Genomic DNA, 230,686 nt, shown 5'->3' on the forward strand with positions numbered 1-230,686 from the left:
TCTGACTCCACAAGCACCCACACGAATTGCTTGATTCAGTTGTTAAAGAGCGGTTGGTTAAGATCTTTCGCCTCAACCGAGGCGCGCATTCTACAGCAGCCTCATTTGCTGTCAAGTGATTATTTTCAGAAGCTTTCGAAGAATTCTTCAACAACTTCAACCACTTGCGCCTTCGATCTCTCGTTAGCGGGAGGCGAATTCTACAGCGTTACACGCTGCTGTCAACACCTCTTTTTCAACTCCCTTTTGGCTTCGATGAACTGAAGCAACCTGCTGCCGAAACCTACATAACTCATTGTTTACCAAGGAGTTTTCCGTTTCGACTGCGCCGGAAGTGGGGCGAATTATAGACGTCTGGAATCCGTCGTCAACCCTTAATTACGCTTTTGTTGCAGAAACTGGTTTTTTCGCAATAAGACGAGGGATTCGCCGCATGACCGGCGGTATCCGCAGCACCAAGAGAAGCGCACCTATAAAAGCATAGATAGCCCACTCCTTCAGATCCGCCCGCACGATCCACAGCATATGCAGCAACCCAAGCCCCAGAACCCCATACACCAGCCGGTGCAGTTTCTTCCAACGGCTGCCCAACCGGCGCTGACTGTAACGATTCGACGTCACCGCCAGCACCAACAGCGACAGGAAACCCAACGCCCCGACAATAATGTAAGGCCGCTTGCGCAACTCAACACCCAACTGCGACCAATCCAGCCCCAGCACAAACACACAATAAGCAGCCAGATGCAGCACAACATAAGCAAAGCACCACAACCCGAGTTGACGGCGTACCGCTATCCACCCCGCCCAGCCACTGAGCTTCTGCAACGGCGTCATTGTCAGGGTGATCAACAATAGAATCAGCGTGCCAAGACCCAGTCGATCAACCAACACCTTGCCCGGATCCGGCCCCAGGACAGAACTCCAAGCTTCATATAGCCAGAACAACGGCCATACCGCCGCCGCTATAAAGACGCCAATGCGCCAGATCGGGAAGCGCATCAGTAGTTCTTCCGCAGATCGAGATCGGTATAAAGAGACGCCACCTCATCCGAATAGCCATTGAACATCTGCGTCTCACGCACATTGGGACTGAACAGCCCACTCGGTAGACGACGCTCCCGCGCCTGAGTCCAACGCGGGTGGTCGACCGTAGGGTTCACATTCGCGTAAAAACCATACTCGTCCGCTGCAATGCTCTGCCAGGTGGTTTTCGGCTGCTCGCTTACAAGGCTGATACGGACAATGGACTTCACACTCTTGAAGCCATACTTCCACGGCACGACCAACCGCAGCGGCGCACCATTCTGGTTAGGCAATTCGCGCCCGTACATCCCCACCGCCAGGATCGCCAAAGGGTTCATCGCTTCATCCAGACGCAGCCCCTCTACATAAGGCCAATCGATCAAGCCAAAACTTGAACGCTGCCCCGGCATGCTCTTTGGATCCTGAAGCGTTTCAAAACGGATGTATTTGGCCTTGGAAGTCGGCTCAACCTGTTTGAGCAACGCCGAGATCGGAAAACCGATCCACGGAATAACCATCGACCACGCCTCGACACAGCGCAGACGGTAGATCCGCTCTTCCAATTGATAAGGCTTCATGAAGTCTTCCAGGGCATAACGGCCTGGCTTGGCGACCTCGCCATCAATCACAACGCTCCAAGGCTCGGTTTTGAGGGAGCCCGCATTCGTCGCCGGGTCGCCCTTGCCTGTACCGAACTCATAGAAGTTGTTGTAGTGGGTCGCATCCTTGAACGGCGTGATCGCTTCGTCCTTCACCGTGACCGCCTGCCATTTGGTGCCTGACAGCTTCTCGGTAAACCAGCCCGGCGCCCTGCCCGCTTCGACATCGGCATAACGCGAGGCTTCGTCAGCACTCGCCCAACGCGGCAAGCTGCTGGCTGCAATACCGGCAAGCGCACCACCGAGCAAGCTACGGCGAGAGAGATAGAAGGATTCAGGGGTGACATCCGATTCGTGGCAATCGGACGCTTTAGGCAATTTGATTAACATGGCAACTCCGCAGCATTGGAGAACTGATGCACCAATAGACTGCGGAGTATGGGGGAAATTACATTAAGGCAATGTTTTGTCGCGGCGCAGATGCAACAAGTATTGAACCGGCCCCGAAGCAGCGTAAACCAAGAACGCCAGCAACAGAATGCGAGGCGGATCGCTGAACACTACGGCGAACACCAGAACCACTGCCAGGATAGCCACAAAAGGTACACGCCCCTTCAGGTCCAGCTCCTTGAAGCTGTTGTACTTGATGTTGCTGACCATAAGCATGCCGGCCGCTGCCACCATCAAGGCCACCAGGAACGACATCTTCGACCCCTGAATGCCGTAATCGCTGAATGCCCAGACAATACCTGCCACCACACCTGCCGCCGCAGGGCTGGCCAGACCGATGAAGTAGCGCTTGTCGGCGGTCCCCACCTGGGTATTGAAGCGCGCCAGACGCAAAGCTGCACCTGCGACATAGATGAAGGCAACCATCCAACCGACCTTGCCCATGTCACCCAACGCCCAGGCGAAGGCCAGTAATGCAGGCGCCACACCGAACGCAACCATGTCCGACAATGAGTCGTACTCGGCACCAAAGGCACTTTGCGTATTGGTCATGCGCGCGACGCGACCATCCAGGCCATCGAGCACCATGGCGACAAAGATGGCGATAGCAGCAAAACCGAAATACTTGCTGGCATTCGCCGCATCACCTGCTGCCAACGCGCTTTGGGCGCTCATGGAGTTGATGATGGAGTAGAACCCGGCAAACAGGTTCGCCGTGGTGAAAAGGTTGGGCAAAAGATAGATGCCACGATGCCGGACCTTGCGGCCTTCCGCGTCATGCCCTTCTTCGACATGTTCATCGATCGGCAGCAGGCTTTCGGCGTCAGGAGCCGGGCTTGGCTCTTCGGGACGTTCGCTCATGGACTTTACCTTGCAACTGTGTGAAAAAATTCGACAGATACTTGCGGCGAGTGTTCGCCAGCAAACGATGCAGCTTTATACCAGAACACGCCCCCCAAACGAAAAAACGCGGCCTAAGCCGCGTTTTCCCTTGATGCGTACGACTTAGTTCTTGGCTTTGTCGACGATCTTGTTGGCACCGATCCACGGCATCATGGAGCGCAGTTGCTCGCCGATGACTTCGATACCGTGAGCGGCGTTGTTACGACGCTTGGCGGTCATCGAAGGGTAGCCGGTAGCGCCTTCGCTGATGAACATTTTGGCGTATTCGCCGTCCTGAATACGTTTCAGGGCGTTGCGCATGGCCTGACGGGACTCGGCGTTGATGACTTCCGGGCCAGTCACGTACTCGCCGTACTCGGCGTTGTTGGAGATCGAGTAGTTCATGTTGGCGATACCGCCTTCGTACATGAGGTCAACGATCAGCTTCAGTTCGTGCAGGCATTCGAAGTAGGCCATTTCCGGCGCGTAGCCAGCTTCAACCAGGGTTTCGAAACCGGCTTTTACCAACTCAACGGTACCGCCGCACAGAACGGCTTGTTCGCCGAACAGGTCGGTTTCAGTCTCGTCCTTGAAGGTGGTTTCGATGATGCCGGTACGACCGCCACCAACGCCTGCGGCGTAGGACAATGCTACGTTCTTGGCGTTGCCCGATGCGTCCTGGTAGATCGCGATCAGGTCAGGGATACCGCCACCTTTGACGAACTCGGAACGCACGGTGTGGCCCGGTGCTTTCGGCGCGATCATGATCACGTCGAGGTCGGCGCGCGGCACAACCTGATTGTAGTGAATCGCGAAGCCGTGGGAGAAGGCCAGGGTGGCGCCTTTTTTGATGTTCGGCTCGATTTCATTCTTGTACAGCGAAGACTGGAACTCGTCCGGGGTCAGGATCATGACCAGGTCGGCAGCAGCAACGGCGGAAGCGACGTCAGTCACTTTCAGGCCGTGGGCTTCAGCCTTGGCAACAGTGGCCGAACCTTTACGCAGGCCAACAGTTACGTCAACGCCGGAATCTTTCAGGTTGCACGCTTGGGCGTGCCCCTGGGAGCCGTAGCCGATGATGGCGACTTTCTTGCCCTGGATGATCGACAGGTCACAATCTTTATCGTAATAAACTTTCATGAGGTTCCTCTATATATCCAGGCCGTGAGGCCATTCGCTAATTTGGGTTAGATGCTGAGTACTTTGTCGCCACGGGCAATCCCGGTGACACCACTGCGTACCGTTTCCAGAATCGAGGCCGTCCCGATCGACTGGATGAAGCTGTCCAGCTTGTCGCTCGTACCGGTCAGTTGAACGGTATAAACGCTGGCGCTCACATCGACGATCTGCCCGCGATAGATGTCGGTCGTGCGCTTGATCTCGGCACGTTGGGCACCCGTAGCCTTGACTTTAACCAGCATCAGCTCGCGCTCAATGTGGGCACTTTCCGACAGGTCGACCAGCTTGACCACTTCGATCAGCTTGTTGAGGTTCTTGGTGATCTGTTCGATCACCTCATCGTGGCCAACCGTAGTCAACGTCAGGCGCGACAGGGTCGGGTCTTCGGTCGGGGCCACCGTCAGGCTTTCGATGTTGTAGTTGCGTTGCGAAAACAGGCCGACAACACGAGACAGAGCGCCGGGCTCGTTCTCCAGAAGCAGGGAGATAATGTGCCGCATGATTAGGTACGCTCCGTCTTGTTCAGCCACATGTCGCGCATAGAGCCGTCTTTGATCTGCATCGGGTAGACGTGCTCGCTGGTATCCACCTGAATATCGATGAACACCAGGCGATCCTTCATGGCGAACGCCTCTTCCATCTTCGGCTTCAGATCTTTCAAATCAGTGATGCGAATGCCGACATGGCCATAGGCTTCAACCAATTTCACGAAATCCGGCAGCGATTCCATATAGGAATGGGAGTGACGGCTGTTGTAGCTCATGTCCTGCCATTGACGAACCATGCCCAGCACGCCGTTGTTCAAGCAGACGATCTTCACCGGAAGACCGTACTGCAGGCACGTCGACAGTTCCTGGATGTTCATCTGGATGCTGCCCTCACCGGTGACGCACGCGACGTCGGTGTCCGGGAAGCTCAGTTTCACACCCATGGCTGCAGGGAAACCAAAGCCCATCGTGCCCAGGCCACCGGAGTTGATCCAGCGGTTAGGCTTATCAAACTTGTAGTACTGCGCAGCGAACATCTGGTGCTGGCCCACGTCTGAGGTCACAAAGGCGTCGCCCTTGGTCACTTCGCACAGGGTCTCGATCACGGTTTGTGGCTTGATGATGCTGCCGTCGCCCTTGTCATAAGGGAACAGGCCGCGGTCACCGCGCCATTCGTCGATCTGCTTCCACCAACTGGCAACGGATTCCTTGTTTGGGGTCTCGCCAATGTCCTTGAGCGCAGCAACCATTTCGGTCAACACGCTTTCCACAGGACCTACGATCGGCACATCGGCCTTGATGGTCTTGGAGATGGACGCCGGGTCGATGTCGATGTGAATGATCTTGGCATTCGGGCAGAACTTGCTCGCGCCGTTGATTACCCGGTCGTCGAAACGCGCGCCCACTGCCAGGATCACGTCGGCGTGGTGCATCGCCAGGTTGGCGGTGTAGCTGCCGTGCATGCCGAGCATGCCCACGAACTGACGGTCTGTACCCGGGAAGGCACCGAGGCCCATCAAGGTGTTGGTCACCGGCAGATTGAGCAGCTTGGCCAGTTCGGTCAAAGGCGCAGAACCGCCGCCCAGAATGACGCCACCGCCCGAGTACAGCACAGGACGCTTGGCCGCCAGGAGCATTTCTGCCGCCTTGCGGATTTGCCCCGAGTGCCCACGAACGGCCGGGCTGTAGGAACGCAGCTTGGCCTTCTTCGGGAAGATGTATTCAAATTTTTCCGCCGGGTTGGTCATGTCTTTCGGCACGTCGACCACGACAGGACCCGGGCGACCGGACTGTGCGAGGTAGAACGCCTTTTTCATGACTTCCGGGATTTCCGACGGATGCTTGATCATGAAGCTGTGTTTCACGATCGGCCGGGAAATACCGATCATGTCGGTTTCCTGGAATGCATCGGTACCCACCATGGTGCTGGGCACCTGGCCGGAAATGATCACCATCGGGATGGAGTCCATATACGCAGTCGCGATGCCGGTAATGGCATTCGTTGCGCCTGGGCCGGACGTCACCAGTACCACGCCGGCTTTACCGGTGGCACGGGCATAACCGTCAGCCATATGGGTCGCAGCCTGTTCGTGGCGAACCAGGATGTGGGTAACAGCCGGTTCCTTGAACAGTGCGTCGTAGACATGCAGCAGAGCACCACCTGGGTACCCGTAGATATAGTCGACGCCTTCGTCACGCAAAAAGCGGACGAGCATCTCACCACCAGATAAAAGCTCCACGTTGTTCACCTCTAAAACGCCAGAATACCGTCCGTTGAAAACCGACGGGTCTTAATAGGTTTACTTCTCAACAGAGCATGAGCGACGGTGGTCGCCGACTACGTCAGCACTGACTGAGCAAGTATTGGGATCGTCCCAAGTGTTGCGGGCTTTTCCCACCCAGCGCGAGGTAACGCGTTGCGGGTGTAACAGGTCGGCGCGGATGTGCGCCTCATGATCTGCTGAGCGGGCCTGCTTCTGGCAGTCCCGATACAGCGGACTTTGGATTCTTCTGTTTCAGGCCCTTCAAGTCAAGCAATAATTGCGCTTTTTTCCAACTAAGCGCATGAGAACGTAGGAGAAAGGGCTTTGAGGAGGGATAAAACTCGCCTGAATGTCGTCAAGCGGTAGAAATATGCGCAAGACTGCCGGAAAAACCGGCAGTCAGGCAATTAACGAGCGTCGACGATCAATTGGTCGAACTTTTTCAGCGCGTTACGCAAGCCAAGGCTCTCTTGCGGGCGGTCGGCATAGACCATCTCGGCCATCTCCAGGATGCCTGACGCATTGGGCAACGGCAGGTCCTGTTCGAGGATCTGCTTCATGCGGACCAGGAATATCCATTGCAGCCACTGGTGAAAATCCAGGGTATCCACCGAAAACGGCTCGACACTGCTGAGCGCCTCGACGCTGGGGGACACGTCGTCCCACCAGCCCTGCACGCGCAATTCGCGCTCAATCAGCAATAATTGTTCAGCAATCGCAGGAAACCGTGCATCCATCAGAGGCTGACCTTGGCTTTTTGACGCGCCTGGGCGGCGCCGGCGGCATCACCTTGTGCGGCACGAGCGTCACCAATCAACGCCCACAAGCTGGCTTGCAGGTCGGGACGGCCGTTGGCGAGAGACAAGCCGCGACGGGCGAATTGTTCGGCCTGGGGAGCGTCACCTTGAGCCATGCGTACTTGAGCCAGGCGATACAGCACTTGCGGCTCACGCGGCGCAACGCGCTGGGCACGTTCGAGACTCGACGAGGCGCCGTTCAAATCACCGCCCGCCTGCTGTTGCTGGGCAGTGGTCAACAAAGCCAGCACCGGGCCATCCAGTTGCTCGTCAGCCGAAAGGCCACCGCTGCTGGACGACGATGGAATGCCACTCGGCGTCGATGGCATGTTGTAGGTGCCCTGGTTGCTTGGAGCGGTCTGTATCGGCGCGGTATCGATCGGGCCGGAGTTGCTTGGCCCAGGAGTCCACGGCTCGGCGCTGATCGGAGCTGATGTCGCAGCCCCACTGCCTGGCACCATTACCACCACGCCCGAATCCTGCGGCATGGCTTGTGGCTTGGCCTGGGCAGGACGATTGGTTACGGTCTGGCGGAAACCGCCATTGGCCGAGATCCGGTCGTTATTGGAGACGGCTGTACTCGAGTCCACCACGGGAATGGAACCGCGCTGCACGCTGGAGCAACCGCTGAGCAAAGCCAGAGCTGTAATAGCTGGAAACAACCACTTGTTCACTTGAAACCCTCTTTGCTTAATTCATCCAGCCCTTGACCCAATCCATCACCGATTCCGCGTCAGCGGGGGCACTGCCACCGCATGCGGCGCCGGGTGGCGGTTCGCTGCCGCGAATATACGGCATCTGCACCGCGCCCGGACAGTTGGCATCGGAGCCCTGGCCCGTGTGCGGATCAATCCAGGCCTGCACGATGTTGTCCGGCTGCGGCATGTTTAACGGCAGCGGGTCGGCTTTGCGCATGAAGCTGGTCCAGACCTGCAGCGCACCGGTAGCACCGGTGAATGGCGTCTTGCCGTTATCGTCGCGCCCCAGCCACACCACTGCCAGCACATCCTGACCGAAACCAGCGAACCAGCTGTCACGCGAATCGTTACTGGTACCGGTCTTGCCTGCCAATGTCAGGTTCGCCGGCAGCACGCTGTAGACCGAGCGCCCGGTACCTTCACGCATAACGCGCTGCATGGCGTTCTGGATCAGGTAGATGGAGCCTGCGTCGAAACGCTGCTGAATCTGGAACGGGTAGCGCTTGAGCGGCTCGCCCTCGGCGGTCAACACGCTGCGAATCCCGCGCATCGGCGTATTGAAGCCACCGTTGGCGAGAGTCTGGTACATGGTCGCGACTTCCATGGGGGTCATCGCGCCAGCGCCCAGCAGAATCGATGGGAACGCCGGGAACTCACGAGTGACGCCCAGCCGCGCAATGGTCTTGAGGACATTCGGTACACCGACTTCAAGGCCGAGTCGCGACGTGGAAATGTTGTAGGAGTGGGCAATACCCTGATACAGGAACACTGTGCCGTGAGAACGCCGATCGAAGTTCTGCGGCGTCCACACCTGCCCATCGCCACCTTTGACCGACAGCGGGTCATCCGACAACCAACTGGTCAGCGTGTACTTGCTCGGTTTTTCCAGGGCGGTCAGGTAAACCGCTGGCTTGACCAGTGAACCGATCGGCCGCACCGCATCCAGCGCGCGGTTGAAGCCGGCAAAGCTGGCTTGGCGACTGCCGATCATCGCCTGCACTTCACCGGTTTCCGGGTTGGTCACCACCATGGCCGCTTCGACTTCGTCCGAGCCTTTACGGCCTGTCAGACGTTTAAAGGTGTCGTTGACCGACGCTTCGGCCTTCATCTGCAGGATCGGGTCAAAACTGGTAAAAATCCGCAGGCCTTCTTCAGTCAAGTCTTCGTCGCGGTAGTCTTCACGCAACTGGCGTTTGACCAGGTCGATAAAGCCCGGGAAGGAGCTGTCTGCCAGCTTGCCGCGGGTTGTTACACCAAGTGGCATTTTCTTGGCTGCAGCGACTTGTTCAGCCGTGGCGACGCCTTGCTGCTCAAGCACATCGAGCACCAGGTTACGGCGCTCCAGCGCACGCTCAGGATTGCGGCGCGGATTGTAGTAGGAGGGTCCCTTGACCATGCCCACCAACAGTGCGACCTGGTGCAGCTTCAGTTCGGACAGCGGCTGACCAAAGAAGAACTGGCTGGCCAAGCCGAAACCATGTACCGCTCGCTGGCCATCCTGACCGACAAATACCTCGTTGAGGTACGCCTCAAGGATTTCCTGCTTGCTGTAGTGCAGCTCCAGCAGCATCGCCATCATTGCTTCGGTGAGCTTGCGGGTCAGGCTGCGCTCGTTGGTCAGGTAGAAGTTCTTGACCAATTGTTGCGTCAGCGTACTGCCCCCCTGGGTCATCTTGCCGCCGGAGGTATTCACCCAGACCGCGCGGGCAATCGACTTCGGCGAAACACCCCAGTGATGGTAGAAATCGCGGTCTTCAACGGCGACCAGCGTTTCCAGCAGATACGGTGGCACCTGATCAAGTTTGATCAGGATGCGATCTTCCAGGTTTTTTGGGTAAATGCCGCCAATCATCAGCGGTTCCAGGCGAACCACAGGCAACTTGGAGCCGTTGAGCGACGACAGTTCGGCGACGTAATCGCCGGAGAAACGCACGCGCACAGGCTGTGCTTTTTCCAGGCCTTCGTAGAACTGGAAGCCACGGGTGTTCAGGTCGACGGTATTACCACTGACGGCAGCGCTACCGGGACCGTTACTCACGGGTTCGCGGCGGTAGCCCAAGGCGTCGAGTTCAGTGAGAAAATCATCCTTGCTCAGCTTCTGGCCGGTGAACAACTCCAGCGGGCGAGCGTACACCTTGGCCGGGATGGTCCAGCGCTTGCCGGAGAATTTCTCCTGCACCACAGCGTCGAGGTACACCGCAAAGCCAGCGAGTACCACCAGGCCTACCAGGCCGAGCTTGAGCGCCCAGCCCAGCCAAGGACGCAGGCCGCGGGAAGGAGGTTTTTTACGGGAACGGGGGGATCGAGTTCGAGTCATGGCGGCGGATTATACGCACTTTATCGATGATCAACATGAGCCGGACAGCGGTTTGCACGACCGCTCGTAGCGGCCATAATGCCCGCCATGTTTTTCCCCAGACTCTGAAGGATCGCCCGTGAGCCAGTCCCTGATCGCTGCCCTGCAAAACCCGGCTTTATACCCTCACCCGGTTGAAGCGTTTCAAGTCATCGAAACCCATATTTCCTGGGTCGTCCTGACCGGCCCGTATGCCTATAAGCTGAAGAAGCCGATGAACTTCGGGTTTCTGGATTTCACCGATCTGGAAAAGCGCGGGCACTTCTGCAACGAAGAACTGCGCCTCAACCAGCGCCTGACCGAAGATTTGTATCTTGAAGTGTTGCCGATTACCGGCAGTGCCGAAGCCCCGCAATTGGGCGGTGACGGCCCGGTCATCGAATACGCGCTGAAAATGCGCCAGTTCCCGCAGAGCCAGTTGCTCAGCACCTTGCAAGCCAACGGCGAACTGACCAGTGCGCACATCGATGAGATGGCCAAGCAAATCGCGCACTTCCATCTCACGGCGCCAAAAGTCCCGCAAGAACACCCGGCAGGTACCCCGGATGAAGTGATGGCGCCGGTTCGCCAGAATTTCGACCAGATCCGTCCGTTCCTGAGCGACAAGTCTGACCTGGCTCAGTTGGACGCTCTACAAGCCTGGGCCGAGAGCAGCTTCGAGCGCCTCAAGCCGCTGTTCTCCCAGCGCAAAAAGGACGGTTTCACTCGCGAATGCCATGGCGATATTCACTTGGGCAACGCCACGTTGATCAATGGCCATGTGGTGATCTTCGACTGCATCGAGTTCAACGAGCCATTCCGTTTCACCGACGTGTATGCCGATACCGGCTTCCTGGCCATGGACCTTGAAGACCGGGGCCTCAAGTCCCTGGCGCGCCGCTTTATCAGCCAGTACCTGGAACTGACTGGCGACTATCAGGGGTTGGAGGTGCTGAACTTCTATAAAGCCTATCGCGCCTTGGTCCGCGCCAAAATCGCGCTGTTCAGCATGCCAAGCGAAGCCAGCCCGGTGCAACGCGCCACGACCCTGCGTCAATACCGCAACTACGCCAACCTGGCGGAAAGCTATAGCACCATTCCTTCGCGTTTCCTGGCCATTACCCACGGTGTGTCGGCCGTCGGTAAAAGCCACGTGTCCATGCGTTTGGTTGAAGCCCTTGGCGCTGTACGCCTGCGCTCGGACGTGGAGCGCAAGCGCCTGTTCGGCGAGCAACACGTGGAGAACACGCCACAAGCCGGCATCTATGCCGCCGACGCCAGCGCAGCGACCTACGCACGGTTGAATGAAATTGCCGACACCGTGCTGCGCGCCGGTTACCCAGTGGTGCTGGACGCTACTTTCCTGAAACGCGAGCAACGCGATGCTGCTGCTAAAGTAGCTGAGGCCACAGGCGCGCCCTTCCTGATCCTGGATTGCAATGCGCCGCAAGCCGTTATCGCCAGCTGGTTGGCGCAACGTCAGGCGGACAAAAACGATCCTTCCGACGCGACACTGACGATTATCGAAGAACAGCAAGCCAATCGCGACCCGCTGACTGCCGAGGAATTGCGCCTCAGCAAACGCGTCGAAACGAACGAAAGTGGCACCCTCGACGCGTTGGTGGCGCATATTCGTCAGCGCCTGCCCGGCCTGTAAGAAAAATTTCTTGGTCGTGTCGCCTGCTTAGGGGGCACGGTCAAGCAATAGTGGCACTATAATGGCGTCATAAATCCAACAGGAGTCGCCTTCATGAGTCAGCCCAAGCTTCTTGATACTCCGCTTTACTCGCTCCTGCACAAAGACGATATCCGAGGCTTCAACCAGGAGCGCCCAAAAGACGGCGTCATCGACATGCGCGGTGGCGACTTCCGTGGATTGGACTTGCGTGAGCTGAATACCACCGGCGTGGATTTTACCGACGCCTATTTCCGCTCCGCCGACCTGCGCGGCCTGGACCTGCGCGACTGCCCAATGGAAGGCGCCAGCCTGGCCCACGCACAAATTTCCGGTACCTACTTCCCACCCGAACTGACCGCCGATGAGATCCTCATGTCGGTTAATTTCGGTACTCGCCTGCGCTACCGCACCCGCTGAAACCCTCTGCTCCACCCCCGGTTTCGCGCAGGCGTACCGGGGACTTCCCACCTGACTGGTCTCGCCACGCCAATAAGCTTTAGGCCGTTTCCGACTAAAGAACTACGCTTTTCCTACTGAGCGCTACACTCCTGTTCAGGCTTGCCTGGTTTCGATACCCACCGCACCATTCGGCCGTCGCAAGGAGGCTTGATGAACGATGAGCTGCAACACCTGAAAAACCTCGGCAAGACGTCAGCGCAGTGGCTGCATGCGGTGGGCATCCACAGTGCGTCGGACTTGCGCCGCCTGGGTGCGGTCGATGCGTACCGGGCCGTCCGGACGCGGGGGTTTCGCGCCTCGAAAGTCCTGTTGTATGCCATCGAAGGGGCATTGATGGATGTGCACTGGAATGACATTCCTGCCGAGCGCAAGGAAGCCTTGAACCGTCAATTGGACGCGCTATCGGCACGCCAGAAGAATTAGCGCGCCGACAATCCCCAACATTTACAGGCATTGCAAACAGGCGTTTGAGAAAACGCAGCGCACATGCAAAAACAAATGTTGACTCTCAAATGAGAATCGTTATGATTATCACAACTGGTCGCGAGATCAGCCGATAACTGAAAGGCCCTTGGTTCGGACTCTCAGATTATCTCCTCATCAGGCTAATCACGGTTATTTGACCCGGCTCTTGCCGGGTCTTTTTTTATCTATAAAAAGCGGCCTACGGACAATCAACGCGCAATGATCAGTGGATGCCCACGCTCCGGATGGGGCTGCACGAGCACATCCAGACCAAATACAGCCTTTAACGGTTCAGGTTGCATCACTTGCGCCGGCGTATCCAACGCGTGTGGCCGCCCCGCCTCCAGCAGCAGAATCCGATCGCAGTAACGCGCCGCCAGGTTCAGGTCATGAAGGATCACCAGCACCGCCGCCCCACGGTCGGCAAAGGTGCGAATGGCCTGCAAGGTGGTGTGTTGATGCAAAGGGTCCAGCATCGACGTCGGCTCATCCAACAGCAACGTCTGCCCTGCCTCGCCCGGCCATAACTGCGCCAGCACCCGCGCCAGATGCACCCGCTGACGCTCGCCACCGGACAGTGCCAGGTAGCTGCGGCCGCTCAAGTGGCCGACATCTGCCGCCTGCAAGGCGGCCTCGATGATCTCGTCATCGCGCACTCGCCCTGTCTGGTGCGGCAAGCGGCCCATGCCGACAACCTCTTCGACACGGAAAGCAAAGTCCAGCGTCGAGCTTTGCGGCAATACCGCCAGGCGTTGTGCCCGCTGCGCACCACTCCACTCGTTCAACGGGCGTTGATCCAACCACACCTTGCCTTGGTCGGGGTGCAGCTCACCGCACAATCCACCGAGCAACGTACTCTTGCCCGCACCGTTGGGGCCCAGCACCCCGAGCACTTCACCCGGCAACAGGTCGAGGGTGACATCTGCCAATACAGTTTTGTGACCGCGACGGATCTGCAGGTCTTCAACACGCAGCATCAGGCACGCCCCCGCAATAACAGGTAAAGAAAAAACGGCGCACCGATGAACGCAGTGACGATTCCGATCGGCAGCTCAGCCGGCGCCAAGGCAAGCCGCGCGACCAGATCGGCAAACAACAACAGGCTCGCACCCGCGAGGACCGACGCTGGTAACAGCACACGATGGTCCGGCCCCGCCAGCAAACGCACCAGATGCGGCACCACCAGCCCCACAAAACCGATCATGCCCGCGGCAGCCACCGCAGCCCCTACACCCAGCGCCGTGCAGAAAACCAACTCGCGCTTAAGCCCTTCCACATCGATGCCGAGATGATTGGCCTCCGACTCACCCAGCAGCAAGGCATTCAACGCCTTGGCTCGGCGCGGCAACCACATTGCCACCCCCGCGCTCACCAGTAACAACGGCCATAACCGCGAATAGCTGGCGCCATTGAGGCTGCCCAGGTTCCAAAATGTCAGGGTGCGTAGGGTGGCGTCGTCGGCCAGGTAGGTAAACAGACCCACCGCCGAACTGGCGAGGGCTGTGAGGGCAATGCCGGCGAGCAGCATGGTCGCGACGTTGGTCTGGCCGTTACGCCGCCCCAGTCGATAGACCAGTGCAGTTACACCCAGCCCACCCAGGAATGCACAGAACGACAGCAGATAGGGCCCGAACGCATCCGGCAAACCGCCGAAAAACGAACCACCGACAATCGCCACCGCCGCCCCCAGCGCAGCGCCGCTGGAGACCCCGACCAAACCTGGATCAGCCAGCGGATTGCGGAACAACCCCTGCATTGCCACACCCGACAAGGCGAGTACACCGCCGACGGCTAAGCCCAGCAACGTGCGCGGCAAACGGATCTGCCCCAGGATCAGCTCAGCCTGCTCCAACCCCTGGGCCTCGATCGGCAGCCCCATCAAACGCAACGCGGCCTTAAGTGTGTCCAGCAGTGGCAAGCTGACGGGGCCCAGCGCCAGCGACAGCCAGATCGCCAAGACACACAACAGCGCCAGCCCAACAAACAGCGTCTTCGGCTTGACCAGCGTGGTCATGGGGCAGGCTTAGTCTGGGACGGATAGAACCCGGCAGACAGATCCGCCAGGCTTTGTGGCATACGCGGCCCAAGCCCGCCAACCAGCAGCGTGGGATCGACCTCAAACACTCGCCCGTTCTTGGCCGCCGGCGTGGAAGCCAGGATCGGATTCTCTTTGAACAGCGCAGCACGCGCCGCATCCCCGTTCAAAGCACGATCAGCAAACACCAACACATCCGGGCTCAACCCCGCCAACGACTCCACCGAAAACGGCTTGTAGCCAGTATGCGTCGCCAAATTGCGCCCGCCCGCCTGCTGCAACATCCAGTCAGCCGCCGTGTCTTTGCCCGCAATCAGTGGTTTACCGCCCGCATGCCCCAGCAACAGCAATACGCCGGGGGCCTTTTGGGTGGACTGAGCGTTGGCAACCCAGCGTTTCTGCTGATCCAGTGCCTGCTCATATCCGGTAAACAATTCGTTGGCCTTGGCATCAGTGCCCAGCAACTTGCCCAAGTGCTGAAGGTTGCCCTTCAACGTCGGCAAGTCAGGCTGCGCCGAGAACATCTCCACCTGCACACCCGCACTGCGAATCTGCGCCAGCACCGGCGGCGGGCCCATTTCTTCGGTGCCTACCAGCACTTGTGGGCGCAAGCTCAAGATGCCTTCAGCCGACAGCTGCCGCTGGTAGCCAATACTCGGTAACGCCTTGAGGGCGTCTGGATGCTGGCTGGTGGTATCCACCCCCACCAACTTCGACTCGCCGCCCAAGGCCATCACCCACTCCGACAGCGCGCCGCCGGCACTTACCCAGCGTTGTGGCAGTTCAGAGGCTTGAGCCCCAGGGTTGACCAGCAGTCCGACAACAAGCGCAATAGCGCTGGCACTCAGGCGCATAACAGGGTTTCCTTCCTAGGGCGGGGCCGCTCAAACGCTCATCAATGTGACAGATATGCCCTGCCCCGCATCGTATTGAGCGCCCGGTCAGCTAACGGGCGAAGCCGGCATTTGATAATTGTTTGCATTTGAACGTCAAGGCACTTAAGGATTGAAATGAAGTTTCTCTGCTCCTCCGATACCCTCGCGCCAGACAGCAGCCTGGGCTTTGAAATCGATGGTTGCAAATTGTTGGCCGTGCGCCGGGACGGTGTTGCCTACTTCTATATCAACCGTTGCCCCCATCGCGGCGTCCCACTGGAATGGCAGCCCAACCGGTTTCTCGACGACAGCGCCAGCCTGATCCAGTGTGCCACCCACGGCGCACTGTTCCTGATCGAGAGCGGCGAGTGCATCGCCGGCCCGTGTGCCGGGCAAAGCCTTACTGCCCTGCCCGGCCGCGAAGACGCCCAGGGGTTGTGGGTGGAACTCTAGTCGAGCAGTACGTCCAGTCGCCGGTCCACGTAGATCTCTTCGCAGGTCACCCGCACACCATAGGCCAGCACTTCCACGCCTGCCGCTTTGGCTTCGCGCAGCGCCGCAGCATAGGCCGCATCAATCTCCACCGCCGGGCGCACGGCATCAATCCCCGAGAGATTGACGCAATACAACTGCACCGCACGCACACCGTCACGCGCCAGGTGGGCCAGCTCGCGTAAATGCTTGGCGCCTCGCTGAGTCACTGCATCGGGGAAGGCGGCGATCGAAGTACCGTCAAAACCCAGGGTTACACTTTTGACTTCGACGTAGGCTGCACCGTCGGGATAGTCCAGGCGAAAGTCGATGCGGCTTTTCTCCTGACCGTAAGGCACTTCGCGCTTCAAAGCGGTAAAGCCATTGAGCTCGGTGATTACACCCGCACGCAACGCCTCCTCGACCAACTGATTCGCGCGTGCCGTATTGACGCACGCAAGTCGGCCCTGGGGCGTTTCGGCAATTTCCCACGTGCCGGGGAGCTTGCGCTTGGGGTCATTGGAGCGACTGAACCAGACCTGCCCACCTTCGACCATGCAATTAAGCATCGAGCCGGTGTTGGGGCAATGAATGGTCAGCAACTCGCCGGTGACGGTTTCGATATCGGTGAGAAAGCGCTTGTAGCGACGAATCAGCCGGGCTTCTTCAAGAGGAGGATGAAAGCGCATCAGCCTTGCCAGCTCCGTAAGCCACGGGCGATTCGCTCCACCGCCTCCTGCAGGCGGTCGAGGTTTTGCGTGTAGGCAAAGCGCACATGATGACCGGCTTTAAAGCGGCCAAAATCCAGGCCAGGGGTAAAGGCCACATGCTCGGTTTCGAGGAAGTGACGACAGAATGCGAAGGCATCACCGCCAAACGCGCTGATATCGGCATACAAATAGAACGCCCCTTCCGGCTCGACGGCGATGCCAAACCCCAACTCGCGCAAGGCAGGCAGCAGGAAGTCACGACGACGGCCGAATTCAGCGCGACGTTCTTCAAGAATGCTCAGGGTTTGCGGGGTGAAACACGCTAACGCCGCGTGCTGGGCCATGCTTGGCGCACTGATGTAAAGGTTTTGCGCCAGTTTCTCCAATTCCCCCACTGCGGCCGGGGGCGCCACCAGCCAACCCAGGCGCCAGCCGGTCATGCCGAAATACTTGGAAAAACTATTCAGGACAAATGCTTCGTCGTCGACTTCCAGCACGCTGGCCGCGTCCGTGCCGTAGGTGAGGCCATGGTAAATCTCGTCCACGACCAAGTGGCCGTTGCGCGCCTTGATGGCGGCGGAAAGCCCGGCCAATTCGTCACGTGTGAGGATCGTCCCGGTCGGGTTGGCCGGGGACGCCACGAGCGCGCCGACACTGTCTTGATTCCAGTGCTTGGCCACCAGGTCGGCGGTCAACTGGTAGCGCACTTCGGGGCCGACTGGCACCAGTTGGGCCGCGCCCTCCACCAACCGCAGGAAATGACGATTGCACGGGTAACCGGGGTCTGCGAGCAACCAGTGCTTGCCCGGATCCACCAGCAGGCTGCTGGCCAGCAGCAAAGCGCCGGAACCGCCGGGGGTGATCAGGATACGCGCGGGGTCCACGTTCAGCCCGTAGCGCTGCTGGTAGAAACCGCTGATGGCCTCGCGCAGTTCCGGCAAGCCGCGGGCGGCGGTATAACGCGTCTTGCCGTTGGCCAAAGCCGCCTGGCCGGCCTTGATGATCGGCTCGGCGGTGGTGAAATCCGGCTCGCCGATTTCCAGGTGGATCACGTCATGACCAGCGGCTTGCAGCTCATTGGCCCGCGCCAGCAATGCCATGACATGAAAAGGTTCGATGGCGCGACTGCGCGCACTGTAGGGCTGAGCCATTAGCCTTCCTTAACGGTGAGGACAAAATCTGGATTCTACCGAACCCGCGCCGTAAAACATGTTCTATTGCCTGCCCGGCGGCATGTGGCGTTCGGGCAAGTGCCTGCAAAACGACTAAAATCTAAAGCTGAGGCAATACATACCCAGCAACGGCGGGCTGTCGTAGTTTGCAACCCCATTGCCGTGGGCCTCGACAACCGGGAGTGGCGCACCCCGAATCTATCTGGTAAGTTCGCCCGCTTGCAGCCGCAGGGCCGGCAGGTGTCGGTGACGTTGCAATCCTGCGCAATGGATTAGAAGAGTGAGAGGCGGTCTATTCATGTCCACCCAAGCAAAGCAACAGCAGACTCAAGGCCTCAACGGCTTCGAACCTTACGTAGAAAAGAAAGGTGAGGAGTACATGGGCGAGCCCATGCGCGACCACTTCACCAAAATCCTGAACAAGTGGAAACAGGACTTGATGCAGGAGGTCGACCGCACGGTTGACCATATGAAGGACGAAGCAGCCAACTTCCCTGATCCGGCCGATCGTGCCAGCCAGGAAGAAGAGTTCGCCCTTGAACTACGCGCCCGTGATCGCGAGCGCAAGTTGATCAAGAAGATCGACAAGACCCTGCAGCTGATCAAGGACGAAGAATACGGCTGGTGCGAATCCTGCGGTGTCGAGATCGGTATTCGTCGCCTGGAAGCCCGCCCAACCGCGGACCTCTGTGTAGACTGCAAGACCTTGGCCGAAATCAAGGAAAAACAGGTCGGCAAGTAACCCAGCCGAACTGAACGAATGGGGCGTGCGAACGCCCCATTTTTGTTGCTGGCGTTTACCGAATTTCCAGTAGTATCCGGCCCATGACAGCCTCTACCTATATCGGGCGCTTCGCCCCCACGCCCAGCGGCCATTTGCATTTCGGTTCTCTGGTCGCCGCCCTCGCCTCCTACCTCGACGCCCGCGCCAACCAAGGCCGCTGGCTGATGCGCATGGAAGACCTTGACCCGCCCCGCGAAGAGCCCGGTGCCCAGGCGGCAATCCTGCACGCACTGGAAAGCTATGGCTTTGAATGGGACGGCGAACTGGTCCGACAAAGCGAGCGGCACGATGCCTACGCCAACGTGCTGAACGGCCTGTTCAACCACGGCCTGGCCTACGCCTGCACCTGCTCACGCAAACAACTGGAGCCTTACAACGGCATCTACCCCGGCCTGTGCCGTAATGTTGGTCACGCCCAGCAAGACGCCGCCATCCGTCTGCGCGTTCCCGAACTTGAGTACCACTTTACCGACCGCGTCCAAGGCGAATTCCGACAGCACCTGGGCCGCGATGTAGGCGACTTCGTCATCCGTCGCCGCGACGGCCTTTATGCCTATCAATTGGCTGTGGTGCTCGACGATGCCTGGCAAGGTGTGACCGACATCGTGCGCGGTGCCGACCTGCTCGACTCCACGCCACGCCAGCTTTACCTGCAAGAACTACTGGGCCTGCGCCAACCACGCTACCTGCATGTGCCGCTGATTATTCAGCCGGACGGCAACAAGTTGGGCAAATCCTACCGCTCCCCGCCACTGACACCCGACCAGGCGACGCCTTTGCTATTGAGAGCACTGCGCGCCCTCGGCCAGCAACCCGGCGCTGAGCTGTTGCACGCCAGCCCACGGGAGCTGCTGGATTGGGGCATTGCGCACTGGGATGCCAGCCGGATCCCGCGCACACTCACGCTGGCCGAAGCGCAATTGAGCTGAAGGCGCTTGCAGCTTGCCCGGCATCCGTTACCATCGCCGCACGTTTTTACACAGAGGCCAACATGTACATCTATCGATTGGTCCTGCTGCTGGTCGTCGGGATCTACCTGTTCTCCCCCGCCATCATGGATTGGTGGATCGACGCCACGGGCGCCTGGTACCGCCCTTATCTGCTGTGGCTGATCCTGATCGTCGTGACTTTCATCCTGCAGAGCCAAAAAGATGCCGATGAGCTTTAGCCTCACCCAGATGCTGCTGATCAGCGCCGCCTACCTGGCCGCGCTGTTCGGGGTGGCCTGGATCAGTGAGCGCGGAATGATTCCGCGGGCGATCATTCGCCATCCGTTGACCTACACCCTGTCCCTCGGCGTATACGCCAGTGCCTGGGCGTTCTATGGCACTGTGGGCCTGGCCTATCAGTACGGCTATGGCTTTTTGTCCAGTTACCTAGGCGTGTCCGGCGCCTTTTTGCTGGCACCGGTGCTGCTGTACCCGATCCTGAAGATCACCCGTACTTACCAGCTGTCATCCCTCGCCGACCTGTTTGCCTTCCGCTTTCGCAGTACCTGGGCCGGCGCGCTGACCACCATTTTCATGCTGATCGGCGTATTGCCATTGCTGGCCCTGCAAATCCAGGCGGTGGCCGACTCCATCAGCATCCTGACCCGTGAGCCGGTGCAACACCGCGTCGCCCTGGCCTTCTGTGCGCTGATCACGCTGTTCACGATTTTCTTCGGCTCGCGCCATATCGCCACCCGTGAAAAACATGAAGGCCTGGTGTTTGCGATTGCCTTTGAGTCAGTGATCAAGCTGATCGCCATTGGCGGCGTCGGCCTGTATGCGCTTTACGGCGTATTCGATGGCCCGCAGCAGTTGGAACTGTGGCTGCTGCAAAACCAGACCGCCCTCGCCGCCCTGCACACCCCATTGCAGGAAGGCCCATGGCGCACGCTGCTGCTGGTGTTCTTCGCCTCGGCCATCGTGATGCCGCACATGTACCACATGACCTTCACCGAAAACCTCAACCCGCGCTCGCTGGTCAGTGCCAGTTGGGGCTTGCCGTTATTCCTGCTGTTGATGAGCCTGGCGGTGCCGCTGATCCTGTGGGCAGGCTTGAAGCTGGGCGCCACCACCAACCCTGAATACTTCACCCTCGGCATCGGCATCGCCGCCAACAGCCCGGCCTTGGCGCTGCTGGCTTATGTCGGTGGCTTGTCAGCGGCCAGCGGACTGATCATCGTCACAACCCTGGCACTTTCCGGCATGGCGCTCAATCATCTGGTGCTGCCGCTGTATCAGCCGCCGGCCGAAGGCAATATCTACCGCTGGCTGAAATGGACACGCCGCGCGCTGATCGTCGCAATCATCATGGCCGGCTACGGGTTCTACCTGTTGCTGGGCGCAGGCCAAGACCTGGCCAACCTCGGCATCGTCGCGTTTGTCGCGACCTTGCAGTTCCTGCCGGGCGTGCTGTCGGTGCTGTATTGGCCGACCGCCAATCGCCGCGGTTTCATCGCCGGGTTGCTGGCGGGGATCCTGGTGTGGGTCGTGACCATGCTGTTACCGCTGGTCGGCAACCTGCAAGGCTTCTACATCCCATTGCTGAACATGATCTACGTGCTGGATGACACCAGTTGGCACATGGCCGCGATTGCTTCCCTGGCCGCCAACGTCTTGATGTTCACCCTGATCTCGCTGTTCACCAACGCCAGTCCGGAAGAAACCAGCGCCGCCGAGGCCTGCGCGGTGGATAACGTACGCCGCCCACAGCGACGCGAATTGCATGCGGCTTCCCCCCAGGAATTCGCCACGCAACTGGCCAAGCCACTGGGCGCAAAAGCGGCGCAGAAGGAAGTCGAGCAGGCGCTGCGCGATCTCTATCTGCCGTTCGATGAACGGCGCCCGTACGCGCTGCGCCGTCTGCGTGACCGCATTGAAGCCAACCTGTCCGGGCTGATGGGACCGAGCGTGTCCCAGGACATGGTGGAAACCTTCCTGCCTTACAAGGCCGGCGGCGAAAACTACGTGACCGAAGACATCCATTTCATCGAAAGCCGGCTGGAGGATTACCACTCACGCCTTACCGGTCTCGCCGCCGAACTCGATGCCTTGCGCCGCTACCACCGCCAGACCCTGCAGGAATTGCCGATGGGCGTGTGCTCCCTGGCCAAGGACCAAGAGATCCTGATGTGGAACAAGGCCATGGAAGAGCTCACCGGCATTGCCGCGCAGCGCGTGGTCGGTTCGCGCCTCAATACCTTGGGCGATCCCTGGAAAGAGTTGCTGCAAGGCTTCATCAACCTGCCCGACGAACACTTGCACAAACAGCACCTGGCGCTCGACGGCCAGACCCGTTGGCTCAACCTGCACAAAGCCGCTATCGACGAGCCTTTGGCGCCCGGTAACAGCGGCTTGGTGTTGCTGGTGGAAGACCTGACCGACACCCAGATGCTCGAAGACAAGCTGGTGCACTCCGAGCGCCTGGCGAGCATCGGCCGACTGGCGGCGGGTGTGGCCCATGAAATCGGCAATCCGATCACCGGTATCGCTTGCCTGGCGCAGAACCTGCGGGAAGAGCGCGAAGAAGATGGCGAAATCACCGAGATCAGCGGGCAGATCCTCGAACAGACCAAGCGTGTTTCACGCATCGTGCAGTCGTTGATGAGCTTCGCCCACGCCGGCGCGCACCAGAACCAGGACGAAGCCGTCTGCCTGGCCGAAGTGGCGCAGGATGCCATTGGGCTGCTGGCCTTGAACCGGCGCAATTTCGAAGTACAGTTTTTCAACTTGTGCGACCCCGACCATTGGGTCGATGGCGACTCACAGCGCCTGGCACAAGTGCTGATCAACCTGTTGTCCAACGCCCGTGACGCCACCCCGGCCGGCGGCGCGGTACGCGTCAAGACCGAGGCTTTCGAACATACGGTCGATCTGATCGTCGAAGATGAAGGTAGCGGTATTCCACAGAACATCATGGACCGATTGTTCGAACCCTTCTTCACCACCAAGGACCCAGGTGAAGGTACCGGTCTGGGCCTTGCACTGGTCTATTCCATCGTTGAAGAGCATTATGGACAAATCACCATCGACAGCCCGGCTGACACCGAAAGCCAACGCGGCACCCGTATTCGGGTGACCTTGCCGCGTCATGTCGAAGCGACGTCCGCTGTGAACTGAGACCGTCGAGAGAATTGAATCAATGCCGCACATTTTGATCGTCGAAGACGAAACCATTATCCGCTCTGCCTTGCGTCGCCTGCTTGAACGTAATCAGTACCAAGTCAGCGAAGCCGGCTCGGTGCAGGAAGCCCAGGAGCGTTTCAGCATTCCCACGTTCGACCTGATTGTCAGTGACCTGCGTCTGCCTGGCGCGCCTGGCACCGAGTTGATCAAGCTTGGCCAGGGCACCCCGGTGCTGATCATGACCAGCTACGCCAGCCTGCGCTCGGCAGTGGACTCCATGAAGATGGGCGCGGTGGACTACATCGCCAAGCCTTTCGACCATGACGAGATGCTTCAGGCCGTGGCCCGCATCCTGCGGGACCGCCAGTCGGCCAGCAGTGCGCCCGCCGAGCAACGTCCGGCGGGAAAAGCCGCCGACAAACCAGGCGTCGACAACAGCAACGGCGAGATCGGCATCATCGGCTCCTGCCCACCGATGCAGGACCTGTACGGCAAGATCCGCAAAGTCGCGCCGACTGACTCAAATGTCTTGATCCAGGGCGAGTCGGGCACCGGTAAAGAGCTGGTGGCCCGCGCGCTGCACAATCTGTCCAAGCGTGCCAAGGCGCCGATGATCTCGGTGAACTGTGCGGCGATCCCCGAATCCCTGATCGAGTCCGAACTGTTCGGCCACGAGAAAGGCGCGTTTACCGGTGCAAGCGCCGGGCGTGCGGGCCTGGTGGAAGCGGCGGACGGCGGCACGCTGTTCCTCGATGAGATCGGCGAACTGCCGCTGGAAGCACAAGCGCGGTTGCTGCGCGTGCTTCAGGAAGGTGAAATCCGCCGGGTAGGCTCGGTGCAATCGCAAAAGGTCGATGTGCGCCTGATCGCGGCGACCCACCGCGACCTCAAGAGCCTGGCCAAGATCGGCCAGTTCCGTGAAGACCTGTATTACCGCCTGCACGTGATCGCCCTCAAGCTGCCGGCCCTGCGTGAACGTGGCGCCGACGTCAACGAGATCGCCCACGCCTTCCTGCTGCGCCAGAGCGCACGCATCAACCGTACCGACCTGAAGTTTGCGCCGGACGCTGAGCAGGCGATTCGGCATTATTCGTGGCCTGGTAATGTGCGCGAGCTGGAAAACGCGGTTGAACGTGCGGTGATCCTGTCCGAAAGCCCGGAAATTTCCGCCGAGCTGCTGGGCATCGATATCGAGCTGAGTGACCTGGAGGACGATGATTTCATCGGCCTGGCGCCCTCACAGGGCGGTAGCAATACCAGCCATGAGCCGACTGAGGATCTGTCACTGGAGGATTACTTCCAGCATTTTGTCCTTGAGCATCAGGACCATATGACCGAGACCGAGCTGGCGCGCAAACTGGGCGTGAGCCGTAAATGCCTGTGGGAACGCCGCCAGCGCCTGGGCATTCCTCGACGCAAGACCGGAGTCGCCAGCGAGAGTTGAGGGGGCGCCCCCACAGGTAACACCCACAGAGGTGAAAAAACTGTTACCGCGGATATTTCGCGTAACAAAAGCCGGGGCTTACGGTAACGAAGCCCCGGCTTTTTTTGGTCCGTCAAAAACCCGAAACCACCTCAACCCCCTGTTTTTACTGGGCGGCGCAAAAGTTGGCACGCACCCTGCTATATGCTTAGTACAAAAACAATAACAAGCTTTGTACAAGACAATAAAAATAAGACGAATCGACTCACGCATAACAAAAACAACACGGCGGAGGCGCAGCTAACTGATTCTTTTGGAGAGGCGTTGCATTTGGGGCTTGCCCCGCAACCAGGCCGAGAACAACAAAAACTGCCCTAAGGCAGAGCCTGAACTGGTTGGATCGTAGATCAGCAACACAGCGACCAAAGCAATCCGTTTGCTCTTGACTCCCGATTGGGAGTGTCATGAAGGTGAAACTTCATGGCGAGGGCGATCAACAAAAACAAGAAGCCCGAAACCAATAATAAAAATAGAGCACGCAACTACTTCTGGGGGAGCTTCGGCTCCCCTTGTAGTTTCTGCGATTTGACCTTTCAACGCTTACGGCGCAATGCCTGCAGCTTGTTCCTACACCATCCCCTGACTAAATGCTAGAATCCCCGCCCATCATGCGGTCATTCTTCGTTATGGCCGAACATTCCTTCAAACAGTGCATCCCATGCTGAAGAAGTTGTTCCAGTCATTCCGTTCTCCCTTGCGTCGTACGCAACACAAACGCAGCACGCCTGAAGTGCTCAACAGCAGCCAACATTCGCTGCAACGCGCTCAATTCAGCCGTTACGCCGTGAACATCGTCGAACGTTTGCAGAACGCCGGCTACCAGGCTTATCTGGTGGGCGGGTGCGTTCGCGACATGCTGCTCAATATCACACCCAAGGACTTCGACGTCGCCACCAGCGCCACGCCTGAGCAAGTGCGTGCCGAATTCCGCAATGCGCGGATCATCGGCCGACGCTTCAAGCTGGTGCATATTCACTTCGGTCGCGAAATCATCGAAGTCGCGACGTTCCGTGCCGGCCATCCGCAAAACGATGAAGAGGAAGACACCAATCAGTCCTCCCGCAACGAAAGCGGGCGCATCCTGCGCGACAACGTTTACGGCACCCTGGAAGAAGACGCGCAACGCCGCGACTTCACCATCAACGCCCTGTATTACGACCCGGTCAGCGAGCGCATCCTCGATTACGCCAATGGCGTACACGACATTCGCAACAACCTGATCCGCCTGATCGGTGACCCCGTCCAGCGCTACCAGGAAGACCCGGTACGCATGCTGCGGGCCGTGCGTTTTGCTGCCAAGCTGAACTTCGGCATCGAGCGCCATACCGCCGCGCCGATTCGCGAACTGGCCCCGATGCTGCGAGAGATCCCCTCGGCGCGCCTGTTCGAAGAAGTGCTCAAACTATTCCTCTCGGGTTATGCCGCCGACACCTTTGAAATGCTGGTGGATCTGCAGTTGTTCGACCCGCTGTTCCCGGCCAGCGCCGAGGCTTTGGAATACAACCCGACGTACACCCACACCCTGATCAGCGAAGCGCTGATCAACACCGACCTGCGCATCAAGCAGAACAAGCCGGTCACCCCGGCGTTCCTGTTTGCAGCGCTGTTGTGGCCAGCCTTGCCCAAACGCGTACTGCGCTTGCAGGAACGTGGCATGCCGCCGATCCCGGCCATGCAGGAAGCCGCCCATGAGTTGATCGCCGAGCAGTGCCAGCGCATCGCCATCCCGAAACGCTTCACCATGCCGATCCGCGAGATCTGGGACATGCAGGAGCGTCTGCCTCGCCGCAGCGGCAAGCGCGCTGACCTGTTGCTGGACAACCCACGCTTCCGCGCCGGCTACGACTTCCTGCTGCTGCGCGAAAGTGCCGGCGAGCAGACCGACGGCCTGGGCGAATGGTGGACCGATTACCAGGACGCCAATGACAGCGGGCGCCGCGACATGATTCGTGAGCTCGGCAGCAAAGGCGATGGCGAAGGCGCTGGCCCTAAGAAGCGTCGTCGCAGCGGCACCAAACGCAAGCGCAGTTCGGCTGACGCCTCGGGCGCTGCGGGCGAATAAACGTGGAACGCATCTACATCGGCATGGGCAGCAACCTGGCTGCCCCGGCTCAGCAATTGCGCAGCGCTGTCGAAGCACTGGCCCGATTGCCAGGCACCACCGTCGCCGGCGTCTCCGCCTTTTATCAAAGTGACTCCCTGCTCCCAGGCCAACCGCGCTATACCAATGCGGTTGCTGCCTTGGACAGCAACCTTGCGCCCCTGGCGCTGCTGGATGCGTTGCAAGCCATCGAGAACGACCAAGGCCGCGAACGCCTTGAGCGCTGGGGCCCACGCACGCTCGACCTGGACATCCTGTTGTTTGGCGATCGCCTGATCGACGAGCCGCGCCTCAAGGTGCCGCACTATCAAATGCACCTGCGGGCGTTTGTGCTGTATCCGCTGGCTGAACTGGCGCCCGTCGCGCTGCAACTGCCCAACGGTCAGACGCTCAGCGAACTGCTGGCCGCCTGCCCGTTTGTCGGCCTGGAACGCCTGCCCCAAGACTGACTCGCTCAATGTGGGAGCTGGCTTGCCTGCTCCCACATTTCGATCACCTGCGCACTCAAAATCGCTTTCCCACTTGCTGAATCGCGTCAGTAACAGCGGTAACACCGCCATCGTAACAATGCGGTAACACATCCAATTGACTTCCCGTGCCCTCCTCACGACTATAGGCGTCCCGCTGCCGCCAACCCGGCGCTAAAGGGCGCAATCCAGGCCTTATAAGCACTGCTCTCAAGACGGTGCGCCTGTATAAACGAAGACTCACGCGCGTTACTCGCTGTTTCCAAGCGCCTGAACGAGGACCCTTTTCATGCCAGACATTACCCTGACCACCTTGCAGAGCCTCAAGCTCAAAGGTGAAAAAATCACCATGCTGACCTGCTATGACGCCACCTTCGCCCACGCCAGTTGCCAGGCGGGTGTTGAAGTGCTGCTGGTGGGCGACTCCCTGGGCATGGTTCTTCAAGGGAATGACAGCACCCTGCCCGTCACCACCGATGAACTTGCGTACCACACCGCCAGCGTCAAGCGCGGCAACGATGGTGCCTTCATCATCGCCGACCTGCCGTTCATGGGTTACGCGACGCTCGAACAGACGTTCCAGAATGCCGGCAAGCTGATGCAAGCCGGTGCGCACATGATCAAAGTTGAAGGCGCAGTGTGGCTGGCCGAGTCGATCCGCCTGCTGGCGGAACGCGGCGTGCCGGTGTGCGCGCACATGGGCCTGACGCCACAGTCGGTGAACATCCTCGGCGGCTACAAGGTACAAGGCCGCAATGAGGCCCAGGCGCGGCAGATGCGCGCGGATGCCATCGCCCTGGAACAGGCGGGCGCGGCAATGATCCTGCTCGAATGCGTGCCGAGCGAGCTGGCGGCAGAAATTACTCAGGCGGTGAAGGTACCGGTGATCGGCATTGGCGCAGGCTCGGCCACCGATGGCCAGGTGCTGGTATTGCACGACATGCTCGGCCTGTCGATCAGCGGCCGTGTGCCGAAGTTCGTGAAGAACTTCATGGCCGGCCAGGACAGCATTCACGCCGCACTGAGTGCCTACGTCGCCGAAGTCAAAGCGGTGACCTTCCCTGGCGCCGAACACGGATTTTCTGCATGAACACCGTAAAAACCGTACGTGAACTGCGGGCCGCTGTGACCCACGCCCGCAATGCCGGCAAGCGCATTGGCTTTGTGCCGACCATGGGCAACCTGCACAGCGGCCATGCCACTTTGGTGACCAAGGCCGCCCAGCAGGCGGATTTCGTAGTCGCCAGCATCTTCGTCAACCCGTTGCAGTTTGGCGCCGGCGAAGACCTGGACAAGTATCCGCGCACGCTGGCAGCCGACCAGGAAAAGCTGCTGCAAGCCGGCTGCAACCTGTTGTTCGCGCCCACCGTCGAGGAAATGTACCCCGGCGGCATGACCGGCCAGACCCGTGTCAGCGTGCCGCAACTGTCTGAAGGCCTGTGCGGCGCCAGCCGTCCGGGGCACTTCGAAGGCGTGGCGACGGTGGTCAGCAAGCTGTTCAATATGGTCCAGCCGGACATGGCGGTATTTGGCCAGAAGGATTACCAGCAACTGGCGGTGATCCGCGCCATGGTCCATGACCTGAACATGCCGATCCAAATCATTGGCGAGCCCACCGTACGCGCCGACGACGGTCTCGCGCTATCATCGCGCAACGGCTACCTCTCCGACGAACAACGGGCCATTGCGCCGGTGCTGTACCGCTGCCTCAGCCAGATCGGTGCAGCGATCAAAGCCGGTGACCACGACTTTGCCAAGCTGCGTGCCGAACAGGTCCGGCAGATCGAAGCCGCCGGGCTGCGCCTGGACTACCTCGAAGTGCGCCAGGGCGTGCATTTGCGCCCGGCCACGGCCGAGGACCGGGATATCGTGATACTGGTAGCCGCCTATCTGGGCGCCACCCGACTCATCGACAACCTGCACCTGACCCTCGACTGACCCGTTCCCATTGCCCTCCTCGCTGCGTAAATAAAAAGTGCCGGTATAAAAAAGTACCGGCCTGAGCGCAGACAAAGCCAAGACATATCGACACGCTAGGTTTAATGTAATCGCCCTGCGCTATGGTTAGCGCTGTCCGGAACCCATTGCTTGATGAAAGACTGGACGTTCCGGGCTTAGAAGTGTCCTAAAGGCAGTCCCCGTAATAAAAGGAAACCCGCAGCGATGGCGTACTACCGCACCCCTCATGACGTTACCGCTCTGCCCGCCTGGCAAGCGCTCAATCAACATCGCCAAGCCATGCAGGATTTCAGCATGCGCGAAGCGTTCAATGCCGATCCACAGCGTTTTTCCCAGTTCACCCTGAGCAGCTGCGGACTTTTCCTCGATTACTCGAAAAACCTGATCACCAGCGAAACCCGCGACCTGCTCGTGGGCCTCGCCGAAGAAGTCGGCCTCAAAGACGCGATCAACTCGCTGTATGCCGGTGAGCCGGTCAACTCCTCCGAAGGCCGCCCGGCCCTGCACACCGCCCTGCGCCGCCCGGTGGGCGACAAGCTGTCGGTGAACGGCGTGAACATCATGCCGGACGTGCACAAGGTGCTGAACCAGATCACTGACCTGGTCGGCCGCATCCACGACGGCCTGTGGCGTGGCTACACCGAGAAGCCGATCACCGACGTGGTGAACATCGGTATCGGTGGCTCGTTCCTCGGTCCGGAGCTGGTCTCCGAAGCGCTGTTGTCCTACGCCCACAAAGGCGTGCGCTGCCATTACCTGGCGAACATTGACGGCAGCGAGTTCCATGAGCTGACCATGAAGCTGCGCGCCGAGACCACGCTGTTCATCGTTTCGTCGAAATCCTTCAACACCCTGGAAACCCTGAAAAACGCCCAGGCCGCTCGCGCCTGGTACCTGGCCCAGGGTGGCTCGGAAGCCGAGCTGTACCGCCACTTCATCGCCGTATCGAGCAATAACGCGGCGGCGGTGGCCTTTGGTATCCGTGAAGAAAACATCTTCCCGATGTGGGACTGGGTTGGCGGACGGTACTCGCTGTGGTCGGCCATCGGCTTGCCAATCGCCCTGGCGATCGGCATGTCCAACTTCAAGGAACTGCTGTCCGGTGCCTACACCATGGACCAGCATTTCCAGAACGCCCCCTTCGAAGCCAACATGCCGGTGCTGCTGGGCCTGCTGGGTGTGTGGTACGGCAACTTCTGGGGCGCGCAGAGCCATGCGATCCTGCCGTACGACCACTACCTGCGTAACATTACCAAACACTTGCAACAGCTGGACATGGAATCCAACGGTAAGAGCGTGCGCCAGGATGGCACCCCAGTGGGGACCGATACCGGTCCAGTGATCTGGGGTGGCGTGGGTTGCAACGGTCAGCACGCCTATCACCAGTTGCTGCACCAGGGGACCCAACTGATCCCGGCCGACTTCATCGTGCCGATCGTCAGCTTCAACCCGGTGTCCGACCACCATCAGTGGCTCTACGCCAACTGCCTGTCCCAGAGCCAGGCATTGATGCTCGGCAAGACCCGCGCCGAAGCCGAAGCCGAGCTGCGTGACAAGGGCATCCCGGAAGAAGACGTGCAGAAGCTGGCACCGCACAAGGTGATTCCGGGCAACCGCCCGAGCAACACCATTGTGGTTGAGCGCATCAGCCCGCGTCGCTTGGGTGCGCTGGTCGCGATGTATGAGCACAAAGTGTTCGTGCAGAGCGTGATCTGGGGTATCAACGCGTTCGACCAATGGGGTGTGGAACTGGGTAAAGAGCTGGGCAAGGGCGTCTACAACCGCCTGACCGGCGCCGAAGAAACCTCGGCCGAGGATGCTTCGACCCAGGGCCTGATCAACTACTTCCGCGGTCGTCACCGCGGCTGATCCAGGTATCGCAAGGCCAACATCCGTTTGGACGTTGGCCTTGAACCCTCACCGTGCAGGGTGCATCTTTATGACTTGTCGCGAAAACAAGAATAAGGATTGCTCATGTTCGATATCAGCACGTTCCCCACCGCCGATGCCGTCCGTCGGGCTGCGCAACTCAGTCAAGAGGACTATAAGCGCCTCTATCGCCAATCCATCGAACAGCCGGATACCTTCTGGGCCGAACAGGCCAAAGGCTTTCTCGACTGGATAACCCCGTGGCACACCGTTCAACGCTCAGACATCAACACCGGCGCCGCCCATTGGTTTGCCGGCGGCCAACTGAACGTCAGTTACAACTGCATCGACCGCCACCTGGCGCAACGCGCCGAGCAGCCCGCCTTCATCTGGGAGGGCGATGATCCTGCAAAGTCTTGCAAAATCACCTACCGCCAACTGCACCAGAACGTCAGCCGCCTGGCCAATGTGCTGAAAAGCCGTGGCGTAAAGAAAGGCGACCGGGTGTGCATCTACATGCCGATGATCCCCGAAGCCGCCTACGCCATGCTCGCCTGTACGCGGATTGGCGCGGTGCATTCCGTGGTATTTGGTGGCTTCTCGCCGGACGCCCTGCGCGACCGTATTCAAGACGCCGACTGCCGCACCGTGATCACCGCTGATGAAGGCGTGCGCGGCGGCAAGCCGGTGGCACTTAAGCAGAACGTCGACAAAGCCCTGGCCAGTTGCCCGAACGTGAGCACGGTGCTGGTGGTGGAGCGTACCGGAGCGACCGTCAACTGGAGCGAAGGCCGCGACCTCAAGTATCAACAGGCCCTGGATGCGGCAAGCGACAACTGCCCGCCCGAGCCCATGGATGCCGAAGACCCGTTGTTCATCCTCTACACCTCCGGCAGCACCGGCAAACCCAAAGGCGTGCTGCACACCACCGGCGGCTACCTGCTGCAAGCCGCGATGACCTTCAAATACGTGCTCGACTACCGCGATGGCGAAGTGTTCTGGTGCACTGCCGACGTGGGCTGGGTCACCGGCCACAGTTACATCGTGTACGGCCCGCTGGCCAATGGCGCAACCTCACTGATGTTCGAAGGCGTACCGAGCTACCCGGACAGCTCACGCTTCTGGCAGGTGATCGACAAGCACAAGGTCAATATTTTCTACACCGCGCCCACCGCCTTGCGGGCGTTGATGCGTGAAGGCCACGCGCCGTTGGAAAGCACGTCCCGCGCCAGCCTGCGCCTATTGGGCAGCGTCGGCGAACCGATCAACCCGGAAGCCTGGGACTGGTACTTCAACGCCGTCGGCGAACAGCGCTGCCCGATTGTGGATACCTGGTGGCAGACCGAGACCGGCGGCATCATGCTCAGCCCCTTGGTCAGCGCGCAGCGTATCAAGCCCGGCTGCGCGACTCAGCCAATGTTTGGCGTACAGCCCGTATTGCTGGACGAACAGGGTAAAGAATTCAGCGGCGCCGGCAGTGGCGTGCTGGCGATCAAAGCGAGCTGGCCAGGGCAGATCCGCAGTGTGTATGGTGACCCTCAGCGCATGATCGACACCTATTTCAAGCCCTACCCCGGCTACTACTTCACCGGTGACGGCGCACGGCGTGATGAAGACGGCGACTACTGGATCACCGGGCGCATCGACGATGTGATCAACGTGTCCGGCCACCGTATCGGCACCGCCGAAGTGGAAAGCGCCCTGGTGCTGCATGACCTGGTGGCAGAGGCCGCTGTGGTGGGCTACCCCCATGACGTCAAAGGCCAGGGCATCTATGCCTTTGTCACCCCCATGAATGGGGTGGAACCCGACGATGCGTTGAAAAGGCACCTGCTGGAGTTGGTCAGTAAGGAAATCGGCAGCTTTGCCAAGCCGGAACTGATCCAATGGGCCCCGGCCTTGCCGAAAACCCGCTCCGGCAAGATCATGCGCAGGATTTTGCGCAAGATCGCCTGCAACGAACTCGACAGCCTGGGTGATACCTCGACCCTCGCCGATCCTAGTGTCGTAGAGGGCTTGATCGACAAACGCTTGAACCGATAGGAAAACCTGAGTCGCCATGGAATTTATCCGCAGCCGCATCGAAACCCAGTTGATGAGCCTGACCGGCCTGTCGCTGGGCCAACTGGACCTGGAAAACCCCAAGGGCGACCCCGGCCTGTTCGGGCCCGATTCGGTGAGTTGGCAGGTCCATGGCGACTTCAGCAGCATGCTCATCGGCGGCATCAGCGCCTTGATGCTGCAAGCCTTGCATCCATTGGCCCTGGCGGGCGTGTGGGACCACTCGAACTTTCGTCAGGACATGCTCGGGCGCTTGCGGCGTACCTCGCAATTCATCTCGGGTACGACTTTTGGTTCGCGCAAAGACGCTGAATGGCTGATCGAAAAAGTCCGCACCATTCACCTGCAGGTCGTCGGCCATGCTCCGGATGGTCGGCCTTATGCGGCCAGCGACCCGGAATTGTTAACCTGGGTGCATGTGGCGGAGGTCAGTAATTTTCTCGCTGCTCACCTGCGCTATCGCAACCCGCGTCTTTCAGGTCGGGACCAGGACCGTTACTACAGTGAAATTGCCCTGGTTGCCGAACAGTTGGGCGCGCGGCATGTTCCGCGCTCTCGGCAGGAAGTTTCGGATTATCTGGCACGTATCCGCCCGCAATTACTGTGCGACGAGCGCAGCCGAGAAGTGCTGCGGTTGCTTTTGAATGCACCCTCCCCCAGCCTGCTGGCCAAACCCTTTGGCAGCCTGATGATGCAGGCCGGGATCGATCTGCTGCCGGATTGGGCCAGCACCATGCTCGACCAGCACCAGCACCCACTGCAACGCCAGATGATCCGTGCCGGGGTCAGGCGCAGTGCCCCGATGCTGCGCTGGGCGATGCGCAACGGTTCAGTGCAACGGGCCCATCGGCGGATGGGGTTGATGTAGGCGACGGCGCATAGCTGTTAAACTTCGCGCCCTCATTTCCCCAGCAAGGCGCGCTCCATGTCTCCTCTGCATCAGGCGCTGCGCGCCGCCCTCGATCATCGCCAAGACCTGATCAATGAGCTGCACGCCCAAGGCAGCGACTGCTACCGCCTGTTCCATGGCAGCCAGGAAGGCGCCGGCGGCCTGACCGTCGACCGCTACGGCCCGCAATTACTGGTCCAGAGCTTCCACCACCCCCTGGAAACCGCAGAACTGCTGGACCTGCATCAACAGGTCAACCAGTGCTTGGGCCTGGAGTTGTTGCTGGTCTACAACGACCGTTCCCGTGGCAACTCGCGCATTGACCGCGACGACACGGTTTATCGTGCCGAGCCCGCTGCACTGGAAGACCTGGTAGGCCACGAGTGGGGCCTCAATTACCGCGTGCGCGGGCGCCATGCCGGGCAAGACCCACTGCTGTTCCTTGATTTGCGTAACACCCGTGGCTGGGTCAAGGCCCACAGTGCCGGCAAAAGTGTGCTGAACCTGTTCGCCTATACCTGCGGCGTAGGCCTGAGCGCGGCCGCCGGGGGTGCGCGTGAGGTGTGCAACCTGGACTTTGCCGAGGGCAACCTGGCGGTCGGTCGTGAAAACGGCTTGCTGAACCCGCAGTTGCCGACCATGGAATTCGTACAGTCCGACTACTTCCCGGCAATTCGCCAACTGGCCGGCCTGCCGATCACCCAGCGCCGCGGGCAAAAGCTGCCCAGTTATCCGCGCCTGGAGCAACGTCAATACGATCTGGTGCTGCTCGATCCGCCAGCCTGGGCCAAGAGCGCGTTCGGCACCGTCGACCTGCTGCGCGACTACCAGAGCCTGCTCAAGCCCGCGCTGCTGGCAACAGCTGATAACGGTGTGCTGATCTGCTGCAACAACCTGGCAAAAGTCAGCATGGAAGACTGGCGTGAACACGTGTTGCGTTGCGCAGAAAAGGCCGGACGTCCCGTGCGTGACTGGAAAGTCATGACGCCAGGTGCGGACTTTCCCTCGCAGGATCAACAACCACCGCTGAAAACCTTGATACTGCAGCTGTAAGACGTTTCCCAAAGGACCCGTTCTTCGGAACCGAAAACCCGTGCCATACTCCAAGGCACTCCTGATTGACATAGATGGCGCCGCCCCATGCCCAAAGGATTGATTCGCGCCGCTGGCGCCTTGTTGACCGCACTCGCCCTGTACAGCTTGCTGGGCTTCCTGATTCTCCCTGGTGTCGCGCTGCGCATTGCCAACCAGCAACTGGCCAATTACGCCACAGTGCCGGCGCGGATCGAGCGGATCGAGCTCAATCCGTTCAGCCTGGAAGTGACAGCATGGGGGTTGAAAATCGGTGACCCAGGCAAGGAACAGCTGGGATTCGAACGCCTCTACGCCAACCTGCAGATCGACAGCCTCTGGACCCGCGCCCTGCACCTGGCAGATATACAACTGGACAAACCCAAGACCGAGCTGCTCTTCGACAAGTCCGGCCAATTAAACCTCGCGCAGTTGTTCAAATTGCCGCCCAGCGAGCCGACCCCGACCGATCCGAATGCCAAGCCGTTTCCGCTGCGCATAGACAGCATCAAGCTGGCCGGCGGCTATGTGCATTTTGAAGACTTGCGCCCCAGCGAGCCCATCGAATTCCTCTACGACAAGCTCGACTTCGAGCTGAAGAACCTCAGTACCCTGCCTGAAGACAACGCCGATATGACGTTGGTGGCAGCCGGGCCTGAAGGCGGGCAGATCGACTGGAAAGGTAATTTCAGCCTGGTGCCGATGACTTCCGAGGGCACATTGAAAGTCACCGATGGCAAGATGAAAGCCTGGTGGCCCTACGTACGCGACGCACTGCCCTTGGTACTGGAAGACGGCGTGCTCAACTTCAGCACCGCGTACAAGTTCAGCCTGGCCAAAGAGACCGAACTGAACCTCACCAACACCGCCGCCAGCATCGCGCCGTTTGCCATCAAGGCGCCTGACGGCCGCCCCTTGGTGCGCCTGGAGCGCCTGGACATCAGCGAAACGACGGTAGACCTCGCCAAACAGCAGGTTATCGTTGGCAAGATCCGCAGCAACAAACTGGAAACCTGGGCCGCGCTCGAAGCGGATGGGCAATTGGACTGGCAGAAACTGTTCGCCAGCCAACCCAGCAAACCGGACTCGGCGTCCGAGCCCAAAAATGCACCCGCCACCGCCGGCTCGCCAAAAGCTGAACCCGTCGCGCCAGGCAAGCCTTGGCAAGTGCTGCTCAAGGACGTGCAACTGCGCAACTATCAGGTGCACCTGGCTGACCGTCAGGCCAAGCCGGCGGTCGCGTTGGAAGTCGGCCCGCTGAACGTCGATGTGCAGAACTTCGATAGCCTCAACCAGAGCCCATTCACGTTGAAAGTCGACACGGGCCTGGGCAAGCAGGGCAAGGTTCAGGCGACCGGCGAGGTCAACCTCAACCCGGTCAGCGCCAAGTTGAAAGTGAATACCCAGGACATCGACCTGCGGGTCGCCCAGTCCTATATCAGCCCGTTCATCCGCCTGGAACTGCGTAGCGGCATGCTCGGCAGCAATCTCGATGTGAACCTGAAAAGCACTGATCCCTTGAAGCTACAGGTTACGGGCCGGGCACAGGTTGACCAGTTGCACACCCTGGATACCCTCAAGACCCGCGACTTCCTCAAATGGCAACGCCTGGTGCTCGAGGGCGTGAACTATCAGCACGGCGACAGCCTGTCGATCGACAAGGTCAACCTGCTGCAGCCCTATGCACGTTTCATGATCAACGATGACCGCACCACCAACGTTGATGACCTGTTGATTCCACAACCCGCCGACAAAACGCCCAAGGCCGCCAGCAAGGAAAAGCCGTTGGGCATTCGTATCGGTCAGATTGCGATCAACGACGGTTCGGCCAACTTTGCCGACTTCAGCCTTACGCCTAACTTCGCGACGGCGATTCAACAGCTCAACGGGCAGATCGGCACCATCGACAGTCGCCAGGCCAAACCGGCCAGCGTCGATATCAAAGGCAAGGTTGACCGTTATGCGCCGGTGACCATCAAGGGCAGTGTGAACCCATTCGACCCGATGGCGTCGCTGGATATCGCAACAAGCTTTAAACGCGTAGAGCTGACCACCTTGACGCCCTACTCCGGCAAGTTCGCCGGTTTCCGTATCCGCAAGGGTCGACTGAACCTCGACCTGCACTACGTGATCACCAAAGGCCAACTGAAGGCCGAGAACAAAGTGGTGGTCGAACAATTGCAACTGGGTGAAAAAGTCGACAGCGCCGATGCCGTGGACTTGCCGATTCGCCTGGCAATCGCGTTGCTCAAGGACACTGACGGCAAAATCTCGATCGAACTGCCGGTGACGGGTGACCTGAATAACCCGCAGTTCAGCGTGATGCCAATTGTCTGGCAGACCCTGCGCAACCTGGTGGTGCGTGCAGCGACGGCGCCGTTCAAGTTTATTGGTGGCCTGGTGACGGGCGGCGGCTCGGAAGACCTTGGCAACGTATCGTTCGCCGCTGGCTCCAGCGAACTGAACAAGGATGCTGAAGGCGCCCTGAACACGTTGGCCAAAGCACTGAAAGAACGCCCTACCCTGCGCCTGGAGATCGAAGGCACAGCGGCGGCCAGCAGCGATGGACCAATCCTGGCGGCCCAACGACTGGAGCGTGAATACCAGTACAACTACTACAAGATTCTTCAGCGGCGTGGAGACAAGGTGCCGGCCCAGGCATCGTTGCTTGTCGTCCCCGAGAAGGAAAAAGCGCCATTGCTGGAAGGCATCTACCGCACTCGCCTGAAACAACAACCACCGGCCGAATGGAAAGACCTGAGCAGCGATGACCGTAGCACGAAGCTTCGTGACGGCGTGATCAAGTTCTGGAGTAGCAGTGACGTGCTGCTGCGCCAACTCGGCCAGGACCGTGCCAGCACCATCAAGGACTACCTGGTGGATAAAGGACAGTTGGAGGATGACCGGGTGTACTTCATCGATGCCAACCTGGGGCAGGCAGAGAAGGATGGGCGGGTGGTGACACCGATGCATCTGGATGCCGAGTAAACCGGCCCCCATACACATCTGAAAGTGAGAGCGGGCTTGCTCGCGAATACGGAGTGTCAGTCACAATATTGTCGACTGAAACGCTGTATTCGCGAGCAAGCCCGCTCCCACATTTGATCTTCATAAACCTACAAAATGTATCCGACCCACAATAGAACAGGCCCCAACACAAGTGCCGGGGCCTGTAATGACCACATCCGTGTGGTCGGTCGCATGAACTCCAGAGGTGCATCAGGTGGATATCTAACTCACCCTAAGCCGCCGCCGTCCAGTCCAGACGAAACGGGTGCGTTACTCTGCTTTCAGGCCATCGGCCGATACAGCTTTAACGCCTTTGATTTTCTTGGTGATGTTCACCGCGGTAGTTTTCTGAGCTTCAGTGACCGGTGCGGTCGAAGACAGGGACACTACGCCTTTGTTGGTTTCGACTTTGATGTCGGTACCAGGAATGCCTTTCTCAGTAACCAGGTCAGCTTTTACTTTGGTGGTGATCCAAGTGTCCGAAGTGGACTCTTTGGCACCTGCAGCTGCGCTTTTGGTTTTGTCGACGTTGTCAGCCTTGGTCGCGCCGCCAGCCAGCAGGCCATCAGCCGATACGGCAGTTACACCTTTGATTTTCTTGGTGATAGCTACGGCAGTCTCTTTTTGCGCGTCCGAGATAGCTACATCCGAAGAGAGGGAAACCACGCCTTTGTTGGTTTCAACCTTAATGTCAGAACCTGGAATGCCTTTTTCGGTCAACAGGTCGGCTTTAACTTTGGTGGTGATCCAAGTGTCAGAAGTAGCTTCCTTGGCCTTGGTAGCTTCACCAGCTGCAAGGGTCATTGGCGCTTGGGAAGTCTGAGCAAAGGCAACGTTAGCACCCATGGCCAGGGTCAGAGCGGTAGCAGTAGCGAGAGCGAACTTCTTCATACGAGTAACTCCTGTTTTATTAAAAATCTGCAGTGCGTAAACCTTGATGCTGCAGCGTTAACAGGGATATTGCAGGCAGTGTGCCAAGTCGCGAACGGCGATTAAATCCTTATAAAACAATGAGTTAAGAAAACAGCTAATTTTCGGAATCGTGCATCTTGCATGAAAGCCCCCGCCTCTGCATGCAAGTTGCGGCTTTTGGATTTTGCTAAGCGGCTGATTTCCCGACATTTTCCCCCAGGCATAAAAAAAGGACTCCGAAGAGTCCTCTTTTTCAGCTGAACGCTTGGGGCGATTAAACGCCCGAAGCCTTGGCTGCTGCTACGTCCTTGATGGACAGCTTGATACGGCCGCGGTTATCCACGTCCAGCACCAGCACTTCCACTTCCTGGCCTTCTTTCAGGATGTCGGTCACTTTCTCAACGCGAGCGTCGCTCAGCATGGAGATGTGAACCAGACCGTCCTTGCCCGGCAGGATGTTGACGAATGCACCGAAGTCGACGATGCGTTCAACCTTACCCACGTAGATCTTGCCGATCTCGGCTTCTGCGGTGATGCCCAGTACGCGCTGACGTGCTGCTTCAGCCGCTTCCTTGGTTTCGCCGAAGATCTTGATCGAGCCATCGTCTTCGATGTCGATCGAAGCCTTGGTCTCTTCGCAGATCGCACGGATAGTCGCGCCGCCTTTACCGATGACATCACGGATTTTGTCGGTGTCGATTTTCATCGCGATCATGGTCGGAGCATTTTCCGACAGCTCGGTACGCGACTGACCAATGATCTGGTTCATCTGGCCGAGGATGTTCAGGCGCGCTTCCAGGGCTTGGCCCAGGGCGATTTCCATGATCTCTTCGGTGATGCCCTTGATCTTGATGTCCATCTGCAGCGCGGTCACACCTTTGGCGGTACCGGCTACTTTGAAGTCCATGTCGCCCAGGTGGTCTTCGTCACCCAGGATGTCGGTCAGGATGGCGAACTTCTCGCCTTCTTTAACCAGACCCATGGCGATACCGGCAACCGGTGCCTTCATCGGCACACCAGCATCCATCAGCGCCAGGGAAGCACCGCAAACGGACGCCATGGAGCTGGAACCGTTGGACTCGGTGATTTCCGAGACCACACGGATGGTGTACGGGAACACGTCAGCGGCAGGCAGCATGGCTGCGATCGAACGACGGGCCAGACGGCCGTGACCGATTTCGCGACGACCAGCGCCACCCATGCGACCACACTCACCTACCGAGAACGGTGGGAAGTTGTAGTGCAGCATGAACGGGTCTTTTTTCTCGCCTTCCAGGGTGTCCAGCAATTGTGCGTCACGGGCGGTGCCCAGGGTCGCGACGACCAGAGCCTGAGTCTCACCACGGGTGAACAGCGCCGAACCGTGAGTCTTTGGCAGAACGCCAACTTCGATGTTCAGCGGACGTACGGTGCGGGTGTCACGACCGTCGATACGTGGCTTGCCGTTAACGATGTTTTCGCGAACGGTACGGTATTCGATTTCACCGAAAGCCGCTTTAACGTCGCTGGCGGAAGGCTGGCCTTCTTCACCGGACAGCTTGGCAACAACCTGATCCTTCAGCTCGCCCAGACGAGCGTAACGGTCGGCCTTGACGGTGATGGTGTAGGCGTCGGAGATGGCAGCGCCGAACTCGGAGCGGATGGCGCCCAGCAGCTCGGTGGCTTCGGCTTGTGGAGCCCAGGTCCAGGTTGGCTTGGCAGCTTCTGCGGCCAGCTCGGTGACGGCCTTGATAACGGCCTGGAACTCGTCGTGCGCGAACAGTACGGCACCCAGCATCTGGTCTTCGGTCAGCTCTTTGGCTTCCGATTCAACCATCAACACGGCTTCCGAGGTACCGGCGACGACCATGTCCAGGCTCGAAGCTTTCTGTTGCTCGTAAGTCGGGTTCAGCAGGTAGCCGGTGCTTTCGTGGAAAGCAACGCGGGCTGCGCCGATCGGACCATCGAAAGGAATGCCGGAGATCGCTAGGGCAGCCGAAGTACCGATCATCGCAGCGATGTCCGGATCGGTCTTTTTGCTGGTGGAAACGACGGTGCAGACAACCTGCACTTCGTTCATGAAGCCTTCTGGGAACAGCGGACGGATCGGACGGTCGATCAGTCGGGAAGTCAGGGTTTCTTTCTCGGAAGGACGGCCTTCGCGCTTGAAGAAACCGCCAGGGATCTTACCGGCAGCGTAAGTCTTTTCCTGGTAGTGAACGGAAAGAGGGAAGAAGCCTTTGCTCGGGTCAGCGGTCTTGGCGCCAACAACGGTCACCAGAACGGTAACGTCGTCGTCAACGGTAACCAGCACTGCGCCGGAGGCTTGACGGGCGATACGGCCTGTCTCGAGGGTAACGGTCGACTGACCGAACTGGAATTTTTTGATAACCGGGTTCACGGTGTCCTACCTTCTTTGTGGCTCTTGGGGGAACTTGTCTTCTTGCGAAATTCTTGGGCAATGTCGGGGATCGGCCCGAACCTGGTCCAGGGTAAAACGTGTATCCAGATAAAACTTGAGGCTGGGAGCCTACCATGGGCCAGCGGGAATCCCACTGACACACGGCAGACAACCAACCTCTAGCGCAATCGCTTATTAGCGACGCAGACCCAGGCGACCGATCAGAGTCTGATAACGACCCAGATCCTTGCCTTTCAGGTAGTCCAGCAGCTTACGGCGCTGGTTTACCATGCGGATCAGACCACGACGGGAGTGGTGATCTTTACCGTTGGCCTTGAAGTGACCTTGCAGCTTGTTGATGTTGTGGGTCAGCAGTGCAACTTGCACTTCTGGCGAACCAGTGTCACCAACAGCTTGCTGATAGTCAGCAACGATTTGTGCTTTTTCTTGAACGTCGAGAGCCATGAGGCAATCCTTTTTTCAGGAAACCACCCAAAGGGCAGTTTCAACAGGCCAGGGACAAATCCCTGTATCTAAAAATGAGTGTTGACCGTGCCTGTTAACAGCCACACTCGTTCGGTCATTCTGACCGAATCAGTCGACGTGGCGCTATACGCCCGTCTTCGCTCACTTCACCGATACCGATAAAGCGACCGTTATGATCCTGTACACGCACCATGCCGAACTTCGGGGCATCCGGGGCACGTACCGGCTGGCCGTTGAGCCAGTAGAACGCGCTATGCTCCGAGAAGTGCAGCAACGGCCAATCGAGCAAACCGCTGTCCGATGGCATCAGGAAGCGATCAACCGCTTCGTTGCCGCCTTCGGCATGTACCGCTTCCAACTCTTCCAGCGTGACCGTCTGGGCCAGGCTGAAAGGACCGGCCTGGGTGCGTCGCAGTTCTGCAACGTACGCGCCGCAACCGAGCTTTTCACCGATATCTTCCACCAGGGTACGAATATAGGTGCCTTTGCTGCAGTCCACGGCCAACCGGGCGGTGTCGCCTTCACAGGCGAGTAATTCCAAGCGCGCAATAGTAACAGAACGCGGTTCGCGCTCCACTACTTCGCCCGCACGTGCCAGCTTGTAGAGAGGCTGGCCATCACGCTTGAGAGCCGAGTACATCGGCGGTATCTGACTGATTTCCCCACGAAAACCGGGTAAAACAGCTTCAATATCAGCACGACCAACGGTCACGTCGCGAACCTGCAGAACATCACCTTCGGCGTCGGCCGTGGTGGTGGTCTTGCCCAGTTGCATCAGGGTTTCGTAACCCTTGTCGGAATCGAGCAGGTACTGCGAAAACTTGGTGGCTTCGCCAAAGCACAACGGCAGTACGCCGGTGGCCAGGGGATCGAGGCTGCCGGTGTGCCCGGCCTTTTCGGCGTTGAGCAACCAGCGGACCTTCTGCAACGCGGCATTGGAGGTAAAGCCAATAGGCTTGTCGAGCAGAATGATGCCGCTGACGTTGCGACGGATACGTTTGACCTGAGCCACCGCTTACTCCTTGGCGTCTTCAGGTGTGGACGGGTGCTGGCTGTCTTCGGCCACGGCGCGCTCGATCAATGCCGACAGGTGCGCACCCCGCACGACGCTTTCGTCGTAGTGGAAGTGCAACTGCGGAACACTGCGCAGCTTCATTTCACGGGCCAACTGCATGCGCAAGAAACCTGCAGCGGAGTTGAGCACCTTGATGCTTTGTGCGATTTCTTCGCTGCTGTCCTGCCCCATCACGGTGATGAAGATCTTGGCGTGACCCACGTCACGGCTCACTTCTACGGCGGTGATGGTGACCAGGCCAACGCGCGGGTCTTTGACTTCGCGACGGATCAGTTGGGCCAGCTCGCGCTGCATCTGATCGCCGATTCGCTGGGTACGGCTGTATTCTTTTGCCATGTCTTGTTACCTGTTACTGCCACACGGTGAAACCCGTGGGGTCTGAAAGCGGCAAACGCCCGGCCTGACAAAAGCCAGACCGGGCGTTGCGTTTAGAGTCCGTACGCTGCGCGAGGCATTTGCATGCCCACACGCGGCGTGGCTCCGGAAGTGCGCGAGTTAGAGGCTGCGAGCAACCTGAACCTTCTCGAAGACTTCGATCTTGTCGCCAACCTTGACGTCGTTGTAGCTCTTGACGCCGATACCGCATTCCATGCCGGCACGTACTTCGGAAGCGTCATCCTTGAAGCGGCGCAGGGATTCCAGCTCGCCTTCGAAAATAACGATGTCTTCACGCAGTACACGGATTGGACGGTTACGGTGCACAACACCTTCAACCACCATGCAACCGGCGATCGCGCCGAACTTCGGCGAGCGGAACACGTCACGGACTTCGGCAATACCCAGGATGTTCTCCCGGACGTCGCTGCCAAGCATGCCGGTGAGGGCTTTCTTGACGTCTTCGATGATGTCGTAGATGACGTTGTAGTAACGCATGTCCAGGCCTTCCTGCTCGACGATCTTGCGAGCGCCAGCATCGGCACGCACATTGAAGCCGAACAGTACAGCGTTGGAAGCCAGTGCCAGGTTGGCGTCGGATTCGGTGATACCACCCACACCGCCACCGACAACGCGCACTTGCACTTCGTCGTTACCCAGGCCGTTCAAGGCGCCGTTCAACGCTTCGAGGGAACCACGTACGTCAGATTTGAGGACGATGTTAAGCGTCTTCTTCTCTTCCTGGCCCATGTTCTCGAAGATGTTTTCCAGCTTGCCGGCGTGAGCACGGGCCAGTTTGACTTCGCGGAACTTGCCTTGACGGAACAGAGCCACTTCACGGGCTTTCTTCTCGTCGGCCACTACGCTCATCTCGTCGCCAGCGTCCGGGGTACCGTCCAGGCCGAGGATCTCGACCGGAATAGCTGGACCTGCTTCCTTGATTGGCTTGCCGTTCTCGTCGAGCATGGCACGTACACGGCCGTAGTTCGAACCGACCAGCACCATGTCGCCTTGGCGCAGGGTACCGTCTTGAACCAGCACGGTCGCAACCGGGCCACGGCCCTTATCGAGACGGGACTCAACCACAACGCCACGGCCAGGAGCCGATGGAGTAGCAGTCAGTTCCAGAACCTCGGCTTGCAACAGAACGGCTTCGAGCAGTTCGTCAACGCCGGTACCCATCTTCGCGGAGACCGGTACGAATGGAGTGTCACCACCCCACTCTTCGGAAGTCACGCCGTGAACCGACAGTTCGCTACGGATGCGATCAAGATCGGCGCCCGGCTTGTCGATTTTGTTCACCGCAACAACCAGCGGAACGCCAGCTGCCTTGGCATGCTGAACGGCTTCGATGGTTTGTGGCATCACGCCGTCATCGGCTGCAACCACCAGGATCACGATATCGGTTGCCTTGGCACCACGGGCACGCATCGCGGTAAACGCGGCGTGACCAGGGGTGTCGAGGAACGTCACCATGCCACGGTCAGTTTCAACGTGGTACGCACCGATGTGCTGGGTGATACCGCCGGCTTCGCCCGCAGCTACCTTGGCACGACGGATGTAGTCGAGCAGGGAAGTCTTACCGTGGTCAACGTGGCCCATTACGGTCACAACCGGTGCACGGGAAACGGCTTCACCTTCAAACTTCAGGGACTCGGCCAGGGAATCTTCCAGGGCGGTGTCGCTGACCAGGGTCACTTTGTGGCCCAGCTCTTCAGCAACCAACTGGGCAGTTTCCTGATCCAGTACCTGGTTGATGGTGGCTGGCGTACCCAGCTTGAACATGAACTTGATGATTTCAGCTGCCTTGACCGACATCTGTTGGGCGAGATCGCCAACAGTGATGGTCTCGCCGATCTTCACTTCACGCACGACAGGGCCGGTTGGGCTCTGGAAACCGTGGGCGTTGCGTTTTTTCAGCTTGGCCTTGCCGCGACCACCACGACGGAAGCCATCGCTTTCTTCGTCGGTAGTACGTGGAGCAACGCGTGGAGCAGGCGCTTTCTCTTTGACCGAGGCACGATGTGGAGCGTTTTTACGCTCGCCATCGCCGCCACCACCACGACGATTGTTATCGTCGGCACGTGGTTTGTCCGGACGACGAGGTTCGTCGCGCTTGCGAGCGTCTGCTGCAGGAGCAGGTGCGGCGGCAACCGGAGCGGCCTCACGCACAGCTTCAACAGGCGCAGCAGGTGCGGCGACCGCTTCAGTACCAGCAGGTTGCGCAGCAGCAGGCTGGCGACGCGCTTCTTCTTCGGCGCGACGCTTGGCTTCTTCTTCAGCCTTCTGACGAGCAGCATTTTCTACTGCGCGACGTTCTTCCAGTTCGCGTTTGCGCTCGGCTTCGATTTCTTCCGGGCTGCGCTGTACGAAGACTTTCTTCTTGCGTACTTCAACGCTGATGCTCTTGCTACCAGCAACACGCAGGGTGCTGGTGGTTTTGCGCTGCAATGTAATCTTGCGCGGTTCTTCCACTTTCGCCTTGTGGCTGCTCTTCAAGTGAGTCAGCAAAGACTGCTTCTCACTGTCGCTCACACCTTCGTCGGCGGCGGTGTGCGGCAGACCTGCCTCACGCATCTGCTGCAACAGGCGCTCTACCGGTGTTTTGACCTCATCGGCCAGTTGTTTCACCGTGACTTGCGTCATGCACTTCTCTCCTCAGGCCGCGCCTAGTTACTCGAACCAATGGGCTCGGGCGGCCATGATCAACTTGCCGGCACGATCATCGTCAATGCCGTCGATGTCGAGCAGATCGTCAATAGACTGCTCGGCCAGGTCTTCGCGGGTAATTACGCCGCGCACCGCCAGTTCCATCGCCAAATCCTTGTCCATACCCTCAAGCGAGAGCAGGTCTTCGGCCGGATGGGCGTCTGCCAGCTTTTCCTCAGTAGCGATGGCTTTAGTCAACAAACGATCCTTGGCCCGAGCGCGAAGCTCGTTGACGGTGTCTTCGTCAAAGCCGTCGATGTTGAGCATTTCTTCCAACGGTACGTAGGCAATCTCTTCCAGGCTGGTGAAGCCTTCATCTACCAGCACCTGCGCCAGGTCTTCATCGACTTCCAGCTCTTCGATAAAGTTGCGCAGGATGTCACCGGTTTCAGCTTGCTGCTTAGCCTGGATGTCCGATTCGGTCATCACGTTCAGGGTCCAACCGGTCAGTTGGCTGGCCAGACGCACGTTCTGACCACCACGACCAATGGCCTGAGCCAGATTGTCTGCGCCAACGGCGATGTCCATTGCATGGGCATCCTCGTCAACGATAATTGCCGCCACTTCAGCCGGCGACATGGCGTTGATCACGAACTGCGCCGGGTTATCGTCCCACAGGACGATGTCCACACGCTCACCGCCCAACTCGCCCGACACTGCCTGGACGCGCGAACCGCGCATACCAATGCAAGCACCTTGCGGGTCGATGCGTTTGTCCTTGGAACGGACCGCGATCTTGGCGCGCGAACCCGGGTCGCGGGACGCAGCCATGACTTCGATCAGGCCTTCGGCGATTTCCGGCACTTCGATACGGAACAGCTCGATCAGCATTTCCGGCGCGGTACGCGACAGGATCAACTGAGGGCCGCGGTTCTCGGTGCGGATTTCCTTGAGCAGCGCACGCAGGCGCACGCCGACACGGAAGGTTTCGCGAGAAATGATGTCTTCGCGGGCCAGCAACGCTTCGGCGTTGTTGCCCAGGTCGACGATCACGTTGTCGCGGGTGACTTTTTTCACGGTGCCGGAGATGATTTCACCCAGGCGCTCGCGATAAGCGTCAACGACTTGAGCGCGCTCGGCTTCGCGAACCTTCTGCACAATGACCTGCTTGGCGGTCTGTGCAGCAATACGGCCGAATTCGATCGATTCGATCTTTTCTTCGACGACATCACCGACCTTGGCGCCAGGATGCGTTTGCGCAACCTTGCTTGGCCAGGTTTCGATCGCCGGATCATCAAGATCGGCTTCTTCGACGACCGTCCAGCGACGGAAAGTCTCATAGGCACCGGTGTGGCGGTTGATTTCCACACGCAGATCAACTTCGTCTTCAAAACGCTTTTTGGTAGCAGTGGCCAGGGCCAGCTCCAACGCTTCAAAAATCACGTTTGCCGGTACGCCCTTTTCATTGGATACCGACTCAACAACCAGCAGTACTTCTTTGCTCATCGTACGCCTCGCCTTTCGCAAGCCATTGGATCCGCGGGATCCGCGTCTCAGTCAAAACTGGGAATAATGTTGGCCTTGTCGATCATATCGATCGGCAACAGGAATTCATGGTCTTCTACCTGCACCACGACATCCTGTTCTTCTACACCGCGCAGAAGGCCCTGAAAGTTGCGTCGCCCTTCAAAGGGAGACCGCAGCTTGATCTTCACTTGTTCACCGGCAAATTTTGCAAACTGATCAATAGTGAACAGTGGGCGCTCCATGCCTGGCGAGGAAACTTCGAGGGTGTATTCAACGGAGATTGGATCTTCAACATCCAGGACACCGCTGATCTGACGGCTGACAATGGCACAATCGTCCACCAGCACGCCGCCCTCTTTATCGATATAAACGCGCAACATTGAGTGGCGACCTTGAGCCGAAAACTCAATACCCCAGCATTCATAGCCTAGGGCCACGACCACCGGGGCCAACAAGGCCTGCAACTCTTCTAGCTTGCTCGACACCTGAACCCCCTCGTGCATGTATGTGCATGCTGTGCAAAATAAAAAAATGGGCGAAACGCCCATCCTTGAAACGCCGTCGAACAGCGGCGTTGAAAGTGTCCAGCTAACAAAAAGCCCCTTAAAAGGGGCTCCGCTAAAACTGGTTGCGGGGGCCGGATTTGAACCGACGACCTTCGGGTTATGAGCCCGACGAGCTACCAGACTGCTCCACCCCGCGACAAAGCTGGGGCGGAAGTATACGACCGATCCCTTACAGGGTCAATGTAACCTTCCACCTACAAGAAAGCCCGCAACAGCGGGCTCTCCTGATAATTGGTACCGAGAAGGGGACTCGAACCCCTACACCCTATGGGCACAACCACCTCAAGGTTGCGTGTCTACCAATTCCACCACCTCGGCAATACAGCGTTTACAACCCTTCTTACTTCTGCTCTTGAGCTGGAGGTACGTCAGTCGCTGGAGTAGCCGACTTTTGCTCTTGAAGCACCGGGACATCATCAGAAGCCGGTTTTGCTTTTGGTACTTCCAACACTGCTGGGTTTGGGAGACCTACTTGAGTCAGCACATGAGCTTTCTCTTTAGCAAAGTAACCTAACCCCAAGCTGGTTATGAAGAAACCGGCGGCAAGTATAGCAGTAAACTTACTAAGAAAGGTAGAGGAACCTTGGCTTCCGAACACAGTATTTGAAGCACCTGCACCGAAAGACGCACCAGCATCCGCACCTTTACCCTGTTGCAACAAAACCAGGGCAACTACGCCCAGGGCAGCCAACAGATGAAAAACGACTACGACTGTTTCCAGCATTTTCTCAGTTTCCCGCGGCGCGACAGATCGCACCGAACTCATCTGCATTCAGGGAAGCTCCACCAATGAGCCCCCCATCGATATCCGGCATGCCGAACAGTTCGACCGCATTGGCCGCCTTCACGCTGCCGCCGTATAGAAGACGCACACCTTGTGCGACTTCAGAATTCTCTGCCGCCAACTGCGCGCGGATGGCTGCGTGCACATCCTGCGCCTGTTGCGGTGTAGCAGTCAGCCCGGTGCCAATGGCCCAGACCGGCTCGTAAGCAATCACTGCCTTTGCAAACGCACCAACACCCAGCTCCTCGATGATGCTGCCCAGCTGACGCGAGACAACTTCAAGAGTCTTGCCCGATTCGCGCTGCTCCAGGGTCTCCCCTATGCACAACACCGGAATCAAGCCACAAGCCTGTGCCGCTGCGAACTTGCGATTGAGTGTCCCATCACGCTCGCCCATCATCTGACGGCGCTCGGAGTGCCCGACAAGCACATAGGAACAACCCGCATCGACCAACTGACTCGGTGAAATCTCACCCGTCAACGCACCTTGCATCGGCTCCACCGCAGAGTTCTGCGCGCCGACCTGGATCGACTTGCCTTTCAAGCCATCAACCACTTGGTTGATATGCAAGCAAGGTGGGAACACCGCGACATCAACCCCGCTCGGCAAGGCCAAGTGACGAAGGCCATTGATCAGCTCAGCGACACTGGCGCGGGTACCGTGCATCTTCCAGTTACCAGCTACCATAGTGCGACGCATGCTGTACCTCGTCGGTCAAAGTGGGCGCAGATGTTACCCAACCACATCACCACTGGCAAGCCGAATTCAGGCGCAAACTTCAGTTACCAGTTTTGCCAGGTCTTCAGCGTGTGCGCGAACCTGTGTTTCATCGTCACCTTCGACCATGACACGCACCAGAGGCTCTGTGCCGGACTTGCGCAACAACACGCGGCCACGCCCAGCCATAGCAAGGGTCACGCGCTCGCACGCCTCTTTGACAGCAGGGTGCTCAATCGGGTTTTCGCCGCCGGAGAAGCGCACGTTGAGCAGAACTTGAGGACACTTACGCAACGCCTGACGCGATTGGGCCAAGCTTTCCCCGCGAGCCCGCAGAGCCATCAATACCTGCAGCGCTGCAATGATCGCATCGCCGGTAGTCGTGTGCTGGAAGCAAACCACATGCCCGGAGTTCTCACCACCGATCAGCCAGTTGCGCTCCAGCAGCTCAGCGATGACGTAACGGTCACCTACATTTGCGCGAACAAAAGGAATGCCCAGATCCGAAAGGGCCAGCTCCAACCCTAGGTTGCTCATCAAAGTCCCGACAACACCACCTTGCAGCCTGTCACGCTCATGCAAGTCACGAGCGATGATGAACAGCAGCTCATCACCATCAACGATTGCGCCGGTATGATCGACCATAAGCACCCGATCGCCATCGCCATCGAAAGCAATACCCAGATCAGCATGCTCAGCCAAGACAGCGGCCTGCAATTGCCCCATATGGGTTGAGCCGCAGTTTTCGTTGATGTTCAAGCCATCAGGTTGACCCGACAAAACAGTTACCTGCGCACCCAGCTCCTTGAACACGCTTGGCGCCACCTTATAGGTCGCCCCATGAGCGCAGTCGACAACAAGCTTCAGGCCGGCAAAACTGGTGCTGCTCGGCACACTGCTTTTGCAGAACTCGATATATCGGCCTGAGGCGTCATTGATACGCGACACCTTGCCCAGCTTGCTGGACTCAACCACCGTCATCGGTGCATCCAGCAACTCTTCGATCATCAACTCGATCTCGTCCGGCAGCTTGGTGCCCTGGCCCGAGAAAAATTTGATGCCATTGTCATCATGCGGGTTGTGCGAGGCACTGATCACAATACCGGCCTCAGCGTGGAAGGTACGCGTCAGGTAAGCGATCGCCGGCGTCGGCATTGGGCCCAGCAACAGGACATCAGCACCTGCAGCGGATAGACCCGCCTCGAGCGCAGACTCAAACATGTAGCCCGAGATGCGAGTGTCCTTACCCACCAGGATGCGGCACGCGCCCATGCTGCGGAACGCCATACCAGCTGCCCAACCCAGCTTAAGCATGAAATCAGGAGTGATCGGAAATTCGCCGACCCGACCACGGATGCCGTCGGTACCAAAGTATTTTTTAGTCATAAGTGCTCCATCATTCTTATTCGGCTGATTCTACCGCGGCAATCATACGCACTACATCCACCGTCTCGGCAACATCATGCACACGTAATATTCGCGCGCCCTTGGTCACTGCAAGCGCCGCCAGCGCAAGACCACCGTACAAGCGCTCCCCCACCGGTCGATTCAGAGCCAGGCCAATCATGCTCTTGCGTGAAACGCCGACCAACAGAGGGCGACCCAACGCATGCAGGGATTCCATATGCTTGAACAGGCTTAGATTATGCTGCAGGGTCTTGGCGAAGCCGAAACCGGGATCAAGGATGATCTTTTCTGCGGCAATTCCCGCGACAGCGCATTGAGCGACTCGCTCAGCAAGAAAACCACTCACTTCACCAACAAGATCGTCGTAGTGAGGGCAGTCCTGCATATTGCCGGGCTCTCCCAGCATATGCATCAAGCACACCGGCAACCCGGTTGCCGCAGCAGCATCAAGGGCCCCGTCACGCTGAAGGGAGCGCACATCGTTGATCAACCCCGCCCCAAGGCGCACAGTTTCGCGCATCACGGCCGGCGTCGACGTATCAACCGAGATGATCACATCCAGTTCACGCGCAATACGCTCGACAATCGGCGCGACCCTCTCCAGCTCTTCCAAGGGAGATACCACGCGAGCGCCAGGACGGGTCGATTCGCCCCCGACATCAATCAGGGTCGCCCCTGCCGCAACCATTGCTTCAGCATGACGCAATGCAGCATCGAGCTGGCTGAATCGGCCGCCATCGGAAAAGGAGTCGGGAGTTACATTAAGAATGCCCATGACATGCGTATGGGCCAAATCAAGAACCCGGTTGCCGCAAGGCAACCGGGTGGAGGACAACACAGAAGTCATTTCAAACCTTAGACGTCAGCTGCGGGGCCGCCGATCGGAGTTTCAGGGCGTTCATTCTGAACCACTGGCGGCGTGCCAGAGGTGCCTGAACCGCCTTCCCAATCGCGAGGCTCACGAGGTACGCGACCGGCCATGATGTCGTCAATCTGGTCGGCATCAATGGTCTCGTACTTCATCAGCGCATCCGCCATGGCATCCAGCTTGTCGCGGTTATCCGTGAGGATCTGCTTGGCCGTGCCGTAGCACTGGTCAATGATGCTGCGCACTTCGGAGTCGATCAGCTTGGCCGTCTCACCGGAGAAGCTAGCGTTTTGACCACCACCGCCGCGCCCCAGGAATACCTCACCTTCTTCTTCGGCATACATCAACGGGCCGAGTTTCTCCGACAAGCCCCACTTGGTCACCATGTTCCGTGCAATCTGGCTGGCACGCATGATGTCGTTGGAAGCACCGGTAGTGACACCGTCGAAGCCCAAGGTCATTTCTTCAGCAATCCGACCGCCGTACAACGAGCAGATCTGACTGATCAGGGCACGCTTGGAGAGGCTGTAACGATCCTCTTCCGGTAGGAACATCGTGACGCCCAGCGCCCGACCACGAGGAATGATCGACACCTTGTAGACCGGGTCGTGCTCGGGCACAACGCGACCGACAATGGCGTGACCGGCTTCGTGATAAGCGGTGTTCTGCTTCTCTTTCTCGGACATGACCATGGATTTGCGCTCGGCGCCCATCATGATCTTGTCTTTCGCCAATTCGAACTCTTTCATTTCAACGATGCGCTTGCCGGTACGGGCCGCAAACAGCGAAGCCTCGTTGACCAGGTTGGCCAGGTCGGCACCGGAGAACCCAGGCGTACCACGCGCAATCACGGCCGGAGCCACATCGTCGCCCATTGGTACTTTGCGCATATGTACTTTCAGGATCTGTTCGCGGCCACGGATATCCGGCAAGCCAACTACAACCTGACGGTCGAAACGGCCCGGACGCAGCAACGCAGGGTCCAGTACATCCGGACGGTTGGTTGCAGCGATAACGATGATGCCATCGTTCATTTCAAAGCCGTCCATCTCAACCAGCAACTGGTTAAGGGTCTGCTCACGCTCGTCATGACCGCCGCCCATGCCGGCACCACGATGGCGACCAACGGCGTCGATTTCATCGATAAAGATGATGCAGGGCGCGTGTTTCTTGGCCTGTTCGAACATGTCGCGAACACGGCTGGCACCGACACCGACGAACATCTCAACGAAGTCAGAACCGGAAATGGTGAAGAAAGGCACCTTGGCTTCACCGGCAATCGCCTTGGCCAGCAAGGTTTTACCAGTACCCGGAGGACCGACCATCAGTACGCCGCGAGGAATGCGACCGCCCAGGCGCTGGAACTTGCCCGGATCACGCAGGAACTCGACCAGCTCGCCCACTTCTTCCTTCGCTTCGTCGCAACCGGCAACGTCAGCCAGGGTCGTTTTCACCTGATCTTCGGAAAGCAGGCGCGCCTTGCTCTTGCCGAAGCTCATCGGCCCACCCTTGCCTCCCGCACCGCCTTGCATCTGGCGCATGAAGAACATGAACACGGCGATGATCACCAGGATCGGGAAGCTGGCTACCAGCAACTGGGTCCAGATGCTCTGCTGCTCAGGCTGCTTGCCTTCGACAACCACGTGGTTATCGACCAGGTCGCCGATAAGACCGTTGTCCTGGATGGCCGGACGAATGGTCTTGAAGCTATCGCCATCATTGCGTTTGCCGGTGATCACATAGCCATCAACCGCTACGCGCTCGACCTTGCCATCCTTAACTTGCTGGATGAAGTCGGAATAGTTGAGGGTCTGCGGCTCGTTAGGGCTGGAGAAGTTGTTCATCACCGTCACCAGGACAGCCGCGATGATCAACCACAGGATCAGATTCTTTGCCATATCGTTCAATTAACTACCCTCTGAAGCAAGCTCCGCTACTGGCGCGCGCTTCGCATGATATTCACCGGCCTAACTTACTACATTACCTACAACTCTGGCAGGCGCCGTCTGTAACCCTTTGTGAAACTTTGACTACACAATATTCGTAAAGCTTCGTGACGAAAGCGACATAAAAAAACCTATCGACTCCCTTCAAACCTTCAAAGACGCTCATCACTGGCGGCGCCTTCAATGCCGCGGAACCCCCGCGCCAACAAATACTGCTCGCGAGACCGGTCCCGAGAAGAGTCCGGTTTGCGCATCTGCACCTTGTCGAACAGCTTGCGAATGTTCTTGTGGTACTCGTCGAAGCCTTCACCCTGGAAGACCTTGACCAGGAAATCACCCCCCGGACGCAATACCCGACCCGCCAGATCCAGTGCCAACTCGCACAGGAACATGGCTCGCGGCATATCAACAGCCGGTAATCCACTCATATTGGGGGCCATGTCAGAAATCACAAGGTCCACTTGCGAATTTCCTACAGCTTCCAGGATCTCGGCCAGGACAGCGTCCTGGGTAAAGTCGCCGTGCACGAAGGTCACGTCCGGGATGCTGTCCATCTCCAGGATATCGGAAGCAATCAAGCGGCCTTGCCCACCAATCAGACGACTGGCCACTTGGGACCAGCCACCCGGGGCGGCGCCCAGGTCGATAACGCTCATGCCGGGGCGGAACAATTTGTCCTTGTCCTGGAGCTCCAGCAGCTTATAGCTGGCCCGGGAACGGTAGCCGTCCTTTTGCGCCTTTTTGACGTAAGGATCGTTGAAATGTTCTTGTAGCCACTTAAGGCTGGTTTTGGAACGGGCCACGGGCCACCTCGAAAAATAAAACGGGTCGTGATTAACTGGGCGGTCCCGGACTCGCTCGGGTAAACTGGCCGCCGCTTTTTACAAGATCAGACGCAGGGGTCAGATTATGCCGCTCACTCAAGAGCAGAAGAAACAGTACAAATCCATTGGCCACCATCTGAAACCAGTTCTGATTGTGGCAGATAACGGTTTGACTGAAGGTGTGTTAGCCGAATTCGAACGTGCGCTGAACGATCATGAACTGATCAAGATCAAGGTCAACATCCTTGACCGCGAAGCGCGCCTGGCTGCCATTGCGGAACTGTGCAAGGTAGGCAAAGCTGACCTGGTCCAGGTCATCGGCAAGATGGCGCTGCTGTATCGCAAGAACTTCAGCGTCAACAAGCAACTGTCGAACGTACACCGCTTCAAGTAATAAAAAGGGTCACGGGCGTGCTTCGCGCGCCCCGCCACTCCATCCGGGTGCAGGCTGTAAAACCAGGACCAGGCCGGAAAACCCTAGCACAAGATAGCTGAATAGCTGCCAGCGCAACGCTTCCGGCAGCCAGACATGCACAATGCAATACATTGCACACGCATACAGCGCCATCAACAGCAGTTGCCCGCGAATATCCCGCCACAAACTCCCCAAGCCCTCGGTCTTGACCAGCACCAATACCTGGAGCGTCACGCACGCCGCCGCAAAACCCACCAGCAACGCACTGAGCAATCCATCGATCTCATCGATCAGCAACGGCGCCAGGCCAATCAAGCCCAGCGCAGGCAATACGCCGATGTGCAACAACCACAGGCCACCCACCCAAAGCATCTGAGAGAGCTGCCAAAGCATGGCGCCCGCACGAAGCGGGCGCCGCCTTTCAGACGTGACGAACTTCAACAATCTCGTACTCGGTCACGCCGCCAGGCGTTTTAACAGACACCACATCGCCCTCTTCCTTGGCAATCAAGGCGCGGGCGAGCGGAGAACCGACAGAGATTTTGCCGAGTTTGAAGTCAGCTTCATCTTCGCCAACGATGTGGTAGACCACGCTTTCGTCAGTCTCAACATTAGCGATTTCCACGGTAGTGCCGAAAATCACCTTGCCGGTCTTTGGAATGGTCGTCACGTCGATGACCACCGAGTTCTGCAGGCGGCCTTCGATATCACGGATCCGCGCCTCGACCATACCTTGCTGCTCACGAGCAGCGTGGTATTCAGCGTTTTCCTTCAAGTCACCCAGCTCACGGGCCGTACCGATGTCCTGGCTCAGCTTTGGACGTACGACCTTGGTCAGATGGGCGTGCTCCTCTTCCAGGGCCTTGAAGCCCTGGACAGTCATTGGGTATTTGGTCATGCCTTCAATCCTGCGTGTAGATCCTGCAAGCGACGCACGGTCTTTTCCGGACCGAATTTGAGCGCTTCGCAGATGGCTTCGCCAGCAGCAATGGTAGTGGTGCAGTAAATCTTGTGCTGCAAGGCGTTACGACGAATGGAGTAGGAATCCGCGATCGACTGGCGACCTTCGGTGGTGTTGATGATCAGGGTGACTTCGTCATTCTTGATCATGTCGACCACGTGTGGACGGCCTTCCGTCACCTTGTTCACGCGACGCACTTTCAGGCCGGCAGCTTCGATCAGCTTGGCGGTCCCGGCAGTGGCCACGACTTCGAAGCCCAAGTTGATCAGATCACGGGCCACGCCTGCAACCAGCGGTTTGTCATCATCACGCACGCTGATGAACGCAGTACCGCCGGTCGGCAACACTTCGCTGGCGCCCATCTGGGCCTTGGCGAAGGCTTCACCGAAGGTATCGCCAACGCCCATCACTTCACCGGTGGACTTCATCTCTGGGCCCAGGATCGGGTCCACGCCAGGGAATTTGGCGAATGGGAACACCGCCTCTTTCACGCTGTAGAAGTTAGGAATGATTTCCTTGGTGAAGCCGATTTCCTTCAGGGTCTTACCGGCCATCACGCGAGCAGCGATCATGGCCAGGGACACACCGATGCACTTGGAAACAAATGGCACGGTGCGCGAAGCGCGCGGGTTGACTTCAATGACGTAGATGTCTTCGCCTTGCAGCGCCAACTGTACGTTCATCAGGCCGACCACGCCCAGCTCCAGGGCCATTTTCTTGACCTGTTCGCGCATCTCGTCCTGGATGTGCGCCGGCAGCGAGTACGGCGGCAGGGAGCATGCGGAGTCACCCGAGTGAACACCCGCCTGCTCGATGTGCTGCATGATCGCGCCGATCACCACGTCGGTGCCGTCGCAAACAGCGTCCACGTCCATCTCGATTGCGCAGTTGAGGAAGTGGTCAAGCAGCACCGGGCTGTCATTGGACACTTTCACCGCATCGCGCAGGTAACGCTTGAGTTCTTCTTCTTCGTAGACGATTTCCATCGCACGGCCGCCCAGTACGTAGGACGGACGCACCACCAGTGGATAGCCAATCTTGCTGGCGGCACGGATGGCCTCGTCTTCGCTGCGCACGGTGGCGTTTGGCGGCTGACGCAGGTTCAGGCGCTCTACCATTTGCTGGAAACGCTCGCGGTCTTCGGCACGGTCGATGGCGTCAGGGCTGGTACCGATGATCGGCACGCCAGCGGCTTCCAGGGCGCGCGCCAGTTTCAGCGGAGTTTGACCGCCGTACTGCACGATCACGCCTTTGGGCTTCTCGACGCGCACGATTTCCAGCACGTCTTCCAGGGTCACTGGTTCGAAGTACAGGCGATCGGAGGTGTCGTAGTCGGTGGAAACGGTTTCCGGGTTGCAGTTGACCATGATGGTCTCATAGCCATCTTCGCGCAGAGCGAGGGCGGCGTGGACGCAGCAGTAGTCGAACTCGATACCCTGGCCGATACGGTTTGGACCGCCACCCAGGATCATGATCTTGTCGCGACCCGACGGCGCGGCTTCGCACTCTTCCTCATAGGTGGAGTACAGGTAGGCGGTGTCGGTGGAGAACTCGGCCGCGCAGGTGTCAACGCGCTTGTAGACCGGGAAGATTTCCAGCTTGTGGCGATGCGTACGCAGGTTCTTCTCGGTCACACCCAGCAGCTTGGCCAGACGCTGATCGGAGAAGCCCTTGCGCTTGAGGCGGAACATCATGTCGCGGTCGATGCTGGCCAGACCCAGGGTCTTGACCTTCTCTTCTTCCTTGATCAGGTCTTCGATCTGTACCAGGAACCACGGGTCGATCATGTTCATGCCGAAGATGTCTTCGACGGTCATGCCGGCGCGGAAGGCGTCAGCCACGTACCAGATACGCTCGGCGCCCGGCACGGTCAGCTCGCGCTTGAGCACGCTCATGCTTTCCGGGTTGCTCAGGTCGAGCTTCTCGTCCAGACCGCAAACGCCCACTTCCAGGCCGCGCAGGGCTTTCTGCAGAGACTCTTGGAAGGTACGGCCGATGGCCATCACTTCACCCACCGACTTCATCTGGGTGGTCAGGCGTGCGTCAGCCTTGGCGAATTTCTCGAAGGCAAAACGTGGCAGCTTGGTCACGACGTAGTCGATGGACGGCTCGAAGGACGCCGGGGTCTTGCCGCCGGTGATGTCGTTCGACAATTCGTCCAGGGTGTAACCCACTGCCAGCTTGGCCGCGACCTTGGCGATCGGGAAGCCGGTGGCTTTCGAAGCCAGGGCCGACGAACGGGAAACGCGTGGGTTCATTTCGATCACGACCATGCGGCCGGTGTTCGGGCAGATGCCGAACTGAACGTTGGAACCGCCGGTTTCCACGCCAATCTCGCGCAGTACCGCCAGGGAGGCGTTACGCAGGATCTGGTATTCCTTGTCGGTCAGGGTCTGTGCAGGAGCAACAGTGATCGAGTCACCGGTGTGCACACCCATCGGGTCAAAGTTTTCGATGGAGCAGACGATGATGCAGTTGTCCTTCTTATCGCGGACAACCTCCATCTCATATTCTTTCCAGCCGATCAGGGATTCGTCGATCAGCAGCTCTTTGGTCGGCGACAGGTCCAGGCCACGGGCGCAGATTTCTTCGAACTCTTCACGGTTGTAAGCGATACCGCCACCGGTGCCGCCCATGGTGAAGGACGGACGGATGATGCACGGGAAGCCCAGGGTCTCAAGGACCGCGTTGGCTTCTTCCATGCTGTGGGCGATACCGGAACGCGGGCAGGCCAGGCCGATGGACTTCATGGCCTTGTCGAAACGCGAACGGTCTTCAGCCTTGTCGATGGTGTCGGCATTGGCGCCGATCATTTCTACGCCGAATTTTTCCAGGACGCCTTCGCGCTCCAGGTCCAGGGCGCAGTTCAGTGCAGTCTGGCCGCCCATGGTTGGCAGCAGCGCATCTGGACGCTCTTTCTCGATGATCTTGGCAACGGTCTGCCACTTGATCGGTTCGATGTAGGTGGCGTCGGCCATGGCCGGGTCGGTCATGATGGTGGCCGGGTTGGAGTTCACCAGAATGACGCGGTAGCCCTCTTCGCGCAGGGCTTTACAAGCCTGGGCGCCGGAGTAGTCGAATTCGCAGGCCTGGCCGATCACGATCGGGCCAGCGCCGAGAATCAGGATGCTTTTTATGTCTGTACGTTTTGGCATGGGTTTGTCACTCAAATCCGCAGGTCAGTCGGCAAGCCGTCTTGAACAATCTTTGATGAGCCTGCGGGGGCCACCGGTCTCCGGGGCCGCCCGCAGGCCGCTCAGTCAGCGTCGCTTGGCCATCTCATTGATGAAACGGTCGAACAGCGGCGCTACGTCGTTCGGGCCCGGGCTCGCTTCAGGGTGGCCCTGGAAGCTGAACGCGCTCTTGTCGGTGCGCTCGATGCCCTGCAGGGAACCGTCGAACAGCGACTTGTGAATGGCGCGCACGTTGCTCGGCAGGGTTGCTTCATCTACCGCAAAACCGTGGTTCTGGCTGGTGATCATCACAACGCCAGTGTCCAGGTCTTGAACCGGGTGGTTGGCACCGTGGTGGCCGTGACCCATTTTCAGGGTCTTGGCGCCGGAGGCCAGGGCCAGCAGCTGGTGACCAAGGCAGATACCGAAGACCGGAATCTCGGTTTCCAGTACGTCCTTGATCGCCTGGATGGCGTAGTCGCATGGCTCAGGGTCACCTGGGCCGTTGGACAGGAATACACCGTCCGGTTGCAGGGCGAGCACGTCGCTGGCCGGGGTTTGCGCCGGCACCACGGTCACGCGGCAGCCTCGCTCGACCAGCATGCGCAGGATGTTGTATTTAACGCCGTAGTCGTAGGCGACTACGTGGTAGGGCAGGTCAGCGGCGTCGATGGTTGCATGGCTGTCGGTCTTCAAGTCCCAGACAGTGGAGCGCCACTCGTACTTCTCTTTAACGCTGACGACTTTCGCCAGGTCCATGCCTTTCAGGCCTGGGAAACCTTGCGCCGCGGCAATCGCCGCCTCTTCGGAGATATTGTCACCGACCATGATGCAGCCATTCTGCGAGCCTTTTTCACGCAGGATGCGCGTGAGGCGGCGCGTATCGATACCGGCGATCGCCACAACGTTGTTGGCTTTCAGGTAATCGGACAGCGACATCGTGTTACGCCAGTTGCTCGCAACGAGTGGCAGGTCACGAATCACCAGACCGGCCGACCAGACACGATCAGACTCGACATCTTCCGGTGTAGTACCGGTGTTGCCGATGTGCGGATAGGTCAGGGTAACGATCTGTTGGGCGTAGGAAGGATCGGTAAGGATTTCCTGATAGCCGGTCATGGCAGTGTTAAACACTACCTCTCCAACGGTCTGACCGTCGGCTCCAATGGCTTCGCCGCGAAAAATGCTGCCATCAGCAAGGGCGAGTATGGCTGGCTTAGTCAAGAAGACCTCCCGTAAATAAAGCCTGAAAGGGCGATCGCAGGTTGTAAAAAAGCGGAGTGACGTATGGACACGTCACCCCGCTTCTTCACTGAATTATTCTGCGCGCTTTTAGTGGACACACTAAAGCTGTAGCTTACAGAAAAAGGCTTTTTTGGTCCACCGCTAATGAGCCTTAAAGGCAGGGGAATGCGACAGGACGTCGCTTAGCGGGTAAAAACGGGGCCTAAGCATAAGCTTGAGGCCCTGTTTTAGCTACTGATTAGTGCAGATCCAGCACATCGCGCATGTCGTACAGACCCGGCTCGCGCCCCTCCAACCAGAGCGCAGCACGTACCGCTCCCTTGGCAAAGGTCATGCGGCTGGAGGCCTTATGCGTGATTTCCAGACGCTCACCTTCAGTGGCGAACAATACGGTGTGATCACCCACCACGTCACCGCCGCGCACGGTCGCAAAACCAATGGTGTCGCGTGCACGCGCGCCGGTGTGGCCTTCGCGACCGTACACCGCGACTTTCGACAGGTCGCGACCCAGTGCATCGGCAATCGCTTCACCCATGCGCAGCGCGGTGCCCGAAGGCGCGTCGATCTTGTGGCGATGGTGAGTCTCGATGATTTCGATATCCGCTTCATCACCCAGCACGCGCGCCGCCAGATCCAGCAACTTGAGCGACAGATTCACACCGACACTAAAGTTGGCGGCGAAGACGATAGGAATATCCTTGCCCGCCTCCTCCAACAATTGCTTCTGCTGAGCAGTCAAACCCGTGGTACCGATCACCATTGCCTTGCCCGCCTTACGGCAGAACGCCAGGTTTTTCAGCATCACGTCCGGCAGGGTGAAATCGATCAACACATCGAACTCATCCGCTACCTGCTCCAGGCTGCCGGACAACGACACACCGATGCGCCCCAACGAGGCCAACTCGCCCGCGTCCGCACCAATCAACGTGCTGCCCGGACGAACGATCGCCGCAGTCAGGCCGGAAGCCGGCGAGCGCTGCTGCACCGCTTCGACCAGCGTCTTGCCCATGCGCCCGGCAGCGCCCATTACGGCTATACGTCGCATACTCAATTCCTTACAGGTCGCCGAAGAAGCGCTTCACACCATCGAAAAAGCCTGCAGTTTTTGGCGAGTGAGAGTCATCACCCTCCATCGAGCTGCGGAATTCTTCAAGCAGTTCGCGCTGACGGCGATTCAGGTTGACCGGCGTCTCTACCGCCACACGACACATCAAGTCCCCAGCACCGCCACCGCGCACCGGCGCAACGCCTTTGCCACGGATACGGAACTGCTTGCCGGTCTGAGTGCCTTCAGGAATCTTGAGCTTGACCCGACCATCAAGGGTAGGAATTTCGAGCTCGCCGCCCAAGGCTGCATCGACAAAGCTGATCGGCACTTCACAGAACAGGTGCTTGCCGTCGCGCTGGAAGATCGAGTGCTCGCGCACGTTGATCACTACATACAGGTCGCCCGTCGGACCACCCTGAGTACCAGCCTCGCCCTCACCCGACAGGCGAATACGGTCTCCGGTGTCCACGCCCGCCGGCACTTTCACCGCCAGGGTTTTGTACTCTTCGACACGACCTTCGCCGTGGCAGGAATCGCACGGATCGGAAATGATCTTGCCCTGGCCATGGCAGCGCGGGCAGGTCTGCTGCACAGAGAAGAAGCCCTGCTGCATGCGAACTTGACCAATACCGCCACACGTTGGGCAGGTGATCGGCGAAGAGCCTTTCTTGGCACCCGAACCATCGCACGGCTTGCAGTTGACCAGCGTCGGCACACGGATGTTGACGCTGGTGCCGCGCACGGCTTCTTCCAGGTTCAATTCCAGGGTGTAGCGCAAATCACTACCACGCTGGGCGCCACCACGCTGACCACCTCGACCACCGCCGAAGAAGTCGCTGAATACGTCGCCGAAAATATCGGAGAAGTTCTGACCGCCAAACCCGGCACCGCCGCCACCCATGCTTGGGTCGACACCGGCATGACCATACTGGTCGTAGGCCGCACGCTTGTTGGGATCAGACAGACATTCGTAGGCCTCATTGGCCTCTTTGAACATTTCTTCGGATTCTTTGCTATCCGGATTACGGTCCGGGTGGTGCTTCATCGCCAGACGACGGTAGGCCTTCTTCAGGTCCGTCTCGCTGGAGCCGCGCTCCACACCCAATACTTCGTAATAGTCACGCTTTGCCATAAGTCTTTGCACTCTTAAGGACGTTCAGCCAGACCCTCCTGAGCCCGACTAAACTCGTTGAGCCCCAATACAGGCCCGGACCCAACTCACGTCAATTCAACGATCCTGGTCATAACTACTTTTTTAGCCAGGTATCCGGCCAAAAATGCGGTATTTACTGCTCGGAAAGCAGGAGCATTCCCGATCACACCGCCAGCATCCGAACGCTGTCGCATACTGTAAAAATTCGCATACCCCAGACACGCCAACGCGGGAGCAAGCTCCCGCGCGGCGACATCCTACCAGTCACCGCTTGATAGCGGTCAACCGGGCGACCAAGTTACTTCTTCTGGTCTTCTTTGACTTCTTCGAACTCGGCATCGACAACGTCGTCGTGCTTGGCTTCAGGCTCTGCCTGTTGCGCAGCACCGTCAGCTGGCTGACCTTGTTCGGCGTACATTTTCTGAGCAACCGGCGCAGAGACTTTCGACAGCTCTTCGATCTTGGCTTCGATAGCAGCCTTGTCGTCGCCTTTGACGGCGGCTTCCAGGGCAACCACAGCAGCTTCGATTGCAGTCTTCTCTTCAGCAGTCACTTTATCGCCAGCATCAGCGACCATTTTGCGCGTCGAGTGAACCAGTGCATCACCCTGGTTACGGGCGCCGGCCAGTTCAGCAAACTTGGCATCCGCATCAGCGTTGGCTTCAGCATCACGAATCATCTGTTGAATTTCTTCATCAGACAGACCGGAGTTGGCCTTGATCGTGATCTTCTGCTCTTTGCCGGTAGCCTTGTCTTTCGCGCCGACGTGCAGGATGCCGTTGGCGTCGATGTCGAAGGTCACTTCGATTTGTGGCACGCCACGTGGTGCTGGTGGAATCTCGGACAGGTCGAACTTGCCCAGGGACTTGTTCTGAGCAGCCTGCTTACGCTCACCTTGCAGCACGTGAATGGTCACAGCGCCCTGGTTGTCATCGGCAGTCGAGAACACTTGGGATTTCTTGGTAGGAATCGTGGTGTTTTTCTCGATCAGCGCAGTCATCACGCCGCCCATGGTTTCGATACCCAGGGTCAGCGGGCTGACGTCCAGCAGCAGCACGTCTTTCACGTCGCCGGCCAATACCGCGCCCTGGATGGCAGCACCCATGGCAACCGCTTCGTCCGGGTTCACGTCTTTACGGGCTTCTTTACCGAAGAACTCGGTGACCTTCTGCTGAACCAGTGGCATACGGGTCTGACCGCCCACCAGGATCACGTCGTTGATCGAACCAACGTCGATACCGGCGTCTTTCAGCGCGATGCGGCAAGGTTCGATGGTGCGCTGAACCAGGTCTTCAACCAGCGCTTCCAACTTGGCGCGAGAGATCTTCACGTTCAAGTGCTTAGGACCGGTGGCGTCTGCAGTGATGTACGGCAGGTTCACGTCGGTCGACATGCTCGAGGACAGCTCGATCTTGGCTTTTTCGGCAGCTTCTTTCAGGCGCTGCATGGCCAGCGGGTCGCCCTTAAGGTTCATGCCGCTTTCTTTCTTGAATTCGTCAACGAGGTAGTCGATCAGACGAATATCAAAGTCTTCACCGCCGAGGAAGGTGTCACCGTTGGTGGCCAACACTTCGAACTGGTGCTCGCCGTCAACTTCAGCGATCTCGATGACGGAGACGTCGAAAGTACCACCGCCCAAGTCATAAACGATCACGGTGTGGTCGCCTTTGGCCTTGTCCATACCGTAAGCCAGAGCGGCTGCGGTTGGTTCGTTGATGATACGCTTTACGTCCAGACCCGCGATGCGGCCGGCGTCTTTGGTCGCCTGACGCTGACTGTCGTTGAAGTAGGCCGGAACAGTGATCACCGCTTCGGTCACGGTTTCACCCAGGTAATCTTCGGCAGTCTTCTTCATCTTTTTCAAGACTTCAGCCGAGATCTGCGGGGCAGACATCTTGTTGCCATTTACTTCAACCCAGGCGTCACCGTTGTCAGCCTTGGCGATTTTGTAAGGCACCATCTTGATGTCTTTCTGTACGACTTCTTCGTCGAACTTACGACCGATCAGACGCTTTACCGCGTACAGGGTGTTGTGCGGGTTGGTGACAGCCTGGCGCTTGGCCGACTGACCCACCAGGATCTCGCCATCATTTGCGTATGCAATGATCGACGGCGTGGTACGCGCGCCTTCGGCGTTTTCGATGACTTTGGCTTTGCCGTTTTCCATGACGGAGACACAGGAGTTGGTGGTCCCCAGGTCGATACCGATAATTTTGCCCATTATTTACTCTCCCGAAACTTGAATTTGGTTGCCGCAGCAGTGGTGGCTAACTGCGGTAGCACTTAAACGCTTGACTTATAGATGAGGGCTTTTCAGCGTATTTCAAGCCTGCTCATCAATAGAAGGTGAAACCGGTGCAGGGGCCTTGCTCACCACAACCATCGCCGGGCGCAGCAGGCGACCATTGAGCTGGTAACCTTTCTGGAACACTTTCAACACGCTGTTAGGCTCCAGGTCATGGCTTTCCTGCATGGCCATGGCTTGGTGGTGCTCAGCGTTGAACGGCTCACCGCCTGCTGGATCGATGGCTTCCAACTGATAACGCTTCAGGGTGTCCTGAAACATTTTCAGGGTCAGCTCGATCCCTTCGCGCATTGGGCGGATGTTTTCGTCGTCCGGGTTGGACAACTCAAGACCACGCTCCAGGCTGTCGATGATCGGCAGCAAGTCACCGGCAAATTTTTCCAGTGCGAACTTGTGAGCCTTTTCTACATCCTGCTCGGCACGGCGGCGGACGTTCTGCAGATCAGCGGCAACACGCAAAGACTGGTCCTGCGCAGCGGCCAGTTGCTCTTCGAGCACTTGCACACGAGTCGCCAGCTCATCGCCGACAGCCGAATTGGCGTCTGGAGTTTGCGTATCCTGCGTCTGTTCGTCAGCCATAGTTTTCTCCTTTCAAAATCATGCGCGAACTCAACTCGCGCTTCTGTTCCGGTATATGGGGCCACAATTTCCAGGTTCAAGGGTGCAGGCGTTACCAAAAGTCTTTCCAGTGATGTGGATCAATTCCTGCGCTTCAATTCCTCGTTGCGCTAAAAAATTCGCTCATTCAAGCAAATCGAGCTAAGCGCCAGGATTGTCAGCCCCGAACAAAACACTGTATAAATAACCAGACCTAAAGCCTGGGAGCGGCCGTCATGCTCGTGCACTTGTCCGTACATAACTACGCCATCGTTGAACACCTGGATCTCGAACTGGATCGCGGGATGAGCGTAATCACAGGCGAAACCGGCGCCGGCAAGTCGATCATGCTCGACGCCCTGGGCCTGACCCTGGGTGATCGCGCCGACAGCGGCGTGGTGCGACCTGGGGCAGACAAGGCCGACATCCTGGCCACCTTCGACCTGGCGGACATTCCCGAGGCAGAAGCCTGGCTGTCCGAGCGCGACCTTAATAATGAAGGTCCGTGCATCCTGCGACGGGTCATCACGGCGGAAGGTCGCTCCCGTGGCTACATCAACGGCACACCCTGCCCGCTTGGCGACCTTAAAGCCTTGGGCGAGTTGCTGATCGACATCCACAGCCAGCATGAACACCAGTCCCTGCTGAAAACCGACACCCATCGTCGCCTGCTCGATGAGTACGCTGGTGCCACAGACCTTGCCCGCCAGGTGCAGCTTGCCGCCCAGCGCTGGCGCCAGACTCGCCAGGAACTGGAGCGACTCTCCAACTCCGGCGATGAGCAACGTGCTCGCCATCAATTGCTCAGCTATCAACTCGAAGAACTGGAAAGCCTGGGCCTGGGCGAGACCGAACTGGAGCAGCTTGAGCAGGAACACAAGAACCTCACCAACGCGGAAACCCTGCTGGGCATTTGCCGCCAGGTGGTGGAGCAGTGCAGTGAGAGCGACTCCGGGAACGTGCTCAATGCACTGACTGCCAGCCTCAATCGCCTATCGAGCGTGAACAGCGGCTCCGGCTCGTTGAGCGAGGCGACGACCCTGCTTACCAGCGCACAGATCCAGGTAGAGGAAGCCGTCGGCGAACTGAATCGGTTCCTGGATCACTTCGATGCCGACCCAGCACGCCTGCAGGAAATAGAAGAACGCCTGGACACCATCTACACGCTGGCACGCAAACATCGCATCCAGCCCACTGAAGTGGCGACGATGCAGCAAAAGCTGCTGGATGAAATCGAGACCCTGAACGCCAACGATGAATCTATCGAGCGCCTGAGCGGTGAGCTCGCCTCCTTCGCTCGCCATTACCAAGAGAAGGCGCGCGAGCTCAGCGACCTGCGCCAGCAAGCAGCGACGGGCCTGGCCAGCGCAGTGGAGCTGGAGATCCAGCGTCTGGGCATGCCTGGCGGTCGTTTCACCATCGAATTGCGCACCAGCGCCAGCAACGAACTACAACCCCACGGGCTGGAGCAGGTCGAGCTACTGGTCAGCGCCAACCCCGGACAACCGCTCAAAGCGCTGGCGAAAGTAGCCTCCGGCGGCGAGCTGTCGCGGATCAGCCTGGCAATCCAGGTGATTACTGCGCAAACCTCTCGGGTGCCGACACTGGTGTTCGATGAAGTCGATGTGGGAATTGGCGGGCCGACAGCAGAAATTGTTGGCCAGCTGTTGCGACGCCTTGGAGATAGAGGCCAGGTACTGACGGTAACTCACTTGCCACAAGTCGCGGCCCAGGGACATCAACACCTCTTTGTGCACAAGGTACGCGGCAGCGATGCAACACACACAGCCGTGTCCAAGCTGAACAAGTCGGAACGTGTGGAAGAAGTCGCACGCATGCTTGGCGGCATCGATTTAACCAAGGAGTCTTTGGCGCACGCGAAGAAAATGGTCGTAGCGGCAAAGGCCTAACCGAACTATTTTCTCTCTTATAGAAAGCACGAAGGCGACCCTAAGGTCGCCTTCGATCGTTTTGCAGAGAGAATCTGCAACGCTTGTTACTTTTTCTTACGGATGTACAGGACCAGATTGTGGTCAACCAGATCGAAGCCATGCTCCTCAGCAATCTTGTGCTGCAGCGCTTCGATTTCCGGACTGGTGAACTCGATAACCTCATTGGTATCCAGGTCAACCATGTGATCGTGATGACCACCGTCAGCCAGTTCGAACACCGCATGACCGCCGTCGAAATTATGACGAACCACCAGCCCTGCGGCTTCAAACTGGGTCAGCACACGGTAAACCGTGGCCAGGCCGACGTCCTCGTTAGACTCCATCAGTGCCTTGTAAACATCCTCGGCACTCATGTGGCGCTGCTCAGCAGAATCGAGCATTTGTAGAATCTTGACTCGTGGCAGAGTCACTTTGAGACCGGCTTTGCGTAGTTCGCTATTTTCAACCATGGTTAGCTTTCTCGCGGATGCTGCTTCGCAGCTTCTCTTAATACGGGTATGATCGGCGTTTACGTTGTCCCAGCCAAGATAGTGGAAGTCGCCCACCGATGCAAAACACCAAGCTCTTGCTAACCAGTTTCACCTTTGTGGGACTGCTCGCACTCGCCGGTTGTTCATTCCCCGGGGTTTACAAAATCGACATCCAGCAGGGCAATGTCGTCACGCAGGACATGATAGACCAGTTACGCCCCGGAATGACCCGACGGCAAGTACGGTTTATCATGGGTAACCCCCTGCTGACCGACACTTTCCATGCCGATCGCTGGGATTATCTCTACAGCCTTCAGCCAGGCGGCGGTGAACGCCAGCAGGAGCGCGTCAGCGTCATCTTCAATGGCAATGACCAGCTTGTCAGCCTGTCCGGCGACTTCATGCCCGGCGTGAGTCGTGATGAAGCCTTGCTCGGCAAGGACAACGGCACCAATGTCACTGCGCCTGCGCAGGAAGGCGAGAAGCCGAAGTCCGAAGTACCGGCCAAGCCAGGCTCGCTGCTCGACAAGATCCAGAAAGACGTCGACGGCGTGGAAACGGTGCCTGTGCCGACGCCACAACCTCTGGATACCAGTCCGCAGTAAATGTGCGTCGCTCAACAAAAAGCCCGGCATGCCGGGCTTTTTGCTGCTCGCCATTTGGCTGACCTATGAGTTCTGTTGCTTGGCCAGCGCCGCTTTGGCTGCGCGCAACCTGCGCACTTCTTTAGGGTCTGCCAGCAGTGGACGGTAAATCTCGATACGATCACCCGCCTGCACACTGCGCACCTCAGCGTCCGCGACTACCTTGCCGAAAATACCCAAAGGGCAATCAGCCAGATCCAGCCCGGGGAATTGCGCTGCAATGCCTGACGCCTGCACCGCCGCGCGCAGGCTGGTGCCGGCCGGCACCGTCACCGCCAGCAGCACCTGGTGATCCACTGCGGCATACACCACTTCAATCTCAACCATGCAGTTGCTTGGCCCGCTGGCAAAATGCGTCCACCAGGGTATTTGCCGCCTGATTGAACAAAGGACCCAAGGTCGCACGCACGATAGGCCCAGCGTAATCAAAGGAAAGATCCAGACTGATTTTGCAGGCCTTGTCCGTCAGCGCCTTGAATACCCACACCCCATGCAACTGAGTAAACGGCCCTTCCTGCAAATTCATTTCGATGGATTTCCCAGGCACCAGCACATTACGCGTCACAAAGTGCTGGCTAAGACCGCCCTTCGCGACCCCGACACTGGCGACCATGTGCTCATCACTGTTTTCCAGCACCTCGGCGGTTGAGCACCACGGCAGGAATTCCGGGTAACGCGCCACGTCGTTGACCAGGTCATAGAGCGCCTGTGCCGGATAGGGCAGCAGCGCTGAACGTTGAATATGCGTCGTCATGTGTGCGTTATTTCCACAGCTGAGCGGCAAACATCGCGGAAGAACAGCCCGATCCGCGAAAGAAAAAAACCAGAGAACTGCCTGCATTGTCCGGGATTCGTCCAACACGCTCAAGCACGCAGGTTGACCGTAGCCGACAGGCTCGCAACTCCCTATAATGCCGCCCCTATGGCTAAACAAAAGAAACACCCCACAGGGACCATCGCGCAAAATAAAAAGGCGCGACACGATTACTTCATCGAACATCGGTTCGAGGCTGGTCTGGTCCTGGCCGGCTGGGAAGTAAAGAGTCTGCGTGCCAGCAAGCTGCAGCTGGTCGACAGTTATGTGCTGCTCAAGGATGGCGAGGCATGGCTGCTCGGCAGTCATATCACCCCGCTGACCACTGCGAGCACCCACGTGATTGCCGATCCGGTACGCACGCGCAAGCTGCTGCTCAATGCCCGCGAACTGGAAAAGCTCGCTGCTGCCGTACAGCAGAAGGGCTATGCCTGCGTCTGCCTGTCCTGGTACTGGAGCAAGCACCTGGTCAAGTGCGAGATCGCCTTGGGCAAGGGCAAGAAGGAATACGACAAGCGCGATACCGAGCGCGAACGCGATTCCAATCGCGAGCTTCATCGTGCCGTACGCAACAAGGGCAAGGAAGACTGATCCTTGCAGTGATGCAGCCGCGGGAGCTTCCCTCGGCTACGTCCCCTTGCGCCGCTCCGCACGCGCCACACGCTGAACTTCCTGACGCACTTCTTCCAACACTTCCTGCACATACAGCAGGTGACGTGTTGAAACTTCCCGCGCCTGCTCGGCACGCCCCTCGATAATCGCCAGGTACAGATCCCGGTGCTGACTGATCAGCATGTCGCGGGTTTCCGTACGCTGTTGATACATGCCGCCAATGTTGGTCACCACGTTACGCTTGAGCAGGTCGAACAGGCCGCGAATCGTGTGCAGCAACACAGCGTTGTGGCTCGCCTCGGCGATAGCCAAGTGAAACCGCGCATCCGCCGCCCCCTCTTCGACCCGGCTCACCTCATCGGAACGGGTGTAGCAATCCTGAAGCGCTTCGAACGCAGCCGTGAGACGCTCGCGATCCACCTCTGTCGCGCGCAACGCGGCGTAATAAGCACACGAGGCCTCAAGGGTCTGACGAAACTCCAGCAGATCCCGCTGAGCCTCGGGGTTGTTCTCCAACAGGAGCAACAGCGGGTCACTGAACGTGGAACCCAAAGATTCAGCCACGTAGTTGCCACCACCCTGGCGGCTGACGAGCAAACCTTTGGCTGCCAGCTTCTGGATCGCCTCTCGCAAAGAAGGTCGCGACACCCCGAATTGTTCAGCCAACGCGCGTTCGGCCGGCAAGCGCTCGCCCGACTTCAGCGTGCCCTCAAGGATCATGCCCTCAAGCTGCTCGACGATGTCATCAGACAAACGGCGCTGACGCACCTGATCAAACCCCATCACTCACTCTCCACCATCCCGACCACTCGCCGGGCCCTCTATTCTCGCCGATCACAACGAATGCAGCACCTATCAGAGCGCCCTCATTTCCACTGATCAGCGCACCCTTGCCACCCACCTACGACCAAAGTTTCGTAAGCGGCAAATTGACACGCCCCAACCAAGGCTTTTACTCTAGCCAACAGCGACTGTAAATTGGTATTACCAATTACCCAAGCTGACCAAACAACAACAATCAGGGGCCACCCCATCATGCAAACCTGGCAACAGCTCTACAGCCCGCTCGGCAGCCTCGGCCTGTCCGCAATGGCGGCCGTTATTCCGATCGTATTCTTCTTCCTGGCCCTGGCCGTGTTTCGCCTCAAAGGCCACGTGGCGGGCAGCATTACCTTGGCGCTGTCGATCCTGGTCGCGATCTTCGCCTTCCAGATGCCGGTAGACATGGCATTGGCCGCCGCCGGTTATGGCTTTGCCTACGGTCTGTGGCCCATCGCGTGGATCATCGTCGCGGCGGTGTTCCTCTACAAACTCACGGTCAAAAGCGGCCAGTTCGAAATCATCCGCAGCTCGGTCCTGTCGATCACTGACGACCAGCGCCTGCAAGTGCTATTGATCGGCTTCTGCTTCGGCGCCTTCCTGGAAGGTGCGGCCGGTTTCGGCGCCCCCGTGGCAATTACCGCTGCACTGCTGGTCGGCCTGGGCTTCAACCCGCTGTACGCCGCCGGCCTGTGCCTGATTGCAAACACCGCCCCCGTGGCCTTTGGGGCGCTGGGCATCCCGATCATCGTTGCAGGTCAGGTGACCGGCATTGACGCATTCAAGATCGGCGCCATGACTGGTCGCCAACTGCCGCTGCTGTCGTTGTTCGTACCGTTCTGGTTGGTGTTCATGATGGACGGCGTGCGCGGCGTGCGTGAAACCTGGCCAGCGGCACTGGTCGCCGGCTTGAGCTTTGCCATCACCCAGTACTTCACCTCCAACTTCATCGGCCCGGAACTGCCGGACATCACCTCGGCCCTGGCCAGCCTGATTTCCCTGACGCTGTTCCTGAAAGTCTGGCAACCCAAACGCACCGCAGGTGCCCAGATTGCCGGCGCCACCTCCAGCGCCGCAGTCACCGCCAGCGCAGGCGGTTTCGGTCTGCCGCGCAACACAATCGTTTCGCCCTACAGCCTCGGCCAGATTTTCAAGGCCTGGTCGCCGTTCCTGATTCTTACCGTACTGGTCACTATCTGGACCCTCAAGCCGTTCAAGGCGATGTTTGCTGCCGGGGGCTCGATGTACAGCTGGGTGTTCAACTTCGCTATCCCGCACTTGGACCAACTGGTGATCAAAGTCGCGCCGATCGTAACCAACCCCACTGCGATCCCCGCCGTGTTCAAACTGGACCCGATTTCAGCGACCGGCACTGCGATTTTCTTCTCGGCGTTGATCTCGATGCTGGTACTGAAAATTGACATCAAGACTGGTCTTACCACTTTAAAAGAGACCTTCTACGAACTGCGCTGGCCGATCCTGTCGATTGGGATGGTGTTGGCATTCGCATTCGTTACCAACTACTCCGGCATGTCTTCGACCATGGCGCTGGTACTGGCCGGCACGGGCGCAGCCTTCCCATTCTTCTCGCCTTTCCTTGGCTGGCTGGGTGTTTTCCTGACAGGCTCCGACACCTCGTCCAATGCCTTGTTCAGCTCCCTGCAAGCCACCACCGCGCATCAGATCGGCGTCAACGACACCTTGTTGGTCGCTGCCAACACCAGCGGCGGCGTTACCGGCAAGATGATCTCGCCGCAGTCCATCGCGGTGGCGTGCGCCGCTACCGGCCTGGTGGGCAAAGAATCCGACCTGTTCCGCTTTACTCTCAAGCACAGCCTGTTCTTTGCCACCATCGTCGGGCTGATCACCCTGGCCCAGGCTTACTGGTTCACCGGTATGCTGGTGCACTAAAACCTGCACGTAATAGGGTAAGAATCGACGCCGGACACGATTCCGGCGTCAGCTATTTCTGGAGGACCGATGAGCCTGCCTGCTGCTTTCCTGAGCGACGTCGCACAACTGATCCCTAAAGATCGACGTTTCGACGACCCACTTTCCACCCTCGCTTTCGGCACTGACGCCAGCTTTTACCGATTGATCCCACAGCTGGTGATCCGCGTGGAGTCAGAAGACGAAGTCGTTGCCTTGTTGCAATGGGCTCAGCGCGACCACGTAGCCGTGACCTTCCGCGCCGCCGGCACCAGCCTGTCCGGGCAGGCCATCAGCGACTCGGTGCTGATCGTGCTGGGGGACAACTGGAATGGCCGCGAGATTCGCGGGCAAGGCACGCAAATCCGTCTGCAGCCCGGCGTGATCGGCGCCCAGGCCAATGCGTGGCTGGCGCCGTTCGGGCGCAAGATCGGGCCGGACCCAGCGTCGATAAACGCCTGCAAGATCGGCGGCATCGTCGCCAACAATGCCAGCGGCATGTGCTGCGGCACGGCGCAGAACACTTACCACACCCTGGCCGGCATACGCTTGGTATTGGCTGACGGCAGCCGCCTGGATACCGAAGACGCCACCAGCGTTAAGGCGTTCCGTGAACAACACGGTGCGCTGCTTGAGCGGCTGGCAACATTGGGTCGCGAGACACGGGCAAATGCCGAATTAGCCGCGAAAATTCGTCACAAATACCGTCTGAAAAACACCACCGGACTGTCGCTGAATGCCCTGGTGGACTTCGATGAGCCGCTGGATATCCTTAGCCATCTGCTGGTGGGTTCCGAGGGCACCCTGGGCTTTATCAGCGCGGTCACCTACGACACGGTGGTAGATCACCCGAATAAAGCGTCGGCGTTGATTGTGTTTCCAGATGTCGAAACCTGCTGCAACGCAGTCACCATCCTCAAAACCCAGCCGGTCTCGGCCGTCGAGCTGTTGGACCGACGCAGCATGCGCTCGGTACAGAACAAGCCAGGCATGCCCGCTTTCGTACAGCAACTCTCGGAAAATGCCTGCGCCCTGTTGATCGAATCCCGTGCAGCGTCGTCGTCCTTACTGCATGAGCAGTTGGCGCTCATCATGGCCTCCCTGGCCCAATTCCCGGTGGAAAAACAGGTCGACTTCACCGAAGACCCCACAGAGAACGCCCGCCTGTGGGCAATCCGCAAGGACACCTTCCCAGCTGTCGGCGCCGTGCGCAAAACCGGTACCACCGTGATCATCGAAGACGTGACCTTCCCGGTGGAGCAACTGGCAATCGGCGTCAATCGCTTGATCGAATTGTTCGACAAACATCACTACGACGAAGCGATACTTTTCGGACACGCGCTGGAAGGCAATCTGCACTTCGTCTTCACCCAAGGCTTCAACAGTGCGGAAGAAGTCACACGCTATCAGGCGTTCATGGACGACGTGGCGCAATTGGTGGCCGTGGAGTTTGGTGGCTCGCTAAAAGCCGAACACGGCACCGGACGCAATATGGCGCCGTTCGTGGAGCTGGAATGGGGCAGCGACGCCTATCAATTGATGTGGCAACTCAAGCGCCTGCTTGACCCCAACGGCATTCTCAACCCGGACGTGGTGCTCAGCCAGGACCCGCAAATCCACCTCAAGCACCTCAAGCCGCTACCCGCCGCTGATGAGCTTGTGGATAAGTGCATCGAGTGCGGCTTCTGTGAACCGGTGTGCCCGTCGAAAGGCCTGACTTTGAGCCCGCGCCAACGCATCGTGATCTGGCGCGACATCCAGGCGAAAAAACGTGCCGGTGTCGACACCACTGAGTTGGAGGCGGCTTATCACTATCAAGGCATCGACACCTGCGCTGCCACCGGCCTCTGCGCTCAGCGCTGCCCGGTAGGAATCAATACCGGCGATCTGGTGAAAAAACTACGCAGCCGCGACGCTGACCGTACGAAAACCGCCGAATGGCTCGCCACCCATTTCTCCACCGCACTCCAAGGCGCGCGCTTCACCCTGCACGTGGCCAACGGCGCACGCATGCTGCTGGGCGCACCACGCCTGGCGAAGCTGTCGGCCAGCATGACCAAGCTGTCCAAGGGGCAAATCCCGCAGTGGACCGCCGCCATGCCCCAGCCAGAAAAAGCCATTCGTTTCAGCCCGGCGGTAACGGACGAGCGGCCGCGAGTGGTCTACCTGGCCGCCTGCGTCTCACGCGCCATGGGGCCGGCAGCGGGGGATAAGGAACAGATGTCGCTGTACGATAAAACCCGCAGCCTGTTGGAAAAAGCCGGTTACCAAGTCGTGTTCCCCGACAATCAGGACAGCCTGTGCTGTGGCCAGCCCTTCGCCTCCAAAGGCTACGCCGAACAAGCCGAACACAAGCGCCAGGAGCTGATTGGCGCCCTGCTCCACGCCAGCCGTGGCGGGCTCGACCCGATCTACTGCGACACCAGCCCTTGCACCCTGCGCCTGGTGCAGGACCTAGGCGATACGCGCCTAGACCTGTATGACCCCGTGCGTTTCATCCGCACGCACCTGATGGACCGCCTCGACTTCACGCCCCAGGAAGCCCCCATCGCCGTTCACGTCACCTGCAGCACGCAGCACCTGGGCGAAAGCCAGGCCCTGATCGACCTGGCACGGCGCTGCTCCAACACCGTGGTCATCCCCGAAGGCATTCATTGCTGCGGGTTTGCCGGTGACAAAGGCTTCACCACGCCGGAACTCAACGCCCACTCACTGCGCACCCTCAAGGACGCGGTGCAATATTGCAGCGAAGGCATCTCCACCAGCCGCACTTGCGAGATCGGCCTGAGCCAGCATGGCGGCATCGATTATCACGGGCTGGTCTACTTGGTGGACCGTGTCACCCAGGCCCGCGCCCACTGATCCTGAAGAAATGATCCTGCAAAAAAAACAGAACCCCTGCGTGCCGGCGTAGTCATCTGCATAGGCCTCGACAAACGAGGCTCATCAGTGATGTCGCTGGCAGCCCCTGAACGCCAGCAGCGTCGAGCCCTTTTGCGCAAGGAGATACCCTATGAAGCGTTCCGCTCTTGCTGGCTTGTTCATTACCGCTGCGATGCTGGCTTCCCCTGTGTTCGCTGCGGGCGAGCCCGATCTGTGCAAAATCAATCTGGACAAAATCAACAACGGTAAAGCGCTGCTCGCCACTGACACCAGCGGCAAAAGCGGCGAAATAGACACTGCCGTCTCCCAAGCCAAAGCGGCCCACGCCGCCGGCGATGACAAAAAGTGCATCGAGATCACCTCGAAGGCGCTGCAAGACCTGCAGAACAGCGAAAAAGGCGGCCAATAGGCCGCTCAGTCACGGAAGGCAAACCTTCGGGTTGGCCTTCCGTGACGGTTTGGCGTACACTGCACAGGCTTGTCACTCACTATGAAACAACGAGTTACAAGCACGGGGCCGTTTAGGATTCGACGCCGGTTGCGAAACTTTAGGTGCATGCCGAGTTGGTAACAGAACTCGTAAATCCACTGTTGCAACTTCTTATAGTTGCCAATGACGAAAACTACGGCCAGGAATTCGCTCTCGCTGCGTAAGCAGCCTTAGCCCTGAGCTTCTGGTACCTTCGGGTCCAGCAATCACCAGGGGATGTCTGTAAACCCAAAGTGATTGTCATATAGAACAGAATCGCCGTGCAGTACGTTGTGGACGAAGCGGCTAAAACTTACACAACTCGCCCAAAGCACCCTGCCCTTCGGGTCGCTGAGGGTTAACTTAATAGAAACGGCTACGCATGTAGTACCGACAGCGGAGTACTGGCGGACGGGGGTTCAAATCCCCCCGGCTCCACCATTTCATCATCTAAAGACGTCCACGGACGTCTTTTTTTGTGCCTGAAATCCAGTAAATACGGGGGTTTCATGGCTATCGGGGGCTTTCCAGGTTTTTTGAGTTCCAGGCGGTTTGGTATTCCCAATGGTATTCCCGACTCCCCGGCGCTAATCTTGGGAATACCAAAAGGTGTCATGGAGTACTTCTCATGTGCGCTCAAACCACCCGCCTCTCCGACCGCCAGCTCAAGGCGGTCAAACCGAAAGACAAGGATTACGTCCTCACGGATGGCGACGGGCTCCAGCTGCGAGTCAGGGTCAATCGCTCAATGCAGTGGAATTTCAACTACCGGCATCCCGTCACCAAGAATCGAATCAACATGGCACTCGGCTCTTATCCCGAGGTTTCTCTTGCGCAAGCCAGGAAGAAAACCGTTGAGGCCAGAGAACTGCTTGCACAGGGCATCGACCCCAAAGCTCAACGCAATGAGCTGCTGGAAGCCAAACGAGCGGAAACGGAGCACACGTTCGAGAACGTCGCTACCGCCTGGTTCGAACTGAAGAAGGACTCGGTCACGCCAGCGTATGCCGAAGACATCTGGCGCTCGCTCACACTGCATGTATTTCCAACCATGAGATCAACGCCGTTATCGGAAGTGAATGCCCCGATGGTCATTAAGCTCCTTCGCCCGATTGAGGCCAAAGGTAGTCTCGAGACAGTGAAGCGGGTGAGCCAGCGTCTTAACGAGATCATGACCTACGGAGTCAATTCCGGAATGATCTTCGCCAACCCTCTCAGCGGCATTAGAGCGGTGTTCAAGAAACCCAAGAAAGAGAACATGGCCGCGCTACCACCTGATGAGCTTCCGGAGCTCATGATGGAAATCGCGAACGCCAGCATCAAGCGGACGACCCGTTGCCTTATCGAATGGCAGCTTCATACCATGACCCGCCCCTCCGAAGCAGCGACCGCCCGATGGGCAGATATCGACTTCGACAAACGCATCTGGACAATCCCTGCAGAGCGAATGAAAAAGCGTCGTCCGCACATAATCCCGCTTACCGAACATGCACTTTCGTTATTGGATACGCTTAAGCCCCATAGCGGCCACAGGGAATATGTGTTCCCGTCAGATAGAAACCCGCGCACCCACGCGAATAGCCAGACAGCCAATATGGCGTTGAAAAGAATGGGCTTTCAGGACCGCTTGGTCAGCCACGGCATGCGCTCCATGGCCAGCACAATCCTGAACGAGCATGGATGGGATCCGGAACTGATCGAAGTCGCGCTGGCGCATGTCGACAAGGACGAAGTTCGGAGCGCCTACAACCGGGCGGATTACATTGAACGTCGGCGCCCGATGATGGCCTGGTGGAGTGAACATATCCAGAAAGCGGCTACCGGCAGCCTGTCAGCGTCGGCCATCAATCAAACCAGGGACCGCAAGGTGGTGCCGATACGCTGACATCACGGCGACAGCTCATGCCATCCGTGTAGTGGAGCTTGCCAGCGCTCCTTCGGCCAAGCCCCTGAGTATAGGAAGGCTCCGCATTCCCATACTCAGGGGCTCACGCTTAAAGGCCTATCAGGCAACCACGGCTTTTGCCTTTCTAAGGCGGATCAACCCTGCTGTTAACTCGTAGTAGTAGACGGTAGCTGGAGCTGAGCATCGCAGGTAGTGCTCCAGAAACCATCTCACGTGCTTTTCTCTCCAGGACCAGGGAGTCGCGCAACCCCAGCGATCACGAATCACCTCGTGCATGCTTTCTGCTTGCCTGATGTGCCGCTGCCGCGTGGCATGCGCACCTTTGAGCACAGGGCTCAGAAACAACGCTATATCGAACTCAGACGTCATCGCCGACCTCCGATGTAGGCACTCACCACATCGATGCGGTTATGCCCCAACTCGTGGCTGATCTGCTGTCGCGCCCGCAGATCAAGCTCTCGATCTTCGCGATGAACACGAACGCCATTTACAGGTGCAGGAAAGCCGGTCATCTGCTTATAGCGCTCACAGGCGTAAGCCGCCCGCAGCTCATGAAAGCCTTTCAATCCATGTTCATGCAGGAGGTCCCGTGCCGGTCGCACAACTAATTGCATAAACTCTTTGTAGCTCTCGTTGGGAGCCAACAGGTTCCGACTGCAACTGGGTGAAGCCTTCCAGGCCCTATCCAAGGCGCCATGGATCTGATCAGTGACCGCGATCCAACGCGGTGCTGACGCGCCTGATCGGCCGCCTTTGGTGCCGTCTTGGATGTTGATCTTGCCCAGTTGCCGCGCCTCACGTTGCAGTCGGGGCAGGTCCGCCAAGATCGCTTCACGCAGACGCATACCAGTCTCCCGGGCCAGATGTACAATTGCGGCCACTCGTTGCTGACTTCGCTCTGACAGCGCGCGCGCGATCAATTCGATCTGAGCACGATCTTGGCCTTGCGGAGCCTCCCCCCGTACGCTTGAGCGCTGCAAACCCAGCGCCTTGCTTGGACTGGAGATTTTGACGTACTGATCACCGCGCAGCGCAGCCATCGTTCGGCTCACGCTGGACAGTCGGTTCTGCGCGGTGGCAATGCCGATGTTGCCCTGATCAACCTGCTCACGTACATACGTGGCGTACCGCATGAGGATCTCACGGTCGATCTGTCGCGCGTCATTGAGTCCCGGACCTTCATCGGATCGACACCAATTTACGAAGGCCTGCCACCGATCGCTATGGGCTTTGACGGTAGCAAAATGGCCATCGCCAAATAGATCTTTCAGTGCTTGCGGTCCGGCATAGCTGAGCTGGCGACCAAAGCCAAAATTACGACCCGCTCGCTTATCGACCCGAGCCATTTTCCTGCTCCTGATCGACTGCCGCGAGCTCATAAAAAAGGGCTCGCCAGTGTGCATTCACAATAGCGAACTGGGCCCAATCAGTCGGGCGAAAACACAGCGTGTTGCCGGCGACGTATAGATGCGCGCCCTCCTTTTTCAACCATTGGATGATGGCTATCGTCGAGGTGCTAGCTTTACGGGTGATGGCGACATCTGCGACACCGGCGACAACCCTTGCCTTGTCTGGCTTTGAGCGTGGCGACAAAGTGGCGACACTCGCGGCGACAAACCGCACTTTCGGTTCATTTTGGCGCTGAGCCAGATGGTTACGCAGCGCTTCATCAAGATTGAACATGACGCACCTCGAAGGTTTGGCCATCGGTGATCAACCACTGATGATCAATCAACTCGACCAGCAGCTTGGCGGCATGACGGCTGCTCTTGCGGGCAAAGCGAGGACCGTTGCGATTCAACTCTCGAATACTGAACCGTTTCCAATTCTTGACCTGCAGCCAGCGCAGCAGCCGGTCTGCCTCCTCTTTTACTCGGCACACAGGCTCCTGTTCGGTCAAGCGCTGGATCTCGGTGAGGTAATAGCCAACTAAGGTTGAGGCCCGCTGGATGTGATCGACCTCGACAACACTGCTCTCTTCCACAACGGCCAAAATGCCGGCGACGCGCAACAGGTTGTCGGCGGCCTTAGAACCGCTGGGCCGCACGCTGGCCAGCTCACCAAACTCACCCAATTGAGCTTCGATGGCATCATGCAAATCAATCCAGCGACGGCGGGCTAACGGACTGAGTGTCAGCGGTGATAGCCGCAAGGCACCGTCAGCGGAAAGTGACCAAGGCTGATGAAACAGGGCCGAAAGACGGTGGTGATATCGCTTTAGGGCAGGGTCTTTGGACAAGTCGACAGCCTGGTAACTGCGTTGTCCGGCCAGGCTGGTGGGCCAGGTCATGAGGCAGCGACCGAGAATGCCTTGCCCCTGCAGCAATGGGTCACTGAGTAACTGCATGGCTAGATACGGTTGCAGCATCAGGTGCAGGCTTAAGCGTCGATCGTAAGCTCGCAAGCTTTCACCCACCATAGACCGCGCGCGATCTATCGGACTGCCGTCCCAGAGTGACGACAAGGTCGTAACCGCTTTCAAACGGTTATCTCGACTCATGGTGCTGCTACCGAGGAATTGCCCCCCCTCGTCACAGAACAGGCCCATGCTCGGCAAGTCATGGCAGAGTCCTTTGATCAGGGCCTCGATAGTTGGATCGGTGGTGATCAGCCTAGGTGCAGAGGGCTCTGCTTCAAGCGGTACGCCGTTTGTGGGGGCGGGATCGGCAGGATTGATACGCTGCGCTTGTCGCTGTGCGGCACGGTACCGAAAGAGCTGCTCACGATAGTGTTGCCACTGTTCACGCTCCCATTGGCGCGCTGGCAGCAGTGCGGATCGGTCTGCCGCTGTCTTGCGATCACCGGACGCAGCCACCGTGATCAGGTACAACGACAGGGGATAATGTCTCCCATCGAGTTGTAAGCCCGCATGACCTTGAGTGGCCAGGGCCGAGGCGGCCAACACCGATTGCCCGGCCAGTGCTTGGGGCACGCCGATGGCCTCGGCCATGCGCTCAACCGCAGGCCCAAGAATCCCACCCAGAGCCTGCACCGGATAAGGCTGGGGCACGGGGTTCGACTCAATCAACGGTCGAGGTGGTCGTGGTAGTTCAAGCTTCGGATCTAACTGCTGCATGGGCCCTCTCCTCGATCATTACTGGTTGTCCTCACGTAGTCCCGCCACGGCTGTTGAGTGTTATCAGGGATCAAGGCCCCTGCGGCCTGTGAGGTATTCACTGACGCGGAACGAACGGCTCCTTACGACCGGGAGCAAGGGCATAAACCCATGAATCTGGCCTCCTTAGACGCATCCGAAGATGCGGGCAGGCGGAGGCTGTGCCGGCTGACGAGTTCGGCGCCTGGAGATCATGGGTGGGAGAAAGCAAAGATCTAGACACCTGGGGCATGCCTGACTGTCAGTCAGGTGCAGCCTTTCCATTGGCTGCGGCACCGGTGCCTGTATCGTTGCGGATGGCGACGAATCGGATTTGTCAGATCGATTGTCACGAGGAGAGTTGCGGCAATGCCTTGTACGACGTGGCTTGCAGCAGTGGTACGAGCGCCCGTCTCTTTCCACGGGAAAGAGACGGGCGCGGATTGGCGCAGCGAAATGTGCCGAGAGGTGAGGTTGCTGCAGCGCAGCGCGGGAGGTCCATCATCTGCCGCAGTGGACAGACAAGTCGAGTAGGCATCCATCACTCTTGAGGAGTGACCGTGCGAGCCGCCGGACGCTAATCGCACTTCGGGAGAACCACCACACAAGTGGCGTAGCCTTAAGGTTCTGGCTACCTGGGCAGGTGCTGTCAACGACAGCGATCCGTGCGCCAATTTTTATACTCACTCGAAAAGGCGGTCAAGCGTCACTGCCGAAGTGCTCAGAAAGTGGCGACTGTCGCCACTTTGTCGCCACGCTCTAGGCCTCGTTCTGTATGGGATGTCGCCGTTGTCGCCGGTGTCGCCACCTCTCTAGCCATAGTTCTACGACAAGCTCGGCTCTGACGCTGAGACTCCGTCCCGCTCGATAGAGATCGATAAATAACTCAGATAAAGAAGACGTAGCGCTAATCAAACTTCAAATTGAATAGTGGAACGGGATGGCTTCGAGAAAAAGCGAGTGAACCCTCCGATCCGCGCGATCAAAGATCGCTTGATCGGAGGGTTTGGCGGGAAAAGCAAATCTCAAACGTCAATTACAGGCTCAGGCATCAAAGCGGGTCGATTGGGAAGTGACGGCCTCACGTCGCATTATCAGCGTCTGCTGCAACCGCAACAAAAAACCTGCTTCAAATGCCTCTTGTGGATCACCTGGACGATGACGTTTTCGGTTCTGAGACAGCGCCCACCATAACGGTAGTGGTGAGCCTTCAAGCCAAGTCTCTGCGCAACGAACACCCTCCTTTATTACCGGAGCGAACTCATCGCCCCAAGGTGTTTGGATCGCGGGAGACCCTTCTGCGGACGGGACAGATACATACTCATAGATCTGTTGATGAACGCTCTGAGCTGGAATGCCAGTTAAATTCCGGAACGCCTTGTCGTACAACACGGCGGCGTCATCCAACAGCTCTACAGCCAGCTCAACGTCTTTTGGAAAATGAAGCAGAATACTCTGGGCTCCGTTAAGCCGGAGAGTGGCAGCCTGCCGCAGCTTAATCGCTGCATCTTCAGGGCTAAGCGATGAAGTATCGATGCTGTTGGGTTTGGGAAGGCCGATTAGAAGCAAAAGATCAAACATCGCGGAATCCTCCGAGATAGATTGCAGCTTCAACCATTTGGCCGGGGTGGCGCACGAGCTTAAAAGGGGGACAGGTCATTTTCCTTATCTCCTCGGACAATTAAGGAGCCGTCCACCCAGCCGTTCTGACACGAAATGGGTGGCGGACCGTACGGGGGTCAGAAACCGGCGTCCGAGGGAACCGGCCAGGCCGAAGCCTGCCCCGCACGGACCGCCATAGAAAAGCAGCAGCTAAGCCTATGTAAGCACTTAATCGCTAGCTATGGCGCTATGCGCCTCGAACAATTCAGGTTCTGACACCCGGCCACGGGATAGACCGCGACAGAGCAAAGCGTAAATGTGAAGCCGCGACAACACAAGCGCGACCGAAGATACGCTTGCACTACTTGAGACAATAAAACCCGACAGCGGAAATCGGCGATGAATTTGCCCACTGAAAAATCTGGTTCCCATCGCCACGCGTCGAATGCCTTATAGCGCGAGCCCTACAACGGCTCATCACCAACAAACAAACGCGATTCGGGGACGATCTCGACGTAATAAGTGTCGCGCTCCATGAACCCTGAAATCATGAAAATACTTTTTACACAACATCCACTCAAGTAACATCACGTCACGTTACAAACCTGAGCCAGGTGCCCATGCCGATGAAAACTAGCAATCGCGTTGTGATCGAGGTTGATCCCGTTCAAAAGCAGAAGATCTACGCCGAACTCAAGGCGCGCGGGTTGACCATGCGCGAGTGGTTTCTGCAGCAGGTAAGCCGAGAGCTTTCCATCCCGCAGCCCACCACCCCCTCCAGCCAGTCGAGCAACGATTAAACAATTCTCAGGGAGTCGAGCAGATGCTCAAGACAGTCAAGCAGGCATGCACATTCAATCCCATCATTCGCGACTACCGGATGAGCGAGGGGATCGAGAACCTTTCTGCCCTTATCTCTGATGAGGGCGATGGTCGTGAGTTCTTTGCACGAAACTACATCACCTCGGGCATGGAACAGCTGTTCCGCGAGGGGATGCTGCGGCTGGATGGAAAATCAGACCAGGCAGTTTTCGAGCTGACCCAGGCAATGGGTGGCGGTAAGACCCACATGATGATTGCTCTAGGTCTGCTGGCTAAGCACCCGCATCTGCGCAGTGAGGTGTTGTCGCCCGAGCTTGCTAAGCGGATAGAAATCGGTGAGGTGCGAGTAGCCGCATTCAATGGTCGAAACACTCCGGAGAATTACATCTGGGGTGAGATCGCTACTCAGCTGGGTGAGGAAGAGGCAGTCAAGCCATACTGGGTCAATGGACCTCGTGCGGTCGACCAGGCAGGCTGGAAGAAAATCATCGGGGACAAGCCGACGCTCATCATGCTTGATGAGCTGCCGCCTTACCTGGAAATCGCAAGCACCACTGTCATCGGTGGCGGTACGCTGGCTACAGTGAGCACCTACACGCTCAGCTGCCTGATGAGCGCCGCCTTGGAGCTACCACGTTGCTGCATTGTGATTGCCAACCTATCCGGCAGCTATGTGGCTCAGACCAAGGCGATTGCCGAAGCAATCTCTAACCTCCAGCAAGAAGCCAGTCGCCAAGCCAGCACCATCACCCCCGTCCAACTGGCGGGCAACGAGATCTACGAGATTCTGAAGAAGCGACTGATCCTGGAGCTGCCCGACGAGTCCGTTATAAACGATGTCGCCGAGGAATATGCCCAGCGCATTAAGGCGGCAGCTGATGGTGGATACATTGTGGCGACCAGTCTGGAGCAGGTCGCTCAGCAGGTCAGAGAAACCTACCCCTTCCACCCCTCCTTTAAGCATCTGGTTGCCTTGTTTAAAGAGAACGAGGGTTTCCGGCAGACACGAGGCCTGATGCAGTTCGCTGCGCGTTTGCTCAAGAGTGTCGATGACCGCGAAACCGATGATGTATTCCTGGCTGGTGCCCAGCACCTGCGACTGAATGACGATACTGTGCGCGAGGAGGTCGGACGCATCGCAAACTCGCTTCGCCCGGCCATGGCCCACGATATTGCCGATGATGGTCAATCCATCGCAGAGGAAATCGATGCCAACCTGGGCAGCGATGCCGCCCAGCAGGTCGGTGCCCTGCTGCTAGCGTCCTCATTCTCTCGGGCGGTCGGTGGTCGAATCGGACTGACCGAGGCAGAGATCATTGAGTTCTTGGCTGCACCCAACCGTAAGTCCGATGAGTTCAAGACTGCTCTGGAGAAACTGCGCGAGCAGGCGTGGTATCTGCACCGAGAAGAAGAGCGTTTCTTTATTAAGGAAACAGAGAATCTCTCTCGCCAGATTGAGCGAAATGCTCGCGACATCCCTCAGCCTAAGATCGACCAGGCCCTGATCAACAAGCTCACGGCTGTGTTGCAGCCGGTTAGCAAGGCTGCCTACCAAGATGTCCAAGTGCTGCCGCGACTGGACGATCTAAAGCTAAGCGGACCTCGTGTTCTGATTGTGGTGCGTCCGGACGGCAAGCTGCCGCCGAGCGAGCTGATCAATTTCTTCGAGTACCAGCAAGAGAAGAACAATTTCATGGTGCTGTCCGGCCAGGACAGCTACCTCGCCGATACCGTCGAAGATCGTCTGCGCGACCTGTATGCAATTGAGTCCATCTGCAAGCGGTTGAAGGACGGTGATAGCCTCTTCGAAGAAGCACGTGATCGCCTGGAAGATGCCCAGCAGCGCTTTAACAAAGCGCTTTCCGGCACCTACAACCGGATCTACTTCCCAGCCATCGACGAGATGACCGGCAATGCCCAACTCATGCAAGCCACAATTGATAATGGCTTGAACATGGGGCAAGGCACCAACTCTGCCGAGCACCAGATTGAGCAGCTCTTGGCCAGCCCTCGTGCTAATTACAAACTGATCCTCAATCTATTGGATGAACCGGGCACCTACTGGGCAATGGCAGAAGAGGATCTTTGGCCGGCGAATGACCGCAGAACGCCATGGAAAGACGTGCTGATGCGCGCCAAGAGCAATCCAATCTGGGCTTGGATGCCCGGCGCCGGCGGCATGGAGACCCTCAAGACAGAAGCCCTAAAGCAAGGTCGTTGGCGACAAGGGACTGACGGCTACATCGAGAAAGGGCCGTTCCCGGCAGAAAAAACTGCAGTGAACGTGACTGTGCATGCCGCAAATGAAGCGACAGGCGAAACCACTCTAGCCCTGATTCCCCGTAATGCGGGCCAGAGCCCAGTGGTTTACTACGCACCGACTGCCAAGGTCAGTACCAGCGACCCTAAGATCGAAGATCTGGATAATTTCACGACCGACACGGCAACCCTGTACTTCCTTGCTGTGGACAGCGAAGGCAAACATGAAACAGGTGAGCCGCAGCGCTGGGTGGCGGAGCTTCGTGTGCGTCATCAGGTCCAGGCCATCGCCGACAAGCGTATTGTCACTCTCTCCTGCATGCCTGCGGCCGATATGCGTTACACCCTAGATGGCTCCAACCCTAAAGATGGGGAACTGTACGGAGACCCCTTCGAGGTTGGCTCACAGGCAGCCCGCCTGATGGTCTATGCGTGCTCGGGCGAGGCTACTCGTACCGCTGACTTCCAGATCCCTGCTGCCAACGACAAACAGGTTCAGATCGACGATGCCAAGCCGGCAAAGTTGGCTGAGAACAAGAAGGTGTCGCTCGACAGTACCGAAAAGGTGTTCGGCGTACTCAATAGTTTTAAAAGCTCGCCGGCCACCTTCAAGGGGGTACGTATCCAGATTGGCGAAGGTGAGAACACCGTTAGCATCAACTTTGTTGAGCGCGAGGTTACGGCTTCCGTGATCGAGGCCGCGATTAACGGTCTGCGTAAGGCCCTCGGGAATGAGCAAGAAACCGTTACCGTGCAGATTCGAAGCGGAGCAGCCTTCGAGAATGGCTTCGCTGCCAAGGAGTTCGCCAAGCTCAGTGGCGTTGAGCTGCGTCCTGGCGATGTGATCCAGGAGGAATGACCATGGCCAACGCATTACGTAAAGAGGACTCTGGCATGGCTCGTTCCCCCAGTAAAACTGTAAGTGGTGCCAAAAAAACCAAGGCACCTGAGCGCCCGACCATCGGCTTTGGTGTGCCGGCCACTACAGACCCTCATCACTTCATGGTGGAGGTGCCCAAGAGCTCGACTGGCGCAGTTCGCATTATCGAAAGCCTCGGACTGCAGGCTCAGGATCAGCAAACCAGCATCATCGAGCGCGTTGTGATTGAGCGCTTGCGTTGGACGGCGATCCGCAGTGAGGTTCAGCGTGCCTTTAATGTGCGCCTAAAGGAGCACAACCTGCGTGTTAGCGCTTGGAAGGTGGGCGATAACCCCGTGGATCGCCTGCTTGGCAAAGAGCTTTGCGTATTGGCCTGGGCGGTTGAAGACATGAGTCCCGAGAAGATTCCCGTAGCAGTACGCAACTGGCTTGCCTTGCGCCCTGAAGAGCGCTGGTGGCTGTTCGGCATGACCGCCATGAGTACAGGCGGTGTGCATGACGGCAACAAGGGCTGGCGCCTGGCTCTCCGACACGCGCTGGGCGACGTAGCACAGACCGAGTTGTTCAAGCCGCAGTCTGTGAAACCCCGCAAACAAGACACTGAGCGCCCAACCTTGGGCCTGTTCGATTAAGGAAGAACGAAATGACCGCAATGACACCCATACAGCTGGTGCCTTTCTCTCTTAAGGACGCGCCCGCGCTGATCGAAACCGTATTCCCAGCACAAAAGGTGTCATTTGAGGCACAGCGGGAGCGTAAGGCCAATCTTGGGCAGACACTCACAGGCCTAGGGTCCTACTGGAAAGGCCGCAAGCCTTTGATACTTGTTCGCTCTATTGTGCTTGGAAGCCTGCTGCCCCAAACCGACGATGCAGAGCAGGATCTTGAGTTGTTCGAAGCACTGATGGCATTTGATCTTCAGGGATTAGGTCGTCGCGCGGTGGCTCAAAACGCCCTTAAGCCGGCAGAAATTGCCAGGATGATTTCGTTAAGAAACCCTTGGGATTATTTCAGCTACAAGATCTTAGAAGGCAGCGATCTGCGAGAAGAGGATGTAGACGTCTGGTGGTTCCCCATGGAGGCTGAAGAAAAAGGCCTCAAATTGAGCTGGAAAAGGGGAATTAGTGATGCTGCAAAAGCAGACGTCTACACAATGGCATTGGCAACCTTACCAACTTATGAAGAGCGCTCGCTGCTGTGTAAGCGTCCGGAAGAAGTTGATCAGGCGTTCCTATTAGCTCCCGTGTGGCTGAAAGTCAGTGAGCGGCTGGGGCGGTTTGGGATAACTGCCGGCTCAATGGAGCAGCTCGTTGAACAGCTAGGTGTTTTGCGCTACGGCCATCGGCCCAAAGTTGGTGATACCTTCGCAGGGGGTGGGTCCATCCCATTCGAGTCAGCTCGCATGGGGTGTGATGTTTATGCTTCTGACCTCAACCCAATTGCCTGCATGCTTAACTGGGGAAATGTGAACATCATTGGTGCTACTCCGAAGCGTCGCGCAGAGATTGAAGAATCACAGCAACTAGTAGCTCAGGCGGTAGACAAAGAAATTACAGCTCTTGGTATTGAGCATGATGCCCAAGGTAATCGGGCAAAAGCCTACTTGTATTGCCTAGAAGCTAGATGCCCGGATACGGGCTGGATGGTGCCGCTCTCTCCAAGTTGGGTAATCTCCAAACCGAATTCCGTGATCGCCACGCTTGTACCCGATCATCAATCAAAGCGCTTCAAGATAGAAATCAAAACTGGCGCAACAGCGGCCGAAATGAAGTCCGCTGACAGTGGCACTGTCCAGGATGGCTGCATGGTCTATACCCTCGACGGTAAAACCTATTCCACCACCATAAAAACACTGCGGGGTGATTTCAAAACACCTTCAGGAGAAAATAGCAACCGACTGAGGCGTTGGGAAAAACACGACTTTAAGCCTCGCCCCGAAGATATTTTTCAAGAGCGTCTTTACGCTGTTCAGTGGATCAAAAAGGCAACTCTTGATCAGTCGCGACAGGCGACTTTCTTTGCTGCAGTTACCCCTGAAGATGAGCGGCGTGAAAAAATCGTAGATGAATTCGTGTCAACCAATATGGCCAGCTGGCAGGCGCAAGGCCTCATTCCCGATATGGCCATTGAACCCGGATACAATACAACGCAGCCTATTCGCGAGCGCGGATGGGGTTACTGGCATCATCTTTTTAACGCGCGACAGCTTATGTTGCATGCATTGTATTTCTCGCACCGAAGCCCAGTAGATTGTATCTTCAATGCAAAGTCTCTTGATTGGAATTCAAGAATTGCAAATTGGATGAATCACTGGGAGAAGACTAATAATGTTTTCTACAATCAATCACTAAATACATTCTATAACTATGGAACTCGCTGTTTTGTAAGTCATGAAAATGGGCGCTCTTATGGTTTTGCAAACGCCCCAATTGGTAATGTTGATGTAAGCATTCGAACTCACGAAGCATCTGCTCTTGCTGAAGACTGTGACATTTTCATAACTGACCCACCTTATGCTGATGCTGTTCACTATCACGAGATCACCGAGTTTTTTATCGCCTGGTTGCGCAAAAACCCACCTGCGCCATTTAGTGAGTGGACGTGGGACTCTCGCCGAGCACTGGCCATTAAGGGTGATGGTGACGATTTCCGACGCGGGATGATCGATGCTTATTCCGCGATGGCTAAACACATGCCGGACAACGGAATGCAGTGTGTGATGTTTACCCATCAAAGCACTGAGGTGTGGTCGGACATGGTAGGTATCTTCTGGGCGGCAGGGCTCCAAGTGGTGGCCGCTTGGTACATAGCTACAGAAACCAGTACTGAGCTTAAGAAGGGGGGATACGTACAGGGGACTGTGACGCTCATGCTGCGCAAGCGAAGTGCAGGCGAAAAAGTCGGCTTCAAGCAGCGCATTCTTCCTGCGGTTCGCAATGAAGTAGCGACTCAGATCAAGCAGATGATGCACCTCAACGATGAGGTGGAAGCCCGTATGGGTGAGCCTGTGTTCAATGATGCAGACTTGCAGATGGCTGGTTACGCAGCGGCCCTAAAAGTACTAACCGCCTACACCAAGATTGGCGAGACCGATGTCACCACGTTCGCTTTGCGGCCACGAGTCAAAGGCGAGATCTCCGTGGTGGATGAAATCGTCCAGCAAGCCTCCGAGGCAGCCAACAGCTTGTTGGTGCCTGAAGGGATTGCGCTGGACACCTGGCAAGCGATTGATGGCATTCAGCGCTTCTACTTGCGCATGCTGGATATGGAGTCGGTCGGTGCCTCAAAGCTGGACAACTACCAGAACTTTGCCAAGGCCTTCCGTGTGGATGACTACACAAAAGTCATGGCCAGCATGACGGCCAATGGCTCGCGGTTGAAGCAAGTCGATGAGTTCGGCTCCCGTGAGCTAACCGATAGCACGGAAATTGGCCCAACCTGGCTGGGTCATCTGGTCATAGCCATTCAGCAGCTGCTAGCTGAGGTCGAACCGCAATCTGTGGTCAAAACACTGATGGAGGATCTACCTGACTACCTCGAAGTCCGTCCAAAGCTGATCGATCTGGTTCGTTTCTTGGAGAATAAGTCCCGCAATGAAGCTGTGCGTTCAGCTGCTGAGGTGCTTGTCTCTCGGATGCAAACGCAGCGGTTGGACTCCTGAGAGGTTAGGGCATGACAATCACCCGCTTGTCCTCACGTACCCATGCGCTGGATCAGAGCTTCCTCGTCGAGCACCTCAAAGGGGCTCGGCGCTATCGGCGAATCGCCGGCTACTTCACCAGTTCGCTGTTTGAGGTGGCCGGGGAGCTGATCGATCAGATTCCCGAGGTGCAGATTGTTTGCAATGCGGACATTCAGGCTGAGGACTTGCGGGTGGCCCAGGTGTGTGAGGCAAAGCTGCTGGGCAAGCTGAACGAGCGCTCGGTCGAGATTGAATCGCTGCTGAATCGCGAACGCTACCAACAACTGGCCTCATTTCTGGAGAAACGTGGCCAGGTCATTCGGGTTGCGCCTGACAGCGCCTGCGGTTTCGTACATGGCAAGGCTGGGGTGATCGATCTAGCCGATGGCCGCAAGCTAGGCTTCATTGGCTCAATGAACGAGACCAGTAGTGGTTGGCAAAGTCACTACGAAATCCTCTGGTCCGACGATTCCCCCGAAGGGGTCGCCTGGATCGAGGCCGAATTCGATTATCTGTGGAATTCAGCCAAGCCGCTCCCGGATGCGGTGTGCCGGGAGATTACTCGGCGCAGCCACCGCCATGAGGTATCCATTGATGAGGTGGAGGAGCCTGAGCAGATTGCCCCAGCTGCCCTGATTGAGTCCCCGCTGTACCGCGAAGGGTTCTCTCTGCAACCCTGGCAACAGGGATTCGTCACAGAGTGCCTGAAGCATTACCAAGAGTATGGCGTTGTCCGCTTGCTGCTTGCAGATGAGGTCGGCTTAGGGAAAACACTTTCCATGGGCACGGCTGCTCTGGCGTTAAGCCTGCTAGCCGAACAGAAAGGGCGCAGTAAGCCCGTGATCATCTTTGCGCCGGCAACCCTCTGCGAGCAGTGGCAGACCGAGATGATGGACAAGCTGGGCATTCCCTGCGCGCGATGGCAGACACAGCAGAAAGCCTGGCTTGATGAGCAAGGGCGAGCGATCTCTGCCGAGGGCGCTGGCCATGTTGCAAACTGCCCACTTAGGATCGGTATCATCTCAACCGGCCTGATGCTGCGCGACTCGCCGGAGAAGGCGCATCTGCTTGGGCTCCGTGGCGGCTTTGGGCTGGTGATACTCGACGAAGCTCATAAGGCGCGCACCCGTCAGGGAATGGGCAAGGACGCGGGCACACCGAATGAGCTGCTGGCGTTCATCCGTGACGTTGCTGCCCGTTCAGATCACGTGCTCCTTGGTACGGCAACGCCGATCCAGACTCGCCGGGAGGACTTGTGGGACTTGGTTCGGGTTCTGCACCAGGGCAAAGGTAATTTCGTCTTGGGCGGAGATTTTTCAGAATGGCACAGGCCTAAGGACATTATCCCGATCCTCTCTGGGGAAGAGGACGTCACGGATGCAGGTTATGCCTGGCGGTTGCTTCGTGCGCCTTTGCCAACAGTTAATTCAACTCACGATAGCCAAGCGCGGCGGCTTTACAGCTTAATTCGCCAGGATCTGGGGCTACCGCAGAACGAATGGATTGGCGGCTCATACTCCGAGCTGGGTGAGGATGCCCGTGAGGTTATGGAAGATGCACTGGAGCGCCGTGTCGCTGGGGCTAGCTTCTTCCAACGCGAGAATCCATTTGTGCGCCATGTGGTGCTGCGCAAACGTACCACGCTCGAAAATGAGGGGCTTCTCAAGGCCATTGGGGTGGACGTTCATCCCGATGTCGGATTAGTAAAGGATGTTCACCGCTTCCATGCCCTGTTTGAAGGATTGGCTCTACGCTCCAGTGAGGACTTCCGCGAGGCTTACAACCAGGCTCGTGGCTTCGGCAAGGCTTTGGCCAGCAGCGGACGTGGAAGCGGCTTCATGAAAAATCTGATGGAGCAGCGCATATGCAGCAGTATCGTCGCTGGGATCAACACCGCCACCAAATTACTGGGCGGCGAGACGATCACTGAAGAAAGCGATGAGGGTGAGGTTTCGGTGCAAGTACAAAGCACCGATGAGCAGCTGGCCCTGAAGCGGCTGCTATATCGCCTGAAGCTGGTCAAGGAAGATCCAAAACTTAAGGCAATCCTGCACTACCTGGAGAACGAGGGCTGGCGTGAGCTTGGCTGCATTATTTTCAGCCAATACTACGACACCGCCCGCTGGGTAGCTGAATCGCTCGCTGCACGCTACCCCGATGAGGCAGTGGGTCTTTACGCAGGCGCGAGTCGCAGCCGGCTCTATCGACAAGGTGACAGTGTGGCCATCGAGCGTGAAACCCTCAAGCGCATGGTCGCGGATCGCAAGCTTCGCCTTATGGTAGCCACCGATGCAGCCTGTGAGGGACTCAACCTACAGACGCTGGGCGCTTTAATCAACGTTGACCTTCCATGGAACCCGACCAAACTCGAACAACGCATCGGCCGCATCAAGCGTTTCGGTCAGACACGCGACAAAGTGGACATGCTGAACCTCGTGAACGAGCAGACGGTGGACGAAAAAGTCTACGACCGCCTTTCCGAGCGCATGAAGGACCGCTTCGATCTGTTCGGTTCGTTGCCGGATACCATCAAGGACGAATGGATTGACAACATCGAGCATCTAGGGGAATTGATGGATCAGTACATCAATGCCCAGAAGCAGGAAACGGGCTTCGATCTGCGGTACAACGCGACCATGCGCCCAACCGATAACGATTGGCGTAACTGCGCACAGGTCTTGTCACGTCGAGATTTTGAGACGCTGATGAGGAAGGGATGGTGATCGCCGATTACCAGTCTCCTTCCAATTACGACCTAATCACGAGACGACTCAACCGTTTCTCACCGGTGCGAGTAGGCTGTAGAAAACACAACTACTTGCCTTGCGCTCCGTGAAAGGGGGATGGGCTGTCGTTGCAGGGAGGCTGGCAATTTTAAGTCAGCGCCAACACACTACGGACGATGTAGAAGGTGACCCTGTTACCCCTTGACCAGACGCAGTTTAGCTGTAGAAAGCTTCTCAGAATCAGGCGACCTCTGGCTGCTCCCCTTCAAGACATTCAACATAAGGCCAAAAGTCAGCTCATTAATCTCATCGGAAAAAATCGCCAACTGCCCTGCAACATCAGCCTTACCTATACCCTCAGCCCTAAGAGCAGCGAATATTTTCTCCAGAACAACCGAGCGCTCGTGCGCTAAGGGTGCTGGTTCGTTGCTCCGGTAGCCTTCTTGGGAGACCTGAATGCACAGGGTCCTATAAGTCCAATCCGTAGCGAGACCCAAGCTGTGTAGCCTGTAGTTCAACGCAGCAACGGATACACCCCAAATCTTTTTGAACTTGATGAGACTGTTGAGGGTAACCGAGCGTGGCGCCTGAGACAGAATGCTCGCCCTTGGCATTAGAAAAGCCGAAGCAAACGCATTGGCCTCACGTTCAAGATCTGGCCCTTGAGGGTGTGCATGCTGATGCATCACAAGATGCCCTAACTCATGCGCGGCATCAAAGCGGCAACGCTCCGCCGATTTAAAGGTATTGAGAAACATGAAGGGACGGCCACCGCTCCACATTGAAAACGCATCAACCTCTTTAGCGTCAATTGCCAAGGAATAGACACGTACCCCTTTTGATTCCAACAACAGAATCATATTCTTTATGGGGTGATCTCCAAGCCCCCATTGAGCTCGCAACATCTCAGCCACGACCTCAGGACCTTGGTTTGTAGGCAGTCCAACCAGACGCAGAGACTCGTCGTTAGACGTGAGAGCACCCCGCTCGCTTCCGAGATCGGGTAAATCAGCAGCAGGGAGATCAAAACGAGACTCCAGCCAGTCATTCAAGAGCAATGCAATCGCACCCGCTCCTAAAGCACTATCACGGAGGGAGGCACTCATTTTCGAAAGCGATCGGAAACTCGCTACATCTGGAGTGGGGACTTCAGGGTCATCGCCAAAGAAAAATGCTTCAGGGAATCGAAGCGCGCTAGCGATTTTTGAAAGAGTTCCTTGCTCTGGCTCCTGAGTACCACTTTCGTAACCTGATACAGAGCGCTCAGTGACTCCGATCAGGGTCGCCAGCTCTCTTTTTTTCATTCCTCGCCGCCGTCTGGCCAGCGCAAACCTTTGTGAGTTAAACATACAAAATCATGCGTTCTTACGACGAATGTCGATCTCAATATCTGGGCCGCCTGGAGGGGTAATCACAGCAAAGTCGTCATCCAAATCGATGGAGCCAAGCAGGATACGCTCAAACCAAGCGTTTATCTTTCCGCTTTTGTCGATGCTTGATGGTCGTGAAAGCTCAAACCGAATCTCATTTTTCAAATGGTCTGTGTGATGGAGCAAAACCCACGTGTCATAGCCTTCATTCTCGGAATAATGCGAAGGCTCGGGCATGAGATCAGCAAACATGTCTAATTGACAATTTTGCTCAACTGCCTCAACCGTGTGCTTACCTTTCTTGGAGCGGGTACTGGGACTCGCGAATGGATTGCCCACGTTAGCATCGCCAGAAGCTACTGAAATTGCTAGATTCAGATAGGGATGGACTGTCACAGGGTAGGTAGCTTTTTCATGCGCTACCCATCCCAGACCACGAAGCTGATCTCGAAGAGACCCTACGATCCAACCCCACATCTCCAAACCAGGGAAGATTAATGGATGATTGGGAGTCAACCTCACCCGATGTAAATGACCCTGGTTGATCGCTTCGCGAAACGCTTCCAGGGACGTGCTCAGTTGCCCAAGTCGATAGCCAACGTCATCTGCATCACTGAAAATCTGGCAAGCCTGCATGCGCGTATCTCTTAAAGACCTGACTTCCGGTTATTCTCCCGCATATGAGGAGGTAAAACAAGAAGAGTGTTCATGCGACGCCGCAGTTTTTAGACTACCTTGTCACGGGCATACCGCCCCGAGCGGGCACAACCAAGGCAGACCTCCTATCCGTATTACATCTGCATTGGAAGCCATCGAATCAGACGATCCGATCACGTCTCAAAGCATCGTGGATCGAATTAGTATTCCAAGTAAGTACTGAAAAAATATAAATATTAAAAATCAATAAGTTATAGAACCGGCTCAGATTCCCCCGGTCAATCAACCCACCCCACACCCCTTCACTCCCCAGAAAAGTAGTCACTGTCCAGCTGCTTCACCTCATAAACCTGCTTAACACTAACCCCCAAATTGTTCTCAACCATCAACCGAGCCATCTCAACCCCATCGATCAGCACCACTTTGATATCCAGCCCAAGCGCCGCCTCCCGGGCCCCCACGGAAAAATCCGAGGTGGTGATAAACACCCCCTTACGCGCCCGCTGCCGAGTCAGCGCACCGATAAACTTATCAATCTCCGGCCGATGCACCGTATTGCTCCAGCGCTTGGCCTGCAGGTAGATCACGTCCAGCCCGAGCTTATCCTCATTGATAATCCCGTCGATGCCATCATCATTAGTAGCCTGGGTTGCCTTGCCGGCTTCTTTACGCGAGCCGCCATAGCCCATGGCCAACATCAAATCGACCACCAGCTGCTCAAAGAAAATCGGACTGGCAGCCCTCACCTGTGCCAGAAGGTCTTCGGCGAGCGACTGAATAAGTGCCTGGTGAGCATCAGCCAGTTGCTCATCCGGGGTCGTCTCGGCGCGCTCCACAGCCACACCCCCCATCACGCTCAGCACCTCGGTGGTCTGGGGTTTGGCGGTGTGGAAATCGGCGAACTCAGGAAACTGCTTCAGCCAAGTCACGGTGATGCGCGCAGGGCCGTTGGCCAGCGCTTGCCGACCACGGTCGGTGATTTGCACCATGCCCTTGCTCGGGATAGTCAACAAACCTGCTTTGTTGAGATACGTCCTAGACCAGCCCACGCGGTTGTTGATCACCGTTTGATGCCCAGATGGCAGCCGCTCCTTGCGCTCATCTTCAGTTAGCTGGAGTACATCAGCGATGCACTCGCGAAGTGCGCTAAGCGGTATCGCAACACCGTCCCGAACAGCCTCCAACACGGGGCGCATGACACTTTGAAAATCCGGGATCGACATCGTTTTTCCTCTTCGGTCGTCGCGACGCTTTCAGGACGGTCGTCGTGAGGGTTGCTCACGCTCATTCGGCATGATGCCGCATTGATATCTTCGCGCAAAATGCCAGTTCGCAGTGGAAGCAGCAAGCCCAGCCCCAACCGGCTTACGAGAATAAATCCGACGCGCTTTTCTTTTACATCCACCTCAAGTACCGTCGCAGCCGGTCGATACAAGCAAATGGCCACAATTCATTTCGCACCCATCACCTCGACAAATGGAATTCTCGTGTGAACATTCCCCTGCGCCGCTCATTTGCTCTGCTCAGCCATTCGCCCTCCGGCCTGGTCATCTGCCTGCCCCATAACCTGAGGCAGAGCTGAGCATGTCTTCCAGAGAATACCTGTACAAAAACCTTCGTCCTGAACTCGTCGCTCCCGACGCACCCGCCCTAGCTGACGCCTGTGCACCGCAACGCAGCAGCGAACCGCGCTTCACCCTTGAGCGGGACGTGGTGCTCTCGGCCAGTAATCGTCAGCAACTGGATGAGGCTTTAGTCAAGATTCGCTATCACGACGTCATCTATGAGACCTGGGGTTTCGCGCAGGTCGACCCAAACGGAAGAGGCACGCTGCTCAATTTTCATGGCGCCCCAGGGACCGGCAAGACCCTCACCGCCGAAGCATTCGCCGGCAGTATCGGCAAGCGGCTGATCAATGCCAGCATCGCTGACCTGGAAAGCAAGTTCATGGGTGACACCTCGAAGAACATCGTCAGCCTGTTTGCCGCAGCGCGCAACGAGGACGCGGTGCTGTTTCTCGATGAAGCCGATACGCTGCTCGGTCGTCGCCTATCCTCAGTGACCCAGGGCATCGACAATGAAGTCAACGCGATGCGCTCGACCCTGCTGATCGAGTTGGAGAAACACCCCGGGATCGTGATTTTCGCCAGCAACTTCGCTCGCAATTACGACTCGGCGTTCGTCAGCCGCATCTCTCAGCATATTCATTTCGAGCTTCCAGGTGATGACGAACGTCGAGCGATCTGGGCCAAGCTGCTGGTCCAAGGCATCCCTCTGAGCCTGGTGCGCGAAGATCTGATTGAGGCGCTAGTGCAGCCCTCTGCCGGTCTCTCTGGCCGGGAAATCCGCACCTGCCTGCGCCTGGCGTTGCCCAAACCCTTGCTGGAAGGCGGCGGTGGACGGCTGACGCCTGAGCATGTGCTCGGCGCCATCGAGCAATTGCTCCTGGCACGCAATGACATAAAAGTTTCCACACCTGGCGAACAGACCGGGCGTACCGATATCGCACGCAAATTGTTGGGCGTGAACTCAAGGAGTGACGGGTAAATGGGCTGGTTGAGCAAGATCAAAGGTTTTGTCAGCAAAGCGGTTCAGGTGGTCAAGGAGAAGGTCGTAGAGGCGGTCAACTGGCTGGCTGACAAGGCCGAAACCTTCGTTGGTGAAGTCAAGCGTCTATACAAGGCCGCCAAGCCCTATATCTCCAAAGCCCGTATGGTGCTGAGGACCATCGCCGCGAATGTGCCAATCCCTTGGGTTCAGGGCATCAGCATGGCGCTCGACAAGGCACTGGCTGTCTTGGAGCATCTGGATAACCATCCGCTTGTAGCCAAGGTCGATGCGGCGATCAAATGGGTTATCGCACGCGCCCGCGACATCAAGCGTCATCTGCTTAACGATCAGGAAGTCAAAGAAGCCGAACAGCGTGCCGCCGACCTCGAAGCCGCGATGGAGCACGTTGATGAGTCGGGCCGCCAAGCGCTCGAAGGCCTGGCCATGAGCAACCGCTACGAGCTGGTTCGTGCTCGGATCAGCCGACTGGTCGAGGATGAAGCGTTCGTCAACTTCGAGCACTACCTACGCATTCGAGCCGTGCAGAAACTGCTGCCCCTGTACGAAGAGCAAATGGAGCACGTCAAAGAAATTAACAATGTGCTGGATGAGCCGCTGTTCATCATTCAGATCGCCAGCCAGTTGATAGAAGGCCACGCCGAACTCGATGACGATGCCATGGAGCGCCTCGACAGCTTGACCACCGCTCGATTCGGCAAGCCGGTGATCCCGTTCGTGTTCGAAGAGATGATCAACGTGTGGGGCTTGGACCTAAAGCAGCATCAAGACACCTGGGAGGAGTTGGGCAAGCGCGTGTCCCGCGACCAGGTGATCGTCAAGCGCCTGAACAATTTAGCGAAGCTGGAACCACTGCCAGTCGAGGAGGCCAAGGTGCTCACCGACCTCGAAAAACTGTTGCCTACCGACGAGGCCCGTTTGGACAAACTTGCCAGCGATGTCCTCGCCAAGCGCAACTATGTCTATGCAGCCGAGGGCTTCCTGCAATTACTGGAAAATGACGAGCAGCGCCTGATCGACCAGGACCGTGAATACCTTATCGACGACGGTTTTGAGGTGGGTGAACTGCTGATTCGCTGCGCCCAAAACGGCGAGAAGTGGGAGAACCTCAAGCGCGAGGAACAATCGCTTATCATCAGCTTCGCCAACATCTTCGAATCCGACTGCCGCAAGCGTGCCGAACAATTCACCCAGGTTGAGGTGGCAGCGTGAGTGGCACAGTTCTGGAGTTCCTATCGCCATCGTTGGGGAACCCGTTGGAGTTGGTATTCTGCACGGTGATCATAGGTGGCATGCTGGTTTCGCTGATCACCGCCGAGGTGTTCGGCCGCGCTCCGGCTTGGGAGCGCAACTGGCAAGGCGGCACGCACAAGGGCGCGCTGGACATCGAGCACGGGTCACTCGGTGAGTTGAACCAGGCAGTGGCCACTCTACCCGAACGCATCGTAGCCAATATGCCGGGGCTGCTGTTAATCGTCGGCTTGCTGGGAACCTTCCTGGGCCTGGGCATGGCCTTGGATAAAGCCTCTGGAATCCTGCAGGGCAACGCCGATTCTCTGAACGCAATGAGCGACTCGTTGGGCCAGCTCACGGGCATGATGAAAGACTTGGGTACCAAGTTCAAAACCTCGACCTGGGGGATTATCGCTTTTATCGCGCTGAAACTGTGGGACTCTGCCCGCTGGTCCGCTGAAAGCCGCCGGACCGGCTGGTGCGTCGACCGCATGAAGCGCGACATCGATAACCGCCGGGATCAGCACAAGAACGCAACCGAGCTCCGTGACCAACTCACCCGGCAGGCCCTGGCCGCCGTCGGTGAGCAACTGGTGCAGGCCATTGCCGGTCAGAGCCAATTGCTGGGCAATGAACTCAAGCAGCTTAAGCTGATCGAGTTGAAACGCGGACAAACCTGCGATGAGCAGTTCGCGCGGACCGCCGCCAATCTGGACGGGCAACTGCAGCAGCTGCAACAACTCAGCGGAGCGGAAGGCTATCTCGCGGCACTGGCTCGCTACGCCGCCCACCTGCCGCGCCTGGACCTGCTCGAGGGCCAAGGAGAAACCCTGCTGGGCCTCGACGCTGGCCTCGGCCGCCTAAAGGCGCAACTGGAACAGTCGAGCCAGCAGCTCACCGGGCTGGGGCAGACACTCGAACACGGCCACCAGTTGACGGAGCGCCTACAACAGACCGCTACCCTGCAATGGGAGCACGCGCGAGATGAAAGTGAGCGCCGTGAGCGCCAGAGCCAAACCTTGCTGGCGACCCTGACTGAGCAGCATGGCGCGCAACTGGACGCAGACCGCGCACAGGCTATTCATCTGCAAGAGCGGTTTGATGAGTTGGCCACACTTTCAACTAAAGGTATCGAAGCGACACAGGCAGTTGGCGCGCATACACAAGCCAGCCAGCACAGCCTGGAGCTGTTCGTCACAGCCAGTACCGACAACCTCAATGCGCTCGAGCAAGCCGGCACTACCATGGGTAAAGCAGCGAAGCAACTTGCCCAATCTGCAAGTGCCTTGGAAGGCAGCGTATTAACCATGGAGAAGAGCGTCGGTGCGGCCATCGACAAGCTCAACGATGACTTCCATGCTCACCTGCAAACGATGCAGGGCAGTCTCGACTCCAACATCTCACGCCTGAGTGACGTAATGAACGAGCTGCAGACCGGGATGATGGATAACGTCAACCGGATGAGCCAGGACTTCACTCACAACACCACGACGATGTCGGAGAACCTGCGATCGGCTACCGACAATATTTCCGAGGCCGTAGTCCGGCTCTCTGGCGAGGTCAATGAGGTGATGGCGAGCGTGAGCCGCAACATCGAAGGGGCCAACAGGGCTCAGACCAACGCCAGCGCGATGTTCACGACGACCAACGACGAGCTCAACGGCGCCATCAGTCAGATGGAAAAAAACATGAGGACGCTGGGAGAACAGATCACTCAAGGGCTGACTGATATCTCTGAGAGTAATAGGAACATGCGAGCCACGGGCAAGAAGCTCGAACAGTTGAAAGAGCTGCCCGATAGCTTTGACAAGCTGCATGGGCATTTCCAGGAACTGCTCGCCCAAGGCACGCAAACCTTGCTAGCGCTCGAAAAACTGGCAGGTGAGCTGCGCAGCGACCCGCACCAGCGCGGCCAACTGCTCAGCGAAGCGGTGAAAAACCTGGCGCAGCTGTCCTCCCAACTCAAGACGCTGACAACCAGCACGCAGCAGGTCGCCAACCTGCCCCAAGCGCTGGCGGAAAAGGTCGGACAGCAGTTCTCCAATCACCTGCAACCCCTGCAGCAAGCGGCGGGCTCTACGGTTGCCCTGCTCCAGCAGATGGCCGATCAAGCCCATCAGCCGCTGGCACGCAAGCCTTCCGACGAGCCTCTGACAGCGTGAGACGGCCATGAAAGAAAAACCCAATGAATGGGTCTCGATCTCCGACCTTATGGCTGGGGTAATGGCCGTAGTGATGCTGATGCTTGTGGTGTCGGTGCTGCAGAATAAAGCGTCAGAGGCAGCGATAGCAGTTGAGAAGCAGCAGATGGAGGCCGCTCGTCAAGAAGAGCGCAGCAAAGGCGACGCGGCCCAACGGGCAAGCCTGAGCAAGCTGCTGGCCGCTATGCAGTCAGACCTGCAGCGCACCGGCGAAACGGATCTGGTGGACATCGACATTCAGAACCGCCGCCTGACCCTCCCCGATAATGCCTTCGCCCGAGGTAGCGCCTGCATTACCCCCGAAGCCAAAGGCGCACTGACCCTGCTCAGCGCACGGGTGGCCACCTTCATCCAGGATTACGGCCAGGGGCAAGTGCTGGTAGAGGGGCACACCGACAACCTGCCGGTTTCCCGCCCGGTCACTGACTATGAGCGTTTTTGCACGGTGTATGACGACAACTACACCTTGTCTGCCGCACGGGCACGCGAGGCTCGCAAGCTGCTGATTCAGGCACTTGAGCCACAGCAGGCACTGCGCGTGGTGGTGGCAGGCTACGGTGACTCACGCCCCAAACCGGGCGTGGATCCTGCCAGTGCTCTCAACCGTCGAGTGGAGGTACAACTGGTGGTGGCCACGCAGCTGCCGACGGCAAATTAGCGCGATGCAGCCCAAGTTCTAAATTGGCCGGCTGCTCCCCTGAACTTGATTTAGACACCGAGAGGTAAGGACACGATGGCAACTACAGGAATCGATTGCGACGACGAACTCTTCGCCAGCCTGCTCAGCGCCAAGCCCGATGAGGTGGACATGTTGGTGGACATCATCACCGACTTCTCAAGAGGCCGCGCCGGTCTGGACGCGGACGTCAAGAAGCGGCTGGTACAAGCCAAGCACAGCTCCCGACCCGCGGGCTACGACCAACAGCAGCTCGAACTGCTGGGACACGAACTGCAGCAATTCGGTGGGCACTCGGCGATGAATCTGACGCGCCGTTTCCTGAAAAAGTCCGCTGTGTCCTATGCCGAAATCGTCAACGACGTTTATCAGAAGCTCAATGGCAGCGACGCAGCGAACCGGTCAGTCGCCGACAAAGAACGTCAGATCGCCTTGGCGCTGTTCGGTGCCGGTTGGCGCGAATTGGCGCCTAACGATCGCTTTGAGCGCGCCACCAGTACTAAGGTGCTGGCCGGGCTGTTCAACCTCAAGGACGCGCTCTCAGTGAGTTCTGGCACCGCGGTCGGTCTGTCGGCAGCAAGCAGCGCAGCGTTGTTCACCGTGGCAACCACGGGGTTTCGCCTGAATCCCATCGGCGCCGTAGCTACGGCCGGCTTCGGCCTGCATAGCAGCATTGCCGAAGCCTACCGGGTGACCGTGCCATTTGTGGCCCAGATGGGCTGGATTCGCCTGCACCGCGAAGCGCCTGCGACACATTCACCCGCACCGACCAATGTAGCTCCCGCCTCCACGCCGGGAAACTCAGAGCTGGTTGTGCAGAACGGCCAGGGCGAAACACTGCTGAAACTCAACACGCTGCAGCGACCGCCTGCAGGCGTACATCGTCCGCTACCCACCGACCAGATCAGCGCGCTCAGCCCGTTGCTGGCCAATGTGCCGGGGCTTGCCGCGTTAGGAGAGATGTCCAGGGGCAACTATGTAGTTTGTAGCCTGCCCTTCGAGACACTGACCAAAAACGCCAACAATGATGGCAGCGTCAGAGCTTTCGTCCGTACCGGTGGCAAGATCAGCGAGCAGGCCAGCCTGTCATTACCGGAAGACCTGCAGAACGTGCTGCTCAGCGGTGCGGTGTGGAACGTTGTGTCCTCAGCCGTGGGCCAGAAGCACTTGCACGATATCAACGAGAAGCTGAACGCCATTAAACGCCAGCTCGACAGCGTGCTGCGCGAACTGGACGAAGCCCGCTGGGAATCGCTCGCCGGAATGGTCGACTATACCCAGGACCTGCTCGACCACTACGCGCAAGACGGCATTAGTCACTACGCTGTGCAGACCCTCGAAAGCCAGCACAGTCAGATCACGGCTCTGAGGCAATTCTTCGACCGCAAAATGAAAGAAGAGCTGGACATCGCCCAGGCTATCGAGGCCGACAAGCTGTTCGGGGCAGACAGTGCCCGCCAAGCGCTGAAAGGCAGCCTGGCGAAGATGGAAAGTTGGGTGAGCGGATACTTGCAAGCTACTCAGTTGCAGGTTGTGAGCAGCGCCTTGCGCTATATGGCTGATCCGCAGCAACGTCACTGCAGCGCTGCAGCCAAGGTACTTGAAAGTCTGGGGCAGCTCGACGCTATCGCCACCCAGAGTCGCAGTGTGTACAGCTCGCAGATGGAACTGACCAGCTCACGAGTCTTCAGCCTCGATATCACGCTAAGCCAAAGCTTCACGGCGCAATTGGACAGCATTGCCGGTTCGCTGGCACAAGGTCCATTCGACACCCGCCAGCTGCACCAATCGCTATTCAATCAAGGTGAACACCAGGTGTTGCTGCGTTATCAAGATGGCCAAATCGCCGAGGCGCAGCTGCTCGAGCGGGCGATCTGATCAAGGGTTGCCAGGGTAGCCAGCTGACAGGGGCGTGAACGTCACAACGCGCATGCTCCTGCCGCGTTTCAATCGATGCAAAGCCAAGGCCGCAAAACTGAGCCCGGTTCGCCAGCACCAGTTGCTGGGCCTCGGGCTTGGGGTCGTTGACATTGGAATTGATCTGGAAGCGTTGCACCACGTACTTGACCAGCACATTCTGCCCTTCACCAGCGTCAAGGCTTCCATGGACCCGGACCTATTCGGCAACCTGTGCATCATCGATACACCGGACTATAACCCTGGTACGACCGGTGGGGCTGCTGCTTCAAACCACAGCACTGCAGCTTCCTTGGTCAATCAGGCATAGGTCTGAGTCATCGAGCTTGACCCGGCCGGAACCATCGACCAGTCCGACATTGAGTTCATCGAGTCCACGCCGTTCCATGCAGAGTCGCTGTACATCGTGCTGAACAAAGCTGATGTGAAATCTCAAGGTTCAAAGCCCCGTCCTGTACGCAGCTCGATAAAACGGGCGAACTATCACCCACCTATTCTTCAGAATCGTTGCCGCGCCAGTAGCTCCGCGAGCGCCCCTTTGAGCCACCCTGCGTTACGTGCGCTCAACTCCCGGGATATGCCAATTCGATCTGCTGATCGAACTCGCCGCCAACCCCACAGTACTCACGGGGCACGCGCTCAAGATCCTCAGCTACCTGCACAATCACCTCACGCAATTCCAGTTGCTCAAACCATCGAGCAGGAATCGCTGTAGCACCATACTGTGCGCCCAACAAATGCCCCGCGATGAGCCCGGTACTGTCGCTATCACCACCGTGATTCACCGCTCTGATCACGCCCTCTTCTAACGAGGAGGCTGCCAGGGCGCACCACAACCCGATAGCCAGCGTTTCTTCGGCGACCCAGCCACCACCGAGTTCGCCTATTCGTTGCGCGGTGGGCTGGTAGCCCTCGTAAAAGAAGAAGAGAACACGCTCAATGAGGGCTCGTGTTTCTTCCATACCGGGAACTTGACCGTATTGGGCCAGGCTCTGAGTGATCGCGTGTTCCAGGCTGTCTTCTCTATCGACAATGCGCTGGAGAATATCGGCAAACATCCCGGCCGCCAGATAGCCCGTAGGATGCCCGTGAGTCAGGCGTCCTGACTGGGCAGCGTAGTCAAAGGCGTTTGCAAAGAAGGCGCAAGGTGCGGCTCGCGTCAGGGCACCACAGCCTTTACTGTTGTTCTCGGCCACAGCGCCCAGCCGTGGACTGGCCTTGAGTGCAGTGAGACAGGTAGTACCAGGTGTGCGCCGAGACCAGAGCGCCGGTTGCTCGAACAACCACCCGTCTCGATCAACCGGTATCGCAGCAGCGTGACCCTGGGTTATCAGCCAGCGCAGTAGTGAATGATGAATGACGTCAGGGACGTGGCAAGCCCCTCGTGAGCTACCGCGCACGTAGGCCCGCAACAAGCCTTCCGCGGTAAAAAGCATCATCTGAGTGTCATCGGTAATGGCGGCGGCGATACCGTACGCCGGAACAAAATCGATGATTCCCTGTGGACCGAACCTGGTTTCGATTACCGACCACTCGAGAAACTCCACCGGGGCGCCTAACGCGTCGCCAACAGCGCCTCCCAGCAGGCAGCCTTTAATCCGTTCAAGTCTGTTCATGTCCATTCCCTTATCCCTCAGCCGGGATCAATTCCTGCAAAATCACCAGCTTTCTTTGCAACTGCTCGATATGTGCTTTTTCAGCGCGCAGTGCCGAACGCAACTCGCGGTTCTCTGCCTCCCAAATCCGCGCCCAGCGCGCATTTTTTTGGCAGCCCATAGCCATCTGCCAGAGCTCACGCAATCTCAGACACTGATGCAGTAACACCAGCAGGATTGCTCCCATCATCAGCAATGCTCCCGTCGAAACCGCTTCCGACATACTCATGTCCACTTCCTTTCGTGACTTCAATTCATTTTGAAGACAGACACACGATATGTAGTGTTAAGCGACAGGTCTAGAATGTAGACTTATACAGGTAAAGTATTCGCGCACATGGAGAGGGTATGAAACGCAAGCAGTCCATCGAACAGGTCCGCTGGGATCTGGCACTTCGCTACCGTTTGATTGAGACCGTCGCCTGGTGGGAGGGCCGGTTAACCACGGGACACTTGATGCAGAGCTTCGGTATCAGTCGCCAGCAGGCGTCCAAGGACATCAACACCTACATCACGGAACATGCGCCTAAAAACCTTACATATGACAAAAAAATAAAAGGCTACGTGCCCGGCAAGGCGTTCACGCCGCTGTTCATCGACGACAGCGCAAGCGCCTATTTGCACCTGCTCTACCAGAACAACGAACGCGCTCCTCACATTGATGGGCTCGCCCTAGCTTACGCTCACACCAAGGTGCTGGAAGTCCCCGATCGCCCGATCCGGCCGGAAGTCCTGCGCCCATTGCTCAAGGCCTGTCGCGATGGCCTGCGCCTGGAAACCGAGTACGTATCGCTCAACACACCAAACGTGGAAATTCGACTGATCGCCCCTCACACACTGGTCTACACCGGTATGCGCTGGCATGTGCGGGCTTACTGCGAGAAGAACGGCCAGTACCGCGACTTTGTACTCAGCCGCCTGCGGGGCCAGCCGGATTTGCTCGATGAATCGCAAAATACTCGCGAGCTGGATGAAGACTGGAATACCGAGATTCCCGTCATTTTTGCAGCCGACGGACGGCTGAACGCAGCGCAGAAGTCAATCATCGAAACCGACTTTGGCATGACTGATGGCCAGCTGGTAGTGCCCAGTCGTAGAGCGCTGGTGAAGTATGTATTGCAACGCTATCAGATCGACCCGAGAAATCAGGCCACTAACCCCGAGGCACAGCAAATCGTGGCAACCAACCTCAAGGAGTTGCGTCCCTGGCTCATGAATGACTGACGCGCATCTCCCTTGAGGAGTTGGAGCACAAGCGCATTTGCCGTAAGCGACAGCAATAAGGCACGCGCCGACTCGCCAGAGCGAGTGAAGGAATGAACCAAGCGCCAGCAATCGCTATCAGTAGCCGTTGGTTCCGCTCAAAGGCGAAATCCGAAGTACAGCTGTGGAATTGAGCTTTGGTCGACGTAAAGGCAGGAATTTAAAAAGATTCGCGAATGGTATTCCATAAGGTATTCCAATAGAAAATCTAACCAAAAATAATCAATAAAAATCAATACGATACAGAATCAATTCAGATTACCCCGGCACTTCAACGAAAAAGGACGTCCATGGACGTCTTTTTTGTACCTGTAACTCAGTAAGCTCATAGGCTTATTTGCCTTTTAGCCTCCGTAGGCGATCATTTACCGATCGGCTCAGCCAGTCTGAATTGCACACCTGAGCAGCGTGAAGAACCATGCATTTCGTCGCTCAATACCTTGCAATCACAGCCTTTCGCCTATAGCCGACCGCGCGAGGTGTTAACCTCAGATCCAAGTCTATTTTCACCCTTATGGGTACTTTCGCCATGATCAACGGCCACAAGCATTCAAAAGACCTTAGCCTTGCGGAAATGATGGGCCTTAAAAGCAGCTTACGTGACCGCCAGGTTGATGCTGTCTATGCAGCTGACCCTCAGATGCTTGAAATGGCTGCTGTCCGTGCCAAAGCGGCCCTTCGCGGCAACTCTGCTGTAATCGCTCGCCCACTAAGATTCTCTGCGCTTAGCAACTGATGCCCGACGCGGTAAACGAAGACGCTCCGCTCCGTGTCTGGCTCACCCCAAATGGAGCGCAGTTCGTCTTCGTCTTTGAAGAAATCTGGAAGGATGCCAAACAGGTTTTCTAAAAACTGCGCAGCAGACATTGGCTTGCCATCGGCGCTGAGAAACAAGGTCGTCATCATGTTTTTGATCCGGCGCGCCGAGCCTTTGCTTAACCTGATCTCCCCCGCTCGAATACCGAATTTCCCGCGCGGCGGCCGAGGGGTTCAGGTACCAGATCGATAGCTCATGAGCCCCGTGGCAAGGGCACTCATGCCCTCGCCGCCCGGTGTCGGGATACGTCGGAGGTCCAACCGATCCAGCGCCCGATTCACCACCGCAGGTCAGTCATGGCTCTCCTTCTCCCTCTTGTGCTTACGATAATGGGAAAGTGAAATCCCCGTTTGGCGCTTGAAGTAGCGACACAAGTAAGAGGCGTCGGCGAAGTTCAGTTCGTCGGCCACACGGCCAATAGCCAAGTCACTGTATGAAAGGAGCGCCTTGATTTCCAAGGTTACCTGCCGATCGATCAGGCCCTTGGGAGTGTCATTGAAAAACGCTTTGGTCAACTGCGACAGGTAGAACGGCGTGATATTCAGTGCGTCAGCGTAGAACTTCACATCTCGGTTGCGGATGCAGTGTTTACCTATCAATTCCCAGAAGCGCCAACTGAGCATTTCCTTCCGGCTGAATCCACGGTTTTCTATTTGGTTGGCTGGAAGTTGCTCGGCTATTTTCAAAAAGAGGTTCTGCAGCTGATTGCGCAACATGATGCGTTGGTAAGAGGGACAGGTCTGCGCAATATTCCGCATCTGCGTCACCCACCCGTCTATCAGTGGCATGTCGTCGTTGGATGGAACGCAATGGGGATGGTCATGCAGAAAGACGAACAAACTATTTGGCAGCGGGTAGGCAACCTCCGCTGCAAAATCTTTCGGCATAAGGCAGAAAAAAACCTTGAAGCGGCGCGAGCGACGTTTGAGCAAGGCAATGGTGTCCTCAGCCAGCAACATCACTCCTCCGCGCCTGACCGCATGCTCTTTGAAGTTTAGAGTGAAGTGGGCACTACCGGAGAGGCATACCAGCAACGTCAAGTAAGCATGACCGAAAGAGAGCGGTAAACCTTGCCATTGCGCTAGCGTGGTTTCTCCCATCCGCATCGAATCGTCAGGAACGGAAAGTTTCGGAATGTGATGCATAGTGCCCCAGCGCTATAACAAACAATAGCCATCATCGTATCAGCGCTTGGCGCGGTTGTTGCGAAAAGTACCGAAGAAGCCGAGGTACTGGCGTGTACCGATGGCCTGTCTGCCAATACTCTATCCCGAACGCACCCATCCACTCCGAGTACGGGATATGACACTTAAAACAGAACGACTCTTGCTACGCCCCTGGCAGGACACAGACGCCGCCGATCTATACGAGTATGCCAAAGACGCTCGAGTCGGTCCCATCGCTGGCTGGCCCCCGCACACCAGTGTGGAGAACAGTGCCGACATCATCCGCACAGTCTTCAATCACCCAGAGGTGTATGCGGTCGAATTGAAGGAAAATCGCCGTGCTGTTGGTTGTGTGGGCATTCTCATAGGCAGCAACAGCAATTTTGAAATCAGTGAGCAGGAAGGGGAAATAGCCTACTGGATCGGCGTACCGTACTGGGGCAAAGGCCTGATTCCGGAAGCCGTGCGTGAAGTGATGCGACACGCTTTTGAAAACCTGAACCTCAAAGCACTGTGGTGTGGTTACTTCGCCGACAACATCCAATCCCATGCTGCCCAATCGAAGTGTGGCTTTCGCTTTCATCACACGGAAGAAAACAAATACAACCAGTTCCTCCAAGACTATCGCACAGAGCACATTAGCCGGATCACCTACCAGGAATGGCTGGAATATTCGAAAGTGTAAGAGCACAAACCGAAGAGGGACGCGAACCTTACCTGGGGTTGTACGAAGAACCAGCCTCCCTTGATACACCGTTGCCATTCAGGTGCGGTACACACCCATAAAACATTGATTCAGCTCGATCATCACCCTCATTCAGGCGACGCGATGGAAATCTCACTCACCCAAATAACGCAACAAAACTATGAGGCCATTTGTGAACTGGAGGTCACTGAAGAACAAGAGGACTACGTGGCTAGTAATACTTGGTCGCTCGTTGAGGCCGCGTACAACCCGGGCTACTTCACACGCGCCATCATTGCGGATGAAGAGGCCGTAGGCTTTTTAATGTGGGTGCAGGAATCAAAAGGAAAAGTCTCTATCTGGCGCTTTATGGTGGACAAAAAACATCAGCAGAAATCCATCGGTAGAGCAGCGCTGGGTCTCGCCCTGCATGAAATAAAACAGATCGAAGAATTGAAAGAAATTGAGATTTGCTACAACCCCAACAACGTCGTCGCCAAAGGATTTTATTCCAGTTTTGGCTTTATCGAAGTTGGCATGGATGCAGACGGCGAAGATATGCTGGCGAGGATCATCATGTGAAAGTCGCCAAATACACGCCGAGTGGCACGATTTCCTTGCCAACGTATTGAGGACGAAATCCACGCGTTCCGGCAGGTAATGCTTCGGGTGGGAGTCCCTCTCTGGAATCCCACCGCACTTCCCATTACCCTGATCCCCTCTATCAGACAACCGGAAGTCCGATACCCGTGTTCAAGCCACTCGCCGCTTTCGCTCTCGCCTGCACCCCTCTGCTTGCAACCGCCGCCGACCTGGCCGGTGTCTGGACAGGCACTCTGGGGAAATCCGCGATTACTGTCTGTTTCAACGGGCCCCACGGCGCCAATGGCAGTTATTACTACCAACGGATCCTCACCCCCATTCAGCTGACCCAAGCCAACGCCAGCGAGCCTTGGGTGGAAGAAGGGCAAACCGGTTTCTGGCAGTTGGACGACCCACAGGGCGACCTATTGACCGGCACCTGGAGCAAAGCCTTGGGTGGCAAAAGCCTGGCGCTGATGCTGAAACGCGCGGACACGGACGGGTGCGCCAGCGACACTTACAACAACCCGCTTGAGGCCACGCCACCGGCGGTAAAGGTTGAGAGGAAGACGTTCGCCGAACATGCCTACCAGGTGAAAACCCAAGGCGGGCAGGTCATCCTCAAACTTGAAGGCGACACGGAGGCCATCGATAAGATCAACCGGGATCTCGCACGGATGGCCATCAACCCAGACGGACAGACCGATTTCTATAGGGAGCGGCGCAACTCACTGGACCAGGGCGGCAGCACCACGACCAGCGAGATCACGGTGGAACCGGTCTACTGGTCATCACAGTGGATCACCGTGCGTTTCTATCGCTGGTCGGCAGGCTACGGACGCGGGGGAATCAGCTGGGGCCTGCACAGTTGGAACCTGCAAACTGGTAAAAAGGTTGATCCCTGGACGTGGTTGGGAGGCGAGGAGCAATGGGACGGCCCCTATTCCGGCCAGGTCAAACTGCCCGCAGCGTTCAGCGCATGGCTTTCCAAGCAAACCACCGTCGACGAAGGCTGCCCGGCCGTGACCAGCTATTCCACCTTCGACTTGAGCTTCAACACCCAGGGCCTGCAACTTTCGACACCCGCTCAGGGCGATGGCTGTGATAACGAACTGAGCTTTGCGTGGGAGCAATTGGAGCCGGTGCTGACAGCCCAAGGCAAAGCAGCTATACCCAGCTTGAAAGCGCCATAACGGCCTAATCAGCCTTACAAAAATCCATCACTCGTTCACGAAATATTCAGAAACGCCAACGGATACTAGCCCATTGCAATGACCGTTCCCCCGGACGGTCCTCCTGCCCTGGTAGCCACACTCCATGACGCGTCCTGCTTCCCTGCTGCTCCTGCTTGCTGGTCTGTTGTTCTTCTTTGCCCTGGGCAACCATGAGCTGCAAGGCTCCACCGAAGCCCGCGTCGCCGGGATCGCCATGGCCATGCACCTGGACAATAACTGGGTAGTGCCCCAGTTGTTTCGTGAGCCCTTTCTGGAAAAACCGCCCCTGAGCCTGTGGATCGACGCCGGGGCGATTCGCCTGTTCGGCGGCACCACCTGGGCCGTGCGCCTGGCCTCGGCGTTTGCTGGATTGTTCAGCGTGATGCTCCTTTACACCATGCTGCGCCGGTTCGGGCGACCGCAGACGCTGGCGTTCAGCGCGGCCTTGATCCTGGCGACCATGGCCAGCTATTGGAGCAATGCGCGCGGCGTCGGTGAGGATTCGCTGCTCACCCTCGGCGTGACCACTGCGCTGTTGGCGTTCTACCAGGCAGTGCGGCCCGATCGCCAAGGCTCCAGCGTGGGCGCATGGGCACTGTTTACCGCCGGGATGGTGATCGCCACCCTCAGCAAAGGCGTGCTGGGCCTGGCGATGCCGGGCATTGTGATTTTTGTGTACCTGGCCAGCACCAGCCTGATGGACAAACGGCTGCAGATTGGCAACTGGCTCAAGCCGGCACTGTTTACCTTATTGGCGCTGGTGCCACTGGTGATCTGGCTAGGCTTCCTGTTCCAACGCGGGGGTATGCAGGCCGTTGCCGAGGTCTTGCTGACCAACAGCGTCGGCCGCTTCAGCGGCTCGTTTGTCGAAGCCGGGCATTACGAGCCGTTCTACTACTACATTGCCAAGCTGCCCGAGGCGTTCCTGCCTTGGAACATCCTGGTGTACCTGGGCCTGTGGCACTTTCGCAAAAGCCTGGTGCGCAACCGCTACCACTTGTTCTTCAGCGTCTGGCTGGTGGCACAGTTCACCCTGCTGACCCTGGCGTCGAGCAAACGCACCGTTTACCTGATGGCGCTCGCACCGGCCGCCGCCGTCCTGGCCGCGGAATATGCAAGGGTGCTGCTGGACTGGCTGAAAACCCACAAGCCCGCGCTGTACAAGCATCACAGGACCATAGTGGGCGGCGTGTTCACCCTGGCCGTGAGTTGCTACCTGATCGCCGCCTTCTGGTTCGCGCCCAAAGCGGATGTGCGCCAGTCCTTCGTACCGGTGATCAGCCAGGTTCAGGCGTTGAAAGACGAAGGCCGGGAGGTGGTACTGTACCGGCCCAACGAGCGCATCGCCGGAGCCAGCGTGTTTTACCTGCAGGCCTATTTACCGATCCTGCAAACCGAGGCCGAGCTGCACAGCTATCTCGGCGCCAAACCCGGCAACGTTGCGCTGCTGGACCACACCGATGACTTGACCCGTCCGGTGAAGGAGATCAAGCGGATGTCGATCAATCGCCAGCCTTACTACTTCGTGGAGCAGTAAGGCCGGCGCGGGGCATCAGTGCTTGGTGACTTTGTCCAGGTAGCCCATGGCAAATGCCGAGACCACGAAGGTCATGTGGATGATCACGTACCACATCAGGTGCTGTGGATCGACGTTCTTGGCGTCCATGAAGATGCGCAGCAAGTGGATCGACGAAATCGCCACGATGGAGGCCGCCACTTTCATCTTCAGGGACGAAGAGTCCATGGTGCCCAGCCAGTTGAGTTTCTCTTTGTTGTCATCGATATCCAGCTGCGAGACGAAGTTCTCGTAGCCGGAGATCATCACCATGACCAGCAAGCCGCCGACCAGGGCCATGTCGATCAACGACAGCAGCACCAGGATCAGCTCGGACTCGGCCATCGAGAACACGCTCGGCAGCAAGTGAATCACTTCCTGGAAGAATTTCAGCGCCAGCGCCAGCAACCCGAGGGACAAGCCGAAATAAATCGGCGCCAGCAGCCAGCGCGAGGCGTACATAGCATTTTCGATAAAGCGTTCCATTGGATCTCACACAGCTTGGCTAGAAATGGCGGCGAGTATACCAGCCGCTACAAGACACCTGTCATCACGAGAAAACTGACCTGTGCGGCATCTGTAAGAGAATTTTTCTGCTAGTGTCGAGCCCAATAACAACTCGGCTCGATGACGTCGGACAGGAAAAAACTCAGATGATGGATGTGCGATCCCCTTTGGCCAGTATCGGCCTGTGCGCGGCATTGCTGCTGGCTGGCGGCTGCTCCCCCAGCGACGAGCAGAAGCAGACCACCCTCGAAGAGAAAACCGCCAAATTCGAACAATCCCTCGACAGCATCCAGGACCCCAAGCTGCGCGACGCCGTCGCCGACCTGGGCGGTTCGCTGCTGTTACTGGAACGGGCGCGGGTCAAACTCGCCACCAAGCCCATCGAAGCCGAATACGGTGACGACACACTGGCCCTGCTCAAGCACTACCCCACCCCCCAGGCGCTGGTGGACACCTACATCAATGGCCTGTTCGTGCTGCGCAAGAACTCCCATTCCGACTACCTGACCGACTTGCAGCCGGTGTTTCCCTTCAACTTCAACATCCCCGACCAATTTCCCTTCCCCCACGGGCTGGAATGGCAGTCGGTGACCTTGAGCAACAACAAGGTCATCCCCTTCCAGCCAGAGTGGTCGGAAACCGATCCGGGCATCCAACTGAGCCCCAGCAGCTCCAACCTGACCAACCCTGACGATTTGACGGTGACCTACCCGTTCATCGACGGCATCGAGACGGAAAACAAGAGCCAGCCACAGCCCGTCAGCCTCAAGGGCACGGTTGAAGTGGTCGCGCCAGGCAAGGTGCTGACCTTTGACCTGTCGAAACAGGACGTCGGCCACAAGCGCACCGAAGGCAACATCACCCTCAACCTGATCCTGCTGGAAAAAAACTACGCCGAGATCGAGCTGACCAACAGCCAGCCACTGGCCCCGGAAGTCGGCGACGAATCGCCCAACCCGCTGCTGGTCCAGGCGCGCGACAGCACCGGGCAGTTCCTCACACGCTCGGGCTCGATCAATGAAAGCAGTGTCCAAGTTGCGTTTTACGAGAAACAACTGGCCGAGATGCAAAAACAGAAGACCTGGTCCGAGGCGTTCGAAAAGCAGTTGATCGATGAGCAGAAAGCCTTCGAACACAAGCAAAGCGGCCACTACGCCAAGGTGTACTTCAATGGCGTGATCGACAACCTGCAAGTCAACGTGCTGGATTTCTCCACCGCCACGCGCACCCGTAAAGACCTCGATCTGCCGGTGCTGCGTTTCGACAGGAACAGCTTGCAGAAAACCGTGCAGGCCCTGCCGATGCCGGTCACCGTGTACGACGACGGCGCCGCCAATTGGCTCAAAGACGCAAGCATGACCGAGGACCAGTTGAAAAACAGCGTCACCATCAGCCAGTCAGTCGAAGACGCCAGCGCGGCGCACATCGTGTTCGACCACCCGTTTACCTTCAATGACGATTTGGTGGGCAGCGAGCGCAACAGCAGCGATTCACCGGTGACCTTCTTCACCGCCGACGAAAAAGGCGAGCGCGGCGAGCCGATCGAGTTGCCGACCGAGGCCTTTGAGCTGAACCCGGCACGCAGCACCCTGACCTATGATCTCACCCTGTTCCCGGAAAACCCGGCCTTTGTGGTGGGCTCGATTCCGCTGTTCCTGGCAACCATCGATAAACACGAGATTGACGCGAACACGCTGCCCAAAGGGCTTGAACTCAAAGACAACGCGCTGATCGTCGACCAGAAGGCATTCCCCGCCGACAGCTGGCGTTTCTACGCCAAAGACGCCAGTGGCAACTACCTCAAGGAAATCCTCGGCGTCAGCCACCGCGCCGAGGAATACGGCACGGCGATGTTTGACGTGCATTACTTCTACGGCCAGCCAACCACCCTGGAAAGCTACCAGCGCACCGACCTGAGCACCGTGCAATATGGCTTCGAGGTCAAGTTGGACAAACCCGAGAGCAAATAGCGGTCAGTGCTGGGTCTCACCATTGAGCTGTCGCAGATGGGCCTGCATGTGCAGGCACCAGATCTGCGGGTCACCCGCCTGCTCGTAGCCGTGCTGGGTCAGGCTGTCCACGATGGACTCCAGAATATTTTCCGCAACGAAGGGCCCAGGGAACGGGCCTTGGGACTTGATGGTGGAGGGCTGTTCACCGGTCATTCCGGCGGCAAACAACAAGGTCCACATCCCGTTATCCCCCGCGAGAGGGCGAATGGAACATTCGATACGGGTGACCAGGCCAAAGCACTGGCGGGTAAGGCAAAGGTTGCGCGGCATGGCGGCGACCCTCGGTAGATCGGTGTTCAACCTGCGCCTGGGGCGAGGCTGTTTCTATCCCGCGACTCCTGTGGATATCCCTTGAGCAAAGAATAGAAGAAAACCACGACAAACCAAGGTTGTAGGGACCAACGGGCGTTGGCCCCCAACCCAAGTCAATTTAATGACGAGTCAGCCCTCAGGTCGGTTTGGCTTCGGCCAGCGCCTGCTGTGCCAACTCCTTCTCCGCTTCCTTGAGGTCTTCCTCGCTGATCATCTCGGCAATCGCGCGCAACCGCTCTACCACGCGCGCGTTCACCGTGCCTTCCGGGAACTGCCCCTCGGCATCCGGCTCACCGGCATCCTCGCCCACCAGCAGGCTCAGCGCCTCGTCGGCCTGGCGCACCGCATAGATGTGGAACTGCCCGGCGCGCACGGCCGCCAGCACCTTCTCATCGAGCATCAACGTGGCGACGTTGGCCTGGGGAATGATTGCGCCCTGCTCACCGGTCAAACCGCGTGCTTCACACAGCCGGAAGAAGCCTTCGATCTTCTCGTTGACCCCCCCCACTGCCTGCACTTCACCAAACTGGTTGATGGAGCCGGTGATGGCAAAGCACTGCTTGAGCGGCGTCTTCGACAACGCCGAGATCAAGGTGCACGCCTCGCCCAAGGACGCACTGTCGCCGTCCACGTAGCCGTAAGACTGCTCCAGCGCGATGCTCGCCGAGATCGCCAGCGGGAATTCCTGGGCATAGCGGCTGCCCAGGTAGCCCGTGAGGATCATCACCCCCTTGGAGTGGATCGGCTGGCCGAGGTTGACCTCGCGCTCGATGTCGACAATGCCGCTGCCGCCCGGGTACACCGTGGCGGAAATCCGCGCCGGCACGCCGAAGGCCGAGTCACCGACCTCCAGCACCGTCAACCCGTTGCACTTGCCTACCGCCGCACCCGCGGTGTCGATGAGGATGACTCCGGCGAGCATGTCGTCGAGGATCCGCGCCGACACCCGCCCGGTGCGCGTGGCCTTGGCCTTGAGGGCGCGCTCGATATGGCCCGCATCGGTCATCTCGTCGCCCGCCAGGTGACGAATGAAGTCCGCCTCGCTGACCAGTTGGAACAAGTCGCCAATTCGCGCCGACAAACGCCCCTGATGCTCCGCCAACCGTGCGCTGTAAGTGGCCAACCGCGCCACCGCGTCCGACGTCAGCGGCGCCATGCCTTCTTCCGACGTGCGGGTTTTGAGCAACTGGGCGAACTGCTCCAGGCTTTCGTCCACCATCGGGATGTCTTCGTCGAAGTCCACCAGTACGCGGAACATCTCCTGGAAATCCGGATCGGCGTCCTGCAATGCGTAGTACAGCTGGCGCGAACCGATGATGATCACTTTGACCTGCAACGGAATCATCTGCGGGTTGAGGGTCACGGTGGCCAGGCGGCCCAGCTCGCCCAGGGGCGATTCCATTTTCAGCTTGCGCGATTGCAGGGAGCGTTTAAGAGCGTCCCAGACAAACGGCTCGCTGAGCATTTTCTCGGCTTCCAGGATCAGGAAACCACCGTTGGCACGGTGCAACGCGCCCGGACGCAACTGGCGATAAGTGGTGTAGAGCGCGCCCTGGTCGGTGCTGTATTCGATCCGCCCGAACAGGTTGTCGTAGGTCGGGTGCGGCTCAAACACCACGGGGGCGCCACCGTTGACCGGATGGCCCACCACCAGGCTCGGGCAGTACTGTTCTTCCAGCAGCTTGCGCGCCTGGGCGTCGGTCTTGGCGTCGTCCACCAATTGCTCGACCACGGTCTTGAGCAGGTACACCTGCATGGCTTGCAGGTAACCGCAGACCGCGGCGTTTTCGGCATACTTTTCCGACAACGGTGCAAGCAATGGTTGCAGGGCCAGGGTGATGGTTTCTTCGTTGAACTGGCGCAGTTGATTGTTCGACTCACGCTTCCACTGCGGCAGGCTGGCCAATTCTTCGTTGAGGCGTTCTTCCAGCTCGGAAATGTCCGTGTGGAAACGTTCGCGATCGGCTTCCGGCAACTGCGAAAACTCGGCCTCGTCCAGCGCCTTGCCGTCGAGCATCGGGGTGAAGGCGATATTGGTGCTGTCGCGGTACAGCGCCACGTCTTTTTCCAGGGCCAGGCGTTCGATCACGTCCAGGGCCTTGTCGTAACGCTGGTTGAAGGCACGGTCGATGGCGCTTTTGCGCTGTTGATACGTCGGGTGTTCGAAGACGGCCGGGAAGGTGGCAACGAGGTTGTCGACCAAACCGTTGATGTCATTGATGAACGCCGCCGCAGCGCCGCCTGGCAACTCCAGGGCACGGGGTTCGCGGGGTTCATCGAAATTATTCACATAGACCCAATCCGCCGGGGTCTGCAGGCGCTTGCCTTCGGCTTTCAGGTAGCGTTTGACGAACGAAAAGCGGCCGGTACCGGGCTCGCCCATGACAAACACGTTGTAACCGGGGCGTGGCATGGCCACACCGAACTGCAAGGCTTCAACCGCACGTTCCTGGCCAAGCACACCGCGAAAGGGCTCCAAATCATTGGTGGTCGAGAAGCTGAACTGTTCAGCGGAGAAAGGGCGAGTCAGCGCTTCGGGCGCTAGACGCAAGCTGGCAGCAACAGGATCAGGCATCGGGCTTCCTTACATCAGGCGGGGCAGATGACGGCATTCTGGCTCTCGGTTGCGCGCTCTGGCAAGGCGCGCTTTCGGGAAAGCGTAGACGTGGGATGCGACCTGCAGAAATATCGCGACATCGCCAATTGTTTTATAAAAATGCACGGAACCCTTGGAACGTGCCTAAACTCCAAATTGCGCGGGTTGGACTAATAACTGGCCCCTAGGGCGCTGCGACGCGCCTGAACCCTTGTCCATTGGTTTGCACACAAAGAGAACAAAGCTATGAAACGGATCCTTCTCGGTACTCTCTTCACCGTCGTCTCCCTCAATGCAATGGCAGAAGCACCAGGCGGCCCGAACTGCGGTTGGGGCAACATGTTGTTCGAAGGCCAGCGCGGCACTCCAGCTCACTTCCTGGCTTCCACCACTAACGGTACTTCGGGTAACGCCACCTTCGGCATGACCTCAGGCACCAACGGTTGCAGCACCAACAGCGCCCTGTCCTACGGCGGCAAGTCCTGGATTGCCATGAATGGCATGATGAACGAGCTGTCCGAAGACATGGCCAAAGGCAACGGCGAGGCGCTGACCACCTACGCCGTGGTACTGGGCGTTGCACCGGAAGATCGCGAGCACTTCGCGGCTGTGACCCACGAGCACTTCCAGCAGATCTTCAGCAAGGCTGACGTGACCGCTGATGACGTGCACAACAACACCATTGCTGTACTGAAAAGTGATGCCCGTCTGGCGAAATACGCGACCCAGGCTTAAGCTCGACCAGCCCGCGCCTACCAAGGCGCGGGTTTTATTTTGGACCCGCCTCCCCTTTGGGTCTCTTTTATTTCCGACTTAAGTTGCCCCTATGCTCAAACGCTTTGCCTGGATGGCACTCTTCGCCTGCGCCCCGCTGTACGCGGCCCCGCACCTTGATGATCAACGTTTGCAGCAATTGGCCAATGATCCGTTTTGGCTGTCCCTCGGCCATTACGAAGCCGGGAAGGTCAGTGGCTGGCGCAGCTATGTCAGCGACAAGAAGTTCTTCCTCGCAGCCGACGGTGCCCACCACCCGGATGCCGAACTCAAGGCCACCGTTGACGCGCTCTATGCGCCGGCCAGCCTGGGTGAAAAACACGCCCAATGCGTTTACCCCGCACGGACCCGCTGGCTCAAGGATCAGTTGCACCTCACTGACCTGCCTGCCGTGGACTGCACAGAATTCAAGCAATGGTTCAAGGACGTCGCCCCCCATAGCGCGGTGATGATCTTCCCGGCGGCCTACCTCAACAGCCCGTCGTCGATGTTCGGCCACACCCTGCTGCGCATCGACCAGGCCGACGTGCAAAGCAACAACACCGCCCTGCTCAGCTACGCGATCAACTTCGGCGCCTATATCGAGGGCTCCGACAACAGCATTCTCTACGCCTGGAAAGGCCTGATGGGCGGCTATCCCGGCCTGTTCGCCCTGGTGCCTTATCAGGAGAAGCTGTCGGAGTACCGTAGCCTTGAGAACCGCGACCTGTGGGAATATCGGCTTAACCTGACGCAAGTCGAGACCGAGCGCATGGTCGAGCACGTGTGGGAGCTCAAGCAGATCCAGTTCGACTACTTTTTCTTCGACGAAAACTGCTCGTATCGCCTGCTGGAACTGCTGCAAGTGGCCCGCCCCGGCCTGCGCCTGACCGAACAGTTCCCGCTGACCGCCATCCCGACCGACACGGTCAAGGCCGTAAAAGACGCAGGCCTGGTAGAAAAAATCGACTATCGCCCCTCCCGTGAACGCGAATTGCTGGAACGCGCCAAGCCGCTCGATAGCGACGAACAGCGCTGGGTATTAAAGATCAGCGACGACCAGAAGCAATTGCAGGAGCCCGCCTTCAAAGCCCTGCCCCGCGAGCGTCAGGCCCTGATCATCGACGCCGCCTACCGCCTTGGCCGCTACCGCGCCAACGGCCTGGAACGTGACACCGCCCGCTCCCAGCGCAGCTTCGAGCTGCTGCGCGCGATCAACCAGAACCCGGCGCCCGACTTGAAAATCACACCGCCCGGCCTACCGGAAAACGGCCATGAATCCCGCACCTGGCAAGCCGGCATCGGCACCCGTGGCGATAAGGCTTTCGGTGAATACGGCCTGCGCATGGCCTACCACGACCTCAATGACAACGCCGAAGGTTTCCCCCTGGGCGCGCAGATCGAAATCCTGCAGATGAAACTGCGCCAGTACGAAGGCAACCACTGGCAACTGCAGCAACTGGACCTGGCCACCATCCGCTCCTTGACCCCGCGCAACGCCCTGTTGCAACCGTGGTCATGGCAAGTCACCGGCGGCCTTGAACGTGTACCGGGCAAACACGACGACGAAACCCTGGTCGCCCACGTCAACGGCGGCGCCGGCGGCACCTGGCAGTTGAGCGACGACATGCTTGGCTTCGCCCTCGGCACCGTGCGCGTGGAGCACAACAACGACTTCAACGAAGCCATCTCCCCTGCCGCCGGCTTCAACACTGGCGTGCTGTGGAAAAACCCGCTGGGCAACCTGAGCCTGGAAGCCAAGGGTGACTTTTTCACCAACGGCGAAGTACGCCGCAGCATCAGCCTCAACCAGCAGTGGGAATTGTCGCGCAACCTGGGCCTGCGCCTGAGCGCACAGCGCGAGTACAGCCATTTGTCGACGCCCGTGAATGAAGTGATGCTGGAAGTGAAGTGGTATCACTACTGATCGAAACCTGGCGACGATCAACATGTGGGAGCGGGCTTGCTCGCGAATGCGGTGTATCAGCCCAAGTTTTCAGTGACTGACACTCCGCAATCGCGAGCAAGCCCGCTCCCACATGTATCACCCTGTATTCAACTACATCGCATTGCCTATCCAACCAGGAGCTCAACCAACATGGTCGTTAACTGCACCACCCTTGAACACGTCCGAGAAAACATCGACCGCCTCGACCAACAAATCGTCACCCTGCTGGCAGAGCGCGGCCGTTACGTGTCACAGGCGGCGCGCTTCAAGAAAGATGCTGATGGCGTCAAGGCGCCACAACGAGTTGAACAGGTGATTGCCAAAGTGCGGGGGTTGTCCGACGCGGCGGGCGCCAACCCCGACGTCACGGAGCAGGTGTATCGCGCGATGATTGCGGCGTTTATCCAGCAGGAATTGGCGGAGCATTCTGCACTGCCAGGCACTGCTTAACCTGCAGACGCCGGGGCCGGCGCCTACACATTTGGGATTTGCCCACGCCTTTCTCACCTCCCTTTCACACCGCCCCGACAAATCCCCTTCTAGACTCTCCCTATCAGCCGTGAAACGGCCAGGGAGTACGCCATGTGGCGGTCTGCGGTAATGCTGTGTGCGGTGCTGGGGTTGGCGGGTTGCCAGTCGACCCATCAGGAGTTGCTGGCCAAGGGTTATCCACCGGCATTTGCCGACGGTTTTGACGATGGCTGCAGCAGTGGCCGCCAGGCGGCGGGGGTGATTACCGGGGCGTTTCGCAAGAACGTGCCTCGGTATCTGAAGGACCGGCAATACGCCGAGGGTTGGGAGGATGGCTTTCGCCAGTGCAAGGCCATGCGCGAAAACGATGAGTTGCGCGATTACAAGGAGCGGCACTGGGACGACCGGGATCGCGAATGGCAACAGGAGAAAGACCGCGACGCAGGCCGGACCTATCGCTCGCACTAGGTCGCTTTCAGACATCCATCGAAACTAAAGTGCGGCGACCATGGCCCAAACTCCATAGAGGGAGAATGTCATGAGCCGAGCTTTTGTTAACGAAGACAACGCTGCTGCCCAGGCCGACCAGCCGGTGGAGCGCCACGTCAGCGAGCAGCCCAACCGCCTCACCGCGCAAGGTTTGGCGCAGTTGCAGGCCAAGGTTGCGCAGTTGCAGCAGGCATACAGCGCCGAATCGCTAAAGGGCGAGCACGCCGATAAACAGCGCCAGGCCGACCTTGAACGGGATTTGCGTTACTTCAACCAGCGAGTGCAAAGCGCCCAGGTCGTGGCGCCGGCCACCTCCACCGACAAGGTACAGATCGGCAGTTGGGTGACCTTCGCCAATGAGCAGGACGAACAGCAGCGTATCCAGTTGGTCGGAGAAGACCAGGCCGATGCGAGCGCAGGCCTGATCAACTGGGGCTCGCCCCTGGGCCGCGCCTTGCTGGGCGCCCAGGTGGGTGACGAGGTGGTGTGGCAGCGCCCCGTCGGCGATCAGTTGATCGAAGTGCTGCGGATCGAACCCGAGGCTTAGACGATGCCTTGGGCCAGCATCGCGTCGGCGACCTTGACGAAGCCGGCGATGTTCGCGCCTTTCACGTAGTTGATCCGACCGTTTTCTTCGCCGTAATGCACGCAGGCATGGTGAATGGACTGCATGATGTTGTGCAGCTTGCTGTCCACTTCACCAGCGGTCCACAGCAGGCGCATGGCGTTCTGCGACATTTCCAGGCCACTCACGGCCACGCCACCGGCATTGGACGCTTTGCCCGGTGCGAACAGGATGCCCGCCTCGATAAAGATATCCACAGCCTCCAGCGTGGTCGGCATGTTGGCGCCTTCGGCGACGCAGATACAGCCATTGCGCAGCAACGTGCGGGCGGCGTCGGCATCCAGTTCGTTCTGGGTCGCGCAGGGCAGCGCGATGTCGCAGGCCAGTTCCCATGGGGCCTGGCCTTTGCGGAATTCCAGGCCAAAACGTTCGGCCAGTTCGCTGATGCGGCCGCGTTGTACGTTTTTCAGCTCCAGCAGGGCCGACCATTGTTCTTCGGTCAAACCGCTTTCGGCGTATAGGGTGCCTTCGGAATCGGACAGGGAGATCACCTTGCCGCCCAGGTCCATGACCTTGCGCGCAGCGTATTGCGCCACGTTACCGGAGCCAGACACCGCCACGCGCTTGCCTTCAACCCGCTGATTGTTGCGCTTGAGCATTTCTTCGGCGAAGTACACGCAGCCGAAACCGGTGGCTTCAGGACGGATCAGGCTGCCGCCATAGGTCATGCCCTTGCCGGTCAGCACCGACGTGAACTGGTTGCTCAGGCGCTTGTACTGACCGAACAAAAAGCCGATCTCACGGGCGCCCACGCCGATGTCGCCGGCCGGCACGTCTACGTCCGCGCCAATGTGGCGGTACAGCTCGCTCATGAACGCCTGGCAGAAGCGCATGACTTCGGCGTCGCTCTTGCCCTTGGGATCGAAGTCCGAGCCGCCCTTGCCGCCGCCCATGGGCAACGAGGTGAGGGAGTTCTTGAAGGTCTGTTCGAAGGCGAGGAACTTCAACACGCCCAGGTTCACCGAAGGGTGGAAGCGCAGGCCGCCTTTGTAGGGGCCAATCGCGCTATTCATCTGGATACGGAAACCGCGATTGACCTGGACCTTGCCGTGATCATCCACCCACGATACCCGGAAGGTAATCGCGCGTTCCGGCTCGCAGATGCGCTCCAGGATGCCTGAGGTCAGGTAGTGGGGGTTGGCTTCAAGAAACGGCCATAGACTGCGTAGGACTTCTTCTACGGCCTGGTGGAATTCTGGCTGGTCGGGGTCGCGTTTCTTGAGGCGGGCAAGGAAGGATTCGACGGATTCGATCATGAAAAGTCTCGGCAAATTGATTGTTTTTAAATGAGATTGAGCCGGACTTTAGCAATTCATATCGCACCGCGACAGGGCAAAATGTCGCCTTTGTGAATTTAAATGGTGCATTGGATATAAATTGCCCCGTTTTTTTGCCCCTTAACAGGGATTTCAACCCGAGCTATGCACCAATAGTTAAACCGCTATCGCAGGCAAGCCAGCTCCGACATTAGATCGAGTACCTCTGCTACGACACGGTCCAATGTGGGAGCTGGCTTGCCTGCGATGAAGTCGCCTCGGTCCACCTGAATAGCGCCCAAAAAAAACGGAGCCCGAAGGCTCCGCTTTTTTTAAACCAACCCGAATCAGGCCAGTTTTTTGTGCCGTACACGGTGCGGCTGGGCAGCTGCATCGCCCAGACGCTTTTTACGGTCCGCTTCGTACTCGGTGTAGTTACCTTCGAAGAACACCGCTTGCGAGTCGTCTTCGTACGCCAGGATGTGGGTCGCGACGCGGTCAAGGAACCACCGATCGTGAGAGATCACAATGGCGGCGCCCGGGAAGTCCAGCAGGGCTTCTTCCAGGGAACGCAGGGTTTCAACGTCAAGGTCGTTGGACGGTTCGTCGAGCAGCAGGACGTTGCCGCCCTCTTTCAGGGTCAGGGCCAGGTGCAAGCGACCGCGCTCACCACCGGACAGGTCCTTGACGAACTTCTGTTGGTCGCCGCCCTTGAAATTGAAACGGCCTACATAGGTACGCGACGGGATCTCATAGTTGCCGATACGGATCTGGTCGGAGCCGTCGGAAATCTGCTGGAACACGGTTTTGCTGCCATCCAAGTCTTCACGGCTCTGGTCCACACAGGCCAGTTGCACGGTTTCGCCGACTTCGATGGTGCCCGAATCCGGTGTTTCCTTACCCATCAGCATGCGGAACAGCGTGGATTTACCCGCGCCGTTACCACCGATTACGCCGACGATCGCGCCTTTTGGCATGGAGAACGACAGGTTGTCGATCAGCACGCGGTCGCCATAGCCTTTGGAAACGTTCTTGAACTCGATGACCTTGTCACCCAGGCGCGGACCGGCCGGGATGTAGATCTCGTTGGTTTCGCTGCGCTTCTGGAATTCCTGGGACTGCATTTCTTCAAAGCGTTGCAGACGTGCCTTGGATTTGGACTGGCGGGCCTTGGCGCCTTTGCGCACCCACTCCAGTTCTTCCTTCATGGCTTTTTCATGGGCCGATTGCTGCTTGGATTCGGCGGCCAGTCGGTCGGACTTGGCTTCCAGCCAACCGGAATAGTTGCCCTCGTAAGGGATACCGGCGCCACGGTCGAGCTCAAGGATCCAGCCGGCCACATTGTCCAGGAAGTAACGGTCGTGCGTGATCGCTACCACGGTGCCCGGGAAATCGTGCAGGAAGTGTTCCAGCCAAGCGACGGAATCGGCGTCCAAGTGGTTGGTCGGTTCGTCGAGCAGCAGCATGTCGGGAGCCGACAGCAGCAGGCGGCACAGGGCCACACGACGTTTCTCACCACCGGACAGGTGCTCGACCTTGGCGTCCCACGCCGGAAGGCGCAGCGCGTCGGCGGCGACTTCCAGCTGGCGCTCCAGGTTGTGGCCGTCGCCGGCTTGCAGGATGGCTTCGAGCTTGGCCTGTTCGGCGGCCAGTTTGTCGAAATCGGCGTCTTCTTCAGCGTAAGCCGCGTAGACCTCGTCCAGGCGCGCCTGGGCGTTCTTGATCACACTGACGGCTTCTTCAACCACTTCACGCACGGTCTTGGTCGGGTCCAGGATCGGCTCTTGCGGCAGGTAGCCGATATTCAGGTCCGGCATCGGGCGGGCTTCGCCTTCGAACTCGGTGTCGACGCCAGCCATGATTTTCAACAGTGTGGATTTACCCGAACCGTTGAGGCCGAGCACGCCGATCTTGGCGCCGGGGAAGAAGGACAGCGAAATGTTTTTCAGGATTTCCCGCTTCGGCGGGACAACTTTGCCCAGCCGATGCATGGTGAAGACGTATTGAGCCAAAATGTGGACCTCATAAAAGTAAGAACAGGCCTACGTAGCGTCATGGCGCTGTACATAGTGTTGCGAATCCTCAAGGTTAACCTAAGTGACCGAGCGTATCGAAGCCTATCTGTTAGATTAGCCGGCCAAAGCCCTCAGGGGCTCCAGGAGAAACCTTCATGCTTGGCGTCCTATCCGCACTCGGGCTACTGCTGTTAATGCCGGGGCCTACCAACACGCTGCTACTGCGCTCGGGATTACTCACGGGATTCAGGCGCGCCTGGCCACTGAGCCTGCTGGAATGCCTGGCCTATCTGACGCAGATCTCCTTTTGGGGCTACCTGCTCAGCCATATCGGCGACAACGCGCCCTGGGGCCTGAAGCTCGTGCAGTTCGCCTCGGTATGCTATTTGATCAGGACTTGCTACCTGTTGTGGCGCCATCCCGACGAAACACTCCACACCGAGCCCGAGGCACGGGTGTCCAAGCGGCATTTCTTCCTGCTGACGCTGATCAATCCCAAGGGGTTGCTGATCGTCTCGTTCATCGTGCCGATGCAGACGTTTATCGACTTGACCCTGTACCTGCCTTTCGTCGCACAATTCACTGCCGTGGTGATACCTGTGGGCTGCGCCTGGGTGCTGCTGGGTGCCCGCATCAAACGAGGCGGATACGCGTGGTTGACGCCGCACACCATCAACCGCACGGCGTCTGTGGTTATCAGCCTGTTCACCCTGGCGATCCTGACACGGCTGGCGGACAGCCTGATCCACCTCGGCGGCGCTCTTTAATGCCCGCCAGGCGGGGCTGGCACTTTGCCACAAGTCAAGGCATGCTAGCCGCCCTCCGGGCGTCCGGCTTATAGTGCACGTCGCGCGCCAGTCCAGCCAAACCGCAGGATCACAGCTTGTCCAAAGTCACGCCGCCAACTCCCCTGCGCGCCGCTCATATAGCGCCGAGAGCGCCCCTGCACGGCACCCTCAAAGGCGCATTGGCGACGCTTGTCCTTATGCTGCTCGCGTTATTGTTCTGGCAGTTGCTGGACCAGTTGCAGCAAAACCAGAAGAACCAGCAGCAGTACACCATCGACTACAGCGCCGACCTGGCTGAACAGATCAGCTTGAACATGGCCCTCAGCGCGAAAATCGCCCTGAACCTGCTGCCGATGGTCGAGCCGCCACGTGACAGCGAACAGCAACAGGCCTTGATGCGCACCTTGCAACGCTCGCTGCCGGAGTTGCGCAGCATCGCCCTGCTCGCCCCCAGCGGCGCGATGATCAGTGACAGCGCCGCCGACAGCCAGGACGCTGCCTGGCTGGCAGAGCTGGTGCAACGCAGCCGTGCCCAGTCCTATTACCTGAGCAACAGCAACGACGGCACCATCATCTATCTCTTGCTGCACCAGCCCAGCGGCGGCTCCCGGATGTATTGGGCGCTGCGCCTGGCCCCCACCTACCTCGCCAACCTCACCCGCCAAGACATCCAGGGCCAGCGACCGCTGTGGGTCATCGAGAATCGCATCAACCACCGTGTTGTCAGCCGGGACAGCGGCATGCCGGCGCAGTGGGCGTCCGCGCTCACCCCGGACGAGCTGAATAAAAGCGTGCTGGTCACGCCCCTGAGCAAAAGCGACTGGCAACTGCGCGGGCTGTTCGACCGTACTGCGGTGCTGGAGCAACTGCTGCCGGCTTTCATCGGCAAATGCCTGTTGGGCCTGGCGTTCTCGCTGATCCCGGTGATCGTGCTGCTGAACATGCGCCGCCGCCAGCGCCAGGTGCATGAAGGCCGCCGACGCTACCAAGACATTTTCGAAGGCACCGGCGTCGCCCTGTGCGTGCTCGACCTGATGGGCCTGAACGCATTCTTCGACAAGACCCGGCTGGAGACCCGCGAGCAACTGCACGCCTGGCTGCAGGACCACCCCAACGAGCGCCAGCAACTGCTCAAGGAACTGCGCATCACCGAGGTCAACCAGGTGGCGGTGCGTCTGTTGAACGTGGGCTCCTGCGAAGAAGCCTGGGAACGTCTGATCGATGACTGCCCGCGAAATGTCACGTCTATCGGCCACCAGATTCTTGAGGCGGTGCTGACCCAACAGCACCAGCTGGAACTGGAAATCCAGCTCAAGGACGTGGCCGGCAACGAGCAGTACCTGTGGCTGGTGATGCGCCTGCCGGAGCAGCAGGACGATTTCAAGGCAGTGATCCTCAGCATCAGCGATATCACCAGCCGCAAGCTGATCGAGCTGTCGCTGGTGGAGCGCGAGAGCTTCTGGTCGGACGTGGTACGCACCGTGCCCGACCATCTGTATGTGCAGGACGTGATCAGCCAGCGCATGATTTTCAGCAACCATCATTTGGGCCACACCCTTGGCTACAACAAGGCCGAACTGCAGCAAATGGGCGAATATTTCTGGGAAATCCTGCTGCACCCCGAAGACGCCGAGCATTACCACGATTTGCGCCAGCAGCAGCGCCAGATCGGCTACACCACCCAATTGCAATGCCAGCTGCGCTTTCGTCACCGCAACAACCAATGGCGGCGCTTTGACATCCGCGAGCAAGCCTTGGCCCGCGACAAGACGACACAAATCAGCCGCATCATCGGCGTGGCCAAGGACATCACCGACCAGATCGAAGCCAGCGAATCCCTGCGTGACAGCGAACAGCGCTATCGCATGCTGGCCGAAAGCATCAGCGACGTGATCTGCTCCACCGACAGCCAATTGGCCCTCAACTACATCAGCCCTTCGGTCAACGCTGTGCTCGGTTATGACGTGGACTGGGTGTTCAAGAACGGCTGGCAGTCGATCATCGCCAACCCGCAGCAATTGACCGGCATTTACAGCCTGATGGAAGAGGTCAGCCGCGCGCTGGGCGATCCTGAGGCGCTGAACAAGCTGCGTGATGAGATCCAGACCCAGCTGTTCCTGTTCGACTGCCTGCGCGCAGACGGTCGCAAAGTGCCGATCGAACTGCGCATGGTGCTGGTGTGGGACGAACACGGCGCCTTCGAGGGCATCCTCGGCGTAGGCCGTGATATCAGCCAGCAACGCCGCGCCGAGAAAGACCTGCGCATGGCGGCAACGGTGTTCGAACATTCGACCTCGGCGATCCTGATCACTGACCCCGCCGGTTATATCGTGCAGGCCAACGAGGCGTTCAGCCGGGTCAGCGGCTACGCGGTCAGCGATGTGCTCGACCAGTTGCCGAACATGCTCACCGTCGACGAACAACAGGAAGCCCACCTGCGCTACGTGCTCAAGCAGCTGCATCAGCACAGCACCTGGGAAGGCGAAGTGTGGCTCAAGCGCCGCAACGGCGAGCATTACCCGGCATGGGTCGGCATTACCGCCGTGTTCGACGATGAAGGCGACCTGGCCAGCTATGTGTGTTTCTTCAGTGACATCAGTGAGCGCAAGGCCAGCGAACAACGCATCCACCGCCTGGCCTACTACGACGCCCTCACCCACCTGCCCAACCGCACACTGTTCCAGGACCGTCTGCACACCGCGCTGCAGGCCGCTGAACGGCAAAAGTCGTGGGTGGTGCTGATGTTCCTTGACCTCGACCGCTTCAAACCCATCAACGACTCCCTGGGCCACGCCGCCGGCGACCGTATGCTCAAGGAAATGGCCACACGCCTGCTGGGTTGCGTGGCCGAAGACGATACCGTGGCACGCATGGGGGGCGACGAGTTCACCTTGCTCCTGCAGCCACGGGTCAATCGCGAAATGGCGCTGAACCGCGCGATACATGTGGCCGAGCAGATCCTCGCCAGCCTGGTGAAGCCCTTCGTGCTGGAAGGCCGCGAGTTCTTTGTGACCGCCAGTATCGGTATCGCCCTGAGCCCTCAGGACGGCAACGAGCTGAGCCAATTGATGAAAAACGCCGACACGGCGATGTATCACGCCAAGGAGCGTGGCAAGAACAACTTCCAGTTCTACCAGGCCGATATGAATGCCAGCGCCCTGGAGCGCCTGGAGCTGGAAAGCGACTTGCGCCACGCCTTGGAGCAGAACGAATTCGTGCTCTATTACCAACCGCAGTTCAGTGGCGACGGCAAGCGCCTGACCGGCGCCGAAGCCCTGCTGCGCTGGCGTCACCCACGACGTGGCCTGGTGCCGCCAGGGGACTTCATCCCGGTGCTGGAAGAGTTGGGCCTGGTGGTAGACGTGGGCGACTGGGTGATCAGCGAAGCCTGTCGCCAGCTCAAGACCTGGCACCAGAACAAGGTGCGCGTGCCAAAGGTCTCGGTGAATATCTCCGCGCGGCAGTTCTCCGACGGCCAGTTGGGCACTCGCATCGCCACCATTCTCAAGGACACCGGTTTGCCGCCGGCGTGCCTGGAGCTGGAACTCACCGAAAGTATCCTGATGCGTGAAGTCAACGAGGCCATGCAGATCCTCGACAGCCTGAAAAACCTGGGCTTGAGCATTGCGGTTGACGACTTTGGTACCGGTTATTCCTCGCTCAATTACCTCAAGCAATTCCCGATCGACGTGCTGAAGATCGACCGGACGTTCGTCGACGGCCTGCCATCAGGCGAGCAGGACGCACAGATCGCCCGCGCTATCATTGCCATGGCCCATAGCCTGAACCTGGCGGTGATCGCCGAGGGCGTGGAAACCCATGAGCAACTGGACTTCCTGCGTGAGCATGGCTGCGACGAAGTGCAGGGTTATCTGTTCGGGCGGCCGATGCCGGCAAATAGGTTCGAGGCGCAGTTCAGCAATGATGCGCTGTTCATGTTCGACTGACGTTCTGCGGTGGGGCAAATGGCCTCTTCGCGAGCAAGCCCGCTCCCACATTCAATCGAGTTCCCTCAGGGGAATGCGGTCGAAATGTGGGAGCGGGCTTGCTCGCGAAGGCGGCAGCACAGACACCGCCTATCCGCAGATGAGCCCCACTTGTCCGCGACATGATGTCCTTTCATATGCCATCTAAAACCCATTGGGTTAGAATGCCCTCCTTTTCTGCCCCCGATCCTTGAGGACCGCCATGTTCAGCCGTGATTTGACTATTGCCAAGTACGACGCCGATCTCTTCGCCGCCATGGAGCAAGAAGCCGTGCGCCAGGAAGAGCACATTGAGCTGATCGCTTCGGAAAACTACACCAGCCCAGCGGTGATGGAGGCTCAAGGTTCGGTCTTGACCAACAAGTACGCCGAAGGTTACCCAGGCAAGCGCTACTACGGTGGTTGCGAGTACGTCGACGTGGTTGAGCAACTGGCCATCGACCGTGCCAAAGAGCTGTTCGGCGCCGATTACGCCAACGTCCAGCCGCACGCCGGTTCCCAAGCCAACAGCGCCGTGTACCTGGCCCTGCTGCAAGGCGGCGACACCATCCTGGGCATGAGCCTGGCCCACGGCGGTCACCTGACCCACGGCGCCAGCGTCTCTTCTTCCGGCAAGCTGTACAACGCCGTTCAATACGGCATCGATGCCAACGGCCTGATCGACTACGACGAAGTCGAGCGCCTGGCGGTTGAACACAAGCCAAAAATGATCGTGGCCGGTTTCTCTGCCTACTCGCAGATCCTGGACTTCCCACGTTTCCGCGCCATTGCCGACAAAGTCGGTGCTTACCTGTTCGTGGACATGGCCCACGTGGCCGGTCTGGTCGCCGCTGGCGTCTACCCGAACCCGGTGCCTTTCGCTGACGTGGTCACCACCACCACCCACAAGACCCTGCGCGGTCCACGTGGCGGCCTGATCCTGGCGCGCGCCAACGCCGACATCGAGAAGAAGCTGAACTCGGCCGTATTCCCAGGCGCCCAGGGCGGCCCACTGGAGCACGTGATCGCCGCCAAAGCGATCTGCTTCAAGGAAGCCCTGCAGCCTGAGTTCAAGACCTACCAGCAACAAGTGGTCAAGAACGCCCAGACCATGGCGAGCGTGTTCATCGAGCGCGGCTTTGACGTCGTGTCCGGCGGTACCGAGAACCACCTGTTCCTGCTGTCCCTGATCAAGCAGGACATTTCCGGTAAAGATGCTGATGCTGCCCTGGGCAAAGCCTTCATCACCGTGAACAAAAACTCCGTGCCGAACGACCCACGTTCGCCGTTCGTCACCTCGGGCCTGCGTTTCGGCACCCCGGCTGTGACCACTCGTGGCTTCAAGGAAGCTGAGTGCAAGGAACTGGCTGGCTGGATCTGCGACATCCTGGCTGACCTGAACAACGAAGCCGTGATCGACGCGGTGCGTGAGAAGGTCAAGGCCATCTGCAAAAAGCTGCCGGTGTACGGCGCTTGATAGCAGTTGCTTGACTAAGAAGCCCGGCTCTTGAGCCGGGCTTTTTTATGCCTGTTCCAACTTGAAGTGCGATCAAATGTGGGAGGGGGCCTGCCCCCTCCCACATTTTTGATCAGCGTTGGTGGACCTTCGCAAAGCCCTCGCGAATCTTGTCTTCCGGCAATTCATCGGCAATAAACACAATCACACTCTCCCGCGCCTCGCCTTCGGCCCACTCGGTATCCCAATCGAAACCGTAGAGCTTCAACACGCCCTGAAACACCATGCGCCGGTCCTCCCCGGCAATGTTCAGTACGCCCTTGTAGCGCAACAGCTGCTTGCCGTGGTCCTCCAGCAGTTCGTTCATGAACTCGCTGAGGCGGTCGATATCCAGCGGCTGATCGGTGCGCAGCACCAGGCTTGAGATACGGTCGATGGACGGCGCGGCGCTGACCGGGCGTAGGGTCATGCCGGCGTTGAGATTGAAGCCACGTACGTCGAGCAATTCAGCCAGGTCGATGTTGCCATGGTCCACCACGCGGATCGGCGCTCGGCGGTTGATGCGGGTGAGACGCTCGCTTAGCGCGTCGAAGGTGGCGTCATCCACCAGGTCGCGCTTGCTCACCAGCAGGCGGTCGGCAAAGCCGATCTGGGCCTGGGCGATGGTTTGGGTCAGGTGGTGCTCGGCGTGGGCCGCATCCACCAGGGTGATGATGCCGTCGAGGATGTAGCGCTCGCGCAATTCCTCGTCGATGAAAAAGGTCTGGGCCACGGGGGCCGGGTCGGCCAGGCCGGTGCACTCGATCACCAGACGATCGAAGGCGATCTCGCCGCTGTCCAGGCGTTCGAGCAGCAGGTACAGGGCCTTGGTCAGGTCGGTGTGGATGGTGCAGCACACGCAACCGTTGGACAGGGTCATGACTTGCACCGGCTCGGCGCCCAGCAGCTGGGTGTCGATACCGGCGTCACTGAATTCGTTTTCGATCACGGCGATCTTCAGGCCGTGCTCGGCTTTGAGCAGGTGGCGCAGCAAGGTGGTCTTGCCGGCGCCGAGGAAGCCACTGAGGACGGTCACTGGAATGGGAGAGGACAAAAGCAGTTCTCCTTATAACTGAAGGAACACAAAACAAATGTGGGAGCGGGCTTGCTCGCGAATGCGGTGTATCAGTCAGCACATACATCAACTGACAGACCGCATTCGCGAGCAAGCCCGCTCCCACAGTGGATCACCGCAAGCCCGAGTGCCGGGTTAGCAGCACTTAGGCCCACCCTTGCCGCCGTAACGGGCTTCCTGGCGTTCCCGGAAGAACGCCTTGTAGTCCATCACCGGCTTGTCCGGGTGTTTGGTTTGCATATGCTCGACGTACGTATCGTAGTCGGGCATGCCGACCATCAGGCGCGCGGCCTGACCGAGGTATTTACCGAGGCGACTGATGTCATTGAACATGGTTGCAATCCTCGGTTATGCGTCCGGTACTGCCTGGAACGGCGCTTCTTTATCCGTACGTTCTTTGTTGCCCCAGGCGGCGACGCCAACCTTGAGCGCATAGAACAGGATGCTGAAGACCACGAACAGGAACAGCGCCGTCAGCGTTGCGTTGGTGTAGGCGTTCCAGATCACGTGTTGCATCTGGTCGATGTTCTTCGCCGGGGCGAGGATCTGGCCATTGGCCAATGCATCACTGTACTTCTTCGCCAGCGACAGGAAGCCAATCGCCGGGTTGGCGTCGAACAGCTTGATGAAGCCTGCGGTGGTGGTGCAGATCAGCAGCCAGACGGCCGGCAGCATAGTCACCCAGATATAACGCTGGCGTTTCATTTTGATCAGCACAACGGTGGCCAGCATCAGCGCAATACCTGCCAGCATCTGGTTGGAGATACCGAACAGCGGCCACAAGGTGTTGATGCCGCCCAGTGGGTCGATCACGCCTTGGTACAGCAGGTAACCCCACATGGCCACACAACCGGCGGTCGCGATCAGGTTGGCGGTCCACGACTCGGTGCGTTTGAGCGCCGGTACGAAAGAGCCGAGCAAATCCTGCAACATGAAGCGACCGGCACGGGTGCCCGCATCCACTGCCGTCAGGATGAACAGCGCTTCGAACAGGATCGCAAAGTGGTACCAGAACGCCATGGTGTTTTCACCTGGCAGCACACTGTGCAGGATCTGCGCGATACCCACTGCCAACGTCGGTGCGCCACCGGCACGGGCCAGGATAGTGGTTTCACCGATGTCATGGGCCACCGCGGACAGCGCCTCAGGCGTGATCGCAAAGCCCCAGCTGCTGACGGTCTGCGCCACGGTGACCACGTCGGTGCCGACAATTGCGGCCGGGCTGTTCATGGCGAAGTACACACCCGGCTCGATCACCGACGCGGCAACCATCGCCATGATGGCCACGAAGGACTCCATCAACATGCCGCCATAACCGATGTAGCGGGCATGGCTTTCATTAGCCAGCAACTTTGGCGTGGTGCCGGAAGAAATCAGCGCGTGGAACCCCGAGACCGCGCCACAGGCGATGGTGATGAACAGGAACGGGAACAGGCCGCCCTTCCACACTGGGCCGGTGCCGTCGACGAATTGGGTCAGTGCCGGCATTTTAAGGTCGGGCATGGTCACCAGGATGCCGATTGCCAGAGCAATGATGGTGCCGATTTTCAGGAAAGTGGAGAGGTAGTCACGCGGCGCCAGGATCAGCCACACCGGCAGTACCGCGGCCACGAAGCCGTAGCCGATCAGCATCCAGGTGATCTGGATCCCGGTGAAGGTGAAAGCCTTGGCCCAGACCGGGTCAGCAGCGATCTGCCCGCCCAGCCAGATCGAACCCAGCAGCAACAGCACCCCGATGATCGAGATTTCGCCAATGCGGCCCGGGCGGATGTAGCGCATGTAGATGCCCATGAACATCGCGATCGGGATGGTCGCCATCACCGTGAAGATGCCCCACGGGCTCTCGGCCAACGCTTTGACCACGATCAGCGCCAGCACCGCGAGGATGATGATCATGATCAGGAAGCAGCCGAACAGCGCGATGGTGCCTGGGATACGGCCCATCTCTTCGCGCACCATGTCCCCCAGGGAACGGCCGTTACGACGGGTGGACAGGAACAGGATCATGAAGTCCTGAACCGCACCGGCCAGCACCACGCCGGCAATCAGCCAGAGCGTTCCAGGCAGGTAGCCCATTTGCGCCGCCAGCACCGGGCCGACCAACGGGCCTGCACCGGCAATCGCCGCAAAGTGGTGACCGAAAAGGATGTGTTTGTTGGTCGGCACATAGTCCAGACCGTCATTATTGAGCACTGCGGGGGTGGCCCGCCGTGGATCGAGTTGCATCACGTTGTTAGCGATGAACAGACTGTAGTAACGGTACGCAACCAGATAGATGGCCACAGCAGCGACCACAATCCACAAGGCGTTGATTGCCTCGCCGCGGCGCAAGGCCACTACGCCCAGGGCGCACGCTCCTACGATTGCCAGCACCAGCCAGGGTAGGTGGCGTAGCAGGCTATTATTATTTTTCATTTTTATATTCCAGCCAGGGTGGACAGAAAGGACAGCCATGCCGAGTTTAGCGCTGTTGGCCTTAAAGGCCACCCCCCTACGTTGGTCTAGAGCCTTCTGCGCGCAAAAAAAGCAGAAATACCGGGCCAATGATGGCGCAGGGCTACAATCCCCGTATCTCCAGAGGGTTTCACCATGACCGAACAACCGTCTGACCGCCGCCGTTTCCGTCGTATCGCTTTTGACGCCAAGACTGAATTTCGGCAAAACGGCCGCGAATGGCCGGCGCAATTAGTGGATTTGTCGTTAAAAGGCTTGTTGATACAAAAGCCCGAAGACTGGAAGGGCAACAAGGCGCTGCCGTTCGACGTGGACATACGCCTGGACCCAAAGGCCCATATAAAGATGCAAGTGCGGCTGGCTCATGAGGATCATGGGCAATTGGGCTTTGTGTGCCAGCACATCGACCTGGAATCGATCAGCCATTTGCGGCGGCTGATCGAGTTGAACCTGGGTGACGAGGAAGAGTTGGAGCGCGAGTTGGGCGCCTTGCTAGAGGTTTAACAGCCCACATGGGTTTGCGGTGTTGCCGGTTACTCGAACAACGCATCCAACGCCTGTTCCAACCGCGTCACGCCAATAATTGTGATCCCCGGCGGTGATTCCTTCGGCGCATTGCCCTTGGGCACGATGGCGCGCTTGAAGCCGTGCTTGGCCGCTTCCTTGAGGCGCTCCTGGCCGCTGGGCACCGGGCGCACTTCACCGGACAAACCGACTTCACCAAACACCAGCAAGTCATGGGGCAACGGCCGGTTACGCAGGCTGGACATCACCGCCGCCATCAACGCCAGGTCGGATGCCGTTTCCAGCACCTTGACCCCGCCGACCACGTTGAGGAACACGTCCTGATCGTGGGTCGGGATGCCACCGTGGCGATGCAATACCGCCAACAGCATCGCCAGGCGGTTCTGATCCAGGCCCAACGTCACGCGGCGGGGGTTGGCCAAGTGACTGTCATCCACCAGGGCCTGCACTTCCACCAGCATCGGACGGGTGCCTTCCCAGGTTGCCATCACCACACTGCCTGGGACTTCTTCTTGGGCGCGCGTGAGAAAAATCGCTGAAGGGTTGGAGACTTCTTTCAGCCCCCGGTCAGTCATGGCGAACACGCCCAATTCGTTGACCGCGCCGAAACGGTTCTTCACCGCCCGCAGCAAGCGCAGACGACCGTCGGACTCACCTTCGAAATACAGCACGGTGTCTACCATGTGCTCCAACACCCGTGGCCCGGCCAGTGCGCCCTCTTTGGTCACATGCCCCACCAGGAAGATCGCTGTTCCGCTCTGCTTGGCATAGCGCACCAGCAGCGCCGCACTCTCACGCACCTGGGACACCCCCCCCGGCGCCGACTGCAGTTGTTCGGTGAAAATCGTCTGGATCGAGTCGATCACCATGACCTTGGGCTTTTCGATACGCGCCGTGGCAATGATGCTTTCAATGCAGGTCTCGGTCATCACTCGCAACTGATCCTGGGGCAAGCCCAGGCGACGGGCGCGCATGGCCACTTGCTGCTGGGACTCTTCGCCGGTGACATACAGCGCCGGCATGCGGCTGGCGATGCTGCACAAGGTTTGTAGCAGGATCGTCGATTTGCCGATGCCCGGATCGCCACCAATCAGCACCACCGAACCGTCCACCAGGCCGCCGCCCAGCACCCGGTCCAATTCACCGGAGGCCGTGGAGAAACGCGGGATCTCTTCGACACTGACTTCGGCCAACGTCTTGATCTGCGCCTGTTGCCCGGTCCAGCCGGCACGGCCAGTGGGGGCCGCAGCGCCACCGCTCTCGATCATGGTTTCAGTCAGGGTGTTCCACGCACCGCATTCGGTACATTGGCCGGCCCACTTGGGAAAGGTCGCGCCGCACTCCGTGCAGCCGTACATGCGCTTGGCCTTTGCCATTTGAGAACCTCCAACCGAAAAACCGCGATGATAGCTCAGCGCGGCGCCGGGGTCCGGATTTCACCACTGGCCAATCGTGAAGCACTGTTGCCGATCGGGTCTTCGGCATTGAGGTCCGCGCCCTTGGCCTTCAACGCTTCCAGCAACTCGACACGCTTGAACAGCCCGGCGTACATGGCCGCTGTCTGTCCGGCGCCGTTGCGTTGGTCGGGGTTGCAGTCAGTCGCCAGCAGGCGTTGGGCGATTTTCAGCTCACCCTTGAAGATCGCGCCCATCAGCGCGGTGTTACCGCGCCTGTCCTGCACACAGGCGTCGGCACCGGCATCGAGCAAGCGCTCCACGAACGGGCCCTGACCGTGGTAAGCGGCGAGGATCAGCGCGGTGTAACCCTTGTCGTCCTGGGTGTTGAGGCTGTAGCCGGAGTCGATGAAGGTGTTGAGCATGTCGAGGTCGCCACGGCGGGCGGCGTCGAAATAGTAGTCCTGCAGCTGGGCCTTGAGCGCGACCGGCTCGGGAGACTCGGCATGGGCGACAAAGGCCAGCATGGCCATCAGCAATCCGATAGAAACTCGCATGGGTGTTCTCCTGCCAAGGGTCGACGCCCGTCATTGGGCGCCGACCAGAACCAACGGATCAGTCAGTCAGTTTTTCCGCCAGCGCCTTCACGCGCGCCAGGTCCCCCTTGGCAACCTTGGCCACGCCGGTGCCATATTCCGGGTCGGCCTTGTAGAGGAACGACAGGATGATGTGCTTGCTCTCGTCATCGGTGGTCGCCAGCGAGCCGCCAAAGTTTTCGATCAAGTCCTGGCGCTCTTTCTTGGTGAAAGAGCGGTACAGATCACCGGCCTGCTTGAAGTTCTGCTCACGCTGGATCTTCGCCTGCTGGGTGCTGCCCACCAGGTTCGACTGGCTGTAGCGCGCGGTTTGCGGCTCGTCCCGTGGCAGCAGGCGGCTTGGCTGGTAGTTCACGCCGGTGGTGGTCTTGCCGACGTTCATCGCGCCGTCCTGGTTACCGTTGTTGACAGTCACCCGTGGAGCGTTGATCGGCAGTTGCAGGGCATTGGCGCCCAGGCGGTACATCTGGGTGTCGGCATAGGAGAACACCCGACCTTGCAGCAGGCGGTCCTCGGACGGCTCGATGCCTGGCACCAGGTTGGCCGGGGCCATGGCCACTTGCTCGGTTTCCTGGAACACATTGGCGGGGTTGCGGTTCAGCACCATCTGCCCGACTTTGCGTTCGGGTACATTCGGCCAGATCTTGGTGGCATCCAGCGGGTCGAAGTCGAACTTGGCCAGGTCTTCAGGCTTGAGCACCTGCACGTACAGGTCCCACTTGGGGAAATCGCCCTTGTTGATATGGGTGACCAGGTCGTTGGTCATGTGGCTGTAGTCGCGGCCCTGCACTTCGGTGACCTGCTTGGGATCGAGGTTCTTGATGCCTTGCAGGCTCTTCCAGTGGAACTTGACGTAGTGCACTTCGCCCTTGGCGTTGATCAGTTTGTAGGCGTGCACGCCATTGCCGTCCATTTCCCGGTAGCTGGCCGGGGTGCCGGAATCGGAGTACAGCTCGGTCAGCGTGCGCGTGGACTCGGGCACGTGGGAGAAGAAGTCGAAGCGACGGGAATCGTCATCCAGGTTGGTGCGCGGGTCTGGCTTGAAGGCGTGGACCATGTCCGGGAACTTGATCGCATCGCGGATGAAGAACGTCGGGAAGTTGTTGCCCACCAGGTCCCAGTTACCGTCGGCGGTGTAGAACTTGGTGGCGAAACCACGCGGGTCGCGCAGGGTTTCCGGGGAGTGGTTACCGTGGACAACGGCGGAGAAGCGAACGAACACCGGCGTGGCTTCACCGGCCGCGAACACCTTGGCCTTGGTCAGGTCGCTGAGGTTGTCCGTGACGGTGAAGATGCCGTGGGCGCCGGTACCGCGGGTGTGTACCACGCGCTCGGGGATGCGCTCGCGATCGAAGCGCTGCAGTTTCTGGATCAACTGCACGTCTTGCAGCAGCACCGGACCATTGGCGCCGGCGGTCTGCGAGTTCTGGTTGTCGCCAACCGCAGCACCGTTGTCGCGGGTCAGGTTGGCGGCGTGTACGGACAGGGAAAGCAGGCTGGCGGTCGCCAGTACCAGCGCGTATCGCGCTGAAACCGGCCCGCGGCTCATTGGGGTCTTCATCGAGGTTTCCTCTGGTTTTTTTAGTGCACATTCAGTTGTGCTTGCCAGAGGCTAGTGACCCAAGCGTCAGAAGATAAATAGAAAAGCCACAACGACCCGATTAATAAAATAATCTGTTAAGTCACTGATATCAGGCGTATTTCGCGCGCGACTGGTGGCACTTTGCAAACTATTTGCGTTTTAATGTGTCGATAAAAATTAACAGTGTAAACGGTTGTGTCGGGCAAGCCCGCTATGACTGAATTACACTGAGTCCCACCCTTCTCATCTGTAACAAGGAATAACCTATGGGCGTGATCAGTGAGTTCAAGGCCTTCGCGGTCAAAGGTAATGTGGTCGACATGGCCGTCGGTATTATCATCGGTGCCGCCTTCGGCAAGATTGTTTCCTCGTTTGTAGGCGACGTGGTGATGCCCCCAATCGGTCTGTTGATCGGTGGTGTGGACTTCGGTGACTTGGCGATTACGCTCAAGGCGGCACAGGGCGATGTGCCTGCGGTGGTGCTGGCCTATGGCAAGTTCATCCAGAGCGTCATCGACTTTGTGATCGTCGCGTTTGCGATCTTCATGGGTGTGAAGGCGATCAACCGCCTGAAGCGGGAAGAGGCCGTGGCGCCAAGCCTGCCGCCGACGCCGACCAAGGAAGAAGTGTTGCTGGGTGAGATCCGGGATCTGCTCAAGGCACAGAACGACAAGCCGCGCCTGTAACGAACGGTTTGAGAAAAAAGGCGCCTGCTTGAGGCGCCTTTTTTATTACCAATAGTTTTCCACCGCCACTTGGCCTGGGCGGCGGCTCAAGCTCAGGTTCATGTCACGCTGCTTGAGCAACTGCCGCGTGTCATCGACCATCTGCGGGTTGCCGCAGATCAGCACGCGGGAATGTTCCGGTGTCAACTCAACGCCGGCTGCGCGCTCAAGCTCGCCATTTTCGATCAGTGTGGTGATGCGTCCATTCAACGCGCCAGGGTGTTGCTCACGGGTGACTGTGGGAATGTAGATAAGCTTGTGCGCGTATTCGGCGAGATACTCACGCTCGCCCAGTTCCTTGATCAGTGCCTGATAGGCCAGTTCTTTGGCTTCCCGTGCGCTGTACACGAGGATGATGCGTTCGAACTTCTCCCAGACTTCAAAATCCTGCAGGATCGACAGGAAAGGTGCTACCCCGGTGCCCGTCCCCAGCATCCACAAGTCGCGGCCATCGACGAAACGGTTCAAGGTCAGGAAGCCCGTGGCCTGGCGCTCCACCATCAAGGTATCGCCCACACGCAGGCGGCTCAGCTCACTGGTGAACTCCCCCCCTGGGACAACGATCGAGAAGAAGTCCAGATGCTCGTCAAACGGTGAGGACACCAGGGAATAGGCGCGCCACACGGTGCTGCCGTCCGCCTTGGTCACCCCCACGCGCACGAACTGCCCCGCCGTGAAACGAAAGCCCGGATCGCGGGTGGTGCGCAGGGTAAACAGGCTGGGGGTCAGCGATTGCACATCGAGCAAGGTCTGGCGGGTAAATTTCTCAGCACTGGCCGTCATGGGGGGCTCCGTTCTACAGGTGCCCTAGTGTCCCTCAAAGTCGCGCGTGGGAACACCTACGGTTGGTAATGGCTTCTTGAGCTCATGGAGCAGTGGCTACGTAATATCACCGCCAATCAATTCGCTATTAGCCTTTCCAGTGGATTCAACAACGCGCTGTTAGTTGATCATTACAACCCTCTAATAAACCGCAATTTTCTCATGTGCCCCTTGCAAAGTTCATGAGCAGCCTTGCAGAAAATTATTAAACACGTGCTTACAAGATCAAATTTTTCCTACCGCCGCGTAGTCCCTGTCCTAAACTTCTTTTCTGCAGCTTTGGGGTTCAGGACGTACCCAAATAGCTTAATCCATGGAGATTTACCGATGATCAACTGGCGCAATACAAAACTCCCCAAGCTGGAAGGCGAGGACGAGATCACCAGTGTGTTTGAAATGCTTACCAACAAAACGTATGAGCTCGGCTTTCAATACTGTTCCTTCAAGATGAGTTCTCAAATACCCAAAAACAAAGCAAAACCGATCGATATCAACAACTATCCAAGCGAGTGGTCCACGCTGTATGACCAAGCACACTTTTTCGACATAGACCCCGTCGTCCAACACTGCAAGACCTCAGTGCTGCCGGTTGTCTGGGAGGAGAAGACCTTTCGGGACTCGCCCAACCTGTGGTCCCTGGCGCAGACACTGGGTGTGAACGTGGGATGGACGCAAGCCGTGCATGACTTCCGGGGCGTGTTCAGCATGCTGACCCTGGCGCGTAGCAGACACGAAGTCAGCCCGGAAGAGCTGTACGAAAAGGCCGGCCAGGTATTGTGGCTGTGTCACGCAATGCACGCCGTCGTGGCGCAGAAGTATGCGGCCTCCCCCGACGTCATAGCTGCCAGCACACTCACCGCGCGAGAAAGGGAGGTCCTCAAGTGGTCCGCCATGGGCAAGACCGCAGCGGACATAGCCGCCATCCTGTGCTTGTCCGAACGAACGATTGGCTATCATATTTGCAGCTGTTTCAAAAAACTGGGGGTCAATAACAAGATTGCCGCCGTGCTCTGCGCCGCCCGCAGCGGGATTATTTGACCGGCAAAGAAACACCGCATGTATTCCCGCTGAAAAAAACGTAACATTTACGGCCAATTCTGAGTGTTGAGCAGCCCCCTGGGCCGCCTGTTGTTCACTCAGACGGTTTGGTCGGCGACTGCCGAACACCCATCGTTTACCCAGAGCCTCCCCCGCCATGCCCCTGCTCGAAAGCCCCTTCGCCCAGCTCGATCTGATCCGCCAGCCAGAGCAACATAACGATCCGCTGCAAGCCTTCGATGCCGCCGACGAGTACCTGCTCAATCACCTGGCCGAGCAACAGCCGACGGTGACGACGCGCGTGCTGGTGCTCAATGACAGCTTCGGCGCCCTGGCGGCCAGCCTTCAAGGCCAGGTGCAGGTAACCTCCAGTGGTGATTCGTTCCTGGCCGCCCAGGGCCTGGAAAAAAACCTGGTGCGCAACGGCAAGGCTTTTGATGCGGTGGCATTCATCCCCGCCAGCCAGGTTCCGACAGGGCCGTACGACTGTGTGTTGATCCGCGTACCGAAAACCCTGGCCTTGCTGGAAGAACAACTGATCCGCTTGCAAGGCCAACTCGCGCCGGGAGCTCAAGTCATCGCCGGGGCAATGATCAAGCATCTGCCACGGGCGGCAGGCGAGTTGCTGGAGCGTTACATCGGCCCGATGCAGGCGTCGCTGGCAGTGAAAAAGGCGCGTTTGCTGATCGCCACTCCCGAAGACCGTCCTGCTGCAGTCTCGCCCTACCCGACCCGCTACACCCTGGACACGCCGGCCATCGAACTGCTGAACCACGCCAACGTGTTCTGCCGCGAAAGCCTGGACATCGGCACCCGCGCGTTCCTGCCCCACTTGCCGAAAAACCTGGGCAGTGCCTGCGTGGCAGACCTGGGTTGCGGCAACGGCGTGCTGGCGATTGCCAGCGCCCTGCAAAATCCCGAAGCGCACTACACCTTGGTAGATGAGTCCTACATGGCCGTGCAGTCGGCAGCCGAGAACTGGCACGCCGCACTTGGCGAACGCGATGTCGTCGTGCGCGCCGCCGACGGCCTGGCCGGGCAAGAGCCGCAATCGCTGGACGTGGTGCTGTGCAATCCGCCGTTTCACCAGCAGCAGGTGGTGGGCGACTTCCTCGCCTGGCGCATGTTCCAACAGGCGCGGGAAGCGCTGGTGGTCGGTGGCGCCCTCTATATAGTCGGCAACCGCCACCTGGGTTATCACACCAAACTGGCGCGCTTGTTCCGAGGTGTCGAGCAAGTCGCCACCACGCCAAAATTCGTGATCCTCAAAGCGCGCAAATAAAAAAACCCTGCCGATCTCGCGAGGGGCAGGGTTGAAAAGCCGGGCTGCAAAGCCCGGATCGGGATGTCAGTGGGTGGTCAGGCCCGCCGCATTCATGAACATGCGCATCAGGCTCGCCACGACAAACAAGGCCAGCACGCTGCCGGTCCAGATCATCGCCAGCCACCCCAGGCGCCGCCACAACGGCTGTTTCTCGGCCTGTTCGATCTCGTGCAACGAAGGTTTGCCGGACATGGAACGACCCTCCTAGTGATAACCGTCTTCGTGGGTGACCTTGCCGCGGAATACGTAGTAGCTCCAGAAGGTGTAGCCCAGGATGAACGGGATGATGAACAAGGTGCCCACCAGCATGAAGCCCTGGCTTTGCGGCGGCGCCGCGGCATCCCAGATCGACACGGAGGGCGGAATGATATTCGGCCACAGGCTGATGCCCAAACCACTGTACCCCAGGAAGATCAGCACCAAGGTCAGCAGGAACGGCGTGTAGTGCGCATGACGTGCCACCGCGCGGAACAGTCCATACATGGTCACCAACACCAGGATCGGCACCGGCAGGAACCAGAACAGGTTCGGCAGGGTGAACCAGCGCGAGGCGATTTCCGGGTGCGTCAATGGCGTCCAGATGCTCACAATGCCGATCACCGCCAGCACCACAAAGGCCAATGGCCGTGCCAGGTTGTGCATCTTTTCCTGCAGCGGGCCTTCGGTCTTCATGATCAGCCAAGTGCAGCCGAGCAACGCATAGGCCACGATCAACGCGACGCCGCAGAACATCGTGAACGGTGTGGCCCAGTCCAGTGAGCCGCCGGCGAACTGGCGATCCACTACTGGAATGCCGTCGATAAACGCCCCCAGCGCCACGCCCTGGAAGAACGTCGCCGCCAATGAGCCACCGATAAACGCTTTGTCCCACAGGTGACGCTTGTGGTCCTTGGCCTTGAAGCGGAACTCGAACGCCACGCCACGGAAGATCAGCCCGATCAGCATCAGGATCAGCGGCAGGTACAGCGCCGACAACACCACCGAATAGGCCAGCGGGAACGCGCCGAACAACGCTGCGCCGCCCAGGACTAACCAGGTTTCATTGCCGTCCCAGACCGGGGCCACGGTGTTCATCATGACGTCACGGTCGGTCTTGCCCGGGATAAACGGAAACAGGATGCCGATGCCCAGGTCGAAACCGTCCATGACCACATACATCATGATGCCGAAGATGATGATCACGGCCCAGATCAGCGGAAGATCAATACCCATCTCAATTCCCCTTGTGCTGGATGTCGACGTGGTCGTCGTCGCTGCCATCATCGGCAGCCGACAACGGACGGGCCGGTGTGCGTTTCTGGCCAGGGCCACCGTGGGTAGGTTCACTGCCCTCGTGGGTCTGAGGTCCTTTGCGTACCAGGCGCATCATGTAGCCCAGGCCCGCGCCGAACAGCGCGAAGTACACCACCACGAACAACACCAGGGTGATCGTCATCTGCGCCAGGCTATGCCCGGAGGAAGCATCCGCCGTGCGCATCAAGCCGTAGACCACCCACGGCTGACGACCGATCTCGGTGGTGAACCAGCCGGCGAGAATCGCGATCAGGCCGGACGGGCCCATCCACAACGCCAGGTACAGGAACGGTTTGGACGTGTACATCTTGTCGCCCCGGCGCAGCCAGAGGCTGAACAAACCGGTGAAGATCATCAGGAAGCCCAGGCCGACCATGACCCGGAACGACCAGAACACGATGGTCGAGTTAGGGCGGTCCTCGGGCGGGAATTCCTTGAGCGCCGGAACCTGCTTATCCAGTGAGTGAGTCAGGATCAAGCTGCCCAGGTACGGGATTTCCACCGCGTACTTGGTTTTCTCGGCCTTCATGTCGGGCCAGCCAAACAGGATCAGCGGCGTCGGCTCGTTGCCGATGTTTTCCCAGTGGCCTTCGATCGCGGCAATTTTTGCCGGCTGGTGCTTCAAGGTGTTGAGACCATGGAAGTCGCCGATCACCGCCTGAATAGGCGCGACGATCAGGGCCATCCACATGGCCATCGAGAGCATTTTGCGGATCGCCGGGTTGTCCTTGCCGCGCAGCAGGTGCCAGGCCGCCGAGGAACCGACGAAGAACGCGGTGGCCACGAAGGCTGCCGTGGCCATGTGCGCCAGGCGATACGGGAAAGACGGGTTGAAGACCACGGCGAACCAATCGGTCGGGATCACGCGGCCATCAATGATTTCAAAGCCCTGAGGCGTCTGCATCCAGCTATTGGACGAGAGGATCCAGAACGTGGAAATCAACGTGCCGACGGCCACCATCACGGTGGAGAAGAAGTGCAGGTTGCGCCCGACCTTGTTCCAGCCGAACAGCATCACGCCAAGGAAACCGGCTTCGAGGAAGAAGGCCGTGAGCACTTCGTAGGTCAGGAGCGGCCCGGTGACGGCGCCCGCGAAGTCCGAGAAGCGGCTCCAGTTGGTGCCGAACTGGTAGGCCATGACCAAACCGGAGACCACACCCATACCGAAGTTGACGGCAAAGATCTTCGACCAGAAATGATAGAGGTCACGGTAGGTGTCGTTGTGGGTCTTGAGCCACAAGCCTTCCAGCACCGCAAGGTAACTGGCCAGGCCGATGGTGATCGCCGGGAACAGGATGTGGAAAGAGATGGTGAACGCAAATTGAATTCGGGCGAGATCTAGCGCCTCCAAACCGAACATAAGTCTTCCTCTGTCAGGTAATACCGGCTGCTGGCGGGAGCCTGCACCCACTGCCCCCACGGATATGGAGTCTGGCGAATTTCAATTCGTTTCTTTTTTTAACCCACCCCGTCGGGAATCTGGCCTTGCGGCCGCCAGGTCGATGCCCGGGCGGACATTGATCTGGATCAAGCATTGCTAAAAGAGTAGTCCCATTTTCGATGTAGGACGGCGTGGTCTTTTGCCGCGTGACAGACTGCCTCAGCTCAGTTGTTGCAACTATCTGTTACAACTTAGTGATAATCTCGGCGCTCCCTCCGGCTCTGACCTGAACTCCCGATGCCTAGTGAACCCGCGTTGCTGTTGCGTCATCACCGCCCTTTCATTGCCTTCTGGCTGGCGCGCATCTTTACCGCCAGCGGTTTCCAGATGCTCACCGTGGCCATCGGCTGGAACCTCTACCAACTGACCGGCAATGTGCTGGACCTGGGGTTGGTCGGCCTGGTGGAGTTTGTGCCGCGCGTACTCTTCATGTTGCACACCGGGCATGTGGCCGATCGTTATGAACGGCGCAAGGTCGCCGCCATCTGCCAGACCGTGCAGGCGCTGATTGCCCTGAGCCTGGCCATCGGCGGGCTGACCGGCAACGTGACCCGCGAGATGATTTTTATCCTCGCCTTCCTGCTTGGCGCCGCACGTTCGTTTGAAATGCCGACCACTCAGGCGATGCTGCCGAGCATCGTCCCCAGCACCTTGTTTCCGCGAGCCGTGGCCTCGTCTCAGTCGGCCCAGCAGTTGGCAACCATCGTCGCCCCAGCCCTCGGCGGTTTGCTCTACGCGTTTGGCAGCGTCTGGGTCTATGGTCCAACGGTGGTGCTGTACCTTATCGCCTGCGTGCTGACCCTCAACCTGCCCGCGCGCCAGACGCCACTCAACAAAGGCAAGGCCACCCTGGATTCTCTGCTCGCCGGCATCCGCTTCATCCGCAGCCGCCCGGACATTCTCGGTGCCATCTCCCTCGACCTGTTCGCCGTGCTGCTGGGGGGTGCCACCGCGTTGCTGCCGGTGTTCGCCAAAGACATCCTGCTGACGGGCGCCTGGGGCCTGGGCCTGCTGCGTTCGGCGCCGGCAGTGGGGGCGTTGTTGATGTCACTGTGGCTGGCGCGGTTTTCGGTGGACCGCCACGTGGGTCGTGTGATGTTTACCGCCGTCGGCGTGTTCGGTGTGGCGACCATTGCGTTCGGGCTGTCCACCTCGTTCTGGTTCTCCCTGGCGGTGCTGGTGGTGCTGGGCGCGGCGGACATGATCAGCATGGTGATCCGCGCCTCCTTCGTGCAGTTGGAAACGCCGGATGAAATGCGCGGGCGGGTCAGTGCCGTCAACGGCCTGTTTATCGGTGCGTCCAATCAGTTGGGCGAGTTTGAGTCCGGCATTACCGCCCACTGGTTCGGCACCGTGCCCGCCGTGGTCATGGGCGGGATCGGTACGCTGGTCGTGACCGGGGTCTGGATCAAGTTGTTCCCGACGTTGGCCAACCGGGATCGGATGCATGTGCCAGTGCAAGACGCCAAGGTTTAAGCCCCGCCACCTCCCCTGATGCTGGAATGCACTAAGTGTGGGCGCGGGCTTGCTCGCGAATGCGGTGAATCAGCCAGCCCATCAGGTGACTGCCCCGCCGCATTCGCGAGCAAGCCCGCTCCCACATTTTGGATCTTCGGTGGGTTGAAGATTGGAGCTAGAGCACCTTGTCCAGGGTAATGGGGAACTCCCGCACCCGCTTGCCGGTGGCGTGATAAATCGCATTGGCCACCGCCGCCGCCACCCCGACGATACCGATTTCCCCGACACCCTTGGACCCCAGGGCATTGACGATCTCGTCGTGCTCTTCGACAAACACCACGTCAATGTCGCCGATATCGGCGTTTACCGGAATGTGGTACTCCGCCAGACTGTGGTTCATGTAGCGCCCCAGCTGATGGTCGATCTGGGTTTCTTCATGCAGCGCCATGCCAATGCCCCACACCACACCCCCCAGGATCTGACTGCGGGCCATCTTAGGGTTGACCACCCGCCCGGCAGCAATCGCGCTCACCACCCGACGCACCTTGATGGTGCCCAGGTCTTCATCCACCTGCACCTCGACGAAGACCGCCGAGTGGGTGGCGGTGCTGTAGCCCTCGCGTTTCTTGTCGGGCTCACTGTCGACCTGCACTTGCAGCGCGTCTTCGCCGCTGTCCTTGACCAACTGTGCCAGCGACACACTCACGTCCCCGGTATGCAGATGGCCATCTTCGAAGCGCACGGACTCGGCATCCTTGAACACCGGATACGTCTGCCGGGCAATGCTCAACAGTTTGCCGGTCAACGCTTCGCAGGCTTGCTGCACAGCGGTGCCGACGGAGGACACGGTAAACGACCCGCCCTGCAACGGCGCGGTGGGCAATGATGAATCCCCCAACACAAACGTCACGTCTTCGACCGCCACACCGCTGGCCTGCGCCGCGATCTGGGTCATCACCGTGTAAGTCCCGGTGCCGATATCAGTGGTGGCGCTGCTGACGGTCAGCTTGCCCTGCGCGTCGATTCGCGCCTTGGCACTGGCCTTCATCTGCATGGCTTCCCATACCCCGCCGGCCATGCCCCAGCCGATCAACTGGCGACCGTCGCGCATGCTGCGCGGCTCCGGGTTGCGCTGGTTCCAGCCAAAACGCTCGGCGCCTTCGCTGTAACATTCGCGCAAGGCTTTGCTGGACCAAGGTTTGTCTTCGTTCTGGTTACGCTCGGCGTAATTGATCAGCCGCAGTTGCACCGGGTCCAACCCTAAGGCGCTGGCCAGTTCATCCATGGCGCACTCCAGGCCGATCACGCCGAGGGCGGCGCCAGGTGCGCGCATGTCCAGCGGCGTGAACACGTCCAGGGGCACCAGTTTGTAGGTCAGTTGCACGTTGTCGCAGTGGTAGAGCATGCCGCTCCACTCCACGACGTGTTCACTGAAGTCTTCGAAGCGCGAGGTCTGGCCGATTGCGGTGTGCCCCAGCGCCAGCAGGCGCCCATTGGCGGCAGCGCCCAGTTGCAGGCGCTGCAAGGTGCGCGGGCGGTAACCGAACGTGAACATCTGCTGACGCGTCAGCGTGACCCGCACCGAACGCTTGAGTGCCAAAGAGGCCATCACTGCAAGCGGCAATTGGTACTGCGGACGCAGGCCGGAACCAAACGCACCGCCGACAAACGCGGCGAAGATACGCACCTGGCTTTTATCCAGGCCGAAGACTTCTTGCACATAGGCCTGGCAGTTCTGCGGGCCTTGGGTCTTGTCATGGATATGCAGGGTGCCGTCCGGCTGATACAGCACGGTGCTGGCGTGGGGCTCCATCGGATTATGGTGTTCGATAGGCGTGCTGTAGTGCACGTCCAGGCTGACGGCGGCGCCGGTCCATTCGGCCTGGAAGTTGCCACGCGGCGTGGGCGGGGTCTGCGGCGAGGCGTGGGCCTGGTCCTGCATGGCCAGCAAGTCGGTTTCGAAGGCTTCGGTCTCGTACTCGACCTGCACCAATGAACCGGCATGCCGCGCCAGCTCAAGGTTGTCGGCGATAACCAGGGCCAGGGGCTGGCCGCTGTACAGCACGCGGTCGTTGTAGAGCGGCCGAAACGGCGAGCCGTCGGCGGCGTCGGCGTCCTGGAAAGCATCGTCGTAGCTGGCGATTTTGGGGCGATTGAGGTGATGGATCACGTCCACCACGCCCGGCAGGGCCAGCGCTTTGGAAGCATCGATGCGCAGCACACGGCCCTTGGCGACGGTACTGGACACCACGCTGCCATGCAGCAAGCCGTCCTCGGGAAACTCACCGGCGTAGCGCGCCTGGCCAGTGACCTTGAGCAGACCGTCAACCCGGTCCAAGGGTTTGCCGATAGCGGTCATGGGCGTTCTCCTGCGACTGCTGCATCACTCAGGGCGCGAATAATCCCCCGGCGTGCCAGCTTGATCTTGAAGCCGTTGTGTTCCAGCGGTTCTGCGTCTTGCAGCAGAGCGTCGGCGGCGTGGCTGAAGGTTTCGCGGCTGACGACCTGGCCGATCAGCGCGGCTTCCACGGCGCGATCACGCCAGGGTTTGTGGGCCACGCCGCCAAGGGCCAGACGCGCATCGACGATAGTGTCACCGTCCAGTTCAAGCGCTGCGGCAACCGACACCAGGGCAAAGGCATAAGACGCACGGTCGCGGATTTTCAAATAGTTGCTATGGCTCGCCAGGTTGTCGGCGGGCAGCTCGATGGCGGTGATCAGCTCATCGTCGGCCAGCTGATTGTCCCGTTGCGGCGCATCACCGGGCAGGCGATGGAAATCGGCAAACTCGATGATCCGCGCACCGCCGCGCCCTTCGACATGCACCCGCGCCTCCAGCGCCGCCAAGGCGACGCACATATCGGAAGGATGGGTGGCGACGCACTGCTCACTGGCGCCGAGGATCGCGTGGATGCGGTTCAAGCCCGTTCGCGCCGGGCAGCCGGTGCCAGGCTCGCGCTTGTTGCAGGGCACGGTGGCGTCATAGAAGTAGTAACAACGGGTGCGCTGTAACAGGTTGCCGCCGGTACTGGCCATGTTGCGCAATTGCGGCGAGGCGCCGGCAAGGATGGCCTGCGACAGCAGTGGGTAGCGCTGTTCGATCAGCGGGTGCCAGGCCAGGTCGGCATTGCTCACCAGGGCGCCGATCAACAGCCCTCCGTCGCTCGTCTCCTGAATGTCGTGCAACGGCAGGCCGGTGATATCGATGAGGTGCTCGGGGCGGCTGATGTTTTCTTTCATCAGGTCCAGCAGGTTGGTGCCACCGGCAATAAAGCGCGAGGCGCCCGTGCTCAGGTGCACGGCCTCCTGTACATCGACGGGTTTGCTGTAATGGAAGGGGTTCACTGCTCACCTCCCACAACGTCCACGATGGCATCGCGAATATTGTTGTAGGCACCGCAGCGGCACAGGTTGCCGCTCATCAGTTCTTGGATTTGCGCGGTGTCGTGGGCACGGCCTTCATTGGCCAGGCCCACGGCGGAACAGATCTGGCCGGGGGTGCAGTAACCGCACTGGAAGGCGTCGTGCTTGATGAACGCCTGCTGCATCGGGTGCAACTGGTCGCCGTTAGCCAGACCTTCGATGGTGGTCAGCTCGGCGCCGTCGCACATCACCGCCAGGGTCAGGCAGGCATTGATTCGCTTGCCGTCGCGCAACACTGTGCAGGCACCGCATTGGCCGTGGTCGCAGCCTTTTTTACTGCCGACCAGATCGAGTTGCTCGCGCAACAGGTCGAGCAGCGTGGTCCAGGGCAACACATCCAGCTGGCGTTCCTGGCCGTTGAGGCTCAGGCGTATGGAGTGGCTGACGAACGGTTGGGCCGCCGCGCCATTAGGGGTCGCGCTCATAAACACCTCACGGGTTGGTCTACATCCGCGGCGTTCAGGAAAATCGCCGTCTCAGGGGTACGACTTCCCGGGGTATTGAGCGTTCAAGCTGATTGATCAGCGGATATTGAGCTGCGTGGTCAGGGTGTTTTGCGGGGGGTTGATCGAGGAATTGCTGTACTGGAACCAGCCCTGGGCCTCGACATTCAGGTCAAACACATAGATGTAGCCCATCAGCGTGCCTGCGCCGTTGCACACTTCGCTGATGTTGCCGACCTGGCAGACCGGCGTGCGCTGCCCATTCAATTCGGCACCATCGAAGCGGCCCATGGGGTTATTGCCCAAGCCGACTTCCATCACAGAAACCTTGGTGGGACCGCGGTGCGTGCACATCTGCGTACTCTGCGCGCGCTCGGGAATGGTTTCGGTGCAAGCCGCCGATTCGACCTTGAACACGCGCACCTCGCTCAAGGGCGGTGCAGCCGCGCCCCACGCCGGTGCTGCGCCGAGCAACAGGCTGAGACAGGGGATCAGGGCTAGACTCCACGGGCTGGCGATTTTCATGCTGCAAGTGACCTTCGTTTAAACGTCGGCGCAGTATGCCTCAAGGCCTCGGCTGCTGGTATGATGCGCCGCTTTTTCCGATCCTCTCTGAAACCACAGGCGCTTGGCGCAGTTTGTGCTTTGACTTAGAGGTCAACAAATCACGACGCCACAGAGCGTCACAGGGAGCAGGCATGCTGGAAAAGCTGTTTCAACTCAAGGCACACAACACCAACGTGCGCACCGAGATTCTCGCGGGCATCACGACATTCCTGGCCATGGCCTACATCCTGTTCGTGAACCCGAGCATCCTCGGCGAGACCGGCATGGACAAGGGCGCGGTGTTTGTCGCGACCTGCCTGGCGGCGGCCATCGGTTCGACCGTGATGGGCCTGATCGCCAACTACCCGATCGCCCTCGCGCCGGGCATGGGCCTCAACGCCTTCTTTACCTACACCGTCGTCCTGCACATGGGCCATACCTGGCAGGTTGCGCTGGGTGCGGTGTTTATCTCGGCGGTGCTGTTCTTTCTGCTGTCGATCTTCCGTATTCGTGAATGGATCATCAACGCCATCCCCCTGCCGCTGCGCTCGGCGATTGCCGCCGGTATCGGTCTGTTCCTGGCGTTGATCGCCCTGCATAACGCCGGCATCGTGGTCAGCAACCCGGCCACCATGGTCGGCATGGGCGACTTGAAACAACCCGCGCCGATCCTCGCCACCCTCGGTTTCGTGCTGATCGTTGCACTGGAAGCCCTGGCCGTGCGCGGCGCGGTGCTGATCGGTATCCTGGCGGTGACCATCGTGTCGATCCTGCTTGGCGTCACCGCCTTCGGCGGCGTGACCTCGATGCCACCGTCCCTGGCTCCGACCTTCCTGCAGCTGGACATCAAAGGCGCGCTGGATATCGGCCTGGTCAGCGTGATCTTCGCCTTCCTGTTCGTCGACCTGTTCGACAACTCCGGCACCCTGATCGGCGTGGCCAAGCGTGCCGGCCTGATGGGCAAGGACGGCCACATGCCGAAAATGGGTCGTGCGTTGATTGCCGACAGTACTGCCGCCATGGCCGGCTCGCTGCTGGGCACATCGACCACCACCAGCTACATTGAATCAGCGGCTGGCGTGAGCGCCGGTGGCCGTACCGGTTTGACCGCCATAGTGGTCGCGATTTTGTTCCTGCTGGCGTTGTTCTTCTCGCCACTGGCCGCCAGCGTACCGGCCTTCGCCACTGCGCCGGCACTGCTGTTCGTGGCGGTGCTGATGACCCAGGGCCTGGCCGAAATCGACTGGGACGACATCACAGTTGCAGCGCCGGTGGTCATCACCGCCCTGGCGATGCCTTTCACCTACTCCATTGCCAACGGCATCGCCTTCGGTTTCATCGCCTGGACCGCCATCAAGCTGCTTTCGGGCCGCTACCGTGAGCTGAACCCAGCGCTGGTGATTCTGTCGATTCTGTTTGTGATCAAGCTGGGCTGGTTCAACGCATGACTTTTGACGCCGCACGCTACACCGCTCAACTGCAAGACAAGGTCACGCGCTTGCGTGACCTGCTGGCCCCGTTCGACGCGCCAGAACCGCAGGTCTTCGACTCGCCGCTGCAGAACTTCCGCCTGCGCGCCGAGTTCCGCCTGTGGCGCGAGGGCGGTGAGCGCCACTACGCGATGTTCTCCCAGGACGACAAGCGCACGCCGATCCTGATCGAAGCGTTCCCCATCGCAAGCACACGCATCAACCAGTTGATGCCGCAACTCAAGGCCGCCTGGCAAGCCAGCGCCGCCCTGAGCCACAAGCTGTTCCAGGTGGAGTTCCTGACCACCCTGGCCGGCGACGCGATGATCACCCTGTGTTATCACCGCCCGCTGGATGAGCACTGGCACACCGCCGCACGCCAACTGGCGGCCGACTTGAATGTCAGCATCATCGGCCGCTCCAAGGGCAAGCGCGATGTGATCGGCCACGACTACGTGGTGGAGAAACTCGACGTCGGCGGCCGCACGTTCAGTTACCGCCAACCCGAAGGCGCCTTCACTCAGCCCAACGGCACGGTGAATCAGAAGATGCTCAACTGGGCCTATGAAGCCTTGGGTGATCGTCCGGATGACTTGCTGGAGCTGTATTGCGGCAACGGCAACTTCACCCTGCCCCTGGCTACGCGTGTACGCAAAGTGCTGGCCACCGAAATCAGCAAGACCTCGGTGAATGCGGCCCTGAGCAACCTCGATGAAAACGCGGTGGATAACGTCACCCTGGTGCGCCTCTCCGCCGAAGAACTCACCGAGGCACTGAATGAAGTGCGCCCGTTCCGCCGCTTGCACGGCATCGACCTGAAAAGCTACGAATTCGGCAGTGTCTTCGTCGACCCGCCTCGCGCAGGTATGGACCCGGACACCTGCGAGCTGACCCGGCGCTTCGATAACATCCTGTACATCTCCTGCAACCCGGAGACGCTGGCGGCGAACATTGCGCAACTGCATGACACGCACAAGATTACCCAATGCGCGATGTTTGACCAGTTCCCGTGGACGCACCATATGGAGTCCGGGGTGTTATTGACTCGGCGGTAACTCAAGGTCCTCCGGTGCCTGCTTGCGCGGCCGTCCGCCCTTCTTGCCATTGGCGCGGGCGGCGGCTAAAGCCCGGCGAATGCCGGGTTGTGACCACTTATGCCGAGGGCTGGAAATACCCCGCCAATGCCCGCAAGTCCTGCTCGTTCAGCAACCCCGCGTAATACTTCAACTGAATCCTCGCCAACAAATAGGCATGCCGCGCGTTCGCCAAATCGCGACGGGCGGTGAAGAGTTGTTGCTCGGCGTCGAGCACGTCGAGGTTGACTCGTTCACCGCCGGCCACACTCTTTTTCGTCGCAGCGACCAACGCTGTGGCGGAGCTGACCGCCATCTCATAGGCACGCACTTTCGCCGCGCCGCTGGTGTTGAGGTTGAACTGTTTGCGCAACTCCACCAGGGTGGCCGAGGTTTGCGCGTCAAGCTCGTATTGGGCCTGGGACAGCTGGTTCGCCGCCTGGCGGGTGGACGCCGATACGCCGCCGCCGGCAAACAGCGGCAGGCTGACCTGAATGCCGACGGTATTGGTGTCGTACTTCTGGTTGTAGCTGCTTTCCGAGTCGGAGTTGGTCTGGCGGCTGGTGGCATACAGGCTGACCTTGGGCAGGTGTCCTGCGCGTTTGCGCTCCACTTCATAGGACGCCACATCCAGGGCATGGTGCTGGGATTTAAGTTCCGGGTTGTTGGCCATGGCCATCTCGCGCCAGGTTTCGAAACGATTGGGCTCCAAGGGCGGTATCTCGAATTGACGCGTCAGCGGCGCCAGCTCTTCGATCTGCAGCGGTTGGCCAATGATGGCTTCCAGCTCACGCAATGCGCTGTCCTGAGCGTCCTGGGATTCGATTTCTTCAGCCAGGGCCAAGCTCAAGCGCGCCTGGGTTTCCAGCACATCGGTGCGTGTGCCTTCACCACCTTTTAAGAGGCGATCATTGAGTTGCAAGCGCTCGGCATACGCGCGCTTCTGAGCGCGGCTCAGCTCGATGCGTTCCTGGGCCAGCAACGCCTGGCTGTAAGCGTTGAGCACCCGCACCGCCAGCTCCTGGCTCTTGCCGCGAAAGCGCTCGTCGGCCATGAGCGCCTGGGCGGTGCCCTGGCGAAAACGCGCGTAGGCTTCGTAATCCAGCAGCGGTTGCTGCAAGGTCAGGGTCGACGCATAGCTGCGGTAATCACGCTCACTGGTCACATCACCCGCCGTCACTTCGGATGCGTTGCGCGAGTTGTTATAGCTCCACGACAAATTCGGTAGTAACGCCGCACGGCCGATCGCGCGGTTTTCTTCACCGCCTTCACGCTCCTGGATAGCGGCCTGAAATGTCGGATCATTGCGTAGGGCCAAGTCGTAGGCATCCAGCAAACCCAAGGCCTGCACCGCCGAGGAACAACCAAAACACACGGTAAACAACAGCGCCTTCATTCTTCCACCAGGGCCATATGGGTGCGATCCATCAAAGGTTTAAACAGGTAGTTGAGCATCGAGCGCTCGCCAGTCTTGACGAAGGTTTCCACTGGCATGCCCGGACGGATCTGCACACCGCCCAGTTGCTGCATGCCGGCCGCGCTGACTTGGGCACGCAGCGTGTAATACGGCTCGTCGGAGCGTTCATCGACCTGGCGGTCCGCCGACACCAACGTCACCTCGCCGGCCACCCGTGGTGTGGTGGATTGGTTGAACGCCGAAAACATCAGTTCCACCGGCAGGCCGGGGTGCACCTTGTCGACCATCTGCACCGGCACCCGCGCCTCCACCAGCAAGGGTTCGCCCTGGGGCACGATGTCCATCAACGCCTGGCCGGGCTTGATCACGCCGCCTTCGGTGTACACATCCAATCCCACCACCACGCCAGATGCGGGGGCGCGCACCAGGCTGTTAGCCAGTTCGAACTCGGCCGACGCCAGGCGATTACGCAGGTCGTCGCTGCGGGTGCGGGTCTCGGCCAACTGGCCACGCAGGTCCTTCTGAAAGTCTTCGCCGAGCTGTCGGATGCGCAGGCGCAGTTCCATCACCTGGCGTTGCAGTTGGCCGATGCGGCCGTAGTCCTCGGCGATGGCGCCGTCTATTTGTGAGTACAACCGTTCGCTGTCGAGCAGGCGATTGCGTGGGATGTAACCCTCACGCGCCAGCTCGCGCAGGCCCTGCAACTGCTCATTCAACGCGGCGCGTTGGTGGACTTTGCTCGCTTGCGAATCCCGCGTGCCACGCAGTTGCGCCTCGGCCCCGGCGATGGTTTCGCGCAGGCCTTGTTGCTCGGTGGCCAATGCCTGGGCGCGGCTATTGAACAGCTGCCGTTGCAGGCTCAGCGTGCCCGCCGCCTCCGGGTCGTTGAGCAACTCAGGCCCGAAACGGATCGCCGACAACCCTTCACTTTCCGCACTCAAGCGCGCTTCGCTGGCCAGGGACGCCAGGTACTGGCTGCGCAGAGACTGCATCTGCGCGCGCAACGGGGTTTCCTTCAAGCGCAGTAACACCTGGCCGGCGCTGACCACGTCACCGTCGCGCACGTCGATACGCTCGACGATGCCACCGGCAGGATGCTGCACGGTCTTGCGATGACCCGAGACCATGACCTTACCCGGCACCGCCACGCCCTTGTCCAACGGCGCCAGCGCGGCCCAACCAAGGAACCCGGCAAAACCACCGAGCACCAACAACCAGCCCAGGCGCGAGTACTGTTTGTCATCCAGCGCCAGGACGTTGTTAGGCGCTTCGCTGACCAACACGGGTTTGCTCTGGTTCATGCCTGTTTTCCTTCACCGAGGCGGTAGCTCATGCTCATGGTCGATACCGGCTTGGCCGCTGCCGGTTTCTGCCGTGCCTCCAGCACGCGCGCCGTCGGCCCGAAGGCTTGCATCTGGCCGTCCTTGAGGATCAGCAGCTGGTCCGTCAGGCTTAGCACGTTGGGTTTGTGGGTGATCAGGATGATCGTACGACGCTGCTGCTTGAGCTGGGCGATGGCCCGGAGCAGGGCGTGTTCACCGCTTTCATCAAGGTTGGCATTGGGCTCATCCAGCACGATCAGCGCAGGCAGGCCGTACAACGCACGGGCCAGGGCGACGCGTTGTTTCTGGCCGCCGGACAGCCCGGCGCCGCCCTCCCCCAAGTGCGTGTCGTAGCCTTGGGGCAGTTGCAGGATCAGCTCATGTACGCCGGCCAGTTGCGCGGCAGCAAAGACTTTGTCGGCGTCGACTTCAGCAAAGCGCGCGATGTTCTGCGCGATGCTGCCGGCGAACAACTGGATGTCTTGCGGCAGGTAACCGATGTGCGGGCCCAACTGCTGTTTGTCCCACAGCGCCAAGTCGGCACCGTCCAGCCGCACCTTGCCGGCCAGGGGGCCCCAGGCGCCCACCAGTATCCGAGCCAGGGTGGACTTGCCGCAGCCAGACGGCCCGATCACGCCCAGGACTTCGCCTGCTGCCAGGGTGAAGCCCAGATTAGCCAACGCCGGCCGACGGCTGCCAGGGGCACAGGCGCTGATCTGTTCGACGCTCAGTTGGCCTTTGGGCACCGGCAGCGTCATGCGCTCAGGGCGCGCGGGATTAGCCTCCAGCATCTGCGACAACCGATCGAAGGCCAGGCGTGCCGAGCCCCATTGTTTCCACACGCCGATCAATTGGTCGATAGGGCTCAGCACACGGCCCATCAGGATCGAACCGGCAATCATCATCCCGGGCGTGATATCGCCCTGCACTGCCAGCAAGGCGCCCAGGCCCAGTACCAGGGATTGCAACGCCAAGCGCACACCCTTGGACCAAGCGGTGACGGTCGCCGTCTTTTCACTGGCCAGGTTCTGCTGCGCCAAAAACGCCTGATGCTGACCGAACCATCGGGCACGCAAGGTGGCAAGCATGCCCATGGCTTCGATGGTGTCGGCATTGCGCAGGTTGGCCGTGGCTTGCTGGCTGGCGTTGATGGACAGTTGGCTGGCCAGGGCCATGGGCGCCTGGCTGACGTGATGGTTGACCCACGCCAGCACGATCAACAACACCGCCCCGACCAGGGCCAGCAGACCCAGCCAGGGATGGAACAGGAAAATCACCAGCAGGTACACCGGAAACCACGGCGCATCGAAGAACGCGAACAACGCCTGGCCGGTGGCGAACTGGCGCAGCGTGGTCAGGTCATGCAGCGCCTGGCCCGCCGCCTGGGTGCCGCCCTTGAGTTGCGCTTCGAACGCGGCGTCGTACACCCGCTGGTTCAAGCGCATGTCCATCTGCGTACCGAGTCGAATCACCACCTGGCTGCGCACCCATTCCAACGCGCCCATCAGGCCGAACAGGCCGAGGATCATCAGCGTCAGCATCAACAGGGTCATCTGGTTGCCCGAGGCCAGCACCCGGTCGTACACCTGCAGCATGTAAAGCGCCGGCGCGAGCATCAGCAGGTTAATCACCGCCGAGAACAGGCCGATGTTGAAGAAGCCACTTTTATAGGCCTTGAGGGCGGCCAGGGTTTCGTTGCCGGCGTGGCGCATCTGGGGATTCTCATGGGGTTGAGCGGGCAGCGCCGCGTTGACAGGTAAAACGGCGCTGCGCAGAATTCGGCACCGCCGTCGCTGAAGAAATAGAAGGCTTGGGCGACGGCGGTGTAATGCGGCGAATGGGAGAGCGATCTTCCATTCGCTTTTTTCTTCGCGTCAGGCGGCCAGGGCGAAGTCCTGAGGCACGTCTTGCACGCCCACGAGCGCCACGTCGGAAGCCGCGACCGAAGCCGAGTCCACATGGGCCACACCGGCGGCAGCCAGTTGGTCGAACGTCGAGTTGATCGACAGGTTTGGATCGATGTCCTTGAGCAGGGAGTCGATCGCCGAAGCCAGTGCCGAGCTGTCGCCGCTCATCAGGCCGTACACGATTTTGTGTACCTGGCCGTCACGGCCTTCGGACTGCAGGCTCGACAGGCCCAGGTTGGCGAAGCTGACTTCCTGCTCGCCGAGGGCGTAGCTACCGCCGGCAGCGCCGCCCGTCAGGACAGTGCCCAGGTCCAGGGAGTCGATCGAACCCCACAAGGTGTGCGACGGCGGATTGAACAAGGTGTAATGCAGGTCACCGTTAGCGACCACTGCTGCGTTGCTGACAGTGCTCGACACACCGTATTGGGTGCCGTCGAACGGGCCAGGATTGAAACCACCGGTGTTCGAACCCTCTTTGACCGAACCTTCACGGTGGTTCAGGTCACCAAAGTAAGCCGACCAGTCGCTCAGGTACTCGGCAACGGTGCTAGCGGCGTAGGTCGTGCTGTATGAAATAGAAATGCTCATGCAAAACTCCAAGTCATGGGGTGGTAACTCCACAGCAGGCCAGTGCATGCTGTGGTTTTGCCCGTCACTGGGCAAAATCGGTCAGAATTGATATTCGACAGTGCCCTGCAACGTGCGCCCACGCCCCAGGGTAAAGGCCAACACGTCGCCCAGCGGCACCAGATAGGCACGGTCGGTGACGTTTTCCATGGCCAGGCGCAGGGTCAACTGGTCAGTGGCGCGGTAGCTGCTGAAAAGGTCATAGACCGTGTAGGGCTTCCAGTCGGCCGGATAAACGCCGGTCTGCGAAGTGGTCACGCCGACGCCACCTTTTACGTAGTAACCGCCGCTGTAGCGGGCGCGAACGCCTACGTCCAGTTTTCGCTCGAAGAAGCGTGCCCCCAGCGTCGCGGTGCCACGGTCCATCGGCATGTGCTCGGAGGAGCCCAGGATTGCACTGCAGCCCTGCCCCGCATTGGCCACGTCGTCCGGCACCATCGCGGTGACTGGCGCCCGGCTACCCGGCCCTTTCTGGATCTTGGTGACCCCCCCCAGCCACGCGGTCTTGCTGCAGAACCTGTTGCTGCCGAGCATCCGCGTGTAATTGAACTGGCCATAGGCAAAGCCGGCGTCGTAATCCAGTTGGTACTCGAGGCCGCGAAAACGCGTGGTCTCCAGGTTGTTCACATACGCCGCATTGCCGATATTGGCGATGCCATAACCGGGCGGCTGTACGCCCAGCGCCATATAGGAGAAGTCATCCACGCGGGTGTTGAAATACGACACCTTCATGCCCGCGCGATCATCGGCGAACAACAGGTCTTCCTTCAGCACATTGAAGCCCACCTCCCAGGCGGTGGACGTCTCCGGCTTCAAAAACGGGTTGGGGAAAATCGACTCCGAGCCCCCGCCATGGGGCCTGCCGCTCACCAGGGTTTCGGTGACGGCCGGCGGGCGCCAGCCCTTGCCGTAGGTGGCGAAGAGTTGCAACCAATCCACGCCTGGCTTGATCGACAGGCCGAAGGTCGGCGAGAAATGCCCCTCTTCCCGATCCACGTCATAAGTCATGGGCAAGCCGACTTGACGAGTAGTGCCAATAATAAACGTCCGGGTGTTCAGGCCCGTCTCGCCCCGCAGCCGATAGCGGTCGTAGCGCAACCCAGCGTTGAGGTTCAGCCAATTGTCATAGTCGTAATCCAGGCGCGTGAACAGGCTGCCCATCGCCCGATCACCTTTGGGCGTGACGCTCTCTGCCGCCGAGGCCGTCACTGCTGAATCGCTGGCGACCATCTGGTTCGAGTCCGGGCGGACCTTGTCGTAGAAAAACTCCAGGCCATAGTTGGCCTTGATCACGGACAGTTCACTCAAGGCAAAGGTCGACATGTTCTGTGCCTGGAAACCATAGGTGTTGGTCTGGTACGTGACCTCGTAACCCTTGCTGCTGCCACGGGTCAGCGTGGATTGATCGTTGCGGGTATCGACGTAATAGAGCTTGGCCTTGAAATCGATCAGCGGATTGTCCGGCGTGTAGCTGTAGTCCAATGCGACGTTCTGCGCCGTGACATCGCTGCTGCCGAGCTTCTCCCATAACTGGGCTTTTTCAGCGCTCATCATGTTCACGTCGTCGTAGCCGACTGCGGTCGTCAGGTAGCTCAGTTGCAAACGCTGGTCCACGGGCAAGTTGATACCGAGCTTGAGCAGGCGGGAGCGCATCACCGAGCCCGAATAGGCGACGGTGGTGTTCTTGATCCGTTCCTGACTGTTCGGCAGGAAGGACGTGCCGGTGCGCAGATCGCCGATACTGCCTTTGGTGCCAGGGTTGTAATCGCCGAGGTGACGCTCACTGGCAGCCAGCAGCATGTCCCAAACGTCGGTGCCCACGGCAAACGCCGAGCTGCCGATAAAGTGCGTACCGTTGCTGCGCCCGCCCAGCCCAGTGGTCAAACGGATGCGTCCGCCGATTTCCTTGCCGTCCTTGAGCAGATCGGCGGCTTCCACGGTGCGAAAATTCGCCACCCCGCCGATCACCCCAGCGCCGCCCATCGTGGAGGTGGCGCCCTTCTCTATCACCACCTCAGACAGCAACTCCGAGTCGACATACAACGTGCCATTGCGTTGCTGGTGGCCGCTTTGTTGATAGTTCTGACGCATGCCGTCCACTGACATGTTGACCCGGCCGTAGTCCTGGATGCCGCGAATATTCACCGACAAGCCAGGGTCTTGCTGGCTGACCGCCGAGTAGACGCCCGGCGCCTCCTCCAGCATTTCAGCGGCATGCCGCGGTGGGTTGCGATCCAGTTGCTCGCGCCCGACCACACTCACCGAACGTGGCGTTGAATACACCCAGTCGTTGGGGTGCAGGCCGGTGATCGTGGTGGTGGCCAACGCCAGCGCAGCGCCACTCTGCTCGACGCGGGTCAGGGTGACTTGACGCTCGCCGTTGAAGCGATACTCCACCGGTGCATTGCCCAGCAACCGCGCCAACCCTTCCTGCACGCTGTACTGACCGTTCACCGTCGTACTCTGCAAACCTGCGAGCCGCTGGCTGTCGAACAACACTTGCAGGCCGGCCTGATCGGCAAACGCCAGTACGGCGCTGCCCAGGGACTGCGCAGGGATATCAAGCATCAGCACGGCAGGTTGCGCAGCCTTCACCGCAGGTTGCGCGGCGTACACCGGGGCCGCTGCAGCGAACAGCCCCACGTGGATGGCCAGGGCTAACCGGCTAACGGTGATACGCCCCTTGTTGAGTGCTGACATTTCTGAGGTTCCCTGCGCTAAGCGTTTTTTGTTTATGCGAATGCTTCTCACCTAGCAAGACGTGCGACGCGCAGGAAGTCAGTAAGACTTTTTCGAAAGTTTTTTTCTGCAGGCAAACAAACCTGTAGGAGGGTCAATAGATCAGGCTGAGGCCTGCCAGGTCCAAGCGTTGCACTTGCAGTTCCTGGGTGAGGGTACCGAGGGCGGTGTCGAGCATGTCGAGTCGAAACACGCCACTGACTTCGCGATCGCCCAGTGCCGAATCGGTGAGCACCACGCGTCCGGGGCGGTAACGGTTGAGTTGCTCGATGACTTTGGTCAAGGGCTGGCGATCAAAGATCAGCACACCGCGTCGCCAACTGGTGGCGCGTTCTACATCGAGCTGTTCCAGGGGCACGATGCCTTCCTGGAGGTTGTAGCGCGCGGCCAGGCCGTCCTTGAGCACCCGGTCGGCCGGGCCCTTTTTCGGGATGGCCTGCAGGGAAACCTCGACACTGTGTTCGAGCACGCCGACCCACGCCTGGCTATCGCCTTCGCGTTCCACCACAAACCGCGTGCCCAGCGCCCGGGTCTGCCCCCCGGCGCTCTGCACCACGAACGGCCGGGTTTCCTCGCCCACCATCGGCGCCACATCAAAGATCGCCGAGCCCTGGAGCAGGCTGATACGGCGCTGCACACCGTCGTAGTCCAGGCGGATGGCACTGCCGGAGTCCAATTCCACCTTGCTGCCATCGGCCAGGTGGACGGTGCGCACCTCGCCTTTTTCGGTCATGTAGTCGGCTTGCATACGCAGCAACACGTCCGGCCCACGCACCCAGCCGACGCCGGCCACCACCACGACCAATGCAATGGCCGCCACACGTTGCCACGGCCTTCGCCGTTTGGAGCGCCGCGCAGGCAGGGCCGCCGCCGACGGACGTTGACGGTGCACCGGTTCTTCCTTGTACACGTCGCCCAACGCCGCCCACGTTTGTTCGGCAAAGCGCAATGCCGCTTCATGGCGGCTGTCGCAGGCGATCCAATGCTGCAGCTCGGCCTGTTCCTGGTCGGTCAGGGCACCGGCGTGCAAGCGCACCGCCCACTCGGCGGCCGCCTCGGTAATGCTGTGCTGTTGCGGACCCTGGCTATTCACGTGTGAATCTCGAATTTTTCATTATGTAACGCTGTGACGACTGACCTGGCGTTTTTCGGTAATTCATTCGTCGGATGGCGCCACCTCGCCGTCCTGCAAGCGCTGCATCACGTAAGCCAACGCCTTGGCCAGGTGCTTTTGTACGGAGCTGTCAGAGATGTCCAAGTGCCGGGCGACCTGGGCGTGGGTCATGCCTTCGATACGGTTGAGGCGGAAAATCTGCTGGGTGCGTTCCGGCAACTCCGCCAGTGCCTGCTTCAATGCCTGTCGCTGTTGCTGCGCCATTGCCTGAGCCTCCAACCCGGCCACTTCATCTTCAATCTCGGCCAGCGCCTCATGGGGCACGGCGTCTGTCTTGCGCCGCGCTTCCTGACGAATATGGTCGATCAGCAGATTGCTCGCCGTCCGATAGAGATAGCCCTGGGAGTTGTCGATGCGCTCGCCGGCCGGCTTTTCCGCCAGGCGCAGGAAACTCTCCTGTACCAGGTCTGCGGCCAACTGCGGGTCCCGTACCTTGCGCGCCAGATACCCGCGCAGGGTATCGGCATGCTTGAGAAACAGGCCTTTGAGATCCACGTCCGACAAACCGACTCCCTGGAATGTTAAGGAAACAGGCGGGCATCTTAAGCGTTGTCGAGAATGATTTTCAATTGATATCTAATCTGATCCGCCCGTATGAAAGGCCTGATTAACAGTTCGATAATCGAACACATCCACCGCCACCGATTGACCAAATTAACCATCCGGTACATTTTACCTCCACAACGAACAATAACTGTGGAGACCCCCTAATGCCGCCTATCGTGCTGGTGCTCAACGGCCCCAACCTCAACCTGCTCGGTACCCGCGAGCCCGCCACCTACGGCCATGAAACCCTGGCCGATGTCGCCGCGCTGTGTGGCCGCAGTGCCGAACAGCTCGGGCTGAAAATCGAATTTCGCCAGACCAACCACGAAGGCGAACTGCTCGACTGGATCCACGGCGCCCGCGCCCGCTGCGCCGGTATCGTGATCAACCCGGCCGCCTGGACCCACACCTCGGTGGCGATTCGTGACGCGCTGGTCGCCAGCGAAGTGCCGGTGATCGAAGTGCATCTGTCCAACGTGCATGCCCGCGAAGCGTTCCGGCATCACTCGTTTGTGTCGCCCATCGCCAAGGCCGTCCTCGCAGGCTTCGGTAGCCATGGCTACCACCTGGCACTTGAACACTTCAGCCAGCTGTTAAAAGGGTCGGCCCGATGAAACCGCGCATTCTCGCCGGCCTGATCGGCGCCGGCATCCAGGCCTCCCGCACACCCGCCCTGCACGAACAGGAAGGTGATGCCCGGGGCCTGCGCTACCTGTATCGCCTGATAGACCTTGAGCCGCTGCACCTGGACACCAACGCCCTGCCCCACCTGCTGGACGCGGCCGAGTTGATGCACTTCACCGGCCTGAACATTACCTACCCGTGCAAGCAGGCCATCCTGCCGTTGCTCGATGAACTGTCTGACGAGGCTCGCGGCATTGGCGCGGTCAACACCGTGGTGTTCAAGGACGGCAAGCGCATCGGTCACAACACCGACTGCCTGGGGTTTGCCGAAGGCTTTCGGCGCAACTTGAAGGATGTGGCACGCCAGCGCGTGGTGCAGATGGGCGCCGGCGGTGCGGGCGCGGCGGTGGCGCATGCGCTGCTGGGCGAAGGTGTGCAGCAGTTGAGTATTTTCGACGTGGACATCAGCCGCGCCCGCGACCTTGTGGATAACCTCGCGCAGCGTTTCGGCACGGGTCGCGCTCAAGTGGGCAGCCAACTGGAAAATGCCATGGCCGAGGCCGATGGCCTGGTGAACACCACACCGATGGGCATGGCCAAGTTGCCGGGCACACCGGTTCCGGCCACCTTGCTACGCACAGAATTGTGGGTGGCGGAAATCGTGTATTTCCCACTGGAAACCGAACTGCTGCGTGATGCCCGTGCCTTGGGTTGCCGTACGCTGGATGGCGGCAACATGGCGGTGTTTCAGGCGGTGAAGGCGTTTGAGTTATTCAGTGGGGAAGTGCCGGATGCGCAGCGGATGCTGGCGCACTTCCAAAGCATGAATACCTGACAGAAGAAACCAAACCCAAAGGTGGGAGCGGGCTTGCTCGCGAATGCGGTGTTTCAGTCACGATTCAGTTGACTGACCCACCGTATTCGCGAGCAAGCCCGCTCCCACAGGGACTGCACTCCGCCGTGCGTACTCAGGCCTGCAAGTAACGCATCACTGAATCACAAATCATGTCCCGATGCCGCTGTTTAACCGCCTCATCCGACAGCTCGATCTGAAAGATCTCACTGAACGTATGGCGGTTGGACACGCGGTAAAAGCTGAACGAGTTGATCAGCAGGTGCACGTCCAGCGGCTCCAGTCCCTCGCGAAACAACCCCAGCTCAGCCCCACGGCGCAACGTCGCACCCAGCGCTTCCAGGATGTTGCTGTTCATCGCCTTGATCGAATCCGAACGCTTCACGTACTCGGCATTGTGGATATTTTCGATGCTGACAATGCGCACGAAATCCACGTTCTGGTCGTGGTGATCAAAGGTGAATTCCACCAGCCGCCGGATCGCCTCACGGGGTTCCAGCGCGGTGAGGTTCATGCGGGTTTCGGTCGTGCGAATGTCGCCGTAGAGCTTCTCCAGCACCTCGACGTACAGCTGCTCCTTGCTGCCGAAGTAGTAATAGATCATGCGCTTGGAGGTGTGGATGCGCTCGGCGATCGCGTCCACCCGAGCGCCGGAAAGGCCCTGCTGGACAAACTCGACGATGGCTTCCTGGAGTATGTTTTCGCGGGTCTTTTCCGGATTGTTCTTACGACTCTTGCGGGGTGCCTCGGTGGTCATGGTGCGCTCACGGCCAGTGTTATGCAGGCCGTGATTATGGGCCGCGATGCTGCCTGAAAGAAAGCACCTGACCCAGCGTTATAAACGCGCCTGGCGTACCGCGCCGCTGCGGGATTTGGCCATCGCGGCCAGGCGCACCGCCACATTGGCCGCGCCATAGCCGGCATAGCCGTTCTTGCGCTGGATGATCTCGAAGAAAAACCGCCCTTCAAAGGGTTCGGTGTACACATGAAACAACTCGCCCCCCTGAGCGTCGCGGTCATACAACACGTTGTAGTACGCCAACTCGCTGAGGAACTCGTCGTCGAAATCAAAACGCGCCGCCAGGTCGTCATAGTAGTTGAGCGGGATATCCAGCAGCGGCACACCCGCCTCTTTGGCGCGGCGCACTTCGGCGAAAATATCCGCGCAGTCGAAGGCAATGTGGTGCACGCCCGAGCCGCGATAGCTCGACAGCGCATGGGAAATCGCAGTGTTGCGGTTTTCGGAGATGTTCAGCGGCAGGCGGATCGAGCTGCAACGGCTACGCAGCGCACGGCTTTTCACCAAACCATACGGGTCGGGCAGCACCACTTCGTCGTCGGCTTCAAAGTCCAGCAGGCTCTTGTAGAACAGCACCCAACTGTCGAGGCTGTCGGCCGGCAAAGCCATGGCCATGTGGTCGATGCGCAGCAAGCCGCCGCTGGATGATGCGGCGGGCTGCAGGTTGAAGTCGGTGTCGTACAACCCGCCTTCGCTCGGATCCACCAGATAAATCAGGCTGCCATCCGGCGCGCGCACCGCCGCCAGTTCCAGCTCGTTAGGCCCGACCAGGCCGCGATACGGCTGGCCTTTGTAAGCCATCGCGCGCTCCAGGGCCTTGGCGCTGTCCTTGACCCGAATCGCGGTGGCGCACAACGACGGCCCGTGGGCCTCAAAAAAGTTGTGGGCAAACGAATAGGGCTCGCAGTTGAGGATCAGGTTGATATCGCCCTGGCGCAACAGGCTCACGCTCTTGGAGCGATGCTGCCCGGCCTTGACGAAACCCAGGCGTTCCAGCCAGTAGGTGAGCTTGGCGCCGAGGCTTTCGTCCACGGCAAATTCGAGGAACTCGATGCCGTCGTATTCACTGGCCGCCGGGGTGTCGAACAGGATATCGAGCGGTTGTGCAGGAGCCTCCTGCTGCAGGCGCTCGCGGGTTTTCTCTTCCAGGTACAGCAAGGAGCGCAAGCCATCCGCCGCATTCGCACGGGTCGGCGCAGCGCGGAAGCCGTCGTTGAAAATTTCCAGGGACAGCGGCCCGGTGTAACCGCTCTTGATGATCGGCGCGAGGAACCCTGCCAGGTCGAACTCACCTTGGCCGGGGAAGCAGCGGAAATGTCGGCTCCACTCCAGCACGTCCATGGCCAGGATCGGCGCGTCGGCCATTTGCACGAAGAAAATCTTGTCGCCGGGAATCTCGGCGATAGCACTTGGGTCGCCTTTGAGGGAGAGGGTGTGGAAGCTGTCGAGCAATACGCCGAGGTTAGGGTGATCAACCTGACGCACCAGGTTCCACACCTGTTGCCAGGTATTCACATGCTTGCCCCAGGCCAACGCTTCATAGCCAATGCGCAGGCCACGACGGCCAGCGTGTTCGGCGAGCAGGCTCAGGTCATCGAGCAAGATACGCTCGTCCCCCACGCAGTCGGCCGAGGCATTGCTGCACACCAGCACCAGGTCGGTGCCCAGTTCCTGCATCAAGTCGAATTTGCGTTCGGCGCGTTCCAGGTTGCGTGCCAGGCGGTCACGGCGGCAGCCTTCAAAGTCGCGGAACGGCTGGAACAAGGTGATGGCGATGCCCAGATCGGCGCACATCTGCCTAACTTCGCGGGGGCTGCCGTCGTAATACAACAGATCGTTTTCGAAGATTTCTACACCGTCGAACCCGGCGGCCGCGATGGCTTCGAGTTTTTCCGGCAGGGTTCCGCTCAAGGAAACGGTGGCAATAGAGCGTTGCATGGGCGACTCCCGGCGTTTGAGGCTGGTCTTATTTACGGCAAATTATTGGCCGCTAAACTGTTCACAGCAATTAAAATGTACGAACCGGTTAGTTTTTGGTGCGATTATCGAACACTATGCCCCTTTGGCGAATTGACGATTTTTTAGCCGCTGCGCACCATCGATTCAGTAACAAGACCCAGAACACACCATAAAAATTTCAAAAAAACGGGTACGACCTCATGCCTCTGCAAAACTCCGCCCTGGCCGCGCGCCACGGCACCCCGCACGCCGGCATCGGCGACAAGATCCGCGGCGCCCTGGCCGTGGGTAAAACGCGCTGGGGCATGTTGGCCCTGGTGTTTTTCGCCACCACCCTCAACTACATCGACCGCGCCGCGCTGGGCGTCATGCAGCCGATCCTCGCCAAAGAGATGAGCTGGACGGCGATGGATTACGCCAACATCAACTTCTGGTTCCAGGTCGGCTACGCCATCGGTTTTGTGCTGCAGGGCCGCCTGATCGATCGGGTGGGCGTCAAACGTGTGTTCTTCTGCGCCGTGCTGTTGTGGAGCCTGGCCACCGGCGCCCACGGCCTGGCCACCTCAGCCGTTGGCTTCATGGTGTGCCGCTTTATCCTCGGGTTGACCGAGGCCGCCAACTACCCGGCGTGCGTCAAGACCACGCGCTTGTGGTTCCCGGCTGGTGAGCGTGCGGTGGCCACCGGTATCTTCAACGCCGGCACCAACGTCGGCGCGATGATGACGCCAATGCTGCTGCCGTTGATCCTGCATGTATGGGGCTGGCAGGCAGCGTTCCTGTGCATGTCGGCACTCGGCGGGATCTGGTTGGTGTTCTGGGGCCTGAAGTACTTCAACCCGGAAGACCATCCCAGCGTCAAACAATCCGAATTGGACTACGTGCTGCAGGAAGCCGAACCGGAACAACCGCGCGTGCCGTTCACCCGCATCCTGCGCATGCGCGGCACCTGGGCCTTCGCCCTCGCCTACTCGATGACCGCCCCCGTGTTCTGGTTCTACCTGTACTGGCTGCCGCCGTTCCTGAATCAGCAATACAACCTGGGCATCAACGTGACCCAGATGGGTATCCCGCTGATCATCATCTACCTGACTGCGGATTTCGGCAGCGTGGGCGGAGGGATTCTGTCATCGTTCCTGATCGGTCGCGGCATGAACTCGATCAAGGCGCGGCTGCTGTCGATGCTGCTGTTTGCGTGCTGCATCGTCGGCGTGATCATGGCGGCCGGTTCCAGCCAACTGTGGGTCGCGGTGTTTGCCATCTCCCTGGCAATCGGCGCGCATCAGGCCTGGACCGCGAACATCTGGAGCCTGGTGATGGACTACACGCCCAAGCACATGATGAGCACGGTGTTCGGTTTCGGCGGCATGTGCGCGGCCATCGGCGGCATGTTCATGACCCAGATCGTCGGCCATATCCTCACCGTGACCAACAACAACTACACGGTGTTGTTCACGTTGATCCCGGCGATGTACTTCATTGCGCTGACCTGGATGTACTTCATGGCGCCGCGCAAGATTCCTACCGTCGACGTCTGAGCTATCGGCGCCGCTGCTGCCAGGCAGCGGCCAGCCCGCTCATGCAGATCACCCCGATGCCGACCACTGTGGTCACATCGGGGGTATGGTTGAACACCAGCCAGCCCAACAACCCCGCGAACACGATCTGGCAATAGCCGAACGGCGCCAGCAAGGCCGGCGCCGCAAAGCGGAACGCCTGGGTCAGCATCAAGTGCGCGGTCATGCCGCAAGTGCCCAGCGCCAGCATCAACGCGCCATGCCACAGCGTCGGAACCTGCCAGAAAAACGGCACCATTGCACTCATCACCAGGGTATTGCACAGGCCGGCAAAGAAGTTGCTGGTGGTGGGTGTGTCGTACTGGCTGAGGATGCGCGTGAGCAGTTGGTAGAAGCAGAAGAACAGCGCCGAACACAGCGGCAGCAACACCGCGGGGGTGAACAATTCACCGCCGGGGTGGATGATGATCAGCACGCCGACAAACCCACAGATCACCGCCAGCCATTGCCCTCGGGTCACGTGTTCACCAAGCAACGGCACCGAGAGCGCCGTCACCAGGATCGGCGCGAGAAAGTTCACCGCCGTGGCTTCCGCCAGTGGGATGTAGTGCAGCGCCGTCGTGAAAAACAGGCTGGTGCCCAACAGGCAGAGCGCCCGTACTACCTGCATCCCCGGACGCTTGCTGCGCAGCACGCGCAAGCCCGATTGCGGCAGGAAAATCCCGGCCATCAACAAGGTGTGCACCAGGTAACGCGCCCACACCACCATCACGATCGGGTAGAACCCGGCCAGGTATTTGGACAGGGCGTCGTGGCTGGAAAACAGAAACGTCGCCAGGACGATCAGCAAAATGCCCTTGAAGGGATGGTTGACGCCGGATAAAGGGGTACTGACGGTCATCGGATTCTCTTGTGTGGCGCGCGATCGGGCTCAACCCAGTAATCTAGCAGCCGGGCTGGAGCCTGCCCCAAGAGCATAACCAAACACCGTGCGAACAGCGCACTAAATCACGGGTTTCGAGTCCAACGCTGCACATCGTCCTTCCAGTTGCACATTTTTTAACCAAGGCCTTGCTGCTATGAAGAAAATCCTCTTTGCTCTTTCCGCCCTTGCCCTGCTCACCGCCTGCAAGCAGGAAACCCAGGAAGCGCCCAAACCTGCGCCCGCTTCCGTGCAAGCCACCCTGGTACCGCAAACCCCACCCACCGATAAATGGGTCGGCAAATGGATCGGCGTCGAAGGCCTCCACCTGACCATCGCCAAGGACGAGAGTATCGGTCGCGGTCATTACATCCTGACCATGCAATACGGCCTCGACGCCGATGACTCGGGCACGTTCAAGGGGGAAGCGGCCGAAGGCGGCATCGCCTTCACCCGTCCGGATGGCCCGCAACTGCTGCGCGCCGGCGACGGTGCTGCCACCGGGATGAAATGGCTGGCGGATAAAAAGGATTGCCTGGTGGTGGATACCGGCGAAGGTTACTGCCGAAATTAAGGTCCATACTCAGTCACTATCACTATTACTGTAGGCGCGAGCTTGCTCGCGCCTACACAGGGTTCATCGAGAGGATTGCCCCAATGCTATGGAAAAAAGGCCGACGCAGTGACAACGTGGTGGATGCCCGCGATGACAGTGGCGGCGGTGGTGGTGGCATGCGCTTTGGTGGCGGCAAAGGCCTGAGCCTCACGGCCATTGTGCTGATCGTCGGCATCGGCTGGATGACCGGCCAGGACCCGTTGCAGATCCTCGGCCAACTGACTGGCCAGATGGAACAGGCGCCGTCGGTAAGCACGCAGTCACGCCAGGCGCCGCCGGCCAACGATGAGCAAGCGGATTTTGTCCGTGCGGTACTGGGCGATACCGAAGACACCTGGGGCCAGGTGTTCAAGGAAAACGGGTTGGCCTATAAGAACCCGAAACTGATTCTGTTCCGCGGCCGGGTGAATTCCGCCTGCGGTGGCGCCACCTCGGCCAGCGGTCCGTTTTATTGCCCGGCTGACCAGCAGGTGTACCTGGACCTGGATTTCTTCCGGGAAATGTCGCAGCGCTTCCAGGCCGCCGGCGACTTTGCCCAAGCCTACGTGATCGCCCACGAAGTCGGGCACCACGTGCAGACGCTGCTGGGTATCTCGTCGAAGATCCAGGCGGCGCGCCAGCAGGGCCGGCAGATGCAGGGCGACGGCGGGTTGCTGGTCCGCCAGGAACTGCAAGCCGATTGCTTCGCCGGCGTGTGGGCCAACCGTGCGCAAAAGCGCCTGAACTGGCTGGAGCCTGGCGATATTGAAGAAGCACTGAATGCAGCCAACGCCATCGGCGATGACCGTTTGCAGCAACAGGGTCAAGGGCGCGTCGTGCCGGACTCGTTTACCCATGGCACCTCGGCACAGCGGGTTCGCTGGTTCAAGACCGGCTTCGCCCAGGGCCAGATCACTCAATGCGACACGTTTACCGCCAAGAGTCTCTAGATGAATAAACGATTGGGGTTGCTGCTGGGTTTGTTAGTCACCTGTTCCGCCTTGGCCGCCGAACATGGCGTAAAAGAAGTCAGTCCCGATCGTTTTCACCTGGAGGCCGGCGACCTCAGTCTCGGATTAAGCCAGGACTGGCGCAAACCGCAGCCCCAGGTCACCCGCGCCTTGGTCATCGTGCATGGCCGCCTGCGCAATGCGCAGACTTACCTGCAAAGCGCTGAAGACGCCGCTGCGCATGCGGGCCAAGCCGCCAACACACTGGTGATTGCGCCGCAGTTTCTCAATGCGTCCGACGTAAAGCGCAACCACCTGGACAACCAGGTGCTGCGTTGGAAGGGCAATGACTGGATGGCCGGCGCCCCCTCCACCGCGCCAGGGCAAATCAGCACCTACGGTGCCCTCGATCAGATCATCAAGCACCTGGGCAACCGCACGCTATTCCCGGCGCTCAAGGAAATCGTGGTGGCCGGTCACTCCGGCGGCGGCCAGGTGGTGCAGCGTTTCGCCCTCACCGGCCACGATCACCCAACCCTGCAGACCGAAGGCATCCGCCTGCGTTACGTAGTGGCCAACCCGTCGTCCTACGCCTACTTCACCGCGCAGCGCCCGGTGCAGTTCGACACGGCCAGTTGCCCAGGCTTCAACGACTGGAAATATGGCCTGCAACACCTGCCGGCCTACGCCAAGGGCCAGAGCGCCGAGCAGCTTGAGCACGCCTATGTGTCACGCAACATCACCTACCTGCTGGGCCAGCAAGACACCGACCCGAACCACCCGGCACTGGACAAAAGCTGCGCCGCTGAAACCCAGGGCGCGTATCGCCTGATTCGTGGGCACAACTATTTTGACTACCTCAAGCAACGGCATCCGCAGTTGAGCCACACGTTGGTGGAAGTGCCGGGGGTGGGGCATAACGGCGATGGGATGTTTACGTCACCAGAGGGCCAGAAAGTACTCTTCCAATAACCCCCCCTGAAGAAACCCAATCAACATGTGGGAGCGCTATTGTCTGGGCTAGATCATCCGGCGCAGCACCGCGCAATCCTCGGCATGCCAATCCGCCAACTCCGGCCAGGGGTTTTCCGGCAGGTTAACCAACACCGTCCGCGTTCCCGCCGCCCGGCCACAATCCAGGTCGAAGCGGTAATCACCGACCATCACCATTTTGCTCGGCGCCACCTCCCAAGCAGCTGCCAGTTTCAGCAAGCCATCCGGATCGGGCTTCGGTTGCGCATCGTCACGCCCCAGCACGTCCTCAATGGCAAAGCAGTCCGCCAGGCCGATCGCCTCCAGCGTGACATGCGCCAACTCCCGCGCATTACGGGTCAGGATGCCCAAACGGTAACCGCGTCCAGCCAGCTCGCGCACCAACTCAACCGCGCCTTCGGCCGCGACTGAACCCAATGCCAACTCACGCTCATGCGCCAGCAACCAGGCATGCTTGGCCGCCGCGACATCGGCGGGCAATGCCGCCAAGTGTGTGAGGATGTCGTCCTCGGGTGGGATCTCCAGGGCCACGCGAATGGCCGCAAAGTCATGCACGGCCACCGTGAGGGTGCCGTCCATATCGAACACCCAGTGCTTTACGTCCGACAGGCTCATGCCCAATCCTTGCGATGGCGGATCAGGCCTTCCTGGGTCACCGAGGCCACCAGTTGCCCTGCGCGGTTGTACACGCTGCCACGGGAGAAGCCACGGGAATTGCCGGCCCATGGGCTGTCCATGGCGTACAGCAACCAGTCGTCGGCGCGCAGGTCGGCGTGGAACCACAGCGCGTGGTCGAGGCTGGCGACCTGCATATCTTTCTGCCACACCGTCTTGCCATGGGGCAGCAAGGAGGTGGTCAGCAGGCCAAAGTCCGAGGCATAGGCCAGCAGGTATTTGTGCAGCGCCGGCGCATCAGCCAGGGCGCCGTCGGCGCGGAACCACACGTATTTGACCGGGTCGGACGGCTGCGGGTTGAACGGGTCTTTTTCGGTGACCGGGCGCACTTCAATAGGCTTGGGGCACAGCAGCTTGTCGCGCATGTGCTCGGGGATCAGGTGCGCACGTTGCTGGGTCAGTTCCAGCTCCGACGGCAGGTTTTCCGGCCCCACCACCACTGGCATGGTGGTCTGGTGATCGAAGCCTTGTTCGTCGTACTGGAACGAGGTGGTGCAGGTGAAGATCGGGTGGCCCTTCTGGATCGCCGTCACGCGGCGCGTGCTGAAACTGCCGCCATCACGCACACGGTCCACCGAATACACCACCGGCAACGCTGCATCGCCGGGACGCAGGAAATAACCATGCAGGGAATGCACGTGCCGCGCTTCTTCTACGGTCTGGCTGGCGGCCGACAGCGACTGGCCGAGCACCTGGCCGCCGAACAGTTGGCGAAAACCCAGGTCCTGGCTGCGGCCGCGAAAGAGGTTTTCCTCGATCGGTTCCAGGGTCAGCAAGTCCACCAGATCTTCCAATACTTGGCTCATAGAGCAACTCCTAAAATCTATGGGGCATTCCGGGCTGCCTATCCATGCAGCGTGTCCAACCATTGGGCGCGGGTGATGCGATACAAAACATGATGGCGCAGCGGGTCATCGGCTGCGACCTTGGGGTGTTCAAAATCTGCCTGCGGATCGTAATGCATACCGATGGCCTGCATGACTTTTTGTGATGGCAGATTGGCTTGCGTGGTGAAGGCGACAATCTCGTCCAGGCTCAAGCGATCAAATCCACAGCGCAACGCGGTCCACGCAGCCTCGCTGGCGTACCCCAGGCCCCAGTGTTCGCGAGCCAGGCGCCAGCCGATCTCCACCGCCGGAGCAAAGTCCGCCTCAAAGCTGACATTCAGCAACCCGGTGAGGCCGATGAACTCACCGGTGTCCTTGCGCTGCAACGCCCACAGGCCAAAGCCGTATTCGGCGAAGTGCCCACGAATGCGGCCGATCAACGCGGCGCTTTCCAGGTGGCTCAGTGTGGCCGGGAAATAACGCATCACCTGCGGGTCGGCGCACATGCGCGCAAACTCCGGCAAGTCAGCGTCGCGCCATTGGCGCAGCACCAGGCGTGCACTTTCCAATTCCAGTATCGGCTCCATGGGTCCCCTCCCTTGCCATGTGCGTGAGTGTACAGCGCTGTTAAGATCCGTCGCAGGTTCCCGTCAGAAAATCCCATGCCTTTGCCATTGATCTACCACGATGACTACAGTCCCGAGTTCCCGGCGGACCACCGGTTCCCCATGGACAAGTTCCGCCTGCTGCGCGACCAGCTGGTGGACAGCGGCCTGACCGAGGACAGCCAACTGCTGCGCCCGCAGTTGTGCCCACCGGAGATTCTGGCCCTGGCCCATGACGCTGGGTATATCGAACGCTACATGGGCGGCGAGCTGTCACGCGAAGACCAGCGCCGCCTCGGCTTGCCTTGGAACGAAGCCCTCGCCCGCCGTACCGTACGTGCAGTCGGCGGCTCGATTCTCGCGGCGGAGCAAGCCCTTGACCACGGCCTGGCCTGCCACCTGGCCGGCGGCACCCACCACGCCCACTACGATTACCCGGCAGGTTTCTGCATCTTCAATGACCTGGCGGTGATCAGCCATTACCTGCTGGCCAGCGGCCGGGTCAATCGTGTGCTGATCTTCGATTGCGACGTGCACCAGGGCGACGGCACCGCGCGCATCCTCCACGACACGCCGGACGCCATCACCGTGTCGCTGCACTGTGAAAAGAACTTCCCGGCGCGCAAAGCCCAGAGTGACTGGGACATTCCACTGCCCATGGGCATGGGCGACGCCGACTACCTCAAGGTGGTGGATGACGCCCTCAACTACCTGCTGCCGCTCTACCAACCCGATCTGGTGCTGTACGACGCCGGCGTTGATGTACACAAGGACGACGCCCTCGGTTACCTCAAGCTGACAGACGAAGGCGTCGCCGCCCGCGATGAAAGCGTGATGCGCCACTGCCTGGGCCGCGACATTCCGGTCATGGGCGTGATCGGTGGCGGCTACAGCAAGGACCGCCCGGCCCTCGCCCGCCGCCACGGCATCCTGCACCACAGTGCGCAACGGGTGTGGACGTCATCAGGTTGTCATTGAACCGTGGGCGTTACCCACAATGCCTGTGGAACCACCTGTGGATAACTTGAGCGTAAGCACCTGAAAGCCAGAGGCAGTCTGGCCTGTAGGAAGTTGTACATTTTTTGATCAGGCAGTTGTGCCGTCCTCGGGTAGAATGCTCGGCCTATTCAGCGACCGTAGCCCGACCCATGCCTCATACCCCTCCTCCTCATGTTGCCATTATCGGCGGCGGCCCTGCCGGGCTGATGGCCGCCGAAGTCCTGAGCCAGGCGGGCGTGCGGGTGGACCTGTACGACGGCATGCCGTCCGTGGGGCGCAAGTTCCTGCTGGCCGGCGTGGGCGGCATGAACATCACGCATTCCGAGGCGTACCCGGCGTTTCTGTCGCGCTACGCCGAACGTGCGCCACACATGGCGCCCTTGCTGCGCGCATTTGGGGCCGAGGCATTGTGCGAATGGATCCACGGCTTGGGGATCGAGACCTTTGTCGGCACCTCGGGCCGGGTGTTTCCTACCGACATGAAAGCCGCACCGCTGCTGCGTGCCTGGCTCAAGCGCCTGCGCGACCAGGGCGTGGTTATCCACACCCGCCATCGCTGGGGGGGCTGGAATGCCGAGGGCGACTTACTTATCCACAGCCCTGACGGCGAAAAAACTGTCCACAGCGACGCCGTGCTGCTGGCCCTTGGCGGCGGCAGCTGGTCGCGGCTGGGCTCTGACGGTGCCTGGCTCAAGTTGCTGGAGGACAAAGGCGTACCCTACGCCCCGCTGCAACCCAGCAATTGCGGTTTCGAGGTGTCGGCCTGGAGCGAACTGATGGTCAGTAAATTCGCGGGCGCGCCGTTGAAAAACGTCGCCATCGGGCTGGGAGATGACAAGCCTCGCCTGGGCGAATGTGTGGTCACGGCAATGGGTATCGAAGGCAGCTTGATCTACGCGTTGTCGGCACCGATCCGGGAAGTGATCAACCGCGACGGCTCGGCCACCGTGCATATCGACCTGTTGCCGAGCAAGCCGCTGGACAAGGTTCAGGCCGCGCTGGCCAAACCACGTGGCTCACGCTCGATGAGCAAGCATTTGCACAGTCAGTTGGGGCTGGACGGGGTGAAAGCGGCACTGCTGCGCGAGTTGGCACCGGCTGACCACTTCAACGATCCGGCGCAATTAGCGGTGGATATCAAGGCGCTGCCGTTGACCCTGGTGAAGACCCGGCCAATGGATGAGGCGATCAGCACAGCCGGCGGCGTGCCGTTTGAGGCGTTGGATGAGCGGTTGATGCTCAAACCGTTGCCGGGGGTGTTTTGTGCAGGGGAGATGCTCGACTGGGAAGCGCCGACGGGGGGCTATCTACTCACAGGATGCTTTGCCAGCGGACGGGCGGCTGGGCGCGGCATGTTGGAGTGGCTTAAGCGCTGAGACTGGTGGTGAATTCAAAGTCGCTTTCGCAAGCAAGCCCGCTCCCACATTTTTGATCTGTGAATACATTCAAAATGTGGGAGCGGGCTTGCTCGCGATGGGGCCATCAGCAACGCCGAAAAATCACTTCTTCTTGCGCGGCCCAGTGTTAAAAACAGGCACCTTGCGCACCGGTTTGATCGACGGCTCTGCCGGCGCCACTTCCCCGCTGTCCACCCACTTGCCCAGGTTGCGCTTACCGCCGCCACCAGAGCTTTTAGGTTTCTTCGGTTTTTTCGGCTTCTTCACCACCTGCCCGCTGGCATCGGTGTCCGGCACGCGGTGCTCCGGTTCGAAATCCTGTTCCATGTGACGGGTCAGGGTCTGACGGGTCAGCATCTCGATGGCCGACAGCATGTTCACTTCATCGGCACACACCAGGGAAATCGCCTCACCGGTGTTGCCCGCACGGCCGGTACGGCCGATACGGTGGATGTAGTCCTCGGCCACGATCGGCAGGTCGAAGTTGACCACCAGCGGCAGGTCTTCGATATCCAGGCCACGGGCCGCCACATCGGTGGCTACCAGGATCTGCACTTCACTGGACTTGAAGCGGTCCAGTGCGCGTTGGCGGGTAGCCTGAGGCTTGTCGCCATGGATGCCGTCGGCATTGATGCCCAGGCCCTGCAACTTATCCACCAGCGCATCCACACCGTTACGGGTCTTGGCGAACACCAGCACCTGCTTCCAGCGACCTTTGCGCATCAGGTGCACAAACAGCTCCGGCTTGCGCTTCTTGTCCACCGGCACGACCCACTGCTTGACCGTGTTGGCAGCGACGTTGCGCGGGCTGACTTCGATGCTCAGCGGATCGTTGAGCATCTGCCCGGCCAGCAGGCGGATGTCATCGGAGAAGGTCGCGGAGAACAGCAGCGTCTGGCGCTTTTTCGGCAGCATGCGGTAGATGTTCGCCAGCTCTTCGGAGAAGCCCAGGTCGAGCATGCGGTCGGCTTCGTCCAGCACCAGGGTTTGCAGCTGGTTGAGTTTCAGCGCGTTCTGGCGGAACAGGTCAATCAGGCGGCCAGGGGTGGCGACCAGGATGTCGACACCTTTGCGCAACTTCATCATCTGCGGGTTGATGCTCACGCCGCCGTACACCGCGTAAGTGGTCAGCGGCAGGTTTTGCGCGTATTCGGCGACGCTGGCGTGCACCTGTTCGGCGAGCTCGCGGGTCGGGCACAGGATCAGCGCACGGGCCGAGTTCGCGGCGACTTTCGGCCCTTCCATCGTCAACAGTTGCAACAACGGCACGGCGAAACCGGCGGTCTTGCCGGTGCCGGTCTGGGCCGCGGCCATCAGGTCGCGACCGGCCAGCACCGCCGGAATGGCTTGCGCCTGCACCGGCGTCGGGGTCTGGTAGCCAAGCGTCTCAAGGGCGCGCAGCAAGGGTTCGATCAGGCCAAGGGTGGCGAAAGTCATGTAGATACCGTAGGAAAAATTCAGCGCAAGGGCGTAATGCGCGGCAGTTTACCTTATTTCCGGCTTCGGCTTGCGCCACTGGGGCAGGCTGATCAACAGCACGGCGCTGATAATCACCAACATGGCCAGGGCTTCTTCCAGACCAATGGTCTCGCCCACGAACACAATCCCCAGCAACACCGCCACCGCCGGGTTCACATAGGCATAGCTGGTCGCGGCCGCCGGGCGGACATGCTTGAGCAGGTACATGTAGGCATTGAAGGCAATGATCGAGCCGAACACGGTCAGATACGCCAGGGCCAGCCAGCCTTCCAGCGGTGGCACAGCCTGCAGGCGTTCACCGGACAGCGCGCTAACCATCAGCAACGCCACACCGGCGACCAGCATTTCCGCAGCACTGGCCATGGCGCCTTGGGGCAACGGCAACTGTCGGCTCCACACCGAACCAAACGCCCAGGATGCCGCCGCCACCAACAGCAACACAGCCCCCATCGGGCTCGATTGCAACGTACTGCCCATGTTGAGCATGGCAATGCCGATGATCCCCAGGATCACCCCAGCCCATTCCAGACGGGTGTTACGCGCGCCCCAGAAATACCCACATAGCAAGGTGAACAACGGCACGGTCGCCACGGCCAACGCCGCCACGCCGGACGATACACCCATGTGTTCCGCCACACTGACCCCACCATTGCCCACGGTGAGCAACAAAAGACCGATCATCCCGGCCGCCTTCCACTGCGGCCAAGTCGGTGCCGGCACCCCGCGCCAGCGCAGGAAGCCGTACATCAATGCCCCCGCCGTGCAGAACCGAATCCCCGCCAGCAACAACGGCGGCCAGTACTCCACACCGATGCGAATCACCAGGTAGGTAGACCCCCAAATCACATACAACGCAAAAAAGGCGGCGATCAACGGTAAGGGAAAGCGACGTGGGCCAGGCATTGGGCGGCTCTATGGCAGGAGATGGGAGGCTTATTCTAAAAAGGCAGGTCGCTAAACATAAGTTACAAAACCTGTTTAAAACGCCAATACACTTTTCAAAGCATGGTTGTAAAGGCTATAAACCGTGCTTTCGAAAGTCACGCGCAACCGGAGCCTTATCATGGACAAATACGACCGCCTGCTCCTCAGCGCCCTGCTCGAAGACGGCCGCGCTTCCTACGCGCAATTGGCCCGCACGGTGAACCTCTCTGCCCCTGCCGTGGCCGAACGCGTGGCGAAGCTGGAGGCCAGTGGCGTGATCACCGGGTATCAGGCCAAGGTGGACCTGTCCAAAGTCGGTTTGCCGATTCAATGCGTGATGGAACTGCGGCTGACTAACCATGGCAGCCAAAAGACCTACGACGCCCTGGCGCAGATCCCTGAGTTGACCGAGTGCCATCGGGTGACGGGTGATCCGTGCGTGATCATGCAGGCGGCAGTGGGGTCTATGCCGGAGTTGGAGAACTTGATCAATCGCGTAGCGAAATTCGGCTTCAGCAAGACCTCGATCATTTTGTCGAGCGCGATAGAGCGGCGGGTGCCGTTGGGGCAGTTGGAGGGGATCGGGAAGAGTGGTGGCTGACCCACCGCCATCGCGGGCAAGCCCGGCTCCCCCCCTTTGAAATGCATTCCAACTGTGGGAGCAGGCTTGCCTGCGATGACGTAAGTTGCATCAATGCACATTTGAGCGTTCAACAATCCAATCGATAATCTGCCTGATCGTGGTGATGTCATCCCAATCTGCCTGAGTGGCTTGCAGCTTGAACTGCCACTTGATCTGCATGACGAAGCAGGTCAAATCGTCATCAATGATCTTGAAGTCATGGATGAAATCCGTTTGCTCTGTCACTTGGCTGCGGTCGATGAAGCCGATGATGTCGACGAATAGCTGAATGACCTTTTCGCTGATCTGCGCAAAGACTGCCCCTCGATGACCGCCGCCTAGCTAATGAGGGAGCGGGCTTGCTCGCGAAAGCGGTGGATCAGTCAATACAGGTGCTGACTGACACTCCGCTTTCGCGAGCAAGCCCGCTCCCACCATTGGATCTTCGGTTGTTTTGGGATTGCGGCGGGTTTAGAACCCGCGATGTTTCTTCAGATGCTCATTGATCTTCGCCGCTGGCACTTTCTGCAAGGTGCACAGCAGGTCGTGGGACAGTTCACGCAAGCCGTGGGTACGCCGCAGTTCCTGGGCCAGGTGGGCCGTGAGGTTGGCCGCCATTTCCGCATCCGCCAGCGCTCGGTGAGCCTGGCCGGTGTGGGGCAGTTGGGCGTAGGCGTTGAGGGTGCCGAGCTTGTGGTTGGGCGCAGCCGGCATGAGGCGGCGGGCAAGCAGCAGGGAGCAGGCGAATTTCTGCAGGCGGGTGCGGCGGATCAGGCTCAGCTCGTAGTCCCAGAACTTCTGGTCGAACGCGGCGTTGTGCGCCATCAGCGGCGTGGTGCCGACGAACTCGTTGACCTCGTTCATTACCCGCTCGGCCGGCGGCGCGCTGCGCAGCATGGCGTTGCTGATGCCGGTGAGTTGTTCGATGAAAGCGGGCACATGCACGCCGGTTTTCATCAGGCTCTGATAGCGGTCCACGATCTGGCCACGCTCAAGGATGACCACCGCGATTTCCGTGGCCCGGCAGTGGCTGCTCGGGGTGATGCCGGTGGTTTCAAAGTCGATGACCGCTATACGTTCCAAACCTGTTCCAACTCCGTGAAAGAATCTATTTAAGCAGCAACGCGCCTTCGATCGGCACATAACGGCTGGCGGCGCGGATCAGTGAGTTGGCCGTCAGCCCCGGCACGCCGTAGGCCACGGCTTCGACGCCATGCTTGTGGATAACCCGGTCAAGCAGCATGTCGAAATCACCGTCACCGGAGGCCAGGACGATTTCGTCGACGTGGTCGGCGGCGTCCATGATGTCGAGGGTGATGCCCACGTCCCAGTCGCCCTTGGCCGAGCCGTCGCTGCGCTGGATGTAGGGTTTGAGTTTCACCGTGAAACCCAGGTTGCGCAGGATCTGCTGGAACTGTTGCTGTTTGCTGTCACCACGGTCGATGGCATAAGCGTATGCCTCGACGATCTGCCCGCGCGAGCTGATGTCAGCCCACAGCGCGGCGTAGTTGAAGTGACAACCATAGGCCTGGCGGACGGTGTAATAGAGGTTTTGCACATCGGCGAACACTGCAATTTTTTTCACCGTACTTCCTCATGACAGCCAGGCGCCAGGGCCCGGAAAGGGTGCCAGTATGCCAGCCGCGAGAAGGTTTCCGGGAAAAATCAGACCGGGGCGACACTCGCCCCGGGCCAAGGTGAGTCAGACGAAGGAATCATCGTCGCCAAAGGAGGAAGAGTCGTCGGAATAATCGCTGTCGGCAAAGCTGTCCGAATTGTTGCCACCCCAGCTGTCATTGCCGGCGTATTTCTGGTCGTCATTGCCCCAGCCGCCTTGATCACTGGCCGGTGCCGGTTGCTCGATGATTTCCTCCACCACCTGCGGTTGCTGGTTGTGATGGAACAGGCTGCTGATGCCTTCGGCCAGCAACACACCACCGGCCACGCCGGCGGCGGTCTTCATCGCGCCGCCAAGAAAACCGCTGCCCACCGGAGCGGCTGGAGCAGGTTGTTGATAGTTCTGCTGCGGCGCAGGCTGGCTGAACCCTGGCCGCGCCGGTTCGCGCCAGCCGCCACCGGAAGACGCCGGCGCGCTTTGGGCCGGTTGCGGATCACGGGAACCGCCACCACCAAAGATGCTCGACAGGAATCCGCCGCTGCTCGCCGGGGCTGGCTGCGCGGACTTGGCCCGTTGCAGCTCGTCCTGCAATTGCTGGATCTGTTGCGCTTGCTGCTTATTCTGCGCGTCGAGGCTCTTGAGCGCATGTTCCTGCACCAGGATCGACTGGGTCATGTAGTACCCGGCCGCCGGTTGGCGCGTCATGTGTTCCTTGATCCGCGCTTCGGCCTGGGCGTCGCGGGGGGCTGAGTCCGTTTCGGCTTGTTGCAACCGTGAAAACAGTCCATCGATCAGGGTTTGCTCTTCGCTGTTCATGGCGACCTCGTTAGATTGCCGGTAAAAATCGTGGTCTCGCCTTTATTCAGGCGCCGACCTAGTTATGGGGATGTTACGAGTTGTTTCAATGGTCTTTACTCAAGGTTTACGTTTGCTTACCTCCGGTAATGATCGGTTAAAGTGTTGCCCTTGCTTTCAGGCCTGCGATGAACTTGATGAATCCGTTAGACGTGCTGCGCGACTCCTTCCGTTTCACCCAACGCAACCTGGGCGCCATCGTCCAGCTGTGTCTGCCATTGGTGATTTTCGAAGCCCTGCTGCAACAGGTGCTCAACCATGTCGTCGGCCCGGATGCGTTTCCCGGCTACAGCGTGGTGGTGGGGTTGCTGGTGTACCCGCTGTACACCGGTGCATTGATCCTGTTTCTGGATGCTCGCACCCGTGGCGAGTCGCCGGGCACTAAAGATGTCTGGGCCATGGCCCTTACTCTGTGGCCGCGCTTTGCCCTGCTGACCGCGATGAGCACGCTGCTGATTCTGCTGGGGCTGTCGCTGTATTTCCTGCCGGGGCTGTGGCTGATGGTGGTGCTGGCATTTGCCGAATACCTGCTGGTGCTGCGTGGCATGCCGGCGTTGGAGGCGATGAAGGAAAGTTTCCGTCTGAGCCGTGGGCATTTCTGGCTGATCCTGGTGTGCCTGCTGTGCGTGATGACGCCACTGTGGTTGCTCAAAGGCGCCAGCGTTGCGGCCTATCCAACGCCTGCGCCGCTGCTGGGGCTGCTACTGGACAGCGCCCACAGCTTTCTGCAGCTGTTTACCAGCGTGGTGCTGTTCCGTTTATTCATGTTGATCGGTGGCGATGCCGACGCGCGGTGATATGCTCCGTGCCACCTCTGAAACGCTATAAGCCGAGCCAATGACCCGTTTATTGCGCATCACCTTGCTGGGCCTGCTGATCATCGCAGGCCTGCTGACCGCCCTGATCTACAGCCTGACCTGGCGCCCCGAGGCGAAGGAAACCCTGCCGGTGAGCTGCGTCGCGCCGCGTGCGCCCACGCTGTTGCCGGGGCAAGCGCTCAAGGTCATGACCTGGAACGTGCAATACCTGGCCGGCAAAAATTATGTGTTCTGGTACGACACCTCCGACGGCAGCGGCCCCGACGACCGCCCCACCGTGGAAGACATGGCCGCCAGCCTCGACGAAGTGGCGCGGGTCATCCGCGACGAACAGCCCGACATCCTGCTGCTGCAGGAGCTCGACGAAAACGCCAAGCCGTCCCACTACCAGGACCAACTGGCCCTGCTGCAAGAGCGCCTGGTCGATCTCTACCCGTGCAGCGCCCAGGCCTTCGACTGGAAAGCCGACTTCGTGCCAAACCTGCACATCTTCGGCAGCGTGGGCCGCAAACTGGCGACCCTCAGCCGTTACCAGATCGAACACGCCGAACGCCTGCAGCTGCCGGCGCCCGAGGCCAACATCCTGAGTCGCCAGTTTCAACCCAAGCCTGCCTTGCTGTTGACCTACCTGCCCCTGAGCGACGGCGGACAACTCGCGGTGCTCAACACTCGCATGGACGGTGACGCCCCTGGCCGCAGCGCGGTGATGGAGCAGGTCCAGACCACGGTCAAATTGCTGGATAAATTTGAAGGCCGTGGCACGCCCTGGCTGATCGGTGGGGACTTCAACCTGCTGCCACTGGGCCAATTCCTGCGCCTGGACGCCACCAAACGCGGGCAATATTCGCCGGACAGCGAGCTGCATCTACTGTGGGACAAATACCCGATGATCCCGAGCAACAGCCAATCCAGCGGGATCGATCGTGAGAAATGGCTGACGAACTTCCCCAACGACCCGAGCGTGGACGGGCCGGACCGTACGCTGGATTACCTGTTCTACAGCCCGCGGATCAAACGGGTGGAGGCCAAGGTGCGCCAGGAGGATACGTTACGTATTTCCAACCACCTGCCGGTGATCGCCCGCTTCCTGCTGCCTGCCGCACAATAGCCCCTAGGGTTTCAACACCTAGGCCCGCAGCGGCTTAAGCCACTCAAGGCTTTCAACCGTGGTGCCGGATGGGCGGTATTCACAGCCGATCCATCCTCGGTAGCCACGCTGCTCAAGCGCCGCGAACAACGCGGCAAAGTCCATGGTTCCGGTGCCCGGCTCATGACGCCCCGGGTTGTCGGCGATTTGTACATGGACGGTCCTGTCGTAAAACTGCGCCAACACCCCGGCTGCGTCGCCGGTCAAAAGCTGGGCATGGTAAAGATCCAGAATCAGCCCGACACTCGTAAAGGTTTCCAGCACCTGTTGCGCCTTGCTGAAGTCAGACATGTAATAGCCTGGCATCGCCTGCGGGCAGATCACTTCAATAAGCGCGCGCAAACCCTGATCTTCGAGGTACTTGACCGCGTATTCCAGGTTACTTACGTAGGCAGGCGCGCTCTCATCCTGGGGTGTGGTCACGCCAGACATGATGTGCACATCCGAGCAGTTCAGCGCCTTCGCATAGCGGGCCGCCTCGCGCAGCCCATCGCGAAATTCCTGCTCCTTGCCCTGCAAGGCAGCGATGCCTTTGGTAACACCTGCCGGCGCTGCGAACTGAATCAACGGCAGGTTGTATTGAGCCAGGTGATCGGCGAGCAGGCTGGCGTCAAATTCATAGGGATGGTTGCCATGAACGAAAGGACGTTGGGTAGTGCAGCGGGAGTCTCAAACCTCCTGTTCGGGGTGTACAACACAGGGGTTGCCCTGCTTGGCGAAAAGTTGAGAATTCGCTACCGGTATGACAGCACTGCGTTTATTCCTGAATGGGCCAACGCGGCGTTTAAATACATCCAGACCCACTACTCCACCAACGAGCGTTACATTGCCCCTGTCAGCCTTGAGCCAGGGGACATTCTGGTGATGGATAACCTGCGGGTCCTGCATGCCCGGCATAAATTCATCGATGGCAACCAACAGAGAAAAGTAGGAAGGCTGTGGATCGCTGATGACGCGAGCACCACATTCAAGAACATCCTGGATCAATCCCCGGTGCGCAGGGCCATGCTGCCCTTTCAGAACTACAATATTGCCCAGTCTGAAACCGCCGGGCATTCGTTCATCGAGTACACCTGCGGCATCCGCGCCCAATCGAGCACATCGTTGCCAAACGCGCATAAGCAATTTGACAGTGCGCTTGAAGCGCTTTAAGCCCTTCAAGACAACCTCCGTGCTCTGATTCAACGCGTTCAGCTAACCCCCCAGTCATCAAAACGACTGGGGGAGTTACTTACATTCAAGGCTTTCTGGGTTTGATTCGGGCCGTCGCTTCGGCCACCAACGGGTCATCCGGCCAGTAGTGCTTGGGGTAGCGCCCTTTCAAATCCTTCTTCACCTCGGCATAGGTACTGCGCCAGAAGTTCGCCAGGTCCTGCGTGACCTGCACCGGCCGCCGCGCCGGGGACAACAGGTGCAACTTCACGGCCACGCGCCCGCTGGCAATGCGCGGGGTGTCGGCCAGCCCGAACAATTCCTGCAAGCGCACCGCCAGGATCGGCGGCTGTTCGCTGTAGTCCAAACGCACCGATGAGCCCGACGGCACTTTCACATGCTGTGGCGCCAGTTCGTCCAAACGTTGGGGCAGTGGCCAGGGCAGCAGGTTGTGCAGGAAGCTGGAGATATCCAGGTTGGCGAAATGGCTCAGACGCGAGACTTTGCCCAGGTAGGGCATCAGCCAGTGTTCAAGGCTGGCGAGCAACGCCTTGTCACTGAGGTCGGGCCATTCGCTGGTTTTGCCGGCGTCGAGCTGGCGCAACAACATGACCCGAGCCTGCCATTGCCGCAGTTCTGGCGTCCACGGCAGCAGTTCCAGGCCTTTGCGGCGTACCAGGTTGACCAGCGCCTGGCTGCGGGCGGATTCGTCGAGGCCAGTCAGCGGTTCGCGGCTGAGCACCAGTTCGCCGACTTTGCGTTGGCGTTCGGCGCGCAGTACGCCTTCGCGTTCGTCCCAATCGAGTTGGTCGACGTTGCGCACTTGCTCGGCCAGCACCGTGTCGAACAGCGCCGGGTCGAAATCCGCCGCCAAGTAGATACGTTCCTCACGCTGGCCCTGGCGGCTACCCAGGTCGGCGATCACCAGCCAAGCCTGTTTCATCAGGCTGTCAGCCTCCGCGAACAGCGCGGCGCGGCCGTTGGCCAGGCGGTACTCGGCACCGCCGGGGCGACGCTGCTGGGCGACGCGATCCGGGTAGGCCAGTGCCAGCAAGGCACCGAGCCAGCGCGGGTGATCGGGGTCGGCAACGGGTTGTGTGGCCTGGCCTCTTAGGTAGCCTCGGTATTGTCGCGCCAGTTGCTTGGCCCGCTGTACACCGCCTTGAGTGCCGCGTGCACGCTCTTCGCCGGACAACAGCGCCAATCGACTGTGCAAATCCGCACCGCCACCGCGCAAGATGTCGCGCTCTCCCAGCAGGGCCGCCACATCGCATGCCGTCGCCGCCAACCCAAGAGCCTGCCCGCGCAGCAGCAGATGGGCGATACGCGGATGGGCCGGCAACTCGGCCATCTTCTGCCCGTGAGCGGTGAGTTTTTCTTCATCCAACGCACCGAGGCGCCCCAGCAGATCCTGGGCCTGGGCATACGCCGCCGTCGGCGGCACATCCAGCCAGACCAATTGATGGGGCGTGACGCCCCAGCGCGCCAGTTGCAAAGCCAGGCCGGCCAGGTCGGCGGCGAGGATTTCCGCACTGCCGTAGGCGGCCAGGCCTTCGTGTTGGTCTTCGGACCACAGGCGATAACACACGCCCGGCTCCAGGCGCCCTGCTCGACCGGCGCGCTGGGTGGCGCTGGCGCGGGAAATGCGCTGGGTGTCGAGGCGGGTCATGCCGCTTCCGGGGTCGAAACGCGGCACCCGCGCCAACCCGGCGTCGATCACGACGCGCACGCCGTTGATGGTGAGGCTGGTCTCGGCAATGTTGGTCGCCAGCACGACCTTGCGTTTGCCGACGGGCGCCGGGTCGATGGCGGCGCGTTGAGCGTTGAGGTCCAGTTCGCCATGCAGCGGGCACAACACCACATCCGCGCGCTCGCCGAGGGCGTCAGCCAGTTGCTGGTTGACCCGGCGAATCTCCGCCTGCCCCGGCAGGAACACCAGCACGCTGCCGGTTTCGTCTTGCAGGGCGTCGAGGACAGTCTGCACCACACGCGGTTCGATGAATTCACCGGGTTGGTAGGGGCGGCCCCAGCGCATCTGCACCGGGAACATGCGCCCTTCGCTGCGCAGGATTGGCGCGTTGTCCAGCAGCCCGGCCAGGCGTTCGCCTTCGAGGGTGGCAGACATCAACAGGATTTTCAGCGGTTGATCATCGCGAAAGAGTTCGCGGCCGTTCAGGCTCAAGGCCAGCGCCAGGTCGGCGTCGAGGCTGCGCTCGTGAAACTCATCGAAGATCAGCAGGCCCACGCCGTCCAGCGCCGGATCGTCCTGCAGGCGGCGGGTGAGGATGCCTTCGGTGACCACTTCGATGCGCGTATTGGGGCCGACCTTGCTGTCCAGACGAATGCGATAGCCGACGGTTTCACCGACTTTTTCACCCAACTCGCTGGCCAGACGCTCGGCCGCCGCGCGGGCTGCGAGACGACGGGGTTCGAGCATCAGGATGGTCTGCCCGGCCAGCCAGGGCTCGTTCAACAAGGCCAAGGGCACACGGGTAGTTTTACCGGCGCCGGGGGGCGCTTCCAGCACGGCTTCATGGCGATTCGCCAAGGCGTCACGCAGTGCGGGTAAAACTTCATCAATCGGCAACGAATTCATACTGGCTCCAAAGCAGAGCGGCGAGTATAACGGCGAACTGCCGGATGCCGACGCTGGTCTGAAAAACACCACCAGCTGCGCCTGGCTACGCGGTCAAAGGTGGGAGCTGGCTTGCCTGCGATACTGACAACTCGGTCTTTCAAATAAGCCGAGGGGGTGCCATCGCAGGCAAGCCAGCCCCCACATTAGAGCGGTGTTGCTCGGCAGTATTGTCATATAGTCCCGTATCAATCGTGTTCAGGAGAATGTTATGCGTATCGCTTCCCGTGTCATTGGCGGTGTCCTCGCCGTCACCCTGCTGAGCCAATTGACGGCCTGCGGTTCGATCTTCTACCCGGACCGCCGTGGCCAGATCGACGGCAAGATTGACCCGACCATTGCCGTGCTCGATGCGGTGGGCCTGCTGTTCTATGTGATCCCCGGCCTGATCGCGTTCGGCGTGGACTTCGCCACTGGCGCTATCTACTTCGAACCGGGCAAGACCGCCCAGGTCGATCCGCAAAAACTCCACGAAGCCATTGGCGCCGACGGCAAGGTCGACAACGCCAAGCTGCAAAGCATCATCCAGAAAGAAACCGGCCGCAGCCTGCCGCTGGACGACCCGCGAATGATCCAGTTCAAGGGCAGCGTACAACAGCTCGCCAGCCTGGGCCTGCAACCCGCCGCCTAAGGATTCGACCCGCCTATGACCAGCAGTCCCGAACACGCCAGGCTCTTGCGCCTGGCCACTCGCGCTTCGGTGGGTGTGGCCTGTGCGTTGATTATCACCAAGTCCATCGCCTGGTGGTTCAGCGGCTCGGTGAGCATGCTCGCCGGGTTGACCGACTCGCTGCTGGACGGCGTGACCTCACTGCTGAACCTGCTCGCGGTGCATTACGCGCTGCGCCCGGCCGATGACGATCACCGTTATGGGCATGGCAAGGCCGAGTCGCTGGCAGGCATGGCACAGGCGCTGTTTATCGGCGGCAGTGCGGTGTTGATCGCGCTCCAGGCCTACGAGCGCTTGCAACACCCGGAACCTGTGGGCGCGCCGTGGTTGAGCATTGGTGTGATCGTGTTTTCCCTGGTGCTGACAGTAGCCTTATTGATGCTGCAGCACCGGGTGATCCGTGAAACCGGCTCCAACGCCGTGCGCGCGGACTCACTGCACTACCGCTCGGACCTGATGCTCAACGGCAGCATCCTGGTGGCGCTGGTGGTGGCAGGTTTTGGCTACCATCAGGTGGACGCTTGGTTCGGCCTGGGGATTGCCGCCTACATCTTGTGGAGCGCGATCCAGATCGCCCGGGAAAGCTTCGCGGTGTTGATGGATGAGGAACTGCCGCCGGACGTCAGCCAGCACATGCTGGAACTGGCCCGCGGCGTACCGGGCGTATTGGGTGCGCATGATTTGCGCACGCGGATTTCCGGCAGCCATTGGTTTGTGCAGCTGCACCTGGAATTGCCGGGGGAATTGACGCTGTCAGTGGCCCATGGCATCAGCGACCAGGCCGCCGATGCCATTCACAAGGCTTACCCGCGTGCCGAAGTACTGGTGCACGCCGACCCGCGGGAAGTGGTCACGGGCAATAAAACCTAGTACTGCACCTGATAACCACGGCTGCTCAGGCAGTTGCCCTGGGCCTGGCGGTAGGTTTGCACCACCGCCGGGTCGGGGGCGTAGGTGACTTGCTGCGGGTCGAAGCCGCTCTGCTGAACGGCCCAGCGATAACAGTCATAACCGTCCTGTTGTACCTGCGCCGGTGACTGGCCGTTGGCCGGATACGCCACCACGTCATAGCCATTGCCTTGCGGCGCGGGCGGCGGTGCAGGCACGGCAACTGGCGGTTGCACCACCACATACTGCTGGGAGCTGCTTTCGTAGGTGTAATAGGCGCCGGCGGCGAGGAAGAACAGCGCGCCGCCCACCCACACTTCACGGGCGTAGTCCGGCAGGTAATGCACGCGGATGCCGTAAGGCGGCGTCACCACCACATAGCGCGGGCCTTGTGGACGGTACCAATAGCCGCCGGAGTAGAAGTAATCCTGGCCACGGTAAGGCACGCGGTAATTGCGGTCGGGGAAGCGGTCGATCACGTAGCCGGGGCGATGTTGCGGGCCTGGGCCCCAGCCGTTGCCATGGCCGTCGGGACGACCGGGCCAGCGGTTGTCGCCGGGACGCGAGCCCGGGCCGCCGGCTTCCCAGTGCGGGTTGCCGTCATTGCGTCGAGGGATGTCGCGGTAGTAGCCCTGGCGCGGTTCCTGGGTCTGGCGCACGGTGTCGGGGCGACTCTGGATCGGCAGGTTATTCGAGGGTTGTGGTTGTGGCTGCGGCCGCCCCTGCTCGTTACCTTGGGGGTGCCCCTGCCATTGGCCGCCACTGTTCTGGCCACCTCGATCAAAATGCTGATTCTGCGGGCGTGGCTGATTGTTTTCCGGCCGAGGCTGGTTGTTCTGTGGACGCGAGGGGTTATTCTGCGGGCGCGGCTGTTCATTCCCCCCTGGCCGTCCGCCCTCCGGCCCTCTTTCGTGCTGTCCACCGCCGTCACCGCGCGGCCCGTTGTCACGCTCCTCGGCCACTGCCTGGGCGCCAACGGTGACCATCAGCAAACCTACACCTGCCATACGCCAGATGCGCTTCATGCTATTCCTCACTGCGGATTAGGGCCTGTCCATGAGACTGGAAAAGCCAGGCCCGGTTCGCGGACAGGTTATCAGCAGGCAAAAGAAAAGGGGTGACCCGTCGGCCACCCCTTGAGAATTTCGTCCTGGCTCAACGCTTTTGGCGTTGGCTCACCTCACGCCGTCTTGTGGACAGTGTGCAGCCTGGAGGCCGGCTCAACCCTGCTGGGGTGGCGGCCGCAGCGGGCCTGATTGGGCTCGCTGCAAGTGGACTGTTGTCCAGGCGGTGATTCTGTTGATAAAGATACCCGTCAGCGCCCGGCAGATGATTGCGAAGATTGCGTCAATAAACAGTGCTTGCGCAATTTTTAACCCTTCATGGATAATTCACCGCAATAGTTACGACAAAGGCCAACCCAATGAGCAAGCTTGACCGATACGACCTGAGTATTTTGGCGGAATTGCAACGTGATGCGAGGATCTCCAACCAGGAGTTGGCCGAACGCATCGGCTTGTCGCCGTCGCCGTGCTCGCGCCGGGTCAAGCAGTTGGAAGACGACGGCTACATCGCTCGCCAGGTCGCGTTACTCGACCGCAAGATGCTCGGCCTGAGCCTCACCGCCTATGTGCTGATCGGCATGGACCGCCACACCCCGGAGCGTTTCGAGAACTTTGAAGCGGCGATCCGCACCCTGCCCCAGGTGCTGGAATGCAGTTTGGTCACCGGGATGGATGCGGACTATCAGTTGAAAGTGGTGGTGCCGGACATGGATCACTACCAGAAGTTGCTGCTGGGGCATCTGACCCGCATTGAAGGTGTGACCAGTGTGCGGTCAAGCTTTGTGCTGAACCAGGTGCTTAACAGCACCGAATTGCCGCTGACGCACCTGCGCACCTGATTTCAAGAACACTGTAGATCCCCTGTGGGAGCGGGCTTGCTCGCGAATGCGGTCTGTCAGTTGATGAATAGGTGACTGACCCACCGCATTCGCGAGCAAACCCGCTCTCACCGTTGGACGCACTTCGATCCAGGTCAATGTTGCGTCTGTAACGCTGCCGTATACTGCCCGCCTGCCCTGCTGGAACGCCCGAATGAACAACATCGACCCCGCCCTGTTTGAAGAATGGATGATGACCGGTCTGGTCACCCTGCTGATCATTTTCATGGGCTTTATCGTCTGGGACCTGGCGAAGAAGTCCAAGGCCGGGCGCTTTGGCTCTTTCATCCTGTTCTTCGTCTTGGGCCTGGGCGTGGCCGCGTTCATCATCAAGAGCGTGGTGATCGGCCTGATCGAGTCCGGCGCCTTATAAGCGCGCCGGCACTTCCTTCCACTGGCCTTGATCCAGGCCGTCGATCGTCCAATCGCCAATGCGCACGCGCACCAGGCGCAAGGTGGGCAACCCCACGGCGGCGGTCATGCGCCGTACCTGGCGGTTACGTCCCTCGCGAATCACCAATTCAAGCCAATAAGTCGGTATGTTTTTGCGAAAGCGCACAGGTGGGTTGCGCGGCCATAACTGGGGCTCATCCAACTGCCGCGCTTGGGCAGGCAACGTCTTGCCGTCATTCAACTCGACACCATCGCGCAGGCGTTGCAGTTGCTCTTCCGTCGGTTCGCCTTCCACCTGCACCCAGTAGGTTTTCGCCAGCTTGTGCTTGGGGTCGGCAATGCGCGCCTGCAACTGGCCATCGTTGGTCAGCAGCAACAGACCTTCGCTGTCACGGTCCAGGCGGCCCGCCGGATAGATGCCGGGGATGGCGATGAAATCCTTGAGGGTCGCACGCCCGCCTTCGTCGCTGAACTGGGTCAGCACGTCAAAGGGTTTATTGAACAGGATCAATTTCGGCTCGGCCGGTGGCGCCTTGGCGACACGCCGCGTTGCGGAATACGGAGGTTTCACGCCGGGGCGGCGAGAATCGGGACGGGTGGGACGCGACATGGCAAAGGAACATCTAACGGTCAGGACCGACAATGCTAGTGGCCTGACCGTTAAATGACCATCCCAACCGCTTAGCGGAATGGCGGCTCGTCGAAGCTGCGCAGTTTGCGCGAGTGCAGCGAGTTGAGTTCGGTGCGCAGCAAATCCACCGCCTCGATGCCGATCTTCAAGTGCTGGCTCACCGCGCGCTCATAGAAGGCGTTGGCTGAACCTGGCAGCTTGATTTCGCTGTGCAGCGGCTTGTCCGATACGCACAGCAAAGTGCCGTATGGCACCCGCAGGCGATAACCCTGGGCGGCGATGGTGCCACTTTCCATGTCCACGGCCACGGCGCGGGACAGGTTGATCAGCGGCCGTTCCTGAGCCCAGCGCAGTTCCCAGTTGCGGTCGTCGTAGGTCAGCACGGTGCCGGTGCGCAGGCGTTTTTTCAGCTCTTCACCCTTTTCGCCGGTGACGTTGGCCGCCGCTTGCTGCAAGGCCATCTGTACTTCGGCCAGGGCCGGGATCGGGATGTTCGGCGGCACTACGCGGTCGAGAATCCCGTCGCGGCGCATGTAAGCGTGGGCCAGCACGTAATCGCCAATGGTCTGGGATTGGCGCAAGCCGCCGCAGTGGCCGATCATCAGCCAGCAATGTGGGCGCAGCACAGCCAGGTGGTCGGTGATGTTCTTCGCGTTGGAAGGGCCAACGCCAATGTTCACCAGGGTCACGCCGTGGCCGTCGGCCGCCTGCAGGTGGTAGGCCGGCATCTGGTAGCGGTGCCACACCACGCCTGCGGCAATGGCGGAGGCTTCGCCGTGGTCCATGCTCTTGTCGATCACCACGTTGCCCGGCAACACCATGCGGATAAAACGCGGATCGCTGCGCAGTTGCTCCAGACCATGCAGGATGAACTGGTCGACATAACGGTGGTAGTTGGTCAGCAGGATCCACGGCTGCACATGGCGCCAGTCGCTGCCGGTGTAGTGCACCAGGCGGCGCAGGGAAAAGTCCACGCGTGCCGCATCGAACAGCGCCAGAGGGAGCGGATCGGTGTTTTCCCAGTCATACAGGCCATCGGCGATGCCATCGGTGGCGGCCGACAGGTCGGTGCTCGGGAATACGCGAGCCAGGGTGGCCGCGGTCACGCCGGAGCCAGCCAGTTCATCGCCCTGCTCCACCACGTAGGGATACGGGATATTCTGCTGGCTGACACCGACTTCCACCGTCACGGTGAAGTCGTGCATCAGCGGCACCAGTTGCTCCAGCAGGTATTTACGGAACGCCGCAGGATGGGTGACGGTAACGCTGTAGGTCCCCGGCAGCTGAACCTTGGCATACGCCCGGGTGGTCTGTGGGACTTCGCCGTGGCAGTGGTAGGTCAGGCGCAGTTCCGGATAGCGAAACAGCGCACGTTGTTCGGCGTCGGGCTCGACGCGGTCCTTGAGGTATTGCTTGAGGGCCTGATTGAGCGCACCGGTGGCACGCTCATGCAGGGCCGCCAGCCGATCCACGGCTTCTTCGGCGGTTTGAACGACAACAAAAGCTTCGGTCACGGTAAGCATCCTGTGTTCTGACGTGCAGGCCTTTATCTTGCCCTTATCTCAGCTGGAATGCGATCAATGTGGGAGCCGGGCTTGCCCGCGAGGGCGGTGGGTCAGCTCCCATATTTGGACCGTGCTCAGTCAGAGGGATTGCGGGGTTGAGCGAGCCACAATGGCCTCCACCGCCACACCGCGCGGCAAGGTGCCATACACCCGACCGGACGATTCGCCCAATCGACTGGCGATAAACCCATCGCTGACCGCCGCATTGCCGGCTTCCAGTAACAGCTTGGCCTGCAACGCCACTGCGATATCTTCGGTGAGTTGCCGAGCGCGGTACTGGATATCCTGGGTGTCCATGAACGCCGTTTTCAGCTGCTCGATATGCCGCGCCAGCAACCGGTCGCCATGCCCATCACCCAACTCGACAAACAACGCTTCCAGTACGCCGGGTTCTTTCGACAATGCGCGCAGCACGTCCAGGCATTGCACGTTGCCGGAACCTTCCCACGTCGAATTCACCGGTGCCTCACGGTACAGGCGCGGCAGGATGCTGTCCTCGACATACCCGGCACCGCCCATGCACTCGGCGGCTTCGTTGATCATGGCCGGGGCACGCTTGCAGATCCAATACTTGCCCACCGCCGTCACCAGCCGGGCGAACTTGGCTTCCTGCTCATCCCCCAAATGGTCCAGCGCCCGGCCCATGCGCAGGCTCAAGGCCAGAGCGGACTCGCTTTCCAGCGCCAGGTCCGCCAACACATTTTGCATCAAGGGCTGTTCGCTGAGTACACGGCCGCCCACCGAACGATGGGCACAATGATGGCTGGCCTGGGTCAGCGCCTGGCGCATCAACGCGCTGGAGCCGACCATGCAATCGAAGCGGGTCATGGCGACCATCTCGATAATGGTCGCCACGCCACGACCTTCTTCGCCAATCATCCAGGCCAGGGCACCACGGAACTCCACCTCGCTGGAGGCGTTGGAGCAGTTGCCGAGCTTGTTTTTCAGGCGCTGGATGTAGAACTCGTTGCGCGTGTCATCCGGGCGGTGCCGGGGCAGCAGGAAACAGCTCAGGCCCTTGTCGGTTTGCGCCAGCGTCAGGAAGGCATCGCACATCGGTGCCGAGCAGAACCACTTGTGGCCCACCAGTTCATAGGCTTGCCCCGGCCCACCGGCGCTCACGGGGTAAGCGCGGGTGGTGTTGGCGCGCACGTCGGTGCCGCCCTGCTTCTCGGTCATGGCCATGCCGAGCGTGGCGCCAGCCTTGTGGGCGATGCCGACATTGCGCGGGTCGTATTGGGTAGTGAGGATTTTCGGCAGCCAGGTCTCGGCCAGATCAGGTTGCAGGCGCAGGGCCGGTACGCAGGCGAACGTCATGGTCAGCGGGCAGCCGGTGCCGGCTTCGGCCTGGCTGTGCAGGTAGGTCATGGCGGCGCGGGCCACATGGGCGCCGGACTGCGGATGCGCCCAAGGCAGCGAAGGCAAACCGTGTTCGACGGCCGTGCGCATCAATTCGTGGTAAGCCGGGTGAAACTCCACCAGGTCGATGCGATGACCATAACGATCATGGCTGCTGAACACCGGTTTGTTTTGATTCGCCAGGAACCCGGCTTCCATCAGCGGCCCGCCGGCCAGCGCACCATAGGCATCGATGCGCGCTTGCGCCCAGCCGGCACCAAAGCGGCGCGACCATTCCTGCAGGGGCACATCGATACGGTACAGGTTGGTGCCGTCCAGGGACGGTGGCTGGTTGGTGACGTCGTGGGTTTCGGCAAACTGATGCAGGTTCATGACGGGCCTCCTGGAAAAAGGCCCATTTCGATCGAAGCTCGCTCCTGCACGGTGCCCGTCGATTGAGGCCGGTTTTTTCAGTTAAGCACTGCTACGACGCTTAAAAAAGTGGCATACCCGCCGAATACGCGGCGCTTTCACCCTCTGCCGGACACAACAACCGACGCTCCAACACCGCCTGCAAGGCCTCGAAACGCACAGGTTTGACCAAGTGCTCAGAGACGCCGATGCCATGACAGCGCTCTCGCTCCGACACATTCAGCGACGTACTCAGGGCGATTACCGGCAACTCGCCGCAGCCCGGCAGTGCACGGATCTGACAGCACAACGAAAACCCCCCTTCGGGAATATCCAACAGTACGGCGTCGAAATCCCCCGCTTGCAAAGCCGCCAACGCGTTCGGGCCCGTGTCCACGGTTTTTACCCGGTAACCGAGCTTGAGCAGCATGCCGCGCACGACCAATTGGCCGACGCTGTTGTCATCCACCAACAACACCGAACACTCCTGCGGCGCGCGTTGCCGATCCGGCGCTGGCTTGGAGTCTGACGCTACCGGGCTGACTTCCAGTTCCAGCTGAAAGCGACTGCCTTTGCGCGGCTCGGAATGATGGGTGAGACGCCCGCCCAGCAACTCGATCAGTTGCCGACAGATCGCCAAGCCGATACCCAGGCCGCCATACTCGCGGGTGGAGGAGCCATCCAGCTGGAAGAAACGCTGGTACAGGGTCGCCTCGTCGAGGAAAGCAAAGCCGATACCGGTGTCGGTAACGATAAAGCTCAAACGCAGACCGCCGTCACTCTGGGGCACACCCACCACACGCAGGCGCACCGAGCCTTCGTGGGTAAATTTGAAGGCGTTGTCCAGCAGGCAATCCAGGCTCTGCAGCAGTTTGTCGGCGTCACCCAGTACGCGGTCCGGCAACTCGTCCGCCACGTCGATGGAAAACGCCAGGCCTTTACTCTGGGCGTTGGCGGTGAATTGCTGGCGCAAGGTGTCGAGCGTACCGCGCAGGCTGAATACCTGGGGCTGGGCACTCAGGCGACCAGCCTGCAGCTCGGTGAGGGTGAGGATGCCGTTGACCATGCGCATCATGTCCCGCGCCGAACCGGCGGCGGTTTGATGGTATTGCGCCAGGTCCGCATCCAGGGGCACGGTCTGCATCAGTTCGAGGGAGCCGATCACGCCGTTCATGGGCGTTCGCAGTTCGTGGGTCAGGGTGGCGAGGAATTCATCCTTGAGCCGATTACTGCGGGCCAACTGCTGGTTGAGCACTTCGAGTTTCTGGCTGGCATCGAAGAGGATCTGCGCCTGTTGCTCGCGCATGGAATTGATGCGGTCGGCCAGAGCCAGGGACAGCAACGCCACTTCAATCGCCGAGCCGATCTGGCTGGCGTACATGGTCAGGAATACGTTGGGCAAGTAACCCAGCACCATCAACGTATTCACCACCCCGCCCAACAGGAACGCCGACCAGGCGATGATGAAATAGCGCGCCACCCGCTGCCCGCAGTACCAGGCCTTAATGGCGGCGACGAAGATGGTCACGGTAAACACCAGCGCCAAGCCGGTAGCCAGGCGCAGCGCCAGGGCGTAGCTGGTCATCAATGACAACAGCATCACCACACCGCCACAGGCCACCAGCGCCAGCAGCAGCCGGTTGATCCAGCGACTGTGCTGGGCCGTGTGCAAAAAGCTGCGCGCAAACAGGCTGCCAAACAACGCCGCCGAGCCAATCAGAAACGGCGTCGCGGCATTCGCCCACCAGGGGTTGTTCGGCCAGAAATACTCCACCGCCGCGCCGTTGACCGACAGCTGATACATGCCAAACGAGGCGATATAGAAGATGTAATAGAGGTAGCTGGTGTCGCGCACGCTGAGGTAGATGAACAAGTTGTAGACCAGCATCCCCAGCAGCACGCCATAGATCAGGCCCAGCACATACAGGCGCAGCGGCTGTTGCTCCAGGTAGGCGGTGCTGGACCAGAGCGTCAACGGCGCCTGGATCGAGCCTTCACTTTGCAGGCGCAGGTAGACGGTCTTGGCCTCGCCCGGCGCGAAGTCGACCTTGAACAGGTAGTTGTTCTGGCGGATCTCACGCGCGGAAAACGGCAGCGCATCGCCCGTGCGCCCCGCCAGGCGATAGGTGCCGCTGCTGTCCGGCAAGTACAGGTCAAGATGGTCGAGCGGCGGGTAGGCCAGCTCCAGCAACCAGGTGCGCTGCGCTTCGGCCTGAGTCGGCAGGTAGTGCAAATTGACCTTGAGCCAGAACACCGAGCGCGAGTAGCCGGCATTCAGGGTGTCTTTATCGTGGGGTTTGAACTGCGGGGTGGCGGAAGGCGCACTGACGTCCGCGATGGTGAGGGCATCGGTCGGGTCTTCGAGCACTTGAATGGCTCGGCCCAACGGCAGGCTTCGCGTGTCCTGGTTGAACTCGATGGCGTTGGCGAACAGCGGCAGCCCGCTCAACAAAAAAATCAGCAAATAGCGCATAGAGCCCCAGCGTGGCCTGTCCGGTCATGTCAAAAAAGCCCCCCATTCCTTTTGAGAAGACGTACACCGGCAATACAGTCAGTAGTTTGGATCCACTCTAGCATAGCTGCCAAAGGCCACTAGACACCATTGAAATAATTTTTTGAAAGGCTCTAGATCGATGCTTTCAGCGATTTTTGTCGTCTAAAAAACCGCCAAAAAAGCGTCACTGCAGTGACAAAATTCAGCCATCGCCAGACGGCCCCGCCAAAAGCGTTTGGTGGTAAGCTCGCGCACCATGAATATCTACAGCTCTCGTCCCGTTGTCCTCTGTCTCTCCGGCCATGACCCCAGTGGTGGCGCCGGCTTGCAGGCAGATATCGAAGCCCTGCTCGCCCAGGGTTGCCATGCGGCTCCGACCGTTACCGCCTTGACCGTGCAAAACACCGTCAACGTCAGTGATTTCCGCGTGCTCGACCGCGAGTGGGTACTGGCCCAGGCGAATGCTGTACTCGGCGATTCCGAGGTGGCGGCGGTCAAGCTGGGCATGCTCGGTTCCACCGCGATGGTCGACACCGTGGTCGAACTGCTGCAGGCGCATCCGCACCTGCCCGTGGTGTGCGACCCGGTGCTGCGCGCCGGCGGCGGCGGCAGCCTGGGCAAGGACGACGTCGGTTATGCGATGCGCGAGCGGTTGCTGCCGCTGTCGCTGATCGCCACGCCGAACCTGCCGGAAGCGCGCATCCTTGCGGAGCTGCCTGAAGGCACGGCGGACGAATGCGCCGAGAAGCTGCTGCCGTACATCAAGCACCTGCTGATCACCGGCGGCCATGGCGACGAGCACGAAGTGCACAACCGCCTCTACAGCCGCGATGGCACGCGCCAGACCTTTACCTGCCAGCGCCTGCCCGGCAGCTATCACGGTTCGGGCTGTACGTTGGCCAGCGCGTTGTCCGGTCGGATTGCCCAGGGCGAAGGCTTGGTCAGCGCCGTGCAATCGGCCCTCAACTACACTTGGCGCACCCTGCGTGATGCCGAACAACTTGGCCAGGGCCAGTTTGTACCACGCCGGTTGCCGCTGGATTTCTGCTCGTAAGACTAAGAGGCCTGCCCGATGAAACTACGTGGCCTTTACGCCATTACCGACAGCCAACTGCTGGCCGGGAAATTCCTCGCCTACGTCGAAGCCGCGTTGGACGGTGGCGTGACCCTGCTGCAGTACCGCGACAAAAGCAGCGACGAAGCCCGGCGCCTGCGTGAAGCGGAAAAGCTGCGGGAGCTGTGCTCGCGCTATAAGACCCAACTGATCATCAACGACGACGCTGAACTGGCCGCGCGCCTCGGCGTCGGCGTGCACCTGGGCCAGACCGACGGCCCGCTGACCCCGGCCCGGGCCCTGCTCGGCTCCAAGGCGATCATCGGTTCCACCTGCCACAGCCAGATCGAACTGGCCGAGCAGGCGGCCAAGGAAGGCGCCAGTTATGTCGCCTTCGGCCGCTTCTTCAATTCCAACACCAAGCCTGGCGCGCCTGCCGCGACCGTGGAGATGCTGGCCCAGGCCCGCACACGTTTGCAGCTGCCAATCTGCGTGATCGGTGGCATCACCCTGGAGAACGCCGAGCCCTTGGTGGCCCATGGCGCCGACCTGCTGGCGGTGGTGCACGGCCTGTTTGGCGCCGACAGCACCCAGGAAGTCACGCGCCGCGCCCGTGCGTTCAACGCCCTTCTTAAGATTTGATTTCAGAGAGCCCGATCATGTCCCGTTCCGAAACGCTGTTTGCCAATGCCCAGAAACACATCCCCGGCGGTGTGAACTCCCCCGTGCGTGCGTTCAAGAGCGTGGGCGGCACGCCGCTGTTCTTCAAGCACGCCGAAGGCGCCTACGTCACCGACGAAGATGACAAACGCTACGTGGACTATGTCGGTTCCTGGGGCCCGATGATCCTCGGCCACAGCCACCCGGACGTGCTGGATGCGGTGCGCAAGCAGCTGGAACACGGCCTGTCCTACGGCGCGCCGACCGCCATGGAAACCGAGATGGCCGACCTGGTCTGCTCGATCGTACCGTCGATGGAAATGGTGCGCATGGTCAGTTCCGGCACCGAAGCCACCATGAGCGCGATCCGCCTGGCCCGTGGTTTCACCGGCCGCGACAGCATCATCAAGTTTGAAGGCTGCTACCACGGTCACTCCGATAGCCTGCTGGTGAAAGCCGGTTCCGGCCTGCTGACCCAAGGCGTGCCAAGCTCCGCCGGTGTGCCGGCGGCATTCGCCAAACACACGCTGACCCTGCCGTTCAACGACATCGCCGCCGTCGAGCAGATGCTCAATGAAGTGGGCAAGGACGTGGCGTGCATCATCGTCGAGCCGGTGGCCGGCAACATGAACTGCGTACCACCGGCACCAGGCTTCCTCGAAGGCCTGCGCGCGCAGTGCGACAAACACGGCGTGGTGCTGATTTTCGACGAAGTGATGACCGGTTTCCGCGTCGCGCTCGGCGGCGCCCAGGCTCACTATGGTGTCACGCCGGACCTGAGCACTTTCGGCAAGATCATCGGCGGCGGCATGCCGGTGGGCTGCTTCGGCGGCAAGCGCGAAATCATGCAACACATCGCGCCGTTGGGCCCGGTGTACCAGGCGGGCACCTTGTCGGGTAACCCGCTGGCCATGGCCGCCGGCCTGACCACCCTGCGCCTGATCAGCCGCCCGGGCTTCCACGCCGAGCTGACCGACTACACCACGCGCCTGCTGGACGGCCTGCAACAGCGCGCCGATGCCGCCGGCATCCCCTTTGTTACCACCCAGGCGGGCGGGATGTTCGGCCTGTATTTCAGCGGTGCCGACGACATCGTGACGTTTGATGACGTAATGGGCAGCGACGCCGATTTGTTCAAGCGTTTCTTCCACTTGATGCTGGAAGGCGGTGTGTACCTGGCGCCAAGCGCTTTCGAAGCCGGCTTCACCTCGATCGCCCATGGCGAAGCCGAGCTGAAGTTGACCCTCGATGCCGCCGAACGCGCCTTTGCTGCACTGAAATAATTGGCCGAAAAAATCAGGCACCGCGCAAACGGTGTCTGATTTGCTACTTTGCTTACAGAGATTTCCGCGTTTTTTAGAGAAATCACCTGCAATCCGGCAGATAACTTGCCCAAGCAGCAGAAAAACGAGTAAAGACTTTGTAAGCAGAGGCCTGCTTATTTCATAATGCGCGCTTATTGGATCCCCCGAGGATCCGCGCGCCCCGTCAGAGGTAAGTCGATTCCCATGAAACGCACCGGCCGCACCCTGGTTCTGGGCTGCCTGTTGCTCCTTCAGCCGCTGCTGGCGCATGCACAAGCAGGCGGCAACTCGTTGTTAATCCCAGCGATGGGTCGTTGCACCCTCAATACCCAGCCAGACAGCCAGGCCGAAGCCTTGAGCGCGTGCCAGAAACAGGCCGACGGCGGGGATGCGCAGGCGCAATACGAGTTGGGCGAGTACTTCCACGACAGTAAAAACCCGGCCCGCGACCTCAACAAGGCCTTGAGCTACTTCGAGAAAGCCTCGTTGCAAGGTCACGCCCAGGCGCAATTCGAGCTGGGAAACATGTTCTTCAAAGGCGAAGGCGTGCCGGCCAATAACGTGCAGGCGTACATCGTGCTGAAAATGGCCGCGGTCAACGGCGCCGAAGACGCGCTGGACACGGCCGACGAAGTCGCCGAGCACATGCAGCGCGATGAACTGGAAGTCGCCACCCAGGTGTTGGGCCAGATTTTCCGCAATTACCTGCAGGAATTGCAGAGTGCCGATGGGCGCTCGCCCTTTTCACCCCTGCCCTGAGTCTTTGATGCTTTTTAGGGCCTCTTCGCGAGCAAGCCCGCTCCCACATTTGACTGCATTCCAAAGCTGGAACTCATCACGTGTGGGAGCGGGCTTGCTCGCGAATAGGGTCGACGCGGTCTAAAGCCCTACTTCTCAGGCATCGGCATCGGAAACGGCATGACATTGCTGGTGCCCCGCGCCTCGCTGATCTTCGGCGTACCCAGGCGCTCGACTTCATCGATGCGCACGATCGAATGCATCGGCACAAAACTGCGCACCACGCCTTCAAATTGAGCCTTGAGCTTCTCTTCGCCCGGATCGACGACCAACTGGGTGCGCTCGCCAAAGACGAACTCTTCCACTTCCAGGAAGCCCCACAGATCACTTTGATAGATCTGCTTGGCGTACATTTCGAACACCTGGCCCTGGTTGAGGAAAATCACCTTATAGATTGGAGCTTCACGTTTGGTCATGGTGGGCGAACAACACATCGGGGATATAAAAGAGGGCGCGAACTATAGCATGGCACCCGATGCACAACGCTAGGAACCAATGGGCATGCCCCCTATAATGCGCGGTTCTTTACCACCAGTTGACGATTCCCATGGCCAAGAAGCTTTATATCGAAACCCACGGTTGCCAGATGAACGAGTACGACAGCTCGCGCATGGTCGATCTGCTGGGCGAACACCAGGCCCTGGAAGTCACCGCCCGCGCCGAAGATGCCGACGTGATCCTGCTCAATACCTGCTCGATCCGCGAGCGGGCCCAGGACCGTGTTTACTCGCAGCTGGGCCGCTGGCGTGAATTGAAACTCGCCAACCCGGACATGGTGATCGCCGTCGGCGGTTGCGTGGCCAGCCAGGAAGGCGCGGCGATCCGCGACCGCGCGCCCTATGTCGATGTGGTCTTCGGCCCGCAGACCCTGCACCGCCTGCCGGAAATGATCGACGCCGCACGCTTCACCAAGCTGCCGCAGGTCGACGTGTCATTCCCTGAAATCGAAAAATTCGACCACTTGCCCGAGCCGCGCATCGATGGGCCAAGCGCCTACGTATCGGTCATGGAAGGTTGCAGCAAGTACTGCACCTTCTGTGTGGTGCCCTACACCCGTGGCGAAGAAGTCAGTCGGCCATTTGACGACGTGCTGTCGGAAATCATCCACCTGGCCGAAAACGGCGTGCGTGAAGTGACCTTGCTGGGCCAGAACGTCAATGGCTACCGCGGTTTGACCCACGACGGTCGCCTGGCCGACCTGGCGGAATTGATCCGCGTGGTCGCCGCCGTGGACGGTATCGAACGCATCCGCTACACCACCTCGCACCCGCTGGAGTTCTCCGACAGCCTGATCCAGGCCCACGCCGAAGTGCCGGAACTGGTCAAGCACCTGCATCTGCCGGTGCAATCGGGCTCGGACCGCATCCTCTCGGCCATGAAGCGCAACCACACGGCCCTGGAATACAAATCCAAACTGCGCAAACTGCGCGCGGCGGTGCCGGGTATCTGCATCAGCTCGGACTTCATCGTCGGTTTCCCTGGCGAAACCGAGAAAGACTTCCAGCAGACCATGAAGCTGATTGAAGACGTCGGTTTCGACTTTTCCTACTCGTTTGTGTACAGCCAGCGCCCGGGCACCCCGGCGGCGGACCTGCTGGACGAAACCCCGGAGGCGTTGAAAAAGGAGCGGTTGAACGCACTGCAACATCGCCTCAACCAACAGGGTTTCGAAATTAGCCGACAAATGGTCGGCTCGACCCAGCGCATCCTGGTCACCGATTACTCGAAGAAAGACCCGGGTGAGTTGCAGGGGCGCACCGAGAACAACCGCATCGTCAACTTCCGCTGCGACAACCCGACCCTGATCGGCCAATTTGCCGATGTGCACATCGATGCGGCGCAGCCACACTCGTTGCGCGGCTCGCTGATCAACTGATCTCGCGGACCGGATGAAGATCAAAATGTGGGAGCTGGCTTGCCTGCGATAGCGATGTATCAGTGCCCTATGTGCCAACTGACCCACCGCTATCGCAGGCAAGCCAGCTCCCACAGGAGTTCTTCATGGTTATCGAGAGTGGGGCCAGGCTATTTAAGTGCTTTCGCACACCGGCGCCTGGCGTTATTCTTTCTTTCACCTCAACAGCCAAAGGGCGGCTAAAAGCGACCTTGAACGCACCCATAGTAGAACCCCATCGTTTTATCCTCGAGCCATTTGAGGCTCGCCGTTTCGCCAATCTGTGCGGACAGTTCGACGAGCACCTGCGCCTGATCGAACAACGCCTGAGCATCGAGATCCGCAACCGCGGCAATCAGTTCGAGCTCATTGGTGAACCCCAACACACCACGTCTGCCGAAAACCTGCTGCGCCGTCTCTACCGCGAAACCAAGGGCAGTGAGCTGTCGCCGGAAACGGTGCACCTGTACCTGCAGGAATCGGCGGTTGAAGACCTGGCCAACAACCCTGTGGCCGAAGCCAGCGTGGCCCTGCGTACCAAAAAAGGCATGATTCGCCCCCGCGGCTTGAATCAGCAGAAGTACGTCAAGGAAATCCTCGGCAACGACATCAATTTCGGCATCGGCCCTGCCGGTACCGGCAAGACCTACCTGGCCGTGGCCTGCGCGGTCGACGCGTTGGAGCGTGAGCAAGTGCGCCGCATCCTGCTGGTGCGCCCAGCGGTCGAGGCCGGCGAAAAGCTCGGTTTCCTGCCCGGCGACCTGGCCCAGAAGATCGACCCGTACCTGCGCCCGCTCTATGACGCGCTGTACGAGATGCTCGGCTTCGAATACGTGGCCAAGCTGATCGAACGCCAGGTGATCGAGATCGCCCCGCTGGCCTACATGCGCGGTCGTACCTTGAACAACAGTTTCATCATCCTCGACGAAAGCCAGAACACCACTGTCGAGCAAATGAAGATGTTCCTCACCCGGATCGGCTTCGGCTCCACTGCGGTGATCACCGGCGACATCACCCAGGTCGACCTGCCCAAGGGCACCAAGTCGGGCCTGGGCCAGGTGATCGAGGTGCTCAAGGACGTGCCGGGCATCAGCTTCACGCACTTCATGCCCAAGGATGTGGTGCGCCACCCGCTGGTGCAGCGCATTGTCGAGGCCTACGAGCGCTTCGAACACCGCGACGATGGTTTGTCCAAGGATGTTCGCCGCGATGCTTGAGCTTGACCTGCAGCTGGCCACCGACGCGCCCGCCCCCAGCGAAGCACAGTTCCGCCAATGGTGCGCCCTGGCCCTGCGCCAGCGCACCGCCGACTCGGAACTGACCATTCGCCTGGTGGACGAGCCCGAGGGCCGCGAACTGAATCACACCTGGCGCCAGAAGGATTACGCGACCAACGTGCTGTCCTTCCCCGCCGACGTGCCGGATGAACTGCTGGATATCCCGTTGCTGGGCGATCTGGTCATCTGTGTCGCCGTGGTGGAGCGCGAGGCAAAAGAACAAGGCAAGGAACTAGAAGCCCATTGGGCCCATCTAGTCATCCACGGCTGCTTGCATCTCTTGGGTTACGACCATATAGACGATGACGAAGCCGAGGAAATGGAAACACTGGAACAAACGTTGCTTGCAGAATTGGGTCATCCGGACCCGTATGCCGACGACGAAGTTTAAAAACACTCAACTGTAACAATAAAGGATTCAGAGTAATCGCTATGAGCGAAGACCGATCGAGCAACGGGCAGAAGTCATGGCTGGGTAAACTGACCCAGGCTTTTGCCCACGAGCCGAAAAACCGCCAGGAGCTGCTTGAGCTGCTGCGCGAGGCCCATCAGAACAAGTTGCTGGACAGCGAAGCGCTGGCCATCGTCGAAGGCGCCATCCAGGTGGCTGACCTGCAAGTACGCGACATCATGGTCCCGCGCTCGCAGATGATCAGCATCAAGGCGACCCAGACCCCTCGGGAATTCCTCCCGGCCGTGATCGACTCGGCGCACTCGCGCTACCCGGTGATCGGTGAAAGCCATGACGACGTCATGGGCGTCCTGTTGGCCAAGGACCTGCTGCCGCTGATCCTCAAGGAGAACGGCGACAGCTTCAACATCAAGGACCTGCTGCGTCCGGCCACCTTCGTGCCCGAATCCAAGCGCCTGAATGTGTTGCTGCGCGAATTCCGCGCCAACCACAATCACATGGCAATCGTGATCGACGAATACGGCGGCGTAGCCGGCCTGGTGACGATTGAAGACGTGCTGGAACAGATCGTCGGCGACATCGAAGACGAGCACGACGTTGAAGAAGACAGCTACATCAAGCCACTGCCCAGCGGTGACTTCCTGATCAAGGCGCTGACGCCGATCGAGAACTTCAATGAGTTCTTCGACAGCGAATTCTCCGATGACGAGTTCGATACCGTGGGCGGGTTGGTGATGAGTGCGTTCGGGCATCTGCCCAAGCGTAACGAAACCACCGAGATCGGCGCGTATCGCTTCCGCATCCTGAATGCCGATAGTCGTCGAATCCACTTGATCCGCCTGACCCCTATTGCCCGCTAAGGAATGACATGCAGCGCCTAACCCGCCCCGGCTGGCCCGGTAATCTGCTGGCCGTGGTGGCCGGTGCCATCACCACCCTGGCGTTGGCGCCGTTCGACGTGTGGCCATTTGCGCTGCTGGCGGTCGGACTGTTCTATATCGGGCTGCGGGACCTGAGCCCGCGCCAGGCCCTGGGCCGTGGCTGGTGCTTCGGTTTCGGCTTGTTCGGCGCCGGCACCAGCTGGATCTACTACAGCATCCACCACTTCGGCGGCGCTTCGGTGCTGCTGGCGGGTTTCTTGATGCTGCTGTTTACCGCCGCCATCGCCTGGTTCTTCGCGCTGCCCGCGTGGTTATGGGCGCGCTGGTTGCGTCGTAACGAGGCCCCATTGGCGGATGCGTTGACGTTTGCTGCGTTGTGGGTGGGCCAGGAAGCGTTTCGCGGCTGGTTCCTGACGGGGTTTCCGTGGCTGTACTCCGGCTACAGCCAGCTTGACGGCCCGCTGACGGGTTTGGCGCCCGTGGGCGGTATGTGGCTGATTTCCTTTGCCCTGGCACTCACGGCGGCGCTGCTGTGCAACTTGCCGCGCCTGCTGGCCGGCAAGCGCAACGCATTCATTGGTGCAGGCCTTGTGTTACTGGTCGCGCCCTGGGCGATCGGCCTGGCGCTCAAGCATCACGCCTGGACCAGCCCGTCTGGCGCGCCGCTGAGCGTGGCCGCCATCCAGGGCAACGTCGAACAAAGCATGAAGTGGGACCCGGAGCAGCTCAACGCACAGCTCGCGCTGTACCGCGACATGAGCTTCACCTCCAAGCCCGTCGACCTGCTGGTGTGGCCGGAAACCGCCGTGCCGGTGCTCAAGGAGTCTGTCGAAGGCTACCTGGGCATGATGGGCAAGTTCGCTGCCGACCGGCACACCGCGCTGATCACCGGCGTACCGATCCGCCAGGAAGTGCATCACCAGAAGCGCTACTTCAACGGTATCACCGTGGTTGGCGAAGGTGACGGCACCTACCTCAAACAGAAGCTGGTGCCGTTTGGCGAGTACGTGCCGCTGCAGGACATGCTGCGCGGCCTGATTGCCTTCTTCGATTTGCCAATGTCCGACTTCGCTCGCGGCCCGTCAGACCAGGCAATGCTGCAGGCCAAGGGCTATCAGATTGCGCCGTTCATTTGCTACGAAGTGGTGTACCCGGAATTCGCTGCCGGCCTGTCGGCCCAGAGTGATCTGCTGCTCACCATCAGCAACGACACGTGGTTCGGCCGCTCCATCGGTCCGTTGCAGCACCTGCAAATGGCGCAGATGCGTGCGCTCGAAGCCGGTCGCTGGATGATCCGCGCCACCAACAATGGCGTGACCGGCCTGATCAACCCGTTCGGTCAGATCACCGCGCAGATCCCGCAATTCGAACGCGGCATCCTCTACGGTGAAGTCGTGCCGATGCACAACCTTACGCCGTACCTGCAATGGCGCTCATGGCCGTTGATCATTGTGTGCCTGGGGCTGTTTGGCTGGGCGCTGCTGGCCGGTCGCATGGCCAAAACCGTCTGACAGACAAACGCAGACACCCAATGTGGGAGCGGGCTTGCTCGCGAATGCGGTGGATCAGTCAATACATTTGGTGACTGACACACCGCATTCGCGAGCAAGCCCGCTCCCACATTTTGATTTGCGGTGTTATTGGTAGAACACCCGATACCCCACCTGCCCCACCGCTTCATTGATCAACTGCCCGCTCTGCCACACCGACTTGAACTCCGGCATCCAACCACCCAGCGGCCGGGCGTTGTCCACGCCCAGGAAACCCACGGGCGCCGGGACCACGGTGAAACCGGCCTTTTCAAAGCTCCAGACCGAACGCGACATGTGCCAGGCCTGGGTCACCACCACCACGCGCTTGATACCTTCCGGCAATAGAATCTCGGCACTCATCTGCGCATTTTCCCAGGTCGTACGGCTGCGCTCTTCCTTCCAGCGTACGGTTACACCGAAATCATCCTGCATCGACACGGCCATCAACTCCGCCTCGCTGGGCGGTGTGCCGTAATGCAGGCCACCGGAGGTCAGCACCGGCAAACCGGAAGCCTCGGCCAAGCGTGCGGCGTAGCGCTGGCGCCCCAGGCCGATACCGGTGGGCTGGTCGGTGCCCCAGGCCGGGTCACCGCGTTCACGCCCCGAACCCAACACCACAATGGCGTCGGCGCGCTGGGCCAGGGTGCTCCAGTCCTCACGGGCCAACGGTGGCTCGCTTTCCAGGGCCCGGGCACCCCACTCCACCATCACCGGCAAGCTGATCAGCCACAGGCCACCCAGCCCCAGGGCGAAGCAGCACGCCGCCAAGCGCGGACGGCTGCGACGAAACCACCAGGCAAGGGCCAGCAACAGCAAAAGAATGCCGGGCGGCAGGAGCAGTTGTTTGATGAAGTAACGAATAGGCATCGGGCATCTCCATAGATGCCCGAAGCCTAAGGTGTAACGGGGTTTAGCGACAATCTTTACGGTGACATAGAGCGATGATGCAGTTCAGGGGGGAGTGAACTACTTGTGGCGGGCGGACCGGAGTTTTTCCGCGCCACGACCGGCCGACAAGTCCTTGAGCCACACCACCTTGGCTGAATGCGTAGGCTCCTTGATTGGCGGGGTTGCCACCCAAGGAGGCGCACTGCGCCCATTGCGGTCCAGATAAGCATTGATCAGTTCCAGCTCCGCGCGGCTAAGCCCACGCAGTTCCAACTCAACAGGCCGTTCATCACGCAATCGGCCCGCTGTCCTCGCTGCATCCAATGCACGACCCAATCGGTCGATCAGTCCTTCGTAGATATCCGGTGTCGTTACGATTCGCTGCGATTCAACCATCCCCTCACCTCATTGAAGATATGACTCATTCCCCAATAAACAGCGTAGCCCCCATGGCTGCACCTGCCTGGCGCCGCGACAGACGGCCCTGCCTGCGCAATCAGGGTTTCCCTCGATAGAGTGGGGTCATGTATGCTACGGCGCTTCCTGTAACTCCACTTCCCGCAGGGTTTGGGCACGGACGCGCCGCTTTTTGGTGTCGATCAACCTGAATGTTGCACCGAAGAGGATTAGGCCACCCCTATTCAGTTCAAAAGTAGCCATGCACGAACAATATCAGCCCCGTGAAATAGAAAATGCCGCCCAAACCTTCTGGGACGAGCAAAAGTCCTTTGAAGTCAGTGAACAGCCAGGCAAGGAGACTTACTACTGCCTATCGATGTTCCCTTACCCCAGCGGCAAGCTACACATGGGGCACGTGCGTAACTACACCATCGGCGACGTGATTTCCCGTTACCAGCGCATGCAAGGCAAGAACGTCCTGCAACCCATGGGTTGGGACGCCTTCGGCATGCCGGCGGAAAACGCCGCGATGAAAAACAACGTGGCGCCCGCCAAGTGGACCTACGAAAACATCGCCTACATGAAAACCCAGCTGCGCAGCCTGGGCCTGGCGGTGGATTGGTCCCGCGAAGTGACCACCTGCAAGCCGGATTACTACCGCTGGGAACAATGGCTGTTCACTCGCCTGTTCGAAAAAGGCGTGATCTACAAAAAAAGCGGCACCGTGAACTGGGACCCGATCGACCAGACCGTCCTGGCCAACGAACAGGTGATCGACGGTCGCGGCTGGCGCTCCGGCGCGCTGATCGAAAAGCGCGAAATCCCGATGTACTACTTCAAGATCACCGCCTATGCGGATGAGCTCTTGTCGAGCCTCGACGACCTGCCGGGCTGGCCTGAGCAGGTCAAGACCATGCAGCGCAACTGGATCGGCAAGTCGAAAGGCATGGAAGTGCAGTTCCCGTACAACGTCGACTCGATCGGCGAAGCGGGCGCACTCAAAGTCTTCACCACCCGTCCGGATACCCTGATGGGCGCGACTTACGTCGCCGTGGCCGCCGAGCACCCGCTGGCCACCCAGGCCGCACAGAACAACCCTGAGCTGCAGGCGTTCATCGCCGAATGCAAAGGCGGCAGTGTGGCCGAAGCCGACGTTGCCACCCAGGAGAAAAAAGGCCTGCCCACCGGCCTGTTCGTCGAGCACCCACTGACGGGCGAGAAGCTGCCGGTCTGGGTCGCCAACTACGTGCTGATGCACTACGGCGATGGCGCAGTAATGGCTGTGCCGGCTCACGACGAGCGCGATTTCGAATTCGCCACCAAATACAACCTGCCGATCAAATCCGTGGTGCGCACCAGCTCGGGCGATACCAACCCGGCCCCGTGGCAAGACGCCTACGGCGAGCACGGTGAACTGATCAATTCCGGCGAGTTCGACGGCCTGGACTTCCAAGGCGCTTTCGATGCAATCGAAGTTGCACTGATCAAGAAAAACCTCGGTGCCTCGCGCACCCAGTTCCGTCTGCGTGACTGGGGCATCAGCCGCCAGCGCTACTGGGGCTGCCCGATCCCGATCATTCACTGCGAAAGCTGTGGCGACGTGCCAGTACCGGAAGACCAACTGCCGGTTGTCCTGCCGGAAGATGTGGTACCGGATGGCGCCGGTTCGCCATTGGCGCGCATGCCCGAGTTCTACGAATGCAGCTGCCCGAAATGCGGCCAGCCTGCCAAGCGTGAAACCGACACCATGGACACCTTCGTCGAGTCCTCGTGGTACTACGCCCGTTACGCCTCGCCGCACTACGAGGGTGGCCTGGTGGAAAAATCCGCGGCCGATCACTGGCTGCCGGTTGACCAGTACATCGGCGGTATCGAACACGCCATCCTTCACCTGCTGTATGCGCGCTTCTTCCACAAGCTGATGCGCGATGAAGGCCTGGTGAGCTCCGATGAGCCGTTCAAGAACCTGCTGACCCAGGGCATGGTGGTCGCCGAGACTTACTATCGCCGAGAAGCCAATGGCGCCTATACCTGGTTCAACCCGGCCGACGTTGAGCTTGAGCGCGACAGCAAAGCCAAGGTCATCAGCGCCAAGCTGATCGCCGATGGCCTGCCGGTGGAAATCGGCGGCACCGAGAAGATGGCCAAGTCAAAGAACAACGGCGTTGACCCACAGTCGATGATCGATCAGTTCGGCGCCGACACCTGCCGCCTGTTCATGATGTTCGCCTCGCCGCCCGACATGAGCGCCGAATGGTCCGACTCCGGCGTCGAAGGTTCGCACCGCTTCCTCAAGCGCGTCTGGCGCCTGGCGCACGCCCACATCAGCCAGGGCCTGCCGGGCAAACTGGACGTGAACGCCTTGAGCGACGAGCAGAAACTGATTCGCCGCAGCACCCACCTGGCCATCAAGCAAGCCAGCCAGGACGTGGGCCAGAACCACAAGTTCAACACCGCCATCGCCCAGGTGATGACACTGATGAACGTGCTGGAAAAAGCACCACAAGCGACCGAACAGGATCGTGCACTGGTACAGGAAGGCCTGGAAACGGTCACCCTGCTGCTGGCACCGATCACGCCGCACATCAGCCACGACCTGTGGAACCGCCTGGGCCACAGCGAAGCCGTCATCGATGCACGCTGGCCGGTGCAGGATGACAGCGCCCTGGTACAGGACACGCTGCAACTGGTGATCCAGGTCAACGGCAAACTGCGTGGCCAGATCGACATGCCGGCTACCGCCAGCCGCGAAGACGTTGAAGCGGCTGCCCGCGTCAACGAAAACGTGCTGCGCTTTACCGAAGGCCTGACGATCCGCAAAGTGATCGTGGTGCCTGGCAAACTGGTCAATATCGTCGCTAGCTAATCGGATCGGGCGCAGGGCTTGAGCCCTGCGTCGAACAAAGCCTTCAGGGCCTCGATAAGGCCCACATGGTTTCAAGGGGAGCAACAAAATGATCAAACGCAATTTGCTGGTAATGGGCCTTGCCGTGCTGCTGAGCGCTTGCGGCTTCCAGCTGCGCGGCACCGGCACCAACGACCTGGCGATCAAGGAACTGGACGTCAGCGCCCGCAATGCCTACGGCGACACCGTGATTCAGTTGCGCCAGGTTCTGGAAAACAGCGGCGTGCACGTTTATACCGGCGCGACCTACAAGCTGTTCCTGGCTGATGAGAGAGAAACCCAGCGCAACCTGAGCTACGCCAGCGCCGGCCGTGCGTCGGACATCGAGTTGAGCACCGAACTGAGCTTTCAAATCCAGGGCCGCGACCATCTGCCATTGATGGGTGACAAGATCCAGGTCCAGAAGGTCGTGAGCCACGATGGCAACAACCTGGTGGGCTCGGACTCGGAAATCGTCCAAGTGCGCAAGGAAATGCGTCGTGAGCTGGTCCAGCGCATGATCCTGCGCCTGCAACTGCTGACGCCAGTGCAATTGGAAGCCCTGCAGCAGGCCGCTGACAACAAGGCCAAGGCCGACGCTGATGCGCTGAAAGCCGCCAAAGAGTACGAAGACAACACGCCGAAACAATCGCCTGTTGAAGTACCTGTCGAGTAAGCCAGACGGGGCGCCCCAAACGCCCCGTTCGCCCTGCCTATGAAACTCGCTCCCGCCCAACTCGCCAAACACCTGCAAGGTGGCCTTGCGCCTGTCTATATCGTCAGCGGCGATGACCCGCTGCTGTGCCAGGAAGCCGCCGACGCCATCCGCATGGCGGCACGCCAGCAAGGCTTCGACGAACGCCAGGTCTTCAGCGCCGACGCCAGTTTCGACTGGGGCACGCTGCTGCAAGCTGGCGCAAGCATGTCGTTGTTTGCCGAAAAACGCCTGCTGGAACTGCGCCTGCCTTCGGGCAAGCCGGGCGACAAAGGCGCTGCCGCCTTGATGGAATACTGCTCACGCCCGGCCGAAGACACGGTGCTGCTGATCAGCCTGCCCAAGCTCGACGGCAGTGCGCAGAAAACCAAATGGGGCAAGGCCCTGGTGGAAGGGGCGCACACCCAGTTCATCCAGATCTGGCCAGTGGACAGCAACCAGCTGCCGCAGTGGATTCGCCAGCGCCTGTCCCAATCGGGGCTGTCGGCGACCCAGGACGCGGTGGAGCTGATCGCCGCCCGGGTCGAAGGCAACTTGCTTGCCGCCGCCCAGGAGATCGAAAAGCTCAAGCTGATGGCCGAAGACGGGCAGATTACCGTCGAGACCGTCCAGGGCGCCGTGGCGGATAGCGCACGCTTTGATGTGTTCGGACTGGTGGACGCGATCCTTAATGGCGAACCCGCCCACGCCCTGCGCATGCTCGAAGGCCTGCGTGGCGAAGGGGTGGAACCACCGGTGATTCTCTGGGCCCTGGCCCGTGAACTGCGCGTACTGGCCAATATTGCCCTGCAATACAGCCAGGGCACGCCGCTGGACAAGGCCTTCAGCCAAGCCCGGCCGCCGGTATGGGACAAGCGCAAACCGCTGATGAGCAAAGCGCTGCAGCGGCACTCGGCGCAACGCTGGGCGCAACTCTTGCTGGAAGCGCAGCGCATCGACGCACAGATCAAGGGCCAGGCGGCCGGTTCGCCATGGATGAGCCTGAGCCGTTTGTCGCTGTTGATGGCCGGCCAGCGCTTGACCCTCCCCGCCGAATAACACCCTCTTGAAACACCACGTTCCCCTGTGGGAGCCGAGCTTGCCCGCGATGCAGGCACCTCGTTTTTTCAGAGGCATCGAGCTGATGCTATCGCAGGCAAGCCAGCCCCCACATTCACCGCGCTTACTTCAGCTTACGAAAACACCTACACATCGCCGGGCTTTACAGCGGCCCGACTTCGGCAGATGATTTGCACCGCTTCATCCCACCTGACGAGAGTACCGTCCATGAGCAAAAAGCCATCCAAGCATGGCCCCAACAAGGCCAAATCCATCATCGCCCAGCCACTGTTCCGCAGCCGTCAGGAACGCGCCGGCAAGGGCAAAGGCAGCTACCGCCGCGAAGCCTTCCAGTCTAATAGCTGGGAGGCTTCTTACTTTCTGGCTGCCTGAAGGCAAGCGCCCCTCTGACATGATAAGGTCTGCACCTGATTTGTAATCCCTGGACCTGTGCATGCCCTCTAGTCTTTCCCATCGTTGGCACCTTCGCCAATTGATCGCTGCCTCCAGCCTCATTCTGCTCGTCGCCTGCGCGGAAAAACCGACCGCCGCCGACGCTCAACCCCTGCCCAAACTCCAGACCGCCCCCGTGGTAGCGCCCGCTGTCGTGGCCCCGCTGGCCGTGGACAATCTGGACATCCAACCGACCCAGACCTTCGCCGAATGGCAGGCGGGCTTTCGTGTGCAAGCCCTGCAGGCCGGCATCACCGCTGCCGTGTTCGACAACGCCTTCGCCAATGTCACCCCGGACATGGCGGTGATCCGGGCCGATCGCAGCCAGCCTGAATTTTCCCGCCCGGTGTGGGAGTACCTCGATGGCGCCCTCTCGCCACTGCGCGTACGTAACGGCCAGTCGCTGTTGATCAAGTACGCCGACATCCTGCAAAGCATCGAACAACGCTATGGCGTCGACCGCCAGGCATTGGTGTCGGTATGGGGGATGGAGAGCAACTTCGGCCAGTTCCAGGGCAATAACTCAGTGATCCGCTCACTCGCGACCCTGGCCTATGAAGGCCGTCGCCCAGCATTCGCCCAGGCGCAATTGCTGGCCGCGTTGCAGATCATCCAGCATGGCGATATCCAGGCCGACCAGATGAAAGGCTCCTGGGCCGGCGCCATGGGCCAGACCCAATTCATCCCGACCACCTACAACACCCACGCCGTGGACTTCGATGGCGACGGTCGCCGCGATATCTGGAACAGCCCGGCCGACGCCCTCGCCTCTACCGCGCACTACCTGCAAAGCTCCGGCTGGCAGAAGGGCCAGCCGTGGGGCTTCGAGGTGAAACAACTGCCGGCGAATTTCGATTACGCACTGGCCGATGGCGGCATCCGCAAGACAGTTGCTGAATGGCTGAAACTGGGCATCCAACTGCCGCCGGGCGCAACCCTGCCGCCGAACGTTGACCAACTGTCCGCTGCCTTGCTATTGCCGGCCGGTTACCGTGGTCCGGCCTTCCTGGTGCTGGATAACTTCCGTGCAATCCTCAAGTACAACAACTCGTCGTCCTACGCATTGGCGGTTGGCCTGCTGTCGGAACGCTTCGCGGGCGGTGGCGTGATTCGTGGCGATTGGCCGAAGGATGAGCTGCCGTTGAGCCGCTCGCAGCGTATCGACCTGCAGACAGCCTTGAGTGCCAATGGCTATGACGCGGGCAACCCGGACGGCATTATCGGCGCCAATACGCGCAAGGCGATCCGTGCAGCGCAGCAAGCGCTGGGCTGGCCGGCGGATGGCTATCCGACGGTGAAGCTGCTGGAATCGTTGCAGAACCGCTAGATCGGCTTATGGCTGCCACCGCTTTCGCGAGCAAGCCCGCTCCCACATTTGACCGAGTTCCAACTTTGGAATGCTGACAAATGTGGGAGCGGGCTTGCTCGCGAAGGCGGTTTGTTAGGCGACAACAAGCTCAGGCCTTGAACACCACATCCTGCTCCAACACCACCCTCTTCTCCCCCGCATCCAGCCTGACCAACGCGCCCATCGGCAGCGTCAGATTCGGATCACAATGCCCGCTGCGCCAGCCTGACAGCACCGGAATGCGCAAGGGTTCGAAGGTCTGCTTGAGTAGGCGCTCCAGCGCGGCACCGTCCACCCCCGCCACATCCCCGACCAGCACACCGGCAACCTGCGCCAGCTTGCCCGCCAAACGCAGGTGCGTCAGCAGGCGGTCAATGCGGTAGATCGGCTCGTTGACGTCCTCGATCAGCAGGATGATGCCTTCTGCGTCGATCTCGAAGGGCGTGCCCATGACCGCCGCGATCATCGACAGGTTGCCACCCAGCAAGCGCCCACAGGCAATGCCAGGTTCGAGGGTGGTCAGCGGGTAAGCTGCCGGGTGCGCCAGCACGCTGCCAGCGCCCAATTGGCCGCGCAGCATGCTGAACAATGAAGACTCGGTAGGTTGCTGCTTGTCACCCAACAGGTCGGCGTTGAGCATCGGCCCGTGGAAGGTCACAAAACCGGCGTAGCGGCTGATTGCCAGGTGCAGAGCGGTTATATCGCTGTAGCCTACGAATGGCTTGGGGTTGGCGCGCAACAGGTCGAAGTCCAGGCTGTCGAGCAAGCGTGGCGTGCCGTAACCGCCACGCAGGCAGAAGATGGCGTCGATATCGGGGTTGGCGAAGGCGTTGTGAAGGTCGTTGAGGCGGGTTTTATCGCTGCCGGCGAGGTAGCCATCGCGTTCATAGACGCCGGGGAAGATCCGCAGGTCGTAGCCGCGAGTACGCATCCATTGGCCGGCTTTTTCGACGTCCAGGGTGGCGGGGCCGGCGGGGGCGATCAGGGCGATGGTGCCTTCGCTACGAAGGGCAGGAACGGCGGCGGTCATACACAACTCTCCCTAACTAACGCGGAGCGAAATGTGGGAAGGGGCTTGCCCCCGATAGCGGTGGATCAGCCAGCACATGTAGCGACTGACATACCGCAATCGGGGGCAAGTCCCCTCCCACATAAGCCCCCTCCCACACTGGGCCTGAACCCCGATCAGGAAACCAGGCTAGCCTTGACCAGCTTGGCCTGTTCATCAGCGTGATACGAGGAACGTACCAACGGCCCCGACGCCACGTTCTTGAAGCCCATCTTGTAACCTTCCTCGGCGAACCAGGCGAAGGTGTCCGGGTGCACGAAACGCTGCACCGGCAAGTGGCTGCGGGACGGTTGCAGGTACTGGCCCAGGGTCAGCATGTCGATGTCGTGTTCGCGCATGCGCTTCATGACTTCGATGACTTCTTCGTCGGTCTCGCCCAGGCCCAGCATCAGGCCGGATTTGGTTGGGATGTGCGGCATCATCTGCTTGAATTTCTGCAGCAGGGTCAGCGACCACTGGTAGTCCGACCCCGGACGCGCCGCCTTGTACAGGCGTGGCACGGTTTCCAGGTTGTGGTTGAACACATCCGGTGGCTCGGCGGCGGTGATTTCCAACGCGACCTCCATGCGACCACGGTAGTCCGGCACCAGGGTTTCGAGCATCACGTTCGGCGACAGCTTGCGAATCTCGCGGATGCAGTCGGCAAAGTGCTGGGCACCGCCGTCACGCAGGTCGTCGCGGTCAACCGAGGTGATCACCACGTACTTGAGTTTCAGGTCGGCGATGGCGATGGCCAGGCTTTCCGGCTCGTTGACGTCCAATGGCTTCGGACGGCCGTGGCCCACGTCGCAGAACGGGCAACGACGGGTGCAGATGTCACCCATGATCATGAAGGTGGCGGTACCGCCGGAGAAGCACTCACCCAGGTTCGGGCAGGACGCTTCTTCGCACACGCTGTGCAGCTTGTGTTTGCGCAGCAAGGCCTTGATACGGTCGACTTCCGGCGAAACCGGGATGCGCACGCGGATCCAGTCAGGCTTCTTCGGCAGTTCGGTGGTCGGAATGATCTTCACCGGGATGCGTGCAACCTTCTCGGCGCCGCGCAGCTTGACGCCGGCTTCCACCTTGGCACGCGGGGCCGGGGCCGGACGTTCGGTAACGTCCACCGTCGGGATCATGGTTTGCACTGCATCAGTAGTCATAATCAGTCGATTCCGCCCGTAAGGGTCGTCTGCTCAGCATAGTCGAGGTGTTTGACGAGCTGCGCACGCAGCCGGGCACTTACCTCGGCAAATTTAATCGGTGTGGCATGGTCGCTCAGTTGCGTCATCGCCAACCCGGCATAGCCACACGGGTTGATGCGCCGGAACGGTGCCAGGTCCATGTCCACATTCAGGGCCAGGCCATGAAAGGAACAACCGTGGCGAATGCGTAAACCGAGGGAGGCGATTTTCGCGCCGTCCACGTACACACCGGGTGCATCGGGCTTGGCCGCGGCGCTCACGCCGTAACTGGCCAACAGCTCGATCAGGCAAGCCTCCATACGGCTTACCAAGTCACGTACGCCGAACCCAAGCTTGCGAACGTCCAGCAGCAGATACGCCACCAGTTGACCCGGACCATGGTAAGTCACTTGACCCCCTCGGTCGACCTGCACCACCGGAATATCACCCGGCAGCAACAGATGCTCGGCCTTGCCGGCCTGCCCCTGGGTGAAGACCGGCGGGTGTTCCACCAACCAGATTTCATCGGGTGCCGACGTGCCGCGCTCGTTGGTGAACCGCTGCATGGCGTGCCAGACGGGCTCGTAGTCCATCCGGCCGAGCTCGCGAAAGCCCAGGACGTGAAACATCACAACACCATGTGCACGAAGCCCGTGGCCCGCAGTTCGCTGTTGATGTTGTAGAGCTGGTCTTGATCGATCGCAACGATGTGCAACTGGATCGTGGTGTATTTGCCGGTTGAACTGGATCGTTCGTCCACGCGCTGATCGTTGATCGTTGCGTGTTTACGCACGATCTCAAGGATCAGGTCTTTACGGCCGACACCGGTATCGCTGATCACCTTGATGGGATAGTCCACCACCGGGAATTCGATCTTTGGCGCCTTTACTTCTTTATCGGTCATGGCGTAACGGCCTCGTAAGCGTAAGCCGTGGCGACGGGCAAAGCCCCGCGTCGGATCAACGCGGGGCTTTGCAGGTGCACACTATCAGTTGAACAAGCTGTAGAAGAATAGACGGATGCTATCCCAGACGCGGCGGAAGATACCACCTTCGTCGACGGCGTCCAGGGCGATCAGGTCGGCGCTGTGCACCACTTTGTCGTCCAGCTTGACTTCGACCTTGCCGATCACATCACCCTTGGCGATTGGGGCAACCAATTGCGGGTTCATGGTCATGCTGGCCGCGAGCTTTTTCAGCTGGCCTTTAGGCATGGTCAGGGTCAGGTCGTCGGCCAGGCCGGCTTTGACCTGGGAGGTCGCGCCTTTCCACACTGGCGCGGTCGCCAGCTCAGCACCCTTCTGGTAGAAGGTCTGGGTTTCGAAGAAACGGAAACCGTAGGTCAGCAGCTTTTGCGTCTCGGCCGCACGGGCCTGCTCGCTGTTGGTACCGAAGACCACGGCGATCAAGCGTTGGCCGTCACGGACAGCAGACGACACCATGCAGTAGCCGGCTTCGTCGGTGTGGCCGGTTTTCAGGCCATCGACGGTCTTGTCGCGCCACAGCAACAGGTTGCGGTTAGGCTGCTTGATGTTGTTCCAGAAGAATTCCTTCTGGGAGTAGATAGCGTAGTGCACCGGGTCGACGCGGATGATCGCGCGCGCCAGGATCGCCATGTCGTGAGCCGACGAGTAGTGCTCTGGGTTCGGCAGGCCGGTCGGGTTCATGAAGTGGCTGTTGGTCATGCCCAGGTCGGCCACGGTTTTGTTCATCATGTCGGCGAACGCGTCTTCGCTGCCGGCGATGTGCTCGGCCAGGGCGACGCTGGCGTCGTTACCGGACTGGATGATGATGCCGTGCAGCAGGTCGCTCACGGTGACCTGCGAGCCAACCTTGATGAACATCCGCGAACCGCCGGTACGCCAGGCGTTTTCGCTGACGGTGACCGGGTCGTTCTCGCCGATCTGGCCGCGACGGATTTCCAGGGTCGCGATGTAGGCGGTCATCAGTTTGGTCAGGCTGGCCGGCGGCAGGCGCTGGTCACCGTTGCTCTCGACCAGCACGTTGCCACTGGCGGCATCCATGAGGACCCAGGACTTGGCGGCCAGTTGCGGGGAAGCCGGCACCATTTCAACGGCCCAGGCGGCCGGGGTGATGATCAGCGAAAGAAGCAGGCACGTGCGTTTGGCTAAGGTGGTGATGTTCATCCGTCTCTCGAAATTGCTTATGGAAACTTGCCCTCGCGGGCAAAACTTATTCAGACAGCCCGTTGCCAGACTGTCGCGTGTTCGGTTGCCCGCTCACCCCTTGCCCCTGGGTTTTTATTGTTCAACGAGCCAACAACCAGGGTTCGAGCCCGCGCACGAGCCTGAACCATCAATGCTTACTTATTCTGAAGTGACCACGCTGGGTTGCCCCAGGTTGGCCATGCGTACGCTGTTCTGTACGTGTGCGACTTCGCTCGGCGAGCCGATCGGGCCCATGCGTACACGGTGCAATGTCTGCTGGTTACGCACGATGGAGCTGATAAACACCGGCGCGTTGACCATACCACTGAGCTTGGACCTTAACAGTTCTGCCGCATCCGGGTTGGCGAAAGCACCCACCTGCAGGTATTGCCCGCCGGCCATGGATGCGCCAGGCGCCGCATGGGGCACGACCACCGTATCAGGCGCGTGCTGTGCCGGCGGCGGCGTCCACTGCTCGATCTTGCCCGTGGAGGCCGTCACTTGCGGCTGTTGGGTTTGCGGCTCGTTGAGCATCAACGGCGCCGGCTTGCCACGCTGGGCCCAGTACTGGGCCGGGTCAATGCCTTCGACCTTGACGCGCGCGGTGCCGGTTTCGGCGTAACCGAGTTTCTTCGCGGCGGCGTAGGACAAGTCGATGATGCGGTCCGAGTAGAACGGCCCACGGTCGTTGACCCGCAGGATCACCGTGCGGTTGTTGTCCAGGTTGGTCACCCGCACATAGCTGGGCAGCGGCAACGTCTTGTGGGCCGCGCTCATGCCATACAGGTCATACACTTCGCCGTTGGCGGTGTTCTGGCCGTGGAATTTGGTGCCATACCAGGACGCCGTGCCCGATTGCACGTAGGTCTTGGACTCCTGCAGCGGGAAGTAGCTCTTGCCCAGCACGGTATAGGGGTTGGCCTTGTACGGGCCAGTGTGCAGGGTTGGCGTGGCATCCGGGATCTTTGACACGTCGACGTCCCACCACGGCGCGCCGTCTTTGTGCGCGCGGTTGATGTCCAGGCCTGGCTGGGCACGGACGACTGCGCCGCCGGACTTCTGCGCCGGCGCGCGGCTGTTGGTGGTGGAACAACTGACGACCAGCAAGGACAACGCGGCGAACGCCACCAGCTTGAGCGGTTGATAGAACGGCGATGCCCGCATTACTTGTTGCCCCGTGCTTGGACCAGCATGTCTGACAGCTGATGCACGGCCATGGCGTACATCACACTGCGGTTATAACGCGTGATTGCGTAGAAATTCTTCAGGCCCATCCAGTATTCCGGACCGTTTTCGCCTTCGAGGCGGAACGCGGTGACCGGCATATCATCAGGCAGCGCATTCTGACTCGACCAGCCCAGCGCCCGCAACTCCCCGACCGTCTTGGCGGGCTCGATGCCCTGGGTCAGGCCTTCATCGGCACGGTCCCCGGTGACGTCGGCGCGGATCACCACCGGCTCGCCAGCGACCCAGCCATGGCGCTTGAAGTAGCTGGCCACGCTGCCGATGGCGTCGTCGGGGTTGCTCCAGATATTGATATGCCCGTCGCCGTCAAAATCCACCGCATAGGCGCGGAAACTGCTCGGCATGAACTGCGGCAAGCCCATCGCCCCGGCGTAGGAACCCTTGAGGGTCAGCGGGTCGACCTGTTCTTCGCGCGCCAGCAGCAGGAATTCACGCAGCTCCTTGCGGAAGAAGTCAGCGCGCGGCGGGTAATCAAAGCCCAGGGTCGACAAGGCGTCGATCACCCGGTAACTGCCGGTATTGCGCCCGTAAAAGGTTTCGATACCAATGATCGAGACAATCACCTGGGCCGGCACGCCGTATTCCTGCTCGGCGCGGGCCAGTACCGCCTCGTGCTGGCGCCAGAAGTCCACACCCCGCGCCACGCGGGCGTCGGTGAGGAACATCGGGCGGTATTCCTTCCACTGTTTCACGCGTTCGGCTGGGCGAGAGATGGCGTCGAGGATCGCCTGCTTCTTCTGGGCTTCGCGGAACACGCCCATCAGTTGTTCACCGGCGAAACCATAGTCGCGGGTCATTTCACCGACAAACTCGGCGACCTGGGGTGAACCATCGTAGTCACCGGCCTGCGCCTCTTGCGTTGCGCCCAGCAGCCCAAGCAGGCCCATCCAGGACGCGTGCCGAGTCGCCCAGCCGCGCATTACTTGCATTGACATCTTCACCTTATTCAAACCTGCGCGATCCATTTACGATGCGTATGAATCGACATCAAAACCCCAAACGCTGACAGCAATGTCACCAGCGAAGTTCCGCCGTAGCTAATGAACGGCAACGGCACCCCAACCACCGGCAACAGGCCACTGACCATACCGATGTTGACGAAAACGTAAACAAAAAAAGTCATGGTCAAGGCACCGGCCAGCAATTTGCCGAACAGCGTCTGCGCCTGCGCGGTGATCACCAGGCCGCGACCAATCAACAGCAAATAGATCAGCAACAGCGCGCATATGCCCACCAGGCCGAACTCTTCGCCCATCACCGCAATGATGAAGTCGGTATGGCTCTCGGGCAAAAAGTCCAGGTGCGACTGGGTGCCCAGTAACCAACCCTTGCCAAATACTCCGCCGGAACCGATGGCGGCCTTCGACTGAATAATGTTCCAGCCCGTGCCCAACGGGTCGCTTTCGGGGTCGAGGAACGTCAGGATCCGCTGCTTCTGGTAGTCGTGCATAAAAAAGAACCACATGGCCACGGCCACGGGCACGGCGGCGGCCAGCACGCTGAGGATCCAGCGCCAGCGCAATCCGCCCATGAACAGCACGAACGCACCGCCCGCCAGGATCAGCAGCGAGGTGCCAAGGTCGGGCTGGCGCACGATCAGGATGAACGGCACCCCGATCAGAATCAGGCTGATCCCCACGTGCTTGAGCTGCGGCGGCAAGGTGCGCTTGGACAGGTACCAGGCGATGGTCGCCGGCATCAGAATCTTCATGAATTCCGACGGCTGGAAGCGAATCACCCCCGGGATGTTGATCCAGCGGGTCGCCCCCATGGCGTTGTGGCCCATCACGTCCACCACCACCAGCAGCAGCACGCCAGCGACATAACCGAGTGGCACCCATCGCGCCATGAAGCGCGGCTCAAGCTGGGCGATCACCACCATCGACAACAACCCCAGGCCGAACGACGACGCCTGTTTGATCAGCAGGTCCCAGTTCTTGCCACTGGCCGAATACAGCACGAACAGACTGCCGGCCGCCAGGGTCAGCAGCAGGATCAGCAACGGGCCATCAATGTGCATGCGCTGCAGCAACGTCGCACGGCGACGCATCACATCCTCACTGGAGAGGATGCGGTCAAAATTACTCTTCACGGGCCGTAACCTCGGTGCTTGAAGGGGGGCCGCCATATTCGGGCTTGAGCCTGCCGTCGTCGGCCAACAGCCAGGCGTCCATCACTTGGCGCACCACGGGCGCAGCGACGCCGGAACCGGACTCGCCGTTCTCGACCATCACCGCCACCACGATTTTCGGGTCGTCCGCCGGGGCAAAGCCGACAAACAAGGCGTGGTCACGGTGGCGCTCCTGGACCTTGGTGCGGTCGTATTTTTCACCCTGCTTGATCGCCACCACCTGAGCGGTACCGCTCTTGCCGGCGATGCGGTATTGCGCGCCAACCGCCGCCTTGCGTGCGGTGCCACGGGCGCCGTGCATGACTTGCTGCATGCCGTGGTTGACCTTGGTCCAGTCCGACGCATCGCGCAGCACAATGTCCGGGATCGGGTTGTCATCCACCGGCTTTTCGCCTTCGATGGTCTTGGCCAGGTGCGGACGGTTCCAGATACCTTTGTTCGCCACCAGTGCCGTGGCCTGGGCCAGTTGCAGCGGCGTGGCCTGCATATAGCCCTGGCCAATGCCAAGAATCAGGGTTTCACCCGGGAACCACGCCTGGCGACGGGTCGCTCGTTTCCACTCCCGCGACGGCATCAAGCCGGGGGATTCCTCGAACATGTCCAGGGAGACCTTCTGGCCGAGGCCGAACTTGCCCATGTAGGCGGACAAGCGGTCGATGCCCAGCTTATGCGCCAGGTCGTAAAAATAGGTGTCGTTGGAGCGCATGATCGCGGTGTCCAAGTCGACATAGCCGTCACCGGTGCGGTTCCAGTTACGGTATTTATGATCGTAGTTGGGCAGCATGTAGTAGCCCGGGTCGAACACCCGGCTGGAGGCCGTGACCACCCCCGCGTCCAGACCGGCAATCGCCACCGCCGGCTTGATCGTCGACCCCGGCGGGTACAGACCGCGCAGTACGCGGTTGAACAGTGGCCGGTCAATGGAGTCACGCAACTCGGCGTAAGCCTTGAAGCTGATGCCGGTCACGAACAGGTTGGGGTCAAAGCTTGGCTGGCTGACCATCGCCAGCACTTCGCCGGTCTTCGGATCCAGGGCAACCACCGCGCCGCGACGACCGCCCAAGGCCATCTCCGCCGCTTCCTGCAATTTGATGTCCAGGCTCAGCACGATGTCCTTGCCGGGCACCGGATCGGTGCGTTTGAGCACCCGCAGCACGCGGCCACGAGCGTTGGTCTCGACTTCTTCGTAACCCACCTGGCCGTGCAGCTCGGGCTCGTAGAAACGCTCGATGCCGGTCTTGCCGATATGGTGGGTGCCGCTGTAATTGACCGGATCGAGGGTTTTCAGCTCTTTTTCGTTGATTCGCCCCATGTAACCGACAGAGTGAGCAAAGTGCGGCCCTTGCGGGTAATGCCGCACCAACTGCGCCACCACTTCCACACCCGGCAAACGGAACTGGTTCACCGCGATCCGTGCGATCTGCTCTTCGGTCAGCTCAAACAGGATCGGTACCGGCTCGAAAGGCCGGCGCCCCTGTTTCATGCGTTTCTCGAAGATCGCCCGGTCTTCCGGCGTCAGCTGCAGCACCTCGACGATCACATCGAGGATCTGCTGCCAGTCACCGGAGCGCTCACGGGTCATGCTCAGACTGAAGCTGGGCCGGTTATCCGCCACTACCACGCCATTGCGGTCGAAGATCAGCCCGCGGGTCGGCGGGATCGGCTGCACATGCACCCGGTTGTTTTCCGACAAGGTGGAGTGATAGTCGTACTGGATAACCTGCAGGAAATACAGGCGTGCGATCAGCACACCCAACAACGCCACCACCATGATTGCGCCAAACACCACACGCGAGCGTACAAGACGTGCGTCTTTCTCGTGGTCCTTGATGCGGATCGGCTGGGTCATCGGGAGGGGCGCAGATTATTTGTGGTAAGGGTGCCCGGACAGAACTGTCCAGGCGCGATACAGCTGTTCACCGATCAGAATCCGTACCAACGGGTGCGGCAGCGTCAGCGCCGACAGCGACCAACGCTGATCCGCCCGCGCACAGACTTCCGGCGCCAGCCCTTCGGGGCCGCCGACCATGAAGTTGACCGTACGCGAATCCAGGCGCCAGCGATCCAGTTCCACCGCCAACTGCTCGGTGCTCCAGGGTTTGCCGTGGACTTCGAGGGTGACGATGCGCTCATTGGGCCCGACCTTGGCCAACATGGCTTCGCCTTCCTGACGGATGAAGCGCGCCACGTCGGCATTCTTGCCCCGGGTATTGAGCGGTATCTCGACCAATTCCAGCGACAGCTCAGCGGGCAGACGCTTGGCATACTCGTGCCAGCCTTCTTCCACCCACTTGGGCATGCGTGAACCGACAGCAATCAGACGCAGGCGCACAGCCGTTCCTTATTCCTGGTCTTTGTTCAGCTTGTCGAAGTGCGCGTGGCCCACTTCCGGGCTGTGGTGCTTGCCATCGGCGGCACGGCTCTGCTCGGCGCCTTTCCACAGACGCTCCAGGTCGTAGAACTGACGGGCGTTGGAGGTCATCATGTGAACGATCACGTCGTCCATGTCCAGCAGCACCCAGTCGCTGTCGCCCTTGCCTTCTTCACCCAGCGGCTTCACGCCTTGGGCTTTGACGGCTTCGCGGACCTTGTCAAGCATCGCGCCGATCTGGCGGTTCGAGGTACCGGTGGCGATGATCATGTAGTCGGTGATGCTCTGCTTGTCGCGCACGTCCAGTACCTGGATGTCCTGGGCCTTGACGTCTTCAAGGGCCGCCACGGCGACTTTTACCAGTTCTTCGCCAGCCAGCTCAGGGCCGGTGTGGGCTTCTACTGGCAGCGGAGCGCTTTTGAAGGTGCCTTTGCGCTTAACTTTGCTTACGTCTTTGTTCGTCATATAAAACTCGTTTTGCTCGTATGTTCGGGCGCCCGCTCTACGACTGTGCGTAGGTTCGAGCGCGCCTTTTCAGTTCGACGCACGGTAAAGCCCGTGCGCATCGATGTAGGCCAGGACCGCGTCAGGCACCAGGAAACGTACCGACTTCCCGCTGGCCAGCAGTTGACGGATCTGGGTGGCGGACACCGCAAGCGGGGTCTGCCAGACGAATGCAATATTCCCGTTCGGCCCGGTCAGGGCCAAGGGGTCACTTACCGACCGCGCGGCCAGCAGGTTGCGCAAGGCATCCGGCGGTTCGCTGTCGGCATCCGGGCGTTGCAAAACCAGGATGTGGCAATGCTGGAGGAGTTCCTCCCAGCGATGCCAAGAGGGCAGGCCGCAAAATGCGTCCCAGCCCAAAAGCAGAAACAACTGGTCATCCACGGCCAACTCGGCGCGTATCAATTCCAGGGTGTCCACAGTGTAGGACGGTTTATCGCGCTTGAGCTCGCGGTCGTCCACCACCAGCGGCGTTATGCCGTCCACCGCCAGGCGCACCATTTCCAGGCGCTGCTGTGGCGACACTTGCGGCGTATCGCGATGGGGCGGCCGAGCGTTGGGCATCATGCGCAGCTCGTCCAGCGCGAGGGCATCCGCGACTTCCAGGGCACTGCGCAAATGGCCGATGTGCACGGGGTCGAAGGTACCGCCGAGCAGCCCGATGCGTTTACCCATCAAGTGCGCACATGACCATCGCCGAACACCACGTACTTCTCACTGGTCAGGCCTTCCAGGCCAACCGGGCCGCGGGCGTGGAGTTTGTCGGTGGAAATACCGATCTCCGCCCCCAGGCCGTACTCGAAGCCGTCGGCAAAACGCGTCGAGGCGTTGATCATCACCGAAGCGGAGTCCACTTCGGTGAGGAAACGCCGGGCATCGCTGAAATGCTCGGAAACAATCGCGTCGGTGTGCTTGGAGCCGTAGGTGTTGATGTGTTCGATGGCCTCGTCGAGGTCGTCGACAATCTTGATCGACAGGATCGGCGCGGTGTATTCGGTGTACCAGTCAAGCTCGGTCGCGTCGATCACGTCCGCGCCCAGCAGCGCACGGGTACGCCCGCAGCCCCGCAGTTCCACGCCCTTGTCGCGGTAGATGGCAGCCAGCGGCGGCAGCACGCGATCGGCAATGCCGACGTGCACCAGCAGCGTCTCCATGGTGTTGCAAGGGGCGTAGCGGTGGGTCTTGGCGTTGTCGGCGATGCGGATCGCCTTGTCGATGTCGGCGGCGATGTCGATGTACACATGGCACACGCCGTCCAGGTGCTTGATGACGGGCACTTTGGCATCACGGCTGACACGTTCGATCAGGCTCTTGCCACCACGCGGCACGATCACGTCGACGAATTCGGGCATGGTGATCAGCGCGCCTACGGCGGCGCGGTCGGTGGTTTCCACCACTTGCACCACTTCGGCAGGCAACTCGGCCACGGCCAGGCCCTGCTGGATGCACGCGGCGATGGCACGGTTGGAATTGATCGCCTCGGAACCGCCACGCAGGATAGTGGCGTTGCCGGATTTGAGGCACAGGCTCGCGGCGTCGATGGTCACGTTTGGACGCGACTCATAAATGATGCCGATCACGCCCAGCGGCACGCGCATCTTGCCGACCTGAATGCCGGATGGCAGGTAACGCATGTCGCGGATTTCACCGATGGGGTCAGGCAGCTTGGCCACCTGACGCAGGCCTTCGATCATGTCGTCGATACGTGCCGGGGTCAGCGCCAGGCGGTCCAGCAGGGCCGGTTCCAAGCCATTGGCGCGGCCGTTGGCCAGGTCTTGCTCGTTGGCGGCGGTCAGCTCGGAGCGCGAGGCATCCAGAGCGGCGGCGGCGGCCAGCAGGGCACGGTTCTTCTGCGCAGTGCTCGCACGGGCGATCAGCCGCGAGGCCTGACGGGCAGCGCGACCCAGGCGGGTCATGTAGTCAAGAACGGACTCAGTCATAGTCAGGGAGTCTTGGCAGGGAGGAAAGCGGCAGATTATAGCTGTGACGCCGCCCGACTGACAGCGGTGAGGGGCGGATGGTCGAAATGAACTGTAAAAACCTGGGGTTCAGCGGTAATTAAGGTGGGAGTTGTTATGATTCCGTCACATTTAGCCGTATTTACCCTGACCGCCATGCCCAGTTCATCGCCCCAACTCCCCGCCAGCGCCCTGCCCGACAGCTTCTTCGACCGTGACGCGCAAATTCTTGCGCAAGCATTGCTCGGAAAAGTCATCCGCCATCGCGTCGGCGAAACCTGGCTTTCCGCGCGAATTATTGAAACCGAAGCCTATTACGTGGCCGAAAAAGGCAGCCACGCCTCATTGGGCTACACAGAAAAGCGTAAGGCTTTGTTTCTGGATGGTGGCCATATCTACATGTACTACGCCCGTGGCGGCGACTCCCTGAACTTCAGCGCCCATGGGCCGGGCAATGCCGTATTGATCAAATCAGCCTATCCATGGGTCGATGAATTATCCGGCCCGGCGAGCCTGGCGCAGATGCTGCTGAACAACCCGAATGCCGATGGCAGCCCACGCACCTTGCAAAAACTCTGCGCCGGTCAGACCCTGCTGTGCAAAGCCCTGGGGTTGAAGGTGCCGATGTGGGACGCCAAGCGTTTCGATCAGGAACAGCTCTATGTTGAAGACGTGTGCCAGACCCCGATCCAGATCATCCAGACCACGCGCCTGGGCATCCCCAGCGGGCGTGATGAACACCTGATGTACCGCTTCGTCGATGCGGGCTACGCGCCTTATTGCACGCGGAACCCGCTGCGCCGGGGCCAGGTCGAAGACCGCGATTATTTTTTGATTTGATAAGTAATGACCGCTGTCCCTGCTGGAAATCGATACCTGCCACACCGCAGATCCAATGTGGGAGCAAGCCCACTCCCACAGTTGGCCGGCGGTGTGGCCGGCTATGAGTTCGAGAGGAAATGGCCGCACAAATGGAGAGGACTGTATGAGCCAATGGCTCGATAGCATTACCGGCTGGTTAACACTGAACCCCGAATGGCTGGCGGTCGCGGTGTTTATCGTCGCCTGCGTGGAATGCCTGGCCATCGCCGGGCTTATCGTGCCGGGCACGGTATTGTTGTTTGCCATTGCGGCGCTGGCCGGTAGCGGCGCGCTGTCCTTGAGCGAAACCCTGCTGCTGGG

Annotated in this window: 202 protein-coding genes, 2 tRNA genes, 1 other RNA gene and 1 pseudogene (1 of these 206 cut by a window edge); 91 read left to right on the plus strand and 115 right to left on the minus strand. The window is 59.6% G+C overall.

Going from position 1 to position 230,686, the window contains the following annotated elements; translation table 11 throughout:
• Positions 1-378: 378 nt before the first annotated feature.
• The 9 genes from msrQ to mrcB all read right to left on the minus strand — a co-directional run bounded on the left by msrQ (position 379) and on the right by mrcB (position 10,196).
• Positions 379-999, minus strand: coding sequence for a protein-methionine-sulfoxide reductase heme-binding subunit MsrQ (msrQ, locus tag BMZ57_RS20460; RefSeq protein WP_010206552.1), 621 nt, complete (start codon positions 997-999; stop codon positions 379-381).
• Entirely contained in the window at positions 999-2,012 is a 1,014-nt protein-coding gene (gene msrP, locus BMZ57_RS20465) for a protein-methionine-sulfoxide reductase catalytic subunit MsrP (RefSeq protein WP_010206553.1), read from the minus strand. The genes msrQ and msrP overlap by 1 nt, the downstream gene beginning before the upstream one ends.
• 63 nt (positions 2,013-2,075) lie before the next feature.
• A complete protein-coding gene (pssA, locus tag BMZ57_RS20470; RefSeq protein ID WP_042570830.1) occupies positions 2,076-2,933 on the minus strand; it encodes a CDP-diacylglycerol--serine O-phosphatidyltransferase in 858 nt (285 codons plus the stop codon).
• Between the two features lie 144 nt (positions 2,934-3,077).
• Positions 3,078-4,094, minus strand: coding sequence for a ketol-acid reductoisomerase (ilvC, locus tag BMZ57_RS20475; RefSeq protein ID WP_003194132.1), 1,017 nt, complete (start codon positions 4,092-4,094; stop codon positions 3,078-3,080).
• 47 nt (positions 4,095-4,141) lie between these two features.
• Positions 4,142-4,633 (minus strand): acetolactate synthase small subunit, encoded by a 492-nt coding sequence (gene ilvN / locus BMZ57_RS20480; RefSeq protein ID WP_003176102.1) that lies wholly within the window; start codon positions 4,631-4,633, stop codon positions 4,142-4,144.
• A gap of 2 nt (positions 4,634-4,635) precedes the next feature.
• Positions 4,636-6,360: an acetolactate synthase 3 large subunit gene (locus BMZ57_RS20485; RefSeq protein ID WP_010206555.1), complete on the minus strand. Its 1,725-nt coding sequence runs from the start codon at positions 6,358-6,360 to the stop codon at positions 4,636-4,638.
• A gap of 431 nt (positions 6,361-6,791) precedes the next feature.
• Positions 6,792-7,121 carry a YqcC family protein gene (locus BMZ57_RS20490; protein ID WP_021492878.1) on the minus strand — a complete coding sequence of 110 codons (330 nt, stop codon included), beginning with the start codon at positions 7,119-7,121 and terminating at the stop codon, positions 6,792-6,794.
• Positions 7,121-7,855 carry a tetratricopeptide repeat protein gene (locus tag BMZ57_RS20495; RefSeq protein WP_010206557.1) on the minus strand — a complete coding sequence of 245 codons (735 nt, stop codon included), beginning with the start codon at positions 7,853-7,855 and terminating at the stop codon, positions 7,121-7,123. The genes BMZ57_RS20490 and BMZ57_RS20495 overlap by 1 nt, the downstream gene beginning before the upstream one ends.
• Positions 7,856-7,871: 16 nt before the next feature.
• A complete protein-coding gene (mrcB, locus tag BMZ57_RS20500; protein ID WP_021492880.1) occupies positions 7,872-10,196 on the minus strand; it encodes a penicillin-binding protein 1B in 2,325 nt (774 codons plus the stop codon).
• Between the two features lie 118 nt (positions 10,197-10,314).
• On the opposite strand from mrcB, the gene BMZ57_RS20505 reads away from it, so the two are divergent.
• The 3 genes from BMZ57_RS20505 (at position 10,315) to BMZ57_RS20515 (ending at position 12,774) form a co-directional block, all read left to right on the plus strand.
• Entirely contained in the window at positions 10,315-11,871 is a 1,557-nt protein-coding gene (locus tag BMZ57_RS20505) for a bifunctional aminoglycoside phosphotransferase/ATP-binding protein (RefSeq protein ID WP_042570833.1), read from the plus strand.
• 93 nt (positions 11,872-11,964) lie between these two features.
• On the plus strand, positions 11,965-12,309 hold the full coding sequence (locus BMZ57_RS20510; RefSeq protein WP_010206561.1) for a pentapeptide repeat-containing protein: 345 nt from the start codon (positions 11,965-11,967) through the stop codon (positions 12,307-12,309).
• 192 nt (positions 12,310-12,501) lie between these two features.
• Positions 12,502-12,774 (plus strand): TfoX/Sxy family protein, encoded by a 273-nt coding sequence (locus BMZ57_RS20515; protein ID WP_010206563.1) that lies wholly within the window; start codon positions 12,502-12,504, stop codon positions 12,772-12,774.
• A gap of 251 nt (positions 12,775-13,025) precedes the next feature.
• On the opposite strand, the gene BMZ57_RS20520 is transcribed toward BMZ57_RS20515, so the two are convergent.
• Genes BMZ57_RS20520 through BMZ57_RS20530 form a run of 3 tightly spaced genes read right to left on the minus strand, consistent with a single transcriptional unit; the run spans position 13,026 to position 15,705 of the window.
• Entirely contained in the window at positions 13,026-13,793 is a 768-nt protein-coding gene (locus BMZ57_RS20520; RefSeq protein WP_010206564.1) for a heme ABC transporter ATP-binding protein, read from the minus strand.
• Complete coding sequence (locus tag BMZ57_RS20525; RefSeq protein ID WP_010206565.1) at positions 13,793-14,830, minus strand: FecCD family ABC transporter permease; 1,038 nt, start codon at positions 14,828-14,830, stop codon at positions 13,793-13,795. The genes BMZ57_RS20520 and BMZ57_RS20525 overlap by 1 nt, the downstream gene beginning before the upstream one ends.
• Complete coding sequence (locus BMZ57_RS20530) at positions 14,827-15,705, minus strand: heme/hemin ABC transporter substrate-binding protein (protein ID WP_010206566.1); 879 nt, start codon at positions 15,703-15,705, stop codon at positions 14,827-14,829. The genes BMZ57_RS20525 and BMZ57_RS20530 overlap by 4 nt, the downstream gene beginning before the upstream one ends.
• A gap of 156 nt (positions 15,706-15,861) precedes the next feature.
• On the opposite strand from BMZ57_RS20530, the gene BMZ57_RS20535 reads away from it, so the two are divergent.
• Positions 15,862-16,179 (plus strand): Rieske (2Fe-2S) protein, encoded by a 318-nt coding sequence (locus BMZ57_RS20535; RefSeq protein WP_010206567.1) that lies wholly within the window; start codon positions 15,862-15,864, stop codon positions 16,177-16,179.
• Here BMZ57_RS20535 and sfsA read toward each other — a convergent pair.
• Positions 16,176-16,886: a DNA/RNA nuclease SfsA gene (gene sfsA / locus BMZ57_RS20540; RefSeq protein WP_069673168.1), complete on the minus strand. Its 711-nt coding sequence runs from the start codon at positions 16,884-16,886 to the stop codon at positions 16,176-16,178. The genes BMZ57_RS20535 and sfsA overlap by 4 nt on opposite strands.
• Positions 16,886-18,058 carry a pyridoxal phosphate-dependent aminotransferase gene (locus tag BMZ57_RS20545; RefSeq protein WP_010206569.1) on the minus strand — a complete coding sequence of 391 codons (1,173 nt, stop codon included), beginning with the start codon at positions 18,056-18,058 and terminating at the stop codon, positions 16,886-16,888. The genes sfsA and BMZ57_RS20545 overlap by 1 nt, the downstream gene beginning before the upstream one ends.
• A gap of 319 nt (positions 18,059-18,377) precedes the next feature.
• Between BMZ57_RS20545 and dksA the strand changes: the two genes are divergently transcribed.
• The 14 genes from dksA to BMZ57_RS20610 all read left to right on the plus strand — a co-directional run bounded on the left by dksA (position 18,378) and on the right by BMZ57_RS20610 (position 37,863).
• Positions 18,378-18,821, plus strand: coding sequence for an RNA polymerase-binding protein DksA (gene dksA, locus BMZ57_RS20550; protein ID WP_010206570.1), 444 nt, complete (start codon positions 18,378-18,380; stop codon positions 18,819-18,821).
• An 83-nt stretch (positions 18,822-18,904) separates the two neighbouring features.
• Positions 18,905-19,792 (plus strand): tRNA glutamyl-Q(34) synthetase GluQRS, encoded by an 888-nt coding sequence (gene gluQRS / locus BMZ57_RS20555; RefSeq protein ID WP_010206571.1) that lies wholly within the window; start codon positions 18,905-18,907, stop codon positions 19,790-19,792.
• 62 nt (positions 19,793-19,854) lie between these two features.
• Positions 19,855-20,031, plus strand: coding sequence for a hypothetical protein (locus tag BMZ57_RS29295; RefSeq protein WP_003176118.1), 177 nt, complete (start codon positions 19,855-19,857; stop codon positions 20,029-20,031).
• Positions 20,015-22,969 (plus strand): sensor histidine kinase, encoded by a 2,955-nt coding sequence (locus BMZ57_RS20560; protein ID WP_021492885.1) that lies wholly within the window; start codon positions 20,015-20,017, stop codon positions 22,967-22,969. The genes BMZ57_RS29295 and BMZ57_RS20560 overlap by 17 nt, the downstream gene beginning before the upstream one ends.
• 22 nt (positions 22,970-22,991) lie before the next feature.
• Entirely contained in the window at positions 22,992-24,419 is a 1,428-nt protein-coding gene (locus BMZ57_RS20565; RefSeq protein ID WP_021492886.1) for a sigma-54-dependent transcriptional regulator, read from the plus strand.
• 697 nt (positions 24,420-25,116) lie between these two features.
• Positions 25,117-26,520, plus strand: a complete 1,404-nt coding sequence (locus BMZ57_RS20570) for a polynucleotide adenylyltransferase PcnB (protein ID WP_010206578.1) — start codon at positions 25,117-25,119, stop codon at positions 26,518-26,520.
• A gap of 2 nt (positions 26,521-26,522) precedes the next feature.
• Positions 26,523-27,008 carry a 2-amino-4-hydroxy-6-hydroxymethyldihydropteridine diphosphokinase gene (gene folK / locus BMZ57_RS20575; protein WP_010206580.1) on the plus strand — a complete coding sequence of 162 codons (486 nt, stop codon included), beginning with the start codon at positions 26,523-26,525 and terminating at the stop codon, positions 27,006-27,008.
• Positions 27,009-27,315: 307 nt separating this feature from the next.
• Positions 27,316-28,116: a 3-methyl-2-oxobutanoate hydroxymethyltransferase gene (panB, locus tag BMZ57_RS20580; protein ID WP_010206582.1), complete on the plus strand. Its 801-nt coding sequence runs from the start codon at positions 27,316-27,318 to the stop codon at positions 28,114-28,116.
• Positions 28,113-28,964 (plus strand): pantoate--beta-alanine ligase, encoded by an 852-nt coding sequence (panC, locus tag BMZ57_RS20585; RefSeq protein ID WP_010206583.1) that lies wholly within the window; start codon positions 28,113-28,115, stop codon positions 28,962-28,964. The genes panB and panC overlap by 4 nt, the downstream gene beginning before the upstream one ends.
• Before the next feature lie 225 nt (positions 28,965-29,189).
• Positions 29,190-30,854, plus strand: coding sequence for a glucose-6-phosphate isomerase (pgi, locus tag BMZ57_RS20590; RefSeq protein WP_010206584.1), 1,665 nt, complete (start codon positions 29,190-29,192; stop codon positions 30,852-30,854).
• 105 nt (positions 30,855-30,959) lie between these two features.
• On the plus strand, positions 30,960-32,897 hold the full coding sequence (gene acs, locus BMZ57_RS20595) for an acetate--CoA ligase (RefSeq protein ID WP_010206585.1): 1,938 nt from the start codon (positions 30,960-30,962) through the stop codon (positions 32,895-32,897).
• A 16-nt stretch (positions 32,898-32,913) separates the two neighbouring features.
• Positions 32,914-33,783 (plus strand): oxygenase MpaB family protein, encoded by an 870-nt coding sequence (locus tag BMZ57_RS20600; RefSeq protein ID WP_010206586.1) that lies wholly within the window; start codon positions 32,914-32,916, stop codon positions 33,781-33,783.
• A gap of 57 nt (positions 33,784-33,840) precedes the next feature.
• Positions 33,841-34,857, plus strand: a complete 1,017-nt coding sequence (locus BMZ57_RS20605; protein ID WP_010206587.1) for a class I SAM-dependent rRNA methyltransferase — start codon at positions 33,841-33,843, stop codon at positions 34,855-34,857.
• 87 nt (positions 34,858-34,944) lie between these two features.
• Positions 34,945-37,863, plus strand: a complete 2,919-nt coding sequence (locus tag BMZ57_RS20610) for a DUF748 domain-containing protein (protein ID WP_021492889.1) — start codon at positions 34,945-34,947, stop codon at positions 37,861-37,863.
• A gap of 291 nt (positions 37,864-38,154) precedes the next feature.
• Here BMZ57_RS20610 and BMZ57_RS20615 read toward each other — a convergent pair whose 3' ends face one another.
• The 16 genes from BMZ57_RS20615 to rlmE form a co-directional block, all read right to left on the minus strand.
• Entirely contained in the window at positions 38,155-38,775 is a 621-nt protein-coding gene (locus tag BMZ57_RS20615) for a BON domain-containing protein (RefSeq protein WP_010206591.1), read from the minus strand.
• A gap of 295 nt (positions 38,776-39,070) precedes the next feature.
• Complete coding sequence (gene pnp / locus BMZ57_RS20620; protein ID WP_010206593.1) at positions 39,071-41,176, minus strand: polyribonucleotide nucleotidyltransferase; 2,106 nt, start codon at positions 41,174-41,176, stop codon at positions 39,071-39,073.
• A gap of 195 nt (positions 41,177-41,371) precedes the next feature.
• Positions 41,372-41,641, minus strand: a complete 270-nt coding sequence (gene rpsO, locus BMZ57_RS20625; protein ID WP_003177875.1) for a 30S ribosomal protein S15 — start codon at positions 41,639-41,641, stop codon at positions 41,372-41,374.
• Between the two features lie 115 nt (positions 41,642-41,756).
• A complete protein-coding gene (gene truB / locus BMZ57_RS20630) occupies positions 41,757-42,674 on the minus strand; it encodes a tRNA pseudouridine(55) synthase TruB (RefSeq protein WP_010206595.1) in 918 nt (305 codons plus the stop codon).
• A 3-nt stretch (positions 42,675-42,677) separates the two neighbouring features.
• Complete coding sequence (gene rbfA / locus BMZ57_RS20635; protein ID WP_016973761.1) at positions 42,678-43,073, minus strand: 30S ribosome-binding factor RbfA; 396 nt, start codon at positions 43,071-43,073, stop codon at positions 42,678-42,680.
• A 159-nt stretch (positions 43,074-43,232) separates the two neighbouring features.
• Entirely contained in the window at positions 43,233-45,758 is a 2,526-nt protein-coding gene (gene infB / locus BMZ57_RS20640; protein ID WP_010206598.1) for a translation initiation factor IF-2, read from the minus strand.
• A gap of 27 nt (positions 45,759-45,785) precedes the next feature.
• Positions 45,786-47,267, minus strand: coding sequence for a transcription termination factor NusA (nusA, locus tag BMZ57_RS20645; protein ID WP_010206599.1), 1,482 nt, complete (start codon positions 47,265-47,267; stop codon positions 45,786-45,788).
• 47 nt (positions 47,268-47,314) lie between these two features.
• Positions 47,315-47,773 carry a ribosome maturation factor RimP gene (gene rimP, locus BMZ57_RS20650; protein ID WP_003235029.1) on the minus strand — a complete coding sequence of 153 codons (459 nt, stop codon included), beginning with the start codon at positions 47,771-47,773 and terminating at the stop codon, positions 47,315-47,317.
• A gap of 140 nt (positions 47,774-47,913) precedes the next feature.
• A tRNA-Met gene (locus tag BMZ57_RS20655) sits at positions 47,914-47,990 on the minus strand.
• Positions 47,991-48,086: 96 nt separating this feature from the next.
• Positions 48,087-48,172: transfer RNA gene (locus BMZ57_RS20660), tRNA-Leu, on the minus strand.
• Positions 48,173-48,194: 22 nt separating this feature from the next.
• On the minus strand, positions 48,195-48,578 hold the full coding sequence (secG, locus tag BMZ57_RS20665) for a preprotein translocase subunit SecG (RefSeq protein WP_010206600.1): 384 nt from the start codon (positions 48,576-48,578) through the stop codon (positions 48,195-48,197).
• Between the two features lie 4 nt (positions 48,579-48,582).
• Positions 48,583-49,338: a triose-phosphate isomerase gene (gene tpiA, locus BMZ57_RS20670; RefSeq protein ID WP_003194193.1), complete on the minus strand. Its 756-nt coding sequence runs from the start codon at positions 49,336-49,338 to the stop codon at positions 48,583-48,585.
• 66 nt (positions 49,339-49,404) lie between these two features.
• Entirely contained in the window at positions 49,405-50,742 is a 1,338-nt protein-coding gene (gene glmM, locus BMZ57_RS20675) for a phosphoglucosamine mutase (protein WP_069673167.1), read from the minus strand.
• Positions 50,743-50,758: 16 nt separating this feature from the next.
• Complete coding sequence (gene folP / locus BMZ57_RS20680) at positions 50,759-51,610, minus strand: dihydropteroate synthase (protein ID WP_069673166.1); 852 nt, start codon at positions 51,608-51,610, stop codon at positions 50,759-50,761.
• Positions 51,611-51,618: 8 nt separating this feature from the next.
• On the minus strand, positions 51,619-53,529 hold the full coding sequence (ftsH, locus tag BMZ57_RS20685) for an ATP-dependent zinc metalloprotease FtsH (RefSeq protein WP_010206605.1): 1,911 nt from the start codon (positions 53,527-53,529) through the stop codon (positions 51,619-51,621).
• A gap of 200 nt (positions 53,530-53,729) precedes the next feature.
• Positions 53,730-54,380 carry a 23S rRNA (uridine(2552)-2'-O)-methyltransferase RlmE gene (gene rlmE / locus BMZ57_RS20690; RefSeq protein ID WP_010206606.1) on the minus strand — a complete coding sequence of 217 codons (651 nt, stop codon included), beginning with the start codon at positions 54,378-54,380 and terminating at the stop codon, positions 53,730-53,732.
• Positions 54,381-54,486: 106 nt separating this feature from the next.
• On the opposite strand from rlmE, the gene BMZ57_RS20695 reads away from it, so the two are divergent.
• Positions 54,487-54,795, plus strand: a complete 309-nt coding sequence (locus tag BMZ57_RS20695; RefSeq protein WP_010206607.1) for a YhbY family RNA-binding protein — start codon at positions 54,487-54,489, stop codon at positions 54,793-54,795.
• A 9-nt stretch (positions 54,796-54,804) separates the two neighbouring features.
• Here BMZ57_RS20695 and BMZ57_RS20700 read toward each other — a convergent pair whose 3' ends face one another.
• The 8 genes from BMZ57_RS20700 to grpE all read right to left on the minus strand — a co-directional run bounded on the left by BMZ57_RS20700 (position 54,805) and on the right by grpE (position 65,280).
• Positions 54,805-55,209, minus strand: coding sequence for a hypothetical protein (locus BMZ57_RS20700; RefSeq protein WP_031291218.1), 405 nt, complete (start codon positions 55,207-55,209; stop codon positions 54,805-54,807).
• A 28-nt stretch (positions 55,210-55,237) separates the two neighbouring features.
• Positions 55,238-55,714 carry a transcription elongation factor GreA gene (gene greA, locus BMZ57_RS20705; RefSeq protein ID WP_010206609.1) on the minus strand — a complete coding sequence of 159 codons (477 nt, stop codon included), beginning with the start codon at positions 55,712-55,714 and terminating at the stop codon, positions 55,238-55,240.
• Positions 55,711-58,932, minus strand: a complete 3,222-nt coding sequence (carB, locus tag BMZ57_RS20710; protein WP_010206612.1) for a carbamoyl-phosphate synthase large subunit — start codon at positions 58,930-58,932, stop codon at positions 55,711-55,713. Before carB ends, greA begins: the two co-directional genes overlap by 4 nt.
• A gap of 105 nt (positions 58,933-59,037) precedes the next feature.
• Positions 59,038-60,174 (minus strand): glutamine-hydrolyzing carbamoyl-phosphate synthase small subunit, encoded by a 1,137-nt coding sequence (carA, locus tag BMZ57_RS20715; protein WP_010206613.1) that lies wholly within the window; start codon positions 60,172-60,174, stop codon positions 59,038-59,040.
• A gap of 259 nt (positions 60,175-60,433) precedes the next feature.
• The gene (dapB, locus tag BMZ57_RS20720; protein WP_010206614.1) at positions 60,434-61,240 is read right to left on the minus strand and encodes a 4-hydroxy-tetrahydrodipicolinate reductase; all 807 of its coding nucleotides are present in this window, start codon (positions 61,238-61,240) and stop codon (positions 60,434-60,436) included.
• A gap of 10 nt (positions 61,241-61,250) precedes the next feature.
• The gene (gene dnaJ / locus BMZ57_RS20725; protein ID WP_069673165.1) at positions 61,251-62,375 is read right to left on the minus strand and encodes a molecular chaperone DnaJ; all 1,125 of its coding nucleotides are present in this window, start codon (positions 62,373-62,375) and stop codon (positions 61,251-61,253) included.
• A 319-nt stretch (positions 62,376-62,694) separates the two neighbouring features.
• Entirely contained in the window at positions 62,695-64,617 is a 1,923-nt protein-coding gene (dnaK, locus tag BMZ57_RS20730) for a molecular chaperone DnaK (RefSeq protein ID WP_010206617.1), read from the minus strand.
• Between the two features lie 102 nt (positions 64,618-64,719).
• The gene (gene grpE / locus BMZ57_RS20735; protein ID WP_021492893.1) at positions 64,720-65,280 is read right to left on the minus strand and encodes a nucleotide exchange factor GrpE; all 561 of its coding nucleotides are present in this window, start codon (positions 65,278-65,280) and stop codon (positions 64,720-64,722) included.
• Between the two features lie 254 nt (positions 65,281-65,534).
• On the opposite strand from grpE, the gene recN reads away from it, so the two are divergent.
• A complete protein-coding gene (recN, locus tag BMZ57_RS20740) occupies positions 65,535-67,208 on the plus strand; it encodes a DNA repair protein RecN (protein WP_010206622.1) in 1,674 nt (557 codons plus the stop codon).
• A gap of 86 nt (positions 67,209-67,294) precedes the next feature.
• On the opposite strand, the gene fur is transcribed toward recN, so the two are convergent.
• Positions 67,295-67,699, minus strand: a complete 405-nt coding sequence (fur, locus tag BMZ57_RS20745) for a ferric iron uptake transcriptional regulator (RefSeq protein ID WP_003194220.1) — start codon at positions 67,697-67,699, stop codon at positions 67,295-67,297.
• A gap of 98 nt (positions 67,700-67,797) precedes the next feature.
• On the opposite strand from fur, the gene BMZ57_RS20750 reads away from it, so the two are divergent.
• Positions 67,798-68,325, plus strand: a complete 528-nt coding sequence (locus BMZ57_RS20750; RefSeq protein WP_016976810.1) for an outer membrane protein assembly factor BamE — start codon at positions 67,798-67,800, stop codon at positions 68,323-68,325.
• Between the two features lie 63 nt (positions 68,326-68,388).
• Here the strand turns inward: BMZ57_RS20750 and BMZ57_RS20755 are convergent, their stop codons facing one another.
• Together BMZ57_RS20755 and BMZ57_RS20760 are read right to left on the minus strand one after the other, a co-directional pair.
• Entirely contained in the window at positions 68,389-68,691 is a 303-nt protein-coding gene (locus BMZ57_RS20755) for an RnfH family protein (protein WP_010206629.1), read from the minus strand.
• Entirely contained in the window at positions 68,684-69,118 is a 435-nt protein-coding gene (locus BMZ57_RS20760) for a type II toxin-antitoxin system RatA family toxin (RefSeq protein ID WP_010206630.1), read from the minus strand. The genes BMZ57_RS20755 and BMZ57_RS20760 overlap by 8 nt, the downstream gene beginning before the upstream one ends.
• Before the next feature lie 168 nt (positions 69,119-69,286).
• Here BMZ57_RS20760 and smpB point away from each other — a divergent pair, with 168 nt between their 5' ends.
• Positions 69,287-69,769: an SsrA-binding protein SmpB gene (smpB, locus tag BMZ57_RS20765; RefSeq protein ID WP_005791513.1), complete on the plus strand. Its 483-nt coding sequence runs from the start codon at positions 69,287-69,289 to the stop codon at positions 69,767-69,769.
• Between the two features lie 36 nt (positions 69,770-69,805).
• Here smpB and BMZ57_RS20770 read toward each other — a convergent pair whose 3' ends face one another.
• Entirely contained in the window at positions 69,806-70,573 is a 768-nt protein-coding gene (locus BMZ57_RS20770; RefSeq protein ID WP_010206631.1) for an FCD domain-containing protein, read from the minus strand.
• Between the two features lie 252 nt (positions 70,574-70,825).
• On the opposite strand from BMZ57_RS20770, the gene BMZ57_RS20775 reads away from it, so the two are divergent.
• The 5 genes from BMZ57_RS20775 (at position 70,826) to BMZ57_RS20795 (ending at position 77,775) form a co-directional block, all read left to right on the plus strand.
• Positions 70,826-72,520: a lactate permease LctP family transporter gene (locus BMZ57_RS20775; RefSeq protein WP_010206633.1), complete on the plus strand. Its 1,695-nt coding sequence runs from the start codon at positions 70,826-70,828 to the stop codon at positions 72,518-72,520.
• A 69-nt stretch (positions 72,521-72,589) separates the two neighbouring features.
• Positions 72,590-75,400 carry an FAD-binding and (Fe-S)-binding domain-containing protein gene (locus BMZ57_RS20780; RefSeq protein ID WP_069673164.1) on the plus strand — a complete coding sequence of 937 codons (2,811 nt, stop codon included), beginning with the start codon at positions 72,590-72,592 and terminating at the stop codon, positions 75,398-75,400.
• Between the two features lie 151 nt (positions 75,401-75,551).
• A complete protein-coding gene (locus BMZ57_RS20785; RefSeq protein WP_010206635.1) occupies positions 75,552-75,830 on the plus strand; it encodes a PA2433 domain-containing protein in 279 nt (92 codons plus the stop codon).
• 104 nt (positions 75,831-75,934) lie between these two features.
• Positions 75,935-76,331: a transfer-messenger RNA gene (ssrA, locus tag BMZ57_RS20790) on the plus strand.
• 187 nt (positions 76,332-76,518) lie between these two features.
• Positions 76,519-77,775, plus strand: coding sequence for an integrase domain-containing protein (locus tag BMZ57_RS20795; RefSeq protein ID WP_069673163.1), 1,257 nt, complete (start codon positions 76,519-76,521; stop codon positions 77,773-77,775).
• A 120-nt stretch (positions 77,776-77,895) separates the two neighbouring features.
• On the opposite strand, the gene BMZ57_RS29850 is transcribed toward BMZ57_RS20795, so the two are convergent.
• From BMZ57_RS29850 to BMZ57_RS20820, 5 genes are all read right to left on the minus strand, one after another.
• Positions 77,896-78,165: a hypothetical protein gene (locus BMZ57_RS29850; RefSeq protein ID WP_069673162.1), complete on the minus strand. Its 270-nt coding sequence runs from the start codon at positions 78,163-78,165 to the stop codon at positions 77,896-77,898.
• Entirely contained in the window at positions 78,162-79,142 is a 981-nt protein-coding gene (locus BMZ57_RS20805) for an integrase domain-containing protein (RefSeq protein WP_069673161.1), read from the minus strand. Before BMZ57_RS20805 ends, BMZ57_RS29850 begins: the two co-directional genes overlap by 4 nt.
• Entirely contained in the window at positions 79,126-79,479 is a 354-nt protein-coding gene (locus BMZ57_RS20810; protein WP_069673160.1) for a hypothetical protein, read from the minus strand. Before BMZ57_RS20810 ends, BMZ57_RS20805 begins: the two co-directional genes overlap by 17 nt.
• A complete protein-coding gene (locus BMZ57_RS20815; RefSeq protein WP_069673159.1) occupies positions 79,466-80,872 on the minus strand; it encodes a YfjI family protein in 1,407 nt (468 codons plus the stop codon). Before BMZ57_RS20815 ends, BMZ57_RS20810 begins: the two co-directional genes overlap by 14 nt.
• Before the next feature lie 1,062 nt (positions 80,873-81,934).
• Positions 81,935-82,471, minus strand: coding sequence for a LasR-specific antiactivator QslA (locus BMZ57_RS20820; RefSeq protein WP_069673158.1), 537 nt, complete (start codon positions 82,469-82,471; stop codon positions 81,935-81,937).
• Positions 82,472-83,118: 647 nt separating this feature from the next.
• Between BMZ57_RS20820 and BMZ57_RS29575 the strand changes: the two genes are divergently transcribed.
• Genes BMZ57_RS29575 through BMZ57_RS20840 form a run of 5 tightly spaced genes read left to right on the plus strand, consistent with a single transcriptional unit; the run spans position 83,119 to position 92,858 of the window.
• Positions 83,119-83,292 (plus strand): hypothetical protein, encoded by a 174-nt coding sequence (locus BMZ57_RS29575; protein WP_175439672.1) that lies wholly within the window; start codon positions 83,119-83,121, stop codon positions 83,290-83,292.
• 23 nt (positions 83,293-83,315) lie between these two features.
• Positions 83,316-86,432, plus strand: coding sequence for an anti-phage-associated DUF499 domain-containing protein (locus BMZ57_RS20825; protein ID WP_069673157.1), 3,117 nt, complete (start codon positions 83,316-83,318; stop codon positions 86,430-86,432).
• 35 nt (positions 86,433-86,467) lie between these two features.
• Positions 86,468-87,085 carry an anti-phage-associated DUF3780 domain-containing protein gene (locus BMZ57_RS20830; RefSeq protein WP_069673172.1) on the plus strand — a complete coding sequence of 206 codons (618 nt, stop codon included), beginning with the start codon at positions 86,468-86,470 and terminating at the stop codon, positions 87,083-87,085.
• 11 nt (positions 87,086-87,096) lie between these two features.
• Positions 87,097-90,114: an anti-phage-associated DUF1156 domain-containing protein gene (locus tag BMZ57_RS20835; RefSeq protein ID WP_083266263.1), complete on the plus strand. Its 3,018-nt coding sequence runs from the start codon at positions 87,097-87,099 to the stop codon at positions 90,112-90,114.
• An 11-nt stretch (positions 90,115-90,125) separates the two neighbouring features.
• A complete protein-coding gene (locus tag BMZ57_RS20840; RefSeq protein ID WP_069673156.1) occupies positions 90,126-92,858 on the plus strand; it encodes a phospholipase D-like domain-containing anti-phage protein in 2,733 nt (910 codons plus the stop codon).
• Positions 92,859-93,055: 197 nt separating this feature from the next.
• On the opposite strand, the gene BMZ57_RS20845 is transcribed toward BMZ57_RS20840, so the two are convergent.
• From BMZ57_RS20845 to BMZ57_RS20855, 3 genes are all read right to left on the minus strand, one after another.
• The gene (locus BMZ57_RS20845) at positions 93,056-94,210 is read right to left on the minus strand and encodes a helix-turn-helix domain-containing protein (RefSeq protein ID WP_069673155.1); all 1,155 of its coding nucleotides are present in this window, start codon (positions 94,208-94,210) and stop codon (positions 93,056-93,058) included.
• 6 nt (positions 94,211-94,216) lie between these two features.
• Positions 94,217-94,867 carry a hypothetical protein gene (locus BMZ57_RS20850; protein ID WP_069673154.1) on the minus strand — a complete coding sequence of 217 codons (651 nt, stop codon included), beginning with the start codon at positions 94,865-94,867 and terminating at the stop codon, positions 94,217-94,219.
• Positions 94,868-95,190: 323 nt separating this feature from the next.
• Positions 95,191-96,111 carry a restriction endonuclease gene (locus tag BMZ57_RS20855; protein ID WP_069673153.1) on the minus strand — a complete coding sequence of 307 codons (921 nt, stop codon included), beginning with the start codon at positions 96,109-96,111 and terminating at the stop codon, positions 95,191-95,193.
• A 361-nt stretch (positions 96,112-96,472) separates the two neighbouring features.
• On the opposite strand from BMZ57_RS20855, the gene BMZ57_RS20860 reads away from it, so the two are divergent.
• From BMZ57_RS20860 to BMZ57_RS30055, 6 genes are all read left to right on the plus strand, one after another.
• Positions 96,473-97,435, plus strand: coding sequence for an ATP-binding protein (locus BMZ57_RS20860; protein WP_069673152.1), 963 nt, complete (start codon positions 96,473-96,475; stop codon positions 97,433-97,435).
• Complete coding sequence (locus tag BMZ57_RS20865; protein WP_069673151.1) at positions 97,436-98,668, plus strand: hypothetical protein; 1,233 nt, start codon at positions 97,436-97,438, stop codon at positions 98,666-98,668.
• Between the two features lie 80 nt (positions 98,669-98,748).
• On the plus strand, positions 98,749-100,851 hold the full coding sequence (locus BMZ57_RS20870; protein ID WP_254668493.1) for a coiled-coil domain-containing protein: 2,103 nt from the start codon (positions 98,749-98,751) through the stop codon (positions 100,849-100,851).
• A gap of 7 nt (positions 100,852-100,858) precedes the next feature.
• A complete protein-coding gene (locus tag BMZ57_RS20875; protein ID WP_069673149.1) occupies positions 100,859-101,548 on the plus strand; it encodes an OmpA/MotB family protein in 690 nt (229 codons plus the stop codon).
• 75 nt (positions 101,549-101,623) lie between these two features.
• Positions 101,624-103,444, plus strand: a complete 1,821-nt coding sequence (locus BMZ57_RS20880; protein ID WP_069673148.1) for a YaaW family protein — start codon at positions 101,624-101,626, stop codon at positions 103,442-103,444.
• Between the two features lie 52 nt (positions 103,445-103,496).
• Positions 103,497-103,793, plus strand: coding sequence for a hypothetical protein (locus BMZ57_RS30055; protein ID WP_069673147.1), 297 nt, complete (start codon positions 103,497-103,499; stop codon positions 103,791-103,793).
• 253 nt (positions 103,794-104,046) lie between these two features.
• Here BMZ57_RS30055 and BMZ57_RS20890 read toward each other — a convergent pair whose 3' ends face one another.
• Entirely contained in the window at positions 104,047-105,099 is a 1,053-nt protein-coding gene (locus BMZ57_RS20890) for an ADP-ribosylglycohydrolase family protein (RefSeq protein ID WP_069673170.1), read from the minus strand.
• A 10-nt stretch (positions 105,100-105,109) separates the two neighbouring features.
• Positions 105,110-105,367 (minus strand): hypothetical protein, encoded by a 258-nt coding sequence (locus tag BMZ57_RS20895; protein WP_069673146.1) that lies wholly within the window; start codon positions 105,365-105,367, stop codon positions 105,110-105,112.
• Between the two features lie 119 nt (positions 105,368-105,486).
• Between BMZ57_RS20895 and BMZ57_RS20900 the strand changes: the two genes are divergently transcribed.
• Positions 105,487-106,362: a BrxR family helix-turn-helix transcriptional regulator gene (locus tag BMZ57_RS20900; RefSeq protein ID WP_019582650.1), complete on the plus strand. Its 876-nt coding sequence runs from the start codon at positions 105,487-105,489 to the stop codon at positions 106,360-106,362.
• Between the two features lie 675 nt (positions 106,363-107,037).
• Here BMZ57_RS20900 and BMZ57_RS29585 read toward each other — a convergent pair.
• Together BMZ57_RS29585 and BMZ57_RS20910 are read right to left on the minus strand one after the other, a co-directional pair.
• The gene (locus BMZ57_RS29585) at positions 107,038-107,307 is read right to left on the minus strand and encodes a hypothetical protein (protein ID WP_047543413.1); all 270 of its coding nucleotides are present in this window, start codon (positions 107,305-107,307) and stop codon (positions 107,038-107,040) included.
• A 201-nt stretch (positions 107,308-107,508) separates the two neighbouring features.
• Positions 107,509-108,363: a helix-turn-helix domain-containing protein gene (locus BMZ57_RS20910; protein WP_069673145.1), complete on the minus strand. Its 855-nt coding sequence runs from the start codon at positions 108,361-108,363 to the stop codon at positions 107,509-107,511.
• A gap of 157 nt (positions 108,364-108,520) precedes the next feature.
• Here BMZ57_RS20910 and BMZ57_RS20915 point away from each other — a divergent pair, with 157 nt between their 5' ends.
• The 4 genes from BMZ57_RS20915 to BMZ57_RS20930 all read left to right on the plus strand — a co-directional run bounded on the left by BMZ57_RS20915 (position 108,521) and on the right by BMZ57_RS20930 (position 112,402).
• Positions 108,521-109,069 carry a GNAT family N-acetyltransferase gene (locus BMZ57_RS20915; RefSeq protein ID WP_021492923.1) on the plus strand — a complete coding sequence of 183 codons (549 nt, stop codon included), beginning with the start codon at positions 108,521-108,523 and terminating at the stop codon, positions 109,067-109,069.
• Between the two features lie 144 nt (positions 109,070-109,213).
• On the plus strand, positions 109,214-109,651 hold the full coding sequence (locus BMZ57_RS20920) for a GNAT family N-acetyltransferase (protein WP_021492924.1): 438 nt from the start codon (positions 109,214-109,216) through the stop codon (positions 109,649-109,651).
• Positions 109,652-109,818: 167 nt separating this feature from the next.
• On the plus strand, positions 109,819-110,844 hold the full coding sequence (locus tag BMZ57_RS20925) for a hypothetical protein (protein ID WP_069673144.1): 1,026 nt from the start codon (positions 109,819-109,821) through the stop codon (positions 110,842-110,844).
• A gap of 124 nt (positions 110,845-110,968) precedes the next feature.
• Entirely contained in the window at positions 110,969-112,402 is a 1,434-nt protein-coding gene (locus BMZ57_RS20930; RefSeq protein ID WP_021492926.1) for an ArnT family glycosyltransferase, read from the plus strand.
• 15 nt (positions 112,403-112,417) lie between these two features.
• On the opposite strand, the gene BMZ57_RS20935 is transcribed toward BMZ57_RS20930, so the two are convergent.
• Positions 112,418-112,906 carry a TIGR00645 family protein gene (locus BMZ57_RS20935; RefSeq protein WP_010206662.1) on the minus strand — a complete coding sequence of 163 codons (489 nt, stop codon included), beginning with the start codon at positions 112,904-112,906 and terminating at the stop codon, positions 112,418-112,420.
• A 167-nt stretch (positions 112,907-113,073) separates the two neighbouring features.
• On the opposite strand from BMZ57_RS20935, the gene BMZ57_RS20940 reads away from it, so the two are divergent.
• Complete coding sequence (locus tag BMZ57_RS20940; RefSeq protein WP_083266262.1) at positions 113,074-114,897, plus strand: hypothetical protein; 1,824 nt, start codon at positions 113,074-113,076, stop codon at positions 114,895-114,897.
• A gap of 3 nt (positions 114,898-114,900) precedes the next feature.
• Here the strand turns inward: BMZ57_RS20940 and BMZ57_RS20945 are convergent, their stop codons facing one another.
• Together BMZ57_RS20945 and BMZ57_RS20950 are read right to left on the minus strand one after the other, a co-directional pair.
• Entirely contained in the window at positions 114,901-115,209 is a 309-nt protein-coding gene (locus BMZ57_RS20945) for a PA4575 family protein (protein ID WP_010206664.1), read from the minus strand.
• A gap of 178 nt (positions 115,210-115,387) precedes the next feature.
• The gene (locus tag BMZ57_RS20950) at positions 115,388-117,826 is read right to left on the minus strand and encodes a Lon protease family protein (RefSeq protein WP_042570846.1); all 2,439 of its coding nucleotides are present in this window, start codon (positions 117,824-117,826) and stop codon (positions 115,388-115,390) included.
• Positions 117,827-118,093: 267 nt separating this feature from the next.
• Between BMZ57_RS20950 and BMZ57_RS20955 the strand changes: the two genes are divergently transcribed.
• From BMZ57_RS20955 to BMZ57_RS20975, 5 genes are all read left to right on the plus strand, one after another.
• Complete coding sequence (locus BMZ57_RS20955) at positions 118,094-118,582, plus strand: DUF3015 domain-containing protein (RefSeq protein WP_010206666.1); 489 nt, start codon at positions 118,094-118,096, stop codon at positions 118,580-118,582.
• A 91-nt stretch (positions 118,583-118,673) separates the two neighbouring features.
• Entirely contained in the window at positions 118,674-120,527 is a 1,854-nt protein-coding gene (locus tag BMZ57_RS20960; protein WP_021492927.1) for an Lnb N-terminal periplasmic domain-containing protein, read from the plus strand.
• A 171-nt stretch (positions 120,528-120,698) separates the two neighbouring features.
• Entirely contained in the window at positions 120,699-120,998 is a 300-nt protein-coding gene (locus BMZ57_RS20965) for a chorismate mutase (protein ID WP_021492928.1), read from the plus strand.
• 132 nt (positions 120,999-121,130) lie between these two features.
• A complete protein-coding gene (locus BMZ57_RS20970) occupies positions 121,131-121,487 on the plus strand; it encodes a hypothetical protein (RefSeq protein ID WP_031291233.1) in 357 nt (118 codons plus the stop codon).
• A gap of 70 nt (positions 121,488-121,557) precedes the next feature.
• Positions 121,558-122,055 (plus strand): GreA/GreB family elongation factor, encoded by a 498-nt coding sequence (locus BMZ57_RS20975; RefSeq protein ID WP_021492930.1) that lies wholly within the window; start codon positions 121,558-121,560, stop codon positions 122,053-122,055.
• Here BMZ57_RS20975 and gdhA read toward each other — a convergent pair.
• Together gdhA and ettA are read right to left on the minus strand one after the other, a co-directional pair.
• Entirely contained in the window at positions 122,052-123,389 is a 1,338-nt protein-coding gene (gene gdhA, locus BMZ57_RS20980) for an NADP-specific glutamate dehydrogenase (RefSeq protein ID WP_021492931.1), read from the minus strand. The genes BMZ57_RS20975 and gdhA overlap by 4 nt on opposite strands.
• Positions 123,390-123,736: 347 nt before the next feature.
• Complete coding sequence (ettA, locus tag BMZ57_RS20985; RefSeq protein ID WP_010206673.1) at positions 123,737-125,401, minus strand: energy-dependent translational throttle protein EttA; 1,665 nt, start codon at positions 125,399-125,401, stop codon at positions 123,737-123,739.
• A 158-nt stretch (positions 125,402-125,559) separates the two neighbouring features.
• Here ettA and BMZ57_RS20990 point away from each other — a divergent pair, with 158 nt between their 5' ends.
• The 3 genes from BMZ57_RS20990 (at position 125,560) to glyA (ending at position 131,634) form a co-directional block, all read left to right on the plus strand.
• Entirely contained in the window at positions 125,560-126,171 is a 612-nt protein-coding gene (locus BMZ57_RS20990) for a LysE family translocator (protein WP_010206674.1), read from the plus strand.
• A gap of 116 nt (positions 126,172-126,287) precedes the next feature.
• The gene (locus BMZ57_RS20995; RefSeq protein ID WP_069673143.1) at positions 126,288-130,139 is read left to right on the plus strand and encodes a bifunctional diguanylate cyclase/phosphodiesterase; all 3,852 of its coding nucleotides are present in this window, start codon (positions 126,288-126,290) and stop codon (positions 130,137-130,139) included.
• Between the two features lie 241 nt (positions 130,140-130,380).
• Positions 130,381-131,634, plus strand: coding sequence for a serine hydroxymethyltransferase (glyA, locus tag BMZ57_RS21000; protein WP_010206677.1), 1,254 nt, complete (start codon positions 130,381-130,383; stop codon positions 131,632-131,634).
• A 112-nt stretch (positions 131,635-131,746) separates the two neighbouring features.
• On the opposite strand, the gene yjiA is transcribed toward glyA, so the two are convergent.
• From yjiA to BMZ57_RS21015, 3 genes are all read right to left on the minus strand, one after another.
• Positions 131,747-132,706, minus strand: a complete 960-nt coding sequence (gene yjiA, locus BMZ57_RS21005; RefSeq protein WP_010206678.1) for a GTPase — start codon at positions 132,704-132,706, stop codon at positions 131,747-131,749.
• 156 nt (positions 132,707-132,862) lie between these two features.
• Positions 132,863-133,060, minus strand: coding sequence for a YbdD/YjiX family protein (locus tag BMZ57_RS21010; RefSeq protein ID WP_003194308.1), 198 nt, complete (start codon positions 133,058-133,060; stop codon positions 132,863-132,865).
• Between the two features lie 15 nt (positions 133,061-133,075).
• Positions 133,076-135,142 (minus strand): carbon starvation CstA family protein, encoded by a 2,067-nt coding sequence (locus tag BMZ57_RS21015; protein WP_069673142.1) that lies wholly within the window; start codon positions 135,140-135,142, stop codon positions 133,076-133,078.
• A 174-nt stretch (positions 135,143-135,316) separates the two neighbouring features.
• Between BMZ57_RS21015 and BMZ57_RS21020 the strand changes: the two genes are divergently transcribed.
• Positions 135,317-135,685, plus strand: a complete 369-nt coding sequence (locus BMZ57_RS21020) for a PilZ domain-containing protein (RefSeq protein ID WP_010206681.1) — start codon at positions 135,317-135,319, stop codon at positions 135,683-135,685.
• Between the two features lie 29 nt (positions 135,686-135,714).
• On the opposite strand, the gene radA is transcribed toward BMZ57_RS21020, so the two are convergent.
• From radA to katB, 3 genes are read right to left on the minus strand one after another with little or no spacing between them, the layout of a single operon-like run.
• Positions 135,715-137,082: a DNA repair protein RadA gene (gene radA, locus BMZ57_RS21025; protein WP_038453821.1), complete on the minus strand. Its 1,368-nt coding sequence runs from the start codon at positions 137,080-137,082 to the stop codon at positions 135,715-135,717.
• A 35-nt stretch (positions 137,083-137,117) separates the two neighbouring features.
• Complete coding sequence (locus tag BMZ57_RS21030) at positions 137,118-137,657, minus strand: ankyrin repeat domain-containing protein (RefSeq protein ID WP_010206683.1); 540 nt, start codon at positions 137,655-137,657, stop codon at positions 137,118-137,120.
• Positions 137,658-137,715: 58 nt separating this feature from the next.
• Positions 137,716-139,257 carry a catalase KatB gene (gene katB / locus BMZ57_RS21035; RefSeq protein ID WP_069673141.1) on the minus strand — a complete coding sequence of 514 codons (1,542 nt, stop codon included), beginning with the start codon at positions 139,255-139,257 and terminating at the stop codon, positions 137,716-137,718.
• A gap of 287 nt (positions 139,258-139,544) precedes the next feature.
• Between katB and mscL the strand changes: the two genes are divergently transcribed.
• Positions 139,545-139,964: a large-conductance mechanosensitive channel protein MscL gene (gene mscL, locus BMZ57_RS21040; RefSeq protein ID WP_010206685.1), complete on the plus strand. Its 420-nt coding sequence runs from the start codon at positions 139,545-139,547 to the stop codon at positions 139,962-139,964.
• A 45-nt stretch (positions 139,965-140,009) separates the two neighbouring features.
• Here the strand turns inward: mscL and BMZ57_RS21045 are convergent, their stop codons facing one another.
• Complete coding sequence (locus BMZ57_RS21045) at positions 140,010-140,786, minus strand: ferredoxin--NADP reductase (RefSeq protein WP_010206686.1); 777 nt, start codon at positions 140,784-140,786, stop codon at positions 140,010-140,012.
• A 366-nt stretch (positions 140,787-141,152) separates the two neighbouring features.
• On the opposite strand from BMZ57_RS21045, the gene BMZ57_RS21050 reads away from it, so the two are divergent.
• Both BMZ57_RS21050 and BMZ57_RS21055 read left to right on the plus strand, forming a co-directional pair.
• Positions 141,153-141,863 (plus strand): helix-turn-helix transcriptional regulator, encoded by a 711-nt coding sequence (locus BMZ57_RS21050; protein ID WP_021492936.1) that lies wholly within the window; start codon positions 141,153-141,155, stop codon positions 141,861-141,863.
• Positions 141,864-142,020: 157 nt separating this feature from the next.
• A complete protein-coding gene (locus tag BMZ57_RS21055) occupies positions 142,021-143,145 on the plus strand; it encodes a methyltransferase (protein ID WP_044287920.1) in 1,125 nt (374 codons plus the stop codon).
• 66 nt (positions 143,146-143,211) lie between these two features.
• On the opposite strand, the gene BMZ57_RS21060 is transcribed toward BMZ57_RS21055, so the two are convergent.
• The 3 genes from BMZ57_RS21060 to BMZ57_RS21070 are packed head-to-tail and all read right to left on the minus strand — an operon-like array spanning position 143,212 to position 145,840.
• On the minus strand, positions 143,212-143,379 hold the full coding sequence (locus BMZ57_RS21060; protein ID WP_010206690.1) for a DUF2474 domain-containing protein: 168 nt from the start codon (positions 143,377-143,379) through the stop codon (positions 143,212-143,214).
• A 12-nt stretch (positions 143,380-143,391) separates the two neighbouring features.
• On the minus strand, positions 143,392-144,399 hold the full coding sequence (cydB, locus tag BMZ57_RS21065; protein WP_010206692.1) for a cytochrome d ubiquinol oxidase subunit II: 1,008 nt from the start codon (positions 144,397-144,399) through the stop codon (positions 143,392-143,394).
• A 1-nt stretch (position 144,400) separates the two neighbouring features.
• Positions 144,401-145,840 (minus strand): cytochrome ubiquinol oxidase subunit I, encoded by a 1,440-nt coding sequence (locus BMZ57_RS21070; protein WP_010206693.1) that lies wholly within the window; start codon positions 145,838-145,840, stop codon positions 144,401-144,403.
• A gap of 318 nt (positions 145,841-146,158) precedes the next feature.
• Here BMZ57_RS21070 and BMZ57_RS21075 point away from each other — a divergent pair, with 318 nt between their 5' ends.
• Positions 146,159-147,397, plus strand: a complete 1,239-nt coding sequence (locus BMZ57_RS21075; protein ID WP_069673140.1) for an MFS transporter — start codon at positions 146,159-146,161, stop codon at positions 147,395-147,397.
• 157 nt (positions 147,398-147,554) lie between these two features.
• Here BMZ57_RS21075 and BMZ57_RS21080 read toward each other — a convergent pair whose 3' ends face one another.
• From BMZ57_RS21080 to BMZ57_RS21095, 4 genes are all read right to left on the minus strand, one after another.
• The gene (locus BMZ57_RS21080; RefSeq protein WP_042570855.1) at positions 147,555-149,738 is read right to left on the minus strand and encodes a xanthine dehydrogenase family protein molybdopterin-binding subunit; all 2,184 of its coding nucleotides are present in this window, start codon (positions 149,736-149,738) and stop codon (positions 147,555-147,557) included.
• Positions 149,735-150,724 carry an FAD binding domain-containing protein gene (locus BMZ57_RS21085; protein WP_069673138.1) on the minus strand — a complete coding sequence of 330 codons (990 nt, stop codon included), beginning with the start codon at positions 150,722-150,724 and terminating at the stop codon, positions 149,735-149,737. Before BMZ57_RS21085 ends, BMZ57_RS21080 begins: the two co-directional genes overlap by 4 nt.
• Positions 150,721-151,227 (minus strand): (2Fe-2S)-binding protein, encoded by a 507-nt coding sequence (locus BMZ57_RS21090; RefSeq protein WP_010206699.1) that lies wholly within the window; start codon positions 151,225-151,227, stop codon positions 150,721-150,723. The genes BMZ57_RS21085 and BMZ57_RS21090 overlap by 4 nt, the downstream gene beginning before the upstream one ends.
• A 96-nt stretch (positions 151,228-151,323) precedes the next feature.
• Positions 151,324-151,770 (minus strand): DUF4879 domain-containing protein, encoded by a 447-nt coding sequence (locus BMZ57_RS21095; RefSeq protein WP_010206701.1) that lies wholly within the window; start codon positions 151,768-151,770, stop codon positions 151,324-151,326.
• 173 nt (positions 151,771-151,943) lie between these two features.
• Here BMZ57_RS21095 and BMZ57_RS21100 point away from each other — a divergent pair, with 173 nt between their 5' ends.
• The gene (locus BMZ57_RS21100) at positions 151,944-153,239 is read left to right on the plus strand and encodes an NCS2 family permease (RefSeq protein ID WP_021492943.1); all 1,296 of its coding nucleotides are present in this window, start codon (positions 151,944-151,946) and stop codon (positions 153,237-153,239) included.
• Positions 153,236-154,315, plus strand: a complete 1,080-nt coding sequence (gene trmA / locus BMZ57_RS21105) for a tRNA (uridine(54)-C5)-methyltransferase TrmA (protein WP_010206703.1) — start codon at positions 153,236-153,238, stop codon at positions 154,313-154,315. Before BMZ57_RS21100 ends, trmA begins: the two co-directional genes overlap by 4 nt.
• Positions 154,316-154,412: 97 nt before the next feature.
• Here trmA and BMZ57_RS21110 read toward each other — a convergent pair whose 3' ends face one another.
• The 7 genes from BMZ57_RS21110 to BMZ57_RS21140 form a co-directional block, all read right to left on the minus strand.
• Positions 154,413-155,729, minus strand: coding sequence for a TolC family outer membrane protein (locus BMZ57_RS21110; RefSeq protein WP_010206704.1), 1,317 nt, complete (start codon positions 155,727-155,729; stop codon positions 154,413-154,415).
• The gene (locus tag BMZ57_RS21115; protein WP_069673137.1) at positions 155,726-157,051 is read right to left on the minus strand and encodes an HlyD family type I secretion periplasmic adaptor subunit; all 1,326 of its coding nucleotides are present in this window, start codon (positions 157,049-157,051) and stop codon (positions 155,726-155,728) included. Before BMZ57_RS21115 ends, BMZ57_RS21110 begins: the two co-directional genes overlap by 4 nt.
• Positions 157,048-158,784 carry a type I secretion system permease/ATPase gene (locus BMZ57_RS21120; RefSeq protein WP_047543381.1) on the minus strand — a complete coding sequence of 579 codons (1,737 nt, stop codon included), beginning with the start codon at positions 158,782-158,784 and terminating at the stop codon, positions 157,048-157,050. The genes BMZ57_RS21115 and BMZ57_RS21120 overlap by 4 nt, the downstream gene beginning before the upstream one ends.
• 162 nt (positions 158,785-158,946) lie before the next feature.
• Entirely contained in the window at positions 158,947-159,567 is a 621-nt protein-coding gene (locus tag BMZ57_RS21125) for a heme acquisition protein HasA (protein WP_021492947.1), read from the minus strand.
• 81 nt (positions 159,568-159,648) lie between these two features.
• Positions 159,649-162,306: a TonB-dependent receptor gene (locus BMZ57_RS21130; protein ID WP_069673136.1), complete on the minus strand. Its 2,658-nt coding sequence runs from the start codon at positions 162,304-162,306 to the stop codon at positions 159,649-159,651.
• Between the two features lie 133 nt (positions 162,307-162,439).
• Positions 162,440-163,438, minus strand: coding sequence for a FecR family protein (locus tag BMZ57_RS21135; protein ID WP_069673135.1), 999 nt, complete (start codon positions 163,436-163,438; stop codon positions 162,440-162,442).
• A 63-nt stretch (positions 163,439-163,501) separates the two neighbouring features.
• On the minus strand, positions 163,502-164,023 hold the full coding sequence (locus BMZ57_RS21140) for an RNA polymerase sigma factor (RefSeq protein WP_010206716.1): 522 nt from the start codon (positions 164,021-164,023) through the stop codon (positions 163,502-163,504).
• A gap of 206 nt (positions 164,024-164,229) precedes the next feature.
• Here BMZ57_RS21140 and aroQ point away from each other — a divergent pair, with 206 nt between their 5' ends.
• A complete protein-coding gene (gene aroQ, locus BMZ57_RS21145) occupies positions 164,230-164,679 on the plus strand; it encodes a type II 3-dehydroquinate dehydratase (RefSeq protein WP_010206717.1) in 450 nt (149 codons plus the stop codon).
• Complete coding sequence (locus BMZ57_RS21150; RefSeq protein ID WP_069673134.1) at positions 164,676-165,524, plus strand: shikimate dehydrogenase; 849 nt, start codon at positions 164,676-164,678, stop codon at positions 165,522-165,524. Before aroQ ends, BMZ57_RS21150 begins: the two co-directional genes overlap by 4 nt.
• Before the next feature lie 133 nt (positions 165,525-165,657).
• Here BMZ57_RS21150 and BMZ57_RS21155 read toward each other — a convergent pair whose 3' ends face one another.
• Together BMZ57_RS21155 and quiC are read right to left on the minus strand one after the other, a co-directional pair.
• Positions 165,658-166,299 (minus strand): TetR/AcrR family transcriptional regulator, encoded by a 642-nt coding sequence (locus tag BMZ57_RS21155; protein WP_010206720.1) that lies wholly within the window; start codon positions 166,297-166,299, stop codon positions 165,658-165,660.
• A gap of 78 nt (positions 166,300-166,377) precedes the next feature.
• Complete coding sequence (quiC, locus tag BMZ57_RS21160; protein ID WP_010206721.1) at positions 166,378-168,279, minus strand: 3-dehydroshikimate dehydratase QuiC; 1,902 nt, start codon at positions 168,277-168,279, stop codon at positions 166,378-166,380.
• Between the two features lie 221 nt (positions 168,280-168,500).
• Between quiC and BMZ57_RS21165 the strand changes: the two genes are divergently transcribed.
• Entirely contained in the window at positions 168,501-169,835 is a 1,335-nt protein-coding gene (locus BMZ57_RS21165; RefSeq protein WP_010206724.1) for an MFS transporter, read from the plus strand.
• Position 169,836: 1 nt separating this feature from the next.
• Here the strand turns inward: BMZ57_RS21165 and BMZ57_RS21170 are convergent, their stop codons facing one another.
• Complete coding sequence (locus BMZ57_RS21170) at positions 169,837-170,715, minus strand: DMT family transporter (RefSeq protein ID WP_010206725.1); 879 nt, start codon at positions 170,713-170,715, stop codon at positions 169,837-169,839.
• A 178-nt stretch (positions 170,716-170,893) separates the two neighbouring features.
• Between BMZ57_RS21170 and BMZ57_RS21175 the strand changes: the two genes are divergently transcribed.
• From BMZ57_RS21175 to BMZ57_RS21185, 3 genes are all read left to right on the plus strand, one after another.
• Entirely contained in the window at positions 170,894-171,310 is a 417-nt protein-coding gene (locus tag BMZ57_RS21175) for a lipoprotein (RefSeq protein ID WP_010206726.1), read from the plus strand.
• Between the two features lie 83 nt (positions 171,311-171,393).
• A complete protein-coding gene (ypfJ, locus tag BMZ57_RS21180; RefSeq protein ID WP_010206727.1) occupies positions 171,394-172,281 on the plus strand; it encodes a KPN_02809 family neutral zinc metallopeptidase in 888 nt (295 codons plus the stop codon).
• Entirely contained in the window at positions 172,282-173,253 is a 972-nt protein-coding gene (locus BMZ57_RS21185; RefSeq protein WP_021492952.1) for a hypothetical protein, read from the plus strand.
• A gap of 48 nt (positions 173,254-173,301) precedes the next feature.
• Here BMZ57_RS21185 and BMZ57_RS21190 read toward each other — a convergent pair whose 3' ends face one another.
• From BMZ57_RS21190 to BMZ57_RS21200, 3 genes are read right to left on the minus strand one after another with little or no spacing between them, the layout of a single operon-like run.
• Positions 173,302-173,889, minus strand: a complete 588-nt coding sequence (locus BMZ57_RS21190; protein ID WP_010206729.1) for an HAD family hydrolase — start codon at positions 173,887-173,889, stop codon at positions 173,302-173,304.
• Positions 173,886-174,755: an acyl-CoA thioesterase II gene (tesB, locus tag BMZ57_RS21195; protein WP_010206730.1), complete on the minus strand. Its 870-nt coding sequence runs from the start codon at positions 174,753-174,755 to the stop codon at positions 173,886-173,888. The genes BMZ57_RS21190 and tesB overlap by 4 nt, the downstream gene beginning before the upstream one ends.
• Before the next feature lie 38 nt (positions 174,756-174,793).
• A complete protein-coding gene (locus BMZ57_RS21200) occupies positions 174,794-175,363 on the minus strand; it encodes a GNAT family N-acetyltransferase (RefSeq protein WP_010206731.1) in 570 nt (189 codons plus the stop codon).
• A 75-nt stretch (positions 175,364-175,438) separates the two neighbouring features.
• Between BMZ57_RS21200 and BMZ57_RS21205 the strand changes: the two genes are divergently transcribed.
• The gene (locus BMZ57_RS21205; protein WP_069673133.1) at positions 175,439-176,359 is read left to right on the plus strand and encodes a histone deacetylase family protein; all 921 of its coding nucleotides are present in this window, start codon (positions 175,439-175,441) and stop codon (positions 176,357-176,359) included.
• Positions 176,360-176,529: 170 nt separating this feature from the next.
• Positions 176,530-177,756, plus strand: a complete 1,227-nt coding sequence (locus BMZ57_RS21210) for a TIGR03862 family flavoprotein (protein ID WP_069673132.1) — start codon at positions 176,530-176,532, stop codon at positions 177,754-177,756.
• A gap of 123 nt (positions 177,757-177,879) precedes the next feature.
• On the opposite strand, the gene rhlE1 is transcribed toward BMZ57_RS21210, so the two are convergent.
• A complete protein-coding gene (gene rhlE1 / locus BMZ57_RS21215; RefSeq protein WP_010206735.1) occupies positions 177,880-179,214 on the minus strand; it encodes an RNA helicase RhlE1 in 1,335 nt (444 codons plus the stop codon).
• Positions 179,215-179,262: 48 nt separating this feature from the next.
• Entirely contained in the window at positions 179,263-180,159 is an 897-nt protein-coding gene (gene yedA, locus BMZ57_RS21220; RefSeq protein WP_010206736.1) for a drug/metabolite exporter YedA, read from the minus strand.
• A 160-nt stretch (positions 180,160-180,319) separates the two neighbouring features.
• Between yedA and BMZ57_RS21225 the strand changes: the two genes are divergently transcribed.
• The gene (locus tag BMZ57_RS21225; RefSeq protein ID WP_042570861.1) at positions 180,320-180,781 is read left to right on the plus strand and encodes an Lrp/AsnC family transcriptional regulator; all 462 of its coding nucleotides are present in this window, start codon (positions 180,320-180,322) and stop codon (positions 180,779-180,781) included.
• Between the two features lie 90 nt (positions 180,782-180,871).
• Here the strand turns inward: BMZ57_RS21225 and BMZ57_RS29860 are convergent, their stop codons facing one another.
• From BMZ57_RS29860 to BMZ57_RS21245, 4 genes are all read right to left on the minus strand, one after another.
• Complete coding sequence (locus BMZ57_RS29860) at positions 180,872-181,108, minus strand: acyl carrier protein (RefSeq protein ID WP_029529010.1); 237 nt, start codon at positions 181,106-181,108, stop codon at positions 180,872-180,874.
• Between the two features lie 165 nt (positions 181,109-181,273).
• Positions 181,274-181,885, minus strand: a complete 612-nt coding sequence (locus BMZ57_RS21235; RefSeq protein ID WP_042571613.1) for a 3'-5' exonuclease — start codon at positions 181,883-181,885, stop codon at positions 181,274-181,276.
• Between the two features lie 25 nt (positions 181,886-181,910).
• Complete coding sequence (locus BMZ57_RS21240; RefSeq protein ID WP_010206743.1) at positions 181,911-182,387, minus strand: LabA-like NYN domain-containing protein; 477 nt, start codon at positions 182,385-182,387, stop codon at positions 181,911-181,913.
• A 117-nt stretch (positions 182,388-182,504) separates the two neighbouring features.
• Positions 182,505-183,236 (minus strand): DUF2076 domain-containing protein, encoded by a 732-nt coding sequence (locus BMZ57_RS21245; RefSeq protein ID WP_010206744.1) that lies wholly within the window; start codon positions 183,234-183,236, stop codon positions 182,505-182,507.
• A 176-nt stretch (positions 183,237-183,412) separates the two neighbouring features.
• Here BMZ57_RS21245 and BMZ57_RS21250 point away from each other — a divergent pair, with 176 nt between their 5' ends.
• Together BMZ57_RS21250 and BMZ57_RS21255 are read left to right on the plus strand one after the other, a co-directional pair.
• On the plus strand, positions 183,413-184,072 hold the full coding sequence (locus BMZ57_RS21250) for a YciC family protein (protein ID WP_010206746.1): 660 nt from the start codon (positions 183,413-183,415) through the stop codon (positions 184,070-184,072).
• 40 nt (positions 184,073-184,112) lie between these two features.
• Complete coding sequence (locus BMZ57_RS21255; protein WP_010206748.1) at positions 184,113-185,201, plus strand: endonuclease/exonuclease/phosphatase family protein; 1,089 nt, start codon at positions 184,113-184,115, stop codon at positions 185,199-185,201.
• A gap of 18 nt (positions 185,202-185,219) precedes the next feature.
• Here BMZ57_RS21255 and BMZ57_RS21260 read toward each other — a convergent pair.
• Positions 185,220-185,864, minus strand: a pseudogene (locus tag BMZ57_RS21260) (hydroxypyruvate isomerase family protein); the annotation flags it as partial.
• Between the two features lie 9 nt (positions 185,865-185,873).
• On the opposite strand from BMZ57_RS21260, the gene BMZ57_RS21265 reads away from it, so the two are divergent.
• Positions 185,874-186,392 (plus strand): TauD/TfdA family dioxygenase, encoded by a 519-nt coding sequence (locus BMZ57_RS21265; protein ID WP_226994564.1) that lies wholly within the window; start codon positions 185,874-185,876, stop codon positions 186,390-186,392.
• 85 nt (positions 186,393-186,477) lie between these two features.
• Here BMZ57_RS21265 and hrpB read toward each other — a convergent pair whose 3' ends face one another.
• Positions 186,478-188,988, minus strand: a complete 2,511-nt coding sequence (gene hrpB, locus BMZ57_RS21270) for an ATP-dependent helicase HrpB (protein ID WP_069673131.1) — start codon at positions 188,986-188,988, stop codon at positions 186,478-186,480.
• 250 nt (positions 188,989-189,238) lie between these two features.
• Here hrpB and pmcY point away from each other — a divergent pair, with 250 nt between their 5' ends.
• Positions 189,239-189,658, plus strand: a complete 420-nt coding sequence (gene pmcY / locus BMZ57_RS21275; RefSeq protein WP_010206751.1) for a periplasmic Zn2+ metallochaperone PmcY — start codon at positions 189,239-189,241, stop codon at positions 189,656-189,658.
• A 15-nt stretch (positions 189,659-189,673) separates the two neighbouring features.
• Positions 189,674-190,567 carry a cation diffusion facilitator family transporter gene (locus tag BMZ57_RS21280; protein WP_010206752.1) on the plus strand — a complete coding sequence of 298 codons (894 nt, stop codon included), beginning with the start codon at positions 189,674-189,676 and terminating at the stop codon, positions 190,565-190,567.
• On the opposite strand, the gene BMZ57_RS21285 is transcribed toward BMZ57_RS21280, so the two are convergent.
• Entirely contained in the window at positions 190,564-191,610 is a 1,047-nt protein-coding gene (locus tag BMZ57_RS21285; protein ID WP_010206753.1) for a DUF6515 family protein, read from the minus strand. The two genes, BMZ57_RS21280 and BMZ57_RS21285, sit on opposite strands and share 4 nt — an antisense overlap.
• A gap of 398 nt (positions 191,611-192,008) precedes the next feature.
• Between BMZ57_RS21285 and BMZ57_RS21290 the strand changes: the two genes are divergently transcribed.
• Positions 192,009-192,488: an Lrp/AsnC family transcriptional regulator gene (locus tag BMZ57_RS21290; RefSeq protein ID WP_003194418.1), complete on the plus strand. Its 480-nt coding sequence runs from the start codon at positions 192,009-192,011 to the stop codon at positions 192,486-192,488.
• Between the two features lie 202 nt (positions 192,489-192,690).
• Positions 192,691-192,900: a DUF2788 domain-containing protein gene (locus tag BMZ57_RS21295; RefSeq protein ID WP_025858220.1), complete on the plus strand. Its 210-nt coding sequence runs from the start codon at positions 192,691-192,693 to the stop codon at positions 192,898-192,900.
• On the opposite strand, the gene BMZ57_RS21300 is transcribed toward BMZ57_RS21295, so the two are convergent.
• The 4 genes from BMZ57_RS21300 to BMZ57_RS21315 all read right to left on the minus strand — a co-directional run bounded on the left by BMZ57_RS21300 (position 192,895) and on the right by BMZ57_RS21315 (position 199,338).
• Positions 192,895-193,530 carry a pseudouridine synthase gene (locus BMZ57_RS21300; RefSeq protein ID WP_021492963.1) on the minus strand — a complete coding sequence of 212 codons (636 nt, stop codon included), beginning with the start codon at positions 193,528-193,530 and terminating at the stop codon, positions 192,895-192,897. The two genes, BMZ57_RS21295 and BMZ57_RS21300, sit on opposite strands and share 6 nt — an antisense overlap.
• A gap of 71 nt (positions 193,531-193,601) precedes the next feature.
• On the minus strand, positions 193,602-195,074 hold the full coding sequence (amn, locus tag BMZ57_RS21305; RefSeq protein WP_162098509.1) for an AMP nucleosidase: 1,473 nt from the start codon (positions 195,072-195,074) through the stop codon (positions 193,602-193,604).
• A 120-nt stretch (positions 195,075-195,194) separates the two neighbouring features.
• Positions 195,195-196,847, minus strand: coding sequence for an acyl-CoA dehydrogenase family protein (locus tag BMZ57_RS21310; protein WP_069673130.1), 1,653 nt, complete (start codon positions 196,845-196,847; stop codon positions 195,195-195,197).
• Between the two features lie 100 nt (positions 196,848-196,947).
• Positions 196,948-199,338: a hybrid sensor histidine kinase/response regulator gene (locus BMZ57_RS21315; RefSeq protein WP_069673129.1), complete on the minus strand. Its 2,391-nt coding sequence runs from the start codon at positions 199,336-199,338 to the stop codon at positions 196,948-196,950.
• A gap of 277 nt (positions 199,339-199,615) precedes the next feature.
• Here BMZ57_RS21315 and BMZ57_RS21320 point away from each other — a divergent pair, with 277 nt between their 5' ends.
• From BMZ57_RS21320 to BMZ57_RS21335, 4 genes are all read left to right on the plus strand, one after another.
• Positions 199,616-200,413, plus strand: coding sequence for a hydroxymethylpyrimidine/phosphomethylpyrimidine kinase (locus tag BMZ57_RS21320; RefSeq protein WP_021492965.1), 798 nt, complete (start codon positions 199,616-199,618; stop codon positions 200,411-200,413).
• Positions 200,414-200,431: 18 nt separating this feature from the next.
• Positions 200,432-201,055 carry a thiamine phosphate synthase gene (thiE, locus tag BMZ57_RS21325; RefSeq protein WP_010206764.1) on the plus strand — a complete coding sequence of 208 codons (624 nt, stop codon included), beginning with the start codon at positions 200,432-200,434 and terminating at the stop codon, positions 201,053-201,055.
• 17 nt (positions 201,056-201,072) lie between these two features.
• Positions 201,073-202,356, plus strand: a complete 1,284-nt coding sequence (hemL, locus tag BMZ57_RS21330; RefSeq protein WP_010206765.1) for a glutamate-1-semialdehyde 2,1-aminomutase — start codon at positions 201,073-201,075, stop codon at positions 202,354-202,356.
• Positions 202,357-202,581: 225 nt separating this feature from the next.
• On the plus strand, positions 202,582-203,136 hold the full coding sequence (locus BMZ57_RS21335) for a tetratricopeptide repeat protein (RefSeq protein WP_010206766.1): 555 nt from the start codon (positions 202,582-202,584) through the stop codon (positions 203,134-203,136).
• A 128-nt stretch (positions 203,137-203,264) separates the two neighbouring features.
• On the opposite strand, the gene BMZ57_RS21340 is transcribed toward BMZ57_RS21335, so the two are convergent.
• On the minus strand, positions 203,265-203,591 hold the full coding sequence (locus BMZ57_RS21340) for a DUF1820 family protein (protein ID WP_003194436.1): 327 nt from the start codon (positions 203,589-203,591) through the stop codon (positions 203,265-203,267).
• A 131-nt stretch (positions 203,592-203,722) separates the two neighbouring features.
• On the opposite strand from BMZ57_RS21340, the gene miaB reads away from it, so the two are divergent.
• The 5 genes from miaB (at position 203,723) to lnt (ending at position 209,150) form a co-directional block, all read left to right on the plus strand.
• Positions 203,723-205,051 carry a tRNA (N6-isopentenyl adenosine(37)-C2)-methylthiotransferase MiaB gene (gene miaB / locus BMZ57_RS21345; protein WP_021492966.1) on the plus strand — a complete coding sequence of 443 codons (1,329 nt, stop codon included), beginning with the start codon at positions 203,723-203,725 and terminating at the stop codon, positions 205,049-205,051.
• Between the two features lie 230 nt (positions 205,052-205,281).
• On the plus strand, positions 205,282-206,286 hold the full coding sequence (locus BMZ57_RS21350) for a PhoH family protein (RefSeq protein ID WP_069673128.1): 1,005 nt from the start codon (positions 205,282-205,284) through the stop codon (positions 206,284-206,286).
• Positions 206,279-206,737, plus strand: coding sequence for an rRNA maturation RNase YbeY (gene ybeY, locus BMZ57_RS21355; protein ID WP_010206771.1), 459 nt, complete (start codon positions 206,279-206,281; stop codon positions 206,735-206,737). The genes BMZ57_RS21350 and ybeY overlap by 8 nt, the downstream gene beginning before the upstream one ends.
• A gap of 41 nt (positions 206,738-206,778) precedes the next feature.
• On the plus strand, positions 206,779-207,618 hold the full coding sequence (locus tag BMZ57_RS21360; protein ID WP_010206772.1) for a CorC family transporter: 840 nt from the start codon (positions 206,779-206,781) through the stop codon (positions 207,616-207,618).
• An 8-nt stretch (positions 207,619-207,626) separates the two neighbouring features.
• On the plus strand, positions 207,627-209,150 hold the full coding sequence (gene lnt, locus BMZ57_RS21365; protein ID WP_010206773.1) for an apolipoprotein N-acyltransferase: 1,524 nt from the start codon (positions 207,627-207,629) through the stop codon (positions 209,148-209,150).
• Positions 209,151-209,276: 126 nt separating this feature from the next.
• Here the strand turns inward: lnt and BMZ57_RS21370 are convergent, their stop codons facing one another.
• Positions 209,277-210,038, minus strand: a complete 762-nt coding sequence (locus BMZ57_RS21370) for a YdcF family protein (protein ID WP_010206774.1) — start codon at positions 210,036-210,038, stop codon at positions 209,277-209,279.
• Between the two features lie 99 nt (positions 210,039-210,137).
• Entirely contained in the window at positions 210,138-210,455 is a 318-nt protein-coding gene (locus tag BMZ57_RS21375) for a hypothetical protein (RefSeq protein ID WP_021492967.1), read from the minus strand.
• 262 nt (positions 210,456-210,717) lie between these two features.
• Here BMZ57_RS21375 and leuS point away from each other — a divergent pair, with 262 nt between their 5' ends.
• The 5 genes from leuS to BMZ57_RS21400 all read left to right on the plus strand — a co-directional run bounded on the left by leuS (position 210,718) and on the right by BMZ57_RS21400 (position 216,875).
• A complete protein-coding gene (gene leuS / locus BMZ57_RS21380; RefSeq protein ID WP_010206776.1) occupies positions 210,718-213,324 on the plus strand; it encodes a leucine--tRNA ligase in 2,607 nt (868 codons plus the stop codon).
• Positions 213,325-213,412: 88 nt separating this feature from the next.
• Positions 213,413-214,018 (plus strand): LPS-assembly lipoprotein LptE, encoded by a 606-nt coding sequence (locus tag BMZ57_RS21385; RefSeq protein WP_010206777.1) that lies wholly within the window; start codon positions 213,413-213,415, stop codon positions 214,016-214,018.
• Between the two features lie 39 nt (positions 214,019-214,057).
• Positions 214,058-215,095 (plus strand): DNA polymerase III subunit delta, encoded by a 1,038-nt coding sequence (gene holA / locus BMZ57_RS21390; protein ID WP_042571616.1) that lies wholly within the window; start codon positions 214,058-214,060, stop codon positions 215,093-215,095.
• A gap of 228 nt (positions 215,096-215,323) precedes the next feature.
• Entirely contained in the window at positions 215,324-215,488 is a 165-nt protein-coding gene (arfA, locus tag BMZ57_RS21395) for an alternative ribosome rescue factor ArfA (RefSeq protein WP_003176285.1), read from the plus strand.
• A gap of 61 nt (positions 215,489-215,549) precedes the next feature.
• Entirely contained in the window at positions 215,550-216,875 is a 1,326-nt protein-coding gene (locus BMZ57_RS21400; RefSeq protein ID WP_010206779.1) for a lytic murein transglycosylase, read from the plus strand.
• Positions 216,876-217,005: 130 nt separating this feature from the next.
• Here BMZ57_RS21400 and BMZ57_RS21405 read toward each other — a convergent pair whose 3' ends face one another.
• From BMZ57_RS21405 to BMZ57_RS21465, 13 genes are all read right to left on the minus strand, one after another.
• Positions 217,006-217,926 carry a S66 peptidase family protein gene (locus tag BMZ57_RS21405; protein WP_044287938.1) on the minus strand — a complete coding sequence of 307 codons (921 nt, stop codon included), beginning with the start codon at positions 217,924-217,926 and terminating at the stop codon, positions 217,006-217,008.
• 155 nt (positions 217,927-218,081) lie between these two features.
• Positions 218,082-219,083, minus strand: a complete 1,002-nt coding sequence (gene lipA / locus BMZ57_RS21410) for a lipoyl synthase (RefSeq protein WP_162098517.1) — start codon at positions 219,081-219,083, stop codon at positions 218,082-218,084.
• 26 nt (positions 219,084-219,109) lie between these two features.
• Positions 219,110-219,757, minus strand: coding sequence for a lipoyl(octanoyl) transferase LipB (gene lipB, locus BMZ57_RS21415; protein WP_069673127.1), 648 nt, complete (start codon positions 219,755-219,757; stop codon positions 219,110-219,112).
• Entirely contained in the window at positions 219,757-220,032 is a 276-nt protein-coding gene (locus tag BMZ57_RS21420) for a DUF493 domain-containing protein (RefSeq protein WP_010206784.1), read from the minus strand. Before BMZ57_RS21420 ends, lipB begins: the two co-directional genes overlap by 1 nt.
• Before the next feature lie 84 nt (positions 220,033-220,116).
• Complete coding sequence (locus tag BMZ57_RS21425) at positions 220,117-221,274, minus strand: D-alanyl-D-alanine carboxypeptidase family protein (RefSeq protein WP_010206786.1); 1,158 nt, start codon at positions 221,272-221,274, stop codon at positions 220,117-220,119.
• Positions 221,275-221,454: 180 nt separating this feature from the next.
• A complete protein-coding gene (locus tag BMZ57_RS21430) occupies positions 221,455-222,459 on the minus strand; it encodes a septal ring lytic transglycosylase RlpA family protein (protein WP_010206787.1) in 1,005 nt (334 codons plus the stop codon).
• Positions 222,459-223,469, minus strand: a complete 1,011-nt coding sequence (gene mltB / locus BMZ57_RS21435) for a lytic murein transglycosylase B (RefSeq protein ID WP_069673126.1) — start codon at positions 223,467-223,469, stop codon at positions 222,459-222,461. The genes BMZ57_RS21430 and mltB overlap by 1 nt, the downstream gene beginning before the upstream one ends.
• Positions 223,470-223,486: 17 nt before the next feature.
• The gene (gene rodA, locus BMZ57_RS21440) at positions 223,487-224,590 is read right to left on the minus strand and encodes a rod shape-determining protein RodA (protein WP_042570827.1); all 1,104 of its coding nucleotides are present in this window, start codon (positions 224,588-224,590) and stop codon (positions 223,487-223,489) included.
• A 31-nt stretch (positions 224,591-224,621) separates the two neighbouring features.
• Complete coding sequence (mrdA, locus tag BMZ57_RS21445; protein WP_021492969.1) at positions 224,622-226,520, minus strand: penicillin-binding protein 2; 1,899 nt, start codon at positions 226,518-226,520, stop codon at positions 224,622-224,624.
• Between the two features lie 15 nt (positions 226,521-226,535).
• Positions 226,536-227,003 carry a 23S rRNA (pseudouridine(1915)-N(3))-methyltransferase RlmH gene (rlmH, locus tag BMZ57_RS21450; protein ID WP_003176297.1) on the minus strand — a complete coding sequence of 156 codons (468 nt, stop codon included), beginning with the start codon at positions 227,001-227,003 and terminating at the stop codon, positions 226,536-226,538.
• Between the two features lie 9 nt (positions 227,004-227,012).
• Positions 227,013-227,507, minus strand: a complete 495-nt coding sequence (gene rsfS / locus BMZ57_RS21455; protein ID WP_010206793.1) for a ribosome silencing factor — start codon at positions 227,505-227,507, stop codon at positions 227,013-227,015.
• A gap of 69 nt (positions 227,508-227,576) precedes the next feature.
• Complete coding sequence (nadD, locus tag BMZ57_RS21460; protein ID WP_010206794.1) at positions 227,577-228,221, minus strand: nicotinate-nucleotide adenylyltransferase; 645 nt, start codon at positions 228,219-228,221, stop codon at positions 227,577-227,579.
• Positions 228,221-229,486 carry a glutamate-5-semialdehyde dehydrogenase gene (locus tag BMZ57_RS21465; protein WP_069673125.1) on the minus strand — a complete coding sequence of 422 codons (1,266 nt, stop codon included), beginning with the start codon at positions 229,484-229,486 and terminating at the stop codon, positions 228,221-228,223. The genes nadD and BMZ57_RS21465 overlap by 1 nt, the downstream gene beginning before the upstream one ends.
• 174 nt (positions 229,487-229,660) lie before the next feature.
• Here BMZ57_RS21465 and BMZ57_RS21470 point away from each other — a divergent pair, with 174 nt between their 5' ends.
• Entirely contained in the window at positions 229,661-230,344 is a 684-nt protein-coding gene (locus BMZ57_RS21470; protein ID WP_069673139.1) for a DNA-3-methyladenine glycosylase, read from the plus strand.
• Between the two features lie 145 nt (positions 230,345-230,489).
• Positions 230,490-230,686: the start of a bifunctional DedA family/phosphatase PAP2 family protein gene (locus BMZ57_RS21475; RefSeq protein ID WP_010206797.1), read on the plus strand. The gene runs 1,120 nt beyond the window's last position; only the first 197 of its 1,317 coding nucleotides appear in the window; the start codon lies at positions 230,490-230,492; its stop codon lies beyond the right edge, outside the window.

Source organism: Pseudomonas simiae (assembly GCF_900111895.1).
Taxonomy (GTDB): Bacteria; Pseudomonadota; Gammaproteobacteria; order Pseudomonadales; family Pseudomonadaceae; genus Aquipseudomonas; species Aquipseudomonas simiae.

What these genes read in the sequence shown, in the direction of transcription:
- BMZ57_RS20605 (WP_010206587.1), top strand. Translation starts at nt 33,841, where the DNA reads ATGTCTCCTCTGCATCAGGCGCTGCGCGCCGCCCTCGATCATCGCCAA.
- BMZ57_RS21110 (WP_010206704.1), bottom strand. Translation starts at nt 155,729, where the DNA reads ATGAAGGCGCTGTTGTTTACCGTGTGTTTTGGTTGTTCCTCGGCGGTG.
- BMZ57_RS20855 (WP_069673153.1), bottom strand. Translation starts at nt 96,111, where the DNA reads ATGTCGATCCCGGATTTTCAAAGTGTCATGCGCCCCGTGTTGGAGGCT.
- leuS (WP_010206776.1), top strand. Translation starts at nt 210,718, where the DNA reads ATGCACGAACAATATCAGCCCCGTGAAATAGAAAATGCCGCCCAAACC.
- BMZ57_RS20875 (WP_069673149.1), top strand. Translation starts at nt 100,859, where the DNA reads ATGAAAGAAAAACCCAATGAATGGGTCTCGATCTCCGACCTTATGGCT.
- rsfS (WP_010206793.1), bottom strand. Translation starts at nt 227,507, where the DNA reads ATGACGAACAAAGACGTAAGCAAAGTTAAGCGCAAAGGCACCTTCAAA.
- secG (WP_010206600.1), bottom strand. Translation starts at nt 48,578, where the DNA reads ATGCTGGAAACAGTCGTAGTCGTTTTTCATCTGTTGGCTGCCCTGGGC.
- BMZ57_RS21090 (WP_010206699.1), bottom strand. Translation starts at nt 151,227, where the DNA reads ATGAGCGCGACCCCTAATGGCGCGGCGGCCCAACCGTTCGTCAGCCAC.
- BMZ57_RS20880 (WP_069673148.1), top strand. Translation starts at nt 101,624, where the DNA reads ATGGCAACTACAGGAATCGATTGCGACGACGAACTCTTCGCCAGCCTG.
- msrP (WP_010206553.1), bottom strand. Translation starts at nt 2,012, where the DNA reads ATGTTAATCAAATTGCCTAAAGCGTCCGATTGCCACGAATCGGATGTC.
- BMZ57_RS21055 (WP_044287920.1), top strand. Translation starts at nt 142,021, where the DNA reads ATGCCCCTGCTCGAAAGCCCCTTCGCCCAGCTCGATCTGATCCGCCAG.
- BMZ57_RS21360 (WP_010206772.1), top strand. Translation starts at nt 206,779, where the DNA reads ATGAGCGAAGACCGATCGAGCAACGGGCAGAAGTCATGGCTGGGTAAA.
- BMZ57_RS21010 (WP_003194308.1), bottom strand. Translation starts at nt 133,060, where the DNA reads ATGTTCAATGACATCAGTCGCCTCGGTAAATACCTCGGTCAGGCCGCG.
- BMZ57_RS21115 (WP_069673137.1), bottom strand. Translation starts at nt 157,051, where the DNA reads ATGAACCAGAGCAAACCCGTGTTGGTCAGCGAAGCGCCTAACAACGTC.
- BMZ57_RS29585 (WP_047543413.1), bottom strand. Translation starts at nt 107,307, where the DNA reads ATGATGACGACCTTGTTTCTCAGCGCCGATGGCAAGCCAATGTCTGCT.
- rpsO (WP_003177875.1), bottom strand. Translation starts at nt 41,641, where the DNA reads ATGGCTCTCGACGTTCAAGAAAAAGCACAAATCGTTGCTGACTATCAG.
- pmcY (WP_010206751.1), top strand. Translation starts at nt 189,239, where the DNA reads ATGCGTATCGCTTCCCGTGTCATTGGCGGTGTCCTCGCCGTCACCCTG.
- acs (WP_010206585.1), top strand. Translation starts at nt 30,960, where the DNA reads ATGTTCGATATCAGCACGTTCCCCACCGCCGATGCCGTCCGTCGGGCT.
- BMZ57_RS21245 (WP_010206744.1), bottom strand. Translation starts at nt 183,236, where the DNA reads ATGAACAGCGAAGAGCAAACCCTGATCGATGGACTGTTTTCACGGTTG.
- lipB (WP_069673127.1), bottom strand. Translation starts at nt 219,757, where the DNA reads ATGTTTCACGTCCTGGGCTTTCGCGAGCTCGGCCGGATGGACTACGAG.
- BMZ57_RS21250 (WP_010206746.1), top strand. Translation starts at nt 183,413, where the DNA reads ATGAATCCGTTAGACGTGCTGCGCGACTCCTTCCGTTTCACCCAACGC.
- hemL (WP_010206765.1), top strand. Translation starts at nt 201,073, where the DNA reads ATGTCCCGTTCCGAAACGCTGTTTGCCAATGCCCAGAAACACATCCCC.
- BMZ57_RS21255 (WP_010206748.1), top strand. Translation starts at nt 184,113, where the DNA reads ATGACCCGTTTATTGCGCATCACCTTGCTGGGCCTGCTGATCATCGCA.
- BMZ57_RS21170 (WP_010206725.1), bottom strand. Translation starts at nt 170,715, where the DNA reads ATGACCGTCAGTACCCCTTTATCCGGCGTCAACCATCCCTTCAAGGGC.
- BMZ57_RS20895 (WP_069673146.1), bottom strand. Translation starts at nt 105,367, where the DNA reads ATGAGTATGTCGGAAGCGGTTTCGACGGGAGCATTGCTGATGATGGGA.
- BMZ57_RS21150 (WP_069673134.1), top strand. Translation starts at nt 164,676, where the DNA reads ATGAAACCGCGCATTCTCGCCGGCCTGATCGGCGCCGGCATCCAGGCC.
- BMZ57_RS21465 (WP_069673125.1), bottom strand. Translation starts at nt 229,486, where the DNA reads ATGACTGAGTCCGTTCTTGACTACATGACCCGCCTGGGTCGCGCTGCC.
- arfA (WP_003176285.1), top strand. Translation starts at nt 215,324, where the DNA reads ATGAGCAAAAAGCCATCCAAGCATGGCCCCAACAAGGCCAAATCCATC.
- BMZ57_RS20700 (WP_031291218.1), bottom strand. Translation starts at nt 55,209, where the DNA reads ATGCTTTGGCAGCTCTCTCAGATGCTTTGGGTGGGTGGCCTGTGGTTG.
- quiC (WP_010206721.1), bottom strand. Translation starts at nt 168,279, where the DNA reads ATGCAACGCTCTATTGCCACCGTTTCCTTGAGCGGAACCCTGCCGGAA.
- BMZ57_RS21210 (WP_069673132.1), top strand. Translation starts at nt 176,530, where the DNA reads ATGCCTCATACCCCTCCTCCTCATGTTGCCATTATCGGCGGCGGCCCT.
- grpE (WP_021492893.1), bottom strand. Translation starts at nt 65,280, where the DNA reads ATGGCTGACGAACAGACGCAGGATACGCAAACTCCAGACGCCAATTCG.
- infB (WP_010206598.1), bottom strand. Translation starts at nt 45,758, where the DNA reads ATGACGCAAGTCACGGTGAAACAACTGGCCGATGAGGTCAAAACACCG.
- BMZ57_RS20515 (WP_010206563.1), top strand. Translation starts at nt 12,502, where the DNA reads ATGAACGATGAGCTGCAACACCTGAAAAACCTCGGCAAGACGTCAGCG.
- nadD (WP_010206794.1), bottom strand. Translation starts at nt 228,221, where the DNA reads ATGGGTAAACGCATCGGGCTGCTCGGCGGTACCTTCGACCCCGTGCAC.
- BMZ57_RS21100 (WP_021492943.1), top strand. Translation starts at nt 151,944, where the DNA reads ATGCTGGAAAAGCTGTTTCAACTCAAGGCACACAACACCAACGTGCGC.
- ypfJ (WP_010206727.1), top strand. Translation starts at nt 171,394, where the DNA reads ATGCTATGGAAAAAAGGCCGACGCAGTGACAACGTGGTGGATGCCCGC.
- BMZ57_RS21290 (WP_003194418.1), top strand. Translation starts at nt 192,009, where the DNA reads ATGAGCAAGCTTGACCGATACGACCTGAGTATTTTGGCGGAATTGCAA.
- BMZ57_RS21165 (WP_010206724.1), top strand. Translation starts at nt 168,501, where the DNA reads ATGCCTCTGCAAAACTCCGCCCTGGCCGCGCGCCACGGCACCCCGCAC.
- BMZ57_RS20775 (WP_010206633.1), top strand. Translation starts at nt 70,826, where the DNA reads ATGCAAACCTGGCAACAGCTCTACAGCCCGCTCGGCAGCCTCGGCCTG.
- BMZ57_RS21385 (WP_010206777.1), top strand. Translation starts at nt 213,413, where the DNA reads ATGATCAAACGCAATTTGCTGGTAATGGGCCTTGCCGTGCTGCTGAGC.
- holA (WP_042571616.1), top strand. Translation starts at nt 214,058, where the DNA reads ATGAAACTCGCTCCCGCCCAACTCGCCAAACACCTGCAAGGTGGCCTT.
- BMZ57_RS21030 (WP_010206683.1), bottom strand. Translation starts at nt 137,657, where the DNA reads ATGCGAGTTTCTATCGGATTGCTGATGGCCATGCTGGCCTTTGTCGCC.
- BMZ57_RS20900 (WP_019582650.1), top strand. Translation starts at nt 105,487, where the DNA reads ATGAAACGCAAGCAGTCCATCGAACAGGTCCGCTGGGATCTGGCACTT.
- BMZ57_RS21430 (WP_010206787.1), bottom strand. Translation starts at nt 222,459, where the DNA reads ATGCGGGCATCGCCGTTCTATCAACCGCTCAAGCTGGTGGCGTTCGCC.
- BMZ57_RS21050 (WP_021492936.1), top strand. Translation starts at nt 141,153, where the DNA reads ATGATCAACTGGCGCAATACAAAACTCCCCAAGCTGGAAGGCGAGGAC.
- miaB (WP_021492966.1), top strand. Translation starts at nt 203,723, where the DNA reads ATGGCCAAGAAGCTTTATATCGAAACCCACGGTTGCCAGATGAACGAG.
- BMZ57_RS20770 (WP_010206631.1), bottom strand. Translation starts at nt 70,573, where the DNA reads ATGGGGTTTGATCAGGTGCGTCAGCGCCGTTTGTCTGATGACATCGTC.
- BMZ57_RS20780 (WP_069673164.1), top strand. Translation starts at nt 72,590, where the DNA reads ATGAGCCTGCCTGCTGCTTTCCTGAGCGACGTCGCACAACTGATCCCT.
- amn (WP_162098509.1), bottom strand. Translation starts at nt 195,074, where the DNA reads ATGCTTACCGTGACCGAAGCTTTTGTTGTCGTTCAAACCGCCGAAGAA.
- BMZ57_RS20815 (WP_069673159.1), bottom strand. Translation starts at nt 80,872, where the DNA reads ATGCAGCAGTTAGATCCGAAGCTTGAACTACCACGACCACCTCGACCG.
- mltB (WP_069673126.1), bottom strand. Translation starts at nt 223,469, where the DNA reads ATGCAAGTAATGCGCGGCTGGGCGACTCGGCACGCGTCCTGGATGGGC.
- BMZ57_RS21300 (WP_021492963.1), bottom strand. Translation starts at nt 193,530, where the DNA reads ATGTCGCGTCCCACCCGTCCCGATTCTCGCCGCCCCGGCGTGAAACCT.
- aroQ (WP_010206717.1), top strand. Translation starts at nt 164,230, where the DNA reads ATGCCGCCTATCGTGCTGGTGCTCAACGGCCCCAACCTCAACCTGCTC.
- greA (WP_010206609.1), bottom strand. Translation starts at nt 55,714, where the DNA reads ATGACCAAATACCCAATGACTGTCCAGGGCTTCAAGGCCCTGGAAGAG.
- BMZ57_RS21060 (WP_010206690.1), bottom strand. Translation starts at nt 143,379, where the DNA reads ATGTCCGGCAAACCTTCGTTGCACGAGATCGAACAGGCCGAGAAACAG.
- glyA (WP_010206677.1), top strand. Translation starts at nt 130,381, where the DNA reads ATGTTCAGCCGTGATTTGACTATTGCCAAGTACGACGCCGATCTCTTC.
- BMZ57_RS20760 (WP_010206630.1), bottom strand. Translation starts at nt 69,118, where the DNA reads ATGACGACGCATATTCAACGTTCAGCGCTGCTGCCCTATCCGGCACAG.
- msrQ (WP_010206552.1), bottom strand. Translation starts at nt 999, where the DNA reads ATGCGCTTCCCGATCTGGCGCATTGGCGTCTTTATAGCGGCGGCGGTA.
- BMZ57_RS21335 (WP_010206766.1), top strand. Translation starts at nt 202,582, where the DNA reads ATGAAACGCACCGGCCGCACCCTGGTTCTGGGCTGCCTGTTGCTCCTT.
- BMZ57_RS21080 (WP_042570855.1), bottom strand. Translation starts at nt 149,738, where the DNA reads ATGACCGCTATCGGCAAACCCTTGGACCGGGTTGACGGTCTGCTCAAG.
- BMZ57_RS21375 (WP_021492967.1), bottom strand. Translation starts at nt 210,455, where the DNA reads ATGGTTGAATCGCAGCGAATCGTAACGACACCGGATATCTACGAAGGA.
- BMZ57_RS21095 (WP_010206701.1), bottom strand. Translation starts at nt 151,770, where the DNA reads ATGAAAATCGCCAGCCCGTGGAGTCTAGCCCTGATCCCCTGTCTCAGC.
- sfsA (WP_069673168.1), bottom strand. Translation starts at nt 16,886, where the DNA reads ATGCGCTTTCATCCTCCTCTTGAAGAAGCCCGGCTGATTCGTCGCTAC.
- BMZ57_RS20960 (WP_021492927.1), top strand. Translation starts at nt 118,674, where the DNA reads ATGCTCAAACGCTTTGCCTGGATGGCACTCTTCGCCTGCGCCCCGCTG.
- lipA (WP_162098517.1), bottom strand. Translation starts at nt 219,083, where the DNA reads ATGATCCCGACGGTGGACGTTACCGAACGTCCGGCCCCGGCCCCGCGT.
- nusA (WP_010206599.1), bottom strand. Translation starts at nt 47,267, where the DNA reads ATGAGCAAAGAAGTACTGCTGGTTGTTGAGTCGGTATCCAATGAAAAG.
- dnaK (WP_010206617.1), bottom strand. Translation starts at nt 64,617, where the DNA reads ATGGGCAAAATTATCGGTATCGACCTGGGGACCACCAACTCCTGTGTC.
- tesB (WP_010206730.1), bottom strand. Translation starts at nt 174,755, where the DNA reads ATGAGCCAAGTATTGGAAGATCTGGTGGACTTGCTGACCCTGGAACCG.
- BMZ57_RS20805 (WP_069673161.1), bottom strand. Translation starts at nt 79,142, where the DNA reads ATGGCTCGGGTCGATAAGCGAGCGGGTCGTAATTTTGGCTTTGGTCGC.
- BMZ57_RS29575 (WP_175439672.1), top strand. Translation starts at nt 83,119, where the DNA reads ATGAAAACTAGCAATCGCGTTGTGATCGAGGTTGATCCCGTTCAAAAG.
- BMZ57_RS20810 (WP_069673160.1), bottom strand. Translation starts at nt 79,479, where the DNA reads ATGTTCAATCTTGATGAAGCGCTGCGTAACCATCTGGCTCAGCGCCAA.
- lnt (WP_010206773.1), top strand. Translation starts at nt 207,627, where the DNA reads ATGCAGCGCCTAACCCGCCCCGGCTGGCCCGGTAATCTGCTGGCCGTG.
- BMZ57_RS20920 (WP_021492924.1), top strand. Translation starts at nt 109,214, where the DNA reads ATGGAAATCTCACTCACCCAAATAACGCAACAAAACTATGAGGCCATT.
- glmM (WP_069673167.1), bottom strand. Translation starts at nt 50,742, where the DNA reads ATGACTAAAAAATACTTTGGTACCGACGGCATCCGTGGTCGGGTCGGC.
- BMZ57_RS21020 (WP_010206681.1), top strand. Translation starts at nt 135,317, where the DNA reads ATGACCGAACAACCGTCTGACCGCCGCCGTTTCCGTCGTATCGCTTTT.
- pssA (WP_042570830.1), bottom strand. Translation starts at nt 2,933, where the DNA reads ATGAGCGAACGTCCCGAAGAGCCAAGCCCGGCTCCTGACGCCGAAAGC.
- fur (WP_003194220.1), bottom strand. Translation starts at nt 67,699, where the DNA reads ATGGTTGAAAATAGCGAACTACGCAAAGCCGGTCTCAAAGTGACTCTG.
- BMZ57_RS20535 (WP_010206567.1), top strand. Translation starts at nt 15,862, where the DNA reads ATGAAGTTTCTCTGCTCCTCCGATACCCTCGCGCCAGACAGCAGCCTG.
- BMZ57_RS20560 (WP_021492885.1), top strand. Translation starts at nt 20,015, where the DNA reads ATGCCGATGAGCTTTAGCCTCACCCAGATGCTGCTGATCAGCGCCGCC.
- BMZ57_RS20945 (WP_010206664.1), bottom strand. Translation starts at nt 115,209, where the DNA reads ATGCCGCGCAACCTTTGCCTTACCCGCCAGTGCTTTGGCCTGGTCACC.
- BMZ57_RS20955 (WP_010206666.1), top strand. Translation starts at nt 118,094, where the DNA reads ATGAAACGGATCCTTCTCGGTACTCTCTTCACCGTCGTCTCCCTCAAT.
- BMZ57_RS20930 (WP_021492926.1), top strand. Translation starts at nt 110,969, where the DNA reads ATGACGCGTCCTGCTTCCCTGCTGCTCCTGCTTGCTGGTCTGTTGTTC.
- trmA (WP_010206703.1), top strand. Translation starts at nt 153,236, where the DNA reads ATGACTTTTGACGCCGCACGCTACACCGCTCAACTGCAAGACAAGGTC.
- BMZ57_RS20750 (WP_016976810.1), top strand. Translation starts at nt 67,798, where the DNA reads ATGCAAAACACCAAGCTCTTGCTAACCAGTTTCACCTTTGTGGGACTG.
- BMZ57_RS21320 (WP_021492965.1), top strand. Translation starts at nt 199,616, where the DNA reads ATGAATATCTACAGCTCTCGTCCCGTTGTCCTCTGTCTCTCCGGCCAT.
- BMZ57_RS21125 (WP_021492947.1), bottom strand. Translation starts at nt 159,567, where the DNA reads ATGAGCATTTCTATTTCATACAGCACGACCTACGCCGCTAGCACCGTT.
- BMZ57_RS29295 (WP_003176118.1), top strand. Translation starts at nt 19,855, where the DNA reads ATGTACATCTATCGATTGGTCCTGCTGCTGGTCGTCGGGATCTACCTG.
- mscL (WP_010206685.1), top strand. Translation starts at nt 139,545, where the DNA reads ATGGGCGTGATCAGTGAGTTCAAGGCCTTCGCGGTCAAAGGTAATGTG.
- BMZ57_RS21340 (WP_003194436.1), bottom strand. Translation starts at nt 203,591, where the DNA reads ATGACCAAACGTGAAGCTCCAATCTATAAGGTGATTTTCCTCAACCAG.
- rbfA (WP_016973761.1), bottom strand. Translation starts at nt 43,073, where the DNA reads ATGGCAAAAGAATACAGCCGTACCCAGCGAATCGGCGATCAGATGCAG.
- BMZ57_RS20860 (WP_069673152.1), top strand. Translation starts at nt 96,473, where the DNA reads ATGTCTTCCAGAGAATACCTGTACAAAAACCTTCGTCCTGAACTCGTC.
- BMZ57_RS20825 (WP_069673157.1), top strand. Translation starts at nt 83,316, where the DNA reads ATGCTCAAGACAGTCAAGCAGGCATGCACATTCAATCCCATCATTCGC.
- BMZ57_RS20600 (WP_010206586.1), top strand. Translation starts at nt 32,914, where the DNA reads ATGGAATTTATCCGCAGCCGCATCGAAACCCAGTTGATGAGCCTGACC.
- recN (WP_010206622.1), top strand. Translation starts at nt 65,535, where the DNA reads ATGCTCGTGCACTTGTCCGTACATAACTACGCCATCGTTGAACACCTG.
- folP (WP_069673166.1), bottom strand. Translation starts at nt 51,610, where the DNA reads ATGACTTCTGTGTTGTCCTCCACCCGGTTGCCTTGCGGCAACCGGGTT.
- BMZ57_RS30055 (WP_069673147.1), top strand. Translation starts at nt 103,497, where the DNA reads ATGCTCCTGCCGCGTTTCAATCGATGCAAAGCCAAGGCCGCAAAACTG.
- BMZ57_RS29850 (WP_069673162.1), bottom strand. Translation starts at nt 78,165, where the DNA reads ATGACGTCTGAGTTCGATATAGCGTTGTTTCTGAGCCCTGTGCTCAAA.
- katB (WP_069673141.1), bottom strand. Translation starts at nt 139,257, where the DNA reads ATGAAGACCCCAATGAGCCGCGGGCCGGTTTCAGCGCGATACGCGCTG.
- BMZ57_RS20870 (WP_254668493.1), top strand. Translation starts at nt 98,749, where the DNA reads ATGCTGGTTTCGCTGATCACCGCCGAGGTGTTCGGCCGCGCTCCGGCT.
- BMZ57_RS21205 (WP_069673133.1), top strand. Translation starts at nt 175,439, where the DNA reads ATGCCTTTGCCATTGATCTACCACGATGACTACAGTCCCGAGTTCCCG.
- panC (WP_010206583.1), top strand. Translation starts at nt 28,113, where the DNA reads ATGAACACCGTAAAAACCGTACGTGAACTGCGGGCCGCTGTGACCCAC.
- ybeY (WP_010206771.1), top strand. Translation starts at nt 206,279, where the DNA reads ATGCTTGAGCTTGACCTGCAGCTGGCCACCGACGCGCCCGCCCCCAGC.
- BMZ57_RS21070 (WP_010206693.1), bottom strand. Translation starts at nt 145,840, where the DNA reads ATGTTCGGTTTGGAGGCGCTAGATCTCGCCCGAATTCAATTTGCGTTC.
- dapB (WP_010206614.1), bottom strand. Translation starts at nt 61,240, where the DNA reads ATGCGACGTATAGCCGTAATGGGCGCTGCCGGGCGCATGGGCAAGACG.
- hrpB (WP_069673131.1), bottom strand. Translation starts at nt 188,988, where the DNA reads ATGAATTCGTTGCCGATTGATGAAGTTTTACCCGCACTGCGTGACGCC.
- thiE (WP_010206764.1), top strand. Translation starts at nt 200,432, where the DNA reads ATGAAACTACGTGGCCTTTACGCCATTACCGACAGCCAACTGCTGGCC.
- BMZ57_RS20530 (WP_010206566.1), bottom strand. Translation starts at nt 15,705, where the DNA reads ATGCGCCTGAGTGCCAGCGCTATTGCGCTTGTTGTCGGACTGCTGGTC.
- ilvC (WP_003194132.1), bottom strand. Translation starts at nt 4,094, where the DNA reads ATGAAAGTTTATTACGATAAAGATTGTGACCTGTCGATCATCCAGGGC.
- gluQRS (WP_010206571.1), top strand. Translation starts at nt 18,905, where the DNA reads ATGACAGCCTCTACCTATATCGGGCGCTTCGCCCCCACGCCCAGCGGC.
- rodA (WP_042570827.1), bottom strand. Translation starts at nt 224,590, where the DNA reads ATGCGTCGCCGTGCGACGTTGCTGCAGCGCATGCACATTGATGGCCCG.
- BMZ57_RS21285 (WP_010206753.1), bottom strand. Translation starts at nt 191,610, where the DNA reads ATGAAGCGCATCTGGCGTATGGCAGGTGTAGGTTTGCTGATGGTCACC.
- carB (WP_010206612.1), bottom strand. Translation starts at nt 58,932, where the DNA reads ATGCCAAAACGTACAGACATAAAAAGCATCCTGATTCTCGGCGCTGGC.
- BMZ57_RS20850 (WP_069673154.1), bottom strand. Translation starts at nt 94,867, where the DNA reads ATGCAGGCTTGCCAGATTTTCAGTGATGCAGATGACGTTGGCTATCGA.
- BMZ57_RS20975 (WP_021492930.1), top strand. Translation starts at nt 121,558, where the DNA reads ATGAGCCGAGCTTTTGTTAACGAAGACAACGCTGCTGCCCAGGCCGAC.
- ftsH (WP_010206605.1), bottom strand. Translation starts at nt 53,529, where the DNA reads ATGGCAAAGAATCTGATCCTGTGGTTGATCATCGCGGCTGTCCTGGTG.
- BMZ57_RS20795 (WP_069673163.1), top strand. Translation starts at nt 76,519, where the DNA reads ATGTGCGCTCAAACCACCCGCCTCTCCGACCGCCAGCTCAAGGCGGTC.
- BMZ57_RS21310 (WP_069673130.1), bottom strand. Translation starts at nt 196,847, where the DNA reads ATGAACCTGCATCAGTTTGCCGAAACCCACGACGTCACCAACCAGCCA.
- BMZ57_RS21015 (WP_069673142.1), bottom strand. Translation starts at nt 135,142, where the DNA reads ATGAAAAATAATAATAGCCTGCTACGCCACCTACCCTGGCTGGTGCTG.
- BMZ57_RS21045 (WP_010206686.1), bottom strand. Translation starts at nt 140,786, where the DNA reads ATGACGGCCAGTGCTGAGAAATTTACCCGCCAGACCTTGCTCGATGTG.
- BMZ57_RS20570 (WP_010206578.1), top strand. Translation starts at nt 25,117, where the DNA reads ATGCTGAAGAAGTTGTTCCAGTCATTCCGTTCTCCCTTGCGTCGTACG.
- BMZ57_RS20520 (WP_010206564.1), bottom strand. Translation starts at nt 13,793, where the DNA reads ATGCTGCGTGTTGAAGACCTGCAGATCCGTCGCGGTCACAAAACTGTA.
- BMZ57_RS21190 (WP_010206729.1), bottom strand. Translation starts at nt 173,889, where the DNA reads ATGAGCCTGTCGGACGTAAAGCACTGGGTGTTCGATATGGACGGCACC.
- BMZ57_RS20525 (WP_010206565.1), bottom strand. Translation starts at nt 14,830, where the DNA reads ATGACCACGCTGGTCAAGCCGAAGACGCTGTTTGTTGGGCTGGCGCTG.
- BMZ57_RS20695 (WP_010206607.1), top strand. Translation starts at nt 54,487, where the DNA reads ATGCCGCTCACTCAAGAGCAGAAGAAACAGTACAAATCCATTGGCCAC.
- BMZ57_RS20820 (WP_069673158.1), bottom strand. Translation starts at nt 82,471, where the DNA reads ATGTTTGATCTTTTGCTTCTAATCGGCCTTCCCAAACCCAACAGCATC.
- ilvN (WP_003176102.1), bottom strand. Translation starts at nt 4,633, where the DNA reads ATGCGGCACATTATCTCCCTGCTTCTGGAGAACGAGCCCGGCGCTCTG.
- BMZ57_RS20610 (WP_021492889.1), top strand. Translation starts at nt 34,945, where the DNA reads ATGCCCAAAGGATTGATTCGCGCCGCTGGCGCCTTGTTGACCGCACTC.
- BMZ57_RS20990 (WP_010206674.1), top strand. Translation starts at nt 125,560, where the DNA reads ATGCTTGGCGTCCTATCCGCACTCGGGCTACTGCTGTTAATGCCGGGG.
- pgi (WP_010206584.1), top strand. Translation starts at nt 29,190, where the DNA reads ATGGCGTACTACCGCACCCCTCATGACGTTACCGCTCTGCCCGCCTGG.
- BMZ57_RS20755 (WP_010206629.1), bottom strand. Translation starts at nt 68,691, where the DNA reads ATGGTTGAGATTGAAGTGGTGTATGCCGCAGTGGATCACCAGGTGCTG.
- gdhA (WP_021492931.1), bottom strand. Translation starts at nt 123,389, where the DNA reads ATGATCGAATCCGTCGAATCCTTCCTTGCCCGCCTCAAGAAACGCGAC.
- BMZ57_RS21400 (WP_010206779.1), top strand. Translation starts at nt 215,550, where the DNA reads ATGCCCTCTAGTCTTTCCCATCGTTGGCACCTTCGCCAATTGATCGCT.
- BMZ57_RS20565 (WP_021492886.1), top strand. Translation starts at nt 22,992, where the DNA reads ATGCCGCACATTTTGATCGTCGAAGACGAAACCATTATCCGCTCTGCC.
- BMZ57_RS21265 (WP_226994564.1), top strand. Translation starts at nt 185,874, where the DNA reads ATGAACGAAAGGACGTTGGGTAGTGCAGCGGGAGTCTCAAACCTCCTG.
- BMZ57_RS21130 (WP_069673136.1), bottom strand. Translation starts at nt 162,306, where the DNA reads ATGTCAGCACTCAACAAGGGGCGTATCACCGTTAGCCGGTTAGCCCTG.
- radA (WP_038453821.1), bottom strand. Translation starts at nt 137,082, where the DNA reads ATGGCAAAGGCCAAGCGCATGTACGGCTGCACGGAGTGCGGCGCGACC.
- BMZ57_RS21370 (WP_010206774.1), bottom strand. Translation starts at nt 210,038, where the DNA reads ATGCCTATTCGTTACTTCATCAAACAACTGCTCCTGCCGCCCGGCATT.
- BMZ57_RS20845 (WP_069673155.1), bottom strand. Translation starts at nt 94,210, where the DNA reads ATGTTTAACTCACAAAGGTTTGCGCTGGCCAGACGGCGGCGAGGAATG.
- BMZ57_RS20840 (WP_069673156.1), top strand. Translation starts at nt 90,126, where the DNA reads ATGACAATCACCCGCTTGTCCTCACGTACCCATGCGCTGGATCAGAGC.
- BMZ57_RS20835 (WP_083266263.1), top strand. Translation starts at nt 87,097, where the DNA reads ATGACCGCAATGACACCCATACAGCTGGTGCCTTTCTCTCTTAAGGAC.
- dksA (WP_010206570.1), top strand. Translation starts at nt 18,378, where the DNA reads ATGTCCACCCAAGCAAAGCAACAGCAGACTCAAGGCCTCAACGGCTTC.
- BMZ57_RS21425 (WP_010206786.1), bottom strand. Translation starts at nt 221,274, where the DNA reads ATGAACATCACCACCTTAGCCAAACGCACGTGCCTGCTTCTTTCGCTG.
- BMZ57_RS20940 (WP_083266262.1), top strand. Translation starts at nt 113,074, where the DNA reads ATGATGGATGTGCGATCCCCTTTGGCCAGTATCGGCCTGTGCGCGGCA.
- BMZ57_RS21225 (WP_042570861.1), top strand. Translation starts at nt 180,320, where the DNA reads ATGGACAAATACGACCGCCTGCTCCTCAGCGCCCTGCTCGAAGACGGC.
- BMZ57_RS21315 (WP_069673129.1), bottom strand. Translation starts at nt 199,338, where the DNA reads ATGCGCTATTTGCTGATTTTTTTGTTGAGCGGGCTGCCGCTGTTCGCC.
- BMZ57_RS21470 (WP_069673139.1), top strand. Translation starts at nt 229,661, where the DNA reads ATGCCCAGTTCATCGCCCCAACTCCCCGCCAGCGCCCTGCCCGACAGC.
- BMZ57_RS21280 (WP_010206752.1), top strand. Translation starts at nt 189,674, where the DNA reads ATGACCAGCAGTCCCGAACACGCCAGGCTCTTGCGCCTGGCCACTCGC.
- BMZ57_RS20915 (WP_021492923.1), top strand. Translation starts at nt 108,521, where the DNA reads ATGACACTTAAAACAGAACGACTCTTGCTACGCCCCTGGCAGGACACA.
- panB (WP_010206582.1), top strand. Translation starts at nt 27,316, where the DNA reads ATGCCAGACATTACCCTGACCACCTTGCAGAGCCTCAAGCTCAAAGGT.
- BMZ57_RS20950 (WP_042570846.1), bottom strand. Translation starts at nt 117,826, where the DNA reads ATGCCTGATCCTGTTGCTGCCAGCTTGCGTCTAGCGCCCGAAGCGCTG.
- tpiA (WP_003194193.1), bottom strand. Translation starts at nt 49,338, where the DNA reads ATGCGTCGCACTATGGTAGCTGGTAACTGGAAGATGCACGGTACCCGC.
- cydB (WP_010206692.1), bottom strand. Translation starts at nt 144,399, where the DNA reads ATGGGTATTGATCTTCCGCTGATCTGGGCCGTGATCATCATCTTCGGC.
- BMZ57_RS20830 (WP_069673172.1), top strand. Translation starts at nt 86,468, where the DNA reads ATGGCTCGTTCCCCCAGTAAAACTGTAAGTGGTGCCAAAAAAACCAAG.
- yedA (WP_010206736.1), bottom strand. Translation starts at nt 180,159, where the DNA reads ATGCCTGGCCCACGTCGCTTTCCCTTACCGTTGATCGCCGCCTTTTTT.
- BMZ57_RS20890 (WP_069673170.1), bottom strand. Translation starts at nt 105,099, where the DNA reads ATGAACAGACTTGAACGGATTAAAGGCTGCCTGCTGGGAGGCGCTGTT.
- BMZ57_RS20910 (WP_069673145.1), bottom strand. Translation starts at nt 108,363, where the DNA reads ATGCATCACATTCCGAAACTTTCCGTTCCTGACGATTCGATGCGGATG.
- BMZ57_RS20785 (WP_010206635.1), top strand. Translation starts at nt 75,552, where the DNA reads ATGAAGCGTTCCGCTCTTGCTGGCTTGTTCATTACCGCTGCGATGCTG.
- smpB (WP_005791513.1), top strand. Translation starts at nt 69,287, where the DNA reads ATGGCTAAACAAAAGAAACACCCCACAGGGACCATCGCGCAAAATAAA.
- BMZ57_RS20510 (WP_010206561.1), top strand. Translation starts at nt 11,965, where the DNA reads ATGAGTCAGCCCAAGCTTCTTGATACTCCGCTTTACTCGCTCCTGCAC.
- mrdA (WP_021492969.1), bottom strand. Translation starts at nt 226,520, where the DNA reads ATGACCCAGCCGATCCGCATCAAGGACCACGAGAAAGACGCACGTCTT.
- BMZ57_RS21420 (WP_010206784.1), bottom strand. Translation starts at nt 220,032, where the DNA reads ATGACCGATAAAGAAGTAAAGGCGCCAAAGATCGAATTCCCGGTGGTG.
- rhlE1 (WP_010206735.1), bottom strand. Translation starts at nt 179,214, where the DNA reads ATGACTTTCGCCACCCTTGGCCTGATCGAACCCTTGCTGCGCGCCCTT.
- mrcB (WP_021492880.1), bottom strand. Translation starts at nt 10,196, where the DNA reads ATGACTCGAACTCGATCCCCCCGTTCCCGTAAAAAACCTCCTTCCCGC.
- BMZ57_RS21175 (WP_010206726.1), top strand. Translation starts at nt 170,894, where the DNA reads ATGAAGAAAATCCTCTTTGCTCTTTCCGCCCTTGCCCTGCTCACCGCC.
- BMZ57_RS20490 (WP_021492878.1), bottom strand. Translation starts at nt 7,121, where the DNA reads ATGGATGCACGGTTTCCTGCGATTGCTGAACAATTATTGCTGATTGAG.
- BMZ57_RS20865 (WP_069673151.1), top strand. Translation starts at nt 97,436, where the DNA reads ATGGGCTGGTTGAGCAAGATCAAAGGTTTTGTCAGCAAAGCGGTTCAG.
- BMZ57_RS21155 (WP_010206720.1), bottom strand. Translation starts at nt 166,299, where the DNA reads ATGACCACCGAGGCACCCCGCAAGAGTCGTAAGAACAATCCGGAAAAG.
- BMZ57_RS21075 (WP_069673140.1), top strand. Translation starts at nt 146,159, where the DNA reads ATGCCTAGTGAACCCGCGTTGCTGTTGCGTCATCACCGCCCTTTCATT.
- BMZ57_RS20935 (WP_010206662.1), bottom strand. Translation starts at nt 112,906, where the DNA reads ATGGAACGCTTTATCGAAAATGCTATGTACGCCTCGCGCTGGCTGCTG.
- BMZ57_RS21200 (WP_010206731.1), bottom strand. Translation starts at nt 175,363, where the DNA reads ATGGAGCCGATACTGGAATTGGAAAGTGCACGCCTGGTGCTGCGCCAA.
- BMZ57_RS21185 (WP_021492952.1), top strand. Translation starts at nt 172,282, where the DNA reads ATGAATAAACGATTGGGGTTGCTGCTGGGTTTGTTAGTCACCTGTTCC.
- dnaJ (WP_069673165.1), bottom strand. Translation starts at nt 62,375, where the DNA reads ATGGCAAAGCGTGACTATTACGAAGTATTGGGTGTGGAGCGCGGCTCC.
- BMZ57_RS21120 (WP_047543381.1), bottom strand. Translation starts at nt 158,784, where the DNA reads ATGCGCCACGCCGGCAACGAAACCCTGGCCGCCCTCAAGGCCTATAAA.
- BMZ57_RS20970 (WP_031291233.1), top strand. Translation starts at nt 121,131, where the DNA reads ATGTGGCGGTCTGCGGTAATGCTGTGTGCGGTGCTGGGGTTGGCGGGT.
- BMZ57_RS20965 (WP_021492928.1), top strand. Translation starts at nt 120,699, where the DNA reads ATGGTCGTTAACTGCACCACCCTTGAACACGTCCGAGAAAACATCGAC.
- BMZ57_RS20545 (WP_010206569.1), bottom strand. Translation starts at nt 18,058, where the DNA reads ATGGCTCAGCCCTACAGTGCGCGCAGTCGCGCCATCGAACCTTTTCAT.
- BMZ57_RS20615 (WP_010206591.1), bottom strand. Translation starts at nt 38,775, where the DNA reads ATGAAGAAGTTCGCTCTCGCTACTGCTACCGCTCTGACCCTGGCCATG.
- BMZ57_RS21405 (WP_044287938.1), bottom strand. Translation starts at nt 217,926, where the DNA reads ATGACCGCCGCCGTTCCTGCCCTTCGTAGCGAAGGCACCATCGCCCTG.